Origin of the sequence: Arenimonas daejeonensis (genome assembly GCF_007993735.1) — a bacterium.
Classification (GTDB): Bacteria; Pseudomonadota; Gammaproteobacteria; order Xanthomonadales; family Xanthomonadaceae; genus Arenimonas; species Arenimonas daejeonensis.
This window is the reverse complement of the sequence record NZ_CP042453.1, coordinates 1,315,141-1,542,069: the sequence shown is the minus strand read 5'-3', so window position 1 is coordinate 1,542,069 and position 226,929 is coordinate 1,315,141. Positions and strand designations below refer to the sequence as shown.

Below are 226,929 nucleotides of genomic sequence, written 5' to 3'. Positions count from 1 at the left end.
TTCCTGGGTGAAGGCGTAATGGTCGGTCGCGACCCCGTCCAGGTGACCTTGCCGACATGGGTGCCGGTACGGATCAGGTCCTTGGGCGCCAGGTCGGTACCCCAGTAGAAGAGGTCCGCCAGGGGAAGTTGATGTCGTATTTTTCCGCCGCATTGACGACGAACTCGCCCAGGGTCCGGGCTTCCACCGGCGTGGAGGCATAGAGCCCCAGGCGCGGCGAGTTGATGGTGAGGTCCTTGCCGTCGAAATAGAGCTCGCGCAGGCGGCGGTCGCTCCTGATTTCGACAAAGAGCTGGTCCGGCTTGACCACCTTGTACGAGACCGTGCCATCCAGGTCGATCTTCTGGCCGTCCTCGAGCACCAGTTCGAGCGTGGTGTCGGAGGTCAGGCTGAAGTGCTTCAGTCCGCGAAGCGCTTCGCCCATCCGGTCGAGTGCCGCCAGCGAGGTCGGGTCGATGGCCGGGGCGCTGGCTGCCGGCGCGGCGGCAGCCTCTGCCGCCTGCACCATGGGGGCAGACAGGAGGAGGGAAACCGCGAAGGTAAAACCGATGGATGACGCCTGACTTGCTTTCATGACACGAGCCTCCCGGGGCGAATGCCCGTCGTTGGGTCCGACCGGAACCCACCGGGCTCCGGGACGTCTAGGCCTTCGTTTTGAATCCAGGGGCATGATTGATGCCGCCCGGAGAGGTGTCTATTGGCTCTAGGCACTACACGGCAGGACCGGGCGTTCCGGCAGAGGGCCGGAAACGAAAAAGGCCACCGCTGGGGTGGCCTTTCGCTTGTTTACCCTCTGGGACCATCCGCCGGCACGTCGTGCCTGGCCTGGATGGTGGGCGGTACAGGTTTCGAACCTGTGACCCCTACCATGTCAAGGTAGTGCTCTACCGCTGAGCTAACCGCCCATAAGGGGCGCGAAGTATAGCAACGGACCGAGAGCGGCGGCAACGGCGGCCCGGGCCGCGGCCGGAGAACCGTGTCCCATGGGCCTTTCAGGCCATCAACCCCTGCGTCCTGAGGCGGTGGATCTCGTCGCGGACCTTGGCCGCTTCCTCGAACTCCAGGTCCTGGGCGTGTTTGTGCATGCGGGCCTCGAGCTGCTTGAGCCGGGCCGCCAGCTGGGTCGGGTCAAGCAGTGCGTAGTCGGTGCCCTCCTCCGCCACCCGGCGGGCCTTGCCGCGGCCCCGGGCGTCATCGGGCTCGCTGCGGGCGCCTTCCATCACGTCCATGACGGCACGGACGATGCTGGTGGGCGTGATGCCGTGCTCTAGGTTGTAGTCGACCTGCCGCTGGCGGCGGCGGTCGGTTTCGTCGATCGCGGCCTTCATCGAGTTGGTGATGCGGTCGGCGTAGAGGATGGCCTTGCCGCGCACATTGCGGGCGGCGCGGCCGATGGTCTGGATCAGCGAACCGGTGGAACGCAGGAAACCTTCCTTGTCGGCGTCCAGGATCGCCACCAGCGACACCTCCGGCATGTCCAGCCCCTCGCGCAACAGGTTGATGCCGACCAGCACGTCGAACACGCCCAGGCGCAGGTCGCGGATGATCTCGACACGTTCCACCGTGTCCACGTCGCTGTGCAGGTAGCGTACCTTCACGTCGTGTTCGGACAGGTAGTCGGTGAGGTTCTCGGCCATCTTCTTGGTCAGCGTGGTGATCAGCACGCGGTCGCCGAGCTTCACGCGTGCGTGGATCTCGGACAGCACGTCGTCCACCTGGGTGGCGACCGGGCGGATCTCGACTTCCGGGTCGATCAGTCCGGTGGGTCGCACGAGCAGTTCGACCACCTGGTCGCCGGACTTCTCGATCTCGTATTTTCCGGGCGTGGCCGAGACGAAGATGCTGCGCGGCGCGCGGCGCTCCCATTCCTCGAACTTCAGCGGCCGGTTGTCCAGGGCCGACGGCAGCCGGAAACCGAACTCCACCAGGGTTTCCTTGCGCGAACGATCGCCTTTGTACATGGCGCCCAGCTGCGGGACGGTGACATGCGATTCGTCCACCACCAGCAGCGCGTCCGGCGGCAGGTAGTCGAACAGGCAGGGCGGCGGTTCGCCCGGCATCTGCCCGGTCAGGTGCCGGCTGTAATTCTCGATGCCCGAGCAGAAACCCACTTCGGCCATCATCTCGATGTCGTACATGGTGCGCTGCTGCAGGCGTTGCGCCTCGACCAGCTTGTTGGCCTTGTAAAGCTCCTCCATGCGGGCGCTGAACTCGACCTTGATGGTCTCGATGGCGTCCAGCACCGTGCGCCGCGTGGTGACGTAGTGCGACTTCGGGTAAAGCGTGTAGCGCTGCAGCTTGCGGAAGACGTGGCCGGTGAGCGGGTCGAACAGGGCGACGTTCTCGATCTCGCCGTCGAACAGTTCGATCCTCAGGGCCTCGATCTCGGATTCTGCCGGGTGCACGTCGATGGTCTCGCCGCGCACGCGGAAGGCGCCGCGCACCAGTTCGGTCTCGTTGCGGCTGTACTGCATCTCGGTCAGGCGGCGTATCAGCTCGCGCTGGTCGATGCGGTCGCCCTTGACCAGGTGCAGCACCATCCGGAAGTACTCGTTCGGGTCGCCCAGGCCGTAGATGGCCGAGACGCTGGCCACCACCACCGCGTCGCGTCGCTCCAGCAGGGCCTTGGTCGCCGACAGGCGCATCTGTTCGATGTGCTCGTTGATGTTGCTGTCCTTCTCGATGAAGGTGTCGGTCGACGGTATGTAGGCCTCGGGCTGGTAGTAGTCGTAGTAGCTGACGAAGTATTCGACCGAGTTGTGCGGGAAGAAGGACTTGAACTCACCGTAGAGCTGGGCGGCCAGGGTCTTGTTCGGGGCCAGCACCAGGGTCGGCTTCTGCACCGCCTCGATGACGTTGGCGATTGTGTAGGTCTTGCCCGAGCCGGTGACACCCAGCAGGGTCTGCTGGGCCAGGCCGGCCTCGAATCCGTCCACCAGGCGCCGGATGGCCTGCGGCTGGTCGCCGGCGGGCTGGTAGGGCGCGACGAGTTCGAAACGGTCGGACATATATGAGCTCGGGGAATCCAACGGGCGATTATAGCGAGGCATCCGCATGCTTTCGGGGCCAACCCTGACGCCCGCGACGGAAGAATACCTATGCACAGCCCCTGCAAGGTTCCCGAACATTGGGGCCCTCGCCAGGAGCCCATATCGACATGCCCATGCCACCCCGGGGATTCAGCATTGTCGAGCTCGTGGCGGCGCTCGTGGTCATGTCAGCCCTGCTCGTCGCTGGGATCCCTGCGATGGCTATCTTGCGGGAACGGGCCGACACTCTGAATGCCTTCCACACGTTGACGACCTCCCTGATGAGTGCACGCATGGCGGCCATCAGCCGCCGCATGGCGGTGACTGTCTGCCCCAGTGCCGATGGCAGGTATTGCCGGGACGACTTGGTGTGGGAGCAGGGTTGGATCGTGTACTACGACCCAGACAGGGAGAAACAGCCAAGCGATGCTGGTGCGGTCCTGTGGCACGAACCGGAGAGGACCGGCAGGCTGGCGATACGGAGTACCGCGGGCCGGCACCGGGTGCGCTATCAGCCTACCGGGCTGAGCGGGGGCAACAATCTCACGCTCCGTGTCTGCTCGCATCGCGGTCCGCACCACTTGGGCGATGTGGTGGTCAACCTGGCCGGACGCGCCCGTACACAGCCCGGCAAAGCGCCCGACAGCCCTTGTCCCTACGTCCCCTGACCCCTCCGAGGCTTGACCGGGCCGCCAGGATGTTTAAAATGCCCATCCCCGCCCGAATAGCTCAGCCGGTTAGAGCACTTGACTGTTAATCAGGGGGTCGTTGGTTCGAGTCCAACTTCGGGCGCCAGGTATTCCAAGAAAAGGCTCGCATTGCTGCGAGCCTTTTTCGTTTCAGGAGATGGCCTTTCACCAGCATTCGGCTGGTGTCGCTGTACCACTGACCAACCGGGTACCTGCCTGGTTCAGGCTCAGATTGCCGCACTTCGTGTCCTTGAGCTGCGGCCCCTGTGCCGTGGCCACCAGCGTATAGGCACTGGCCGTCGGGACGCCGGGAGAGAACGTGTAGAAAATACCCAGATCAGCCTGGCACGACAGGGAGGAAATGGCACCCTGCTGCTGCACCGACAAGACGTAGGTGATGTTAGTCGTGTACGCGCGCTCCATATACTGCGCCATTTCCATGAGGCAAGCCGATGCAGCCGCCCGCCGCGAATTGATCACGCTGTTCTGATACGACGCGTAGGCGATTGCCGCCAGAATGCCGAGGATCGCCACGACGATCATCAACTCGATCAGGGTGAAGCCCTTGGTCTTGCCGCGAATCTTGCTCATGGATCAATCCCCTCCGAACAGTTCGCGCCAGGACATGCGGCGCGGCGAACCCGGACCACCTTCCTGCGGCGCGGCAGGCACTTCAGCGCAAACACCACCCGAACCGCAGACCAGCACCAGGGTCGTCGATCTGGCTGGATTCGGTCGGCATACCGATGCCCAGATCGATCGAGCCGACCACCAGTGGGTTGCCATCGGCATCCACCAGCCCAGTACCACCAGAGTCGGTGATGCCCTCGTCGCCACCCGCTCCATCGCCGTCGACGTCGAAGAACGACGACGAGCCGCTGCCGCCACCGCTGGCGGTGGGGCTGGTACCCGTGAACACATCGAGTGCATTCAGGTAACCACCACCACTGGCCTCGCAACCCGTGCCAGCGGAAGGAATGACGCTCGACATGATAACTGCACGACCACTGACACGTGCGCCGCTGATCACGCGCTCACCCGGCGTCGGGTTGCCGAGGTCCACAAACCAGCCATCGGAATCGGCCGGCAGTTCCTAACGTCTCGAATGCGCGAGCAGGGCGGCCAGCGGAATCTATGCCCACCGCAGCTATCGTACGAACCGTCAGGTCAGCCCGCACCACCGGCACGTCACCATCAATCACGCCGTACATGGTCTGGACACTGGTATCGGACAAGTCTCCGGAGGAAATCAACTTGCCAGTACCGAACGTGACCCATATCTCGTCCGAGGTCGACTCGCGGGCCAGGGCGAGGCCACCTGTGATCGGCTGCGCGGCCCCGCCACTGTCAGTCGCGGTGAACAAGGGCTGCCCACTCAGGGCCACGGCCCAATTGGTGGCGACGTTCGACGTGAAGTCGAACTTCCAGATGTGACCTTGCAGGTCGCCCGCGTAGACGTAGTCCACCTTGCCGTCGGCATTCAAGTCCGCCGCGCGGGGCGAAGCCAAGCCGTTGCCGCCCGTCGCCCCGGTGTCGATCTTGGCCAATTGGGCACCGGTGGCGACGTTGTAGACGTAGAGCACGGCGCTTCCGTTGGTGCTGTCGATACCGTTGGGAACGATCGCCAGCGCTTCGTCGTTGTTTCCGTTGACGATCAGCGGCAAGCCGGTCACGTAGCCCATGTCGGCATCCACGGCAGCCGTCTTGTCCCACAACACCCCACTGTCCGCCATGCTGGCCGGTGCGGTGACATTGAGCGCGAAGACACCCTTGCCGCCTCTGCCCAATGTGCCGACCAGGTAGTTGGTGCCGGAAACCACGCGCGAGCCGGACACGGCCACCGGACCATCCACGAAGAAATTGTGGGTGTAGGCGGGATCACTGAGCGAGGCCAGCGCGGTCATGTTCACACCCGCCGGGACATAGGAGAAACGGACGTCGCCGGTGAGGGCATTGATGGCGTGCAGCATGCCATCGTTGGCGCCGACGAAGATCGTCTCGCTGTCGCGGACGTAGAACGGCGACGAGTTGATGATATCGCCGAGCACCGACGAGCGGTTACGTAGCAAGCCGCCGTTCGACGCCTCCAGGCTGCGTGCGCCCTTGATATAACTTGCGTTATCGGCTCCCGTCACAGCCGCGGAACCCGTAGCCCGCGTCAAAGCCGTGGATTGCGTCCCGGTGGGGAAGCTGGAACCGGCCGTGCCGTTCCACGTGAACACGCTGCGATTGTGGTAGTCGTTGCTGGTATTTCCGTCCGCGTAGGTCGCCAGGATGCGGGCGGAGACACGCCAAACCTCGGTATCCGAGATTCCGCCGACCTCCGTCACGTCGCGCGCGACCAGATCACCGGTCCAGATGCCGCTGGTGTAGGTCGCCTGGTACATGCGGGTATCGGACTGGAAGGTCGTGCTGTTGGTCGCCACGTTCGAACCCGAGGCGAGGCGCGACTGGATCTGGCCGAGCACACCGACCAGGGCATCGCGGAAGCGGTCCGCGCTGGTCGCCGCGATGAATTCGCCGTGGCCGTTCACGGCCGCATGCAGCAGATCGTCGATACGCTCTGCGTTTTCCGTATCCGTGGGATCCGGCCAGTTGACATTGCTGCCGTTGATGCGCGGACGGCCATCCTGCAGCACCTGCGCCACCGACGTCTGGTCGACCGTGCCCTTGAGGCCGATCGAGATGCCGAAGGTCACCATGTGCTGCCAGAAGGCGGGATTGTCCGCACCAGGCGGGACGATATTGTCCAGATCGGTACGCAGGTCCTCCTTCCAGTACTTCATCGCGACATCGGCCAAGGTGTTGCTGTAGTTGGTCGTGCCGGCACCGTCCTGGTACGGGTGCGCCCGCGTATACCGGATGGCGTCGTAGTTGGGATCGGTCGACGGCAACCGGTGGTTGATGATGGACGCGCCGCTGGTGCCGTCCTGATTGCCGACGGACGTCGAGAGGCTGCCGTTCCAGAAACCGTCGGTGGTCAGGATCGCGAAGTTCTGCCGGCAGGCCAGTTGGTTGGCGGCGGCGGGGCCATAAGGGCCGCTGGCGCCGGTCTGGGTGAAGTACTCACCCGTCGACTGCAATGCGGCACGCAGCGGCGTGCCCGACTGCCCTCTGGCGTTGAACAGCTTGCCGAACCAGTCGCTCCGGGCCGTGCCTTCGAAGTTGCCGTTGTTGCCGTCACCCACCGGGATATCGTAGTCCGTGTTGCTATTGTTTTCGTGCAGCGAACGGAAACCGACGCGGACGTTCCCGCCCAGCTGATTGAATGCCGCGCTGGCGCCGGCCTTGGCGATCTTCATGCGCGTACGGTGATAGGAGAACCAGGTGGCGTAATTGATCAGCTCGTCGGCGGCACTTCGGTTGTCCGAACTCGGGAAGCGGACAGGCACTGCGATGGTGCAGCCCCGCCAGGAATAGACGCCGCCACTTGGTGCAGTGCAACCATTGCCGCCACTGGTGACCGTGAGGCGGACATTATCAAGATCGCGGTTACCCGAGCCGTTGGCAACGTAAAGCTCGAACCTGAACGGACCCGAGGACAACCCGTGCGCCGTGCAGGTTTCGGCAACGCCGTTGTTGGTGTCCGCCTCGCAGACGAGGTTGCCGCTGTTGACATCGTATACGCGCAGACGCAGATTGCCGCTGCCACCGCCACCGCTGTAGAAGCTGGTCACCGCCGTGAACCAGCCATCGGTGAGATTGATGGTGGTCGTCTCGGTGTCGTTTTCGTCGACCCCATTGAAATCCCGTACGGTGTTCGAATTCGCCGGGCCGGCAACCGAGCCGGCCGCGCCGCTATTCGCCAACTCGCTGCGCACGAACTGCGTGGAACCGCTGACCGTGCGGATCTGATAGCGGTAATAGTTGTTCGAATTGGCGAGATAGGCGTCCGTATGCACCGCCGGATCCGGGTTCTTCGGGGCGAAGAAGGTCTGGGTACCACCGCAGATGGTGGTGTTGGCGCTGCCGCTATTCACCCGGTAGCTCTCGCAGCTGCTCGGGTCGGAAAGGTTCACCAGATCGCTTTCACCGCCAGAAGCGCCGGGGCCGGCATGATTGAAAGAGGCATACACCGACGTGAATGTGGTGCCTCCAGTCATGGGGCTGCCGGTGGAATTCAGCCATGGGTCGTATTCCGTCTGCGGATTGTAGTAGACGGAATTGCCCGGGAATGCCTGCTGCGTGATGTTGTGGGCAGGGTTGGTGCAGTTGGAGCCGCTTCGGCGGCAGATGCTCGGGATATCGGGATTAGGCATCTCATCGAATGCCATGGACCCCGAATCATCGAGGATGAACATGATGTTCGGCTCGACATCGCCCGCACCCGTCTGAAGCGGGTACTGCGGGAAGCTCTGTGCCATCACCGACGTGACGGGCAGCGCGAACAAGGTCGCAACAAACGCGGCCGCAACCGCAAGAGGCTTGATGCGCGCCCGAAGGATCGGATGGCTGTTCATGGTGATCACCTGCCTTACGGCAACTGGAACGTGGACTGGAGCATGACCTCGGCTCCATTGGACAATCGGCTGAAAGCCGTGATTCGGTAGTTGCGCGCGCTGGCGCCAGCGGCTGTGCACTCCGGCGCCGACAGGTCGATGTCGCTGGTGCAGCCCTCGGACTCGCCACGCCCGTCACCCATGTCTTCGATCACGTAACGCTGCATGATCTCCGATGTTTCCAGGTTCGAAGTGGCGAATCCGCTGCCCGAGGTCCAGAAATCATCCACCTCCCAGGCGGAAGCTTCGCCATTGACCGGCATGGCGCACAGGCCGCTACTGCAGCCTGATGCCGGGACGCCGGTCGGACGGCCACCGACCGCAAGGTTGGACTCCGCCTCGCGCAGGACGGCTTCCGCCCCTTGAAAGGCTTCGCTGCGGAACCATGCGTTGCCGCTCATGCGCTCCTGGAGCACGGCGCCACGCATGGACGCCAGGCCCAGCAAGGTAATGACCAGCAACAGCAAGAGCACGATCACCAAGGTTACGCCCGCCTGGGTCCGGCGGCCGGCAAGAGCTGTCGTCTTCACAGCAGATTCTCCCTGTTGCGCAAGGTCACCACATGGGTCATGACCCTGCTCAAGGCATCGCCGTCGACACCCTCGATTTCCCGTTCGGTCAGCGCGCCTTCGGTACCGGTCAAGGTCAACTGGACCCGCGTCGCCACCACTCGGCCCCAGTCAGCCACCGTGCCTGGTGCGCCGTAGTTGGTTTCGCCCGCCTCGAGATAGGTGACTTCCATGCCCTCGACGCCTTCGACCACTTCCACCTGGGAGAGCACCGTGTCCGGGATGGCGGTGTCGGACTGATTGGCGAGTTCCACCCGATATAGCGAAGTACCACCACGGGCGTTATTGCCCACATACCAGCGGAAGGTCCCGACCCGGGCCACGTAGGCGGGCGTGTCGCTGGACTCTTCGCAGTTGGGATTGATAGGCGGGGTGCCCGGTGCGAAGCAGTAGCCATTGTCGCCGCTGGCGCCGCCCGCGACGCACGGGTCCTCGAACTGGAATTCCTGCGCGCAGTTGAGGCTGGTGCCGCTGTTGTGCTGGATCGAAGTGCCCGAAGGCAATGCGGTCGCCTGGAAGATAAAAGCATAGTCCAGGTTGCAGACGACCAGGACGTCGCCATCCGCCAGGCCCGTGGTGCTGGTCACATCCAGGACTGCGCTCGGGTTGGTGTGGGACGTGACCCGGATATCGCCGGCCCGGGCCATGTGGACATCCACTGCGTCGGTGCCGGCCACGCGCTCCGCGACACCCGTGCCGGTCGCGGTCCCGGGCATGGCATCGGCACCACCGTACCCGGTGATGCCGTTACCGTAGTTCTGCCACCAGTTGTTGCCGCCGGACGACATCTGGTTGACCGTAATGACAGTGGATGCGCACGGATTGCCACCCGCCTCGCGCAGATCGCGCGACATCAGTTCAAACGCAACGCGCGTGTTCTCCTGGATGCGCCCCCAGGGGTTTCCGTCGCGTTGTAGACCCGTTTGTTGGAGATGAAGACGCCACCGGCGGCTGCGGCCACAAGCAGACCGAGGATGAGGGCGATCATCAGCTCGATGAGCGAGAACCCGGCCTGGCGTCCGCGATTGCCGCTGCTGGTCAGATGTTTGGTTCGCATGGTCAGAGCCTGGTCACGGTGGTCAGTTCCTGAATAGCCTCGCCGCCAGACGCGCGTTCGTCGTTCCAGCGTATGCCGATGGTGCAGGTCTGGGCGCCGCAGGTGATGCGTCCGCAGGCAGTCGGCCCCATCGATTGCTGCAATTGGGCGATCCAGCGGTCCATATCGCCAGCAATCTGGCTGGCGGCCGGGTCCTCAGGTGCTTCGCACAGATAACCCTGGTTGTAGTTGCCGGCGACGGCAGCACCGCGATTGGCACGCAGCATGTCCATCATCGCGTAGCTCTGGATCACCGCCGTGGTGCGCTCCGCTGCGCCCCGGGTGTTCTTGAGAGTCATGGCCTGCAGCGCGGCTATACCCAACATACCGATCGCCAGGATGAGCACTGCGATCAATACTTCAAGCAGGCTGGCGCCCGCCTGTTCTGCCCGCATGCCAGTGGAGTACGTGGATGGTTTCATTAGGCAGTCCCTCAATCGTCCGCGGCCGTGCAGGCAGCAGTTCCGTTGCGCGCGGTCACGCTGACCCGGCTGACCGCCACAAGGACATCACGGGTGTTCTCGGCATCAGGAAGCTTTGAGGAACACACCGACAGGCCGCCACTGGTGGCGGTGCCGCTTCCGACCCGGGCGAAGCCGTCTGAGCTGAAGGCGATCCGGTTATTGGTCGCGGCATTCTCGCTGCCCTTGACCGAAATTCCCTGCCCGACAACCTGGACGTCCCGCACCACCTCGCCAGAACTGGCCACGCGCACGATCATCCGGGCCCAGTTGGAACCACTGCAGGCGGCACCATTGGTGCTGGGGCAGATTTCGACCCGGGCGTTCCTGCGGATTGCCTCCATGCGTGCGATCTGGAGCACGCCGACCGCTTCATTGGCAGCGGATACCAGCCGGTTGCGGTTGATCACCCCCTGGAAGCTGGGAACCGCCACGGCCAGCACGACTGCCAGTACCGCGATGGTGATCATGAGCTCAACCAGGGTGAAGCCGGCGGACCGGAGCCCCCGTCCAACCCCTAGCGTGTCGCTGGGTAGATTCGATGCGTCCCATAAGCCCTTCCCTCGGAACTTGCTTGGCCACGTTAGCGCCAACCCGGCCATGCGTGCCAACGCCTGCCGACGAACGGCCCTGAAGCCGGACCAGGCGGTGGTCGACGAGGCGAATGCCATGGATTGCGGGCATGATGGTGGTACCCCGAGACCCACTCCCGCGGAATGACACCCCAACACGCCCCACCCCCGACCGCCCACTGGACGCCCTCTGGCAAGCTGGCGCCATCATTTGGGTCGTGACTGGCGGCGAGGGCTGGCGGCCGTACTCGCCCTGGCACCCGGCCTCAGCCAGGACAGATGGGTCTATTTCGGGTTGGCCTCGCTATGGATCCAATGGATGGCTCTGTTGACGCTAGGAACGCTCTACGCGGCCAAGCATTCCCTCAACCGCCTCCCCCGCAGCGCGTCGCAGCGATCGCCCTCTTGGTCGCCCTGCTCTATTGCTGGTTGATCACAGCTGTGGCGCACGCCTTTTTCGATACGGCCCTGCTCGACTCGGACGCGGACTGGTGGAACCTGGGCATTAGAACGTCCGGGATTTCGCTTACGGTCGGTCTGCTGGGCCTGGCTGCTTTCGACAACTACTGGCGGGGACGGCTCCATGCCTTGCGCGCGAAACAGTCTGAACTGGATGCCCTGCAGGCCAGGATCCGTCCCCACTTCCTGTTCAACACGCTCAATACCGGGGCGGCGCTAGTGCATGCAAGGCCCGGGAAGCCGAACGGCTGCTCCTGGACCTGGCAGACCTGTTCCGCGCAGCGCTTTCGGGTCCGCGTGAAATCCCGCTGAAAGACGAACTGGCGTTGGCACAGCGCTACCTCGAAATCGAGGCGCTGCGTTTCGGCACGCGACTGCGGCTGCACTGGCAACTTCCGGACACGCTCCCGGACGTCCTGGTCCCAACCCTGTCCATCCAGCCCCTGGTCGAGAATGCGATACGGCATGGTGTCGAGCCCTCAGCAAACGGCGGTGCGGTCGACGTTACCGTGCTGCTTGATGCGGACACGGTCCGGATAATCATCCGCAACGACCTGCCCAGCGGCGGCAAGCAGCCCGCCAGCGGGCATCAGGTGGGGTTGATCTCGGCCCGGGAGCGCATCCTGGCTCTCAGCCAGGGACGGGGGCATCTGGACACCGAGGTCGCGGGCGGCCGTTACGTGGCTACCATCACGCTGCCGGCACAAACCACTGGTCAGCCCCCGACCACCCGGTAACACGGCTTGTAGGTGCCGGCGATCTTCATCCGCCGCTGCTCGACGAAGGCATTCAGCAGGCCGTCGAGGGCCCGCATGATGTCCTTGTCGCCGTCGATGGTGAAGGGGCCGTGGCGTTCGATCTCGCGCATGCCCTCTTCCTTCACGTTGCCGGCGACGATGCCCGAAAACGCGCGCCGCAGGTCGGCGGCCAGCAGGTGCGCCGGTTGTTCGCGGTGCAGGTTCAGGCCCGCCATCGCTGCATGGGTGGGCGCGAACGGAAGTTGGAACTCTTCCGGCAGGTGCAGCGACCAGTTGAAGAAGAAGGCGTCCTGTTCTTTCAGCCGGTGCTCACGCACCCGCTTGAGGCCCTGGCGCATGGCCTGGGCGACCTCGGCCGGATCATCGACGATGATGCGGTAGCGCGGCGTCGCCGCCTCGCCCAGGTCAGGCGCAGGAACTGGTCGATCTGCTCGAAATAGGCGGCCGATTCGCGCGGCCCCGTCAGGATCAGCGGGAACGGCAGTTCGGCGTTGTCCGGGTGCAGCAGCAGGCCCAGCAGGTAGAGGATCTCCTCGGCCGTGCCGACGCCGCCCGGGAACACGATGATGCCGTGGCCGAGCCGGACGAAAGCCTCCAGGCGCTTCTCGATGTCCGGCATGATCACCAGGTGGTTGACGATCGGGTTCGGCGATTCGGCCGCGATGATGCCGGGCTCGGTGATGCCGATGTAGCGCGGCTTCCAGTGCCGTTGTTTGGCATGGGCGATGGTGGCGCCCTTCATCGGCCCCTTCATCGCGCCCGGGCCGCAGCCGGTGCAGATGTCCAGGCCGCGCAGGCCGAGCTCGTAGCCGACCTTCTTGGTGTACAGGTATTCGTCGCGGTTGATCGAGTGGCCGCCCCAGCACACCACCAGGCTCGGGTCCTGGTAGGACTTCATCACGCGGGCGTTGCGCAGGATCTCGAACACGGCGCTGGTCATGCCGGCCGACGTACCAAGGTCGAACTTGCCGCTGCCGTGCACTTCGTTGGCGTTGTAGGCGATGTCGCGCACCACCGCGAACAGGTTCTCGGCGATGCCGCGGATGATCTCGCCGTCCACGAAGGCCGAGGCCGGCGCGTTGCGCAGTTCGATCTTGATGCCGCGGTCCTGCTGCTGCACCTCGATGTCGAAGTCGGGATAACGCAGGGACGCGGCGCGCGGGTCGTCGGAGTCGCTGCCGGTGGTCAGCACCGCCAGGGCGCAGCGGCGCAGCAGGTCGCGCTGGCCGCCGGTGGAGGCGTCACGCAGGCGCGCCACCTCGTCGCGGGAAAGGATGTCCAGGCCACCGCGCGGCGAGATGCGGGCGTTGGCGGTGGCGGGAAGGTTCTGCGGGTCGCTCATCGGTTTCTCTACCGCTCGTTCGTCGTCATGAACGGTCGACTTTACCACCGCGCGGTGGCGTCGGAACGGGCATAAAAAACGGCCGGCGGTTTCCCGCCGGCCGTCGATTCGCCACGAGGGCGTCGGTCAGAACTGGTACTTGAAGCTCAGCATGACCGACCAGCGCGACACCGCGGTGTTGCCCTTGTCGTTGTTGTTTTCCTGCACGCCCAGGCCGCCGGCCGGACCCGTCCAGTGGTACACGTACTTGCCCTCGGAGCCCGCCGGGCAGGTCGGGGTGACGGTCGCGGTGCAGATGCCGGCGTAGTTGGCCAGCTGCTGCGTCGAGTTGAAACCGTAGTCCTCGATCACGCCCCAGTCTTCGTTGAGCAGGTTGCCGATGTTCATGATGTCGAGCGCCAGCATGGACTTGTGGCCTTCCGCGAAGCCCGGGAGCTCCTGGGTGATGCGCACGTCGAAGTTGTTGACGAAGTCGGTGCGGAAGCCGTTGGCCGGGGCGATACGGCGCAGTAGGCCGCCAGCTCCGGGTTCTGGGCCAGGTACTCGAAGAACGACTCTTCCATCGCCGCGCCGCCGGTCCAGATCACGTCGCCCGGGCCGTTCGGCACGTAGAACAGGTCGTTGAACGCGCCGTTGTCGCCGTTGGCGTCGTTGCGGAAGATGTAGCTGAACGGACGGCCCGAACGACCCTCGTAGAACATCGCGACGCGGGTTTCGTTGTCACCGAAGAAGTTGTGCTTCCACTGCACGGTGCCGGTGATTCGGTCCTTGATGGCGTAGCGCGAGTCGTAAGCGACGCCTTCGTTGAGGTTGCCGATCAGGTTGCTGCCCCAGTTCGACGAGTTGGTCGAGCTGGTCATCGGGCTGACATCGGTGGCTTCGGTGTAGGTGTAGGCCAGGCTCCAGGCCCAGGCGTCGCCCATCGCACGGTCGAGGCTGACGGTGAACTGGTTGCTCTCGCCCTTGTCGGTGTTGCTGATCAGGAACACGTCACCGACGCCGTTCGGACGGAAGGCACGGTTGAACGCGCCGTTGGTGCCGTTGGACATACCGAAGCTGCCGGTGTTGGCCGGATCCAGGCCGGCGTCGTTCCAGAACAGCTCGCGGCCGTCCGGACCGATGGCGGTCACGCCCTGGCCCGCGGCGTTGTACGGGTCGAGGCGCTGGATGAAGATGGCGTCCTTGACCTGGGTGTGCAGGAACTCGGCAGTGAACACGATGCCGTGCCACGGCAGCTCGTGGTCGAACGCGATGTTGGCCTTCCACACCGACGGCAGCGCGAAGTCGGGCGCGATGATGTCGACGTTCTGGCGCGGGCAGCTGGGCAGGGTCGGGATCGGGGTGCAGGCCGGGTCGGTGCCGGAGGCCGGGATGTACGGTGGCACGGTCGGCTGGAACGCGCCGCCAAATTCCTCGTACTGCACGTAGTTCAGACCGGTGTTCTGGTAAGCGCCGGCCAGCCAGACGTTCGGCGAACCGCGCCTAACAGGCCCACGCCACCGCGGACCTGGGTCGGACGCTCGCTGTCGAAGGTGTAGTTGAAGCCGAAGCGCGGCGCCAGGATGTCGGCGTCGACGGTGTTGGAGTTGTCGTAGCCGTAGATGTTGGAAACGTACTCGTTGTACAGGCGCTGGTCGTCGAAGTCAGGCTTGTCGTAGCGCAGGCCGAACAGCAGGGTCAGGTTGTAGTTGACCGCCCAGCTGTCCTGCACGAACAGGCCGGTGTTCGCCTGCTCGTAGGCCGCCGGGATGTCGGCGTAGCTGCCACCCGGACGCGGTGCGCGCACGATGTAGCTGTTCGGCGTGCCGGCCTGGAAGTCGGCCAGGCTGTTGAACACGTACACGCCGTTCAGGTCGCGGCCGTAGAAGTTGACGATGTCGTTGTTTTCCCAGTCGAAACCAAACTTGATCGTGTGGTCGCCAACGAACAGGTTGCCGGCGCCGAAGACGCTGGTCTGCTTGGTGTCGATCAGGTTGACGTGGGTGTTCTGCTCGGTGCCGATGAAGATCGAGCTGTTGCCGCCGAAGCCACGGATTTCGATCTGCGGCAGGTTCGAATTGGCTTCGCGGATCGCGGTGTAATCGCGCTGCGACACCTTGAACTCGGTCGAGAAGTTCTCGGACCAGTCGCTGAAGACCTCGAGCACGGTGCTCTCGAATTCCTTGGCGTAGTTGTACCAGAACGAGCTCAGCGAGACGGAGTTGTTGTCCACCTGCGGGAAGCGCAGCACGCCCTGTTCGAGGAAGCTGTAGCGCAGCGCCGCACGATGGTTGTCGGTGATGTTCCAGTCCAGCTTGATCGCGTATTCCTCGATCTCGGTGTCGGCGTTGAGGCCACCAGTGCCGCCGGCGTCGAAGCCGAACGAGGTGGCGGCGGCCTGCACATCGGCGATGTTCTGGTCGGTGATGTTGCCGTTGCCGTACGGGGTGGCACCGAAGCCGGTGGCCGGGGCCGAACGCACGTAGTTCTCGTAGTTCACGAAGAAGAACAGGCGGTCCTTCAGGATCGGGCCGCCGAAGGTGGCGCCGTAGGTGTCCTCGGACTCGAAGCCGTTGAACTCGACGCCGTTGAGGTCCTCGCGCACCCAGTCGCCGTCGCGTAGCGTGTAGTACGCCGAACCGTGGAATTCGTTGGTGCCCGACTTGGTGACGGCGTTGACGACCGCACCGGTACCACCGGAGATGGTGGTGTCGTAGTTGGCCACGTCGATGTTGATCGCCTCGATGGCGTCGATGGACACCGGCTGGCGCTCGGTCGGCAGGTTGTTCGACTCCAGGCCGAACGGGTCGGACGTGCCGACGCCGTCGATCTTGATCAGGTTGTAGCGGGTGTTCTGGCCGCCGGCCGAGATGGCGCCGTCGGACTTGCTGGTCTGCGCGATGCGCGGATCCAGGCGGATGTAGTCCTGGATGTTGCGGTTGGCGGACGGCAGCGCTTCGATCTGCTCGCGGCTGACGTTGGTACCGGTGCCCATCTTGTCCGCGCTGAAGACTTCGGAAAGGGTCGTGGTGCCGGTGACTTCAACGGTTGCCAGGGTGGTGGTCGCCTGGCCCAGGGTGGCGTCGACCGAGGTGGTCTCGGCGAGCTGCAGGTACACGCCTTCGCGGACTTCGGTCACGCCGTCCTTGACGATGGTGATCGTGTACGGGCCGCCGACACGCAGGCCGCGGGCGCTGTAGCGGCCGTCGGCACTGGTGGTGGCCGTGCTGGTCGTGCCCGTGGGCGTGTGCAGGATGGTCACCTGCGCACCGGCGACCGGCTGCGAATCGGCGGAAACGATGCGACCGCCGACGACGGCAGTGGTGTTCTGGGCGAACGCCGGCGCGGCCGCGAGGGCGATAGCCAGGCCGAGGGAGAGCTGCGACAGCCGAACCCGGTTGCGATTGGTCATGGTTGTGGACCCTGATTTTTAGTGGCTAGTAAAGAAATGGAGTGCGGCATCCCGCCGCGGTGCCTGACGGGCCAGGCACGGCTGTTCCTTGAAATCGCTTGCCAGGTTGGGTGTCCCCTGCGTCCCCGGGCAATAACAAGAGTTTAACACGGTACCCCGGCCACATGTCATTCAGGTGACAAGGCGGGGCCGAAGGTCACAGACCGGGAGCGGCCCTCAGGTAGGCGGCCACGCCGTCCAGCAGCATCTGGACCGAGATGGCCACCAGAAGCATGCCCATCAGGCGCTCCACCGCGGTCAGGACCCGCATGCCCAGGATCTTGTAGAGGTAGGTGGCGGAGAACAGCAGGACCGCCGTGGCCAGCCAGGCCAGGGTCAGGGCCAGGGTCCAGTCGGCCATCCGGCCCGGCTCCTGTGCGGCCAGCAGCATGACGGCCGCCATGCCCGAGGGGCCGGCCACCAGGGGGATGGCCATGGGCACGATGAAGGGCTCGCCTTCCGGCACCTCGCCGAACATGCCCTCGGCACTCGGGAAGATCATCTTCAGGCCGATCAGGAACAGCACGATGCCGCCGGCGATCGAGACCGATTCCTGGCGCAGGTGCATCATCTCGAGCACGTACTTGCCGCCCCACAGGAACAGCATCAGGACGCCCAGGGCGATCAGCAGCTCACGCGCGAGCACGATCCGGCGGCGCTTGCCCGGCAGCGGCTTGAGCAGGCCCAGGAACACCGGGATGTTGCCCAGCGGGTCGAGGATCAGGAACAGCAGGAGCGCGGCGGAAAGCGTGGTCATGCCGGCACCCTCGGGGCCCAGATGGCACCCCGGTGGGCGATACCCGCAGGAGACAGCAGGTGGACGCAGGCGGGGGCATACGCCGCCGGGGCGGGAACACGGAGCTGGGCCTCGTCGGCATAGGCGCGGGCGCGCAGGTCGGTGCGCATCGGGCCAGGTTCGAGGCCGGCGACCCGGACCGGGGTGCTGTCGGTTTCCGCGCTGAGCTGCCTGACCAGGCTGGCCAGGCCCTGTTTCGCCAGTCCGTAGGCGCCCCAGTAGGCCTTGCCCACCCGCGCCGGGTCATCGGTCACGAACACAACCGCGCTGTCTTCCACTTTGCGCAGCCAGGGCAGGCAAGCCTGGGTCAGCAGCCATGGCGCGGTGAAGTTCACGTGCAGGTTGCGCACGAAGGCCTCGGGCGCCGTGGCTTCAAGTGGCGCCAGGCCGGTGAATTCGGCCGCGCAGTGCAGCAGGCCGTGGATGCCGCCGAGTTCGCTGCCGACCTTGGCCGCCAGGTCAACGTAGTCCGCCGGGTCGGCCCCGGCCAGGTCGATCGGGTACAGGGCCGGTTCGGGCCCGACCAGCTTCACCGCGTCGTAGACCCGGTTGAGCTTGGGCACGCGCCGCCCCAGCAGTACGACCGTGGCGCCCGCGCGGGCGCAGGCCTTGGCGGCCTCGGCGCCAAGACCACCGTGCGCACCGGTGACCAGCACCGTGCGTGCGGCCAGGGCGTCGGCCGCCACCGCCGGCAGCGGTGCCTCGGCCTGGCTCATGCGGCTTTCTGCGCCTCGGCCACCATGCGGGCCAGTTCGCCGCTGTCGTACAGCTCGACGGTGATGTCGCAGCCACCGATCAGCTCGCCGTTGACGAAGAGCTGCGGGAAGGTCGGCCAATCGGAATAACGCGGCAGGCTGGCGCGCACTTCCGGATCCTCCAGCACGTTGACGCTGTGGAAACTGGAGGCACCCGCATTCTTCAGCGCCTGCACGGCACGGCTGGAGAAGCCGCACATCGGGAACTGCGGCGTGCCTTTCATGAAAAGCACGATGGGATGGCCTTCGACCTCGGCCTTGATGCGGTCCATGACGCTCATGGAAAACTCCGTTCGGGACGCGGCCCCGGGACAGGGCGCGATAAGGGCTAGAATTATACGGCCAAGGCCCGGCCCGCCGGCGCCCAGCCCCCTCAGAACGGAGATTCCCATGGCCATCGAACTGCCCGCCCTGCCCTACGACCGCGCCGCCCTCGAGCCGCACATCTCGGCGGAAACCATCGATTTCCACTACGGCAAGCACCACCAGACCTACGTCACCAACCTCAACAACCAGATCAAGGGCACCGAGTTCGAGGATCTCGATCTCGAAGCCATCATCCGCAAGGCCCAGGGCGGCATGTTCAACAACGCCGCGCAGGTCTGGAACCACACCTTCTACTGGAACTGCCTCAAGCCCAACGGTGGCGGCGAACCGACCGGCAAGCTGGCCGATGCCATCAACAAGGCCTTCGGTTCGTTCGCGGCGTTCAAGGAACAGTTCACCCAGACCGCGCTGACCACCTTCGGCTCCGGCTGGGCCTGGCTGGTGCAGCGCCCGGATGGTTCGCTGGCGCTGGTCAGCACGCCCAACGCCGCCACGCCGCTCACCGGCAACGACACCGCCCTGCTCACCTGCGACGTCTGGGAGCACGCCTACTACATCGACTACCGCAACGCCCGCCCGAAGTACGTCGAGGCGTTCTGGAACCTGGTGAACTGGGACTTCGTGGCCGACCGCCTGGCCTGATGACCGGCGCCCCGGCCCTGCTCGAAATCGACCGGCTGTCCTGCGCCTACGCAGGGCAGCCGGCGGTGCGCGAGCTGGGCCTGACGCTGCGGCCGGGCGAGCTGGGCTGCCTGCTCGGCCCCAGCGGCTGCGGCAAGACCACGCTGCTGCGCGCCATCGCCGGTTTCCACGCGCCGGAATCGGGCACGCTGCGCCTGCGCGGCGTGGACGCCATGGCGCTGCCGCCGGAAAAACGCGGGCTGGGTTTCGTCTTCCAGGACCTCGCCCTGTTCCCGCACCTGACCGTGGCCGACAACGTCGGCTTCGGGCTGCACCGCCTGGATGCCAAAGCGCGTCTGGAACGCAGCCTGGAAACTCTGGCGCTGCTGGGCCTGTCCGGCCTCGGCAACCGTTACCCGCACGAACTGTCCGGTGGCCAGCAGCAACGTGTCGCCCTGGCGCGATCGCTGGCGCCGCGTCCCGACCTGCTGCTGCTCGACGAACCTTTTTCCAGCCTGGACGCCGACCTGCGCGGCCGCCTGCGCGACGAACTGCGCGCACTGCTCAAGCGCCTGGGCATCGCCGCCCTCCTCGTCACGCACGACCAGGAGGAAGCCTTCGCTTTCGCCGACACCGTCGGCGTGATGAACGCCGGCCGCCTGCTGCAATGGGCGCCGGGTTTCGAGCTCTACCACCGCCCGGCCACGCCCTTCGTCGCGTCCTTCGTCGGCGAGGGCCGCTTTCTCGCGGCCCGCGTGATCGACGGCCGCCGCGTCAGCACCGCCCTGGGCGAACTCACCGTCGGCGTCGACCTGCCCTTCCCGGTCGGCAGCGCCGTGCGCGTGCTGTTGCGGCCGGACGACCTGATGCCCAGCGACGACAGCGGCATCGAAGCCGAAGTCAGTGCCATCGCTTTCCGCGGTGCAGAAACGCTGCACACGCTGAAGCTGCCCGACGGCACCGCGCTGACCGCCCTGTTTCCCAGCCACCAGCAGCGCGAACCCGGCGACCGGGTGCGGGTGCGGCCGGACCTGGCGCATGTCGTGGTGTTCGCCGAATTCGACTGAGGCGCGGCCCACGGGAGCGGATCAACCCCGCCCCGGATTCAACGCGATTGAGCCAGCCGTTCGATCACGGGGGCGACCTGGGCTTCGCGGCCAAGGGATCGGCCAACACGCTCCAGCGCGGTCGCCAACTCTTGCCCGGACTCCGCGCGCAAGGTCGCATGCCCGACCTTGCGGCCCTCGCGCGCCGACTTGCCGTAGTCGTGCCAATGGCCGCAGGACTCGGCCAGCACCGGCGCCGCCGGCGGCATCGTGCCGATCCAGTTGAGCATGCAGCTGTGGCCGATGGCGCGGGTGTCGCCGAGCGGCAGGCCGAGCACGGCACGCAGGTGGTTCTGGAACTGCGACGTCTCCGCACCCTCGATCGTCCAGTGGCCGGAGTTGTGCACGCGCGGCGCCATTTCATTGGCCAGCAGCACGCCATCCTTCAGGAAGAGTTCGAGCGCGAACACACCGACGTAATCCAGCGCCTCGGCCACCTTGCGCGCGGTGGCCAATGCCTGCGCCTGCAACGTGTCGTCCACGCGGGCCGGCGCCAGGCTGGCGGAAAGGATGCCGGATTCGTGCCAGTTTTCGGTGAGCGGCCAGGCCCGCAGTTCGCCATCGCGGCCACGCACCGCGACCACCGACAGTTCGCGCTGGAAGGCGACGAAACCCTCGAGGATCAGGCCGACGGTACCGGCCTGCGCGCCAAGCGCTTCCCACGCCGCATCGGCGTCTGCGGGCGATTTGATGCGGAACTGGCCCTTGCCGTCGTAACCCAGGCGCCGGGTCTTGAGGATGCAGGGTGTGCCGATGGCCGCCAACGCGGTGTCGAGGCCGGCACGCGAATCGATCGTGGCGAATTCCGGCACCGGGATGCCGAGCTCGCGGAACAGGGATTTTTCCGCCAGCCGGTCCTGCGCCACCGACAACGCGCGTGGGCTCGGGAACACCGGCACACGCTCGGCAAGCCACTGCGCGCTTTCGGCCGGCACGTTCTCGAAATCGAAGGTGGCCACGTCCACGCGGGCGGCGAAGTCGGCCAATCCGTCCTGGTCGCGGTAGTCGGCCTGCAGCAGCGGCGCGAACTGCGCGGCACAGGCGTCGGGCGTGGCGTCGAGCACCAGGGAAGCGCAAGCCCAGCGGCGCACCGGAAAGCGCGAGCATGCGGGCCAGCTGCCCGCCCCCGAGGATGCCGACCGTGGTCACGGCTGCCGCGGGTCCGGCTTGTCGAGCACGTCGCGGGTCTGCCTGGCACGGAAGGCGTCGAGTGCCTCGCGCACCGCAGCGTGTTCCGGCGCCAGCAGCGCGGCGGCGAACAGGCCGGCATTGGCGGCACCGGCGGCACCGATGGCGAAGGTGGCAACCGGGATGCCGGCCGGCATCTGCACGATGGACAGCAGCGAATCGAGACCGTTGAGCGACTTGCTCTGCACCGGCACGCCCAGCACCGGTACCGGCGTCATCGCGGCCAGCATGCCGGGCAGGTGGGCGGCGCCGCCGGCACCGGCGATGATCGCGCGCAGGCCGCGGCCGAATGCCGACTTCGCGTATTCGACCAGCAGTTCCGGCGTGCGATGCGCGGATACCACCCGCACCTCGTGCGGCAAGCCCATCTGTTCGAGGCGCGCGACCGCGTGCTGCATCGTTTCCCAGTCCGATCGGGAACCCATGACGACCCCGACCAGCGGGGCTACGACGGCTTGGTTCATGGCGGGTGGCTTCGGCAAAACGCTATTCTAGACCCCAAGCCCCCTGCCCGGACACCGACCCGCCCATGGACCGCAAGCTGCTCGACATCCTCTGCTGCCCGACCAGCAAGCAGCCCCTGGCCCTGCTCAACGGCCCGGACCTGGATGCGCTCAACAAGGCCATCGCGGCCGGCAAGCTCAACCGCGCCGATGGCAGCGCCCAGTCCGAGCCACTGACCGAAGGCCTGATCACCCGCGACCGGCGCACGGTGTACCGGGTCGAAGACGGCATCCCGGTGCTGCTGGCCGACGAGGCCCTGGCAACCGCCCAGATCGGCGATTTCCCGCGCTGATGGCGCCCTTGCAGCCGCCTCCGGCCGCCGTGGTCGAAGACGACGTCGCCCGCGCGCTGGCCGAAGACCTGGGGCCCGGCGACGCCACGGCCGCCCTGCTGCCCGACGGTCCGCAGCAGGCCTACGTGATCGCCAGGGAAGCCGGCGTCATCGCCGGCCGGCCCTGGTTCGACGCCTGCTTCAAGGCCCTGGACCCCGACGTGGTGATCGACTGGCGCGTGGCCGAAGGCCAGTCGGTGGCCGCCGGCACCGTGCTGGTGGTCCTGCACGGCCGCGCGCGCGCCCCTGGTCAGCGGCGAACGTCCCGCGCTGAATTTCCTCCAGACGCTTTCCGCCACCGCGAGCCGCACCGCCGAACACGTGGCGGCCGTTGCCGGCACCCGCACGCGCATCCTCGACACCCGCAAGACCCTGCCCGGCCTGCGCCAGGCACAGAAATACGCGGTGCGCGCCGGTGGCGGCGACAACCACCGCATGGGCCTGTACGACGCGGTGATGCTGAAGGAAAACCACATCCACGCCGCCGGTTCGATCGCCGCCGCCGCAACCGCCGCGCGCGCGAAACACCCGACCCTGCCCCTGATCATCGAGGTCGAGTCGCTGCAGGAGCTTGACCAGGCCCTGGCCACCGGCTGCGACCGCATCCTGGTGGACGACTTCAGCCACGACGACCTGCGCGAGGCAGTGCGTCGCGCGGCCGGGCGCATTCCACTCGAAGTATCCGGCGGCGTTACCCTGGACCGCCTGCCGGCGATCGCCGCCACCGGCGTGGACTGCGTTTCGGTCGGCGCCCTCACCAAGCACGTGCAGGCGCTGGACCTTTCTTTGCGGCTGGGGCCGCCGCCGGGCTGAGCCTCAGCGGCCCATCATCAACGCGACGATCACCACGACCGCGGCGGCGGTCAGCATGATCGGCACCCACTTGCTCATGCCCGGCGCGGCGGCCTGAGGCATCTCGGCGTGGCTGGTCGCCAGGCGGGTGGTCTGCTGCGCCATTTCCATGCCCGGCGCGACCACGATGAAACGCACGGCGTCGAGCCGCAGCTCATCGCCCGGGTTCAGGAACCCCTGCTGCACGCGCCGACCATTGATGTAGGTGCCGTTGGACGAACCCAGGTCCTCGACCGACAGGCCGTCGCCGCTCGGCTTCACCAGTGCATGGCGGCGGGAGATCTCCTCCGCCTGCACCGAGATGTCGCACTCGGCGGCACGGCCGATCGCCACCGGCCCGGTGATCGGGAATATCTTGCCGAACACCGCGCCCGAAACGCCGCGCAGCATGTACTTTGGCACCGCCATGCGCACGCGCGTGGCGCCGGTGTCTTCGTCGGATCCCGGCGTCACGCCCGGCGGCGGCGGCGCGCTGCGCGCCGCCTCGACGAGGGCGTACTTGGCCAGCACCGGGCCGATTCCGATCTGGTCGCCCGGCCGCAGCGCCATGATGTCGAGCACGGTTTTGCCGTTGACCGAGACTTCGCCACCGCCATCGGGAACCTGCAGGTTCGCACCCGTGCTGGTGACGTGGATTTCGCAATGACGCGCGACGATCCCCGGACCGTTCAACACAACCGCATTCTCGGTGGCCGAACCGATCCTGTTCACGCCGGTACTGAGCAGCACCTGCGCATGTTCGCCATTGGGAAACACCAGTTTCATCTTCGCTCTCCTGCGAAACGGCGATGGCCCTCGGGGCCGGCGTCCGCGCCTATCTTAGCCATGCGCGTGAAGACGCGTCAGGGGGTGCCGTCTTGTGGCAAGTCCCGGCCGTCCCCACACTGCATGGATGCTCTCGACCCTGATATCCCTGCTTCTCGCGATAGCGCTGCTGGCCTTCTGGTTCGCCGGCCGCGCGGCCGCCGAAACCGCCACCTGGCTGGGCCAGCAGGCCTGCGCGCGCGCCGGCGTGCAGTGGCTCGATTTCAGCGTGCATCTGGTCGCCATGCGCCTGGCGCGTGGCCCGGACGGCTGGCTCGGCCTGGAACGCCACTACCGCTTCGAATATTCCAGTGGTGGCGAAGACCGCCACGCCGGGCGCATCGTGCTGCATGGCCGCCGGCTGGTGGCCCTGGCCGGACCGATGCCACCGCAGGACACGGCGCACTGAGGGTCGCGCCTACTTGACCACGCGCAGGTGGCTGCGCCGGGGCGCTTCACCGCCATCGGGCGACGGCGTGGGATCGGGCGAATCGTCGGGCATCTGCGCGCCGTCGTCCGGCAGCATCATGCCCTGCCCGGTTTCCTGCGCGTAGATCGCCAGCACGGCGGCAACCGGCACCTTCACCCACTGGCTGACGCCGCCGAAACGCGCCTTGAACCGCACCTCCCGGTTGTCCATCACCAGCTGCTCCACCGCACGCGGCGCGATGTTGAGCACCACGCGCCCGTCCTTCACCGTCGACGGCGGCACCTGCACGCCGTCCTGGCCGGCGTCCACCAGCAGATAGGGCGTCATGCCGTTGTCGTTGATCCACTCGTTCAACGCCCGCAGCAGGTAGGGGCGGTTGGAATCCATCGCCGGAACCGCGTCGGTCATTGAGGCAGCTCGCGCAGGGCCTTTTCTTCCGGCGTGAGGCTGCGCAGGTAGGCCGGGTTGCGGAAGATCCGCATGCCGTAGTCCTCGATCGGCTTGGCTTCCTTGGGCAGCACCACGCCCAGGGGCCGGCAGCCGCCAGATGATCGGTGCGATGGCGCAATCGGCCAGGCTCATTTCCGGATTGAGGAAGAACTTCGACGCCTTGAACAAGGGCAGCGCCGCCAGCAGCAGCTCCTTCAGGCGCTTGCGGCCGGCGTCGGCCTGCGCCTTGGTGCCGTGCTGGATGGCCTGCACGTGCGGCACCCATTCGTGCTCCAGGCGCAGCATGGCCAGGCGCAGGCGGGCGCGGGACAGCGGGTCCACCGGCATCAGCGGCGGGTGCGGATAACGCTCGTCCAGGTATTCGGACACCACCGAAGCCGCGTAGAGGACCAGGTCGCGGTCCACCAGCGTCGGCACCGAATGGTAGGGATTGAGGTCCACCAGGTCCTCGGGCGGGTTGCCCGGATCCACCGGCACCAGTTCGTAGGTGACGCCCTTGGCCGCCAGCACCAGCCGCACGCGGTGGCAGACGACACAATCACGGGAAGAAAACAGGGTCAGGGCGTTGCGGATGCGTGGACTGGCAGCCATCAGGGGTCCCCCAAGGCGCCGCCAGCCCCTGCCGGCGGTCGTCGGAAGCCCTAACCCTGCCCGAAACGGCCCGTCCGCCGCAAGCCGGGGGCCGGCGGCCTTCCGGAACCGTGACATCGCCCCCAAAGCCGGCCCCGATCGCCGCCCTGGAACGCAAAAGGCCGCCCGAAGGCGGCCTTTGGCGGCACGTTCCCGGAGGATCAGTGCACGTCGCGCCAGTACTCGAGCTTGAGCAGGTAGGCGATGAAGGTGAAGAAGGCCAGGAACAGCACCACCCACACACCCACCGACTCGCGCTTGAGCGCCGCCGGCTCGGCCACGTACTGCAGGAAGGCGCTGATGTCGCGGGCCACCTGGTCGTACTCGCGGGCGTCCAGCCGGCCCGGCGTGGCCAGTTCGAGCTTCTCGACGTGGGGCGGCATGCCCTCGTGCGACTCGCCGTAGACCGGGCGCTGGATGCCCTGCATTTCCCAGAGCACATGCGGCATCGAAGCACCCGGGAACACCGTATTGTTCCAGCCCAGCGGGCGGCTTTCGTCGACGTAGAAACCCTTGAGATAGCTGTAGATCCAGTCCGGACCGCCGAGCTTGGCGCGGGCGGTCAGGCTCAGGTCCGGGGCGGCCTTGCCGAACCAGGCATTGCCGTCGCCGGCGGCGATGCCGGTGTTGATGTTCTCGCCGATCTTGGCGTCACCCTGGATCAGGTGCTGCTCGACCAGCTCCTCGCTGAGGCCCAGGTCCGAGGCGATCCGCGAATAGCGGTGCATGGACAGGGCATGGCAGCCGGAGCAGTAATTCATGAACAGGCCGGCGCCACGCTGCAGCGAGGCCTTGTCGCTCAGGTCGGTGCCCGAGGATTCCAGCGGACCGCTGCTGGCGGCGAAGCCGAGCGCGGGCACCAGGGGCCAGCAGGAGGGCGAAGAGACGCAGCTTAGTCATGCTCGGGCACCCGCTCGGGAACGGCCTTGGTCTGGCCCATCGCGGACCAGAAGGGCATCAGGATGAAGAAGGCGAAGTAGTAGGTGGTCAGGATCTGGGCCACCAGCTTCTGGGCGTCGGAACCGGACTGCGCACCCAGCCAGCCCAGGATCACGAAGCTCACCGCGAAGATGGCGATCAGGATCTTGTGCAGCATCGGCCGGTAGCGGATGGACTTGACCTTGCAGCGGTCCAGCCACGGCAGTGCGAACAGGATCATGGTGGCGCCGCCCATCACGATCACGCCGAACAGCTTGTCGGGGATCGCGCGCAGCATCGCGTAGAAGGGCGTGAAGTACCACACCGGCTTGATGTGCGCCGGGGTCACCAGCGGATCGGCCTTGATGAAGTTGTCCCACTCCAGGAACCAGCCGCCCATCGCCGGGGCGAAGAACACGATGAAGGCGAACAGGACCGGAAGAAGCCGGCGCCGAACAGGTCCTTCACCGTGTAGTACGGATGGAAGGCGATGCCGTCCTTGGGAATGCCGGTTTCCTTGTCCTTGACCTTCTTGATGTCCACGCCTTCCGGGTTGTTCGAACCCACCTCGTGCAGCGCGCCCAGGTGCAGCACGACCAGCAGCAGCAGCACCAGCGGCAGTGCGATCACGTGCAGGGCGAAGAAGCGGTTGAGGGTGGCGTCGGCGACCAGGTAGTCACCGCGGATCCACTCGGTCAGGTCCGGGCCGATGAACGGGATGGCGCCGAACAGGTTGATGATCACCTGCGCGCCCCAGTACGACATCTGGCCCCAGGGCAGTACGTAGCCCATGAAGGCTTCGGCCATCAGCACCAGGAAGATCATCATGCCCAGCACCCAGACCAGCTCGCGCGGCTTCTGGTACGAGCCGTAGATCAGGCCGCGGAACATGTGCAGGTACACCACCACGAAGAACAGCGAGGCGCCGGTGCTGTGCATGTAGCGGATCAGCCAGCCCCACTCGACGTCGCGCATGATGTACTCGACCGAGGCGAAGGCTTCGGCGGCGGACGGCTTGTAGTGCATCGTCAGGAAGATGCCCGTGACGATCTGGTTGACCAGCACCAGCAGGGCCAGCGAACCGAAGTAGTACCAGAGGTTGAAGTTCTTCGGAGCGTAATACTCCGACATGTGCTTCTTGTAGAACGGCATGAAGCCCGGGGCGCGGTCGGTGAACCAGCCGGTGACGTTCTCGACCGTGCGGTTGATCAGGTTGGCCATTACGCGGCTCCTTCAGGGGCGACGCCCACGACGAGGTGGTTGTCGTCAACGAAGTGGTACGGCGGCACCTCGAGGTTCGACGGTGCGGGCACGCCCCAACACACGGCCGGCCAGGTCGAAGCGCGAGTTGTGGCAGGGGCAGTAGAAACCGCCCGCCCACTCGGAGTCGAAAGCCTGCGGCTGCAGTTCCGGCACATAGCTGGGCGAGCAGCCCAGGTGGGTGCAGATGCCGACGATCACGGCCAGGTCGGGCTTGAGCGAACGGGTTTCGTTCTTGGCGAAGGCCGGGGTCTGGTCGGCGTTTTCGGACGCCGGATCGCGAAGGCGATCGTTGAGGCCCGGCAGGGCCGCCAGCTGTTCCGGCGTACGGCGGAAGATCCAGACCGGCTTGCCGCGCCACTGCACGATCATGCGCATGCCCGGCTCGAGATCGATCTTGCTGATGTCGACTTCGACCGGCGCACCGGCCACCTGGGCCCGTGCACTGGGCTTCCATAACTGATGAAAGGCACCGCGGCACCTGCGACACCAACCGCGCCAACCACGGCGGTGGTGGCGGTCAGGAAGCGGCGGCGACCTGAATTGACCCCTTCGTTAGCCATCCGGCTCTCCGAAAATCTTGCTAAGTGGCTGAAAAACGAGCTGCGGAGCCAGAGGGGCCCCGCAAAGACGCGCAATTGTAGCGGAGGGAGCGCAGGGCTCACAACGGCGACGGGCAGACGCCGGACCGGCGGTGCCAGCGGCCGTGAAGGCCTCAGTTCGCGGCCAGTGCCCCGCGATACCGTTCGGCCAGCTGGCCGACACGCTGGACATAGCGCTGGGTTTCGGCATACGGCGGCACGCCGCCATGCCGGTCCACCGCGCCTTCACCGGCGTTGTAGCCGGCGGCGGCCAGGGTCAGGTCCTGGTTGTAGCGATTGAGCAGCCAGGCCAGGTACTGCACGCCGCCGCGGATGTTCTGCCCCGGGTCGAACACGTCGTTGACCCCGAAACGGCTGGCGGTGGCGGGAATCAGCTGCATCAGCCCCTGGGCCCCGGCATGCGAGACCGCGTTCGGACGGAACGCCGATTCGGCATGGATGATGGCGCGCACCACGGCCTCGTCCACCCCGAACTCCCGGGCCGCGGCCCGGACTTCGGCGGCGTAGGCGTCCATGTTCAGCCGCACGGTGCCGAAGTCCACGCCGGGCAGGATGCCGCAGGCGTAGCAGGTCTCGATGTAGCTGAAGAGCATCTGCGCCGCCGTGGCGCCCGGCGGCCGGACATTGGTGTAGTGCACCACGCCGTCGCGCTCGTACTTGTAGATCGCGCCGCGGGTGACCCGGGCGCCGCCGGCCTTCGGGGCCGCCGCCAGGACCTGGCCGGGGGCCGCGGTCCGGAATTCGACCCGGGCCGCGGGATTCGGGGTGGGCTGGCTGCCGGACCCGGACCCGCTGGCGGCGCTCGGGGCCGGTGCCGGGCCTTTGGGCCGGGAATCGGCCGCGCTGTAGGTCGAGGCCACCGTGCAGTGCGCACCAGGCACACGCTTGCCGGAATAGTTCGGGATGCCGTCGGCACCGGTGCAGCGATACAGCGTGCCGGCCCCGGCCGGGGCGGCGGCGAGGAACAGGCAGACCAGCATCAGCGGGCGGCAGGGGCTCATCGGCGCGAGGTTTACTCCATGGCCGGGCGGTTGCCAAGGGCCTGACCCTTGGAAACGGCGGCCCCGGGCGCTTTCGGACAGGCCGGACCGGCGGTCCGGGCACCGGGCCCACGCTACAATACCGCCCCCACACGGAACGGATTAACCGCCGCCATGCCCGTGAACTCGCCCCCCAGGGGCAAGCTCTTCATCGAAACCCACGGCTGCCAGATGAACGAGTACGACTCGGCCAAGATGGCCGACGTGCTCGCCGTCGAACACGGCCTGGAGCTGACCAGCGACGAGGCCGAGGCCGACGTCATCCTGGTCAACACCTGCTCGATCCGCGAGAAGGCCCAGGAAAAGGTGTTCTCCCGGCTGGGCCGCTGGAAGAAATACAAGGACGGCAAACCGGTGCTGATCGGCGTCGGCGGCTGCGTGGCCAGCCAGGAAGGCGACGCCATCCTCAAGCGTGCGCCCTACGTGGACCTGGTGTTCGGCCCGCAGACCCTGCACCGCCTGCCCGGCATGATCGACGCCCGCCGCGACACCGGCCGGCCGCAGGTGGACATCAGCTTCCCCGAGGTCGAGAAGTTCGACCGCCTGCCCGAACCGCGCGCCGAAGGCCCCAGCGCCTACGTCTCGATCATCGAGGGCTGCAGCAAATACTGCTCGTTCTGCGTGGTGCCCTACACCCGCGGCGAGGAAGTCAGCCGGCCGTTCGACGACGTGCTGCTGGAAGTGGCCCAGCTGGCCGCCCAGGGCGTGCGCGAGATCCACCTGCTGGGCCAGAACGTCAACGCCTACCGCGGCCCCACCGCCACCGGCGACACCGCCGACCTGGCGCTGCTGGTGCGCGCGATCGCCAGCATCGAAGGCGTCGGGCGCATCCGCTACACCACCTCGCATCCGGTCGAGTTCAGCGACGCGCTGATCGAGGCGCACCGCGACGTGCCGCAGCTGGCCAGCTACCTGCACCTGCCGGTGCAGTCGGGTTCGGACCGGATCCTGGCGGCGATGAAGCGCGGCCACACCGCGCTCGAGTACAAGGCGAAGATCCGCAGGTTGCGCGAGGCAAAACCCGGCATCGTGATCAGCTCGGACTTCATCGTCGGCTTCCCCGGCGAGACCGAGCGCGACTTCGAGGCCACGCTGAAGCTGATCGAGGACGTCGGCTTCGACCAGAGCTATTCCTTCGCCTATTCGCGCCGCCCCGGCACGCCGGCCGCCAACCTGCACGACGAAGTGCCGGCCGACGTGGCCAGCGCGCGGCTGCAGCGGCTGCAGGCGCAGATCAATGCCAACGCGCGCAGGATTTCCGAGGCCATGGTCGGCGGCATCGAACGCATCCTGGTCGAAGGCCCCAGCGCCAAGGACCCGGATGAACTGACCGGCAAGACCGAAAACATGCGCAGCGTGAATTTCCCGGGCAACAAGCGCCTGGTCGGCCAGTTCGTGGACGTGCGCATCACCGAGGCCCGCACCAACTCCCTGCGCGGCGAGATCCTCCTCGCCGAGGTCGCCGACGCATGAGCAAACCCGCGCAGCGCGACTTCGTGCTCGAGCCCGAAGACAACGAGCGGCTGGCCAACCTGGCCGGCCCCTTCGACGAACACCTGCGCCAGCTCGAGCTGCGCCTGGGCGTCGAGATCGCCAATCGCGGCCACGTGTTCCGCGTCACCGGCGACGCCAAGGCGGCCGACGCCGCCGAGAAGGTGCTGCGTTCGCTGTACGCCGAAGCCGAACGCGAAGTGCTGGACCCGCACAAGATCCACACCCGCCTGGGCGCCGCCAACCTCGAACGCCTGGGCGAAGGCTTCGAACCGCAGGAAGTGGCGATCCGGGTCAAGCGCGGCACCGTGCGCGGACGCGGCGCCAACCAGTCGAAATACCTGCACGCGATCGCCACCCACGACATCAACTTCGGCATCGGCCCGGCCGGCACCGGCAAGACCTTCCTCGCCGTCGCGATGGCCGTGGAAGCGCTGAACGAAAGCCGCGTGCAGCGCCTGCTGCTGGTGCGCCCGGCGGTCGAGGCCGGCGAAAAACTCGGCTTCCTGCCCGGCGACCTGAGCCAGAAGGTCGACCCCTACCTGCGCCCACTGTACGACGCGCTGTACGAGATGCTCGGGGTCGAGAAGGTCGCCAAGCTGCTCGAACGCAACGTCATCGAGATCGCGCCGCTGGCCTACATGCGCGGCCGCACGCTCAACGACGCCTTCGTGATCCTGGACGAGGCCCAGAACACGACGGTCGAGCAGATGAAGATGTTCCTGACCCGCATCGGCTTCGGCAGCACCGCGGTGGTCACCGGCGACCTGAGCCAGATCGACCTGCCCAAGCACCAGAAGTCCGGCCTGCGCGACGCCATCGACGTGCTGCGCGGCGTCGAAGGCATCAGTTTCACCTTCTTCACCGCCCACGACGTGGTGCGGCACCCGCTGGTGGCACGCATCGTCCGGGCCTACGATGCCCGCGACGGCAAGGAGTCGCAGGAATGACCAAGGGTCCGGTGCAGCTCGATGTCTGCGTGAGTTTCGGCCTGCCCCGCAAGGGCCTGCCCAGCGCCTCCAGTTTCCGGAAATGGGCCGCGGCCGCCGCGCAGGGCCGGATCCGCCGGGCCGACCTGGCCATCCGCCTGGTGGACACCAAGGAAGGCCGGGCCCTGAACCGGCACTACCGCGGCAAGGACTACGCCACCAACGTGCTCAGTTTCCCGGTCGACCTGCCCGAGGGCGTCACCCTGCCCCTGCTGGGCGACCTGGTGATCTGCGCCCCGGTGGTGGCCCGCGAGGCCGCCGAACAGGGCAAACCCGTCCTGGCCCACTACGCCCACCTCACCATCCACGGCGTCCTGCACCTGCTGGGCCTGGACCACGAGGACGAACGCGAAGCCGAGGCCATGGAGCAGATGGAGCGCGAGATCCTCGCCACCCTCGGCCTCCCCGACCCCTACTAACTGAACAAGCCGATCCAGGTTCATTTTCTTTCTGGCTGAGACAGGTCTGTCTCAGCCAGAAAGAAAATGAACCTGAATCGAGGAAAATGAACCGGTCGCGGTTCCCGGTTACACTCATCCGTCCCGCCCCCGCGGCGCCTGCCCCACCCGAGATGTCCGAGGATTCCCCTAGTACCGCGCCGGAACGCCGCTCCTGGCTTGAACGCCTGAGCCTGGCCTTTTCCGGCGAACCCCAGACCCGCGCCGACCTCGTGGAGATCCTCCGCGACGCCCAGGCCAACGGCCTGCTCGGCCCCGACACGCTGAAGATGCTCGAAGGCGCCCTGTCGGTGTCCGAACAGCAGGTCGGCGACATCATGATCCCCCGCTCGCAGATGGTGTCCCTGCCCATCGAGGCGAAGTTCCTGGACCTGATGAAGATGGTGGTCGAATCCGGCCATTCCCGCTTCCCGGTGCACGGCGAGGACCGCGACGAGATCCTGGGCATCCTGCTGGCCAAGGACCTGCTGCGCGGCATGGTCGCCGACGACGGTCCCGGCAGCGTGCGCGAACTGCTGCGCCCGGCCGTGCTGATCCCGGAATCCAAGCGCCTGAACGTGCTGCTGAAGGAATTCCGCCTGTCGCGCAACCACATGGCCATCGTGGTGGACGAACACGGCGGCGTCGCCGGCCTGGTCACCATCGAGGACGTGCTGGAGGAGATCGTCGGCGAGATCGACGACGAACACGACGACGCCGACGAGGCCAACCTGATCGCGGCCCAGGCCGACGGCCAGTTCATGGTCGACGCCCTGACGCCGATCTCGGACTTCAACGAACAGTTCGGCGCCGACTTCGACGACGACGAATACGACACCATCGGCGGCCTGGTCACCGCCGCCATCGGCCACCTGCCCGAGGCGGGCGAGGAACTGGCCCTGGGCCGCTTCCACTTCCGGGTCGGCCGCGCCGACCGGCGCCGGGTGCACACCTTCGTGGTCAGCGTGCATGCCCCTGCGGAATAGGCTGCGGGCACTGCTGGCCGGATGCCTGCTGGCCGTCGCCGGAACCGCGGCGGCCCAGGCTCCGGCGCCTGCCCCGACGGCGCCTGCGGTCGCAACGATGCCGGCGCCGCGCATCGGCGTCGTGACGATGGAACCGGGCGAGATCTTCTTCGAACGTTTCGGCCACAACGCCATCGTCGTCGACGCGCAGGACGGCAGCGAACCGGTCGCCTACAACTTCGGCTACTTCGACCTGGACGAGCCGAACTTCTTCGGCAACTTCGTGCACGGCGACATGCAGTACTGGCTGGTGGCGCTGCCGTTGCACCGCGACCTGGCGCGATACCGCGAGCTCGGCCGCGGCGCCGCGGTGCAATGGCTGGACCTGACGCCGGAGCAGGTCGCCGCGATGGCGGCGGCGCTGGACGCCAACGCCCGCGGCGAAAACGCCCGCTATCGCTACGACTACTACACCAGCAACTGCTCGACCAAGGTCCGCGACGCCATCGACACCGCGCTCGGCGGTACCCTGAAATCCCAGCTCAGCGGCCGCTCCCAGGGCAACACCTACCGCAGCGAGTCGGTGCGCCTGGCGGCGCCCGCGCCGTGGATGGCGATCGGTTTCCACGTGGGCCTGTCCGACTACGCCGACAAACCCCTCTCGCGCTGGGAGGAATCCTTCATCCCGATGCGCCTGCGGACGCGCTGCGTGAAGTGAAACTGCCCGACGGCCGCCCGCTGGTGCTGTCGGAAGAACCCCTGCTCCCGCACCGCATCGGCCAGCCGCCGGCGGAAGCGCCGCAATGGCGGGGAGCCGCGTTCGTCGGCGGCCTGGTGCTGGCCGGGCTGGCGCTGTGGGCCGGACGCCGCAGGCCTCGGCTGCTGGCCGGCGCAGCGCTCGGGTTCTGGACGGTGGCCGGCCTGGCCGGCGCGCTGATGTTGTTCATCTGGTTCGGCAGCGCCCATGTCGCCGGCCACGGCAACGAAAACCTGCTGCTGCTCAGCCCGCTGTGCCTGCTCCTGCTGCCCGGCGGCTGGGCGGCGCTGCGTGGCCGCGAACCCTCGCCGCGTTTCCGCGCCCTGCTGGTGGCGGTGGCCGCCTGCGCCGCGCTGGCCGGCTTCCTGAAGTTCCTGCCGTTCCGGCCGCAGCAGAACGTGGAATGGGTTCTGCTGTTGCTGCCCCTGCACTGGGCCCTGCTGCGCGCCTTCGCGCCCAAACGCTGATCGCTTGCCGGCATCGGCCCGCGGGCCGATGATGCCGGCATGAACGACACCGCCCCGCCGCAAACCCCCGCCTGCGTCGTCAACTGCGTGGCCTATGCCCGCGACGGCAGCCGCCGCGACATCGGCCTGGACGACATCAGCGACGTGCTGGCGGTGGACGACGGCAGCTTCGTCTGGGTCGGCCTGTTCAATCCCGAGGACCAGCTGCTGGACAAGCTGCAGGAGGAGTTCTGCCTGCACGACCTGGCGGTCGAGGACGCCCGCAACGCGCACCAGCGCCCGAAGATCGAGGCCTACAGCGACTCGCTGTTCATCGTCGCGCACACCGCCCAGCTGGTGGACGAGAAGATCGCCTTCGGCGAGACCCACATCTTCATGGGCCCGCGCTACCTTATGACGCTGCGCCACGGCGCCTCGCTTTCCTACGCGCCGGTGCGCGCCCGCGCCGAACGCGAGAACGAGCTGCTGGCGATCGGCCCGACCTACGGCCTGTACGCGGTGCTGGACTACATCGTCGACAACTACCTGCCCATCGTCGACGAGTTCCGAGACCAGCTCAACGCGCTCGAGAAGGATATCTTCGCCGACACCTTCCGCCGCGACACCGTGGTGCGCCTCTACGACCTCAAGCGCGAACTCACCCGCATGCGCCTGGCCGTGGCGCCGCTGCAGGACATCACCGGCCAGCTCACGCGTGTGCACACCCAGCTGGTGGGCGAGGAGATGCGGCTGTACTTCCGCGACGTGTTCGACCACACCCTGCGCGTCAACGACGCCGTGGACACGCTGCGCGAAATGCTGACCGCGGCGATGTCGGTGAACCTGGCCCTGGTCACCGTGGCCCAGGCGAAGTGGTCAAGCGCCTGGCCGGCTGGGCCGGCCTGCTGGCGGCGCCGACCCTGATCGCCAGCTGGTACGGCATGAACTTCGGGCGCACATGCCGGAACTGGGCGGCCGCTACAGCTACTGGATCCTGGTCGGCGCCACGGCGGCGGTGGTCGGCGGCCTTTTCATCGTGCTGCGCCGCGCCAAATGGATCTGAGGCCGACCACACGGCGGCTTGACCGGAATCAAGGCGTACCCCGGCGCAGCGGCCTAGGCTGCCTGCCATGACCGCCGTCCCGCCCTTCGATGCCGACCTGCTGCGCCGCTACGACCGGCCGGGGCCGCGCTACACGTCCTACCCGACCGCGCCGCAGTTCCACGGCGGTTTCGGCCCGGCCGAACTGGCGCGCGCGGCCCGGCAGAGCAACGAGGACCCGATCCCGCGCCGGCTGTCGCTGTACGCGCACGTGCCCTTCTGCTTCAGCCCGTGTTTCTACTGCGGCTGCAACCGCATCATCACCCGCGACCTGGCGCGCGCCGAAACCTACCTCTCGCGCCTGGTGCGCGAGGCGGCGCTGCTGGGTCCGCTGTTCGACCGCGACCGCGAAGTGATCCAGGTGCACCTGGGCGGCGGCACGCCCAACTTCATGACGCCCGGCCAGATCGGCGAGCTGCTGGAAAGCCTGGACACCCACTTCCGCTTCAGCCGCTCGGCCGACCGCGACTTCTCGATCGAGCTCGACCCGCGTTTCGTCAACCCGGGCGACATCGAAGCCCTGGCCTTCATGGGCTTCAACCGCGCCAGCCTGGGCGTGCAGGACTTCGACCCGGCGGTGCAGAAGGCCGTCAACCGCATCCAGTCGGTGGAAGAGACCCGCGCCGTCATCGACGCCTGCCGCAAACACGGCTTCCGCTCGGTGAACGTGGACCTGATCTACGGCCTGCCGCTGCAGAGCCGCGAAGGCTTCGGCCGCACGCTCGACACCGTGATCGAAGCGCGGCCCGACCGCCTGGCGGTGTACAGCTACGCGCACATGCCCCAGCTGTTCAAGCCGCAGAAGCAGCTCGACGCCAGCCTGCTGCCCGACCCCGAGACCAAGCTGGGCCTGCTGCAGCTGGCGATCGAAAAACTCTCGGTCGCAGGCTACCGCTACATCGGCATGGACCACTTCGCCCTGCCCGGCGACGACCTGTCGCTGGCACAGGAACGCGGCGGCCTGCATCGCAACTTCATGGGCTACACCACCCATGCCGACAGCGACCTGGTGGGCATGGGCGTCAGCGCCATCAGCCACATCGGCGACACCTACTGCCAGAACCCGCGCGACCTGCCCAGCTGGGAGATCGCCATAGACGCCGGACGCCTGCCCACCTGGCGCGGCATGACCCTGGACGCCGACGACGTGCTGCGCGCCGACCTGGTCCAGCAGCTGATGTGCCAGGGCGAGATAGACATCGCCGCCCTCGAGGAGCGCCACGACGTGGATTTCGACATCTATTTCGCCGCCGACCTGGAGCGCCTGGAACCGCTGATCGCCGACGGCCTGGTCGAACGCCGGGCCGGCCTGGTCCGCTCGACCTCGCGCGGCCGGCTGCTGCTGCGTATCATCGCCGCATGTTTCGACCGCTACCTGCACCAGGCCACCGAGCAGCCCGCGCGCTACTCGAAATCCATCTGAACCGCGCCGGGCTCCGCCGGTGAGCACCGTGTCGCGCCGGCCCCGGCCCAACCCGATCGCCGACGACGGCAACGAGCTGCGTTTCTGCAGCACCTGCGCGTTTTCCGACGCCTGCCTGTCGCAGGGTTACGACAAGTCCTCGCTGATGGACCTGCACGTCCTGGTCGAACACGTGGGCCCCTTCCACGAGGGCGAGCACATCTTCCGCGAGGGCGACGAATTCAACGCGATCGCTGCCGTGCGCGCCGGCACCGTCAAGACCTATGTGCTGGACGCCGCCGGCCACGAACAGGTGCTGGGTTTCCACCTGCCCGGCGAAATCATCGGCCTGAACGCGATCAGCGAGGCGCGTTATCCCTGCGATGCGGTGGCGCTGGACACGGTGATGCTGTGCCGGTTCTCGTTCCCGAAGATGGCCCTGCTGGCCACCCGCATGCCGGGCCTGCAGGCGCAGCTGTTCAAGCTGCTGAGCCAGGACATCGGCAAGGCCGCCCTGCTGGCCGGCGACTACAGCGCCGACCAGCGCATGGCGGCCTTCCTGGTGGCGCTGTCGCGGCGCTTCGCCCAGCGTGGGTTCTCCGCCACCCGACTGCACCTGACCATGACCCGCACCGACATCGCCAACTACCTGCGGCTGGCGCCGGAAACGGTGAGCCGGGTGCTGAAGCGGCTGCAGGACGAGGGCCTGGTCCGGGTCGAGCGGCGCGAGCTGGAGATCCTGGACGCCGCGCGCATCGAGGAGCTGGCGCTGGCCGTGCTGCGGAGCTGAGCCCCGCCCGGCCCGCCACGGGCGGAAGCGGCCTGATTCGCATCCTTGCAGCCTTGGCTTGACCTGGGTCAACGACCCCGGCGGCCGCCGGGACGAGCATGGCGCCATCCTGACAGGAGAGCCGTCATGAGCAGTACCCGCAAACTATGGGCCGGCCTGGCCGCCCTTCTGATCGTTTCGTTCGCCGTCCTGCTATGGGTCGGCAGCGAGATCCACCGCGTCATGCCGCCGGTCCCCGAGCAGGTGGTCAGCACCTCGGGTGAAGTGATCTTCACCAAGGACGACATCCAGACCGGTCGCCAGGTCTGGCAGTCCATCGGCGGCCAGCAGCTGGGTTCCATCTGGGGCCATGGCGGTTACGTCGCCCCGGACTGGACCGCGGACTGGCTGCACCGCGAGGCGGTGGACATCCTCGACCGCTGGGCCCGCGAAGATTATTCGGTGGCCAGCCATGCGGCCCTGGGCAAGCCCGAACAGGCGCTGCTGGAAGCCCGGCTGCAGGAACGCCTGCGCGCCAACACCTTCGACGACGCCACCGGCACCATCACCATCGATGCCGACCGGCTGGCCGCGATCAACAACGTCTCGGCGCACTACCAGAGCCTGTTCAGCAACGACCCGGCCACGCGCGAACTGCGCGAAGCCTACGCGATGAAGGAAGCCACCGTGCCGGACGGCGAACACCGCCGGCAGATGACCGCCTTCTACTGGTGGACCGCCTGGACCGCCGTCACCGAACGCCCGGGCAAGGACATCACCTACACCAACAACTGGCCGCACGATCCGATGGTGGGCAATACGCCGCCGTCGCACCTGCTGACCTGGACGGTGTTCAGCGTGCTGTTCCTGATCGCCGGCATCGCCCTGCTGGGCTGGCACTACGCGGTCAGCCACGACAAGGAAGACCACCCGGTGCTGCCGGCCACGGATCCGCTGGCCAAGGTCGTGGTCACGCCTTCGATGAAGGCGACCGCGAAATACTTCTGGATCGTGATCGCGCTGTTCCTGAGCCAGATTCTGCTAGGTGCGATCACCGCGCACTACCAGGTCGAAGGCCAGGAAGCGTACGGCTTCGCGCTGTCGGAAATCCTGCCCTACTCGCTCACCCGCACCTGGCATACGCAGCTGGCGGTGCTGTGGATCGCCACCGCCTGGCTGGGCATGGGCCTGTACATCGGACCGGCGATTTCCGGGCATGAACCGAAATACCAGGCGCTGGGTGTCAACGTGTTGTGGGTCTGCCTGATCATCATCGTGGTCGGTTCCTTCGTGGGCCAGTGGTTCGCGGTGATGCAGAAGCTGGGCCTGGAACACAACTTCTGGTGGGGCCACCAGGGCTGGGAATACGTGGACATCGGCCGCTTCTGGCAATGGTTCCTGTTCCTTGGCCTGGGCATCTGGCTCACGCTCGTCGGCCGCTGCCTGGTGCCGGCGATCAAGGCCGGCGGCGAGTCGAAGTCCATCACCACCCTGCTCTTCCTCTCGACCGTGGCGATCGGCCTGTTCTATGGCGCCGGCCTGCTCTGGGGCGAACACACGCACCTGTCGATGGTCGAGTACTGGCGCTGGTGGGTCGTGCACCTGTGGGTGGAAGGCTTCTTCGAGGTCTTCGCCACCGCGGTCATCGCCTTCCTGTTCACCAAGCTGGGCCTGATCCGCACCACCACCGCGACGGTCGCGGTGCTGTTCGCGACCATCGTGTTCATGGCCGGCGGCGTGCTGGGCACCCTGCACCACCTGTACTTCACCGGCACGCCGACCGCGGTGATCGCCCTGGCGCCAGCTTCAGCGCGCTGGAAGTGGTGCCGCTGGCCTACCTGGGCTTCGAGGGTTACCACACGTACAAGCTGGGCAAGGCGACGCCGTGGATGCAGCGCTACAAGTGGCCGATCCTGTTCTTCGTGGCGGTGGCGTTCTGGAACCTGGTGGGCGCCGGCCTGTTCGGCTTCCTGATCAACCCGCCGCTGCCGCTGTACTACATGCAGGGCCTGAACCTGACGCCGCTGCATGGCCACACCGCGCTGTTCGGCGTGTACGGCATGCTGGGCATCGGCCTGATGCTGTTCTGCCTGCGCGGCATGAAGCCGCAGGCGATCTGGCCGGAGGCGCCGCTACGCACCGCGTTCTGGTCGCTCAACATCGGTCTGAGCGGCATGGCGCTGTTCACCCTGCTGCCGATCGGCATCCTGCAACTGCAGGCCGCCATCGGCGAAGGCTACTGGTACGCCCGTTCGGCCGAGTTCATGCAGCAGCCGATCATCGACATGCTGGTGTGGATGCGGGTGCCGGGCGACACGATCTTCAGCGTCGGCGCCGTGGCCCTGGCCTGGTTCGTGGCGCGGCTGTGGATAAAGCCGCGCACGGCGCCCGCCAAGGTGGAAGGTACGACCGAGGTGGCGCGCTGACCCGTCATGGCCACCCTGCCCGCCACCACGAACCTGCGCCTGTCCGTACTCGCCGCCGCGCCGCACCGCCTGCTGTTTTTCATCGGTGCCGCGAACGTGCTGGCGGCGATGGCCTGGTGGAGCGGCTGGTTGGGCGGTCTGCTGCCCACGCCCAGCGTGCCGGCCGGCTGGATGCACGGCTTCATCATGCAGTACCAGGTGCTGCCGACCTTCATCTTCGGTTTCCTGCTCACGGTGTTTCCGCGCTGGATGGCGCAGACGGAAGCGAACCGGTGGCACTACCTGCCTGTCGGGCTGGGGCTCATCGCTGGCCAGGCGCTGACCCTGGCCGGATTGTTGTCGGGTTCGGCCATGCTGCTGCATGTCGGCGTCATCAATACGCTCGCCGGCTGGATCGCGGCGATGGTGGTGCTGGCCGGCTGGCTGGCGCGCGACCGCAGCGGCAACTGGCATGCGGTCTCGTGTTTTGCGGGGCTGCTGATGGGGCTGGCGGGGCTGGTCGCGTTCGCGATCTACCTGCATGTGCCGACCGAGCCGCGGCTGGCCTTCGCCATGCTCAAGATCGGCACCTTCGGCCTGCTGGTGCCGGTCTATTCGACGGTGGCACACCGCATGTTCCCCTTCTTCGCCGGCAACGTCGTGCCGGGCTACCGACCCTGGCGGCCGATGTGGCTGCTGGCGGTGTCGTGGCCGCTGTGGCTGGGCCACGTGGCGCTCGAGCTCGCGCATCTGTACCAGTGGCTGTGGCTGGTGGACCTGCCGCTGCTCGCGCTCGGTGTGTTGACGCTGTGGCGCTGGTGGCCGCGCGGACCGGCCCCGGCGCTGCTGCGGGTGCTGTTCATCGGCTACGCCTGGCTGCCGGTGGCGCTGGCGCTGTATGCGGCGCAGAGCCTGTGGTTCCTGGGCAGCGACGAGTTCGCGCTGGGCCGCGCGCCGGTGCATGCGGTGTCGGTCGGATTCTTCGGCAGCCTGCTGGTGGCGATGGTCACGCGCGTGACCCAGGGGCACTCGGGCCGGCCGCTGGTGCTGGGGCGCATTCCGGCGCTCGCCTTCATCGGCATGCAGCTGGTGGCGGTGCTGCGGGTGTTTTCCGAACTGGCGGCGAATCCGGCGCCGTGGTTCCTGGCGGCGGGCGTGGCCTGGGTGGCGGTGTTCCTGCCGTGGGTCGCGCGCTCGCTGTGGATCTACGCCACACCGCGCGCCGACGGTCGCCCCGGCTGAATCCAGAGCCGACGATGCTGACCTTCTACCTGCAGATCAAGGCCGTGCACATCGCCGCGGTGCTGGCCAGCGGCGGCCTGTTCGCGCTGCGCGGGGCCGGTGTGCTGGCGGGGCAGCGCTGGGCGATGGCGGCGCCGCTGCGTTACCTCAGCTACAGCATCGACACGGTGCTGCTGACGGCGGCATTGATGCTGCTGACCGCACTCAAGCTCAATCCCTTCGCCGTGCCCTGGCTGTCGGTGAAGCTGGCGCTGCTGCTGGTGTACGTGGTGCTGGGCACGCTGGCGCTCAAGCGCGCCAGCACCCGGCGCGGCCGTGCGCTGTGTTACGCGACGGCGCTGGGCTGCTTCGCCTTCATGTACTTCGTGGCGCGCGCCCACCATCCGCTGGGCCTTCTGCAGGGGCTGACCTCATGACGTCACCGGCAATCCATCCCTGCTTCCTCGGGCCCTACGGCGAGAACGACGCGGTACTGGAAAAGCTCGTGGTCGAGTTCCTGCGCGACCACGTCTACTGGCGGCGGAACTTCCATCCCGAGGATCCGCCGGCCATTCCCACGACGGCGGCGGGCGAACCCGGCTTCCGCGACTTCGAGGCGCGCATGCGCCGCGAGCTCCACTCGCTGTCGGCGGCGCTGAAACGTTCGGTGCCCTTCCACAGCCCGCGCTACATCGGCCACATGGCCTCCGACCTGCTGCTGCCCGGCCTGGCCGCGCAGTACCTGACCCTGCCCTACAACCCCAACAATGTCAGCTCCGATGCGGCGCCGGTGACCGTCGACCTGGAGATCAAGGTCGGCCTGCAGCTGGCGCGCATGTTCGGTTATGCCGACGATCCGTCGCGGCCCGACTGCGCCTTCGGCCACCTGACCTCGGGCGGCACGCTGGCGAACTTCCAGGCGCTGCGGCTGGCGCTCGCGCTCAAGGCCTTCCCGGTGGCGCTGCGCGCGGTGATGCCGCCGAAGCTCGTGGATCTTCCGGAAGACGACCGCGCGGCGTTCAACTGCACGCCATCGGCCGCCATTGCCCTGCTGTCGGCCTGGGAAGCCTGGCTGGCGTCGTGCAAACCGGTCGAACGCCGGCTCTGGCGTGCGCGCCTCACCTCGCAGCGGCTCGAGACGCTGGGGCTGGTGGAATTCCTGGCCCGGCATCCGTCGCTGGGGTCGCCGCGCGTGTTCGCGCCGGTCACCGCACACTACTCCTGGTCCAAGGGCATGAAGTCGACGGGCCTGGGCCGCGCGCAGCTGGAACTGGTGCCCGAACAGGGCATGCGCATGGACATGGACGCGCTCGAAGATCGACTGCAACGCTGCCTGCAGCTGCACCAGCCCGTGCTGGCCGTGGTCGGCGTGATGGGCAGCACCGAGTTCGGCACCGTGGACCCCATCGACGCACTGGTGGACGCGCGTGAACGCTGGGCTGCCCGCGGCCTGGGTTTCGGCGTGCACGTGGACGCCGCCTGGGGCGGCTACCTGGCGACCCTGTTCCGCGAACCCGACGGACGCCTTCGCGCGCTGGCCGACATGCGCGAGGAATTCCGCGACTTCCCGGCCCCGGAAGTGCACGCGGCGGTCGCCGCGCTGGGCCGCACCGACTCGATCACGGTCGATCCGCACAAGCTCGGATACATCCCCTATGGCGCCGGCGCCTTCGTCTGCCGCGACCAGCGCGCCATGGCCCTGCTGGCCGAAGACGCCGACTACGTCTTCAACACCTCCACCGAGGACGACTATTTCCAGCGTTTCCGCCAGCTCGGCCGCTACATCCCCGAGGGATCCAAGCCCGGCGCCGCCGCTGCCGCGGTCTATGTCACCCACCGCGTGCTGCCGCTCGACCACGAAAACTTCGGTGCCCTGCCGCGTGAAAGCATCCTGGCCACCGAGGCCTTCCGCACGGCGGCGACCCGCTTCGCCGCGCGGGTCGAAGGCAGCCTGTACTGCCGCATTCCGTTCGAACCCGACAGCAACCTGGTCTGCCTGGCGCTCAACCCGGTGGGCAACCGCGACGTCGCGACGATGAACCGATTCGTGCGCGCCCTGCACGAGGAACTCAGCCACGACCCGCGGCAACCGCTGCAGGCGCGCGAGTTCTTCGGCGCCATGACCACCCTGCGGCCCGAGATCCTCGGCGAAACCGATACCGCGCGCGTGCTCGCGTCGCTGGGCCTCGACCCGAAGACGCTGGATGCCGGCGGCGAGGACGACGACCGGCTGGTGATCCTGCGGCACACGCTGATGAATCCGTTCCTGATCGACAACGGCAACGGCATCAGCTACCTCGAGCTGTATTTCGATTACCTGGAGCGCCGCGCGACGGCGCTGGTCGCCGCAACGGCCGCCGCGGCATGAACACGGCCGTCGACCGCCACTGGCTGCAGGGCGCGCTGACGAACCTGGAACAGGAGGCGGCGCGTTCGGCCGACACCCACCTGCTGCGCGTGGATCTGCCGGCCTTCCCGGGCATCCGCGTCTATTTCAAGGACGAGGCCTCGCACCCGACCGGCAGCCTCAAGCACCGGCTGGCCCGTTCGCTGTTCCTGTACGCGCTGTGCAATGGCCGCCTGCGCGAGGGCCAGGGCGTGATCGATGCGTCCTCGGGCAGCACGGCGATATCCGAGGCCTGGTTCGCGCGCCTGCTCGGCCTGCGCTTCAAGGCGGTGATGCCCGACTGCACCGCACCCGGCAAGGTCCGCCTGATCCGCTCGCTGGGCGCCGAATGCGTGCTGTTGCCTTCCGGCATGGATCCCACCGCCATGGCGCGTGAACTCGCCGCCGCGCACGACCTGTGCTTCCTCGACCAGTTCGGCCTGGCCGAACGCGCGACCGACTGGCGCAGCAACAACAACATCGCCGAATCGATCGTGGCGCAGATGGCGCGCGAACCCGATCCGGAGCCTGCGTGGATCGTCTGCGGCGCCGGCACCGGCGGCACTTCGGCCACGCTGGGCCGCTACCTGCGCTATCGCCGCCTCGACACCCGCGTCTGCGTGGCGGAACCGACCGGCGGCGCTTTCGCCACCGGCTGGCGCAGCCGCCGTGCCGACGCCGTCGCACGTGCACCGACCCTGGTCGAAGGCATCGGACGGCCGCGGGTGGAGCCCGGTTTCCTGTTCGATGTGGTGGACGAGGTGGTCGAAGTCGACGACGTCGATTCCATCGCCGGCGCCTGGCTGCTGGAGGCGCTGCTCGGACGCCGCTACGGCGGCAGCTCGGGCACCAACCTGGTGGCCTGCCTGGCGCTGGCCTCCGCCATGCGCGACCAGGGCCGCACCGGCAGCATCGTCAGCCTGCTCTGCGATCGCGGCGAACGTTATGCCGAGACGCTGTTCGACCCCGGATGGCTGCAGGCGCGCGGCCTCGACATCGCACCGTCGCTGGACCGGCTGCGCAGCCAGCTGCAACCGGCCCGCCCATGACCTATCACGATCTGCGCGGTTTCCTGGCCACCCTTTCGGCGCGCGACCAGTTGCGCCATGTCGACGAACCCGTCGATCCCGACCTCGAGAGCACCGCGCTTTGCCGGCTTTCGCTGGTGCGCGGCGGCCCGGCCCTGCTGATGAACCGGCCCGTCGGTTCGGAGCACGCGCTGCTCGGCAACCTGTTCGGGCACCGCGATCGCATCGAGCTGGCCCTGGGCGGCCGGCCGCTGGCCTCGCTGCGCGAGCTCGGCGAGCTGCTGGCGTCGGTGAAGGAGCCGCGCTGGCCATCGGGCCTGCGCCAGGCGCTGGCGGGCTGGCCGCAGCTGGCCCAGCTGGCGCACGTGGCGCCACGCAAGGTCGCGGACGCGGCCTTCGACGAAGTCGTGGTCGAAGGCGAGGACATCGACCTCGGCGCTCTGCCGATCCAGCGCTGCTGGCCCGGCGACGTGGCGCGCCTGATCACCTTCGGCCTGGTGATCACCCGCGGCACCCGGAAGCCGCGCCAGAACGTCGCCATCTACCGCCAGCAGCTGATCGGCCGCAACCGCGTGATCATGCGCTGGCTGCCGCACCGTGGCGGCGCGCTCGACTACGCCGACTTCCGTGCCGAGCATCCGGACAAACCCTTCCCGGTGCTGGTGGCGATCGGTGCCGATCCGGCGACGATGCTCGCCGCCGTCGCGCCGGTGCCGGACACGCTGTCGGAATACGAGTTCGCCGGCCTGCTGCGCGGCGCCCGCAGCCGGGTCTGGCACAGCGCCTTGACCGGGCTCGACGCACCGGCCGGCGCCGAGATACTGATGGAGGGCTTCATCCATCCCGGCGACACCGCCCTCGAAGGTCCGTTCGGCGACCACACCGGCTACTACAACGCGCAGGGCGAGTTCCCGGTGCTGACGGTGCAGCGGCTGCGCATGCGCCGCGACGCGATCTACCACGGCAGCTACATGGGACGCGCGCCGCAGGACGAACCCTCGGTGCTGGCGGGCGCGCTCAACGAGGTGTTCGTGCCGATCCTGCGCAAGGTGTTCCCGGAGATCGTCGACTTCTTCCTGCCGCCGGAAGCCTGTTCCTATCGCATCGCCGTGGTGAGCATCCGCAAGCAGTACGCGGGCCATGCGCGCCGGGTCATGATGGCCGTGTGGTCCTATCTGCGGCAGTTCACCTACACGAAGTTCGTGATCGTCACCGACGAGGACATCGATGTGCGCGACTGGTCGCAGGTGGTCTGGGCGCTGTCGACGCGCGTGGACCCGGCCCGCGACAGCTTCCTGGTTGAGAACACGCCGATCGACTACCTCGATTTCGCGACGCCGGTGCTGGGCATCGGCAGCAAGCTGGGGCTGGACGCGACCCGCAAGTGGCCGGGCGAAACCCGGCGCGTTTGGAGCGAGACGATCGTGCCCGACCCGGACGCCGAACGTCAGGCCGAGTCGATCTGGTCGACGCTGCTTTCCTCGAACAGCTCTGCATAGCGCGCCAGCACCGCACGCAGTTCCGCAAGGGCGTCGGCATCGAAGTTTCCATCCGACAGCGCCTGGCTGGCCCACAGCACACGGGCCAGCAACGGATGCAGGGCGGCGTCGGGCGCCGGTTCGAGCCGGCATTCGACGAACATCGTTTCCACCGCCGACTTCAGCTCGGCGGCCAGCGCCTGCACCTGGATGGCGTCGAGATGGCCGTGCGAGGCGTGTGCCAGCGCATCCGCCACGGTGCGGATGCGGGACATGCCGCGGACCAGGGGTGCATCGGCGGGCCAGCGGCTGGCGGGGACCGCCGTGGTCGCGTCGTGCGCATCGTGTGCGTCGTGTGCGTCGTGTGCGTCGTGTGCGTCGTGTGCGTCGTGCGCGTCGTGCGCGTCGTGCGTGTCGTGCGTGTCGTGCGTGCCATGCATAGCCTGGTCGCCCTGCGCGGCCGTGTCCGGGGCAACGGCGGCACGATGCGCGCAACCAGCGGCCAACAGCGGGATGGCCAGCGCCATGGCTAGCAAGCGGGAACTGGGTCGGTTCATTGCGGGGCTCCGGTCCGGTCCCGACGGGACCGCAGGCCTCCATCGTGGACCCCGCCACCCGGCCGGTAACTGATCCAGGTCAATGACCCTGCGTGCCGGGGCGTACAGCATGGACATCCGCCCCGCCCAGGAGATCCCGATGCAACTGGTCTGTCCCGCCGGCAACCTGCCGGCCCTGCGCGCGGCGATCGACGCCGGCGCCGATGCGGTCTACGCCGGGTTCCGCGACCAGACCAATGCCCGCGCCTTCCCCGGCCTGAACTTCGACGAGGCGGAACTGCGCGCCGGCATCGCCTATGCGCACGATCGCGGGCGCAAGGTCTACCTGGCCCTGAACACCTACCCGGAAACCTCGCGCCTACGCGTCTGGCAGGCGGCCGTCGACCACGCCGCGGAACTGGGCTGCGACGCGATCATCGCCGCCGAGATGGCGGTGCTCGAGCACGCGTTGCGCGAACATCCGCACATGGCCCGGCACCTTTCCGTGCAAGGCTCGGCCACCACCGCGCCGGCGCTGCGCTACATGCATGAGCGGTTCGGCATCAGCCGCGCGGTGCTGCCGCGGGTACTGTCGCTGCAGCAGGTCGAACGCCTGTGCGAGAGCTCGCCGGTGCCGCTCGAGGTCTTCGCCTTCGGCAGCCTGTGCATCATGGTCGAGGGCCGCTGCCAGCTTTCCAGCTATGTCACCGGTGCCTCGCCCAACCGGCACGGCGTCTGTTCGCCGGCGAAGTTCGTGCGCTGGGAGGAACACGGTGACGGCAGCCGCGGCGTGCGCCTGAATGGAATGCTGATGGACCGCTATTCGCCCGGCGAGCCGGCGGGCTACCCGACCGTCTGCAAGGGCCGCTTCAACGTCGGCGGCGAGACCTTCCATGCGCTCGAGGAACCCACCAGCCTCAACACGCTGGAACTGCTGCCCCGGCTGGCCAGCGCCGGCGTCGCGGCGTTGAAGATCGAAGGCCGCCAGCGTGGCGTCGCCTATGTCTCCAGCGTCACCCGCACCTGGCGCGAGGCCATCGATCGCCACGCCGCCTCGCCTGCCGACTGGTCGGCGAAACCCGCCTGGCAGCAGGCGCTGGCGGCACATGCCGAAGGCCACCAGACCACCCTTGGCCCCTACCATCGCGCCTGGCACTGACCCCATGAGACTCAGCCTCGGACCCCTGCAGTATTTCTGGCCGCGCGAACAGGCCCTCGCCTTCTACCGTGAAGCGGCCGCCTGGCCGGTTGATACCGTCTACCTGGGCGAAACGGTATGCAGCAAACGCCGCGAACTCGGCACGCGCGACTGGATCGCGCTGGCGGAGGAGCTCACGGCCGCCGGCAAGGAGGTGGTGCTGTCGAGCCTGGCCCTGGTCGAGGCCGAATCCGAACTCAACGCCGTGATGCGCATGCTCGACCACGGCGGCTTCGTGATCGAGGCCAACGACCTCACCGCCGTGCAACTGTGCCGCGAACGTGGCCTGCCCTTCGTCGCCGGGCCCAGCCTGAACATCTACAACCACCGCGCGCTGGCGATGCTGGCCGAGGACGGCCTGCGCCGCTGGGTGCCCGGCGTCGAACAGGGCCTGGACCTGATCGCGGAACTGCTGGCCGCGTACCGCGCGGAGGGCCATGCGCCGCCGGAACTGGAGGTGATCGCCTGGGGCCGGCTGCCGCTGGCCTATTCCGCGCGCTGCTTCACCGCACGTGCGCTCGACGTCGCCAAGGACGCTTGCGGCTTCCGCTGCATTGAACACCCGGATGGCCTGCCGCTGGCCACGCGCGAGGGCGAGGCTTTCCTGCGCATCAACGGCGTCCAGATCCAGGGCGAGGAAGTGACCGATCTCGGCCCCGAACTGCCTGCCCTGCGGGCGCTGGGCGTCGACCGGCTGCGCCTGTACCCGCAGGTCGAAGGCATGCGCGAGGTGGTGGATCACTTCGACCTCGCCCGGCATTCGCCGACACCGCCGCCGCGCCGGGGCGCGGTGAACGGCTACTGGCACGGACAGCCCGGCAAACCGGGCCTGCCACCGGGATAGGCCTCAGCCCCGGTCGCGCTGGAACACCAGGGTGGCGTTGGTGCCGCCGAAGCCGAAGCTGTTCGACATCACCGTGTCCAGTTTCGCGTCGCGGCTTTCGCGCACGATCGGGAAACCTTCGGCCTGCGGATCCAGGGTCTCGATGTTGGCCGAGCCGGCGATGAAGCCGTCGCGCATCATCAGCAGGCAGTAGATCGCCTCGTGCACGCTGGCGGCGCCCAGCGAATGGCCCGACAGCGCCTTGGTCGAGGACAGCGGCGGCACCGCGTCACCGAAGGCTTCGCGCACGGCGCGCAGTTCCACTAGGTCACCCAGCGGCGTCGAGGTGCCGTGGGTGTTGAGGTAATCGACCGGCGCGTCCACGCCGGCCATCGCCATGCGCATGCAGCGCACCGCGCCCTCGCCCGAGGGCGCGACCATGTCGGCGCCGTCCGAGGTGATGCCGTAACCCGCCAGCACCGCATGGATGCGGGCGCCGCGGGCGCGGGCGTGGTCGTAGTCCTCGAGCACCAGCATGCCGGCGCCGCCGGCGATGACGAAGCCGTCGCGGCCGGCGTCGTACGGACGCGAGGCGGTTTCAGGATGCTCGTTGTGGTGCGTGGACAGCGCGCCCATCGCGTCGAACTCCAGGCTCAGGGTCCAGTGCAGTTCCTCGCCGCCACCGGCGAAGACGATGTCCTGGCGGCCGGCCAGGATCATGTCGGCGGCGGCGCCGATGCAGTGCGCCGAGGTCGCGCAGGCGGCGCCGATCGAATAGCTGGCGCCCTGGATGCCGAAGGCGGTGGCGAGGTTGGCAGACACCGTCGAGGTCATCGTGCGCGGCACCATGTACGGACCGACCTTGCGCACGCCGCGTTCGCGCAGCAGGTCGGCGGCTTCCACCTGCCATTGCGAAGAACCGCCACCGGAGCCGGCGATCAGGCCGGTGCGCGGATTGCGGACCGCCGCGTCGTCCAGGCCGGCATCGGCGATGGCGCCCTGCATCGCCACGTGCGCGAACGCGGCGGCGTCGCCCATGAAACGCAGCTGCTTGCGGTCGATGCGCGCGGCCTGGTCAAGCTCCGGCGCACCGCCGACGGTGCTGCGCAGCCCGCGCTCGGCGGCCTGCGGCTGGTGGCGGATGCCGGAACGGCCCGCGCGCAGCGCCGCGGAGACTTCATCGAGTTCATTGCCCAGGCACGAGACGATGCCCATGCCGGTGATCGCGACACGACGCATCGTCACAGGTCCTTGGTCGAAGTGAACAGGCCGACGCGCAGCTCTTCGGCGGTATAGATCTCGCGGCCGTCCACCAGGGTGCGGCCATCGGCGAGCACCATCTTCAGGCGCCCGCGCACGACGCGGCGGATGTCGATCTCGTAGGTCACCAGCTTCGCCGTCGGCAGCACCTGGCCGGTGAACTTCACCAGGCCGACGCCGAGCGCGCGACCACGGCCGGGCTCGCCCAGCCAGGGCAGGAAAAAGCCGGCCAGCTGCCACATCGCATCCAGGCCCAGGCAGCCGGGCATCACCGGGTCGTCGGTGAAGTGGCAGGCGAAGAACCACAGGTCGGGACGGATATCGAGTTCGGCGCGGATGAAACCCTTGCCGTACTTGCCACCGTCCTCGCGGATCTCGGTGATGCGGTCGAACATCAGCATCGGATCCGAGGGCAGGCGCGCACCGTCGCGGCCGAACATCGCACCACTGGCGCATTCGAGCAGCTGACTTCGGTCGAAGGAATGGGGAAGGGGCACGTTCATGGCGATTTCCTTGGGGGAATGCGTGATTCTTTCATCACACGGCGTCGTTGTGTCTGACTGCCATCAACTATTTCGCCGTACGCAAGCGTAGCGATTCGCTGGGGTATGGAGTCGATGCGCGGGGCGTCGCCGCGGTGGTGTGCGCCCAGGCTGAGCTGCCGCGCCCTGGCCGCCTGCAACAACCGCCCTGCCAATTGCGCCTGCCAACTCGTCGCAAGCGCATGATCAGCGCGGATTTCCGCAACGGCCCGGCACATCGTCGTTTCTTCGCGCACGGGGCCCAGGCTGCGCCAGAGCAGGTCGCGCAGACGCGCCAGCGCCGCTTCGCCGGCGCTTTCCGGCAGCACGTTCCAGCCGGATCGCCCCTGCCGGCCGGGCGATGGCACGACGTCACGCAGGAGCGCGCCGAGGCGGCGCCCCGACACCACGCCTTCGAGCAGGGAGTTGCTGGCCAGGCGGTTGGCGCCGTGCACGCCGTTGCAGGCCACCTCGCCGACGGCGTAGAGGCCGGGCAGCGTGCTGCGCCCGAAAGCGTCAACCGCGATGCCTCCCATGTGGAAATGTGCCGCCGGCGTCACCGGCACCGGTTGCGTGCACGGATCGAAGCCATGCGCCAGGCAGAGTGAACGCACCGTCGGGAACTGCCGCCACGCCGTCGGGCTCAACACCGTGGCGTCCAGCCAGGCCCGGCCACCGGCCTGCTGGTGCGACCAGATCCGGCGCGCGACAACGTCGCGGGGTGCCAGGTCCGCCAGTGGATGCACAAAGGCATCAGCCGCGCGCCACCTTCGTCCACGAGCACGGCACCCGCGCCGCGCAGGGCTTCGGTGACCAGCGGCAGCGGGCTCATGCCAGGCACGTCCAGCGCGGTCGGATGGAACTGCACGAACTCGAGGTCGCGTGCCGCCGCGCCGGCCAACAGCGCCAGGGCCAATCCGGCGCCGTCGGCGCCCGGCGGATTGGTGGTGGCCGCGAACAAAGCGCCGATGCCTCCGGTGGCCATCACCACGTCGCTCGCTTCGATTTCGCGCATCCCCTGCCCACGGCACCCACGCAGCCGCACGCCCGAGACGGCGCCCGCATCCAGATGCAGGGCCTCGAGCATCCAGCCCTCGTACCGTTCGATATGCGATGCCCCGTCGGCAGCGCGCGCCAGCGCGGCGACAAGTTCGCGGCCACTGGCATCGCCGCCCGCATGCACGATGCGGGCACAGTAATGGCCGCCTTCGCGGCCGAGCTGCCACCTGCCCTGGTCGTCGCGATCAAAAGGCACGCCCAGGCGGCCAGCCAACGGATCGCACCCGGCGCCGCATGCACGAGCCGCCTCACCGCGGCGATGTCGTTGTGCGCGGCGCCGGCAGCCAGGGTATCGGCCGCATGCCGGCCGGGATGGTCGCCCGCGGCCAACGCGGCCGCGATCCCGCCCTGGGCCAGGCTCGTCGCCCCGTCACCGTTTCCGCGGCTGATCAGCAGCACGCGCCGGGGCGCCGCGGACAGCGCCACGCACAATCCGGCGACGCCGGCACCCACCACCACCAGGGAGCCGGCACCGCGCTCAGACCTTTTCGCCGCGACCCACCGCCAGCATGCGCTGCAGTGCCAGCCGTGCCCGCACGATGGTGTCGTCCGGCACCCGCACCTCGTTGCCGAGATCGCGCAGGCAGGTGTAGATGTTCTGCAGGGTGATGCGCTTCATGTGCGGGCAGAGATTGCAGGGCTTGATGAACTCGGTCCCGGGAAGGCCAGCCGCAGGTTGTCGGCCATCGAACATTCGGTGATCAGCGCGACACGTTCGGGCTGCTCGCGTTCAAGCCAGCGGCCCATGGCGCTGGTGGAACCTACGAAGTCGGCTTCGGCCAGCACCTCGGGCGGGCACTCCGGGTGCGCGACCAGCCGCGCGTCGAAGCGCTCGCGCGCGTGCCGCGCCTGCGCGGCGGTGAAGGTCTCGTGCACTTCGCAGCGCCCGTTCCAGAGCACCAGTTCGACCGCCGTCTGGCTGGCGACGTAGGCGCCCAGGTAGCGGTCGGGCAGGAAGATGACCTTGTCGGCACCCATCGCCTCGACCACCTGCACCGCGTTGGCGGACGTGCAGCAGGCGTCGGACTCCGCCTTCACTTCGGCGGTGGTGTTGACATAGCTGACCACCGGCGCGCCCGGGTGCCGCGCCCGGAGGGCACGCACGTCGGCCGCGGTGATCGAGTCGGCCAGCGAACACCCGGCTTCCATATCCGGTATCAGCACCTTCACGTGCGGTGCCAGGATCTTCGCGGTCTCGGCCATGAAGTGCACGCCGCACAGCACGACGACCGGTGCGTCGCAGTCCGCGGCCGCCTGTGCCAGCGCCAGCGAGTCGCCGGTGACGTCCGCCACGCCATGGAAGATCTCGGGCGACTGGTAGCTGTGTGCCATCACCACCGCGCCCCGTTCGCGCTTGAGCCGCCGGATGGCGTCGATCCACGGAAGATGCAGCGGCACTTCCAGGCAGGGCAGCAGCTTCTCGAGCTTTTCGATCAGTCCGGCGTATTCGTGTTCCAGTTCCGGACGCCAGCACGGACCCGTCTGCGTGTTCATGATCCGGCCCCCTGCAGGCGACGGGCTTCGCGGGCGGCCCGCGCGCCGCGGTTGAGCAGGATGCGCATGCCCAGCGGCACCGACTCCCAGGGCAAGCGATCAAGCAGGTTGCGTGCGGTGAGCCCAAGCTCGGTGTCGCCGGTGAGCTCGAGACGGCGCTGGAAGAACAGCGTGTCGGCATCCTCCAGTCGGCTGGCCAGCAGCAGCAGGTCGGTGGCGTTGCCGCGCACGGTGGCCTGCGCCGGTTCGTCGGTGGCGCGCAGGCGGTCGCCCTCCAGCGACAGCACCCAGTTCAGGCCGAGGTCCGGCACTTCGATGCCCAGGCGCCGACCACGCATGAAATCCAGCTGGTTGCAGCGCAGCGGTTCGGCCAGCAGGCGTGTCACGGCCGCTTCGAGCGCGCGGCGTTGCCAGTCGGATGGCAACAGGCGCAGCAGCGGTGCCCAGCGCGCCGGCGGCGGGAAAACGCGCAGCACGGCACGGGACAGCGGCGAAACATCCGGATCGGTAACGGTCATGGTGGAAACAAGACTGCCTGCCGCGGCCGGGGTCGCGCCTTGATCGGGATCAGGTGCAAGCCCTTGCTGTCGACAGGCATCGGCGATGACCAGGGGTCAACTGGCCGTGCGCAAGGTCGGACGGCAGGCCCAGGCGACGGGCGAGGCCCTGGCCCCGGGCGAGGATGCGCGACTCGCGGTCCAGGTCGCGGACGGGAAGGCCGCGGCGCTGCTTGACCTCGGCAGCGATCGCGACCAGCCGTCGGCGTCCGGCCAGGATCAGCAGCAGCGCATCGTCCAGGCCATCGATGCCGCGACGCAGCGGGCCCAGCAACAGGGCGCCAGAAGGACTCGAGGTTCGCGTCATGCCGTGCTCCGTGGGCTTGTGTCAGCGTGTGGTGTGGACGGCGGCGAACTCGCGCACGCCGCGCCGGGTGCCGGCCAGCGACCAGGCCAGCACGCCGTTTGCCGACAGCAGCAGCGCACCGGCGAGGCGGCTGCCGATGGCGCCCGGCCACAGCGCCGACAGCAGCAGGGCCGCGCTCGCCAGGGCGAAGGCACGCAGCACCCACCGGCGCCGGGACGGCGGCAGCAGGAGCTGCACGCCAGGCAGTTGCAGGCCGCGGCCACAACGCCGGTGCAGTTCGATCCAGCCCAGGAATGCGGCGATCTCCAGCAACATGCCCAGCACCAGCATCGGCAGGCCGATGGCCAGCACCAGCACGCCCGCCAGCGGGCCGCGTCCGTCGGGCAAGGCCAGTACCAGCGCGCCGCCGGCCACCAGCGCGCAGAATCCGATCCGCCAGAATCCGGCCAATGCGCCCGGCACCGATTTGCGCGAGCGCGACTGCAACCACAGGCCCATGCCCGCCAGCGACAGCACCGCGGCCACGACCAGCGCGCGCAAGGGCCCGCCGACACCGCCGTTCAGCCAAGCCAGGCCCGCCAGCGGAAGCCCGATCGCGACCGTCATCAGCCAACCCGCCTGCGCCGCGGCAGGCGCCGCCGGTGCTCCCTGGAACATCGGCATCACCACCCGTGCCACCGCCACCAACAGCGCCATCACCCAGCCCAGCAAGCCGGTGGCGGCGTGCACGTCGGTCCAGCGCATCACCGGAATCGTCACGTGGCCCGCCATTGCGCCCACCAGCACCAGACCCAGCGCCGCTGTCGCCAGAGCCGACGTCAGGGCCAGACCGATGCCTGCGTGCAGCAGGCTGTTGCGGGCCCTGGCCAGCACCCCGGCAAGGTCGCGGAGACCAGCAACAGGAAGGCCAGAGCCAGCGCGCAGGCGCCGATTCCACGCAGCAGCGCGGACGGCCACCACAGGCCTGCCACCAGTGCCGCGCTGCCGAGGTTGAGCGCGCCATGCAGCCACGCGGCCTCCCGGCTGCCGCCACGCACACGCACGCCGGCCGCTGCGGGCAGGAACTGCAGCAGGCTTCCGAACATGGCATTGCCGAGCACGCCCAGGGTGAACACGTGCACCGGGGCCACGGTGGCGGGCGACCACCGCGACAGCAGCAGCGCGGGCCCTTCCACCATCAGCATCAGGCCCGCCAGTGCGCCCCAGGCCGGAACGGTGTGCAGGAACCGCCCGGGACCGGCCGGTGCCGGCGCCTGGTCAAGCGCCAGCCGCACCATCTTCGCTCCAGACCGTGACGGCGCAGCCCCCACCCTCGCAGTTCATGGTCGAGAACCCCAGGCGTCGCGAACGCAGCAGGTCCAGCAGGGGCTGCGGATGCATCGGCGTCAGCACGCGCACCATGCCTCCCGGTGCCAGCGTGTCGATCGCGTGCAGTGCGCGCACCAGCGGTTCCGGCGCGGGCAGATCGCGGAAGTCCAGTGTCGGCGGAACGTCATTGTGCATTCCGCCATTGCAATGCGTCCGCTGCCGCGCCGCCCTGACTCCGGTCAAGTCCGGCGGAGGTTTCCGCCCGGACTCAATGGCTCCACTCCACCTGCAGCCACAGCTTGCGGGTGTCGCGGGCGAATCCGTCACTTTGGTAGTCGGCCAGCTTCACCAGTCCCGACAGGCCCTTGGGCAAAGGGAAGGCCAGCGACGCATCCCATTCGCGACCGTAGTCGGCGCCGCCGTGGTCGGCATGGAAGTCGTGCCAGGCGATCGTCCAGGCCAGCTTGTCCTGCAGCCGGCCGCGGCCGAGTTTCCCCGAGACCGCCGCGTAACGATCGTCCAGTCCGTCGACCGGCGTCACCACGAACTTGTCGGCCCAGCCGTTGAACGCATGCAAGGTAGCCAGCGGCGTCTGGAATGCGTTCACGCCATCGCCACCGAGCTGTTCCCAGCCCAGCTTCCAGGTCAGGCCGTGGAGCGTGAGCGTGGGTTCGACCAGGAAGTAGGCGGCATCCACGTCGCGCGGGTTGTCGGCATGCGGGCGCTGCCGTGCCGTTTCCAGCGACCAGCCGAAGCCCGTGCCGGCCGCGGGCGTCTGCCGGGTCCAGCGCAGGCCCAGCGTGCGGGTCGACGCGCTGGCGACATCGCGGTCGTCCAGCCAGTAGCCGTAACCGACGAGGGTGCCGGCGGTCCCGGCCCATGAGGCATTGGCCAGGTGCGTGTCCAGGCGGCGCTCGCGCGCCAGCGGATCGCGGGCGTTGTCGCCGGCCGGGCGATGCACGCGCCCCAGCCAGGCATAACGCAGCGTCACGCCCTCGCGCGCGGTGAAGTCGAAGGCGACGGCGTCGAAGGTCTGTTCGTTCTGGCGCCAGCCGGAATTGCCGATGAAACGCTGGTTGTCGAACACCAGGCGCAGCCGGCCCAGCACCGCGTCGCCACGTTCGCCCGCCCAGCGCAGCCAGGCCTGGTTGAGTTCGAAGGCGCGCGCGTCGGGTACCGCCGGATAGGCGGTGCGGCCGTTGGCGCCGGAGTTGAAGTCATCCCCCAGCTCGGCGATCGCCTCGAGGTCCGCGCCCGCGCTGAAGCCGTGCGCGAACGCGTGGCTCCAGCCCAGCCGCAGCCTTGCGGTGTCGGCCCGTGCGTCGCGCGTGAAGGCATCGTCGTCGACGGCCTCGTGGCGGTAGCGGATGTGGGCATTCCAGTCGCCGGCCAGCGCCGGCAGGGTGGCGCAGGCGAGCGCCAGGGTGATGCAGCGGGCGAGGATCATCTCGGCTTTCCGGACAGGGCCCGAAGCGGGTCGCGACGATGCTGCCTGCGTGGCCGCCCCCTGCCCCTGAGCCAGGTCAAGCAAACGTCATCCGGCGACCCGCCGCGGGATTTCCCAGTCGCCGGAAATGGGGCAGACTATCGGCTCCCTCGCTGGGACTTGATTCATGTCAGGGTGAGGACGCCTAGTTCGCGGGAAGCTGCCGTTGTGGTTGATCACCAACCCTTGACCGGAGAAGCTCTGATGAAAGTCCACCTGCTTGCACTTTCCATCGCCGCACTGCTGGCGCTGCCCGGCTGTCGCGAAAACCCCAATGCCGGACTCGACGACCGCGGCAAGTCCGCCACCGCCGCCGCATCGGACACCGGTGGCTCACGCAAGGGTGACTTCGGTCCGCCCCAGGGCGAGATGATCAATGCCGTACTGACCAGCCCGCCGAACGTGCCGCCGGCCACCGGCCGCGACTACCCGGCCAAGGTCAAGGTCGAACTGGAAGTGCGCGAGGTCGACCTCGAGATCTCCGAAGGCGTCACCTACACCTTCTGGACCTTCGGCGGCACCGTGCCCGGCAGCTTCATCCGCGTGCGCCAGGGCGACACGGTCGAGTTCCACCTGCACAACCACCCCGACTCGAAGATGCCGCACAACATCGACCTGCACGGCGTCACCGGCCCGGGCGGCGGCGCGGCCTCGACCTTCACCGCGCCGGGCCACGGTTCGCAGTTCACCTTCAAGGCGCTCAATGCCGGCCTCTACGTCTACCACTGCGCCACCGCACCGGTCGGCATGCACGTGGCCAACGGCATGTACGGCCTGATCCTGGTCGAGCCGCCGGAAGGTCTGCCGGAGGTCGACAAGGAGTTCTACGTGATGCAGGGCGACTTCTACACCACCACCAAGTACCGCGAGAAGGGCTACGCGCCCTTCGACATGCAGCGTGCGATCGACGAGAACGCGACCTACGTCCTGTTCAACGGCGCCGAGAACTCGCTCACCGGCGACAAGGCGCTCAAGGCCAACGTCAACGAAACCGTGCGCATGTACGTGGGCAACGGCGGTCCGAACCTGATCTCTAGCTTCCACGTGATCGGCGAGATCTTCGACAAGGTCTGGTACGAGGGTGGCACGCACTACTGGGGAGAACGTGCAGACCACGCTGATTCCTGCCGGCGGTGCCGCGATCGCCGAGTTCCACACCGAAGTGCCCGGCAGCTACGTGCTGGTGGACCACTCGCTGTTCCGCGCGTTCAACAAGGGCGCGCTGGCGATCCTGAAAGTGGACGGAGCGGAGGATCCGACGATCTTCACCGGCAAGGAAGTCGACCACACCTCTGCCAGGGGCGACAAGGCCGCGAGCATGGCCCCGGTGGCCGAGGCCGCCGCCGCCGCGCAGGCCGGCACCTTGAGCCAGGACGACCAGATCAAGGCCGGCGGTGCGCTGTTCGCAGGCACCTGCTCAACCTGCCACCAGCCCGACGGCAAGGGCCTGGCCGGCGTCTTCCGCCGCTGGCGCAGTCGGACTACCTGGCCAAGGGCAATGCCGAGCTGATCAAGGTCGTGCTCAACGGCCTCACCGGCCCGGTCACGGTCAACGGCCAGGACTACAACTCGGTGATGCCGCCGATGAGCCAGCTGACCGACGACGAGGTCGCCAACATCCTCACCTACACGCTCAACAGCTGGGGCAATCCCGGCGGCCGCGTGACCAAGGATGAAGTGGCCAAGATCCGCGCCGGCACGGAACGTTCGGAAGGCGCGGCGCACTGACATGCGCGCCCTGCTGCTGGCCTTCGCCCTGATGCCGGTGGCCGCCGAGGCGGCCGCCGGCGACTGGGCGAGGCTTCCGGGCGGCGAGTTCCGTTCGGCGCTGCGTTACGAGGACACCGGCGGCACCGTACGGGTGCCGCCCTTCGAACTGCAGCGCCAGCCGGTGAGCAATGCACAGTTCGCCGCCTTCGTGCGTGCGAATCCGGAATGGCAGCGCGGCCAGGCACCCGAGGTTTTCGCCGAGCCGCGCTATCTGCAGAACTGGCAGACCGCCACCGAACCCGGCACCCGGGCCCTGCCCGACCGCCCGGTGGTCCAGGTCAGCTGGTTCGCCGCCCAGGCCTACTGCGAATCCATCGGCGGCCGCCTGCCGACCTGGTCGGAATGGGAGTTCGCGGCCGCGGCCGATGAAACCCGCACCGACGCCCGCGCCGATCCGGCCTGGCGCGAACGCATCCTGGCCTGGTATTCGGTGCCGTCGAACCGTCCGCTGCCCCGGGTCGGCATGGGGCCCGCCAATGCCTACGGCATACGCGACCTGCACGGCATGGTCTGGGAATGGGTCGAGGACCACTCGGCCATGCTGGTCTCGTCCGACAGCCGCGAACAGGGCGACCCCGACAGTATGCGTTTCTGCGGCGCCGGCGCGCTGTCGATGGAAGACCGCGAGAACTACGCCATCCTGATGCGGGTCGCCATGCTGTCCTCGCTGGAAGCCCACGACACCACCGGCAACATGGGCTTCCGCTGCGCGCGCGACGCCCGTGGAGGAACGCCATGATCCGAACCTTCGTACTGGCCATCGGCCTGCTGTTGGCCGCCTCCGCACCCGCGGCCACCGAACTGCCCGGCGATTCCGTCTACCGCCTCACCGACACGTATGTCGATCAGGACGGCCGTGCCTTCCGGCTCGCCGACGGCCGCGGCAAGGTGCGCCTGGCGACGATGTTCTACACCTCCTGCCCTTACATCTGCCCCTTGATCATCGACAGCGCCAAGGGCGTCGAACACGCGCTCACGCCGGCCGAGCGCAGCCGACTGGCGTTCCTGCTGGTCAGCCTCGACCCGGCCCGTGACGACCCGGCCGCACTCAAGCGCATCGCCGACAAACGCAAGCTCGACCCCAAGCACTGGACCCTGGCCCGCACCGAGGCCGCCGGCGTGCGCCGCACCGCCGCCGTGCTGGGCATCCGCTACCGCGCCCTGGCCGATGGCGAGTTCAACCACAGCAGCGCCCTGGTCCTGCTCGATGGCGAAGGCCGGGTGCTGGCCCGCACCGAACAACTGGGCACCGTGCCCGACCCGACTTTCCTGGCGGCGGTCCGGGCCGCGCTGGCCGGGCCTGCAGGAAGTAGCCTCCCCAATTGACATGGGTCAAGCTGGGCGCAAGGGGAGGCCCGGATAATCCGCGGCAAGCAATAGGGGCGATGTGATGACGCTGGACAACAAGGCAGAAACCTACAACGACAAGGTCGTGCTGCAGTTCGCGGTGATGACCGTGGTGTGGGGCGTGGTGGGCATGACGGTGGGGGTGCTGATCGCGGCCCAGCTCTATTGGCCAGCGCTGAACTTCGACACTTCGTGGCTGAGTTTCGGCCGGTTGCGGCCCCTGCATACCAATGCCGTGATCTTCGCCTTCGGCGGCTGCGCGCTGATTTCGACCAGCCTGTACGTGGTGCAACGCACCTGCCACGTACGGCTGATCTCGGACGGACTCGCCGCCTTCGTGTTCTGGGGCTGGCAGGCGGTGATCGTGCTGGCGGCGATCACGCTTCCGCTGGGCTACACCCAGGGGCAAGGAATACGCCGAACTGGCCTGGCCGATCGACGTGCTGATAACGGTGGTGTGGGTGGCCTACCTGTGGCTGTTCGTCGGCACCATCATGAAGCGGCGGGTGAAGCACATCTTCGTCGCCAACTGGTTCTACGGCGCCTTCATCATCGCCATCGCGCTGCTGCATGTGGTCAACTCGCTGGCGATCCCGGCCGGGCCCATGCACAGCTACCCGATCTATTCGGGCGCGGTGGATGCGATGGTGCAGTGGTGGTACGGCCACAACGCGGTCGGTTTCTTCCTCACCGCCGGCTTCCTGGGAATGATGTATTACTTCGTGCCGCGCCGCGTCGAGCGGCCGATATACAGCTACCGGCTGTCGATCGTGCACTTCTGGGCCCTGATCGCCATCTACATGTGGGCCGGCCCGCACCACCTGCACTACACCGCCCTGCCCGACTGGGTGCAGAGCGTGGGCATGGTGTTCTCGCTGATCCTGCTGGCGCCCTCGTGGGGCGGCGCGATCAATGGCGTGATGACGCTCTCGGGCGCCTGGCACAAGCTGCGCACCGATCCGATCCTGAAGTTCCTGATCGTCGCCATCTCGTTCTACATGATGAGCACGTTCGAGGGGCCGATGATGTCGATCAAGACCGTCAACGCCCTGAGCCACTACACCGACTGGACCATCGGCCACGTGCATTCGGGTGCGCTGGGCTGGGTCGCGATGATTTCCATCGGCTCGATCTACATGGTGATCCCGCGCTGCCTGGGCCTGAAGGAGATGGCGTCGCTGAAGATGATCGACCAGCATTTCTGGGTGCACACGATCGGCGTGGTGCTCTACACCGTGTCCATGTGGATCGCCGGCATCGGCCAGGGCCTGATGGCCCGCGCCAGCAACCCGGACGGCACCCTGACCTACGCCTTCGTCGAGATCGTCAAGTTCAACTACCCCTACTACATGATCCGCTTCCTCGGCGGCGTGCTGGTGGTGACGGGCATGCTGATCATGGTGGCGAACGTGGTGCGCACCTTCAGGCAGGCTCGCGGACTGGTCGAGACGCCGGTGCTCAAACCCGCCGCAGAAGCCGGCCACGCCTGAGGATCCCGACATGAGCCACGAAAAGATCGAGACCAACATCGGCTGGATGGCGATCCTGATCGCCGTCGTCATCTCCTTCGGCGGCCTGGCCGAAATCGTGCCGCTGATGTACCAGGCCGAAGCGGTGAAACCGCTACCGGGCGTGAAACCCTACGACCCGCTGGCGCTGGCCGGCCGCGACATCTACGTGCGCGAGGGCTGCTACAACTGCCACTCGCAGATGGTGCGCACGCTGCGGCACGAGACCGAACGTTATGGCCACTACTCGCTGGCCGGCGAATCGGTGTACGACCGGCCGTTCCAGTGGGGCAGCAAGCGCACCGGCCCCGACCTGGCGCGCATCGGCGGCCGCTATTCCGACGACTGGCACCGCGTGCACCTGATGAACCCGCGCGACCTGGTGCCGGTGTCGAACATGCCGGCCTACCCGTGGCTGGCCGAAGCACCGGTCCAGGCCTCGGTGGTCCAGGCCAACATGCGCGCGCTGCAGCGCATCGGCGACCCTACACCGACGAAGAAATCGAAGGCGCCGCCGCCGCGGTGGCCGGCAAGTCCGAACTCGACGCCCTCGTCCACTATCTGCAGGGCCTGGGCAAACAGGCCCCCAAAGGCTGAGCCATGATCGCCGGAATCGTCACCGTCATCCTGCTGGTCGCCTTCCTCGCCGGAACCGCCTGGGCCTACAGCTCCAAGCGCAAGGACGAGTTCGACGCGGCCGCCCGCCTTCCCCTCGAAGACCAGAGCGAGAACATCCCATGAGCCATGGCTGGTCCCTCTACGTCATCTTCCTCGTCGTGCTCAACATCGCCGCCACGGTGTGGCTGCTGTGGTGGACGTCGCGCCCGCCCAAGGGCGGTGCCGATCCCTCGGCGACCACCGGCCACGTCTGGGACGGCGACCTGACCGAGTACAACAAGCCGCTGCCCAAGTGGTGGATCAACCTGTTCTACCTGACCATCATCTACTCGATCGGCTACCTGGCCTGGTATCCGGGCATGGGCAACCTGGCCGGCTGGTCGGGCTGGACCTCGGCGGGCGAACACGACCTCGACAAGGCGGCGGCCGATGCCCGGCTCGCCGACGCCTTCGGCCGCTTCGACGGCATGCCGATCGACCAGATCGCGAAGGATCCGCAGGCCATGGCCTTCGGCGCCAGCCTGTTCGCCAACCACTGCGCCATGTGCCACGGCTCGGACGCGCGCGGCGCCAAGGGTTATCCCAACCTGACCGACGACGACTGGCTGTGGGGCGGTGCGCCCGAGCAGATCCTGGCGACGGTGCTGCAGGGCCGGCAGGCGGCGATGCCGCCGCTGGCGGCGGCGATCGGCGGCGACGTCGGCGTCACCGAGGTCGCGGCCTACGTGCAGAGCCTGTCGGGCATCAAGGCCGACCCGGCGCTGGCCGCGGCCGGCAAGGCGCGCTTCGGCGGCGTCTGCGCGGCCTGCCACGGCGTCGACGGCAAGGGTAACCAGGCGCTGGGCGCGCCCAACCTGACCGACAGGACCTGGCTGTACGGCAGCGACTTCGGCTCGATCCGCGAGGCGGTCGTGACCGGCCGCGCCGGCATGATGCCGGCGCACGAACCGATCATCGGCGCCACCCGCTCGCGCCTGGCCGCGGCCTACGTCTGGTCGCTGTCGCATCGCCCGCCGGCCGTCGGCGGAGCGCAATGAGCACGGTGCGAGAACCGCTGTTCGACCATCCGCGCCGGCCGCTGGCGCAGCGGCTCGGCGCCATCCTCTGGCCCAGCTTCTTCGCCGCGGGCGTGGCGACCATGGTGTTCTTCGCCTTCGTCGATCCGCTGGCGCTGGCCGAGATGACCTTCCCCGGGCTCGAGATCAGCCGCGGCCTCGGCTACACCCCTGGCTTCTTCATGTTCTGGGCCTGCACCGCCAGCGCCAGCCTGTTCCACCTGGATCCTGCTGCGGCCCGCGAGCCGCTTCAACCAGCCGCTGGCCAGGGACTGACGGTCGTGGCCGGCAACATTCCACTGAACGTGGTCGAAGAGTCCGGGCCCTACGTCTCGGAAAAGAAGATCTACCCGCGCGAACAGGACGGCCGTTTCCAGCGCCTGCGCAAGGCCGCGGTGGTCTGGCTGCTGGGCATGTACTACGCCTTCGCCTGGCTGCAGTGGGACGATCGCCAGGCCGTGCTGTGGGACCTGCCGGCGCGCAAGTTCTACGTGTTCGGGCTGGTGTTCTGGCCGCAGGATTTCTTCTATCTGGCCCTGCTGCTGATCATGGCCGGGCTGACGCTGTTCTTCTTCACCGCGCTGGCCGGGCGCATCTGGTGCGGTTACGCCTGCCCGCAGACGGTGTGGACCGAGGTCTTCATCTGGATGGAACGCTGGGCCGAGGGCGACCGCGGCAGGCAGATGAAACTCGACGCCGCGCCCTGGAGCCGCGACAAGGTCCTGCGCAAGACCGCCAAACACACGATGTGGCTGGTGTTCGCGCTGTGGACCGGTTTCACCTTCGTCGGTTACTTCACGCCCATCCGCGACCTGGCGGACCGGATCTCGCCCTTCGCGTGGGGCGGCTGGGAAACCTTCTGGGTGCTGTTCTACGCGCTGGCGACCTGGGGCAATGCCGGTTTCCTGCGCGAGCAGGTATGCAAGTACATGTGCCCGTACGCGCGTTTCCAGAGCGCGATGTTCGACCGCAACACCCTGATCGTGGCCTACGACCCGCGCCGCGGCGAATCCCGCGGCGCGCGCCGCAAGGGCAGCCTGGCCAGCGTGCTCGAACGCGCGCGCGGCCTGCTGCCGATGGACGTCGCGAACAGTGCCGTGGTCGCCGCCGCCCAGCACCGCAGTGCCGCGGACCTGCGCATCGGCGCGCGCGCGACCACCGGGCTGGTGGTGGACGCGCAGTCGGACCTGCCGCCGGCGCCGGAAGTGAATTCCCCGAGGACCTCGGCGACTGCATCGACTGCACGCTCTGCGTGCAGGTCTGCCCGACCGGCATCGACATCCGCAACGGCCTGCAGTACGAGTGCATCGCCTGTGGCGCCTGCGTGGATGCCTGCGACTCGGTGATGGACCGCATCGGCTACCCGCGCGGCCTGATCCGGAACACCACCCAGAACGCGCTGGAAGGAAAACGATCGCGGGTGATCCGTCCGCGCGTGTTGATCTACGGCGCCCTGCTGCTGGCGACCTTCATCGGTTTCGCCTGGGGCATCTTCAACCGCACGCCGTTGATCCTGGACGTGATCCGCGACCGCAACGCCCTCTATCGCACCGCCGCCGACGGCAGCATCGAGAACGGATACACGCTGCGCATCGTCAACAAGGACACCGTCGCGCGCAGCTTCACCGTGCGCATCGAAGGGGCCGAAGGCATCGTGCTGGTGGAATCCGGCGCCACCCACCCGGCCGCCGCGGAGGAAGTGCTGACCGTGCCGGTGACGCTCCGCGCCCCCGCGGGCCTCGCCAAGGGCCGCATCGACCTGCGCGTGGTGGTGGAGTCCGACGCCGGCGTGCAGGCCATCGAGGAAACCCGGTTCTTCGGGCCGTTCTGATGGAAGGGCCGCGCGCGCGCCGTTTCAACCCCGTGCTCTGGCTGGTGATCGGCATCCCTGCGGCCACCGTGGTCGCAGGCGTCTGGACCCTGATGCTCGCCGCCGGCGACAGCGCCACCGACAGCCACCCGGACAAGGTGCGGCGCACGGCCCAGGTGCAGGAAGCATCACTGGAAGCCGACCAGGTCGCGGCGCGCGAAAACCTCAGCGCGCGCGTGCGGATCGACGCCGGCCATGTACTGGTCACCGTGCTGCCCACCGCCGGCACGCGTGCGCCGGTATTGATGCTGCGACACCCGATCGAATCGTCGCTGGACCGCGAACTGCCCTTGTCGCCATATCCCGGCGGCTGGCGCTCTTCCGGAACCCTGGCCGCCGACCACGGCTGGCAATTGCAGCTGCTCGCCGCCGACGGCCGCTGGCGCCTGGTCGGGCGCTACCGCCCCGGTGACACCGAAGTAAAACTGCGCCCGGCGCTGGCGCCCGTGAACCGCGCCCTCGACACCGCATGTTTCCACTGCGGCGAGGCGCTGCCGACGACACCCGTGCAACTGGAACTCGATGGCGCGACGCGCGCCTTGTGCTGCGAGGGCTGCGCCGCCGCGGCCGCCTGGATCGGCGCGGCCGGGCTGGTCGACTACTACCGCCTGCGCCAGGCCGAAGCGCCGCGCGTGGCCGCGGGCCAGGACAGTTTCGCGGCCTGGGACCGCGACGACATCCAGGCTGGCCACGCCATCGCCGTACCCGGCGGCCGCGAGATCACCTTCGTGCTCGAAGGCCTGCGCTGCGTCGCCTGCGCCTGGCTGGTGGACCGTGCGCTCAGTCGCGAACCCGGCGTGCAGTCGGTGGTCGCCAATGCCGTGACCGGCCGCGTGCGCCTGGGCTGGGATCCGGATCGGACCGCGCTGTCCGCCGTGCTGTCGCGGCTGGCCTCGCTGGGTTACCGCCCGCACCTGGCGCGCGGCGAAGCGGCCGAACACGAACGCCGGCGCGAACGCAACCAGCTGATCGCCCGCCTGGGCGTGGCCGTGCTCGGCGCAACCCAGGCGATGATGTTCGCCGAAGCGCTCTACCTCGACACCGCCGGCGGGATGTCGCTGGCCACGCGCGACTTCTTCCGCTGGGTCACTTTCCTGGTGGCCACACCGGTGGTGTTCTATTCCGGCTGGCCCTTCCTCGCCGGCATGGCGGTGGAGCTGCGGCACCGCCGCCCCGGCATGGACACCTGGTGGGCAGTTCGGTGTTGCTGGCCTATTTCGCCAGCCTGTTCGAAACCGTGCGTGGTGGCGCCCAGGTGTGGTTCGACGCCGCGGTGATGTTCGTGCTGTTCCTGCTGGCGGCACGTTTCCTGGAGCTGATGGCGCGGCGCCAGGCCAGCGCCCGCCTCGACACCCTGGCGCGCGCGCAGCCGGCGCTGGCCTGGCGCCTCACGGACATCGGGCGCGAACAGGTGCCGGTGGCGACGCTGGCCGTGGGCGACCGGGTACTGGTCGGTGCCGGCGAGGTCGTGCCTGCCGACGGCGAACTGTTGCAGGCCGCGGCCAGCGTGGACGAGTCCCTGCTCACCGGCGAATCCACGCCGGTGCCGAAGTCACCGGGCGACCTGCTGTACGCCGGCAGCCTCTGCCGGGAAAGCGCCGCGACGATCCGCGTGTTGCGCACCGGCAGCGACACCCGGCTGTCGCAGCTGGCGCGCACGGTCGAGCGCGCGCAGTCGCAACGGCCGCGCATCGCACGGCTGGCGGACACGGTGGCGACACGATTCGTCACGGCCCTGTTCCTGGTGGCGGCGGCGGTCTATGCCTGGTGGCTGGGCGCGGACTCCACCCGTGCATTCGAGATCGCGCTGGCCGTGTTGATCGTCAGCTGCCCCTGCGCGCTGGCGCTGGCGGTTCCGGCCGCGCTTGCGAGCGCGCATGGCGCGCTGTCGCGCCGCGGCGTACTGGTGCTCGGCGCCGATGCGCTCGACCGCCTGGCCGACGCCGACGTCGTGCTGCTCGACAAGACAGGCACACTGACCCGCGGCGAACCGCAGCTGCTGGCTGCGGTGGCCTGTGACGGCGGCGACGCCGAGCCGTGGCGGCGCATCGCCGCGGCACTGGAACATGGCGCCCGGCACCCGTTCGCGGCGGCTTTCGACCCCACCGGCGTCACGCCCGCCGACGCCGTGCGCGTGGTTGCCGGACAGGGCATCGAAGGCGAAGTGCAGGGCAAGCGCTGGCGGCTGGGCCAGGCCGGTTTCGCCGGCACCGGCACCGATGACGGTGCACTCTGGCTGGGCGATGGCCAGGACGCGGTCGCGCGTTTCGAACTCGCCGACGGCCTGCGGCCCGAAGCCGCCGATACCGTCGCCGCGCTGCGCCGGGCCGGCCTCGCTCCCCGCATCGCCAGCGGCGACGGCGCGCGTGCGGTGGCCGAAGTCGCGTCGGCGCTGGGCATCGATGAGTTCGCGTCACGGCAGAGTCCGGAAGACAAGCTGGCGACGATGCGCAGGTTGCAGTCGGCCGGGCACCGCGTGCTGGCGGTGGGCGACGGTATCAACGACGCGCCGCTGCTGGCCGGCGCCGATGTCTCCATCGCGATGGCCGCAGGCGCGCCGCTGGCGCAGCGTGCCGCCGACCTGGTGCTGACCGGCGCGTCGCTGGCGCGCATCCCAGAAGCCATCACCATCGCCCGCCGCACCCGCACGATCATCCGCCAGAACCTGGGCTGGGCCCTGGCCTACAATCTGCTGGCCCTGCCCTTCGCGGCCATGGGCCTGGTGACGCCGGGCCTGGCGGCGCTGGGCATGGCGGCCTCGTCCCTGCTGGTCACGGCAAACGCGCTGCGGCTGGGCCGGGACACCCGGAGTCCGGAATGAACATCCTGCTGGCGCTGGTTCCGATTTCCCTGCTGCTGCTGCTGGCGGCGATCCTCGCTTTCCTGTGGGCCGTGCGCCGCGGCCAGTTCGACGACCTCGACACGCCGGCGCTGGACATGCTGGGCGATGACGAGCGCCCCGCCCCGGCGCCGGACGCCAAAGACAAAACCTGATGCCGATTGATCTGCTCACCCTCACGGCCGCGCTGCTGACCGGGCTGATGGGCGGCGTGCACTGCGTGGCGATGTGCGGCGGCATCGCCACCGGCCTGGCCTCGCAATCGCCACGCGGCGGCCTGGATACGGCCTTCGCACTGAATGGCGGACGTGTACTCGGTTATGCGCTGGCCGGCGCCATTGTCGGCGCGTTTGGCGGTGGACTGCTGGCGATCGCGCGCGTGGACGGCCTGGCCACCGTGCTGCGCGTGGCGATGGGCGCCGTGCTGGTGCTGGTGGCGTTGCGGCTGCTGTGGCCGCAGCACCTGGGCGCACTCGGCAAGGCCGGTGCCTGGCTGTGGCGCAGGCTGCAGCCGCTGCAGGCTCGCGTACTGCCCAGGCAGGGTCCGTGGCGCCCATGGGTGCAGGGTCTGTTCTGGGGCTGGCTGCCGTGTGGCTTGTCCACGACCATGCTCGCCGCCGCGTGGCTCGAAGCCAGCGCCCTGCACGGTGCGCTGCTGATGCTGGCCTTCGGCATCGGCACCTGGGCGACGATGATTCCGCTCACCTGGAGCGGCGCGCGCCTGGGTGGCCTGCTGGCGCGGCGCGGCTGGCGTTTCGCCGCCGCGTCGCTGGTCGCGCTGGCCGGCGTGCTGACGATGGCGGGCCCGTGGCTGGTGGCCCAGCCCGGCGTGCACGCGGTGCTGGTGGCCCTGGGCTGCCGTTCGCTCTAGAGCTTCTCGTTCAGCGGATGCACGATCGCGTCCAGGCGCGCGGCATCGAGGATCTTCAGCTGGCGACCGCGCACGGCGATCAGGCCGTCGTCCTGCAGCTTGGTCAGGGTGCGGCTGACGGTTTCGATCACCATACCCAGGTAACTGGCGATATCCTCGCGGCTCATCGGCAGCACGAACATGTCGCCGGGCCGGCCCAGCAGCTGGTAACGCTCGGACAGGCCGTGCAGGAACAGCGCCATGCGTTCATTGGCATGGCGCCGGCCCAACATCTCCATGTGGCCCTGGTCGCGGTTGATGCCCTGGCCGATGATGCGCAGCAGCTGGTGCTGCAGGCCGGGCAGTTGCGAACAGACGTGCTCGAGCTGGTCAAGCGGGATCTCGCACACGGTGGCGCGGGTCAGGGCCTGGGCATCGCAGGCGTGTCTGCCGCGGCCCAACGCATCCAGGCCCATCAGTTCGCCCGGCAGGTGGAAACCGATCACCTGCTGGTTGCCGTCCGGGTCGGTGGCCAGCGTCTTGAATGCGCCTTCGCGCGCCACGTACAGCGAGGCCAGGCCCTGGCCGGCACGGAACAGGGTTTCGCCCTGTTCCAGCGGCCGCCGGCTGCGCACGATGTCGTCGAGCCGGTGCAGCTCGTCACCGCCGATGCCGGCCGGCAGGCACAGCACCTGCAGCGAACACTGCGCACAGCTGCGCCGCAGGCGTTCGAGGTCGATGCCGTCCACGGCCATTCCGGTCCTTACTCCGCCGTCCAGCGCTTGAGCCAGGCGTTGACCGTGTCGTGCCAGAGCACGCTGTTGTGCGGCTTCAGGATCCAGTGGTTCTCGTCGGGGAAATACAGCAGCTGGCTTTCCACGCCCTGGCGCTGCGCCGCGGAGAACGAGGCCAGGCCCTGCTCCACCAGCACGCGGTAGTCGAGCTGGCCGTGGATCACCAGCATCGGCGACTTCCACTTGCCGACGTACTTGATCGGGTTGAACTGCTCGTAGTTCTCCGGCACCTGCACCGGCGTGCCACCGTTTTCCCACTCGGTGAACCAGAGCTCTTCGGTGTTGAAGCCCATGATGCGGGTGTCCACCACGCCGGCATGGTTGACCAGGCAGTCGAAACCGTCCGGCCAGTTGCCGGCGATCCAGGCCACCATGTAACCGCCGTAGCTGCCGCCGAGGGCGCAGGCGCGTTCACCGTCGATGAACGGGTACTTTTCCTGCGCGGCCGCGAAACCTTTCTTCAGGTCTTCCAGCGGCTTGCCGCCCCAGTCCTGCGAGATCGAATCGGTGAAGGCCTGGCCGTAACCGGTCGAGCCGTGGAAGTCGATCATCACCGCCACGAAACCCTGGCCCGCGTAGGTCTGCGGATTCCAGCGGTAGTGGAAGTTGTCGCCGAAGCTGCCCTGCGGGCCGCCGTGGATCAGGAAAGCAACCGGGTACTTCTTGCCTTCCTCGTAGTTGGCCGGCTTCACGACGTAGCCATGAACCGTTTCGCCGTTCCAGCCCTTGAAGCTGAACTGCTCGTAGTCGCCGAAGGCGAGCCCGGGCAGCACGTCGGCATTGGCCTGGGTGATCTGGCGCTCGCCACTGCCGTCGGCGCGGGCGATGAAGGCCTGGGCCGGCGTCTTGAGGTTGTCGCGGGTGAAGGCCAGGGTGTCGCCGCGCAGGTCGAAGCCGCCGATCGAGCCACCCGGCACCACCTTCTTCACCTCGCCGCTGGCGATGTCCACGCGGAACAGCGGATGCGTGCCGACGTCGTAGGCGGTGGTGTAGATCGCCTGGCCGTCGGCCGACAGCGTGATGCCGTCCGCCGAACGGTCCCAGCCCGGCGCGATCTCGCGCGTCTTGCCGCTGGCCAGGTCCATCGCCATCAGCGCCAGGCGATCGGCCTCGAAGCCGGGACGCTTCATCGCGCGGTAATACAGCGTCTTGCCGTCGGCGCTGAACACCGGCCCGGTGTCGAGCGCCGGGTTGGCGGCGGTCAGGTTCTGCGGTGCGCGGCGCGCACGCACCCAGCCGCGGTAGAGGTCGAAATTGGTGGACCAGGCTTCGGTCTTGCCGGCGATGCGCACGCTGAAGACCAGCGACTGGCCGTCCGGCGCCCAGGTGTATTCGCCGGCGTCGCCGAAGGGCTTGGACGGCACGTCGCCGTCGATGCCGGTGCTGATGCGCACCGGTTCGCCCGTGGCCTTGCCTTCGGCGCCGATCGGCGCGACGAACAGCTGGTTGCGGCGGCCGTCGGCCCAGGTGTCCCAGTGGCGCACGAACAGCCTGTCGTACAGCTGGCCGCTGGCCAGCGGCTTGTTGTCGAGTTTCGCCTTCGTGCAGGCCAGGTCGGCGCAATCCGGGAACACCTCGAAGCTCAGCGCCACCGACTTGCCATCGGGCGAGAGCTTGTAGCTGCCGACATCCAGCGGGTAGTCGGAAACCTGCACGGCCTCGCCGTCGGCCACGGCCTAGCGCCAGAGCTGCTGCGAGCCGGACTTGGCGCTGAGGAAATACACCCAGGCGCCATCCGGCGAAAACGCCGCGCTGTTGACGTTGAAACCTTCGGCGGTGAAGCGCACCGGCGGCGCCGCGTCGCGTGCGAAGAGGTCTTCGATCCACAGACCGGTACTGGCCTTGTTGGCGGCATACTCCGCCTCGCGCACCGCGACCACCAGCTTGCGGCCGTCGGGCGACAGCACCGGCGCGGACACGCGGTCCAGCGTGACCAGGTCGCGGGCATCGAAGGGTTTGGCGGCCAGGGCCGGCGCCGACAGCAGCGCGGGCATCACCAGGGCAAGCAGGGCGGGACGCAGGGGCATGGTTCGAACCTCGGGAAACGGTCCGCCATGGTAGGCAGCCTGCGGGTTCGACGCAAAGCCGCGGGCGCCCCCGCAGGCCGGTCCGATACGCCGGAACTGCGCCAGATCAGGCGGAGGACAGCGACTCCAGGCACTGCGTGACGCCGGTGCGCCAATCCGGCAGCCGGATGTCGAAGTCTTCCGCCAAGGCCGTAGTGTCCAGCACCGACCAGGCCGGACGGCGCGCCGGCGTCGGGAAGTCGGCCGTGGTGATGGCCTGCACCTCCGGCGCCCGTTGAATCACGCCGCTTGTCGCGGCCTGGCGGAATATCTCGCTGGCGAACTCGAACCACGACGCCTGGCCGCCGGCCGCCAGATGCCAGGTGCCGCTGATTTGCGGACGTGCGATCAGCGCCTGGGCAGTGGCCGCGGCGATCCAGGCCGCCGGGGTGGGCGTGCCGACCTGGTCGGCGACCACCCGCAATTGATCGCGTTCACGGCCCAGGCGCAGCATGGTCAGCAGGAAGTTGCTGCCGCGCGGGCCATAGACCCAGCACAGCCTGAAGATCTTGTGCGCCGCGCCGCTGGTGCGCACGGCCTGTTCACCCGCCCATTTGCCGGCGCCGTAGGCGTTGAGCGGCGCGGCCGGGTCGGTTTCACGCCAGGGCCGCTCGCCGCTGCCGTCGAACACGTAGTCGGTCGAGTAGTGCACGATCGGGATCGCGCGCCGCGCGCAGGCCTCGGCCAGCGCGGCCGGGGCGTCGGCATTGATGCGCCAGGCGAGGTCGGGCTCCTGTTCGGCACGATCCACGGCCGTGTACGCCGCGGCATTGACCACCAGATCGGGCGCCGTGCGCTCGACCAGTCCGCCCAGGCTGCTCGGGTCGGCGAAGTCGGCGGCCAGGCAGGACCCGCCATCGGGAAGCTGACCGCTCAGCGTCGTCGGCATCACCTCGCCCAGCGGCGCCAGGGTCCGCCGCAGTTCGAACCCGACCTGGCCGTCGGCACCGGCCAGCAGGATCCTCATGGCGTGTACACCGGCAGCCGCTCGTCGGCGACTTCGGCCAGGAAGGGCGCGACGGCGTCCTTTTCCGACAGCAGCGGCTCGCTCACCGGCCAGTCGATTTGCAGGCTGGCGTCGTTCCAGCGGATGCCGGCGTCGGCGGTCTTGTCGTACGGCGCCGTGACCAGGTAACTGAACAGCGCACGTTCGGACAACACCACGAAACCGTGCGCAAAACCTTCCGGTATCCAGAAATGACGCTTGTTCTCCGCGGACAGAACCACCGCCGTGGACTGCCCGAAGGTGGGCGAGCCGCGGCGGATGTCCACGGCCACGTCGTAAACCTCGCCCTCGAGCACGCTGACGTATTTGCCCTGCGGGTTGGGCCACTGGTAGTGCAGGCCGCGCAGCACGCCGCGCGTGGACGAGGAGACGTTGCTCTGCACGAAATGCAAGTCGAGACCATGCTGGGCGAAACGCGCCTGGTTCCAGCCTTCGTAGAAGAACCCACGGGCGTCGCCGAACACCGCCGGCTCGATGACCACGCAGCCGGGCAGTCCGGTCTCGATGACTTTCACTTCACCACTCCGCGCGCCACCAGCGACAGCAGGTACTGGCCGTAGCCGTTTTTCGCCAGCGGTCTGGCGAGATCCATCAACTTGGCGTCGTCGATCCAGCCGTTGCCCCAGGCGATCTCCTCCGGGCAGCAGACGCGAAGGCCCTGGCGCGCCTCGATGGTCTCGATGAAGTTCGAGGCCTCCAGCAGCGACTGGTGGGTGCCGGTGTCGAGCCAGGCGTAACCGCGGCCCAGCTGTTCCATGTGCAGGGCGCCTTCGTCGAGATAACGCCGGTTGAGGTCGGTGATCTCGAGTTCGCCACGCGCGGACGGCTTGAGCGCGGCGGCGAAATCACTGGCACGGCCGTCGTAGAAGTACAGGCCGGTGACCGCGTAGCTGGACTTGGGCTGGCTGGGTTTTCCTCCAGGCCGATCACTTTGCCGGTGGCGTCGAATTCGGCCACGCCGTAACGTTCGGGATCGCGCACCCAGTAGCCGAACACGGTCGCGCCGTGTTCGCGGGCGTTGGCGCGGTTCAGCAGCTCCGTCAGGCCGGTGCCGTGGAAGATGTTGTCGCCCAGCACCAGGCAGCTGGGCTGGTCGGCCAGGAACTCGCGGCCGATCAGGAAGGCCTGCGCCAGACCGTCCGGGCTCGGCTGCGCGGCGTATTCGATGCGCATGCCCCACTGTGAACCGTCACCCAGCAGGCGCTTGAACAGTTCCTGTTCGTGCGGGGTGTTGATGACCAGCACCTCGCGGATGCCCGCCAGCATCAGCACGCTCAGCGGGTAGTAGATCATCGGCTTGTCGTACACCGGCAGCAGCTGCTTGCTGATGGACTGCGTGATCGGGTAGAGCCGGGTGCCGGAACCGCCGGCCAGGATGATGCCCTTGCGCGCCATGGTCAGGCCTCCGTTCCGATGCGTTCCAGGCGGTAACTGCCGTCGAGCACGCGTTCCACCCACGCGCCGTTGGCCAGGTACCAGTCCACCGTCACGGCCATGCCCTGCTCGAAGCTCGTCCTGGGCTTCCAGCCCAGTTCGCCCTGGATCTTCGAGGCGTCGATCGCATAGCGGCGATCATGGCCCGGGCGGTCCTTGACGAAGGCGATCTGCGATTCGCGCTTCGCGCCGTCGGCGCGCGGGCGGCGTTCGTCCAGCAGCGCGCACAGGGTCCTGACCACCAGGATGTTCTCGCGCTCGGCGTCGCCGCCGATGTTGTAGGTCTCGCCCACCCGGCCCGCCTCCAGCACCCGCCGGATCGCCGCGCAGTGGTCGTGCACGAACAGCCAGTCGCGCACGTTGCGGCCGTCGCCGTACACCGGCAGCGGCTCACCGGCCAGCGCCTTCTGGATGACCAGCGGGATGAGCTTCTCGGGGAACTGGTACGGACCGTAGTTGTTCGAACAGTTGGTCGTCAGCACCGGCAGCCCGTAGGTGTGGTGGAAAGCGCGCACCAGGTGGTCGGAGGCGGCCTTGGACGCGGAATACGGCGAGTTCGGCGCGTAGGGCGTGGTTTCGGTGAACCGGCCGGTATCGCCCAGCGAACCATAGACCTCGTCGGTGGACACGTGCAGGAAGCGGAAGCCGTCGCGGGCCGCGCCTTCCAGCGAACGCCAATAGTCACGCGCGGACTCCAGCAGCACCAGGGTGCCGACGACATTGGTCTGCACGAAGGCCGAAGGGCCGTCGATCGAGCGGTCCACATGGCTTTCGGCGGCGAAATTGATGACGGCCGAGGGCCGGTATTCGGCCAGCAGCCGGTCCACCAGGGCGCGGTCGCCGATGTCGCCCCGCACGAAGCAGTGCCGGGCATCCCCCTCGAGTGAAGACAGCGTGTCCAGGTTTCCGGCATAGGTCAGGGCATCGAGATTGACCACCCGGACCCCGGAACGGACCGCGTCGAGAACGAAATTTCCGCCGATGAACCCGGCACCACCAGTCACAAGCCAAGTCTGCATTACCGCTCCGGGTCTGCTGCCCTGCATGTCTGATTCGGGGCTGCGGGAACCGGATCCGGACCCGCAATTCAAGGCCGGCAGGATACCAGACGCCCCCTTGGCGACGGGTCCCGCGGTCCTGCCAGCCGACCGTCAGGGTGGCCGATGGCCCAACTTGACCACTGCGGACGCGGCAAGCAGCATGGGCCGGGGTTTCCGCACGGAAGCGACAAAGGGAGTGTCGGCGTGAGCCAACGCGTTCGAGTCCGCCAGCGTCGGTCGCCCAGCGCCTTCGTCCTGCTCTTCGCCGCCTGTCTCAGCAGCGGCTGCACGCTCGGCCCGGACTACCACCGGCCCACCGTGGACGTCCCCGGGGACTACCACCGCGCCGTGCCCCCGGCTTCGAAAAAGGATCCGGCCCGAGCCTGGCCGAAATGCCGGCCTGGTGGCAGGGATTCGGCGACCCCGAGCTCAATGCCCTGGTGGCCGAGGGCCTGGCCGCCAACCACGACCTGGACATCGCCACCGCCCGCGTGGACGAATTCGCCGCACGCGTGGCCAGTTCGCGCGCCCAGGGCCTGCCCCAGGTCGGCTACGGTGCCGAAGCCGGGCGCCAGCGCACGCCGCCGGGCAACACCAACGACAACTATTCGGCGCTGCTCTCGGCCAGTTGGGAACTCGACCTCTGGGGCCGCATCCGCCGCGAGAACGAAGCCGCACGAGCCAACCTGCTGGCGACCGAGCAGGCACGCCTGGGCGTGGCCCTGACCGTGGTGTCGGCCGTCGTCACCAGCTACGTCACCCTGCTTGACCTCGACAGCCGGCTGGCGATCGCCAATGCGACCTTGCGCGGCCGCCAGGAAAGCGTGGACGTGTTCCAGATGCGGCTCGACGGCGGCGTGGTGTCCGAGTTCGAGATGATGCAGGTGACGGCCGAATACGAATCCGCCGCCAGCGCCATTCCCGCGCTCGAGCAGGCCATCGCGCTGCAGGAGAACGCCCTCTCGGTGCTGATCGGCCGCAACCCCGGGCCGATCGCGCGTGGCGGCAAGCTGCAGACGCTGGTGCTGCCGGCGATCCCGGCCGGCCTGCCTTCGGAACTGATCGCGCGGCGTCCCGACATACTGCAGGCCGAACAGCAGCTGGTGTCGGCGAACGCACTGGTCGGCGCGGCGAAGGCACTGTATTACCCCTCGATTTCGCTGACCGGCGCCGGCGGCAGCGTCAGCACCGAACTCGACGACCTGTTCTCCGGCCCCACCGGCGTCTGGTCCTTCGCAGGGCAGCTGCTGGGCCCGATCTTCGCCGGTGGCGCCATCGACGCCGCCAATGAGCAGGCCGAGGCGCGCCGGGAGCAGGCGCTGTCGGCTTACCGCAAGGCGATCCAGGACGGGTTCCGCGACGTCGAGGACGCCCTGGCGTCGATCCAGTCCAGCGCCGGGCTGGTCGCCTCGCTCACGCGCCGCGTGGATGCGCTCAAGCACGCGGTCTACCTGGCGCGCGAACGTTACGACAACGGCTATTCCGACTACCCGTGCTGGACACCGAACGCAGCCTGTTTTCCGCCGAACTGTCGCTGAGCGAGGCGCAGGGCGACGGCTACCGGTCGCTGGTGGACCTGTACCGCGCACTGGGCGGCGACTGGATCGACCAGGTCGCGCCGCTGCCGGGTGCGCCGATCGCACAGAACGAAGAAGTCATCCCGGTCACCGACGACCCCCGCCCCAGTGACGCAAGCCAACGAGTAGACCGATGCCTACCGAGCCGCGATCCGAACAAGCCGACGCCACGCCCCCGGGCCCGCGCCGAATGCCCCCGCCCCCGCCGCTGCGGCGTCGAAGGGGCAACTCAACAAGATCGTGCGCTACTCGCTGATCACGCTGGTGGTGCTGTTCGTCTATCACCTGTTCGCCGACCGCATCACGCCCTACAGCTCGCAGGCCACCATAGACACCTTCCTGGTGCAGATCGCCCCGGAAGTGGCCGGACCGGTCAGGGCCGTGGGCGTGCAGGACAACCACGCGGTCAAGAAAGGCCAGATGCTGTTCCAGATCGACCCGGCACCGTTCAAGATCTCGCTGCAGTCGGCCGAGGCCAACCTGGCCCTGGCCCTGCAGAATGCCGGTTCGTCCGAGGCCGACATCCGCGTCGCCGATGCCCAGCTCAAGCGCCAGCAGATCGAACTGGCGACCAACCGCGAACTGGGCACGATCATCCTGGACCTGGCGGAAAAGAAGGCGCTGTCCCAGACCCAGGCGATCCGCGCCCGCTCCGAGATCGAGAAGACCGAAGCCGACATCATCCGTTCCATCGCCGAGGCCGAGCGCGCGCGCATCCGGCTGGGCGAAACCGGTGAGAACAACGCCCAGGTCCGCCAGGCCGCAGCCGCGGTCGAACAGGCCAAACTCGACCTCAAGCGCAGCACCGTGCGCGCACCGGCCAACGGCGTGGTCACCAACCACTGCGCCTGGCGCCCGGCCAGTTCGCCAACAAGGGTTCGCCGGTGATGAGCTTCATCTCCGATGGCCCGCGCTGGGTGACCGTGGCGATGCGCGAGAACCAGCTCGGCAACATCGCGCCCGGCAACCGCGCCTTCGTCGTGTTCGACGACCGTCCGGGCGAGGTCTTCCCCGCCCGGGTGCAGAGCGTGGGCTGGGGCGTTTCCCAGGGCGACGAGGTGCCGAACGGGCAATTGCCGCAGGTCACGGCGCCGGCAGGCTGGCTGCGCGAGCCGCAGCGTTTCCAGGTCCGCATCATGGTGGACCCACCGGAGGATCCGGAGGAAATCTTCCCGCCCGGCCGCAGCGGCGCCCAGGCCAACGTGGTGGTGCTGACGCGCGAGACCTCGATCATGAATCCGATCGCGCGCCTGTACATCCGCATCGTCGCGATCCTGAGCTACCTGCGATGACCGGAACCGCCGCAGGCGTCGGCACCGCTGCGCAGGACGTCGCGCAGCTGCATGCCACGCTGCGGTTCGCCACGGCGGTGGCGGTCGCCTTCGTGCTGGGCGAATTTGCACAGTGGACGCCGCCGTTCATGGCGGCGGTGCTGGTTTCGGCGGTCCTGGGCAACCTGCCGATGCGGCCGCCGCTGAAGCTGGGGGTGGTCCTGGTGCTGGTCATGGCGGTGGCGGCCTCGTATGCCTTCCTCATCGCCGTGTACCTGCGTGGTACCCCCTGGTGCTGTTCGGTCTCATCGGCCTGTCGATGTTCCTGGCTTTCTACATGATGCTGATCGGCAAGCCGCGGCTGCCGGCCATCCTGGCATTGATCTGCCTGGGAACGATCCCGGTGGTGGCGATGGTGGTGCCGGCGTACGCGGGTTTACTACCGCGCGGCCTGATCCTGGGCATCACCCTGGCGATGCTGATGATCTTTGCCGCCTATGCCATCTGGCCCACGCCGCCGCCCGCCCGCGAGGTTCCGCCGGACCCCGGCCCCGGGGAGGCATCGGCCCTGAGGGTGGCCTTGCTGTCGGTCGCGGCGATCCTTCCGGTGATGCTGGTGTACCTGCTGTTCGGCCTGACCGACGTGATGCCGGTATTGATCGGCACGATCCTGCTGGTGAGCACCTTCGATGTGAACTCCACGCGCCAGCAGGCTGTGGCCCGGGTACTCGCCAATTTTTTCGGCGGCCTGTTGGGCATGCTGATCCATACCGTGTTGTGGACGACGCCCACGCTGCCCTTCCTCGGCGCCTTGCTGTTCGTGGTCCTGCTGGGCTTCGGGAAATTCATCTTTTCCGGCAGCCCTTCGGCACCGATCGCTGTGATCGCCTGCAATGCCATGCTGATCATTCTCGGCTCGGCGCTGCTGACCGGCACGGGTTCGCTGTCGCTTTTCCTGACGCGGGTGTTCCTGTTCTCGCTGGCCGGCGCGTTCGCGGTGGGCGTGATGAGCCTGCTGTGGCATTGGTTCATGCCGAAGAGAAGCGCGTCATGAGCGTGACTGGCGACCCCAGGTCGGACCCGCATCTGGCGGCGCTGCTCGAATGCGACAAGGCACTCGTCTCGATCGGCCGACGCATCCGCGTGCTCAAGGCGATCGACTGGCCTTCGGAACTGGAAGACCGATTCCTCGACGGCTGGCGGCGCGGGCAACCCGAACTGCCGTCACCGCCGACGCGGCCCAAACACATGCCCAAGGCCGCGGCCGCGCTGGACGCGCTGATGCAGCGCATAGACCGCGGCCACCCGATCGGCAACTGGCTGTTCAAGTCGGCGTGGAGCTACCTCGTGGCCACGCGCATGCTGGCCGGCATCGGCACGGCCGACTTCACCCGCCAGTCGTCGCTGCTCTACGGTCGCCCGGACGTGTGCTACCGCTCGCAGGATGTGAGCAATGCCGACAGCGCCGAACAGATCCTGGCCATCACCGACGAAATGATCGACCACCGCCGGCTGGCCCCGGTGGTCGCCGACATCCCGGCCGAGGAGTTCGCCCGCCGCCTGCGCGAGCGCATCGGCAACATGTTCCGGGCCGACGACGTGCAGGTGGTGCTGGACCCGGACATGTCGTCCAAGGCGACCGCCGGCAGCAAGCGCATCAGCCTGCGCGCGAGCGCGCTGTTCACAGAACGCGACCTCGACCAGCTGCTGGAACACGAGGCCTACATCCACACCCTGACCGCACTCAACGGCCGGCACCAGCCCTGGTTCAAGACCCTCGGGATCGGCACGCCGCGCACCACCCGCACCCAGGAAGGCCTGGCGACCTTCTCGGAAATCATCACCGGCGCGATCGACATCTCGCGGCTGCGCCGCATCGCGCTGCGCGTGGTGATGGTGAAGAAGGCGCTGGAAGGCGCCGACTTCATCGACGTGTTCCGCGGTTTCCTCGACGCCGGCCAGACCGAGGTCGAGAGTTACCGCAGCGCCGCGCGGGTGTTCCGCGGCGGCGACGTGCGTGGCGGCGTCTGCTTCACCAAGGACGGCGCCTACCTGGAAGGCGTCATGCTGGTCCACGTGTTCTTCCGCAAGGCGCTTCAGGAAGGCCGCGTGGACCTGCTGCCGATGCTGTTCTGCGGCCGCCTGACCGTGGCCGACGTGGTGACGCTGGCACCCTTCCGCGACAGCGGCCTGATCGCCTCGGCGCACTACCTGCCGCCCTGGGCCCGCGACCCGCAGCGGGTGCTGGCGACGATGGCGTTTTCGGTCGCGGCCCAGCGCCTGCAGCTCGACCATCTCGACCTGCAGCGCTTCGTGGACTACGAGGACGAACTGATCGCCGCGGCCGAACAGAATCCCTGAATCAGAACGGGATGTCGTCGTCCGGGAACGGGTCGTCGTTGCGCGACGGGGGCTGGGAGGAGCCGCCGCCACGCGAGGAACCGTAGTCGCCGCCGCCACGCGACGGACCGCCGCGATCGCCGCCGCCAGCCGCACGGGCCGGGCGCTCGGAACGTTCGCCGCCGCCACGCTGGCCGCCGCCCTCGCCCGGGTTGCCGCCCAGCATCTGCATCTCGTTGGCGATGATGTCGGTGGCGTATTTTTCGACGCCGGACTTGTCGGTGTACTTCTCGGTGCGCAGGGAGCCTTCGATGTAGACCTGGCGGCCCTTCTTCAGGTACTCGCCGGCGATCTCGGCCAGGCGGCCGAAGAACTTGACCCGGTGCCACTCGGTGCGTTCCTGCTGTTCGCCGTTCTTGTCCTTCCAGGCCTCGGTGGTGGCGACCGAGATGGTGGTGATGGCGCTGCCGGACTGGCTGTAGCGCACCTCGGGGTCGTTGCCGAGGTTGCCGACCAGGATCACCTTGTTGATACCGCGGGCCATGGCTTTCCTGCCTTCTGATGGGTTGCTTGAGATAGGGGGCATTATGCCAGCCTTGCCGCCCCCGGGCGTCGGACCGCGCCCCCGCGGGGGTCCGTAATCCGCCAGACCCGGGCGGGCCCTTATAATCGCCGCATGTCCGCCCTTCCCCACTCTGCCGCCCTGCCCGGCATCGCCGCCATCCAGGCCCTGGCCGCCGGCGAGATGGCCGCCGTGAACACGCTGATCCGCAGCCGGCTGGCCTCGGACGTGACGCTGATCAACCAGATCTCCGAGCACATCATCGCCGCCGGCGGCAAGCGCCTGCGGCCGATGCTGGTGGTGCTGGCGGCGCGGGCGCTGGGCCACGGGGGCAAGGACGCGCACCAGTTGGCGGCGATCATCGAGTTCATCCACACCTCGACGCTGTTGCACGACGATGTGGTGGACGAATCGGACCTGCGCCGCGGCCGCAAGACCGCGAATGCGCTGTGGGGCAATGCGCCCAGCGTGCTGGTGGGCGATTTCCTGTATTCGCGCAGTTTCCAGTTGATGGTGGAGCTGGATTCGATGCCGGTGATGACGGTGCTGGCCGACACCACCAATCTGATCGCCGAGGGTGAGGTGCTGCAGCTGTTGCATGTGCACAACCCGGATACCGACGAGGCGGCGTATCTGCGGGTGATCGAGCGGAAGACGGCGGTGTTGTTCGCGGCCGCGACGCGGTTGGGTGCGATGCAGGCCGGGGCTTCGGCCGAGGTGCAGCAGCGGTTGCATGATTTCGGGATGAATCTGGGGCTGGCGTTCCAGATCGCCGACGACGTGCTGGACTACACGGCCGATGCCGCGGACCTGGGCAAGAACCTGGGCGATGACCTGGCCGAAGGCAAGGCCACGCTGCCGTTGATCCATGCGATGGCGCACAGCAGTGATGCGGTGCGTCAGCGCCTGCGGGAGATCGTTGAAGCCGGTGATGCGTCGGCGATGCCCGAGGTGCTGGCTGCGATCGGGCAGACTGGCGGCATCGGGTACAGCCAGCAGCGTGCGGCGCATTACGCGGCCCTTGCGGAACAGGCGCTCGATGGGCTGCCGGACAACGAGTGGCTGCAGGCGCTGCGTGGCCTGGCGCACTACTCCGTCGCCCGCAATCACTGATCGGCAGATCCTCCCGTCGTTCCAGATGGCGAAGCCGGGATCGTTCCTGGCGACAGAATGCTCAATGAAAAGGCCCGCCGAAGCGGGCCTTTTCGTGCTGCAGAACAGCGGATCGAATCAATCCCCGAACCGCTCGTCGAAAAAGTCTTCCATCATCGCGTAGCTGCGCCGGGCCGCCCGCTCGTCGTACTTGCAGCCCGCCAGCTTGATGCCGTCCTCGTTGCGCTCGGTGAAACAGTGCTGCGCCCCGCCGAAATCCACCGACTGCCAGTCGGCGCCGGCCTCGCGCATCTCCTTCTCGAAGCCGCGGCGCTGCTCGGGCGAAACGAAATAGTCGTCGGCGCCGTTCAGCGCCAGCACCGCCGTCTTGATCTCCCCGGCTTCGGCGGGCTGCTTGCTGTCGAGGCTGCCGTGGAAAGCGACCACGCCACCCACGTTGGCACCACTGCGGGCAAGTTCAAGCACGATGCCGCCGCCGAAGCAGAAACCGATGCCGCCGATGTGCTCGACGTCCAGCGGCGTTTTGGCCGCCGAGGCTTCGAGTACGGTGAGCGCGCGCGGTTGATGCGGGCGCGCAGCACGTCGGTGTCGGCATACACCGCACCCGCCGCCTTGCCCGCCTCCGCGGGATTCGCCGGCCGCACGCCGCGGCCGTACATGTCCACCAGCAGGATCACGTAGTCGTCGCCGGCCAGCCTCTTGGCCTTTTCGATCGCCTCGTCGTTGACGCCGTACCAGTTCGGCACCATCAGCAGGCCCGGGCGCTTCTCACTTTCGCCCTTGTCGTAAACCAGATAACCGTCGAAGTCGGTGCCGCCGTGGTTCCAGCTGATGGGTTCGGCCACCGGCTTGGCGGCGGCGGACAGGCTGAGGCTGAAGAGCGCGAGGGCGATCAGGGAACGCATGGCGGTGTCCTCCGGAGGGGGTGTCGGGATTCTAGGCCCGGGCCGCCCGGCCCACGCAAATGCCGCGTGAACTCAGGCCACGCCCAGGCCGGGGATGGCGCTGATCTGGTCGGGGTCGAAGCCCGCGGCGCGGGCGAAATGCCGGCCGCGGTCCACGTAGTCCTTGTAGCGCGGGAAACTGGGCGCGCCCGGCGACAGCAGCAGCACGCCGTTCTGGCCCAGGGCCTGCAGGCCGAGTTTGACCGCTTCCTCCATCTCGCCGGCTTCGGCCAGGATGAATCGCTCGCCCAGCGACAGCGGCTTGAGCTTCTCGTACACACGCGGACCGTTCTGGCCCATCGTGATCACCGCGGTCACCGGCTCGGCCGCCAGGCGCTCGGCGAAGATGCCCCAGTCCAGGCCGCGGTCGTAACCGCCGACCAGGATGGCCACGCGCCGGCCGCGATAACAGTCCAGTGCGGCGATGCTGGCGTGCGGCGTGGTGGAAATCGAATCGTTCACCGATTCGATGCCCTGGCGCGTGCCCAGCGACTGCAGGCGGTGCGGCAGCGGGCGGAACGTCGCGGCGGCCGGCGCGAGTTTCGCGGCGTCCAGGCCCATGGCCTCGATCGCGGCCAGCGCCGCGCACAGGTTCAGGCGGTTGTGGCGGCCGGGCAGCGGCAGGTGTTTTGCGTCCAGCACGGCGCGTTCGCCGCGGTAGATGGTGCTGTCGCGCAGGTGCCAGCCATCGGCGTGGTTGAACCACAGCACGCGGGTCACCGGCGGCACATCGAGTTCGGCCAGGTGCGCGTCGGCGGCGTTGAGCACGGCGATGCGCGGCGCGCCGCGGGTCACCAGGGCCAGCTTGTCCTGGTAGTAGCGGGTTTCGTTGCCGTGCCAGTCCAGGTGTTCGGGGAACAGGTTCAGCACCACGGCCACGTCGACGTTTTCCGCCTCGCCGGTCTGGTAGCTGGACAGTTCGATCGCCCAGGCTTCCGGCGGCGGCTGCACGTCCAGCAGTTCCAGCAGCGGCAGTCCGATGTTGCCGGCCAGCGCGGTGCGCTTGCCGGCGGCGCGCAGCAGGTGCGCGATCATCGCCGTGGTGGTGGACTTGCCCTTGGTGCCGGTGACGGCGATGCGCTTGCCGGTGGGCGGCTCGGCGAACCACAGGCCGCTGGCGCCGACGTAGCGCACGCCGGCCAGCGCCGCGTCGGCGGCCGGCGAGGTGTAGGGGCTGATGCCCGGCGACTTGATCACGATCTCGTGCGCGGCCAGCAGTTCGGCATTGACCGAGGTTTCGATGCGCAGTGCCGGATCCTGCATCTCGCGCAGCGGCTCGGCCTCGTCGTGCGAACAGAACACGGTGATCGGCTGGCTGGGCAGGCGCCAGCGCAGCGCGGCCAGCGCGGACCGGCCCTCACGGCCGTAACCCCAGATCGCGACCTTCTTGCCCTCAAGCTCCGAAATGCGCACGCAGCGGTCCCCACAGCCCGGCTGGAATGCCGTGATCATCCGAGGCTTCGAGCAGCGGCGCCAGCCCCCGGTCTTCCGGCGTCAGCTGCGGCCGGATTTCGCGGATATACCGTTTGACCAGGGCGTCCTCGCGCCAGGCCGGGCTGTCGGCCAGGGCGTCCATGGCGGCGCGCGACTCGCGGCCCTCGCCCACGCACTCGAAGGGCTTGTGGTCGCGGTATTCCAGCAGGGCATCGAAGCCCGGCGCCTGTTCCGGCTCGTCCAGCAGGTTGCGGCCGAAGATGCCCATCAGGCGCGGCTTGGGCATGAACGGCGCCAGGGCCAGGAACACGAAATGGCACTTGGGGCAGACGCCGCACCAGCGCTGCGCCGGGCGCTCGCCCAGCAGGTGGAAATTGCGGTTGCAGCTGGAGAAATGCTGGTCGTAGCGGTCGAGCCGGGCGAACTGCCGCGCCACCGCCAGTTCCGAGAACGGCCGCAGCAGCGAGTAGTACTGCAGGTCGGCGGCGACGTGCGAACGCAGGTGCGCGGCGAAGGTCTGTTCGAAATCCCAGCCCTTGGACCACTGGTGGTTCACTTCGCCCGTGCCGGGAATCAGGCTGCCGTAGCTGGCCGAACGTTCGTTCGAGAAAACGACCTGGTCGCTCCCCTGCAGCAGCGCCGCCAGCGCCAGGATGGCGGAATTCACCGCCGTCACCGGGATGTGGCCGTTCAGCGCGCCCTGCTTGTTGTATTCGAACAGCAGCGGCGACAGCGTGCGGGTGAGGTTGAGCGTGGGCAGGCCGGTGCGTTCGGCGCAGGCCTTGATCAGCGGCGAGCTGCCGACCCAGGTGACGGTCTGGGCCACGTCGAGCGCGCGCAGGGCTTCGATGGACACCAGTGAGTCCTTGCCGCCGCCGATGGCAACCAGAGCATGTGTCGCCAGCCCCACGCTCGCCGCGGCCGGAGTCGCAGCCGATGCCACCGGGAACACGATCTTCCCGCGCAGCGACAACCCGTTCCGGTACGCGAACTCACCCAGGCCGTTCTCGTAGATCGAGGTCACCAGCGCGGCGGTGGCGGCATCGATGCCCTCGCCCTCGATGCGGATCTCGGGCGGCACCGCCGCCTTGTAGTAGCTGACGCCGGCGATCAGGTGCAGCAGGCGCAGCGCACGCTGCACGGCGGCAGCACGGGCCGCATCCAGCGCGAACGGCGCGCCGGGAAAGCGCACGGTCTCCACCAGCTCCGGGCCCTCGTCGAAGGCGTAAGCCAGGCGCGCCTCGCCGGTGGCGGCATCGAAGCCGCAGTCGAGAAAACGGAAGGCGCGGATGGCGCCGCGGTCGAAGTCAGTCATCGATCACGTCCTCCTGCGGCAGTTCGCGCAGGTTGTAGCGGTTGGCCATCACCGCGCCGTAGGCGCCGGCATGGCCGACCAGCAGCACGTCGCCCTCGGCCGTGCTGTCGGGCAGGCGGCGCTGGCGGCCGATCACGTCGCTGGTCTCGCAGATCGGGCCGACCACTTCCGCCGGTTCGCCCGGCGCATCGGCCAGGCGCGTCAGGTTCACGATCTCGTGCCAGGCGTTGTAGAGCGCCGGGCGCATCAGCGCGTTCATGCCGCCGTCGGCGCCGATGCGGCGCTGGCCCTGCTTGCGCGCGACCTGGGTGACGCGCAGCAGCAGCGCACCGGCTTCGGCCACCAGGTAGCGGCCCGGCTCCACCCACAGCGCGTACTGCGGGTAGGTGGCCTTCACCTCGGCCAGCGCGGTGGCATAGGCGTTGATGTCGAAGGGATCGGCGTCCGGGTCGTAGGCCACGCCAAGGCCGCCGCCGACGTCAATGAAGCCGATGGTGCCGATGTCCTCGGCCAGCGCGGCCAGCTGTGCGTACACCGTGTGCCAGTGCTGGGCGTCGTGGATGCCGCTGCCGATGTGCGCGTGCAGGCCGCAGATGCGCGCGCCGGACGCGCGCACCGCGTCCAGGAAGTCGGGCAGCGCTTCGGCCGCGAGGCCGAACTTCGCGCCCTTGCCGCCGGTGCGCACCTTCTCGTGGTGGCCCTGGCCGAAGCCCGGGTCCACGCGCAGCACGATTTCGCGGCCCTTGAACAATTCCGGCCACTGGCGCAGCGGCACCGGGCTGTCGATGGTGACGAAGACGCCCTTGCCCAGCGCCGTGGCGTATTCACCGCGCGGCGCGAAGCTGGGCGTGAACAGCACGCGGTCCGGCGCCAGCTTCGGAAGCACGCGGAACAGGTGTTCGATCTCGCCTTGGGACACACATTCGAAACCGAAACCCTCGGCCTCCAGCACCTGCAGCACCCGCGGATGCGGATTGGCCTTGAGCGCGAAAAACGCCGGTCCACGGCGGCGATGCCGGCCAGTTCGCGGGCGCGCTCGCGCACCGTCGGCAGGTGGTAGACGTAACGCGGGGTTTCGGTACGGGCCGAATGCAACAGCCGCTCGCGGGCGGCGTGCCACCAGGGCAGCGGGCGGCCGGCGGCCGGCTGGCCGATGCGGCGCCAGCTGGGGCCGAACACCGCCGCCTCTGTCACCGGCATCGCCCCCGACTGCGCCAGCAGCGCGTGCAGGCCCGGCAGCATGCCTTCGGCCAGGCCCTCGTCCACCACGAAGGTGAGGTTGAGGTCGTTGGACGACTGCGAGATCAGGTGCACGCGCTCGCGGCCGAACTCGGCCCAGACGTCCGACAGCTTGTGCAGCAGCGAACGCATGCCGCGGCCGACCAAAGTGATCGCCGCGCAGGGCGCGATCACCTTGACCCGGCACACCTGCGCCAGGTCCGCGCACAGCGCATCGAGCACGTTGGTGTTCACAAGGTTGTCGCTGGGGTCCAGCGACACGGTGACGTTGGCCTCGGACGAACCGATCAGGTCGATGGACAGGCCGTGCGCCTTGAACCGTTCGAACACGTCGGACAGGAAGCCGACCTGCTGCCACATGCCGATGGTTTCCATGGACACCAGCACGATGCCGCGGCGCGAACTGATCGCCTTGACGCCCGGCAGCGTGTGCGCTGAGGAATCAATGACGGTGCCGGCCATGTCCGGTCGCTCGGTATCGCGGATCCAGATCGGCACCCGCGCCTCGCGGCAGGGGTGGATGCAGCGCGGGTGCAGCACCTTGGCGCCGGTGGTGGCGATTTCCTGCGCCTCTTCGTAGTCCAGGCGCGTCAGCAGGCGCGCATCGGGCACGGCGCGCGGGTTGGCGCTGAACATGCCGGGCACGTCGGTCCAGATCTCGACCCGGCGCGCGCCGATCAGGGCGCCGAAATACGCCGCGGACGTGTCGGAACCGCCGCGCCCGAGGATCGCCGTGCCGCCATCGGGCGCGCGGGCGATGAACCCTGGGCGATGCGCAGCGCCGGGCCGTCGGCATCAAAACGCGCGCGCAGGCCGGCGTCGCCGGTGTAGTCGCAGGACGCCGACAGGCGCTTGCTCCATTCGTTCTGGTTGGGCATCGGCCGCGCCTGGATCCAGTCGCGCGAATCGGTCCAGCCCACGTCCAGGCCCTGGGTCTGCAGATAGGCGACGCCGAGCGTGGACGACAGCAGTTCGCCCTGGGCCAGCACTTCGGCCTGCCAGGACAGCTCACCCGCGGCGGCGCGCTCATCGTCGCCGAGCGCGATCAGCGCCGCCAGGCGTTCGGTCAGCACGCCGCTGCCGACGCCAAGTTCCTCGGCGAAGTCCTCGTGTCGGTGCACCAGCGCGGCGATGCGCGCATGGGTGCCGGCGACGTCGGCATGGCCGTCGCAGATCGCCTGCAGTTCGTTGGTGACACCTGACAGTGCCGAGACCACCACCAGCACGCGGGCACCCTCTTCGTCCGCGCGCCGTTTCATCAGCCGGCCGATCGTGTCCCAACGGTGGCGTCGGGACACCGAAGTGCCTCCGAACTTGAGGACGATCCAATCCGGTGCGTCGGCACCGGCGGCAGGCGCGGCTGGGCTCATGGGGTCCATCTGGGTGGTGGCAGGGGTGCCGCGGCGGCGGGGCCGGCGCGGCTCCGGGGAGTTTAAACGATGGGTGGGGCGGGCGGCGGGCCGGGGGCGGGGTCTGGAGGGGGCCGGCCTGGGGTTGGCATGTGGACGACTCCTGATGGGTTGGATCAGGGTGTCCACCAAAGCTTAGGAAGCGCCGCGTCGACTTGAATGATCGGTTAGCCGCCGCCACCAGATGCGGAGCGGCCAACGCCTTGAGTTTAGCCGCGCCGAAGGCGTCGGCCTGAATGATCAATCAGGTGCCTAACCGCGCCCGAGGATGAGCGCAAAAGAGCACCGCCAGTGACGGAGCCAACCAGCCAAGCACCGCAAATGTGGCTACCGACACGCCAAGAATGCCATTGACGGCAAAATACTGGGAGAAGTGCGCGGGACCATCAGAAAGTGTCCGAAGGGACACGAGCAAGCAAATGAGCAAGCCAACCGACAGGACAATGACGGCGGCGCGCACAGATGGCTTGGGGCCGAGGGCGTTTGTGCACGAGACGAAGGCAACTGGAGCTAGCGCCAGGCAGCCCAAGGCGCCGGCATTCCAGCCATGCCCTGCGCCGGACAACAAAGCGCCGGCAAGGAGCGTAAGCACTGCTGTTAAAGTCGCTGCCGCAATTCGCATAGGCACCTAACGCCTGAGCTATGCGGCCACATCAATCGCAAAACGATTGATGTGGCCGCTTGAGCGAGTGGTTAGGCCGGATTCTAGCCCTGCATTGGCCGCAAATGGACGGCAGTGTCCGTGTACTGGTGGAAGGAAATCGCCCTTCCTTCCGAGAATTTCCAGACGTGCGCAAACGGAGCGCTGAAGTTTTTGCCAGTAGCTTTGTATGTGCCGCTGTACTCACCGAGAGCCACGACTGTGGAGCCTTGCTCAACGAACTCACTCGGAACAGCCGCAAAGCCGTCCCACTCGCCCCCGATCTTCATAAAGACATTCTCAAGCACAGCGTTCGCGCCGACCGAAACACCTCCATAAGGACCACCCGCAGCTTCGGTCCAATGAACGTTCTCAGCGAGAACCCCAAGCACACCAGGAATGTTCCCGACAGCAAACGCCGCATACACGCCGCGAACCACATCAAGATTGCTGCTCATTGAACTCTCCAGTTGAGATGGTGGATACATGCCGGCCTAACGCCCCAGTTGAGCCGCGCCGAAGGCGGCGGCTTGAATGAATGGTTAGACGTTTACAGCGGAACCAAGTCTGTGATTCTGCAACTTGTGGAGGAAGCTTGGCTGTGTATGAAGCCCATACTGAAATCCTTTATCTGGATCGACTGACCTGCTGGAACGATTTCGTAGATGATTTCTGAGTTGCTGTCGATTTTGGTACCGCTATTTGACGAGTGAGTACAATCAATCTCTACGTCTTTGACAGAAGCGGCGCCCCCGTTCTTGATTGTGGCGCTCATAACCATGACGCTTCCGAAACCATCCTTTTTCCAGGCAACGTCCACTAGTTCCATGCTTGCTAGTGCCGTGCGCTTGGGATCTGGCGTGGAAACCGAGCTGGAGTTGCCGCTTGCGAGCCACCAAATTGCCGCAATGGCAATTCCGAAACCAAGAAGTACCTGCCCACCTGAAAGATAGTTAGCTTCCTTATTGGGGTGGCCACACTTTGGGCAGGCCGAGGCCTGTTTAGACATTTCCGAGTTACATGCTTTGCACTTGATCAACGCCACATGATTCTCCCCAAGAGCGTCTAACGCCCTAGTTAAGCCGCGCCGAAGGCGTCGGCTTGAATGATTAGTTAGGCCAGTGTTGGGAGCCGCCTGGCACGCAAGAGCCTTCGAATCAAAACAAGGCCGAGAATACACGCAGCTAGCAAGACCAACCCATGGAAGAGAGCAGGCCAGTGAAACGAATAGCCTGAGGCCAAACGAACAGTTTGTTTAAAGACAATGGAGCCGGACACTACAACCAGACCTATTGTCCCAGCTGCGCCAACTATAGCCGCAAGCCCCAATGTCCTTGGGTACTGGGCTGGAACTAGCGCTGGAATCCAGAGTGGAGATGCCACGATGAACCCAACCACTAACCAATACACTGCTGAAAATGTATTGAATGCCTCCGGCTCAACGGCGAGAGAAAACTCTATGCCGAAGAAAGCGACATGGCATGCCCAGACCGTCCCCAGAAGGATGAGTGCAAGACGGGCGGCACGGTCGGTCATAGCGGGCCTAACGCCTGAGTTAAGCCGCGCCGAAGGCGTCGGCTTGAATGATTAGTTAGCGCTCAGCCGGCTTGACCAGCGCAGAGGGAGTGAATCCACCGGATGGCACAAATGCGGTCCATTTGTCCGTCAAGGTTTCGCCGGCAAACGTGAACACCTGCATGTGATACCCGATACCCCCGCGCTCTATCGCAACTGCCCAACCATCCGATTCACTACAGGCGCCAAAGAAACGAGCACGAGGAGTCGAATCAATGATTATGTCCGTCGAATTGAACGGACCGCCCTGAGGAGAAATCTCCCCGTCGACCGCCTCGACTAAATGCGCGCGGATCTCTGACGGAACGTCCGACCATGCAATCTCAGGAGTGCACTTCCTGTCAGAGGCGACGCTCGGCGCAACAACCAGAAGCTGGAATAGGGTGATGCCTAGGATCGCGACGATCTTGAACATGAGTGCTAACGCCTAAGTTAAGCCGCCGCCGGCCCAAGAAGCATGACTTGTGACGCGTCCATCCCCGGCGGTCGGCTTGAATGAATGGTTAGGCCGGACGCTAAGCCACGGACTGGCGCCTTGCAAGTGGGGGCTGGCCGAGCTGGACGGGCCCGCGGAGCGAGAGGCCGTAACGGCCAGCGATTGCCCGCCCTGGAATGCTGGTCCTCAAGCGCGACCGATCCGGGCGGCATGAGCAGCACGGGCGTGAACCCACAAACGCGGGCGGCGTGAACTGCCACCAGCGCAGCCGAAGCCCAGAAACGACAACGGCCCGCGCACGGGCCGAAGTAGAAGAAGCGGATGAAGGCCTAACGCCCTGGTTAAGCCGCGCCGAAGGCGTCGGCTTGAATGATTGGTTAGGCCGGGCTCCCGCGCCCAAGCCACTGGTAGATTGCCACGCCGCCTACCGCCAACGCCACCAACGCAGGCAACACCAACGCCGCGGCAGACCCGCCGTAGTTGAGATACGTGTGGTTGATGAATATTGCCGGTGCCGCTACCGCCACAGCGGACATAAGGAGGACAACACGAGTCCCCGTGATGCCATAAGTAGGGCCGAGCACGTGAACAGTAAAGCCATCTGCAGATAGACCCAGCGACGATAGACCTCTCCGTCCGAAGCCAAGAGAACCACGTGGAGCATCGCCGCGAGGCCTAGCAAAAGTGACAAACCGACAGTGGCGACGCGAAATGCTTTCACCGGCCTAACGCCCTAGTTAAGCCGCGCCGAAGGCGTCGGCTTGAATGATGAGTTAGGCGCCGTCAGCTTTGTAGGCGCCGCAGGTTGGACAGCTTTGCTGAGACTCGAGCCAGGAAAGCCAGGAGGAGCTGTGCTTGCTACTCACCGCTTGCCAAAACCATGGTGCGTCGCAGCTTCCGCAGCGTATCGCGATACAGGAGAACGCGAGACCAAGCAGGCCGAGTGCTGAGCCGCCAAGCACGAGCAGCGCAAAAGTGCCGGCAGCAAGTGAGTCAATTTGCCACATGCCAGACGCCATCAATATCGCTGCACCGACGAGACACGCATACATCGTTCGCATCTTCCAGATTTGCCCTGATCTTTTTAGAAGTGCGTTCTCTAGCTTCATTGAGGCCTAACGCCTAGTAGGCCTCAAAAGTGAGGCATATGACCGTATGGTTGGCTTCACAATCGCCTCTGGTCAATAGGCAAGGGTTTGATTTGCCAATTGATTGGCGGCATTCGTTCCAATGACGGAACAGTCGCATTCCGTGTTTATCGAGCGGAAACGAGGCATATCCATTTATTGGAGCAGAAATGAGGCATATCCCGATGGCGGGACCAGCCCGGAAAGCCCGGCAACTCAGGCCTTGCCGGACGCCGTCTGCAAGCGCTGGCCGGCGAGAGATTCAGTCTTCATCACCTGGGCCGGGGATCTCGACCCGTCAGGCTCTGCATATTGGAGCGCCGGGCACCTGAGCTCGGAGCGTCAGGCTCTCCATGCTGAAGCGCCGAGCTCTGAGCCCGGAACGTCGAGCTCTCCATGCTGGGGCGCCGAGCTCTGAACCCGGAACGTCGAGCTCTCCATGCTGACGCGCCGAGCTCTGAGCCTGGAACGTCGAGCTCTCCATGCTGAAGCGCCGAGCTCTGAGCCTGGAACGTCGAGCTCTCCATGCTGACGCGCCGAGCTTCGAGCCCGGAACGTCGAGTTCTCCATGCTGGAGCGCCGAGCTCTGAGGCCGGAGCCCCGAGTCCAGAACTCGGACGGCCGAGTCCCACGCTCGACCCGCGAGGCTCAAAGCCCGGCGCACCACCCCGCGCCTGATGCCGCTGGGTTATCAGCACCCAACCCCTGGTCCACCGATCCCCCGCGCCCGGCTGATATTCTCGCCCCTCCCCACCGGGCAGGACGCCCCCGATGCCGCGCAGCTTCGTACAACTCGACGTCTTCGCCGCCAAACCCGGCGACGGCAACCCCTGGCCGTGGTGCTGGACGCCGCCGGCCTCGACGACGACGCCATGCAGGCCATCGCGCGCTGGACGCGCCTGCCGGAAACCACCTTCGTGCTGCCGCCGTCCGTTCCGAGGCCAGCTACCGCCTGCGCATCTTCAGCCCGCGCCGCGAGGTGCCGTTCGCCGGCCACCCCAGCATCGGCAGCGCCCATGCCGTGCTGGAAGCCGGCCTGGCGACGCCGCGGGAGGGTCTGCTGATCCAGGAATGCGCGGTCGGCCTGCTGCCGATCGAAGTGCGGGGCGAAGGCCGCAATCGCCGGCTGGCGGTGCGCGCGCCGCGGGCGCGGGTGCTGGAGATCGGCCAGCCCGACGACCGGCGCCTCGGTGCCGCGCTCAAGGGTTATGTGCCGGGCGCCCTGCCGCCGGTGCTGATGGACGGCGGCCGCCGCTGGTGGCTGGCCGAACTGGTGGACGAAGCCTCGGTGCGCAGCCTGGTGCCGCGCTGGGAGGCGGTGTCGGCGCTGGCGCGCGGGCATGACGCGATGGGGCTGTGCGTGTTCGCGCGCTGCACCGGCCGCGATTACGATCTGGTGGTGCGGGCCCTGGTCGGCCTGCCGGCCCAGGTCGAGGACGCCGCTTCCGGCGCCGCCAACGCCACGCTGGCCGCCTACCTGCACGACCGGAACGCCCTGCCCCACGCCGACGGCCGCTACGTGGTCAGCCAGGGCCGGGAAGTCGGGCACGACGCGCGGCTGGAGCTGCGCGTGGATGCCGACGGCGAAGTCTGGTCCGGCGGCCAGGTGCAGACCGTGGTGCGCGGCACGCTGGACTGGCCGGGCTAGAAGCTCAGCCTTCCGGCGTCACCTGCACGCGCACGCGGATCTGGTCGCCCGGGTGGTAGTCGGTGGTCGTCTGGTACTGGCGCCCGGCGTATTCGTAGTTGACCACGTAACCGGACACGACCTCGTCGCCCGGACCGTCGGCGACGATGCGGCAGCGCCGCACTTCCTGCGTGCGGTAGGCGACGTTGTGCTGGTTGCTGCGCTCGATGCCGTTGCCGATGGCGCCGCCGATCACCGCGCCGGCAACCGTGGCGACGGCCTTGTCGTTGTCGTCATGGTAGTAGCGGCGGCCATACCGGCCACGATGGTAGTGGCGGTCGTCGTCAGCCACGGCGTTGCCGATCAGGCCGCCGATTATCGCGCCGATCACCGCACCGCCGCCGCTGGTGCGCCGTGGCGGCGGGTTCTGCGCATAGGTCACCGGCTCGGTCCAGCATTCTTCGCGTTGCCGCGGAGCGCCGCGTTGCACGATCGGTTCGACGCTGAGTACGCGCGCCACGTCGTAGGCGGGGCCCTGGTCGCCGGCGTAGGGCGTGTCGCGACTGTAGGCGTCGTCGTAAGCCCGGGGGTCGTAGTAGTCGTTGGCGTTCGCGCTGCCGGCCGCGACGAACAGGGCCAGGGCGAGTGAGCTGGCGGCAAGGGCTTTCATGGCGGACTCCTGGCACCGGACGGGTGCAGGTGGATGCTCGGCCGCTGGCGCCGAACTGCGGCTGAATCAGCCCACGGCGCCGGCTTCATTCAGCCATTCGACAGCCAGCCCGGCCGCCTGTGCCGCCTGGCGTCCCAGCAGGGGCGCGACGTGGCCGCCCGGCAGCGGCTGCAGGCGGGCGCCGAGTGTCGCCGCCAGCGTGGCGCTGGTTCCGGGCGGGACGTCGGTATCGTCCGAGGACGCCATCACCAGCACCGGACAGTCGGGCGCTGGCAGCGGCCAGCCGGCCCGGGCCTGGCGCAGGGCCAGGCCGGATTCGTCGCGCCAGCGCCGGAAGGCGTGCAGCGCCGCCAGGTCGTCGCTTTCCGGCAGGGCGCGGCGGGTGCCGGCCAGCGAGGCGGTGCGCCCCCAGGGCACGATGTCGGGAACCGGTGCGGCATCCGGCAGGCCTGAGGGCGGCATCGCATTGACCAGCACGAGCGCCTGGGCCGCGTCGGCGCAGGCCAGGGCCAGCAGGCCGCCCAGGCTGGCGCCGACCAGGCAGACCGGAACGGCGGGGTCGTCGCGCCGCACCGCCGCCATCCAGCCGCGCACCTGGGCGCGATAGTCGTCCAGTGTCATCGCGGCCAGCCCCTGCGGGCCGGCCACCAGGTCGGGGGCGATCACTTCGAAACCCCGGGCTGCGAACACCCGCGCCCACACGCCCCACTCCCAGCCGCCGCCGCCCGCGCCATGCACGAAGACGGCGGCGCGCGTCGGCCCGGGCCAGTCCGCTTCAGACAAGCTTGGCGTCCATCGTCACCGGGATGCCGAGGGCGCGGGAGATCACGCAGTTTTCCTTGGCATTGGCGGCGATGTCGGCAAAACCGGCGGCGTCGATGCCAGGGACGCTGGCCGTCACCGTCAGGTGCACGCCCACCGCGTGCGGTCCCGGCGAGGTTTCCATCAGCACCTCGGCCTTGGTGTCGATGCGGCTGGCGGTGAAGCCGGCGTTCTGCAGGATGAAGCTCAGGGCCATCGAATAACAGCCGGCGTGCGCGGCGGCGAGCAGTTCCTCGGGGTTGCTGCCCTTCTCGTCGCCGAAGCGGGTGTTGAAGGAGTAGCGGGTGCCTTCGAACAGGCCGCTCTGCGGCGTGCTCATGCGGCCCTGGCCGGATTTGAGGTCGCCCTCCCAGTGGGCGGTAGCGTGGCGCTTGAATCCCATGGCGATGCTCCGGTGGCTGACCGCGACCGCGGTCGGGACACAAAGTGTACGCCGCACGGGTACCATGACGGGCCAGGCCGGGACGATGCCGGCGACGTTCGGAATGTGATGAAACTCCAGGTCCCCTTCCTGCAACTGCCGGTCAGCTTCGATGCCGCCGCCCTGGCGGAAGAGATCGCCGGCATCGACGAGTCGCACTGGCGCCCGCACCCCAACAAACTGCCGGGAAACTCGGCCCTCACCCTGGTGTCCACCGGCGGCGACCCCGACAACGACGAACTCGACGGCCAGATGCGGCCGACCCCGGCGCTGCTGCAGTTGCCCCGGGTGCGGCAGGTACTGGCGGCACTGGGTGCCACCTGGGGCCGTTCGCGGCTGATGCGCCTCTCCGGCCAGGCCGAGGTGACCGCCCACGTCGACACCAACTACTACTGGCGCGACCGCATGCGCGTGCACGTGCCGGTCACCACCACGCCCGGCGTGCGTTTCCAGGTCGGCGAAGCCGAGACCCACATGGCCGCCGGCGAATGCTGGATCTTCGACACCTGGTCGCGGCATCGCGTGCTCAACCAGGACGACAGCACCCGCATCCACCTGGTCGCCGACACGGTCGGCGGCGGGCAGCTTTGGGACCTGATCGCGCGCGGCCGCCCGGCCGGCCGCGACATCCCGGGCTGGCAGGCCCGCCCGGTTCCCCTGGGCAAGGACGAGCCGGCGCTGGACTACGAATCGGTGAACCTGCCGACGGTGATGACGCCCTGGGAAATGCGCGAGCATTTCGTGTTCCTGCTTTCCGAGGCCGTGCCGCATCCGCGCCTGCCCGCCGTGCAGCAGGGCCTGCTGGATTTCTCCCGGCGCTGGCAGGCGCTGTGGGCGGCCTTCGGCGACCGGCCCGAAGGCTGGCCGCGTTACGCCGCGCTGATCGAACAGGCGCGCGCGCCGACCTGCTGGCGCGCGGCGCCGGCGAGATCGGCCTGCGCAACGAAGTCGGCCTGATGTTCATGGTCGAAGGTTACGTACTGGGCGTGGCGCTGACCGAAAAGGCAGTCGGCAAGAGCGCATCGCGCAAGGACGTGCACGGCGCCGACACCGGGCCCGGCAGCGCGGCGGCGGCCCCGGCGGTGCGTGCGCCGGCCAGTGCGCAGACCTTCGATCGCCCGGTGTTCATCGTCAGCCCGCCGCGGTCCGGTTCCACCCTGCTGTTCGAAACCCTGCTCGCCGCGCCCGGTCTGTACACCATCGGCGACGAAAGCCACAGCCTGATCGAAGGCGTGCCGGGACTGGCGCCGTCGCAGCGGCAGTACGACTCCAACCGGTTGCTCGCCGCCGACGCCGATCCGCGTATCGCCGCGCAGCTGCGCCAGCGTTTCCTGGACGCCCTGCGCGACCGTGACGGCAAAGCGCCGACGGCCGACCGGCTGCGCATGCTGGAGAAGACGCCAAAACGCCCTGCGCATTCCCTTCCTGCGCGAAGTATTCCCGGAGGCGCGTTTCATCTACCTGCACCGCGACCCGCGCCAGGTGCTGGGCAGCATGATCGATGGCTGGCAGTCGGGCGAATTCGTCATGTATCCGAACCTGCCGGGCTGGAACGGTCCGCCCTGGTCCTTCCTGCTGACGCCCGACTGGCGGGCGCTGTCGGGCCAGCCGCTGGGCCGGATCGTGGCGGCGCAGTGGGAAACCACGACCCGGCTGCTGCTCGACGACCTGGCCGCCCTGCCCGCCGACGCCTGGACCACGGTGGATCACGGCCGGTTCCTGGCGTCCCCCAGGCCGAAGTGGAGCGCCTCTGCGCCTGGGCCGGCTGGTCCTGGGACCGCGCCCTGGGCGCCGCCCTGCCCCTGTCGCGCTACACCCTGACCGCCCCGGACCCGGAAAAATGGCGCCGCCACGCCGCCCTGATCGAGCCCGAACTGCCGGGCCTGCAGGCCACCCTGGCCCGCGCGGCCCGGGCCGCCCAGCGCTGAACCCCGGCCCGCGCCCCACGGGTTGACCCGGCGGGGCGCTGGTGGAAGGCTAGTCCCCCGGCCGCGGCCGGGCTTCCGCCATGACCGACGCGCGGTCGCGCGAAAACGACCTGGCAGCGCCTCTGCGCCGCCGACCATGACGGCCTATCCACCCATGCCTTGGGAGAGACGGCCTCATGTCGTACAGCACAGAAACCATCCGCAACGTGGCCCTGGCAGGCCACTCCGGCGCCGGCAAAACCACCCTCTTCGAAGCCCTGCTGCATGCCGGTGGCGCGATACAGACGGCAGGCAGCCTCGAACGCGGCACCACGGTGTCCGACTTCGATCCCATGGAACGAAGCCGCGGCCATTCACTGAACACCGCGATCGCATCCACCGACCACGCGGGCATCCACGTCAACCTCATAGACACCCCGGGTTATCCCGATTTCCGCGGCCCGACCCTGTCGGCATTCTCCGCGGTGGAAACCGTCGCCATCGTGATCAACGCCGGCACCGGCATCGAATACGGCACGCGGCGCATGATGGAGCACGCCAAAGCGCGCAACCTGTGCCGGGTGATCGTGATCAACAAGATTGATTCCGAGCCGGCGAAGCTGGCCGCATTGGTGGATGAAATCCGCGACGCCTTCGGACCGGAGTGCCTGCCGATCAACCTGCCCGCCGACGGCGGCAAGACCGTGGTGGACTGCTTCTTCAACCCCGAGGGCGAGTCCGATCTCGGCCCGGTCGCCGACGCGCACCAGCGCATCATCGACCAGGTGGTCGAGATCAACGAACAGGTGATGGAGCGTTACCTCGAGGACGGCGAAACCGGCCTCAGCGGCACCGCCCTGCACGACGCCTTCGAACAGTGCCTGCGCGAAGGCCACCTGGTGCCCGTGTGTTTTGTCTCCGCGCGCACCGGCGCCGGCGTGAAGGAACTGCTGGACCTGGCGGAAAAACTTTTCCCCAACCCGCTGGAAGGCAACCCGCCGCCGTTCGAGAAGAACGGCCAGCCAATCACCTCCACGCCGGACCCGAAGGCGCATGTGATCGCCGACGTATTCAAGATCGTCAACGACCCCTTCGTCGGCAAGCTCAGCATCTTCCGCGTGTTCCAGGGCACGGTGCGCAAGGACAGCCAGCTGTTCATAGACGACGGCAAGAAGCCCTTCAAGGTCGGGCACCTGTTCAAGCTCAAGGGCAAGGACCACGTCGAGATCGACCAGGCCATCCCGGGCGACATCGCCGCCGTGGCCAAGATAGACGAGGTGCACTTCGACGCCGTGCTGCACGACAGCCACGACGAGGACAACATCCGGCTGCACCCGCTGGCCTTCCCGAAACCGATGTTCGGCCTGGCGATCGAGGCCGCCACCCGCGGCCAGGAACAGAAACTGTCCACCGCCCTGCACAAGCTGGCCGAGGAGGACCCGGGTTTCCACGTCGAACACCACGCCGAACTCAACGAAACCGTGATCCGCGGCCTGGGCGAACTGCACCTGCGGGTGATGCTGGAACGCATCAAGGACCGCTACGGCGTGGACGTGAGCTCGCGCCCGCCGCGCATCGCCTACCGCGAGACGATCGGCTCGCAGGCGGAAGGCCACCACCGGCACAAGAAACAGACCGGCGGCGCCGGCCAGTTCGGCGAGGTGTTCCTGCGCATCGAGCCGCTGGAGCGCGGCAAGGGTTTCGAGTTCGTGGATGCGGTAAAGGGCGGCACCATCCCCGGGCAGTTCATTCCGGCGGTGGAAAAAGGTGTGCGCCAGGTGCTGCACGGTGGCGCCATCGCCGGTTACCCGCTGCAGGACGTGCGCGTGACCGTGTACGACGGCAAATACCACACGGTGGACTCGAAGGAAGTCGCCTTCGTCGCCGCCGGCAAGAAGGCTTTCCTCGATGCGGTGCTCAAGGCCCGGCCGCAGGTGCTGGAGCCGATCGTGGACCTGACCGTGGCCGCGCCGGAAGCGCACATGGGCGACATCACCGGCCAGCTGGCCGGCAAACGCGCGCGCATCCACGGCACCGACGCCGGCCGCGGCGGCGAGATCGTGGTCAAGGCCCAGGTGCCGCTGTCGGAACTCACCGACTACGCGGCCGAACTCAAGGGCGCCACCGCCGGCCGCGGCCGTTACGACCTGGAGTTCAGCCACTACGAACCGGTGCCGGGCAATGTGCAGAAGCAGCTGGTCGAGGCCTTCAAGCCGCACCACGACGAGGACTGACGCTTCCACGGGGCGGCCTCGGCCGCCCCGCGAATCATTCGTAGCTCAGGTCCCCGCTGCGGCCCCAGAACACGCGGTACACGTAGATGGTGTAGCCGACGATCATCGGCAGGGTGACCAGCGCGCCGACCAGCATGATCTTCAGCGAACCCGGTGCCGCGGCCGCTTCCCACAGCGTGATGCGGTCGATCACCAGGTAGGGGAACAGGCTGTAGGCCAGGCCGATGAAGGCCAGCACGAACAGCGCGATGCCGCCGGCAAACGGCACCCAGTCGCGCGCGGTCTCGCCCTTGCGCAGGCGCCGCAGTGCCGATTCGGTGGCGGCAAACACCAGCGCGGTCAGCACCGGGACCGGCAGCAGGAACAGCAGCTGCGGCAACGCGAACCACTTCTCGAAGATGCGCGGGCTGACCCAGGCGTGGCCACCGACACGGCAGCGATGCCCAACGCGGTCAGCCAGAGATTGGCGTAGGCCCAGCGCAGCGCGCGCTCGCGCAGTTCGCCCTCGGCCTTGAGCACCAGCCAGCCGGCGCCCAGCAGCGCGTAACCCGCGCACAGGCATAGTCCGATCGCGATCGCGAACATCACCGCCACGGCGTCGTCGCGGAAGCCGAGGATGTAGCTGCCCAGCATGAATCCCTGCGAAAACGCCGCGAGAAGCGAGCCGGCCCAGAACGCGCCGTTCCACAGCGGCTTGTGCGCCGCGCGCGCCTTCACCCGGAAGTCGAAGGCGACGCCGCGCAGGATCAGGCCGATCAGCATCGCCGCCACCGGCAGGTAGAGCGAGCTCAGGATCACGCCGTGCGCCAGCGGGAACGCCACCAGCAGCAGGCCCACGCCCAGCACCAGCCAGGTTTCGTTGGCGTCCCAGAACGGGCCGATGGACGAGATCATGCGGTCCTTCTGCGGGTCGGACGCGCCGCGCAGCAGGATGCCGACGCCCAGGTCGTAGCCGTCCAGCACCACGTACAGCAGCATCGCCAGCGCCATCAGCCCAGTGAAGATCAGCGGCAGGGCAGCGTCCATCTCACACCTCCTGCAGGCCGGCGACGGCCGGTTTGTGGTCGGGTTTGCCGCGGTGGCGGGCCAGGTAGAACAGCACCGACACATACGAGCCCAGCAGCAATGCGTAGATCAGCAGGTAGGCCGACAGGCTGATGCCGATCACCGGCGCTGGGGTATCGGAAATCGCGTCCACCGTGCGCAGTACACCGGTCACCAGCCAGGGCTGGCGGCCGATCTCGGTGACGTACCAGCCGGCCAGCGTCGCCAGCCAGCCCGAGAAGGTCATCGCCACCAGTGCCTTCGCCTGCCAGGCGCCGGGCTCGCCGCCACGGCGCAGGCGCCAGGCGGTCCACCAGGACACCAGCAGCATCAGCACGCCGGTGCCCACCATCACGCGGAAACCCCAGAACACGGGCGCCACGGGCGGGTGCTCGCCAGGGAAGGAGTCGAGGCCTTTCACTTCGCCGTCGAGTTCGTGGGTGAGGATCAGGCTGGCGAGCTTCGGGATGCCGATGGCGTAGTCGTTCGTGCGGGTTTCTTCGTTGGGCATGGCGAAGATCAGCGCCGGCGCGCCCTTCTCGTCCTGCCACACGCCCTCCATCGCCGCGACCTTGGCCGGCTGGTGTTCCAGCGTATTCAGGCCGTGCAGGTCGCCGACGTAGATCTGCACCGGGATCAGCAGCGCCGCCACGGTGACGCCGGTACGCAGCGCCGCCATCACGTCCGCGCCGCGGTCGTGGCGCAGCCAGCGGTAGGCGGACAGGCCCGCGATCAGGAACGACGCCGTCAGGCCCGAAGCCAGCAGCATGTGCGTGAGCCGGTACGGGAAGGAAGGATTGAACAGGATCGCCAGCCAGTCGGTGGCATGTGCGCGCCCGTCGATCATCTCGAAGCCCACCGGCGTCTGCATCCAGGAGTTCAGCGACAGGATCCAGAACGCGGAGGCCGTGGTGCCGCCGGCCACCAGCACGGTGGCCAGCGTATGCATGCGCTCGCCCACCCGCTTGCGCCCGAACAGCATGATGCCGAGGAAGCTGGCTTCCAGGAAAAACGCCGTCAGCACTTCGTAGGCCAGCAGGGGCCCGGCGATGTTGCCCACCGTTTCCATGTAACCCGGCCAGTTGGTGCCGAACTGGAAACTCATGGTGATGCCGCTGACCACCCCCATGGCGAAGGTCAGCGCGAACACCTTCACCCAGAACTGGTAGGCGTCCATCCAGTGCTGCTTGCCGGTGCGCAGGAAACGCAGCTTGAAGAACAGCAGGAACCAGCCCAGGGCGATGGTGATGGTCGGGAACAGGATGTGGAAACTGATGTTGGCTGCGAACTGGATGCGCGCCAGCAGGGCCGGGTCGAGTTCGCTCACGAGGCCTTCTCCTCGCTGCCGGCCGTGCCGCCCAGGCCGCGCACCTTGTCGGTGAACTGCAGCAGGGTCGTGGCTTTGGAACCCAGCGACATCAGTTTCTCGAGCGTGGACGGCGAGAGTTTGCGCACTTCGGCGAACCACTCGGTCAACTGCTCGATCAGGTCGTGCATCTCGCGCATGCGCGCCTGGGCGTGGCGTTCCTCGGGCGAATCGGGCGCTTCCAGCAGCGCGTCGCGCAGCATGGACAGGGTCGGGTCCACTTCACGGCGCTGCCGCTCCTCGGCCAGGGTCTTGAAGATGGCCCAGACGTCCTCGGGCGCGGCGTAGAAGTCGCGGCGGTCGCCGGGCTGGTGGCTCAGCCGCACCAGGCGCCAGGAGGACAGTTCCTTCAGGCCCATGCTCACGTTCGAGCGGCTGACCCCGAGCCGGTCGGTGATCTCGTCGGCGGTCAGCGGCTGGGCCGAGATGAACAGCACCGCGTAGATCTGCCCGACGGTGCGGTTGATGCCCCATCGGCTGCCCATCTCACCGAAATGCAGGACGAAGGACTGGCTGAGCGGAGGGAGATTCATGGCCCTGACCCGAAGTTTCAGAAATTTCTGAAACATTAGACTCCTGACCGCCCCCGCCGGGCAAGCCGCCCGGCCAGGCAGTTCAGGAAGTCGTCACGGCCAGGCGGTCAATTGGCGAAGCGGTAGCTCAGCTTGACCAGGATCTGCTCGGCGTCACGCAGCGAGGTGGCGTCACCCAGCAGGTCGGCCAGCGAGCGGCTCTGGTTGTCCTCGTCCAGCCCGCCGCGGCTGTAGACCACATACAGGTCCGACAATGGCGCCAGTTCGTAGCGGTAGCGGACCTGGAAGCCGAGGTTGGAGAGGCTGAAATCGCTGACATCGGCCGGTGTGGGCACGGCCACCGGCTCCCCGCCCGGCCCGACTTCCCAGGCCTGGCGCAGGCGGGCGTCGAGCGCGAGGGTTTCGAGTTTCAGGCGCAGCTCCTGGCGGGTACCGATCTGCCATTCCAGGTTGGCGCCGATCCGCGCGATGTCCGAACGGTAGCTGGCCAGACGGGTGCCGCCGCGCCAGAGCAGCCAGTCCGGTATGTGCTGCAGGCCGAACACGCCCTCAAGGGCCAGGCTGTCGCTCACATGCAGGGTCGGCTCGAAGTTCAGTTCCAGGCCCAGGCCTTCGGCGCCTTCCAGACCTTCCGCCGCCGAACGTGCGTTGACGTACTGGGACCAGTAGCCACGCCGCGGGCGCGAACGTTCCCAGAACAGGTAGAGCTTCTCGGGCACGCGCACGGCGCCGTTGCCGCGGGTGATCAGGTCGTCGTGGCCGTCGGTCCAGGTGGCGAGGTCCAGGTATTCGGAACCGCCATCGCGGCGTTCGCTGTAGCGCGCCACCGCCACCGCCTCGGCGATGCTCAGGCCGTGGTCATTGCGGCGCGTGGACGCCGCCCAGCGCCATTCATGCGACGCGTAGGCCGAGGTTTCCGGCAGATTCGGGAAACGCCGCGCCAGTTCATAGCGCAGGTAGTTGAAGTTGTTGCGGTCCAGGTAGCCGATGTCGTTGAGCTGCAGCTCGTCGCCGAGGTGCAGGAACCACAGCTGCTGGCGCCAGCCCTCGCCCATCTCGTAGTCGGCCTTGATCTGCAGGCCGCTGTCTTCGCTGGCCTGGCCGGCCTGCTTCACCTGCGAGGCGACCACCTGGCTGCGGATGTTCCAGGCCGCCGTCGGCGTCCACTGGTGGTCCACGGAATACACGGCCGCGGTGCGGTCCAGGAAGGGCCGGTCCACGTAGGTCAGCATGGTGCCCAGGTCCTGCGTGCCGAAATCGCGGGTGGCGCGCAGGGCGAAGAAATCGCGGCCCACCTCGTCGGCCTCGGTGGCGGCCAGCAGGCCGTATCGCACCTGGCCCAGGCTGCCGTTGAGCTTCACCGCGGCCTCGACGTCGCCCGCACCGCTGCCGTCGTCGGCATTGCCGCCGATGCGGCGGGTGTACAGCAGGCGGCTGTTGCCGGCGCCGAAGGGCACGTCGAAAAGGCCCTGGTTCTCGGTGAAAAACGGCCGCTTGTCGCCGAAGAAGGTTTCCACCGCGCCGAAGTTCACCACCAGGTCGTCGCTTTCGACCTGGCCGAAATCCGGGTTCAGCGTGGCCGACAGCTGGAACTGGCCGTTGGGTTTCCAGAACAGGTCGGCGCCGACGTCGTAGTCCGTGTCGCCGGTGATGCGATCGTTGACGACGACACCGTAGGGCGTCACCGCCAACAGCGACTGTTCGTAAAGCGGCACTTCGATCTTCGCGAACTCGGACAGGAAACGTGGCTTCTGGAAGCTGATGTCGGGCCAGCCGAAACGCTCGCCCGTGCTGCCGACCACGCGGTCGACGTAGATGCCCAGCGTGCGCTTGCCGTCCTCGGGCCGGGCCATCGGTGCCACGTGCCAGGGGATGCGCATTTCCACCGACCAGCCGGTCTCGTCCTGCGTGACCGCGCGGTGCCAGAGGCCGTCCCAGTCGGTGTTGAAGTTGCGCTCGCTGGTGATCACTTCGTCGCTGATGCCGTCCGCGATGGTGACCATGAAGTCGTAACCCGTGCGGCCGTCGCCGTCGAAGTCCACCATGAAGTTGACGCGGTCGAGCTGGCCACCCTGGTCGCGGCGGGTGCGCTGGGTGGTGCGTGGCACGCCGGCGGGCTGTTCATTGCGGAAGGCCACGGCCAGGCCTTCCGGCGTGGCCAGGATCCAGGCTTCGGTGCGCAGGCGCGCCGGTTCGCCACTCAGGGGCTGCACCATGACGAAGTCGGTGATGTGGCGGGCACCGGCCCATTCCTGCGGATCAAGGCGGCCGTCGATCTCGACGGCGGCGACAGGCAGGGACACCAGCGCGCACAGCGCCGGCAGCAGGCGGGACAGATTCATGCAGGGACCAGGGCCAGGGACCCGCGCATCTTGGTGATCCGGCGGCGGCGCGCCGAGGGCCATAGGTCATGCCAACCCTCCGCCAGCACCGCGCAACACGTGGATCAGGACTTCGCCTTGCGCCTGGCCTTGGTTTTCGGCTGCAGCATGGTGCCGGTGCAGCTCTTCGCCCCGCAGCGGCAGGCCCAGATCTTCTTCTGCTTCGCGGTATGCGCTTCGACCAGGGTGATGCCGTAGTTGTAGGTCAGCTCTTCGCCCGGGGCGATGTCGCGCATGGCCTCGATGTAGATGCGGTCCTTGCGCTTCTTGCCGGTGTCCGACTCCAGGTGCGCGGCCTCGCAGTTCGGGTCGCAGCTGTGGTTGATCCAGCGGGCGTCGTTGCCGTCCACGTTGGCGTCGATCACGTACTTGTCGTTCAGGGTGAAGATGAAGGTGTGGCCGGAGTCGACCTCGTCGGCGTACACCCGGTCCACTTCATCGTGCGTGCGCAGCAGGCCCTTGTAGCGGATCACGCGCTCGCCCTTGGCGATCGCCTGGGTGGCGAAGACGCCGTTGCCGTGGATGGCGGAGCGGCGGGCTTCGATCTTCTTGGGCATCTGCTGGTGTTCCGGGACGGCGAGGGGCGCCATTGTCCCGCATGCGGGCGGATCGCGCAGCCCCGGCGTGCGCGCGCTTAGACTGGGCCAGGCCTCAGGAGCTCGGACCATGGACCCCGGCAACAGTTGGCGCGAGGAAAAACAGTCGGCCTGGCTCTATCGCGCCCTTGCCGGCGCCGAGCCCGATGCCCGCATCGCCGCCCTGTTCCGCGCTTTGGCCGAGGCGGCCGAGGCCCAGGCGCTGACCTGGGCGGCATCGGCGCGCGAGGCCGGCGAAACCCTGCCTGAGGTCTTCGTGCCCGAACGCCGGGCCCGCCTGGTCGCCGGACTGGCCCGCCGATTGGGGCCGCGGCGGATGAAACCGGCGCTTGCCGCACTCAAGGTGCGTGGTCTGTCCGCCTACACCGCCGCGCTGTCGGGCCACCTGCTGCCCACCGACCTGGCCCAGGTCGGCCTCAGCCACCGCTCGGTCGGCGGCGGCAATCTGCGGGCGGCGATCTTCGGTGTGAACGACGGCCTGGTGTCGAACGCCAGCCTGATCCTGGGCGTGGTCGGTGCCAGCGCCTCCACCGGCACGGTGCTGGCCACCGGCATCGCCGGCCTGCTGGCCGGCGCGCTTTCCATGGCGGCTGGCGAATACGTGTCGGTGCGTTCGCAGCGCGAGCTGTTCGAATACCAGATCGGGCTGGAGTCGGACGAACTGAAGAAATATCCGGAAGCCGAGGCGGAAGAGCTCGCCCTGATCTACATCGCCCGCGGCATGCCCGGCGACCAGGCCCGCACTTTCGCCCACCAGTTGGTGAAGAACCCGGCCCAGGCCCTGGACGTGCTGGCCCGCGAGGAGCTGGGCCTGAATCCCGACGACCTGGGGTCGCCGGTGGGCGCCGCGGTTTTTCCTTCAGCGCCTTCACCGTGGGCGCCCTGATTCCGCTGGTGCCTTTTTTCGCCGGCAGCGCCCTGCCCCAGGCCGCGTTCTGGGGCACCGGGCTGGCGGCCGCGGGCCTGTTCGGCACCGGCGCGGCGATGAGCCTGTTCACCGGCCGCAATCCCTGGGCCGGTGGCGCGCGCATGCTGGGCATCGGCGCGCTGGCCGGGGCCACGGTGTTCGCCATCGGCCGCCTGATCGGTGTCGACGTGGCCTGAACGGCCCCACCGCCCCGGATTGAGCCGACCGGGCTTAAAACGTACAATTTCGGTCCTAATTGAACCACGGGCCGCCGACGCCATGCTCCGCGTCACCAAACTCACCGATTACGCCACCGTCGTGCTGGCCGCCCTGGCCTCGGCGCCCGACCGCGTGCTGTCGGCCGCCGAGCTGGCGGAACGGGCGCGCCTGGAGCCGCCGACCGTGGCCAAGGTGCTCAAGCCGCTGGCCCACGCCGGCCTGGTCGAGGGCTTCCGCGGCGCCGCCGGTGGTTACCGGCTGGCCCGACCCGCGACCGAGATTTCGCTGATCGCGATCGTCGAAGCCATTGAAGGCCCGCTGGGCATGACCGAATGTTCGGGCGAACACTCCAGCTGCGAACACGAACCGCACTGCGGCGTGCAGTCGCACTGGCGCCGCATCAACGACGTCATCGCCGACGCGCTCGGCGGCATCACCCTGGCCGACATGCTGCCGCCCCCGGCGGCGCGCAAGGCCATCCCGCTGCACCTGGCGCGGGCAGGAGCCTGACATGAACACCCGCAACGCAGAGATCGTCGAACACCTGGCGCGCCGCTACGACGCCGGTTTTGTCACCGACATCGAATCCGACACCCTGCCGCCCGGCCTGAACGAGGACGTGGTGCGCTTCATCTCGGCCAAGAAGGGCGAGCCCGAGTGGCTGACCGAATGGCGTCTCAACGCCTACCGGCACTGGCTGACGATGACGCCGCCGCAGTGGGCCAAGCTGGACATCGCACCGATCGACTTCCAGGCCGTCAGTTACTACGCCGCGCCGAAGGGGCCGAAATACGCCTCGCTGGACGACGTGCCGAAGGAACTGCTCGACACCTACGAGAAGCTGGGCGTGCCGCTGCACGAGCGCGCCAAGCTTGCCGGCGTCGCCGTGGACGCGGTGTTCGACTCGGTGTCGGTGGGCACCACCTTCCGCAAGGAACTGGCCGAAAAGGGCGTGATCTTCTGCTCGCTGTCCGAAGCCGTGCACGAACACCCGGAGCTGGTGCGCCAGTACCTGGGCAGCGTCGTTCCGACCGGCGACAACTACTTCGCGGCGCTGAACTCGGCGGTTTTCTCCGACGGCAGTTTCGTGTTCATCCCCAAGGGCGTGCGTTGCCCGATGGAGCTGAGCACCTATTTCCGCATCAACGCCCGCGACACCGGCCAGTTCGAGCGCACCCTGATCATCTGCGAGGACAAGGGCCACGTGTCCTACCTCGAGGGCTGCACGGCACCGATGCGCGACGAGAACCAGCTGCACGCGGCGGTGGTCGAGCTGGTGGCGCTGGAAGACGCCGAGATCAAGTATTCGACCGTGCAGAACTGGTACCCGGGCGACGAGAACGGCGTCGGCGGCATCTACAACTTCGTGACCAAGCGTGGCGAATGCCGCGGCGCGCGCTCCAAGATCAGCTGGACCCAGGTCGAGACCGGTTCCGCCATCACCTGGAAATACCCGAGCTGCGTGCTCAAGGGCGACGACTCCACCGGCGAGTTCTATTCGGTGGCGCTCACCCACCACCGCCAGCAGGCCGACACCGGCACCAAGATGATCCACCTGGGCCGCAACACCAAGTCCAAGATCATCAGCAAGGGCATCAGCGCCGGCCGCGGCCAGAACACCTACCGCGGCCTGGTGAAGATGGAGAAGACCGCCGCCGGCGCCCGCAACTACACCCAGTGCGACAGCCTGCTGATCGGCAAGAAGTGCGGCGCCCACACCTTCCCCTACATCGAGGTCAAACACCCGACCGCGACGGTGGAACACGAGGCGACCACGTCCAAGATCAGCGACGACCAGATGTTCTACTGCCGCAGCCGCGGCATCGGCGAAGAGGACGCGGTGTCCATGATCGTCGACGGCTTCTGCAAGCAGGTGTTCAAGGAACTGCCGATGGAGTTCGCGGTCGAGGCCAAGAAGCTGCTGGAAGTGTCGCTTGAAGGGGCTGTCGGCTAGGCCGGGCTCCCCCTCCCCAGCCCTCCCCACTGCGTGGGGGAGGGAGTTGATAAGGCCCTTTCCGCGCGGCGGAGTAGGGTGAAGTTATCCAGAGAAACGAATCATGCTGAAGATCGAAAACCTGCACGCCAGCGTCGCCGGCAAGGAAATCCTCAAGGGCCTGTCGCTTGAGCTCAAGCCCGGGCAGGTGCACGCCATCATGGGGCCCAATGGCGCGGGCAAGTCCACGCTGGGCAACATCATCGCCGGGCGCGAGGGTTATGAAGTGACGCAGGGTTCGGTGAGCCTGGACGGTGTCGACCTGCTGGCGCTGGAGCCCGAAGAACGTGCCGCCGCTGGCGTGTTCCTGGCCTTCCAGTACCCGGTCGAGATCCCGGGCGTGAACAACACCTATTTCCTGCGCGCGGCGCTGAACGCCCAGCGCAAGGCGCGCGGCGAGAGCGAGCTCGACTCGATGCAGTTCCTCAAGCGCGTGCGCGAGAAGCTGGCCGTGCTGCACCTGAAGGACGAGCTGCTGCACCGCGGCGTCAACGAGGGCTTCAGCGGCGGCGAGAAGAAGCGCAACGAGATCTTCCAGCTGGCGCTGCTGGAACCGAAGCTGGCGATCCTGGACGAGACCGATTCGGGCCTGGACATCGACGCGCTCAAGGCCGTGGCCGACGGCGTGAACCTGATGCGCTCGCCTGAGCGCGCCTTCCTGGTCATCACCCACTACCAGCGCCTGCTCGACTACATCAAGCCGGACGTGGTGCACGTGCTGGCCGATGGCCGCATCGTCGAGAGCGGCGGCCCTGAGCTGGCGCTCGAACTCGAGGCGCACGGCTACGCCTGGGTGAAGGACCGCATCGCCCCCGAGGCGAAGGCCTGAACATGGGCGGCTTGCTGGAATCGCTGAAGGCGGGTTTCGACGCCCTGCCCGCCCCGCTGGTCGAGACGCAGGGCCTGGGCGCCGCGCGTCGTGCCGCGCTGGAGTCTGCGCTGGCCGATGGCCTGCCGGGCGCGCGGGTGGAAGCCTGGAAATACACCTCGCTGCGTGCGCTTTCGGCGCGCGGGTTCTCGGCGCCGGTGCCGGTGAACGTGGATGCGGCCGTGGTGGCCGGCATCGCGGCGCCGCGCCTGGTCTTCGTCAATGGCCGCTACGACGCGGCACTGTCCGACCGCAGCGACCTGCCCGATGGCGTCGAGCTGCGGCCGATGTCGGAAGCACTCGGCGGTGACGATCCGCGCGCGGTATCCGTGTTCGGCCGCCGCTTCGAACACGCGCCGACGAACCTTTCGCGCGATTCAACGCCGCGCTGGCCGTGGAAGGCGTGCGCCTGAGCGTCGAGGCCGACACCGCCGTGGCGACGCCCGTCAACCTCGTCTTCATCGGTGCGCCCGCTGGCGCCGACCAGGCCACGCACCTGCGCCACCTGGTCGAGCTGCGCACCGGTGCCTCGCTGACCGTGATCGAACATCATCTGGGCGCCGGCCCGCACCGCCATCTCGCCAATCATCTGGTCCATGTGCACCTGGCCCGCGACGCCCGACTGAAACATGCCCGCGTGCAGGACGAGGACAGCGGCGCCAGCGTGTTCGCGCGTACCGACGCCGTGCTCGCCTCCGGCACCGAATACCGCCGGGCCGACCTGGAACTCGGCGCCGGCCTGTCGCGCCACGAACTCAACATCGCCCTGCAGGGCGAAGGCGCCACCGCCATCGCCGGCGGCGTGCTGCTGGCCGACGGCCGCCGCCACCTCGACACCCGCCTGGGCATCGAACACCAGGCCCGCGACACCCGCTGCGAACTGCCCTGGCGCGGCCTGGCGGACGGCCGCGGGCGCGCGGTCTTCCACGGCGGCATCCTGATCCACGCCGGCGCCGACGGCAGCGAGGCGGAGCTGTCGAACAAGAACCTGCTGCTGTCGGACAGCGCCGAGATCGACACCCAGCCGGTACTGGTCATCCACGCCGATGAAGTGAAGGCCGCGCACGGCGCCACCGTCGGCCGGCTGGACGAAACCGCACTGTTCTACCTGCGCAGCCGCGGCCTGGGCCTCGAGCCCGCGCGGCAGCTGCTGATGCAGGCCTTCCTGCGCGAACCGCTGTCCGCGCTCGACGATGCCGCCCTCGCCGAGACGCTCGGCAACCTCATCACCCGACGCCTCGACCGCAAGGACGTTACCGCATGAGCACCCGCCCCGACTGGCTGCGCATCCGCGCCGATTTCCCGGTGCTGACCCGGCAGGTGCACGGCAAGCCGCTGGTCTATCTTGATTCGGCCAACACCTCGCAGAAGCCGCAGGCGGTGATCCGCGCGGTGGACGAGTTCTACCGCGAGCACAACGCCAACGTCTCGCGCGCCGTGCACACGCTGGGCAGCGAGGCGACCGAAGCCTACGAAAACGCACGCACCGCGCTGGCGGCGCACCTGAACGTGCCCGGCGACGAGCTGGTGCTGACCTCGGGCACCACCTTCGGCATCAACCTGGTCGCCTACAGCTGGGCGCTGCCGCGGCTGAAGGCCGGCGACGTGATCCTGCTCACGCGCATGGAACACCACGCCAACATCGTGCCCTGGCAACTGGTGGCCGAACGCACCGGCGCGAAGATCAAGGTGGTCGAGATCACGCCGGACGGGTCGCTGGACCTGGACGACCTGCGCGCCAAGCTGACCGGCGAAGTGAAGCTGCTGGCCTTCACCCATGTGTCGAACGTGCTGGGCACCGTCAATCCCGTCGCGCAGATCTGCCGCGAGGCGCGCAAGCGCGGCGTGGTGACCCTGGTGGATGGTTCGCAGGCGCTGCCGCACCGCGCCGTGGACATCCCGTCGCTGGGCTGCGATTTCTACGCCTTCACCGGCCACAAGATGCTCGGACCCACCGGCACCGGCGGGCTGTGGGCGCGACGCCAGCACCTGCGCGAGATGCCGCCCTTCATCGGTGGCGGCGAGATGATCAAGGAAGTTCGTTTCGAGAAGACGGTGTACAACGACCCGCCGCACAAGTTCGAGGCCGGCACGCCCAACATCGCCGGCATCGTCGGCCTGGGCGCCGCCGTGGACTACCTGCGCGGCATCGGCATGGACCAGATCGAAGCCCGGGAACAGGCCCTGCTCGACATCGCCACCCGCGAGCTGTCGGCCATCGAGGGCCTGAAGATCTTCGGCACCGCGCCCGGCAAGGCCGCCGTCATCAGCTTCCTGGTCGAAGGCGCACACGCCCACGACCTGGCGACGCTGCTCGACCTGGAAGGCATCGCCGTGCGCTCAGGCCACCACTGCGCGCATCCGTTGATGGCGCACTACGGCGTGCCGGCCACCTGCCGTGCCTCGCTGGCCTTCTACAACACCCACGTCGAGATCGAGCAGTTGGCGGCGGCGATCCGCAAGACGAGGAAACTGCTGGCATGAGCCTGCCCCTGCGGTTCCGTGCCGCCGACGCCAGCGACGTACTGGCGGTGGTGATGCTGGTCGAGTCCGCCTACCGGGGCGACGCCAGCCGCGCCGGCTGGACCACCGAAGCCGACCTGCTGGACGGCCGCCGCACCGGACCCGATGACGTGATCGCCTGCATACACCGGCCGCAGAGCCGGCTGCTGCTGGCCGAACGCGGCGGCGAACTGTTGGCCTGCGCGCACGTCGCGGTCGAGGACGATGCCGGGTATTTCGGCATGTTCTCGGTCGCCCCGGGCCAGCAGGGCGGCGGCGTAGGCAAACTTGTTCTGGCCGAAGCCGAACGCATCGCCCGCGAGGACTTCGGCATGGCCGTGATGCGCATGACGGTGATCGACCTGCGCGACGAGCTGATCGCCTTCTACGAACGCCGCGGCTACCGCCGCACCGGCATCAAGAAACCCTTTCCCTACGGCGACGCCCGTTTCGGCCTGCCCAAGCGCTTGGACCTGCGCTTCGAAGTGCTGGAGAAACCGCTGTGAACGGCTGGGTGCGCGTCTGCGCCACGAGTGAGCTGCTGCCCGGCGAATCGCGCGTGGCCTGGGACGGCGACACGCCGATCCTGGTGGTGAACCTCGATGGCGAGCTGCATGCGCTGGAGGACAAGTGCACGCACGAGGATTACGAGCTCAGCGCCGGCATGCTGGACGGCGAGCAGATCGAATGCACGCTGCATGGCGCGCGTTTCGACCTGCGCACGGGCGCGGCGCTGTGTGCGCCGGCCTACGCGCCGGTGCCCAAGTTCCCGGTCAAGGTGGAAGACGGCGCGGTCTGGACCCGCGACGACCGCTGAGCCTCAGGCCAGCGGCTCGAGTTTGGCCAACAGGGCTTCGCCGCCGCCTTCCAGGATCAGGCGCGCGGGACCGTCCGGGTCCGGCAGCAGCAGCACGCTGTCGCCCTGGGCCAGGTGCAGCGGCCGTTGCAGGTCCTTGAACTGCGCCTGGCCCTGCATCAGGTACACCAGCCAGGTGACGCCCGGTTCGGCGAAAAACCATCGGCCCGACCAGCGGGCGGTGCAACAAGGTCGCGCGCACCGCGTCGCGGCGCCACATCAGGTTGAAGTCGTGGGTGGGGCCGTCCAGCAGCTCGGCCTGCAGCGGACGTTCCCCGGCGAAACGCAGGCGATCATGCGGCGGCAGCAGCGTGGCCACCTCACCGTCGTCGAAGGCCAGGCGCATGCCCTCGCCCGCCAGCAGCACCAGCTCGCGGTCGCAGCCCGGGAAGGCGGAGAACGGCGCGTCCTGGTCGATCTCGGCGATCGACACCCGCCACGACCAGTCCGCCGCGCCTTCGGGGTGGCGATAGACCTCGCGGGTCCAGCCACGTTCATTGCGCCAGCGTTCGCGACGGTATTCGTTGGCGGGCAGGTGCACCAGGCGCATCAGGTGGCCTGCAGCGATGCAGGATCGCGGGTGGAGTACGCCACTGCTTCGCCCGGGAACAGCCCCTGGCCCGCACCAGCGATGCGGGATGGGGCGATGCGATAGCGCGGCAGGATCATGCCGCGCAGTCTAACGCAGGCCCGATCGGCCCCGGATCACCCGGAACCGTCGTCCCCCGGCAGTAGCCACGCGGCGTTCCAGTACGCGTAGTCGCCGATGCGTTGCACCAGCCCCGCCCGCAGCGGCAGGCCGACCAGCTGGCGCGCCACCTGCACCGGATCTTCCCCGGCCTGCAGCCTGCGGTCCTGGAAACCGCGGCCCCAGAGCCAGCCGTTGACCCGGTGCCGGTCCTCGACCGCACGCGAGGTGATCGCCTTGAACCGGCCGATCAGCGTGGACAGGCTGTCGCGCTCTCCCAGCGTCACCAGGCCCTGCCACTGGTCGGGCAGCAACACCCAGGCCAGCAGGCTGGCATCGCGCCAGGGCCAGGCCGCCGTGTGCACGCGGCAGACCGCGCGCGCGGCCTCGTCGTCCACGAACACGGCACGCCGGTAGAGCGTGGCCACGGTGACCACGTGCGTCTGCCCCGGCGTGGCGGGCTGTACCAGGCGTTTCGCGCGATGGCCACGCGCGGGACGATCGGGCGGGGACAGGATCGCGGACATGCGCGCCTCGAAATATTCGGAAAGAAGGCCCGGCCGGAGCCGGGCCGAAGAGCCACCAGGAATCAGTTCGAGGCCGGTGCGGGCTCCGCTTTGGCCCTGGCCGCGGCCCCGGCCGCCACCGGACGGGCGGCCGGGGCGCCGCCGCCGACCGAGATGCGGTCGCGGTTCTGCTCGATGGTGGCCAGGCCGATGCCCTTGACCTCCGACAGTTCGTCGGCGCTGCGGAAGGCGCCGTGCTGCTCGCGGTGCGCGACGATGGCCTCGGCCTTGCTCGGGCCGACGCCGTCGAGCACACGGTCGAGCGTGGCGGCGTCGGCGGTGTTGATGTTCACCTTCTCGTCGGCGGCGAAGGCGCCACCGGCCAGCAGGGCGGAGAACAACAGGGACAGCAGCGGAATGGACTTCTTCATGGCAGTTCCTCTCTCGGGTTGGCGGTAAGTTCGGACCCCGCGGCGCACACCGCGGCGGTGTGGCCAGTCTCTGGAAGCGCCGTCCCGCGGCCCATCGCCGTTTCCCGGCCGCCGGGCTGGGAAACGTGAAGGCCGGCCTGTCGGCGCTTTCCTACCCGCAGGCGCGGCGGCCCCGCCGAAGGGGGTAAAATCCCCGTCCTGGCTTTTCGAAGGACATTCCATGGATACCGCCAAGACCGACCGCTTCATCGCCGACGCCTGGGACGGCGACATCGTCCCGCAGCTGGTCGAATACATCCGCATCCCGAACAAATCGCCGATGTTCGACGCCAAGTGGCGCGAGAACGGCTACATGGACGCGGCCGTGCGCCAGTTCGAGGCCTGGGCGAAGGCGCAGCCGATCCCCGGCATGTCGGTCGAGGTGGTGACGCTGGAAGGCCGCACGCCGCTGCTCTACATCGAAGTACCGGGCGAAGGCGACGACTGCGTGCTGCTCTACGGCCACCTGGACAAGCAGCCCGAGATGACCGGCTGGGCCGACGACCTCGGCCCGTGGAAGCCGGTGATCAAGGGCGACAAGTTGTATGGCCGCGGCGGCGCCGACGACGGCTACGCGCTGTTCGGCTCGCTCACCGCCATCCGCGCGCTGAAGGAACAGGGCAAGCCGCACAGCCGCTGCGTGATCCTGATCGAGGCCTGCGAGGAATCGGGCAGCTACGACCTGCCCTACTACGTCGACCATCTGGCCGACCGCATCGGCAAGCCGTCCCTGGTCGTGTGCCTGGATTCGGGCTGCGCCAACTACGACCAGCTCTGGTGCACAACCTCGCTGCGCGGCCTGGCCGGCGGCAACCTCAAGGTGAGCGTGCTCAGCGAGGGCGTGCACAGCGGCGACGCCTCCGGCATCGTGCCGTCCAGCTTCCGCGTGCTGCGCCAGCTGCTGTCGCGGCTCGAGGACGAGGTGACCGGCAAGATCCTGGTCGAGGACCTGTACGTGGACATCCCCGAACAGCGCCTGGCCCAGGCCGGCCGCGCCGCCGAAGTGCTGGGCAGCGAGATCTGGGACAAGTTCCCGTTCCTGCCGGGCATGACGCCGATGAACACCGACCTGTCCGAACTGGTGCTCAACCGCACCTGGCGCCCCGCACTGTCGATCACCGGCGTGGACGGCATGCCGCCGCTGTCGAGTGCCGGCAACGTGCTGCGCCCGCACACCGCGGTGAAGCTGAGCCTGCGCCTGCCGCCGACGCTGGAGCCGAAGAAGGCCGGCGAGGTCCTCAAGCGCGTGCTGGAAGCCAACCCGCCCAACGGCTGCAAGGTCGAGGTGGAGCTGGAGAAGGCCTCGACCGGCTGGAACGCGCCCGCACTGGCGCCGTGGCTGGAACACGCCATCGACACCGCCAGCCGCGATTTCTTCGGCGCCCCGGCCATGTACATGGGCGAAGGCGGCACCATCCCGTTCATGGGCATGCTGGGCGAGAAGTTCCCCGGCGCGCAGTTCATGATCACCGGCGTGCTGGGCCCGCATTCCAACGCGCACGGCCCGAACGAGTTCCTGCACATCCCGACCGGCAAGCGCGTGACCGCCGCCGTGGCCCGCGTCATCGCCGACCACTACGAAGCCAGCGAGAAGGGCCTGACCCGCGGTGTCGGCGTGCACGAAGGCAACGCCGCCTTCGGCGACCACGGCTGCTGCTGAGCCCTTGAACCGGGAGACCGGTCCGGCCCCATAATCGTCGCCAGCGCCCGCCCGGCGCTGGCCGATCCTCGGCACGACCCTCCCCTTGCCGAGCTGCACCGATGACTGGTCCCGATCCCGCCCGCGAATCCAAGATCGCCGCCCTCGCGGCGGAAGCCCAGCGCCTGGCCCACCAGGGCCAGCGACCCGCCAGCGCCAGGCTGTGGGAGCAGGTGCTCGTGTTGTCGCCGGAGCATCCGGGGGCGCTGAACTTCTTCGGCATGAACGCGTTCCAGCGCGGCGACCTGGGCGAGGCGCGCAGCCTGTTCGAACGCGCCACCCGCGGCCAGCCGGCGCTGGCCATCGCCCATGCCAACCTGGCGCGTGTGCTGCACGCGCAGGGCGATCCCACCGCCGCACTGGCCGAACTCGACCGGGCCCTGAAGATCGAACCCGGCGCCTACGCCGCGCACTTCGAGAAGGCCAAGCTCTACGGCCTGCTCGGCCGCGAACGCGACCAGGCCCTGGCCTACGAATCGGCCCTGCAGCTGATGCCGGCACAGGCCGCCCAGATGCAGGAAATGCAGCCGCTGATCGCGCAGGCGCAGGCCAGCGTGATGCGCAACAAGTCCGGGTTGGGCGAATTCCTCGAGTCGCGGCTGACCGGGCTGCGCCAGGGGCTTTCCAGCCGCGCGCTGCAGCGCTTCGAGGAGTGCCTGGACATTTCCCTCGGTCGCAAGCCGGCCTACCTGCAGCGGCCGGCCATGTTCCATGTGCCCGGCCTGCCGGCCATCGCCTTCTTCGAGCGCGAGGACTTCGCCTGGGCGCCCGCCGTGGAGGCCTGCACGGACGTGATCCGCGGCGAGCTGGAACAGGTGCTAGCGCAGGACAGCACCGGCTTCATCCCCTACGTGCAGACGCGCGCCGGCGAACCCGTCGGCCAGTTCGCCGCGCTCGACCGCAATCCCGACTGGAGCGCCTATTTCCTCTGGCACCACGGCAAACGCGTGGAAGAGCACATGGCCCGCTGCCCGGCGACCATGGCCATGCTCGAAGGCGTGCCCCAGGTGGAAGTGCTCAATCGCGCCCCGGCCGCGTTCTTTTCGGCACTCAAGCCGCGCACGCGCATTCCACCGCACAACGGCGCCACCAACTGCCGGCTGACCGTGCACCTGCCGCTGGTGATTCCGCCGGACTGCGCCATCCGCGTCGGCAACCATGTGCGGCAGTGGACGCCAGGCGAACTGCTGATCTTCGACGACACCATCGAACACGCCGCCTGGAACGACAGCGACCAGCTGCGCGTGGTGCTGATCTTCGACGTCTGGCACCCGATGCTGACCGACGCCGAGCGCGTGCTGGTCAAGCACACGCTGGAAGGCATCATGGCCTGGTACGGCAAGGACGCGCCGCTGGGCGAACTCTAGTCCTTGGTGGACGCGGCCGGCGCGGCATGCCACCAGCCGGTGATCGCCAGGCGCGGCTGCAGCGCCCAGGGCGCGACCAGTCCGACATGGTGTTTCGCCGGCACCTTGAACAGGCTCAGCGAGTTGAAGCGCGGCAGGAAGCTGTCGATGGGCCGGTCGTTTTCGTCCAGGAAATGCAGCAGGCCGCCCCAGTCCGCCTGCCAGTCGCGAGACAGGTTGAGCACGTAGGCGTAACGACGCGCTTCGTCGACATGGTGGTCGTCATGCGCGCGCAGGAACTGCCCGGGCAGGTAGCGCGTGGCCTGGGCACCGACCATCGCCAGCTCCGCATCGCCGGTGAACCCTCGGATGAAATCCAGGAAGGGCGGACTGTTGAAGAACTGCAGCACCGCATGCAGCACCAGGTGCGGGTCGCGCCCGGTTTTCGCCGCTTCCACCAGCAGGTAGCGGTCGTAGACGAAATGGAAACCTTCCGCGGCGCGCCGGTAGGCGGCCGGCATGCGCTCGCGGGCGACCTCGCCGGTCCACGGTGGGCTGTCGGGCAGGCCGCGTTCGGCGGTGACCCAGGGCACTTCCCGGCGCAGGCAGTCGGCAAGCCGCTCCGCCGCATCGGGCTGCAGGAAATCGGGGATCTGCACGCGTCCCTGCTGGACGAGCTGTCGCCGGTAGGGCCGGAAGTCGAGGTCGTTGCTGATCATGTGCGCTGCGTTGGCGGTGGTTCCGCACATTCTATCCCCGGCCCCGGAACCCGCGCGCCGTCGCGAAGGTACAATCGCCGGGTGCCGCCATCGCCAGCTCCCGCATGAACACGCCGCCCCCAACCACGGACGCGCGCCTGGCCGCCGGACTGGCGGAAGCCAGACGCCTGCAGCGGCTCGGCAATGCGGCCGCTGCCGGACTCCAGCTGCAACGTCTCCGGACCGAGTTCCCGGGATCGGTGGCCGTGCACAAGGCCCTGGCCTCGCTCAACGCCCAGGCCGGGCAGGCGCAGGCCGCCGTCGCGGACATGCAGGCGGCGCTGGCGATCGAACCCGGCTCGGCGCAGCTGCACTGCGAACTGGGCTGCCTGCTCGCCCACTACGGCCGGTTCGGCGAGGCGCTCGGGCATCTCCGCACCACGACCACGCTGCAACCCGCATGGCCTGACGGCTGGTATTTCCTGGGCATCACCCTGGTGCGCCTGAACCTGGGTCCGCAGGCGCTGGCGCCGCTGCGGCGCGCGTTCGAGCTCGCGCCCGGACAGACCCGCAACCTGCAGGCGCTTGCGCGGGCGGAGTTCAGCTCGGGGCATCCGGTCGATGCGTTGCCGTTGTGGCGCGAACTGGCGCGACGCCAGCCGGATGATGTGGACACTATCCTCAAGCTTGGCGAATCGCTGGGCCGTGTCGGCGAACACGACCAGGCCCGCGACCTGTTCGCCGAAGCAGCGTCGCGGCAGCCGGAATCGGCGGACCTGTGGATGGCGCTCGCCCAGTCCGAGGAGGACCGGGGCGACCGCGATGCCGCGGAAGCAGCCTACGAACACGCGCTCGAGCGCCGGCCGGGCTGGGTCTACCCCCTGGCGGGGCTGTTCGGGCTGCGGCGTGGCCAGGCTTCCGAAACCCGGGTCGAGCAGGCGATCGAACTGCAGGCTTCGTCGGCGCTCAACGACGCCGACCGCGCGCTGCTCGGCTACGAGCTCGGCAAGGTGCATGACGGCCGCGGTGATTTCCGCCGCGCCATGGCCAGCTGGGACGATGCCAACGCGGCGCGCGAGCGTGTCGTCGGCCGCTTCGACCTGGAGTCGCTGCAGGCGCAGGTCGAACACAGCCTGCGCGTATTCGATGCCGCGTTGTTCGCGCATGTTGGCGACCCGGACGGCAGCGACGAGCGCCCGGTCTTCGTGGTTGGCATGCCGCGCAGCGGCACCACGCTGACCGAACAGATCCTCGGCGCGCATGGCCAGGCGATGGGCTGCGGCGAACTGCCCGACATGGCCCTGATCGTGCGCTCCTTGGCCCCGGCCGGTGGGCCGTCGCAGGTCTGGCCGCACATCCCCGAACACGTGGACCTCGATGCGCTGCCCGCGGCCAGGGCGCGGTATCTCGAAGCCGCGACCCGGCATGCGCCTGCGTCGACGCGGCGGCTGGTGGACAAGTCGCCGATGAACTACTACCTGCTCGGCCAGGCGGCGCTGATGTTCCCGCGCGCCCGGATCGTCTGGTGCCGGCGCGATCCGCGCGACATCGCGATTTCCATCTACGGCGAGAACTTCTCGCTCGACGAGCGTTTCGCCACCCGCCTCGACGGCATCGGCCACTGCATCAACCTGCAGGAACGTTTGATGCGGCACTGGCAGCAGGTGCTGCCCAATCCGATCCTCGAGTTCGACTACCAGGCCCTGGTGTCCGATGTGGAAACCCAGGCACGGCGGCTGGTGGACTTCGTCGGCCTGCCCTGGGACCCGGCCTGCCTGCAGTTCCATGCCAGTGGACGCGGTGTGCAGACACCCAGCCGCTGGCAGGTGCGGCAGCCGGTGCATACCCGATCGGTCGGCCGCTGGCGAAACTACACGTTCGCGCTGGCGCCGCTGTTGGCGGTGCTCGATTCCCCGCCTCAGCCGGCCGACTGAGCCGGCTGCATCCGCAAGGCCCAGCCCAGCAGACCTTCGGCCTGGCTGATCGGCTCGCAACGGACCTGCGCCTCCGGGCGCGCCTGTTCCAGCTTCGCCACCATGGCCGAGGCCTCCGCCTCGCCCAGGGCGTGCCCGATCAGCTCCGCCGTCCTCAGCTGCGCCTGCTGCAGTTGCTCGCGATGGCCTTCCAGCGCCTGCAGGGAGGTGGAAGCATCGGTCCCGGTCTGGGCCAGCAGGGCGTGGATCGCATCGCGGGTCTCGTTGAGGACATCCGGCGCGCGGCTGCCGACCGCCTTTCGGGCCAGCGCCTGCATGGCGAGGTTGTAGTTCTCGCGACAGGCCGTGGCCTCACTGTTGCCACGCAGGTCGACGCCGGCGCGCGCCCGGGCGAACCAGGGGAATCACGGCACGCGCCGCCGGGAAAAGGCCGCTTTCGCCGAGCAGGAACCCCTGGTTCTCCAGTTCCGCGCGGCCGACCTCGACCAGCACCGAGCCGGCATGGTGCATGACCAGGGCAAGCTGGCCTTTCCCGTCAAGCACGCGCAGGCATTCCTGCAGGGCCTTCTCGCGGTCCGCATATTCGAATCCGAACTGGCTGACCACCAGATCAAAACGGCCCGCCTCGAACGGAAGCGCCTCCATCGCCACGCCCGGGTGGAAGTGGATCCCCGCATGGACCTCCGGCCGATACCAGGCCGGAGAGAGTTCGGCCAGGTCCACGGCATCTATCCGCAACCCGTCCTGGGCCCTGCGTTCGATCAGCATCAGCGGCAGGGCGCCGTTGCCGGTCGCCAGGTCGAGCACGCGTTGGCCTGGCGCCAGGGTAGCGAAGACGTCGGCCCAGAACCGGCCGATGGCGCCGGTGTAGTTGCCGGCGAAACTGCCGATGCACGAATGCAATCCGCCGGTCGCCCAATAGGAGGTCCAGGCGGCCTTGCGGGCGGTGTCGTCGTTCGCTTCCATCGGTTCATTGTCCCGGCGGTCGCGCAAAAAAGGGCCCCGTTGCCGGGGCCCTTCAAAACTACTGGTTACGCCAGAATTAGAACGTCTGGGTGTAACGGAAGTAGGTGGTGCGGCCGTAGGCGTCGTACAGGTAGAAGTTCCACGGACGACCGTCGTAGGCGTTCAGGTCCGGGTAACGGTCGCCGACATTGGTCGCGCCAATGGCGAAGGTACCGTTCCACGGGGCGTTCCAGGAGAACTGCACGTCGTTGGTCGCGTAGCCACCCTGGCCGTTTTCCTGGCCGTCGATGAAGTTGATGTTCCAACCGAAGGTGAAGTCGGAAATCGTCCAGGTGTTGTACAGCGACGCACGCAGGTCCGGGGAACCTTCGAGGCCGGCGTACTCGGTCACGTTGCCGATACCGTCGTCGATCTCGTAGCTGTTGATGTACGAGACGGACAGCTGGTTGCGCAGCTCACCGTAGTTGCCGAAATCGAAGTTGGTGTTCGCGCGGAAGTCCCAACCGTCGGTTTCCAGCGTGCCCTGGTTGGCGTAACCGGCGACGATCTCGTCGATGGCGCCGTTGGCACGACGGGTGATGCTCAGGCCCGGCGGGATCGGACCGTAGGTGGACGGATCCAGGTCGGAGTTGATGATGTCCTGGGCGCTGATCTGCGAGATCGTGTTCTCGATTTCGATGTTGTAGTAATCGAGGGACAGATCCAGCCACTCAAGCGGATCCCAGACGACGCCGAGGCTGAACTGCTGGGAGTTCTCCGACGCCAGGTTCGGGTTGGCCTGGAAGTACGTGTCAACCTGCAGCTGGCAGGTGGACGGCTGGGCCAGCGCAAGGCAGGACGCCGGATCATTGACCGGCTCGGCCGAGAAGGTGGTCTTCTGGGTCAGGATGTCCAGGCCCGGGGCGCGGAAGCCTTCACCGTAGGAACCACGGAAGGTCAGCGTGTCAAGCGGCTGCCAACGCATCGCAACCTTCGGCGAGAAGTCATTGCCGTAGTCGCTGTAATCGTCGAAACGGCCAGCCAGGGTGATGTCGAAGGTGCTGGTGAACGGCAGCAGCCACTCGAAATACACGGCCGTGGCGTCACGCGTACCCGCCGAGGAGTTGCCCGCCGAACCCAGCACCACGCCGGCCTCGGACAGGGAGTCGTACAGGTCCTGGAAGGTGTCGTCGCGGTACTCGGCGCCGAACACGGCGTTCGAGGTGCCGCCGCCCATTTCGAACAGGTCGAAATTGAAGGTGGCGTAGACTTCGTTGGTCTGCCAGCGCGACTCACGGTTGATCGTGGCCTGGATGGACGACAGCACGGCCGGATCGGCACCGAACGGGTCGGTCAGCAGGTAGTCGCCGTCGTTGGCGGCTTCGTTGGCGAGGCTGCCGACGATGTAGCCACGGCCCAGCTCGATGTACTTGTAGTCGGTGCGGCGCAGGCCGAAGTCGACGCCGATGGTGTCGGTCAGCTGACCTGGAAACCGACCATGTAGTCGGAGTTGGTCGTGTCGGTGAAGTTGTCACGGTTGCCGGCCGCGGCGAAGCGGTGGAAGTAGTACGTCGGCAGGCCGTCGGTCACGCCGTCGTAGGCGTCAATCAGCAACTGGTTGTTGTTGATGTCCTGAGGAGTGCCATCCTGGACAACCACAACGCCCGGGACCGGCGCGTAACGGCCGAAGGTCTCGACCTTGGTGGTGGTGGCGGTGGCGTAGACGCTCCAGTCGTCGTTGATCTGGTGATCAGCGCGGAAGAACACCGACTTGTTGCCGACCTTGGCCTCGTTGGCCGCAACCGAGTTGAAGTCGAACGAGCACAGGCCGTTGCTGAGGGTCCAGAAGCCATTCTGGTTGCAGTTGAAGCCCGGGACCGCGCCAACGCCGCCGGAGAGGCCGTCGTAGCCAGCACCGTCACCATCGATGTCGCCCAGGTCGGCGTTGTCGATCACGCCGTCTTCGTTGGCGTCGATGACGTTCCAGCCGTAGTAGTTGTTGCCGTAGGTGCTGACGCCCAGGGTGTCGCCACCGATCTGGTCACGGGTGAACACCATGCCGCGCTTGCTGGCCGAGGCGCCACCGACGATGCGGGTGCGGTCCGAAGCCGAGCCGAACACGACGGACATGTCTTCCGTGTCGCCGCCGGTGATCGAGGTGTTGCCGACGCCGTAACGCAGCTCGGCGCCGTTGAAGTCCTTGCGCAGGATGATGTTGACCACACCACCGATCGCGTCGGAACCGTACACGGCGGACGCGCCGTCGGACAGGATCTCGATGCGCTCGACGGCCGCCAGCGGGATGGCGTTCAGGTCGGAGCCGGAGGAGGCGGACATCGGGTTGGTCGGGGCGCGACGGCCGTCAACCAGCACGAGGGTACGACCCGAACCGATACCGCGCAGGTCGATCGTGGCCAGGGACTGGGCCGACGAACCGGACTGCGGACGGAAGTTACCGAACGAGGCGAAGGTCGAGTCGCGGAGGACGTCGGCCACCGACACGTCGCCGGAGGCGTCGATCTGGGCGCGATCGATCACGACGACCGGAACGGCGCCTTCGATGTCGGCGCGCTTCAGGCGGGAACCGGTGACCTCGATGGTGTCAAGGGTGGCGGCGTCTTCCGTGGTGTCCTGCGCGAAGGCGGGAACCGCCGCGAAGGTGGAAGCGGCGCCGGCGAGGAGCGCGAAACGGATCGCGCCGGACAGCTGATTGAAATTAGACATTTACTCTCTCTCCAACGTCAGAGTGATGGTGACTCTAGAGTTCGGGACAAAGCCTAAGGGCGAAATTCGGACTGAAAGGCGCCCTGGCCTGCCGGAGCATAACGCAATCTTTACGGTCCGCAAACAGGGTTAAGGCGCCGTAAAGACAGTTTTGAGACGCGCTAAGCACTACGCCCAGGACAGTCGCCTGTCCTGGGCGCAAAAACAACTTATTTATCAGTAACTTACTTCACGACAACCCGGACGTTCCCGGAGAACGACTCCAGCCGGATATTGCCCGAACCGGCCCCCATTTTGGCCTCCAGATGCTTGCCAGGACCGTATTCTTCTGTCTGGACCTGGCCCACGGGGCTGCTGATGCCCCCGCTGAAGGTCTCGATCCGCAGCCGGGCCGAGGTCTCCCGTGGCAGGACCAGGTCGAGGTTGCCGCTGACCGAGTCGGCCACGATGCTGCCGTCCGCCGCCAGCCCGGCGCTGAGGCGGCCGTCGCCGGACACCGTGCTCAGGCTGAGGCGGTCGAGGGTCGTGGCCTCCAGGGTGGCATCGCCCGATACGGTGTCCAGGCTGACCCGGCCGCCGATCCGGCCCTTGAGCAGGATGTCGCCGCTCACCGAATCCACCAGCAGGCTCTGGCTGCTGTCGAGTTCGGCATCGATGTCGCCGCTGACGTTGTCGAAGCTGGCCTCCGCGACCCGGGTGCTGCGCACCAGGACATCACCGCTGACGCTGTCGACCGACAGGCGCTGTCCTGCGACGCCGGAGATGTCCACATCGGCACTGACCGAGTCCACGGACACCGACGCGCCGGCCGGCAGGCTGACTTCGATCACGCTGGGCTCGGACTTGCCGTTGCCGCCCCAGCCGAACCAGCCGCCGCTGTTCCTGGGATAACGCACCTCGATGCTGAGGTCGCGTTCGTCGCCTTCCACCAGCAGCTTCTCGACGCCCTCGCCCAGGCTGCCGGTGATCCGGACTTCAGGCCGGTCCCAGGTGCGCACGACGATGCGGCCCTTGAGGTTGTCGATGGAGACCTGGCCGTCGGGCGCCAGCGGCCGGGTCTGGTTGATCGGGGTGGCCGCGAAGGCCGGGGCAGCCGCCAGCAAGGCGGCCAGGCAGATCAGGCGGGGAACCATGGGGAACTCCTCATACATATATATAGGTGCGGACCTGGGGACAGGTACGGATCAGCCGGTAACGGCGCGTTGGGTGAGCGACAGCCGGTGGGCATAGGTGCGGCGCAGCTGGTCGAGCAGGAACACCGCCTCGGGATCGCTGGCGATGGCCGCGCGGATGTCGGCGGCGCTGCGGTCGAGGGTGGCCAGGGTCGGTTCCAGCGGCGCCGGCATCGGTGCACCTTCGAACTGGTCCAGGGCCGCCTGGTACTCGAGAGTCAGGGCCTCGGCTTCCCGTTGCACCAGCTCGGCCCGGAAATCGGCCTGCGGCGGCACCGGATGGCGCAGCTGCCAGGCCAGGCCCACCGCCAGGCTGAGCGAGGCGGCCACGGCCAGGGCGGCGAACCAGGCCGGTGGCGGCGCGGCGCGGCCGGCTGCAGGCGTGCGGCGATGCCGGGCCAGAGGTCGCGGGACGGTTCGATCTCGCGCGGAAGCTGGCGCAGCTGCCAGCGCAGTTCGTGGTCACTCATGGTCTTCTCCCAGCCGCGTCCGCAGCAGATTGCGGGCGCGATGCAGTTGCGCTTTCGAGCTTCCGACCGCCATGCCGAGTTCGGCGGCGATCTCTTCGTGTTTCCAGCCTTCGATGTCATGCAGCACCAGCACCGCGCGCGCCCGCGGCGGCAGCGTGGCGATGGCGCGTTCCAGGTCCAGTCCCAGGGCGGTGCGCTGGCCGGCGCTGTCCATCGTGGCGTGGAACTCCAGCGCGGCGTCGTCGGTTTCCAGCGCCTCGCCGCCGCTGCGCGAACGGATCTCCATCAACGCGGTGTTCACGGCAAGGCGGTGCAGCCAGGTCGAGAACGCGCTTTCGAAGCGGAAGCCCGGCAACGCCTGCCAGGCGCGCACGAAGGCTTCCTGCACCAGGTCCTCGGCCCGCGCTTCGTGTCCGCACAGGCGCCAGAGCACGGCGTACACGCGGCGCGAATGTTTCCGGTACAGCGACTCGAAGGCGCGCATGTCGCCGGCGCCCGCGGCGCGGACCAGGGCATGGTCCTCCTCGCGCGGCGAGGCGGGGGCGGCGTGGCTGGCGGCGTCGAGGGTCACGGCGAGGCTGAGCATACCGGCTCTGATGCGGCCGGCCGGCGGAAGGTTTAGCCGGCCGGCACGCCATTGATTGCCCGCCAATGCGCCGCCGCCAGGCGCACGGTGGTTTCGTGGATGTCCACGATGTCCTCGACCTGCGGCGCGTATCCCCCGGCCATGCAGACGGCCACGGGCAGGCCATGCCGGGCGCAGGCCGCGAACACCTGGCGGTCGCGTTCGGCCAGGCCCGCCTTGCTCAGTGACAGGTGGCCCAGGCGGTCGCCGGCGTAGGGGTCGGCGCCGGCGAGGTAGATCACCGCGTCGGCGCGCGCGCGGGCGATGGCTTCGGGCAGGTGGCGGGCCAGCGCGTCCAGGTACTCGGCGTCGCCCGTGCCATCCGGCAGGGCGACGTCCAGGTCGGACTCCGGCTTCACCGCCGGATAGTTGCGCGCCGAATGCATCGAGAACGCGAACAGGCTGTCGTCGCCGGCGCAGAGTTCGGCGGTTCCATTGCCCTGGTGCACGTCCAGGTCAACGATCAGCAGTCGTTGGGCCAGGCCCAGCGACTGCACGTAACGCGCCGCCACCACCGCGTCGTTGAAGACACAATAACCACCGCCGCGGTCGTGGCCGGCGTGGTGGGTGCCGCCTGCCAGGTTCACCGCCACGCTGTCGCCTTCCAACGCAGTGCGCAACGCCATCATCGTGCCGCCGGAAGAACGCCGGGAACGTTCGACCATCGCCGCCGACCACGGGAAACCGATGCGGCGCATCAGGGTGGGATCGGCGCTGCCGTCGGACATCGCCTGGACGTAGTGCGCGGCGTGCGCGCGCTGCAGGTCGGCGTCGGTGGCGGCCGGCGGTTCGTGCAGTTCGATGCCCAGCGCGGGCGCGACCGCGGCGATTCGTTCGTGCAGGCGCGCGTACTTCGCCATCGGGAAGGAATGCCCGTCCGGCAGCGGCAGCACGAAGTGGTGGCAGTAGAAGGCCTTCATCGCGGCAAGCATAACGATGCCCCCGACAAAACGGTGTCAGGGCCCGCCGGAAAGGAAACGGGCCGGAAGATCCGGCCCGTTCGGGTCATCCGCGGCGGTACCGGCTTATGCCAGCTGCGCAGCGATCTTGGCGCGTTCGGCCTTGAGCGCGTGCGGGGTGCGCTCGCCGTAGCTGTCGAGGTATTCGCCGATGCTTTCCATCTCGGCCTTCCAGCCGGCACGGTCGATGGTGATCAGCTGCTCCAGCGTGGCGGCGTCCAGGTCCAGTCCGTCGGTGTTGAGGTCGCCGGCCTTGGGCAGGTTGCCCACCGGCGTCTCGACCGCACCGGCCTGGCCGGTGACGCGCTTGAGCATCCACTCCAGCACGCGCAGGTTGTCGCCGAAACCGGGCCACATGAACTTGCCCTGCTCGTTCTTGCGGAACCAGTTGACGTGGAAGATCTTCGGCAGCTGCGCGCCCGGCTTGTCGAACGACAGCCAGTGCGCGAAGTAGTCGGCGAAGTTGTAGCCGGCGAAGGGCTTCATCGCCATCGAGTCGCGGCGCACCACGCCAACGGCGCCGGTGGCGGCGGCGGTGGTTTCCGAGGCCATCGAGGCGCCGACCAGCACACCGTGGGTCCAGTCACGGGCCTCGAACACCAGCGGCACCAGCGAATCGCGGCGGCCACCGAACACGATCGCGCTCAGCGGCACGCCCTGCGGATCTTCGGCCTTGGCGGTGTAGCTCGGGCAGTTCTTCGCGCTGACGGTGAAACGCGAGTTCGGGTGCGCGGCCGGGCTCACGGCCTTGTCGTACGGACGGCCCTGCCAGTCCTTCACCGGCGTGCCCTCGGGCAGGCCTTCCCACCACGGCTGGTTGTCGGCAGTGACGCCGACGTTGGTGAAGATGGCGTCCTTGAACAGCATCTTCAGCGCGTTCGGGTTGGTCTTGGCGCTGGTACCCGGCGCCACGCCGAAATAGCCGGCTTCCGGGTTGATGGCGTACATGCGGCCGTCGGCGCCGGGGCGCATCCAGCAGATGTCGTCGCCGACCGTCCAGACCTTCCAGCCGTCGCGGCGATAGCCTTCCGGCGGGATCAGCATCGCCAGGTTGGTCTTGCCGCAGGCGCTCGGGAACGCAGCGGCGACGTAGTGCGTCTCGCCCTGCGGATTCTCGATGCCGACGATCAGCATGTGCTCGGCCAGCCAGCCCTCGCTGCGCGCCTGGTAGCTGGCGATGCGCAGCGCGTGGCACTTCTTGCCCAGCAGCGCATTGCCGCCGTAGCCCGAGCCGAAGGACTTGATGGTGAGCTCTTCCGGGAAATGCATGATGAAACGGCGCTCGGGATCGAGCTGGCCGATCGAGTGCAGGCCCTTCACGAACGAACCTTCGCGCTCGATGCGCGCCTGCGCCTGCGCACCCATGCGGGTCATGATGCGCATGTTGGCGACGACATAGGGGCTGTCGGTGATCTCGACGCCGCAGCGCGCCAGCGGCGAATCGATCGGACCCATGCAGTACGGCACCACGTACATCGTGCGGCCGCGCATGCAGCCGGCGTAGAGCGCGTCGATTTTCGCGTGGGCGTCGGCCGGCGCCATCCAGTGGTTGTTCGGGCCGGCGTCTTCCTGCTTCGTGGTGCAGACGAAAGTCAGGTGCTCGACGCGCGCCACGTCGCTAGGGCTTGAACGGTGCAGGTAGCAGTTCGGGTGGGTCTGCTCGTTGAGCTTCACCAGGTCGCCGGTGGACAGCATCAGCTCGGTGAGCTTCGCGTTTTCGGCATCGGAGCCGTCGCACCAGTGGATGGCGTCGGGCTGGGTGAGTTTGGCGACCGAGGCGACCCAGTCGTTGAGGGCGGACAATTGGCTGGACATGGCAGCAGGGCTCCGGGCGGGGCCGTCTAAGGGGAAACCAGGGGGCGGCGCGCGAATTCAGCGCCGGCCGGGACGGGGTCCATTCTAACGGGTGAAGGCTGTCCTGTCCTCGGGACAGGACAGCCCGCAGGACATCAGACCGGAATCAGCGTGGTCATCACGTGACCGACGTAGGCCTCGAATTCATCATGATGAAGTCGCGGCTGGCCCAGCTGCAGCGAGAGTTGCAGGAAGCCGACGTAGGCCGCGTAAGTCAGGCGCGCGCGGTTCTGCGCGTCCAGGCGCGGCAGGCCGGCCTGGCGGAAACTGGCGGTGAGGTAGTCCAGGCGCCGCTGCGACACGCGGTTCAGCACGGGCTGCACGACCGGGTGGTCGAGCGCCTTGAGCAGCTCCGAATAGATGATGTGCGGCTTGAGTTCGTGCGCGACCAGCTGGAACAGCGCCTTGAGGCGCGCCCGCGGGTCCGAGATGGCCTCGAGCTGGCCGAAGACGGTTTCCTGCTCCATCACTTCCCAGCGTTCGAGCGCCGCCACCAGCAGGGCTTCGCGGGACGGGAAATGCCAGTAGAAACTGCCCTTGGTGACGCCCAGGCGACGGGCCAGGGGCTCGACGGCCACGGCCGCCAGGCCCTGCTCGGCAATCACGTCGAGGGCGGCAAGGGCCCAGTCTTCCGCACTCAGGCGGGTCGGGCGTTCGACTTTCGGGGCGGGAGCTACCATACGGTCGGCGATTCTACTGGCTGCGGATGAGTACAGTTAAGCGGCAAACGCCGCTGCGGCAGGCCATCATGCCCCATACGGATTGGTATTGACAGACCTCTCCACGGCAACCCATACTCGGCCGTATGGTTCATTCCCTGCCAGAACGCCGCGCGTATGCCGGCGACCGGAAAGTGCTCCCCGCCCACGACGGGTTGTCGCTGGCCGCCGATGCTTTTCCGGGCGACGGCCCCGGCGCGCTGCTGGCCCACGGTTTCGGCCAGACCCGCCAGGCCTGGACCGCGACCCAGCAACGCCTCGCCGCGGCTGGCTGCAGCAGTCTGGCGTGGGATGTGCGCGGTCACGGCCAGTCCGGGCGCAATCCCGAAGCCTCGCGCTACTCCGGCGAACAGTTCGTGGCGGACGTGGTCACCGCGGCGCAGGCGCTCGGCCCGCAGCCCGTGCTGGTCGGCGCCTCGATGGGCGGCCTGACCGGGTTGTTGGCGCAGGCGCGCCACCGCGTGTTCTCGGCCCTGGTGCTGGTGGACATCACGCCACGCTGGGAAGCCTCGGGAGTCGAGCGCATCCTCGGTTTCATGAGCGCGCACCCGGAAGGTTTCGACTCCTATGAGCACGCGGCCGAACAGATCGCCGCCTACCTGCCGCACCGCCGCGAGAAAAAGACGCCGGCGCAGCTCGCGCACCTGCTGACGGCACGCCCCGACGGCCGCCTGGGCTGGCACTGGGATCCGCGCCTGCTCAGCGAATTCATCCCCGACACCCACGGCCTGCACGACCTGCTCGACGACGCCTGCCGCGACCTGGACGTGCCGGTGCTGCTGGTCAGCGGCGGTCGCAGCGACCTGGTCACCGCACGGACCGTCGAGCACTTTCTAGAGCTGGCGCCCCACGCCCGTCACGTACAACTGCCACACGCCACCCACATGGTGGCAGGCGACGACAACGACGCCTTCACCGACACCCTGCTGCATTTCCTGTCCGACCTGCCGGCCCCCACGGCCGCCCACGGAGATCCACGATGAGCATCCTCGCCCCCTTCCTCGCCCTGTTCCTGGCGACCCTGCTGGTGGCCTACCACCGACTCAGCCTGGTGGTGTTCACCGCGCTGTCGGCCACGCTGCTGGTGGCGGTCGGCCTGGCCGGCGCCAACCTCACCGCGACCGTCGTCGCCGGCGTGCTGCTGGCCCTGGCCACGCTGCCGCTGCTGATCACGCCGCTGCGCCAGTCGGCGATCACCGCGCCGCTGCTGAAGTTCTATACGAAGATCCTGCCGCCGCTCTCGGACACCGAGAAAACCGCACTGGAAGCCGGCACCGTCGGCTTCGAGGGCGAACTGTTCTCCGGCATGCCGAAGTGGGCCGACCTGCTGGCCCAGCCGAAGCCGCAACTGACGGCCGAGGAACAGGCCTTCCTCGACGGCCCGGTCGAACAGGCCTGCCGCATGACCAACGACTGGGACATCACCCACGTCCGCAACGACCTGCCGCCGGAACTGTGGGACTACCTGAAGAAGCAGAAGTTCTTCGGCATGATCATCCCGAAGGAATACGGCGGCCTGGGCTTCAGCGCGCTGGCCCACCACAAGGTGATCCAGAAGCTGGCCTCGATCTCGGCCACGCTCAGCTCCACCGTCGGCGTGCCCAACTCGCTGGGCCCGGCCGAACTGCTGCTGCACTACGGCACCGACGAACAGAAGAAGCACTACCTGCCGCGCCTGGCCGATGGCCGCGAGGTGCCCTGCTTCGCGCTGACCGGCCCGACCGCCGGCTCCGACGCCACCTCGATCCCCGACTACGGCATCGTCACCGAAGGTGACTGGAACGGTGCGCGCGTACTCGGCGTCAAGCTGACCTTCGACAAGCGCTACATCACGCTGGCGCCGGTGGCGACCGTGATCGGCCTGGCCTTCCGCCTGTACGACCCGAACAAGCTGCTGGGTGAAGAAGCCGACCGCGGCATCACGCTGGCGCTGATCCCGCGCGAGACCGCCGGCCTGGAAATCGGCCGCCGCCACTTCCCGCTCAATTGCGCCTTCCAGAACGGGCCGGTGCGCGGCAAGGAAATCTTCCTGCCGCTAAGCCAGCTGATCGGCGGCGAAGACTACGTCGGCCAGGGCTGGCGCATGCTGGTCGAGTGCCTGTCGGTCGGCCGCGCGATCACCCTGCCCTCCACCTCGGCCGGCGCGTCCAAGCTCGCCGCCGTCGTCACCGGCGCGTACGCGCGCATCCGCAAGCAGTTCGGCCTGTCGATCGGCCGCTTCGAAGGCGTCGAGGAAGCGCTGGCGCGTATTGCCGGCAACGCCTATGCCGCGGCTGCGCTTTCGCAGTCCACTGCGGCCGCTGTCGACCGCGGCGAGAAGCCGGCCGTGCCGTCCGCCATCGCCAAGTACCACGCCACCGAGATGGCGCGCGAAGTGGCGAAGGACGCCATGGACATCCACGGCGGCAAGGGCGTGATCCTGGGCCCGATGAACTACCTCGGCCGCGGCTGGCAGGCGGCGCCGATCTCGATCACGGTCGAGGGCGCCAATATCATGACCCGCAGCCTGATGATCTTCGGCCAGGGCGCGATCCGGTGCCATCCGTGGGTCCTGAAGGAAATGCAGGCCGCGCAGCATCCGGATCCGGAAACCCGCCTGCGCGAATTCGACGCCAACCTGTTCGGCCACATCGGCTTCGCCATCTCCAACGCCGTGCGCAGCTGGATCCTGGGCCTGACTGCGGCGCGCATCGGCAAGGCGCCGGGCGACGCGTACACGAAACGCTACTACCGCAAGCTCAACCGCTACTCCGCCAACCTGGCGCTGGTGGCCGACACTTCGATGCTGCTGCTCGGCGGCAAGCTCAAGTTCAAGGAAAAGCTGTCGGGTCGCCTCGGCGACGTGCTGAGCCAGCTCTACATCTCCAGCGCGATGCTGAAGCGCTACGAAGACGAGGGTCGTCCGGCCGCGGAACAGCCGCTGCTGGCTTATGCCTTCCACGACTCGGCGCACAAGATCGAACTGGCGCTGTCGGGCGCGCTGCGCAACTTCCCGATCCGCCCGGTGGGCTGGCTGCTGTGGATGCTGGTGTTCCCGTTCGGCCGCCGCGCGCAGGCGCCGAGCGACCGCCTGGGCCGCCGTGCCGCCGCGCTGCTGATGTCGCCCTCCGACGCGCGTGACCGCCTCGCTTCCGGCACCTTCCTGACGCCCTGCGAGAACAACCCGGCCGGCCGCATCAACAGCTACCTGCCGAAGGTGATCCTTGCCGAGCCGGTGGAGCGCAAGTTCCTCAAGGCGCTCAAGAACAGCGACATCGAGGCGCTCGACTTCCCGTCGCAGCTGGCCGAAGGCGTCGCCGAAGGCTGGATCACCGCCGAGGAAAAGGTCCAGCTCGAGGAACTGCGCACGCTGACCTGGGACGCGATCACGGTGGACGACTTCGACCCGGCCGACCTGGTCTCCGCCTCGCTGCACCGCGGCCAGCCCGCCGCGCAGCACCGCGCCGCCTGAGCCCACGCGGGGCGCGCACGCCGCGCCCCGCCCGGAGACCCGCATGTCCGACACGCCCCTGCTGCGGATGTACCGCAAGTTCCTGCGCTACCCGGGTGGCCGCTGGCTGTTCAGCCGCGCCGTGTGTTTCAAGGCGCCCTACTTCGGCACGGTGAAGCCGACGTTCCAGGTACTGGAGACCGGCCGCTGCGAAGCGACCATCCCGGACCGCCGCAGCGTGCACAACCACATCGGCACCGTGCATGCGATCGCGCTCTGCAACCTGGCCGAACTGGCTGCGGGCGTGATGACCGACGCCTCGCTGCCCCGGGACATGCGCTGGATCCCCAAGGGCATGACGGTGCAGTACCTGAAGAAGGCGGTCGGCACCCAGCGCGGCGTCGCCACGCCGGTGGTGCCGATCGTCAGCGCCGCCGCGGGTTATGACCTGCCGGTGAACGTGGATGTGTTCGATCCGGCGGGCGAGCGCGTGTTCAACGCGGTGATCACGATGTGGCTCAGCCCGAAGAAGTGAGCGCTCAGAAGTAGTGCACCGCCGCCGCTGCGGCGATCGCCGGCAGCGCCTGCACGTACAGGATCGAACGCTTCACCGTCGCGGCGCCGAACAGCCCCGCCACCACCACGCAGCCCAGGAAGAACAGGCAGATGCCCTTGTCGCCCAGCCACAGGCCCCAGGCCAGGCCGGCGGCAAGGAAGCCGTTGTAGAGGCCCTGGTTCATCGCCAGCCTGGCCGAATCCCGTGCCACCTGCGGGTCGAGACGGAACACCTTGCGGCCCAGCGGCCTGGTCCAGAAGAACATCTCCAGCACCATAAGGAAGCCCAGGTGCAGCAGGGCGACGAAGGCGGTCAGCAGGATCGCAAGCACGGACATGGTCTTCCCCGGTCAGGCCAGCTGCGCAGCGTGGTGCCGCAGGTGGTCCTCGATGAAACTGGCGATGAAATAGTAGCCGTGATCGTAGCCGGCATGCCGGCGCAAGGTCAGCGCCTGGCCGGCTTCGGCGCAGGCGGCCTCGAAACGTTCCGGCTGCAACTGGGTCGCGAGGAATTTGTCGTCCAGCCCCTGGTCGATCAGGATCGGACCAGCGAACGCACGCCGACGCACCAGCTCGCAGGCGTCGTGTTCGGCCCAGACCCGGCGATGGTCACCCAGGTAGCGCGAGAAGGCTTTTTCGCCCCAGGGCACTTTGCTTGGTGCGACGATCGGCGCGAAGGCCGACAGGCTCCGGTAACGATCCGGATGGCGCAGCGCCAGCGTCAGCGCGCCGTGTCCGCCCATGGAATGTCCCGTGATGCCGGTGCGCGACGGATCGGCCGGAAAATGATCGGCGATCACGGCCGGCAGCTCATGCATCACGTGGGTTTCCATCCGGAAGCGCGATGACCACGGCGCCTGCGTCGCGTCGAGATAGAAGCCCGCCGCCTCGCCGAACTCCCAGTCGCCGGTCGCGCCTTCGAACCCGGTGTCCCGCGGGCTGGTGTCGGGCATCACCAGCATCAGGCCCAGCTCGGCGGCGACCCGCTGCGCGCCGGCCTTCACCGACGCCGTTTCCTCATTGCAGGTCAGGCCGGCCAGGAAGTACAGCACCGGCACCCGCCGCTCGCGCGCCTGCGGCGGCTGGTACACCGCGAAGCGCATCGTCCCGCCGCAGGCCGCCGAGTCCATCCGGTAATAGCCCTGTACGCCGCCGAAGCAGCCGTGTTCGCTGGTCAGTTCGATGGACATCAGTACACCACCACGCTGCGGATCGATTCGCCGCGATGCATCAGGTCGAAGGCGTCGTTGATCTTCTCCAGCGGCATGGTGTGGGTGATCAGCGAATCGATGTCGATCTTTCCCTCCATGTACCAGTCCACGATCTTCGGCACGTCGGTGCGGCCGCGGGCGCCGCCGAAGGCGCTGCCGCGCCAGTTCCGGCCGGTCACCAGCTGGAACGGCCGGGTGCTGATCTCCGCCCCGGCCGGCGCCACGCCGATGATCACGCTGGTGCCCCAGCCCTTGTGCGCACACTCAAGCGCCTGGCGCATCACTTTGACGTTGCCGATGCATTCAAAGGTGTAGTCGGCGCCACCCCTGGTCAGCGAGACCAGGTACGGCACCAGGTCGCCCTCGACCTCGGACGGGTTGACGAAATGCGTCATGCCGAACTTGCGCGCCATCGCCTCGCGACCCGGGTTGAGATCGACGCCGACGATCATGTCGGCACCGGCCAGGCGCAGACCCTGGATCACGTTCAGGCCGATGCCACCCAGGCCGAACACCACGGCCTTCGACCCCACTTCCACCTTGGCGGTATAGATCACCGCGCCGATGCCGGTGGTGACGCCGCAGCCGATGTAGCAGACCTTGTCGAAGGGTGCATCCTCGCGGATCTTCGCCAGTGCGATCTCCGGCACCACGGTGTAGTTCGCGAAAGTGGACGTGCCCATGTAGTGCAGCACCGGCCGGCCATCGAGCGAGAAGCGGCTGCTGCCGTCGGGCATCAGGCCCTGGCCCTGGGTCGAGCGGATCGCCTGGCAGAGGTTGGTCTTGGGGTTGAGGCAGTACTCGCACTGCCGGCATTCGGGCGTGTAAAGCGGGATGACGTGGTCGCCCTTCTTGAGCGTGGTCACGCCCGGCCCGACATCCACCACGATGCCGGCGCCCTCATGGCCCAGGATCGCCGGGAACATCCCCTCGGGATCGGCGCCCGACAGCGTGAACTCGTCCGTGTGGCAGACGCCGGTGGCCTTGATCTCGACCAGCACCTCGCCGAAGCGCGGGCCTTCCAGGTCGACGGTTTCAATGCTGAGCGGCTTGCCCGCTTCCAGCGCGACGGCGGCTTTGACTTTCATGTGGCGGATTCCCCGGAGGACAGGTGCTCAGGGTAACGCCGCAGGCCACCGGTTTTGTTCGGCTGGCGCGAAGGCCGGGGCTCAGCGCGGATCGGCTGGCAGCTTTTCCTGCTCGCGGATCAGGCGCCAGGCGCCGAAGGTCATGCCGCCGGCGACTGCCAGCCCGGCGGCGAACACCGTCGCCGACCCGAACGCCGCCAGGAACTTGTGCGACCAGACGAAGAAGAGATCACCACCGCGATAGACCGCCGTGTCGATGACGGCCTTGGCCTTGTAGCGGATTTCCCGGTCGACCCGCGTGTAGATGGTCTCGCGGGCCGGCTTGGCCAGCGAAAATTCACCCGCCCGGGTCACGATCTGCACGACCGCGACCAGCATCGGCAGCGGCGAGGCGGTCAGCGCGGCAAAGCCCAGCAGGATCGCGCCCGCGGGAATCAGCAACACCGGACCCACCCCATACCGCACCAGCAGCGGACGCGTCAGGAACACCTGCACCAGGATCGTGATCAGGTTGATGGCCAGGTCGATGTTGGCGTAGTAGGCGGTGCGCGCTTCGTCGCCCGGGTAATACAGCCGCGCGATGGCCGCCTGCTCGTTGTACAGCAGGGTGCCGACGCCGACGCCGAAGAACATCAGCACCGCCATCGCCCGCAGCAGCGGCTCGTCGCGCAGCAGGCGCAAGCCAGCCAGCACGCTGCCTCCCATCGCCTGTTCAGCCCCGGTGACGCCGCGCGACTGTTCGCGCAGACGCGCCCAGCGCCCCAGCCGGAGGATGCAGAACACACAGGGCCAACAGGCTGGCCGACACCAGCAGCAGGTTCGGCACGCCGATCTGGTGCACCAGGGCCCGCGTGATCAGCGGCCCCAGGAAGCCGCCGGCGGTGCCGCCCGCGGCGATGAAACCGTAAAGCCGGCGCGCCTCGATGTCGGTGTAGATGTCGGCCATGAACGACCAGAACACCGACACGGCGAAGAGGTTGAAGACCGCGACCCAGATGAAAAATGCCGCACCCCGGCCCGGAATCTCCTGGTCGAAGATGAAGTAGAACCCGAACAGGCAGGCAATGAAGATCGCGTACAGCACCGGCAGGAACACCCGGCGCGGAAACCGGCTGACCAGGGCGCCGTAGGCGGGCTGCAGCAGCACCATGGCGATGAAGGTGCCGGTGAACAGCAACTGCAGGGTCAGGTCACCCAGCGCCCAGCCGCGGCTGTTCGCCCACTCCACCAACGCCGACGGGAACACCGCTTCGACGTCGCCGGACGCACCCATCGCATCCCGCACCGGCCGCAACACGTAATACCCGGTCAGCAGGAAGAAGAAATAGAGGAAGGACCAGATCAGCGGCGGGAACTCCCGCAACGCGCCGCGCAGGTGGTCGAAGCGGCCGGCGGTGTCCTTGCCCTGGGTCATCCGGGATCCCTGTGGAGTGCCGGCACGATAGCCAACCCCGCCCCACCCTGCCAGCCCGGCCAAGGAAACCGGGCCAGTTAGTGAACCCGGTCCCAGTTGGCATTACTGTACCGCTGCCCCGAGTGTTTGCTCTAGAACGGGGGCCTAGCCTCGGCCCGACCCTGAAAGAAGAAGAACGCGTGTACGACTACATCATCGTGGGTGCGGGCTCCGCCGGTTGCGTCCTGGCCAACCGTCTGAGCGAAGACCCGGACTGCCGCGTCCTCCTGCTCGAGGCCGGCCCCAGCGACTGGCATCCCTTCATCCACATGCCCGCCGGCCTGTCCAAGCTGGTCGGCAAGAAGGGCGTGAACTGGGACTACACCACCGCGCCCGAGCCCCAGCTCGACGGCCGCCTGCTGTGGTGGCCGCGCGGCAAGGTGCTGGGCGGCTCCAGCTCGATCAACGCCATGTGCTACATCCGCGGCCACGCCCACGACTACGACGAATGGGCCCGGATGGGCGCCGAGGGCTGGAACTGGGACAACGTACTGCCCTACTTCAAGCGCAGCGAAGGCAACCAGCGCGGCGAAAGCGAATTCCACGGTGGCGACGGTCCGCTCGGCGTCTCCGATCCGCGCCACCGGAACCCGCTCTCGGAAGCCTTCGTCGAAGCCGCGCAGCAGGCCGGCCATTCGACCAGCGACGACTTCAACGGTGCCCGTCAGGACGGTTTCGGCTGGTACCAGACCACGACCAAAGACGGCGCCCGCAGCTCCAGCGCCGTCGCCTATCTCAAGCCGGTGCGCAAGCGCCCGAACCTGACGGTGATCACCAAGGCCAGCGCCAACCGCATCACCTTCGAGGACGGCCGCGCCACCGGCGTGGTGTATTCGGTCTCGGGCAAGGGCGCCTACTGCGAAGGTGCAGCGCGCGAAGTCATCCTCTGCGGCGGCGCGATCAACTCGCCGCAGCTGCTGATGCTTTCGGGCATCGGCCCGGCACCGCACCTGCGCCAGCACGGCATCGAAGTCGTGTCCGACCTGCCCGGCGTCGGCGGCAACCTGCAGGACCACCTCGACATCTGCGTGCTGCAGCGCTGCGTGCAGGGCCTGAGCTACGACCAGATCAGCGACGTCGCGGTCGGCCTGCAGTATTACCTGTTCAAGTCCGGCCCCGGCACCAGCAACATCGCCGAAGCCGGCGGTTTCATGCGCAGCTCGCTGGCCGAGGACGACCGTCCCGACCTGCAGTTCCACTTCGTGCCGGCCCAGCTCGACGACCACGGCCGCAACCGCCTGCCCGGCAGCGGCTACACCCTGCATGCCTGCGGCCTGCGTCCGCGCAGCCGCGGCCGCCTGTACCTGGCCAGCGCCAGCGCCGCCGACAAGCCGCGCATCGAAGCCGGTTACCTCAACGACCCGGAAGGTTACGACCTGAAGGTGATGCTGGAAGCCGTACGCCTGTCGCGCGAGATCCTGGCGCAGCCGGCGTTCGCGCCATTCCGCGGCGAGGAAGTATTCCCCGGCGCGAAGGTGCAGGACGAAGCGGGGCTGACCGCCTTCATCCGCAGGAAGTCCGAATCCATCTACCACCCGGTCGGCACCTGCCGCATCGGCCGCGCCGACGATGCCGATGCCGTCGTGGATCCGCAGCTGCGGGTGCGTGGCGTCAGCGGCCTGCGCGTGGTGGACGCCTCGGTGATGCCGCGGCTGATCGGCGGCAACACCAATGCCCCGACCATGATGATCGCCGAACGCGCCGCCGACCTGATCCGCGGCCTCGCTGCCTGAATGGGGTCAGGTTCACTTTCCTGATCCACAACTTGCGGACGCGCCGCACCGGTGGTCAGGAAAGTGAACCTGACCCCGCTTTTAGCGCTCGAGCATCGGCGGCAGCGGGCAATGCAGCGAGGCGCAGACCGCCCGCAGCAGTTCCGCCTCGGCCACGGTGATGCGGCCGTCATGGCTGACCGCGGCCACCAGGCCTTCGAGCAGCAATTCCTTGCCACGCGGTTCCACCGCGTCGAGCACCGGCCAGACTTCGTCCAGCGCCGCCAGTGGATCCGATGGCGGCCGGTAGGGCGAGTTCAGGCGCGGGAACACCAGGGACAGGCTGGCCAGGTAGGCGCGCATCGCCGCCGCCGGATCCTCGTGCCCGGCCTGCGCCAGCACCGCCATCAGGGTCACCGCCTGCGGCGTGACGTCGGCTAGGCGTCGGTTGCTCGCGCTCCAGTGGCCGGCCGGGTCCAGGGCGTCGCGCACCTGGATGCGCAGCAACCGTCCCAGGCAGTATTCGAACAGGTCCACGCGGCCATCGGCGTGGGTCAGTGCGAAACAGCCGTCCATGAACTTCTCGAGTTCGGGCCTGGGCCGCCGGCGCAGGGCCGGCATCGCCATCGAGGCCAGCGGCAGGTAGAGCATGCGCGGCAGGTCGGCCAGACGGTCGGCGTAATCCAGGCCCTGTCGCACCATGCGCTCGTCGTGGCGCGCCGTCAGCTCGAACTGCTGGCGTTCACGCACCTTGCCCGGTGGCGCCAGCAGCAGACCGAACAGCAGCGGCATGGCCTCGTCGCGCTCGCGGGCGGCGCGCTGCAGGACGTCGGGGATCGCATGCACGAGGGCCCCGGCGCGCACGTAGTCGTCGGGCTGGGGCGCGCCCACCTGGGCCACCACGCCCGGCGGGCTCACCGTCAGTTCGGTCAGGTCGGCCGGCAACGGCGGCGGCGCGCGTCCGGTCAGGCCCAGGCCGCGTCTTCGTCCAGCCCGGAAGGCGGATGCATCTGCCAGCGGGCGGCCAGGTCTTCGAACGCCTGCGGTTTGAACGCCGGCTCCAGCGCCTGGATGCGCGCGAGCAGCGGCGGGTGCGTGGCGAACAGGGACGAATAACCGACACCGTCGCCGAACAGCATGTGCGCCACCTCCTCGGTATCGCGGCTGGCCAGTTTCGAGCCTTCCTGCAGGCCGCCGATCTTCTTCAGCGCGCCGGCCAGCCCGGCGGTCTGGCGGGTGAACTGCACCGCCGAGGAGTCGGCCAGGAACTCGCGCTGGCGGCTGACCCCGGCCTTGATCAGCCGGCCGAAGAACATGCCGACATAGCCGATGACCAGCAGGCCCAGCGCCGCCAGCATCACCGGCGCCGCGTCCTTGGAGTTGCCACGGCCGTGCTGCAGCACCTTCCTGCCGATGATGGCCAGGGCCAGGATGCCGAACAGCATGCCCATCAGCCGGATGTTCAGGCGCATGTCGCCGTTGAGCACGTGGCTGAACTCGTGCGCGATCACGCCCTGCAGCTCGTCGCGGTTGAGCCTGTCCAGGGCGCCGCGGGTCACCGCCACGGCGGCGTCGCTGGTGGCGTAACCGGCGGCGAACGCATTGATGCCCGCCTCCTCCTCCAGCACGAAGATCTGCGGCACCGGCACGCCCGAGGCGATCGCGATCTCCTCGACCACGTTGCGCAGGCGGCGGTAGTGGAAGTCGTGCGTGTCCTCGGGCACCGGCGTACCACCCATCTGCCGGGCCACCGCGGCGCCGCCGGCGCGCAGGCTGGAGATTCGGTAGAGCGAAGCCACGCCGATGATGCCCAGGCTGACCAGGCTGGCCAGGACCACACCGGCGACCAGGCCCTCGGGGGTGGTGTCTTCGCCCAGGCACCGAAGGCCAGCAGGAACACGGCGTCCACCGCGATCACGATCGCGGCCACCGCCAGTACGAACAGCAGGATCAGCCGCCTGGACTGGCGCCGGGCCTGATCCTGGCGCTCGAAGAAGTTCATGCGCGTCCGGGCTCCGGAAGGGGCCCGCCCCGGCAAGGGGCGGGCCGCGGGGTCAGAACGAGACCTTGGGCGCTTCGCGCTTGGCCGGCTCGGTGATCTCGAGCAATGCGGCGGCGACGAAACCGAACATGCCGGCGAGGATGTTCGAAGGGAACACCTCGCGCTTGTTGTTGTAGGCCATCACGCTGTCGTTGTAGGCCTGCCGGGCGAAGGCGATGCGGTTCTCGGTCGAGGTGAGCTCCTCGGTGAGCTGCATCATGTTCTGGTTGGCCTTGAGGTCCGGATAGGCCTCGGCGACCACCATCAGGCGGGAGAGCGCACCGGCGAGGCCGGTTTCGGCGCTGCCCAGCTGGGCCATGGCGGCGGCGTCGCCCGGGGAGGCCTTGGCGGCCGCCTGGCCGCTTACCGCGGCGGCACGGGCCTGGATCACGGCCTCCAGCGTCTCGCGCTCGTGCTTGAGGTAGCCCTTGGCCACCTCGACCAGGTTCGGGATCAGGTCGTAGCGCCGCGTCAGCTGCACGTCGATCTGGGCGAAGGCGTTCTTGAAGGCGTTCCGGGCGGTGATCAGGCCGTTGTAGATGCCCACGCCCCAGAACAGCAGGACGGCAGCAACCACGACCAGGACAACAAGCGTCATCATGTTTCGATCTCCCCTGAAGGTCGGACCAGGTGCGCAGATGGCGCGCTAGAATGGGCCCGTTCCGCAAGCATACGTCGGTCATGCCAAGAAGCAAGAAAACCAGCTCCACCGTACACCTGCTGCACCCGCTGCTCTCGTGCCTGCTCCTGTTCGCCCCGGCCCTGGCCGCGGCCGCCAGTCCGCCTGCCGCTGGCGATTTCAGCACCCAGGCGCGCGAGATCGAAATCCTGGCCGAACGTGTCGTCAAGCAATCGCGCATCCCCGGCATGGCGATGGCGATCGTCGAGGACGGCAAGGTCGTCTCCATCCGCGGCTACGGCGTGGTCGACAGCAAGGGCAGCGACCCGGTCGGAACCGACACCGTCTTCCGTGTCGCCTCGCTGTCCAAGGCCTTCGCCGGCACGCTGAGCGCGCTGTTGGTGAACGAGGGCGCGATGTCCTGGGACAGCCCGATCGCCAACCAGTTGCCCGCCTTCACCCTGCGCGACCTGCAGGGCGCGCAGAAGATCACCGTGCGCGAGATCCTCAGCCACCGCGTCGGCCTGGCCTACAACACCTTCGACCGCGACCTCGAGGCCGACCAGCCCTACCCGCTGCTGGCGGAAAGACTTTCGCAGGCGCCGCTGACCTGCAGCCCCGGCGAGTGTTACGCCTACCAGAACATCGCCTTCAGCCTGGTCGGCGACCTGGTGTTCGCGGTCACCGGCGACTTCTACGCGCACCAGGTCGAGAAGCGCCTGTTCCACCCGCTCGGCATGTACGGCGCCACCTTCGGCCGCGACGGGCTGGAGGCAAGCGCCAGCTGGGCGCGCCCGCACGTGCGCAGCGGCGGCACCTGGGTGCCGGTGCGGCCGAAGGAAACCTACTACCGCATCCCGCCCGCCGCCGGCGTCAACGCCAGCATCCACGACATGGCGCAGTGGCTGATCGCCCAGATGGGCCATCGCCCGGACGTGCTGCCATCCGACGTGCTCAATGAAATCCAGACGCCGCAGGTGGCCACACCGGGTGAAACCCGCAGTTCGCCCTGGCGCCGCGAACGCCTCAACAGCGCTTATTACGGTCTGGGCTGGCGCATCTACGACTACGCCGGGCACACCTTGGTTTTCCACGGCGGCGCCGTGCAGGATACCGCGCCATGGCCGCCTTCCTGCCCGACCGCGACCTGGGCGTGGTCATCCTCTGGAACAGCGAAAGCGCCATGCCCTCGGGCCTGCTGCCGACCACCATCGACCGTGCGCTGGGCCTGCCCACCCGGGAATGGCTGGCGCCCGAGCCGGCGCGGCCGGCGCCCCGACGCAAGCGGCGCTAGGCCGGCCCACCAACCGCTGGCGCGGAAACCACAAATACAAACGCCGGCCAGGGGCCGGCGTTTTTCTTGGTGCCTTTGGAAAGTCTCCCTCCCCGCCTGGGCAACACGGGGAGAGAGCCCAGAGTACCGCTTTCCGGGGTTCGCCTTACAGCGAGGACAGCACCGGAGCCACCGGCATCGCAGCCGGCTTCCTGGCAGCGGCCTTGCGCACGGCCTTCTTCTTCACAGCCTTTTTCACGGCCTTCTTCTTGACAGCCTTCTTGACGGCGGCCTTCTTCACGGCCTTCTTGGCGACCTTCCGCTTCACGGCCTTCTTGGCGACCTTCCGCTTCACGGCCTTCTTGACGGCCTTCTTCTTCACGGCCTTGCGGACGGCGGCCTTCTTGACGGCCTTCTTGACGGCCTTCTTCTTCACGGCCTTGCGGACGACGGCCTTCTTGATCGCCTTCTTGGCGACCTTCTTCTTGACGGCCTTGCGCACGATGGCCTTCTTCACGGCCTTCCTGGCCGCGGCTTTACGCACGATCTTCTTGGCAACGGCCCGTTTGGCCGCCTTCTTCGCAACAGCTTTCTTTTTGATAGCCATGGTCAACTCCTCGTCAGTTGGCTTTTGGACTGCCCAGTCACAAAGGCACCGCCACGGGACGATTCCCGCGGCGCACCGCCGTCGCGCACAAGGCGCGGCGGGCGGATGGGGTCCGGCGCGGGGCGGCGCCGGAAATGAAAACGCCCGGGCCGAGACCGGTCCGGGCGTGGGATTGGCGGCTGTTGCGGAAGGTCGATTTCGATTTCGCGGAGGGATGTTGGCCCTGATCCACCGTGTCGAGTTCCCGGGCGGAGTTCGGTGTTGTGGCTCGCGTTGTCGAATCGTTCCTGATCACTCGCTTCCGCAGTTGACATCTGCTGGGCGAAAGCTAATCACGGGAAATACTGATGTCAACAACTTTGCAAAAAAAACTTCAAGGGCCGGAGCGCCCGGATGCCGCCGACATCGCCGGCGAATCGCCTCGGCATCGTCCGCGACCGCGTGTCGGAAAACTTCGCATCGAAAAAACATCGGGAAAAACGCATCCGCGCGAAACACGCATCGACACCGGCACGGTTCGCGCACCTTGTCGCGAGGGTGTCGACCGGGGTCGGAATCGTCTCCGCGAGGCAGCCGTCGGCAAGTCGCCCGGGAGGGATTTTCCGCGTCGCAAAATCCGGAAATGCGCGGATTCGCGAAGCTCGCCGACGCCGGCGGCGATCCCCGGACGCGTCGCGCGCGGCCTGGAAACCACCGACGCAAAACCGGCGCCGCGAACTTTCCGGCGCCCGAAACGACACCGGCCGCCCGAAGGCGGCCGGTGCGGAAACGGCGCTGGCGACCGGACTCAGTGGCCTTCGTCCTCGAGCAGCTGGGAGTAGTCGTCGGGCGAAAGCAGCTCGTTGACCTGGTCCGGCTCGGACGGCTGGATGACATAGATCCAGCCTTCGCCGTAGGCGTCCTCGTTGATGGTTTCGGGCTTGTCGGCCAGGGCCGCGTTGACCTCGACCACGGTGCCGGACACCGGCGAATACACGTCGGACGCCGCCTTCACCGATTCGACCACCGCGCTGGCGCCACCCTGCTCCAGGGTGTCGCCGACGTTCGGCAGCTCGACGTAGACCAGGTCGCCGAGCAGCCCCCTGGGCGTGGTCGGAAATGCCGACGGTGATGCGGCCGCTGTCTTCGACGCGGGCCCATTCGTGGGACTTGAGGAACTTCAGGTCGCCGGGAATCTCACTCATGACAGGCCTCGATGGTCGGGTGCAGCGGGGGTGGCGATAGTCTAGCGGGGTGCGCGCGCGATGGCATCACCGGCAAACGCCGGCGTCAGCCGAGCACGCCGGGTTGGGCGGCGCCGTCGCGCACGAACGGATACTTCACGACGCGCACCGGCAGGCGCTTGCCGCGGATGTCGACCTCGGCGGCGCCGCCGACGTCGCCGGCCGGCACGCGCGCCAGGGCGATCGCCTTGCCCAGGGTCGGCGAGAAGGTGCCGGACAGGATCTCGCCTTCGCCGGCGGCGGTGAACACCGCCTGGCCATGGCGCAGCACGCCCTTCTCGTCGAGCACCAGGCCGATCATCTGGCGGGCGGCGCCGGCCGCCTTCTGCGCCTCGAGCGCGGCGCGGCCGGTGAAGCTGCGGCCTTCGTCCAGCGCCACCGTCCAGGCCAGTCCGGCTTCGTAGGGCGTCGCGTTCTCGTCCATGTCCTGGCCGTACAGCGCCATGCCCGCTTCCAGGCGCAGCGTGTCGCGCGCACCCAGGCCGGCGGGTTTGACGCCGACCGCCAGCAGGCGGTTCCAGAAATCCACGGCCTGCGCTTCCGGCACCATGACCTCGAATCCGTCCTCACCGGTGTAACCGGTGCGGGCGACGAACAGACCGTCGGCCTCGCAGGCGACGAACTTGCCGAGCTTGCCGGCCGCCTGCGCCGCCGCCGGGCTCAGCAGCTCCAGCACCTTGGCGCGCGCGTTCGGGCCCTGCACGGCGACGATGGCCAGGTCGCGGCGCTCCTTGATGTCGATGCCGAAGGGCTGGGCCTGGCCGGTGATCCAGGCCAGGTCCTTGTCGCGCGTGGCGGCATTGACCACCAGCCGGAAGAAATCCTCGGCCATGAAATAGATGATCAGGTCGTCGATGACGCCGCCGTTGGCATCGAGCATGCAGGCGTACAGCGCCTTGCCCGGCGTCTTGAGCTTGTCCACCGAGTTGGCCACCAGCTGGCGCAGGAAGGGCCGCACCTGGTCGCCGCGCAGGTCCAGGATGGTCATGTGCGAGACGTCGAACATGCCGGCGTCACGGCGCACCTGGTGGTGCTCCTCGATCTGCGAGCCGTAGTTGATCGGCATGTCCCAGCCGCCGAAGTCCACCATCTTGGCGCCAAGCGCGCGGTGGGTGTCGTTGAGGACCGTCTTGCTGCTCATAACCTGCCCTGGGGTGTGCGGGGAAAGGCCGGCATTATCGCAGACCCGGCCGGGCCGGGCGGCGCCGCGTCAGCGCTGTTGCCTCACCAGCCACCAGACCGGCACCAGCCCGACCGCACACAGCCACAGCGCCGGCCAGGCGGCCTGCATCCACAGGCCTTCGGTGGTGTGGCTGTAGATCTTGACCGCCAGGGTGTCCCAGCCGAAGGGTCGCAGCATCAGCGTGGCCGGCAGCTCCTTCACCGTCTCCACCAGCACCAGCAGCACGGCCGCCACCAGACCCGGGCGCAGCAGCGGCAGCACGATCCGGCGCAGGCGCTCGCGGGCGGGCACGCCGAGCAGGCGCGCCGATTCCAGCAGCGAGGGCCGCAGCGCCTGGAAGGCCGACTCGGTCGACTCGTGGCCTACCCGGAAGAAGCGCACGCACAGGGCCAGCAGCACACCGGCCAGGGATGAACTCAGGGCCAGGCCGGCCAGCGAAGGCATGGCCTGCTCGGCCGCGACCAGCAACCACATCGCACCGACCGCCAGCACGGTGCCGGGCACCGCATAACCCAGGCCGGCGGCGAAACCGGCGGCATGCACGCCGCGATCGTTGCCGCTGCGCCGCCCCAGCAGGGCGAACAGCAGTGACAGCACCAGCACGCCCGCCGCCGCCATCAACGCCAGCAGCAGGGTGTTCCAGGCCGCCTCGCCGACATCGGGCAGCGCGGCGCGGGCCTGCCACGACCACGCCACCAGTTGCAGCACCGGCGCGACGAAGCCCAGCAGCACCGTGAGTCCCGCCAACACCGTCAGCGTCCAGCCGCGCCAGCCGTGCAGCGGGCGACGCGGCGGTGGCATCAGCTGGCGGCCGGCATGACGTGCTCGACCACGGCCCAGGCGTTCCAGCACCAGCACCAGCGCGACCAGGCCGACCATGCCGAAGGCCAGCTGCGCCGCGGCCGGCAGCGAATACAGGCCGAACCAGGTCTTGTAGATCGCCGTGGTCAGCGTATCCACGCCCAGGATGCTGACCGCGCCAAAATCGGCCAGCGCTTCCAGCAACACCAGGGTCAGGCCGGCCACCCAGGCCGGGCGCGCCATCGGCAATGCGGCGCGGAAGAAGGCGGCGACCGGACCGTGGCCGAGCGAACGCGCGGCGTCCATCGCCGCACTGCCCTGGCGCAGGAAGGCGGCGCGCACGATCAGGAAGACATAGGGATACAGCACCAGCGCCAGCACCGCGGCGGCACCGGGCACGCTGCGCAGTTCCGGGAACCCGGCCGGTGCACCGCCCAGCGCGCGCCAGGCGCTCTGCAGCGGGCCGGCGTAGTCGGTCAGGCCGACATAGACGAAGGCGACCACGTAACCGGGCAGCGCCATCGGCAGCACCAGCGCCCAGTCGAACAAACGCCGGCCCGGCCATTCGTAACGCGCGCTGGCCCAGGCGAAACCGACGCCGGGCAACATCGCGAACACCGCCAGCAGGCCCAGCAGCGCCAAGGTGTTGCGCACCGCCAGCGGCAACACCTGTTCGATCAGGTGTGGCCAGACTTCGGGTTGCGGCGTGGCGAAAGCGCTCGCCAGCCACAGCGCCGGCAACAGCAGCGGCAACGCCAGGCCCCAGGCCAGCGCCCGGGGCCAGGCGGTGCGTGCCGCGCCGTCGCTCATGCGGTCAGCGCCAGCCGGCGCGGTCCATAAGGCGCACGGCTTCGGCCTGGCGATGGCCGGCGACCGAAACGTTCACCTCGTCGTGCTTGAACGGGCCCCAGGCCGCGACCACCGGGTCGAGCTTCACGCCGGGCTTGGCCGGGAATTCGAAGTTGACGCTGGCGAAGTCGCCCTGCACCGCGTCCGAGGCCAGCCACTCCAGGAACTTCTGTGCCTCGGCCTTGTGCTTCGACGCGGCGACGATGCCGGCGCCGGAAACATTCACGTGCGCGCCGCTGCCGTCCTGGTTGGCCCAGAACACCTGCACCGGGAAACCGGGTTTGTCATGCTGCAGGCGGCCCAGGTAATAGGTGTTGATGATGCCGACGTCGCACTGGCCGGCGGCGATGGCGTTCGCCAGCAGCGTGTCGTCGGCGAAGGGCGCGGTGGCCAGGTTGGCGACCCAGCCGCGCGCGACCTGCTCGGTCTTCTGTGCGCCCAGGCGTTCGATCATCGTCGCCACCAGCGACATGTTGTAGACCTTCTTGGACGAGCGCAGGCACAGCCGGCCCTTCCACTTCGCGTCGGCCAGGGCTTCGTAGCTCGACAGCTCCGCCGGCTTCACCCGCTCGGTCGAATAGACGATGGTGCGCGCGCGCTGCGACAGCGCGAACCAGCGGCCCTGCGGGTCGCGCAGGTTGGCCGGGATGGCGGCTTCGAGCGCCGCCGATTTCGTCGGTGCCAGCAGGCCACGTTCCGCCGCCTGCCACAGGCTGCCCGCATCCACCGCCATGAACAGGTCGGCGCGGGTGTTGGCGCCTTCCGCGGCCAGGCGTTCGATCAGCACGGGCGCACCATCGGACAGCAGGCGCACGGTGGTGCCGGTTTCCTGCTGGTAGCGCTCGAAGATCGGCTTGACCAGCGGTTCCTTGCGTTCGGTGTAGACCACCAGTTCGGCGGCGGACACCGCCGGCGCGATCAGGCTGGCAAGGACGAGGGCGATCAGGGTGCGGGGCATGGACATCTCCGGATAGCGAATGCCGTAGATGATAATGATTCTCAACAATTAGGCAAGGAGCGCTGTCCGCCCGGGCGGGCAGCGTTCAGTCGACCGCGCGCACCTGCAGGGACATATTCTGTACCGACACCACCCGCACCCGGGTGCCCTGCGGCAGGTCCTCGCCTTCGGCGACCCAGAAGGCGTCGCCGATCTTCAGCCGGCCGCGGCCATCCACGATGGCCTGCTCGAGCACGAACACCTGGCCCACCAGCTGCTCGCCGCGGCGGTTGAGCAGGGGCTGGTCGCTTTCCTTCTCCTGGCCGCGGAAGTACTTCATGTAGACGGCGATGGACAGGAAGGCCAGCACGATGAAGGCCACCGCCTGCCACACCGGCGGCAGTGGCACCACCAGCAGGATCGCGAACACCGCGGCCGCGGCGAACCCCAGCCACAGCAGGAACACGCCCGGCGCCAGCGTCTCGGCCGCCATCAGCAGCAGGGCCAGGCCGGCCCAGACGATCAGTTCGGTGCGCATCTCAGCCCCCGAACTTCGGCGGCTGCGGCTTGGCGGCGCCACCGCCCTGCTGCAGGCCCAGGCTTTCCTTCGCCAGCTCGGCGATGCCGCCCAGCGAACCGATGATGCCACTCGACTCCATCGGCATCATCACGAACTTCTGGTTCGGCGCCTCGGCCAGCGCCTTGAACGCCTCGATGTACTTCTGGGCGACGAAATAGTTGATGGCCTGCACGTTGCCCTTGGAGATCGCGTCGGAAACCATGCGGGTCGCGTTCGCCTCGGCCTCGGCCAGGCGCTCGCGGGCCTCGGCGTCGCGGAAGGCGGCTTCGCGCTTGCCTTCGGCTTCCAGGATGGCGGCCTGCTTCTCGCCTTCGGCGCGCAGCACTTCCGCCGCGCGGTGGCCCTCGGCTTCCAGGATGTTGGCGCGCTTCTCGCGCTCGGCCTTCATCTGCCGGGCCATCGAGTCCACCAGGTCGCGCGGCGGCTGGATGTCCTTGAGTTCGATGCGGTTGACCTTGATGCCCCACGGATGCGTGGCCACGTCCACCACGCTCAGCAACTTGGCGTTGATCTCGTCGCGCTTGGACAGCGACTCGTCCAGGTCCAGCGAACCGATCGAGGTACGGATGTTGGTCATCACCAGGGCGATGGTGGCCTGCTCGAGGTTGGACACCTCGTAGGCGGCCTTCGCGGCGTCCAGCACCTGGAAGAAGATCACGCCGTCCACCTTCACCACGGCGTTGTCGCGGGTGATGACGTCCTGCGAGGGCACGTCCAGCACCTGCTCCATCATGTTCACCTTGCGGCCGACGCTCTGGATGATCGGCATCAGGAAATGCAGGCCCGGTGACATGGTGTGGGTGTACTTGCCGAACCGCTCGACGGTCCATTCGTAACCCTGCGGCACCATGCGCACCGTCTTGATCAGCACGATGACGCCTGCGAGCAGGATGATGACGGTCAGAATTTCCATGGCTGAGCTCCCCGTTTGCCTGGCCACAGTCTATAGGGTGGCGCCGCTGGCCGGGCGCCAATGCTATTGCGAATCGTTCTTGATCGTAATAAAATCTTAACGGTTCGCCGGCCCGGCCGGCCCTATGGAATGTCCCCGCATGTCCCGCACCCTCCGCCTCGCCATTTCGCTGGCGCTGCTGCCCACGGCCGCCCTCGCCGCCGAACTCCCCGAGCAATCCCTGGTCAAGCTGGACCGCATCAACGTGTTCGGCAGCCTGGACGAGGTGAAGCAGGCCTCCGGTTCCGCCCATTACATCGATGGTGAGACGCTGGAGAAGTTCGCCTACCGCGACATCAACCGCGTGCTGCGCCAGGTGCCCGGCGTGTACCTGGTCGAGGAAGAAGGCTACGGCCTGCGCCCGAATATCGGCATCCGCGGCTCGGGCACCGACCGCAACAGCCGCATCACGGTGATGGAGGACGGCGTGCTGATCGCGCCGGCGCCCTACGCCGCACCCGCCGCCTACTACTTCCCGGTGATGACGCGCATGAGCGCGGTCGAGATCCGCAAGGGCTCGGCCTCGGTCGTGGCCGGTCCGCGCACCACCGGCGGCGCGCTCAACCTGGTGTCCACGCCGATCCCGACCGAAGCCTCGGGCGAAATCGACGTCTCCCTCGGCAGCGACGCCACCCTGCTCGCGCACGGCTGGGCCGGCACCATGGGCGAGCGTTTCGGCGGCCTGATCGAGGGCGTGCGCCAGCAGACCGACGGCTTCAAGCGCGTGGACGGCGGCGGCGACACCGGTTACGGCCTGAACGACGTGGTCGCCAAGCTGCGCTGGATCAGCAGCCCGGAGGCCGCGCGCTACCAGCAGCTCGATTTCAAGATCGGCCACAACACCCAGGACAGCGACGAAACCTACCTGGGCCTGACCGATGCCGACTTCGCCGCGGACCCGAACCGGCGCTACGCCGCCTCGCGCCTGGACAACATCCAGACCGAGCAGGACCTGTACGAACTGCGGCACCTGATCGAACTCAGTGATCGCGTGGATCTGACCACCGTCGCTTACCGCACGGAGTTCGCGCGCAACTGGTACAAGCTCAACGACGTGCAGGGCCAGTCCATCGCCAGCATCCTGGAAGACCCGGCCACCTATGCCCAGCAGTACGCCTGGCTCACCGGCGCCGCCGACAGTCCGGCCGATGCCCTGCGCCTGCGCAACAACAACCGCAGCTACTACGCCCAGGGCATCCAGAGCGTGCTGGGCATCGGTTTCGAGAGCGGCGCCAGCGCGCACGACCTGGAGATCGGCCTGCGCCTGCACCGCGACCAGGAAGACCGCTACCAGAACGACGACCGCTACCAGATGGCCGGCGGCAGCCTGGTGCTGACCACCGACGGCGCGCCGGGCACGCAGGAAAACCGCGTCGGCGACGCCGAGGCGCTGTCGCTGTACGTGCAGGACACGATCACGCTCGGCCGCTGGATCCTGACCCCGGGCGTGCGCTACGAGCGCATCGACCTGAGCCGCACCAACTACTCCACCGCCACCGGCCTGCGCGACGTCGTGCTGTCGGTCACCGAAACCGAGGTGGACGCGGTGATCCCCGGCTTCGGCGCCACCTGGCTGCTCGACGACAACCTGAGCCTGTTCGCCAGCGTGAACCGCGGCTTCAACCCGCCGGGCCCGGCCTCGGGGTCGGAGTCGGAGGAGAGCGTCAACGCCGAGTTCGGCCTGCGCTACGGCCACGACGCGTTCAGCACCGAACTGGTCGGCTTCGTCAGCGACTATTCCAACCTGGTCGGCACCTGCACCGCATCGAGCGGCGGCAACTGCAACATCGGCGACCAGTACGACGGCGGCGAAGCGCGCGTGAGCGGCCTCGAGGCCAGCCTGGGTTACGACTTCGGCCAGGGCGGCGCGCTGTCGTTCCCGGTGTCGCTGAGCTACACCTTCACCCACGCCGAGTTCCGCAACAGTTTCTCCTCCAGCTTCGAGGAGTGGGGTGACGTGGAAAGCGGCGACCGCCTGCCCTACCTGCCCGAACACCTGCTGCACGCCGAAGCCGGCGTGGTCGGCGAACGCTGGCGCCTGGCGCTGGCCGCCAACTACCTCGACGAGATGCGCACCGTCGCCGGCAGCGGCGCCATCCCCGCCGGCCAGGGCACCGACTCGGCCCTGGTCTGGGACCTGAGCGCGGGCTTCAAGCTCGACGACCAGGCCGAGCTGTACGCCCGCATCGAAAACCTGACGGACGAGGAATACGTGGTCGCCCGCCGCCCGGCCGGCGCCCGTCCGGGCCAGCCGATCAGCGCCTTCGTGGGTATCCGCCTGGCTTTCTGAGCCCGGCGGCCAGGCTTGTCGAAGAAAGGGCCGGGGATTTCCCTGGCCCTTTTTCTTTTCCGGGCGGCAAGCGAAAAGGGCCAGGTCCACTTTCCGGGGGCGTAATCTGGTCCAAGGCCGGGTATCCGGCCCGGAATAGTGAACCTGACCCCATTCCCCCTGCGACCCTTTTCCGTCCCGCCGCATCCATGACCGATGTGAGCCCACCCTCGTCCTTCGCGATCGATGTGCCAGACACGCTGCTCGCCCGCGCCAAGCGGGGCGAGGCGAGCGCGTTCGAGCAGATCTACCGCCGGTTCGAGCGGCCGGTCTTCACCCTGGCGCTGCGCCTCACCGGCGAGCGCGAGGAGGCCCAGGACGTGCTGCAGGACACCATGCTCAAACTCTTCGACCGCATCGGCGAGTTCCGCTCCGAGTCACCCTTCTGGGGCTGGCTGCGGCAGATCGCCGTCAACGAAGCCCTGATGAAGCTGCGCAAGCGCAACCGCACGCCCTTCACCGAGGACTCGGACGAGATAGAGCTCGAAAACCACGACACGATGCTGCCGCCGGCCGCCGCCGACGCCGCCCTGCTCACCCGCGCCCTGGGCCGCATGCCCGACACCACCCGCAGCGTGATCTGGCTCTACCACGCCGAGGGTTACACCCACGAAGAGATCGCCGGCCTGATGGGCAAGACCGCCAGCTTCTCCAAGTCCCAGCTCGCACGCGGCACCCGCAGGTTGCGCGAGCTGCTGAAGATCGAACAGGAGGCAACTTCCCATGCCTGACACCACGCCCCGCGACACCGACATCAGCGTCGCCGAAGCCTTCGGCCGGCTGCCGCTGGAAACGCCGGACCGCAGCGCCTGGCCGCTGCTGGAGCGCCGCATCATCGCCGCGCCGCCGGCCGTCCACGCCCACGCTGGCCGTTCGCCCTGGCCGCGGCCGCCACCCTGGCCGTCGCCGCGCTGATGCCGCGCCTGATGTCGCCGACCACCGCGCCGGTGACCGATCCGGTCGCCGCCACCCCGGCCACGGCCACCGCACCGATCCCGCTGGAGTCGCTGATGATCGAATCGGCCCGGCTCGAAAACCTGATCAGCGCCGTCGCCGACGACGAGATGGCTTCCGCCAGCACCGCCCTGCTCGGCCTGGAATTCGAAGACCGCCTGCGCCGGATCGACGTCGCGCTGTCCGCGCCGACACTTGATGCCGAGAGCCGCGCCCTGCTCTGGCAGCAGCGCGTCGGCCTGCTGCGCGAATACGCCGGCGTGCAGGGCACGTCGCAATGGCTCGCCACCGACGGCGACACGCTCGACGGCGCCCTGGTCGCCACCTTCTGACACCCCACTTCGCCCCACGAGGAATGACCCCATGAAGTTCCGCCTGATTTCCCTGTTGGTGGCCGCCGCGCTGGCGGCCACCGCCCAGGCCGCCGACACGCCGAAGGCCAGCGCCGAGACGGCCGCCGCCGAAGCCGCCAAGCGCGCCGAACTCGAACGCGCGCGTGCCGAACTCAACCGCAGCGCCCGCCGCGTGTCCGAACTCACCCGCGAACTGGGCGAATCCGGTGCCAATGCCTACAGCTTCAATGTCGAATCCTTCAATTCCTTCGACGCCTTCGGCGGCCGGCCCGCTATCGGCATCGTGATGGGCGCCAGCCCGGACTGGGCCGGCGTGCGCATCGCCGCGGTCACGCCCAACGGCCCGGCCGCCAAGGCCGGCCTGCGCGCCAACGACATGCTGCTCAGCGTGGACGGCAAGGCGATCAGCGCCAAAGGCGACGCCGCCATCGAACAGGCGCGCGGCCTGCTGGACGGCCTCAAGGAAGGTCAGTCGCTGCGGCTGGGCTACTCGCGCGACGGCAAGTCCGCCCAGGCCACGGTAAAGGCCGAAAAACTCGACCGCGTGATGGTTTTCTCCAGCAGTGAAACCCCGCAGGTCCAGGTGCTGACCGCGGAGCGGGCACGGGCCGCCGAACGTGCGGCGCGCGAATACGCCCGCGCCACGCCGGTGATCGACCCGCGCGTGCAGATGGAAATCGCCCGCATGGCTGCCGCGCCCTGCCCGCCCGGCGACGACGACTGCAGTTTTCCCGCGCTCACCCAGGCCTATCGCTGGAGCGGCCTGAACCTGGCTTCGATGAACCCGCAGCTGGGCCGCTACTTCGGCACCAGCAGCGGCGTGCTCGTGCTGAGCGGCGGCGCCGGCCTGGAGACGCTGGAGCCGGGCGACGTGATCCAGAAGATCGACGGCGCCGCGGTGAACTCGCCGCGTGACGCGATGCGCGCCCTGCGCGACCAGGACGACGGCGAAAAGGTGAAGGTGGACCTGCTGCGCGAACGCAAGCCGCGCACCGTCGAAGTCACCGTGCCCGACGCCCCCGGCGTGCGCTGGTACGCCCCGCCTGCACCCCCGCCCCGCCCGCGCCTCCGGCCCCGCCGGCACCGCGCACGCCCAAGGTCGCGCCGACCCCGCCCGCTCCGCCTGCACCGCCCGCGGCCCCTGTCCCAGACGCACCGCCGGCGCCACCCGCCCCGGCACCCGGCGAAACCCTGGCCCTGGCCGACGGCGTCGTCGCCCGCATCGTCAGCCGCCAGCACTGGGTGGACGACGAAGGCCGCGAACACATCGTGATCCGGACCGAGGCGCCGTCGGAGCAATAAGCGGGTGATGGCTTAGAATGCAGGGCGCGTCGCGTTGGCGGCGCGCCCTTTTTCATGGTCCGGGCCGGGCCGCGAGGCGCCGGCCTCCCCCGCCCTGCGTCCCGGCCCCGGAGTTTTTCTTGGACGCATTGTTCGTTTCCACCCTGGCCGTGGCCGTCGCCGAAATCGGCGACAAGACCCAGCTGCTGGCCCTGGTGCTGGCCGCGCGCTACCGCAAACCCTGGCCGATCATCGCCGGCATCCTTGCGGCCACCCTTCTCAACCATGCGCTGGCCGGCTGGTTCGGCGCCCTGGTCACGCAGTGGATCGACCCGCAGTGGCTGCGCTGGGGCGTGGTGGTGTCTTTCCTGGCGGTCGCCGCCTGGGCGCTGGTTCCCGACAAACTCGACGAAGACGAGGTCAAGCCGCCGCGCTTCGGGCCCTTCCTCGCCACCCTCATCGCCTTCTTCATCGTCGAGATCGGCGACAAGACCCAGGTCGCCACCGTCGTGCTGGCGGCGCAGTACTCGCCGCTGTGGCAGGTGGTCGCCGGCACCACCTGGGCATGGCCGTGGCCAACGTGCCGGTGGTGCTGCTGGGCGCGCGCTTCGCCGCGAAGCTGCCGCTCAAGGCGGCACGCTGGGCCGCCGCCGCGCTGTTCGTGGGCCTGGCGCTGTGGGTGGCGCTGCGCGGCCTGCCCGGCTAGTGCCTTCGTTCGCCTGACAGCGCGGGGCCGCGCCGGCTATCCTCGGCGCATCCTTTCCAAGGCCACGACCCCCGGCGTGAGCACCCTTCGCGAAACCATCGACGACCTGGCCCAGTCCCTGCGCGAAGCGCCGGACGAGATCCTGCTCGAGGTCGGCGCCGGCGGCGAACTGCTGGTCGCGCGCCTGCGCATGGTGCTGGCCATGCTGTTGCTGCTGCTGCCGGCCCTCAACCACCTTTCCGGCGGCCAGCCGGAAGAAACCGCGGTCGGGCTGTTCGGCGCGTTGGTGGTGCTGGCGCTCAGCCGGCTCTGGCTGCACCTGGCCAAGCACAGGCGCCGTCATGCCTGGTTGCCGATGGCCTCGACCGGCTTCGACGTCAGCCTGGTCACCCTGGTGCTGGTGCTGCTGGGGCTGGTGACGCCGGTGGCCGCGCTCAACAGCGTCGTGGTCTGGTGCTGTTACCTGCTGGCGATCTTCGCCACCGCGCTGCGGCATGACGTGCGTGTCACGCTGTTCGCGGGCGTGTTGGCCCTGCTGCAGTCGGCCCTGTTGTGGCTGGCCGTGGTGATGCTGTCCAGCGAACCGCTGGTGTCGGCCGCCTACGGCACCGTCAGCACCTCCAGCCAGCTGCAGCGCCTGGTGCTGCTGATCGCCGTGACGCTGATGACCGCCGTCGTGGTGTTCCGCGCCCAGCGCCTGACCCAGCTGTCGGGCACCGACGGCCTGACCGGCCTGCCCAACCGCAGCTACCTCAACACCCGCGTGCCGCAGCAGGTGAACGAAGCGCGCGACGAAGGCCGCACGCTCAGCCTGGCGCTGATAGATCTCGACCACTTCCGGCACATCAATGCCGAACTCGGCCACCTGGCCGGCGACCGCGCCCTGCGCCATGCGGTGAAGACGATGCGGCAGGAACTGACGCACGAAGAGCCGCTGATCCGGGTCGGCGGCGAAGAATTCGTGCTGCTGCTGCGGCTGCCGATCGGTGCCGCCTGGGAACGCATGGAACAGCTGCGGCGCCGGCTGGAAGCCTCGCCCTTCGTGCCCGAGCCCGATGTCGAACCCCGCAAGCTCACGCTCAGCGCCGGCCTGGCCTGCATCCCGCAGGACGCCCACGACCTGCCCGGCCTGATGAAACGCGCCGACCAGCGCCTGCGCCTGGCCAAGGACAACGGCCGCAACCGGGTGGTCGCCCGCGAGGACTAGCGCTCGCCTTGCCCGGGCCGGGGGCCTGCACTACCCTGCCGCATCGCCCAGGGGGATTCCCAACGCAATGATCAGCAGCATCCTGTTCGGCCTGTTCGGGCTAGCCGTTCTCATCGGCATCGCCTGGCTGTTTTCCAACAACAAGCGGTCCGTGGACTGGCGGCTGGTGATCACGGGCATCGGCCTGCAGATCGGTTTCGCGGCCCTGGTGCTGCTGGTGCCGGGCGGGCGCGAGGTGTTCGACTGGCTGGGCCACCTGTTCGTGCGCATCCTGGAATTCGTCAACGCCGGCTCCAGCTTCATCTTCGGCGGCCTGATGGACACCTCGACGTACGGCTTCATCTTCGCGTTCCAGGTGCTGCCGACCATCATCTTCTTCGCCGCGCTGATGAGCGTGATGTACCACCTGGGCGTGATGCAGGCGATCGTGCGGGCCATGGCCTGGGCCATCACCAAGGTGATGAAGGTATCCGGTGCCGAAACCACCAGCGTCTGCGCCAGCGTCTTCATCGGCCAGACCGAGGCGCCGCTGACGGTGCGCCCCTACATCTCGCGCATGACCGAGTCCGAGCTGATCACCATGATGATCGGCGGCATGGCGCACATCGCCGGCGGCGTGCTGGCAGCCTACGTCGGCATGCTCGGCGGCGGCGACCCGGTCGAGCAGGCCTATTACGCCAAGCACCTGCTGGCGGCGTCGATCATGGCCGCGCCGGCCACCCTGGTGCTGGCCAAGGTGCTGATCCCGGAAACCGGCAACCCGCTGACCCGCGGCACCGTGAAGATGGAAGTCGAGAAGACCACCAGCAACGTCATCGACGCCGCCGCCGCCGGTGCCGCGGACGGCCTGCGCCTGGCGCTGAACATCGGCGCGATGCTGCTGGCATTCATCGCCCTGATCGCCCTGATCAACTGGCCGCTGACCTGGATCGGCGACATCACCGGCCTGGCCGCGTGGCTGGGCAAGCCGACCGACCTGGCGACGATCTTCGGTTACCTGCTGGCGCCGATCGCCTGGGTGATCGGCGTGCCCTGGCAGGACGCGACCACGGTCGGTTCGCTGATCGGCCAGAAGGTGGTGATCAACGAATTCGTCGCCTACCTGCAGCTGGCCGAGATCGTCAACGGCAACGTCGAAGGCGTGGTGCTGAGCGAGAAAGGCAAGCTGATCGCCACCTACGCGCTGTGCGGCTTCGCCAACTTCAGCTCGATCGCGATCCAGATCGGCGGCATCGGCGGGCTGGCGCCCGAACGCCGCCAGGACCTGGCCAAGTTCGGCCTGCGCGCCGTGCTGGGCGGCACCCTGGCGACCTTCATGACCGCCACCATTGCCGGTGTGCTGACCAGCCTGGGTGTCTGACCGGTGGCCGGCACGGTCGTCGTCGTCGGCTCCTACAACCAGGACCATGTCTGGTCCGCCGACCACCTGCCCGCGCCCGGCGCGACGCGGCTGGGCGCCTACCTGACGGGCCCCGGCGGCAAGGGCTTCAACCAGGCCGTGGCATCGGCGCGCGCGGGCGCCCGCACCGTGTTCATCACCGCGCTGGGCGATGACGCCGCGGCCGCCAATGCCCGCGCGCTGGCTGCGGACGACGGCATCACGCTGCGCGCGGAAGTGTTTCCCGACATCGCCTCCGGCACCGCCGGCATCTTCGTGGACAACGCCGGGCACAACGTCATCGTGGTCGCGCCCGGCGCGAATGCCGCGCTGGGCGAAGACTTCGTCGCCGCGCAGCAGCACGACTTCGCCGACGCGGCCGTCGTGCTGGTGCAGCTGGAAGTCGCGCCCGACGCGGTGCTGCGCGCGCTGCAGGCCGGGGCCGCCGCCGGCGCGCTGGCCCTGCTCAACCCCGCGCCGGTGAATGCACCGACCAGCGACGTACTGCTGGCCGCCGCCGACGTGCTGACCCCGAACGAAACCGAATTCTCCGCCCTGCTGTCCCGGCACACCGGCCGCGGCCTGGCGGCGGAAAGCATCGCCGGCCTCAATGATGCGGCGCTGCATGCCATGTGCCGCGAGCTCGCCCCGCGCGCCACGATCGTGCTGACGCTCGGCGCGTCCGGCGCTTTCGTCTCGCACGGCGACGACCGCCGCGGCGACAGCACGTCCTGCTATCGCATGCCCGCCGCCAACGTCACGCCCGTGGACACCACCGGTGCCGGCGACGCCTTCAATGGCGCCCTGGCGGCCCGGCTCGCATCCGGGGACGGCAGCGTGTTCGCCGAGGCCGTGGCCTACGCCACCCGATACGCCGGGCAATCGACCGAACGCCTCGGCGCCGCGCTGGCCATGCCGCGGGCGGCCGAACTGCGCCCTGAGCCCGGCCCGCGCCACGGCGGCGCGATAGAATCGCCGCATGCAGATCGGCCCCTACCTTTTCGATCCGCCGCTGGTGCTGGCCCCGATGGCCGGCGTCACCGACAAGCCCTTCCGGATGCTGTGCAAGCGCCTGGGCGCCGGGCTGTGCGTGTCGGAAATGACCACGTCCGACCCGCGCCTGTGGAAGACCGAGAAGTCGCTGCACCGCATGGACCACGACGGCGAACCGGCGCCGATCAGCGTGCAGATCGCCGGCACCGTGCCCGAGGTACTGGCCGAGGCGGCGCGTTACAACGTGGACCACGGCGCGCAGATCATCGACATCAACATGGGCTGCCCGGCCAAGAAGGTCTGCAATGCCTGGGCCGGTTCGGCGCTGATGCGCGACGAGGCGCTGGTGGCGCGCATCCTGTCCGCGGTGGTGTCGGCCGTGGACGTGCCGGTGACGCTGAAGATCCGCACCGGCTGGAACGCCGACAACCGCAATGCGCTCACCATCGCCCGCATCGCCGAAGACAGCGGCATCGCTGCACTGGCCGTGCACGGCCGCACGCGCGACCAGCAGTACACCGGCGTGGCCGAATACGAAACCATCGCCGCGGTGAAGGCCGCGCTGCGCATCCCCGTGTTCGCCAACGGCGACGTGGACTCGCCGGAGAAGGCCGCCTTCGTGCTGCGCCACACCGGCGCCGACGCCGTGCTGGTGGGACGCGCCGCGCAGGGCCGGCCGTGGATCTTCCGCGAGATCGCGCACTACCTGGCCACCGGCGAAAAACTGCCGGAACCGGGCCTGCAGGAAGTGCGCGACATCCTGATCGGCCACCTCGAGCACCTGCACGTCTTCTACGGCGAACTGTCCGGCGTGCGCATCGCCCGCAAACACCTGGGCTGGTATGCGAAGGACCGGCCGGAAAACGCCGCCTTCCGCGCCGTGGTCAACCGCGCCGAAACGGCCGCCGAACAGCTGCGGCTGACGCGGGACTATTTCGATGCACTCGCTGCCGGACTTGCGCCAGAACTGCCGGCGGTCGCCTGAGATCGACTATTTTCTCAGGCGTCACTCCGGTCCGTCTTCAATACACCCTTTCAAGAATTTTCCGCCGATGCCTTTGAGCTCAGATCTGTCGAACAGCTTGGCGCTGAACTCGAAATCCTGATTGATTCGAACAATTAGCAGCTGTTCAAAGTCACCCTGGCTTTTTACCAGCACCCGATTGGTCGTCTTTTCGGGGGAAATTGTCTTCACCTCAACCAACTTCCCCGCAATGGTGCCGTCAGAGCCTGCCTTGTTAGTTCCATGGCGGCGAAGCCCGCATCTGATCTCCGCGTAGATCTCACCAAGTTCACCCCAAATCTGCAGGTATCTCCCTGTGTTTTCAAAGTGTCGCTGCGCGCATCCAACCAGGTCCTGAAAAATTTCTATTTGCTTCAGAACACTGAAGGGAAATCCCTCCCTGCTCTGGTAGGGTTCAACAGATTCGACAGATTCGGGACCTTCCTCCGACTCGATATCCAGTTGAGAGTTGATCCACTCCCAGCTGATCCATTCGCCATCGTCCCAGACGCCATCGCCAGGCTTTATTTCGACCCCTGTCATTGAGCAGCGAGGTTGTGTCATGCATTGCCTACCTTAGGCCTGAGCTTCAGAACTTCAGGATCGCGAATACGACCGCGGCCACGAACACCCACGCCGACCACGAGCCCAACCCACGGCGGTCGCCGGGGCGGATGGTGTCGTTGTAGTGGCCGTGCGGCTTGGAACGCGGGTTGGTGTGGTGCGGCGCGTGTTCGGGCAGGTCCATGCCGCCGGGCTTCGAGCCACTGAGCAGCTTGGGCAGCGACGGCAGCTTGGGCATATCCGGCAGCGGCGGCGGCGTCTTGCCACGTGCGTTCGCGGCCACGCCCGACACCAGCTTGGCCAGCAGTGGCGAACCCTGCCGTTCCCAGTGCTGGCGCATTTCCGGCGACAGTTTGGCCAGCCCGGCCTCGACCTTGCGGCGGATATCCGGCGGCAGGTTGGACAGGTCCAATCCGGGCGGGGTCTGGCTCATGGGGCCGCTCCTGCTGCGTCATCCGTCGGCGTGGTCCATATCCTGCGCCACAGCGACGGCAGCCGTCGACTCGCGTCCCAGGGCCACTGCAGTTGTTCGGGCGGGATTTCGCGCCAGCCTTCGCCTTCGCGCGCAGCGACGGCGAAACGGAAGCTGTAGTCGGGCTCGGCGCCCATGCGCAGGTCGGACAGCACGAGTTTGCCGTCGCGTACTTCGGCTTTCATGAAAGATCGGTTGAACCAACGGAGTCGCCGCACCGCTTCGTAATCAGCAACCCCATTGAGCGCCCGACTGTCCGAAAAATATTCGCGAAAGCGAATAGGCCCCTCATCCACCACCACCGACCGCTCCCCTTCCAGAAATCCCTCCGGCGTCATCACCACCACCCGCCACAAAAACGTGGTGAATGGCATCGGTACCGAAAACCGCGGCGCGTCCTGCAGCCCGCGCGCGGCCAGCGACTGCTCCGCGGCACGCTCCACCAGCGCCTTCGCCACCAGCGACCAGCCAAGATAGGCCGTGCTGATCGCCAGCCCCGCCACCAGCGCCGTCTGCGCCGCCGGCCGCCAGTGTTTCACCCAGGCCACGATGCACACGACCAGCAGCGGCAGCGTGTACAGCGGATCGATGATGAACACGCTGGACCACATCGCCGGCGCGGGCGGCAGCGGCCACCACAGCTGCGTGCCATACACGGTGAAGGCGTCGAGCAGCGGGTGCGTCACCAGCGCCAGCACGATCGCCCAGAACCAGGGCTTCGGCGCTTCCGTCACCCGCCCGCCGCGGCGGTGGAAAAACGCCCAGATCAACACCGCCAGCGGAAACAGCACCAGCAGCGAATGCGAAGGCCCGCGGTGCCAGGTCATGTGCCCGACCGGGTCCAGGCCCAGCATCCAGAGGATGGGCGTGTCGAGGTCCGGCAAGGTGCCGAGTCCGGCACCGGCCAACAGCGCGGCGCGGCGATGCCGGGCCGGGGCGACGGCGCCGGCCACCGCGGCGCCAAGAACGATCTGGGTGAGGGAGTCCATGAGAGGGATGCTAACCGCACTTCTCCCTCCCCTGTTTACAGGGCATCTCACTTCCCCCTCCCCTGCTTGCAGGGGGAGGGTTGGGGAGGGGTGAGTACTTGCTCCGAAGTTCCACCCCCTCCCGACCTCCCCCTGCTAGCAGGGGGGAGAGAGTGCGGGCCCCTGCAAGCAGGGAGCTTCAAGCATGGCTCCCTCCCCTGTTTACAGGGGAGGGTTGGGGTGGGGTGAGCACTTGCTCCAAGTTCCACCCCCCCCGGCCTCCCCCTGCAAGCAGGGGGAGGAGACAAGCGGCAGTTACACCACTTCCGGTGCCGGCAGCGGCACCGACGTACCGGCGAGATAACGCTCGCGCTTGCGCGGCCGCACACGCGCCAGGTCCAGTTCGATCAACCCGTCCACCGAATTGTTGAACTCCGGATCCACACCGAAGGCCAGGAACCGCGCCCCACCCGGCTCGCACAGCTCGGTGTACTGCTTGTACAGCGTAGGCACCCGCGCCCCCAGCGCGCCCAGATTCGCCCTGAGGATGCGGAAGCCGGTCTCGGCATCGATGTCGCCGAAAGCCGGCGGCGTGGCCAGGAACCGGAACGGCCGGTTCGCCGCCACCTCGCCCTCGCGGCAACCGAAATAACGCTGGTAGTACGCGACCAACTGTTCCCGCGCGGCAATCGGCAGATCCGCGCTGATGGACACCGGCCCGAACAGATACCGCACCCCCGGATGCGCCCGCAGATACGCGCCGATGCCCAGCCACAGGTAATCGAGACTGCGCGTGCCCTGGTAACCCGGCGCCACGAAACTGCGGCCCAGCTCCATGCCCTGCACCAGCTTCTCCAGCATCGTGCACGGATACCGGAACAGCGACGCCGTGTAGAACCCCTCCAGCCCACGCTCGGCCAGCACCTTCTCGCCCGGCGCCACGCGGTAGGCGCCGGCGATCTCCAGCGCCTCCGGGTCCCACAGCACGATGTGTTCGTACCAGCTGTCGTAGCCGTCCAGGTCCAGGCGTTTGCCGGTGCCCTCGCCCACCGTGCGGAAGGTGAGTTCGCGCAGACGGCCGATCTCGCGCATCAGCGGCGAGTCGGCAGCCAAGGGCCCGGCATGGATGCGCTTGCCATCCGGCGTGCTGCCCAACATCGGCAGGCGCGCGAGTTCGTCCAGCAACAGGCGCCGGTCCACCGCATGTACCAACGGCTCCGGCCCCCGCGGCGCCGCCTCGCGGCGCGAACCGATGGCGTACAGCGCCTGCCGGATCGACGCCAGCGCTTTTTCCGGCGCCTGCGGTTCCGGCAGCGGCCCGGGCCGGCCGATGCGCAGTTCGATGCGGCTGCCGCGGCGCGCGAAGATCTCGCGCGGCAGCAGCGCGGTGCCGGCCGGCTTGTACAGCGCCGACGCCCCGTAGAACAACGCGGTATTGCGCGCGCCGATGCGCACCGGCAACACCGGCGCTCCGCTGGCTTTCGCGAACCGGACGAAACCCTGCCGCCAGCGCCCGTCGCGGATACCGGCCAGGCCAAGCCGCGACACTTCGCCGGCCGGGAACACGATCACGCATTCCTCGCGCGCCAGCGCCGCTTCCACCGCTTCGAGGCTTTCCGGCGTCGGCCGGCCGCCCAGAATGCGCAGCGGCAGCAGGTGTTCGCGCAGCGGCGCCACGCTGGCCAGCACGTCATTGGCCAGGATGCGCACGTCGCGGCGCACGCCCAGCACAAAATGCAGCAGCGCCATCGCGTCCAGCGCACCGGACGGATGGTTGGCGACGATCAGCAGGCGGCCGGTCTGCGGAATGCGCTCGCGTTCGACCTGGTCCACCGTGTAACGCACGTCCAGATAGTCGAGTGCGGCTTCGATGAAAGCCCGACCGCAGAGATGGCCGTTGGCGGCGAGGAACGCCCCGGCTTCATCGAGTTTGGCCAGCCGCCCCAGCCCGCGCAGCAACGGCCGGGCGAAACGGGCGCGGTGGCCCTGGAACCAATGGGGATAACGCTCGGCGAGCTGACGCTCGATATCCAACATGCGGCGGACCCGGTGATCGGCGTTGCCGCGCAGCTTGGCGCGGCATGCTTTCAGGCCCGTGACCCGCAAACGTCAGGCGGGTGACAGGCCGGGCGCGGGGCCCGGCCTGCCGGTGCTTCAGCGGGCCGCGACGGTCTCGACGAAGTCGATGACCAGGGCCACGCGGCGGTTGGCCAGGCCATCGTCGCCCCAGGCGCCGGGGCGGATCAGGCGGTTGCTGTCCTCGCCGTAGCTGACGGCGCGCACCTGGTCGGCCGACAGGCCCTGGGTGATCAGATAGTCACGCACGGCTTCGGCCCGGCGCTGGCCAAGGCGTTTGTTGTAAGCGGCCGAACCCGACGGGTCGGCGAACCCTTCCACGGTCACGGTGACACCCGTGTGGTGCTCGGTCAGCGTGCTGGCGAAGTCGTTCAGCATCGGCTTGTCCACCTCGCGCAGGGTGGCGTCGTTGGTGGCGAAGTGGGCGGTGGTTTCGACGTGCAGGCGGCCCTCGAACTGGGCGATGCGGGCGTCGTACTGGCCGAAGCGGGCTTCCATGGCGGCCTGCAGCTCGTTGATGCGCCCGTCCAGGCGCTGGTCGGTGGCGCGCAGCTCGGCCACGGTGGCGTCGAAGTCGTCGCGTTTGACGTAGCTGGCGCAGCCGGTGAAGGACACCGCCAGGGTGGCGGCAAGCAAGGGACGCAGGCTGGATTTCAGTGATGCCATGCGGGTTACCTCCTCATGGGTTTTGCGGGGAGGCCCGACCCTACCCCCATCGCTTCCCGAGGCCAACCCCAGGCCCCGCACCGTTTAGCGTCGCTTAACACCAGCGCAACATCGGTGGCGCGAGGATGCACCCCGGGGCCGCGCCATGTATCATGCGCGGCCCTACCCATCCTTTCATCTCAATCAAGGGATATAAGCGACGATGTCCAGCTACCTCTTCACCTCCGAGTCGGTCTCCGAAGGCCACCCGGACAAGATGGCCGACCAGATTTCCGATGCGGTACTGGACGCGATCCTGACCCAGGATCCGAAGGCCCGCGTTGCGTGCGAAACGCTGGTGAAGACCGGCGCCGCCATCGTTGCCGGCGAGATCACCACCACCGCGTGGGTGGACATCGAAGCGCTGGCGCGCGGCGTCATCAACGACATCGGCTACGACAACAGCAATGTCGGCTTCGACGGCCACACCTGCGCCATCGTCAACATGATCGGCAAGCAGTCCCCCGACATCAACCAGGGCGTGGACCGCAAGAAGCCGGAAGAACAGGGCGCGGGCGACCAGGGCCTGATGTTCGGCTACGCCTGCAACGAGGCGCCGGAATACATGCCGGCCGCGATCTATTACGCGCACCGCCTGGTCGAGCAGCAGGCCAAGGTCCGCAAGAGCGGCAAGCTCAAGTGGCTGCGCCCGGACGCCAAGAGCCAGGTCACCCTGCGCTACGAAAACGACAAGATCGTCGGCCTGGACGCCGTGGTGCTTTCGACCCAGCACGACCCGGGCGTGAAGCAGAAGGACCTGGTGGCCGGCGTGATGAAGCACATCCTCGAGCCCGTGCTGCCGAAGGCGTGGCTGAAGGCGCTGCCGAAGTCGAAGATCCACATCAACCCGACCGGCAACTTCGTGATCGGCGGCCCGGTGGGCGACGCCGGCCTGACCGGCCGCAAGATCATCGTGGACACCTACGGCGGCATGGCCCGCCACGGCGGCGGCGCGTTCAGTGGCAAGGACCCGTCCAAGGTTGATCGTTCGGCCGCCTACGCCGCGCGTTACGTGGCGAAGAACATCGTCGCCGCCGGCCTGGCCGACAAGTGCGAAGTGCAGGTGTCGTACGCGATCGGCGTGGCCGAGCCGACCTCCATCTCGGTCACCACCTTCGGCACCGGCAAGATCGCCGACGACAAGATCGAGAAGCTGATCCGCCAGCAGTTCGACCTGCGCCCGTACGGCATCACCAGGATGCTGGACCTGCTGCACCCGATCTACCGCCTGACCGCCAGCTACGGCCACTTCGGCCGCAAGCCGTTCGAAGTGACCTACACCGACGGCAAGGGCAAGAAGCACACCGCCACCGCCTTCTCGTGGGAAAAGACCGACAAGGCCGACGCCCTGCGCAAAGCCGCCGGCCTCGACAAGCCGGTCGCCACCAAGAAAAAGAAGTAACGCTCTGCTCCCTCCCCTGCTCGCAGGGGGAGGGCCGGGAGGGGTAAACCCTCGCCGGGAAGTCACGAAACGGGCCGCGAAAGCGGCCCGTTTTCATTTGGCGCCCTGTAGCTTTCAATCAACTCTTCGGCATCTCCCGATCAAACGCCACCACAACTTCCTTGTGCGCCGAGGGTGAATTGGCCAGCGAATCCCGCGCCCGCTTCTCCCACCCCGCGCCACGCGCCACGAGATCCGCCCACGCATCCGCCAACAGCGTCGGCGCATGCGCCAGATGCCACTGGATCAAGGCCAGCGCCTGCAGGATGTCCTTGCGGTACTTCGCATGCCGCGCGCCACGCTCGTGCGCCACGATCAGCTTGTGCAGGCCATAGCGTGCGGGATCCGGCAGATTGACCAGGCAGGCGTCGGCACGGTCGATCAGCACCGCCTGCCCCGGCCGTTCCAGCAGATAGTCCATGAACTTCAGCGGCACCAGGGCCACGCCCAGCTCCGGCGCGGCGACGTCGCCTTCCTTGCGCCGTTGTGCCGTCAGGAAATCGATGCGCAGGTCGCCTTCGCGTTCGCTCACGAACTGACTCGCCAGCCCTTTTGCACCGCCGAGCGCGGGCAGGAATCCCATCTGCAGCGACTCCAGCGCTTGCGCGGCATCGGCAAGCAGATCCGCCGGCAGCGCCAGTGCGACATTGTCGCCCGGCCCCGCGTGCGCGAAATCGAGATCGAGCGTGCGCGTGCCATCGCCCCAGGCCACGCCCAGTTGATTGCCCAGCGCCAGAAATGCGTGCGTGCCCACCAGCAAGCCGCCGGCGCGGAAGAACTGGTAGTCCGCCAGGCGCTTGGCGATGCGGAAGTGTTTCGGCAGCGTTGCCGAGCAGCCTTGAGCCAAGGCGGCGGCCGCCTGCCGGGCGATCACCTCCAGCATCGGCGCACCCTTCTCGCGCGCGGCCTCGATCGCCGCGATCGCCGGCCCTTCCGGCCCGAGGTAGTACTCGCGCTTGCGGCCGTCCACTTCCTTGAAGGCCCAGTAGCCGTAGCGCCGGCCCTTGATGGTCTTCCAGGCGATCTTTCCCGTCAGGAAAGCCGGCGAACGCGAGGCCTCGGCGACCTGGACCTGTTCGTAAAGCTCGGCGTAGGCGCTCTGGGCGGCTACGGGTAGTTCGCGGTAGAGGGACATGGTGGGACCTCCTGGGCGGGTTATACCACCGGAAACGACTCGGGTGGTATAACTCGGCGCCAGTCTTCTCTTTTCCTACATCCCCCTCCCAAGTTTCCGGATCGCCCGATCTGTATCCTTCCGGATACGTTTGGGGCATGATCGAGGTCGAGACAACACGGCGGTTCGATGACTGGCTTGCGTCCCTGCGTGACCGGGGAGCTGTTGCGATCGTAGTCGCCCGAATCTTCCGGATCCGCAGAGGTTTGTTGGGTGACGTGAAGTACATCGGATCCGGCGTCAGCGAACTCCGCATCAACCACGGCCCCGGGTACCGGGTGTACCTCACCTATCGCAGCAAGACCGTGATCTTGCTCCTCTGCGGAGGCGATAAAGCTAAGCAAGCTTCCGACATCGAGTTTGCGAAGGAAGCAGCGGCCCGCATTGCCGGCCGACACTAGTGCAAGTGGAGAAGCGACAGTGAACACTCCCCTCAAAACCACGCCCTTCGACGCGGCGAAGTACCTGGACACCGACGAAGCCATCGCGGCGTTTCTCATGGATGCCTTCGAGTCCGGCCACGACGGCGTTTTCCAGGACGCATTGAAAACAGCCGCTCGGGCCCGCGGCATGTCCGAAGTGGCAAAAATTGCCGGCTTGGGCCGCGAAAGCCTCTACAAGGCACTGCAGTCGGACGCGCAACCCCGCTTCGCGACGGTGCGCAAGGTGATGGCGGCACTTGGCGTGCAGCTTGCCGTCGTCCCGATGAAGGAGTCGGCTGCGAGAAGGCAGGTTCGGCCCAACGAAAGCCATCCTCAAGGTGTGGACATTGCCCGCGCCCTATCCTCGCGTGAGCGAGCCCGAAGGACCGGCCGCTATGTTGCCGCCGATGTCGTACTGACCGAACTCCAGGCAAAACTCGACAAGGCCAAGAAGAAAAGTCGATGACATTCCTCCTCCCTCTCCCCTTGCGGGAGAGGGCCGGGGAGAGGGGAACGGGCTAGCCCAAGTTTCCGGGTCAGCTGTGTGCGCTTGCAGCCTTTGTATCGCCAGCAAGTTCCGCAAGCTCATCCGCGCCCCCGATCAGGAGGACATTGGAATCGCTGCGCAGGGCCTGTGCGAAGGCGCCGCCTTCGGACAGCAGCGTACGGAATTCGCCCGGCGTGTACAGCACCGGATTGATCTCGCGCCCCAGTTCCTGCTGCGCGGAGTGCAGGGCCTGCACAAGCGTGCCGAAGGCGACGTCGCCCACCACCAGCACATCCACATCGCTGCTGGCGGTGTGGGTGCCGCGCGCCATCGAACCGAACAACACGGCGACGCGGACCTGCGCCGCAACCGGCGCCAGGGCCTCGCGCAGCAGGGCGGCCACGCCATGGGTCTTGCGGAACATGGCCGACAGCTCGGGATACAAGGGATGCCGCGGGTCGGCGCGGTACACGACCTGGTTGCCCCGCGCCTGGCGCTGCACCAGACCGGTGGCCACCAGCTTGTCCAACTCGCGGGCCAGCGTGCCGGCGTGGCTGCCGGCGAGTCGGGCCAGCTCGCGCAGATGGAAGCCCTCCCCGGCTGCAGCAACAGCGTCGCCAGCACCCGTTGCCGGGTGCCGGGGAACAGCAGGTCCATCAGGGGCAGAGTGTTGCTCATCAGGCAACGAATGTTGCCATTAAGGCGACATATTGCAAGCGCAACCCGATCGGAGCGTCGTGCGTGAGGCTCTGAGCCTAGTGCACGAGGTTCTGAACTCCATCGACGAGGATGGGGAACCTGACGCACGAGGCTCTGAACCTCAACCGTGAGCATGGGGAACCTGACGCACCAGGCTCTGAGCCTGGACGGTGAGCATGGGGAACCTCACGCACCAGGCTCTGAGCCTGGACGGTGAGGCTATACAACCTCACGCGCGAGGCTCTGAGCTCGGCGCGTGAGGTAGGGGAACCTGACGCGTGAGGCTATGGAGCTCGGCGCGCCGAGCTCCGAACCTGGCGCCCGAGGCTCTGATGCCCGAGCGTAAGGTTGTGGAACCTGGCGCTCCGAGCTCCGAACCCCAAGCCCGAGGCCCGGAAGCCCACCGGCCAGGCCCTACCTGGCCTGCGCCAGCCCCACCGCATCCGCCCCCGCCGGAAACCGCAGCTGCCCGGTGCTGTCCTGCACCGCCCGCCACACCGCCTCCGCCACATCCGATTCCCGCGTGGTCAGCGCCACATTGGCAAACCCCGCAAACACCTTCTCTGCAAACGCCGCATATGCCGGCGGCACCAGCCCCTGCATGCGCTCGCCGCCATTGGCCGCGAAGGCCGTCGTCGGCCCATACCCCGGCAGCACCAACTTCGTGCGAATGCCAAACGGTTCCAGCTCGAACGCCAGCGACGCGGTGAACGCATCCACCGCCGCCTTGCTGGCCGAATACGCGGCCGCCAGCGGCATGCGCGCCAGCGTCACGCTGGAGGTGACGTTCACCAACACGCCACCCCCACGCGCCCGCAGCCGCGGGATCGCCGCCTGACAAATAGACATGACGCCGAAGGTGTTGGTGGCGAACACCTCGTCCACCGTCGCCATCGGTGTGGCCTCGAAGGCGCCGACCACGCCGATGCCGGCGTTGTTGACGATCGCGTCCAGGTCGCCGGCGGCGTCGAGCGCGGCGTGGATGCTACCCAGGTCGGTGACGTCGAGCGGCAGCAGCTGCAGGTTCGGCGAGGCCGGGAACAGTTCGGCCCGCGGCGTGCGCATGGTGGCGACCACGCGCCAGCCCTGGGCCAGGAAGTGGCGGGCGGTGGCCAGGCCGTAGCCGGACGAGGTACCGGTGATCAGGATCGATTTCATTGCGGAACTCCTTGGTTGGGGAGTCCAGCTTGGCGTCCGGCACCCGGACGGACTACGATCCATCATCCGGTTTTTGTTTGCGAACGTCCGGAACCGAAAACAAATCACTTTCCCGTACGGGAAAATCTTATTGACAAGGCCGTATTTCAGGCGGAATTTACCCGAACGGTAACAAAGCCACGAGAAAACCACGATGACTCCAACTTCTTCCCGTACGGGAATACCGCCAGCCGAGCCCAGGATCGGCGACATCGTCCGCGCCCACCGCCAGGCCGCCGGCCTGAACCAGGCCGCGTTGGCCGGCCTGGCCGGCACCGGCACCCGCTTCATCAGCGACCTCGAGCGCGGCAAGCCGAACGTCGCCCTGGACAAGCTGCTGGCGGTGCTGGCGGTGCTGGGCCTGAAGATCCAGATCGTGGCCGCCGACGGATGAGCGCCCTGCCCGTCTCCCTGTTCGGACAGCACACCGGCGAACTCGCCCTCGCCGGGCCGCTGCGCAGTCCCGAGGACTGGACGTTCGTTTATGCGCCGTCGTACCTGGCGTCGCCCGCGCCGATACCGCTATCGGTAAGCCTGCCGCTGCGGCCCGAACCCTACGCCGGCGCCGTCGTGCGCAACTGGTTCTGCAACCTGCTGCCGGAAGGCGGCGTCCGCCTGGCGATCGAAGCGCGCCTGCGCCTGCCGCCGCGCGACGACTTCGCCCTGCTGACGGCCATCGGCGGCGAATGCGCCGGCGCGGTCAGCGTGGGCGCACCAACCACCGTGGGCGGCGTCAGCGTTGATCTGGAAACCCTGCTCGGCGAAACCACCGGAAACGGCGACGGCGACTGGGCCCTGCACGGCGCACCGCGCCGGCTCTCGCTGGCCGGCGCCCAGGACAAGCTGGCCGTGATCGTGGACGGCCATGGCCGCCTGCGCCTGCCGGCCGTGGGCGAACCGAGCACGCATCTGCTGAAGCCCGACAGCCGCAGCTTCCGCGGCCTGCGCGAACTCGAAGCGCTGGGGCTGGCGCTCGCCACCGCGGTCGGCCTGGACGCCGCGCGCGCACGCGCCATCGACATAGCCGGCCGGCACGCACTGCTGATCGAACGCTACGACCGCCGCCTCGACGACGGCGTCGTGCAGCGCCTGCACCAGGAAGATTTCTGCCAGGCCCTCGGCTACCCCGGCGAACTCAAGTACGAAGGCCAGGGCGGACCCGGGCTGGCCACCATCTCGCAGCTGCTGCGCCGCCTCGCGCTGGGGCCCGCCGCACTGCAAGGCCTGCTCGACGCAGTGGTGTTCAACGCGTTGATCGGCAACGCCGACGCCCATGCCAAGAATCTGTCGTTGCTGATCGACCGCACCGGCCGCCGCCGACTGGCCCCGCTGTACGACCTGGTGCCAACAGTGGCGCTGCCGGAAACCCTGGTCGACCGCGAACCCGCGCTGCGTATCGGCGAAGCCACGCGCATCGAAACCATCACGGCCGACGACTGGCGCCGCTTTGCGCGGGCTGCCGGTTATGGCCCCGGCTTCGTGCTGCGCCGCGTCGACAGCCTGGCCGATGCGGTGCTGGCCGCCTTGCCCGGCGTGGTCGCCGAACTCACCGCGTCAGGCGGCGATGCGCAGCGGCTCCAGCGCGGCGGCAACGCCGTGCAGGCACAAACGCTGGCCTTGCAACGCGCCGCCGCGGCATGAGCGCGGCATGATCACCCCTGGTGACGATATGGACTTGCATTCATGGTGATCTTGCGCTGCACCGCCCGCCTGCTGAAGCGCCTGCGCCAACCGGCGAAGCCACCCGAACCGCCGCCGGCCGACAATCCGCTCGGCGAGTGGTACGCCGACATCGACTTCCTCGACCGTGAGCCGTTCGTGGTGATGCTCAACGCCGCCACCGGCGCCGCGCTGGTCGTGCCCGGGCGCGCCGCCGACCTGCGCGACCTGCACATCCATGCCGGGCAGCAGATGTTCAAGGTGCTGGTGCACTACGGCTTCGACCTCGACCAACCCCGCGTCGCCGCGGAACTGTCAGCATGGAACGACCCTCCCGCGTTCGCCGCCACGCGCGACCGCAGCGTGCTCGGCAGCCTGCGCAGGGTGAAGGACGACGCGTGGCACCACTTCGCGTACTACAACCGATCACTGCCGGAAGCGGCCTTGCAGCAGTGGGACGGGTTCTACTCCCACCCCTCGCTGCCGAAACGGCCGGTCTTTGGAAGGAGCTGGCGGCCGCTCGAATTGGTGGCATCCCGCCTGATGCCTGGCGCCAGCGCGCACCCCATGCAATAGGCTGCGACGAGTATGGGCAAGCCGTTCCTCCATATTCAAGGCTGAGCATCCTGGCCCGTGTCGCCAGACCCGTTCGCTCATGAGCCCAGGACGGAATACGCTTCAGCCACCGCGTCCTCTTCGCGAGCGTCCGGAATGACCGACCCCCTATCCGAAGTGATCCAACGCCTCCAGCCCCGCGCCGTCTTCTCGCGCGCCATCGAGGGCGCCGGCGACTGGGCCGTGCGCTACGGCGCCTTCGGCCAGCCCGCCTTCACCGTGATCCTGGCCGGCCAGGCCCGCCTGGCCGTGGACGGCCAGCCCCCGCTGGACCTGCAGGCCGGCGACTTCGTGCTGCTGCCCGCCACCCCGGGCTTCACCCTGTCCGCCGGCGCGCCGACGCCGCCGGTGTGGCTGGACCCGCAGGCCGGGGCCAACGTGGATGACGAAAAGCCACTTCGGCACGGTCGCCTTGGCGGCGAAGCCCAATTTGTATCGATTGGTGGATGGTTCGAATTCGCCACCCCCGACGCCGCCCTGCTGGTGTCCCTGCTGCCCGGCCAGGTGCACGTGCGCGGCGTCGACCGCCTGACCCGCCTGGTGCACCTGCTGCGCGAAGAAGCCACCGACGCCCGCCCCGGCCGCGAACTGATGCAGGCCCGGCTGGTGGATGCGCTGCTGATCGAAACCCTGCGCAGCCATGCCGACGCCGCCAACGCCCCGCCCGGCCTGCTGCGCGGGCTGGCGGATCCGCGGATCGCGGTGGCGCTGCAGCGGATGCATGCGGAGCTTGGCCGGCACTGGACGATGGCGGCGTTGGCGAAGGAGGCGGCGCTGTCGCGGTCGGTGTTTTTGAGCGGTTTACGAAAGCGGTGGGGGTGCCGCCGATGGAGTATTTGTTGGGGTGGAGGATGGCGGTGGCGAAGGGGTTGCTGCGTCGTGGGAACCTCGTGATCGATGACGTTGCCGAACGGGTTGGCTATAGATCCGCGGGTACGTTCAGTTCTTCGTTTGCGCGGCACGTCGGAATGCCGCCCGGGAAATTCTCCCGATCGCTAAACCTCTTCTGATAGTGATTGACAAAATGCGCGCGCCTGAGGCGTTCTTCTTCGACATGGCGCGGAAATTGCGAAGCTAACCGCACCCGTGTAGGCGTCGCACCTCCTGCGACACGCCCAACAGATATTTGATCCGGCCACTAGTCGGATTGTTTGCCGGACAAGCTCGACCTAAACTCCGGAGGAATCGGGTTGGGGACTGCCAGCTTCTGGGATCGGATGTGCAACCGGACTTTAGTGTGCGCACGCAAGTGATTTCATTCGATCTGGAGGGCGTATGACAGGGCGAAGAACAAATAGTGGGGTGCGACTACAACGCGAGTGGCAGATCCCAGCCAAACAGGTCCGCTACCACAAGGATGGCATGTGGTTCATGCCACTTGAGAAGTTTCCGGGCGCTCTCTGCGACCCAGACGGATACATAGTTTTCGCCACACATGGCGAGTACGCTCGTTCTCGATATCTGACGATTGGGGATCGCGTCAATGTCAGGTCAGGCGTATCAAATATCCCCGGCTACATCCACGCGCGCCAACGGCCCTAACCAAATCATTCAAGCCGCCGCCTTCGGCGCGGTTTTGCTAAGGCAGTTGGCCAAAACGCAGAGCATTGCAAAGGAGGGTTCGCGTGTCGCAGTTTGCAGAAAATGGTCGTTCTCTTCGCAACAGCGCCAAGGCGCTTGTACTTCGTTTTTTTCAGTCATCTGCTCTTTGCCAACCCGGCGCCGAAGGAATGAAGCTTGCGCGTATCAGCCGAGAGTGCGGACTCGACTGGGGTGATTACCCTAAGGCTACCTCTTCCAACCAACAGTATTGGGTAGTCGCGCTGGTGCGGGAGTTGGAATCAGAGGGCATGGTGGAGCGCGTCTCGGAATCTGGCCCCTGGCGCCTCCGAAAACCCGGATGAATGCGTTTGCCGGGTAAGAATGGAGCAGCCATTTTTTGAACCCGCTCTCGGCCACAGGCAAGCCCTGCCCAGATCCGTCGCTTGCTACTGCGCAACTACTCAGAAGAGGGTAACGCACGCAGAACACCAAACGGCCCTCATTGAAACATTTCGTTCGCATCTCCCAGCGCTACGTGCAGCAGGTTACTCCCTCCCGCACGCAACACTAGGGGCTTGACCATTCAGCACGCCTATAGAAAGGCGCGCCATGTAGGAACTCAGCCTGAATGTCGTGGGTCTTGTACAGGCATTCATGCACTCCGAGACCCCTGATTCGCTCTGCCAGCTGAGCCAGTCCGGACGCATCACTGAGTCCAAGCGCAGATAGCTCCTGAGGCCGAATATTTGGAACCTTGTGAATGAACCAGGTTAGCAGTGGCTCCCGGTAGTCCGTCGCGCCCGCCTTGAAGTGACTTAAGTACTGGGAAGCGAGTATGACTCCAACGCCGAACTCGCGACCCTGCAGCAGGATCCTGCGGAGCACGTCGAATTCGTACTTCATAATGTTGTCAGCCTCATCCACGAGCAGCATTGAGTCGACCACTCGCATGTTCCGGCCAGGCCCAAGGAACGGCCGCTTAGGGATACGGAGCATGTGCTCGTAGAAGACATTGAGCATTATGGCGACCAGCATGTTCTTGGTCCTGTCATCGGAACCAAGCTCGTTGAGCGAGATGACCACCACACCCCGCAGGAACTCGGCCGAAGAGACCACCGCGCTCGCGTCCGGCGTGAACAGCTCCATGTCCACCAAGTCACCAAGGATTCCCGACAAGGAATCTGCCCCGCCGTTGAGTGCATCCACGTAGTTGTTGTGGACATCGTAGATCGTTGGATAGGTCCCGTCCGGTGCTTGGGCGTATGCATCCTTGACGGCTTTCTTGAGCCGATCGCGCTGCACCGGACCAATCCTGCGATAGATCTTGTCGAGGATGTCCGAGAAGAACTTGTACCGCTCCAGCTTCGGATTGATCGACTGAGAAGCAGTCGACAGGTCGAAAAGATTCAATGGAAGGTGCTGCGGCCTTATGACACGCGCGCCGACGGCTCCGACGAACTCATCCGCGCTGTAGTCCTTCTTGTAGTCGAATATCAGGACGCTTGGCTCTACACCCCTGTTCCCGGCCCCACCCTTGGCGACCTGATACACCAGAGATTGGAGCAACTGCGTCTTGCCGGTACCGAGGTCGCCGACGACGCCCATGTTCATCTGATTTAGTGAAGTGTTGCCGAGGTTTAGGTGGCGCAACTGGCTTTCAAAGCCATCGATCGTTTCACCGATTCGAATCACCAAGCCCGTCTGCGAAGCACCCAGGCCGTCGATCGGCGCCACATCCGGGAGAGGCACGGCAGTGGGCTGGGGCGCTTCGTCCGGCTCAATGGGCTGCGTCGGGGCGGGCTGAGGGATTGGTTCAACCATGGTTTCGCCTCCGCCGGACGGGACGGGGATTGCCTCGGCCGTGACGCCTGCTGCGGGCGCGTTTCCTTCCGTTCGTGGGAAGAGGTCCCAAGCACCCAGTCTCTCTTTCATGGCGCCACAAAGGGCTTCGTGCCTCCCCTGGATGAAGAGTGCGGCATCCTTGTGCGAGAGCTCGATGGTTTCCTGGAACCCGTCGGCGTCGGTGTCCCGGGCGCCACTCGCACTTGAGCCGTCGATGACGACCAACCTTCCCCTTACATCAACCTCGATCCTCGCCTGCGAGCCCAATATCGCCTCCATCGCGCGCGCATGGAGCTTGGACCACTCGCCGGACTTGCCTGCCGCGGCCAAGCGCTGGCTATAAACCCTGAATCCGTATCCGATCATGGATGTCAAGAGGTTCTGGTGCGCAATGCGCCAAAGGACCATCTCTTGGTCGTCGGTATAGGTTGAGGAGAGCGCTTCGAAAAGGGATGAAAGCGACCGGGCTTGCGCCAACGCATCACCCCGGTCCGCGGGAGACATTTGTGCGCCCGCACCCCGATTCTTGACCTCTATCGGCGTCAGCCGGAAGCTGACCGAGGCGTCGCTAATCCTCATCGTGACGACCAGTAAGTCAGGACGATGCAGGGTTGGCCGCTTGAGTGCCTTGGCAAGATCGTCCAGATAACCTTGGAATGGGTCTACCGGTATCACCAAGGCGATTTCATCCTCTTCGCCAACCTTGGCCCATGGCGCCAACAGGCCGGAATTTGGCCCAGACACGCGGAAGCTGTCTTGGAGGAGGCGGGTGGCTATGAGCAGCCCAAGGTCTCCCGTGGCACCTGAGTCGCCGGCCGCCAGCCCCCTGACCGTAGGTATTCCTCGCCGCGCGACTTCTTCGACGATCTCCGCAAGCGCTTCGTCCGGCATCTCGTCGCACCCCGGAAAGCGCTTGATGACGAGCTTCAAGGTCTCGAGGTCCAGCTCCTTGATCCTGGACAGCAAGTAGTAGCCGTTGCTGTCGCCGGCGCGGCCTGAATAGGCGGGCAGCTCGTAGTCCCAGAGGTAAGTCCCCTCAAGCCAATTCCCAAGGAAGCAGGCGGGGTCTACCGTAGAAGACGAAACGGCCGCGAACTCCGCTCGCTCCAAGGCACTCGTGATCACATGCACGCTTGGAGCAAAGACATAACCCAGCCTCTCGTCTGAAATGTTCTCGAGTGCTGCGATGGCGCTGGCAGTGGCGTCGGCAAGGCCATCCCCCGAAGGGATGGGGGCGCGGCCATTCGGGACTCACGCAGCAGCTGTCCTCCAGCCATGCTAGATGGCTCGCGAATACGAGTCCTCACCAAGCCACCAAAGCCCATGGGGGTGGCGAGCTTGGTGGGAAGTGCACTTGGGTTCGACGTCTCCAATTGGGCGATGATCGCAAGATCAGGATCCTCACCAGACACCGTTCCCGAGTACCAATGGACCGCGTTCGCCGTGTCTTCCGCGAGGTTCGATATTTCGGCATCATCCGGCCGCGAACCTTCATGCCGTTCGTCGTAGATTCGGATCTCGCTCGCGCCAACCCAGGCGTCCGATCCTCTCGTTAAGTCGGAAGACCCAAAATGTTTCCTGCCCCAGGACAAAAGCCCTTCGTTGCAGGCATTGTTTTGGCTAGCAGTGCTTGACACAAGCACTCCAATCACGGGCTTGGCCACCAACATCGAACAGATGTCTTCAAGCGCTTTATGGACTTGGGAGACGCTGAAGCCGCTGGAAATACCGCCGACTAGCAGCCCCATTTCCCGATCCAGCGGCGCAGTCGAACCAGTCGAAGCCAAGGCGTCTAGGCGACTGGCATTCCAAAGAATTCCCCAGTAGTCCGAGCTGCACTCCACCGCGAAGAACGTCGCGTTGGTCTTTCCACCCATGGCGTTTCGCATGGGGATGGTTAGGGCATCGGGGACGCAGTCGGGGTCGAGTATGCTAGCGGCTGGGCAAGGCTTCTTCCTGGCGGACAGGAACATCGCGCGCTGGGCGACGCAATGCCAAGCGAATCGGACGGGATGCAAGGGGGACACAAGGATGGCATCCGGCTCTTGCACCAACGTCAGCCCGTTCGTTTCGAGCCTAGCGACAAGGCCGAGGTCGCACCACACTGCGTCTTCCGGGGAATTGGCAAGCCATCCGACGTAACTCTTCAAGTAGGCATCCACCTCGGCGGAGAACTCGGGGTCTGTTGCCATCCATTCGCCAAGGGGTGCGGCTTCAACCAACCCGTTGCCGTCGGCGCCGCGGATCCGGGCCGCGAGCACGGATCGTGCCGCCACGAACTCTGGCGGAGGTGCCATTTCATCTGGCGAAGGCCTCGGATCGCTCAGGAAACGGCCTTTGGAGAAGATCGTGTCTTCCGAACTACTCCAGTCACGCCTGCGCCATTCCGAAGCATAGTCAGCTGCAACCACGAACGGATGGAAGGATCGGGACGCCCTTCCCTCCTCGAGCATCCAACCCTGAAGCTGCGCACTCCTGAGCTGGCCATTGACGTGCACGGAGCTAGGCTTTCGCCCCCGGCGTTCTTCATCAACTGGAGTTCGAAATGGCTCGAACATTCCTCGGGGCTTGCTTGCTCCGCCGACAGTTCGATCCGAACCAACTGTTCATCCGCTGACTCGGGCCTAATGATCTTGATGTCGAAGAAGCATTCGCCTTCGATCTCGACTTCGACTCCAAACTCGTCCTCGCCAACCATGCCGATGCTGACGGCATTGCTCGGGTCAAGGTTCCCGTCAGGGTCACTTCCAACCGCGACTTGTGACGAGAGCCGGACTCCCGGCCTCAAGTAGATGTCTAGGTAGTGTCGCCCTTGGCCGGACATGGCCAGCGACGTTTCCAGCCTGCCTGCCCTGGACAGCTTGGGTGCGGATCCTTTGCTAGCCGTAGTCGAACTCACCACCACACCAGGCTGCCAGCCCTGCAGTGAGATGATACGGATGGCCGCTTTTTTCCGTTCCCGTGAAGGAAGCTGGCGGAGTACTTTATCGGACTCTTGTGCCCGGGTATCTCATCGTCTTCAAGGAGAACCACGCGATCTGCCGCCAGGATCCATTCCTTCGTCGCCCCTTTCGATCCCGGGACTTCCCGCTTCACGAGGATCTGCCGGCCGAACTGCTCCTCGGACGCTCGAAGGCGCAACTGTACCGAGGACTTCGCGACAGGTACGAGGCCCCTCAGGTGGGATATCAGTGCATTCGTGCATTCGATCGTGAGCTCCCCGTCGGGCTCCGGCGAGTCGTCGCTCTCGTCAAGAAGCTCGTTCCAGCGGGAAACAGTAAGGGACGACCACCACGTTGGCACGGTGGAGACCGACTCGGTTGCATAGGCGTAGGGAGCGCATCGCCGAACCGCGGTAACGACATCGCACCTGTTCCGCATGTTGCCAAGGCATGCCTTTATGATCTCCTTCTCTTCCTCATCTCGCGCCTTGGCCAGTACTGAGGTGGAGAGCCCGCCAAAATTCTCGCCCTCGATCCTGTCAACGATCGCTGAAAGCACGGACAACTTCGCCTTGGCGTCAAAGCTTCCGTCCCCGAGGGCGGGTAGCCAGTCGCCAGGCTGATCATTTCGTCGAGTGAGTTGGCCTTGTCTTTAAGTATCCACAGCTTTTCTAAGACCCGCCATGCACTGACTCTTGCGACGTCATGTTGGTCTGCCGCATCTGCGGCGACGATCGCCTCTCGAATTAGTTCCCGCGCCTTTTCGGCCTCGTCATCTGTCCTGCCCGCCAACACGCTCTCGACGAGCCTCTGGATGAACGGGTCACTCCACCATGCTGAAATGGAGGCGCCACCTTCGTTTACTGCGGGGGCCAGTCCGATCGTGGTCCGAGTGGACTCGTGGGTGTCACTTGCCTGCGCACCTGGGGCAACAAGTGCAAGGAACACACCTGACCTATCGTTTCGCACGCTAGCAAGGCCATGGAAGTGCAGGTACCCGGATTGGGTCGCGGAGCCTTGCAGTTTTCCGGGCGGAACCACATCCACTTGCAGGATGACCGGATACCTAATCGCCTGGCCATCCGACTTCGTAGCCTCAAGGAGGGGCGTCTCCCCCGCCAGCGCATCGAAGACCTGGACCAGAAGATGCATGGGTGGACCGCAGAACACCGCGCGGCACTCGCCTTTCTCCCCGGCAAGGGACGCGATCTCGCTCGCCATGGCCTTTTCGACCCAGTTGGCGATACCTTTTGCTAGCGTATTCAAGTTGGCTACCTACGTCAGGCTGCGAATGGAGGGACTAGGAGCATCCCGCTCTCTGCGTCCGGGCTATCTAGGACCAGTCCCAGCATCCGGAGCTGCTTTCCAAGACCACTATCGTTGATTCCATGCAGATCGAACTCGATCCCGTAGCTTCCCAAGTGGACCGCGAGCCTCTGCACGGACCTCGGCCCGTCGACAGCATGTAGACAGCAATGGACCATCGCCAACACCGCCGCGGGCCCGAGCGAAAGAACCCAGGGCGAATTCCTTGCCTCCCCCTTCTTCCGAAGGAAATAGCCTTGGTCATAGCCGCGAAGGGCTGAATCCATCGTCTGCCGCTGCCCCAGCGTGTATTGGCTGAACTCGAGCAGGTTTGCGCCAACCCCTTCTTGCAGCCGATGGTCCTGACCTCCCGGTCTTGCAGGGCATTGAAGGATTCGATGACCCCTGCCCGGTTCAGCTCGACCCTGTTTTTCCGGACGCTCAAGAGGAATGCGTGGATTTCTTCTGACGAGCTCAATCGGGTGGGAGCAGCCTCAAGGCCTTGGAGCGCCCAGAGCATGCGGTTGATGCCCAATCTCGCTGAAAGGTATCGAGACGCAAAGTCACGGATGGTGGGTATGGCAGGGTTGCCATACGAAAGCATCCGCCGCTTCACGGACAGGACGTCTCGCCTAGTTGCGTCTGGTCCATTTGGGATGGCCTCATCCTGTCCCGCGAGGGCCGCCCGGGACAGACGCCAGATCCTGTCGTTGACGTCGCAGAGCCAAAGCACGTGGCTAACGGTCCCAATCCGTAGCAGCGCCTCTAGCAAGGTGATCCACTGGCGGCGGGTCATCGAAGATTTCGCACTGATCACGCCTAGGATATCGATTACGAATTGCTTGGCGGGATAGGCAATCGCTTTTCGATCAAGTTCTGGCAGCCTTTCGACCAAGTCCAGCGGCCTAGGCTCCCAGTGGATGCCATTTGTCCTGCGCGGCTCGAACTCCGACTGCAACCACCTCGCCCAAACGTCGTCGTCGCCTGTCACGGAAAGGGCGCCATGTATGTCGGCCCAGGCATGCTCGGCAGCTGCCTGCGACGGCGACCCCATGGCTATCATCTGTTTAACTAGTTGCCCTGGGTTCCAGGATTGCGGGAGAGGCGTGCGGCGCCAGAGTAGATAGCGGCATCTGGCACGACTGGAGACAAGGACAAAAACGCTTTGATGATTGCTGCGACACCTTCGGACTCTGGATGACTCGATCAACGACGGTTCGCCACGCCTCTGGACTGAGCCTTCCAGCCGGAAGCCCCTTGCGACGCTCCCTGTCCATGGCCTTCCTGAACTCGTTGCCCATCGACGCAACCTTCTGCTCAGAGACGCCGCCAAGGCCAGCGGCACGATAAAGCGAGGAGAGCACCACCTCACCAGTGGAAAACTCCGGGGCCGGCCGTATGTTGAACGAGGACTCGTTGAATGCAGGATGTGAGTGCTTCCAAGGCGAACCAATGAAATCAGACTCCGACATCACGCTCCCTCCTCGCGAATAACGAATCGTTCGAACGTCCTGACGACGACCTCGTCTCGCACGCCAAGGCGGATCTCGGCGCCCTCCAGTGCGTCTTCGTCCCTAACAATGGATCCTGCGAGGCCTGCTCGGGTCGTGTCGAGAAGCGCCACGACCGACCTAGGAAGGGAAGCGGAGACCATGCCCCGACGAAGGGATTTCGTGGCCTTGAACAACTCGAAAGTGAGTGCAATCGGCTTGGCGCCATCTGAAGCGCCGACACGCAGGAAACGGACAGGCGCTTTTGGCCGGCCCGCGTCCTCTGACGCCGGGATAGGTTTAACACGCTGTATGTCGGTCGTAAGCATGGCCCGACGCTCCGGCGGCGGCAGCGGTTCACCAAACGTATTGTTGAGGCACACCACGAAACGCCTGTTCACGTTGAGCAGCCCCTCAACTTGGCGCGTTGCTTGCTGGAGTGCGGTGGCATCGCCCTCCGTTACGCGATGGAATTCCTCGAGGACGTCGGCGTCGTTCGTGACCGCAGCTCGTACGCCTATGGAGCGCCTCGCTATCCTGCACGCGATCATCCTCAGGAGCGCCTGTACCCGGTCGGCGGTGGCCGGCCTCTGCCGTCTGACGGAATGATCGGACAACTTGAGATCCCCTTCTTCGAGGATCTTCAACGCTGCGATCTCGATCGGGGTAAGACACTGGTACTTCTGCAAGAACGTCCTGCCTGCTTTGATGGAGAGGCTGAACCGCCTATCCAAGTCCTCGAATTGGATCGAGGTATTACCGCTCACCGAGACCTCGAACGACGGACTGGCCTTCGCCGGATCGAGGATGGCCGAGATTCCTCCGAGCTGGGACTTCAGTGTCACCGTTGATTCACGACGTTTATCCAAGGCGAGGAACTGCTGGAGCGCGGCCAAGGCGGGAAACTCGCCCAACCTCAGTTCCGTGATGTCCTTTCGCAGGGCTGCTGCGCGCTCGATCGGCCAGGAACCAAAGAGAGCATGCTGGTATTGTGACGCCACGAGACGGAGTACCCCTCGTTTTCGTTGGACCTCGATGCGCCGTTGGTCGCTGCCGGACGGGTTGAGTTGCTTCGCGGCCCATTTGCACGGCATGTATGCGGCCGTGTCCGCGCCGGTGGGCGTGCCCGCCAAGAGGTATGACACCAGCGAGAAGAGGTCCCTGAAGTTCCAGCGCTTGCCGCTTGCAAGCTCATACCAACGAAGTATCCGTGCAAGGGATCCAGCGTGGGGCTCCCCAGCAAGCAAGTTCCGGCTCGTGCAGAACGGACAAAGCTCGCCGGCTTCGCATGTTCCGAAGTCCTTCCAGTGGGCCGCCGACGTCGCGACTCCAATCACTTGCTTTGCCGGCGCGTCCCGGTCGGACACACCCTCGACGAGCGTTTCGACGTCCATTGGCCAGACCGCGATCGCCGGGTAGTCTTTTAGTGGCCAGCAGGAGACCCCGTGGGCCGAGAGCGAGACGGACTGGATGATCCGCTTCAGCAAGCTACTTGCCTTGGTGTCCCCCGCTCGGCCGAGAGTATCAAGGCGTCATCGAGTACGCCTCTGTTAACGCAGGCAAGGTAGATCCGCTTCTCCTGATCGTCGAAGAGGAGTCGCGCCAAGTCCTCGCAAAGCAACTCCGCCGGCGTCTTGGACGAGCCAGGGTTGCCCTCGGATGCATCCTGAACTATCGCCAAGATGCCAGACAGCCGGCCGTCGGAGAGTGCGGAAAGATCGACTTCGACTAGACGACCCGGCGTTGAGCCGTCTTGGGAAGAGAATATCCTGCCCAACTCGTTCACAAGGGCTCCACTCATCGCGAGTGACGAGTCAATCTCTCGAAGCGTGTGCTCGACGGCTTCGGTCTTGCCATTGCCTGGGCCGCCTAGCAACAAGACGGCGTTCGGAGTCCCGCCCTGGAACTGGGCTACCTTACCGGCCCATTCGGAAAGACGGTCCAGAAGCTCGGTCCTTATGACCTGTCCAGCAGGCCGACCACTTCCTCCATAGAAGAGCTTCTTGACGCCTCCAGCTCGATTCCCCGACCAATCCAGCAGTCCCTCGGGATAACTAGGCATTCTCGGCTTCCTGATACGGTTTTCGTGTCAGCTTTCTACAAGCACGGATAAAGCTCGATTTTTGGCCAATCCAATTGCCGTTGGCTTGGAGTGCACTTCTGCCACCACATCCGGGGACCAGCAGGAGAGCAACCCATCCCCGATTGCTTGCCCCAATAGCGGCGGCACTGCGTTGCCCACTTGCGTGTAACGAGGGCACTCAGTCCGACGGTATTTTCCACCAGTCGTGTACTTTCCTTTGAACTTGAACCAGTCGGGGAAAGATTGGATTCGCGCGTACTCGCGCACCGTGAGAATGCGAGGTTCGCAGTAGTGCAGGATGTCGTCTGGAAGCGTCGTAAGCGTGGGAGCGGGTCTATCGCGGTGCATTGGGACCGTTCGGTGCTTGAGCATTCCAAGCATCGACCGCATCTCAGCACTCAGGCTTATCCCCGGCCTGCATATCTTCAAAATGGTGGCGAACTTTTGCTCGACATCCTCACGATGTCGCGCCAGACGCATACTGTCCATCTCTTCTGGCGAGACGCCATCGCTCATCTTCGACTGATAGTTGGATGTCGGCCCCTCGTACTTGACCTGGCGGTACCCATGCCTTGCACCTTCCCCGACATATTCCTGCGTGTTTCGCTTCTTGGCGGTCCCGACCGCCAGGTCCGAAATGGCCTCCGATGCCGAGACTTGGCGTCCATTCCCATACAGAGTCAGCTGGCGTGCGCCTGCGGCTTCGATCAGCGCAAACGCTGATTGAATTGTTTCACTTGCCTCGCGTTGGCCACCGCTGGTGAACTGCCGGGCAATGTCCGACCGGATTCCAACCGCGACCAGTCGAGCCCGCCGTTGCGGGACCCCGAAATCAGCCGCATCAAGCACCTTGCCCGAAACGTCGTAGCCGATGCCGGCCAGCGATTCAACCAGCTTCTGGTAATAGGTCTGCTTGCTCTTGCCTCGGCCGTCCTTGTGGGCAACGTTCATCCCGGGGACGTTTTCCAGCACTAGGAACTTCGGGCGGACGAGCTCGACGAAGTCGACATAGCGCTGGAACATCTTGTTCCTCGGATCTGAGGCGCTACGTTTTCCTGCAAAGGAGAAACCTTGGCAAGGTGGGCCTCCGGCTATCAGATCAACCTTTCCCCGGAGCCGCGACAGCTGGTTGGGCTTTTCGTCCAGCACCTCATCTATGGAGTGAGCTCGTTGCTCAAGCCACTCGGGCCACTGGAACGGATATCGCGCTCCGGCCCTCAGGAAATTGGCTCGAAAGGTCTCGAACGCGTCGGTGGCTCGCTCGATCGCGAACAGTCCCTGCCAGCCAGCCTGGCATAGGCCAAGCGAAAGGCCACCGCAGCCGGAGAAAAGGTCGATGAAGGTTCTTTGGGTTGGGCGTCTTTCGAAGTTCATTGGTTCCAACGTCTTGATCTTTACATGGCAATCTCGCACTTATCCGCACCCTCTGTCTCTCATATTGTCTTCTGCGGATCGTTGAGAATTTTCCTCACGAGCGCCTCGAGCCGTCGATCCGCTTTCGTCTGGGTGGACAACGAGCATTCCCAAACCGTGATGACCCGCCAGCCTAGGCGCCTAAGCGCCCTGGCGTTTTTCACATCCCGCTTCTTGTTGCTGTCGAACTTTTGGCTCCAAAACTCGCTGCGCGTCGCTGGAATCCTTCCTTGCTGGCAGGCATGGCAATGCCAGAAACAACCATGTACGAACACGGCCACATGATGTCTCGGGAGGACTAGGTCAGGCCTACCCGGAAGGTCCTTCGCATGAAGGCGGTAACGCAGACCCGACAAGTGCAAATAGCGCCGAACGATCAATTCTGGACGAGTGTCGGACCCACGAATCCGTGACATCCTCTCGCTTCGATCTCCCGGTGAGAGGCTATCCACCACTTAGCACGCTCTGGATTAAGGGGGCTTCCCTACGCATGATCCAACCACCCAGTCTCAAGGACGGAGACCCACCCTCGCCGTCTTCGTCAGCCAGGAGTCCGTCCTGAGTCGATTGGTTGATTCCCCGATGCCATATCCTGCCCCGCTGGGCGCCCTCTGGGGAAGCATACGTACATGAACAGGGCGCTCAGGCCAATCGCCGCCTCCCCGCCCGGCCCGCTATAATGCCGCCCGGCCCCCAAAGGCCCACCCCGCCGAGGGGCGCTGCAAGCCCGGCCCCGCAAGGGGGCAAGGGATCAGGCTCGGCGAAGGTTCCCGCACCAACCGCGCCCGTTAACGCGCGACCCCGAGGCCCCTGGCCCGGCCGGCGTCGCCAACCAACGGAGCTATACCTTATGAACGCAGTCACCCCCTCAAGCACGACTACAAGGTCGCCGACCTCTCCCTGGCCGACTGGGGCCGCAAGGAGCTGGACATCGCCGAGCAGGAAATGCCGGGCCTGATGTCCATCCGCGCCAAGTACGCCGCCGCCCAGCCGCTCAAGGGCGTGCGGGTCACCGGCTCGCTGCACATGACCATCCAGACCGCCGTGCTGATCGAGACCCTGAAGGACCTGGGCGCCGACGTGCGCTGGGCGTCCTGCAACATCTTCAGCACCCAGGACCACGCCGCCGCGGCCATCGCCGCCTCGGGCACCCCGGTGTTCGCCTGGAAGGGCGAAACCCTGGAGGAGTACTGGGACTGCACCCTCGACGCGCTGACCTTCCCGGGCATGAAGGGCCCGGAGCTGGTGGTGGACGACGGCGGCGACGTCACCCTGCTGATCCACAAGGGCTACGAGCTCGAGCAGGGCGACAGCACCTGGGTCAATTCGGCCTCGGGCAGCCATGAAGAGCAGATCATCAAGAACCTGCTCAAGCGCGTGCACAAGGAGCGCCCGGGCTTCTGGACGAACGTGGTCAAGGACTGGAAGGGCGTCTCGGAAGAGACCACCACCGGCGTGCACCGCCTGTACCAGATGCTGGAAGCCGGCAAGCTGCTGGTGCCGGCCATCAACGTCAACGACTCGGTCACCAAGTCCAAGTTCGACAACCTGTACGGCTGCCGCGAGTCGCTGGCCGACGGCCTGAAGCGCGCCATGGACGTGATGCTGGCCGGCAAGGTGGCCGTGGTCTGCGGTTACGGCGACGTGGGCAAGGGTTCGGCGCACTCGCTGCGCGCCTACGGCTGCCGCGTGGTCGTGACCGAGATCGATCCGATCAACGCCCTGCAGGCGGCGATGGAAGGTTTCGAGGTCAACACGGTCGAAGCCACGCTGGGCCGCGGTGACATCTACGTCACCACCACCGGCAACAAGGACGTGCTGACGCTCGAGCACATGTCGAAGATGAAGGACCAGGCCATCGTCTGCAACATCGGCCACTTCGACAACGAGATCCAGGTGGACGCGCTGAATGCCTCGGACGCGGTGCGCCTGAACATCAAGCCGCAGGTCGACAAGTACACGTTCAAGAACGGCAATGCGATCTTCCTGCTGGCCGAGGGCCGCCTGGTGAACCTGGGCTGCGCCACCGGCCACCCGTCGTTCGTCATGTCCAACTCGTTCTCGAACCAGACGCTGGCGCAGATTGATCTGTGGGCCAACAAGGACACGTACGAGAAGAAGGTCTACATCCTGCCCAAGAAGCTGGACGAGGAAGTGGCGCGCCTGCACCTGGAGAAGATCGGCGTGAAGCTGACCACCCTGACCGACGAGCAGGCTGCCTACCTGGGCGTGTCGAAGGATGGTCCGTACAAGCCGGATCACTACCGCTACTGATCCGCAGCTTCAACGCGGCACACGGAACGGGCGCCTTCGGGCGCCCGTTTCCGTTCCGGGCCGGATTCCCTCTTGCAATCGAGGGATGAGAGGCTAGACTCGGGCTCTCATTATTATGAACCGGGCCTGAACCCGGCGGCTTCAAGGGGCCCGGACCATGATCACCACGCTGCCCAACCTGATCACCCCCGACGAGCTGGCCCAGATCCATCGCCTGATCTCCGTGGTCGAGTTCACCGAAGGCAAGACCACCGCCGGCGAACTGCTGCACAAGGCCAAGCACAACCAGCAGATCCCCTGGGACCACCCGGTGATGAAGCAGATCTCCGGCGTGGTGATGCAGGCCCTGGGCCGCTGCGACGCCTTCATGGGCGCGGCCCAGCCCCGGCGGCTGGCGGCCATGCTGGTCAGCCGCTACCAGCCGGGCATGGCCTACGGCATGCACGTGGACGCGCCGATCATGGGCGAGCCCAACCACGTGCGCAGCGACGTCTCCTTCACCCTGTTCCTGAACGAGCCCGACACCTACCAGGGCGGCGAGCTGGCCTTCGAGGCCGGTGGCAGCGAAACCACCTTCAAGCTGCCTGCCCGCTCGGCGATCTGCTATTCCACGGGGCAGTTGCACCGCGTCCGGCCGGTCGAACAGGGCGAACGCCTGGCGGTGGTGGGCTGGGTGCAGAGCCTGGTGCGTGAACCGGCCATCCGCGAGTTGCTTTACGACCTGTCCGAGGCCCGCGAGCAGCTGGTCGGCCAGGAGGGCGCGGCCCGTGCCCCCAACTGATCAACAAGTCCTACTTCAACCTGCTGCGTCGTCACGCCGAGCCGTAACACCCCTCCCCGGCCTGGCCCGCCGCCTCGGGTTTCCCCGTTTCACAAGCATTGGGCGCAACTTGCGCCCCCAACCCGTGCCACTATCGGGTCACGCCGCGCCGGTCAGGGGACTAGCTCGTGCAAAAGCAGGATGAAGGCAGGCTCCGCACCGCCGTCGGGCTGGGACAGACGCTGGCGCCGAAGCCATGAGCCTGCTCACCGAACTGGGTCGCCGCAACGTCATCCGCATGGCGGGGCTGTACCTGGTGGGCGCCTGGCTGGTGGTGCAGGTCGCCGAAACCGTGCTGCCGGCCTTCGACGTGCCGGGCTGGGTGCTGCGGGCCCTGATCATCCTGCTGGCCATCGGCTTCGTGCCGGCCCTGGTGGTGTCCTGGGTGTTCGAACTGACCCCGGAAGGCCTGAAGCGCGACCGCGGCCCGGTGCCGGACAAGCCGATGGCCGCGCGCACCGGCCGGCGCATGGACCGGTTGCTGCTGGTGGGGTTGGGGCTGGTGACGGTACTGATCCTGGCCGACCGGTTCTGGCCGAGTACGCCGGAGATTTCGGCCCTGGCCGGGTCGGAGGCGGGGTCAGGTCCACTTTCTCCCGCGGCAGACGACCCGTCTTCCGCCGAAACGGCAGGAGAAGGTGAACCTGCCTCCGAAAGTCCCGCCCCCGCCGCCCGCAAGTCCATTGCCGTCCTGGCCTTTGCCGACCTGTCGCCCGAACAGGACCAGGAATATTTCTCCGACGGCATGGCCGAGGAAATCCTCAACGCCCTGGCCCAGGTGCCTGGCCTGAAGGTGACGGGGCGCACCTCGTCCTTCCACTTCAAGGGCCGCGACGAAGACCTGCGCACGATCGGCGAGGTCCTGGGCGTCGAACACATCCTCGAGGGCTCGGTGCGCAAGCAGGGCAACCAGGTGCGCATCACCGCGCAGCTGGTGCAGGCCTCGGACGGCTTCCACGTCTGGTCGCAGGTTTACGACGGCGAACTCAGCGACGTGTTCGAGCTGCAGGAACGTATTGCCCACGCCATCGCCGACAAACTCAAGCTGGTGCTGCAGGACGGCCCGTCGCAGCGCCTGGTGACCGCGTCCACCTCCAGCCCGGAAGCCTACGAGAAGTACCTGCAGGCCACGGCCATCATCAACCGGCGCCAGGCGCCGCGTTTCCATAAGCGATGGTGCAACTGCAGGAAGCGGTGGCGCTGGACCCGAAGTTCGCACGGGCCCGCGCGCGCATGGCCCTGCTGTATTTCCTGATGTTCAACTACCGCGTGGGCGACCCGCGCAGGTGCGCGAGGCCGTGGAACGCGAGGCCCGGCTTGCGCTCGAACTGGACCCGGACATGGCGGAACCGCATGCAGTGCTGGGCGCCTTCTACACCGCCGAGCGGCGTTTCGCAGACGCCAGCCACGCCTTCGAACGGGCGCTGGCGATCGAGCCCGACGACGCCATCAGCCACTACTGGCTGGCCACGCACCAGATGGTCGTCGGTTACCTGAAGGAAAGTTCGCGCCACCTGGACCTGTCGCTGACGGTGGATCCGCTGTTCCCCAGTGCGCTGATCTGGCGCTGCTACGGCTACGAGCGTGAAGGCCGGCTGGAGCTGGCGGAAAAATACTGCCGGCTGGCGATGGACGCCGGCCTGCCGTTCGGCGAAATGGGCCTGGCCCTGCTCAGCCACCGCCGCGGCGAAACCGCACAGGCCATCGAGCAGATGGGCCGCGGCATGGTGCCGCTGCTGGCCGGCTACCCGGAGGGCAGTGCACAGGTGGTCGCCCAGGGCATGTTCGGCGACGCCGACGCGCGGGCCCGCGCGCTGGACCTGATCGACGCACAGCTTGCGCGCCAGTCCGATGCCGACCCCGGCATCATCACCTTTCCCTTGATGTGGATGGGCCGCACCGACCAGGCCTTCAGCCTGGTGGTGCACGGCCAGAGCAATGCCTCGCTGTGGATCTACCTGTGGGGGCCGTACGGCGGCGAGGTGCGGAAATCGCCGGCCTTCCTCGCCTTCGCGCGCCGCACCGGCCTGGTGGACTACTGGGATGGCCGCGAGGCGCCCGACCTGTGCCCCCGCAACAAGGAAGGCGCCTATGTCTGCGAATGACCCGGTGCACGGATGAGCCTGCTCACCGAACTCCGCCGCCGCAACGTGATCCGCATGGCCGGCCTGTCTGGGTCGGGGCCTGGCTGGTCGTGCAGGTGGCGGAGACGGTGCTGCCGGCGTTCGACGTGCCGGGCTGGGTGCTGCGGGCGATCATCATCCTGCTGGCGCTGGGCTTCATTCCGGCGCTCGTGTTCGCCTGGGTCTACGAGCTGACGCCCGAGGGCATCCGGCGCGAAAAGGACGTGGACCGTTCGCAGAGCATCGTCGACCAGACCGCGCGCAAGCTCGACATCGCGGTGATCGTGATGTTGTTCGCGGTGGGTGGGCTGGTGTTGTGGCAGCGGACGGCAGGACAGGGGTCAGAGTCGATTCCGCTGGCGTCTTCCGCGGATGCGCCGTCCACGGCAAGGGAAACTGACGCTGACCCCGGCCCTGATCCCGGCACGACGCCGGGCACGTCGATTGCCGTGCTGCCTTTCGTCAACCTCAGCGCCGACGCCGCCAACGAATTTTTCTCCGACGGCATCACCGAGGAAATCCTCAACGCGCTGACCCACATCGAAGGCCTGAAGGTCGCCGGCCGCACTTCCTCCTTCCACTTCAAGGGCAAGAACGAAGACCTGAAGGCGATCGGCGCGGCGCTGGGCGTCGCCCACGTACTCGAAGGTTCGGTGCGCCGGCAGGGCGACCGCGTGCGCATCACCGCCCAGCTGATCAAGGTGGACGACGGTTTCCACGTCTGGTCGCAGAACTATGACCGCACGCTCGACGACATCTTCGCGGTGCAGGACGAGATCAGCACGGCGATCGCCGCGGCGCTGGAAAGCCGGCTGATGCCCGGCGGTGGCAATGCTGCCGACATCGACCCGGCGACATACGACATCTACCTGCACGCACGGCAGGCGCTGGCGACGCGGGAGGGGCACGCATCCAGGAGGCGGCCGACCTGTTCGCGACCGTCAACGACCAGGCCCCCGGTTTCGCGCCGGCCTGGGCCGGCCGCGCGAAGGCCCTGGCGCTGCTGTTCAACTACACCGGCGGCGCGCTCGATCCGGCCAAGGTGGACACGGCGCTGCAGGCGGCCGACCGCGCACTGGCCCTGGACCCGGCGAACGGCGAGGCGCTGGCGATGAAGGGCTTCACGCAGGTGCTGTACCGCTGGGAGTTCGCCGCGGGGCTGGCCTCGGCCCGCGCCGCGATGGCCGCCGCACCCAATGACGCCGAGGTGCTCAACTTCGCCGGCGATACCTTCCGGTTCGTCGGCGCACTGGACGAGGCGCTGGTGGCGGAAAAGCGCGCGGCCGAGCTCGACCCGCTGTTTTTCGTCAACCACAGCGACTACGGCTGGATCCTGCTGATGCGCCACCGCGCGCGCGAAGCCGTGGACAACGGCGACCGGGCACTGCGGCTGGCCCCGGACTACTGGTCGGCGATGGACATGCGGGCGCGCGCTTTCCTGGCGCTGGGCGACACCGACGCGGCCGCGGCGGAAGTCGATGACTTCGCGAAGCTGGTGCCGGACATCTTCACCATCGACGAACTGCGCGCACGCGTCGCGATAGCGCGGGGCGACCTTGAGACCGCACGCGTCCACGCGGCGGCACTGCAGCGGCGCGCAGACGCCGGCGAGACGGTGTACTACACGCTCGCCACGGTGCACGCCAAGCTGGGCGACAACGCCGCCGCGGCACGTGCGCTACAGCAGGCGTTCGCGGATCGCGACCCGCTGATCGTCGGCGACATCGAATGGGTCCAGCGCAGCGACTGGCCGGACGACCCGGCCCTGCAGGCCATCCTCGCCCGTCCCGAACTCGAACCGATGTTCACCGCCCGCGCCCGCTTCGCCGGCGACGGTCCCGCCACCGACCACGCCGCGAGTCCCGCCCGATGACCCTGTTTTCCGAACTCAAGCGCCGCAAGGTGATCCGGGTCGCCGGGCTGTACCTGGTCACCGCCTGGCTGCTGGTGCAGGTGGCCGAGACCCTGCTGCCGATCTTCGGAACGCCCGACTGGGTGCTGCGTGTGCTGGTGGTGCTGCTGGCGCTGGGGTTCGTGCCCGCCCTTCTCTTCAGCTGGGCCTTCGAGCTGACCCCGGATGGGTTGCGCCGCGATACGGCGGCGGGCATCGATCCCGAGGCGCGCAGCGCCGGCAACCGGCGGCTCGATATCGCGACATTGGTGGTGGCATTACTGGCGATCGGCTTGCTGGCGTTCGACCGGTTCCTGCCTGGCGACGCGCCGGCGGCCGTGGAAAAGGGGTCAGAGTCGATTTTCGCCGGCGCGATGCCGGCGACAGGCGAGGACCCGGGGGCGGAAATCGACTCTGACACCGGATCTGACGCCAGCGAGAAGTCCATCGCCGTGCTGGCTTTCGCCGACATGAGCCCCGGCCAGGACAACGAATACCTGGGCGACGGCATCGCCGAGGAAATCCTCAACGCGCTGGCCAAGGTGGATGGCCTCAACGTCGCCGGCCGCACCTCGTCGTTCCGCTACAAGGGCAAGGACGAAGACCTTCGCGTGATCGGCCAGGCGCTCGGCGTCGCGCATGTGCTGGAAGGCTCCGTGCGGTTGCAGGGCGACCAGGTGCGCATCACCGCGCAGCTGATCCGCACCGCCGACGGTTTCCACCTGTGGTCGGAAACCTACCCGGGCACGCTCGACGACGTGTTCGCGCTGCAGGAAACCATCGCCCGCGCCGTCACCGACGAACTGAAGGTCCGCCTCGGCGCCGGCCAGGAAAAGAAACTGGTCGACGCCGGCACACAAAACAGCCAGGCCTATGCGCTCTACCTGCAGGCCTCGATGATCTTCCACCGCCGCCTGGGCCCGCGCATGCCCGAGGCCGAGGCGATGCTGCACAAGGCCGTCGAACTCGACCCGGGTTTCGCCCGCGCCTGGGCGCGCATGGCCTCGCTGCGGGCGATCGCGCGCAACTACACCAGCGTCGACCAGTCGGGCGCGCGCGAAGGTGTCGAGGAAGCCGCCCGCAAGGCGATCGCGATCGATCCGACCCTGGCCGAACCGCACGCCGCGATGGCGCTCAACTTCGGCAACACCCGCCGTTTCGCCGACGAGCGCGCCGAGTTCGCGCAGGCGCTCAAGCTCGATCCCGACGACCTGATGGCCAACCTGTGGCTGGGCACGACGCTGGAAACCACGGGCTACCTCGATGCCTCGGAGAAGCAGCTCGACAAGGCGTTGGAACTCGACCCGCTGCTGCCGATCGCGTTGCTGTGGCGCGGCCAGGCCCATGTCTCCGATGGCGAGATCGAGATCGGCGAGCGGCAGCTGCGCCTGGCCGACGAAAGCGGGCTGGCCTTCGCCGGGCTGGGGCTGGCGCAGCTGGCCGTGCAGCGCGGCGATGTCGAAACGGCGGCCCGTCATTTCGACACCGCCTTCCACGCCCTGGCCTCCGACCTCCCGCGCGCGACCATCACCACTTTCGCCCGCGCCTGCGCCGGCGATCCTGCGGCGCGCGATGCCGCCCTGGCCGGCGTCGACGAGGTGCTGGCGATGAAAACCGCGGCGGTCCCGGGCGTCGCCGTCTACACGCTGATGACGCTGGGCGAAACCGACCGCGCGTTCGACCTGATCGGGCCCGCAGCGACGTCCAACGACCCGCTGGTCTTCGGCACCCTGTTCCGCAACTTCTGGCCGGAAGCACGCAGCTCGCCCCGCTTCCCCGAACTCGCCCGCCAGGTCGGCTGGGCGGCGCTGTGGGACCGGGAAGGCCCCCGACGGCTGCCGCAAGACCGGCAATGACTGGATATGCACGCCATGAGCCTGCTGGCCGAACTGCGCCGCCGCAACGTCATCCGCATGGCCGGCCTGTACCTGGTCGGCGCCTGGCTGATCGTGCAGGTGGCGGAGACCGTGCTGCCGGCCTTCGACGTGCCGGGCTGGGTGCTGCGGGCGCTGATCATCGTGCTGGCGCTGGGTTTCGCGCCGGCGATTGTGTTCGCCTGGATCTTCGAGCTGACGCCCGAAGGCCTGAGACGCGACGGCAAGGTGGCGCCGGAGGACTCGATCGCGCCGGTCACCGGCCGGCGCATGGACCGGATGATGGTGGTCGGCCTGGTCGCGGTGATCGCGGTGATGGCGATCGAGCGGTTCTGGCATGTGCCCGCGGCGCCGGCCGTCGCCGACGTCTCCGCGGCGGCGGCGGCCGCGCGCCTACGCCTGCGGCACCCGCCGTATCGGACAAGTCGATCGCCGTGCTGCCGTTCGAGAACCTCAGCTCGGACCCGGACAACGCCTACTTCGCCACCGGCATCCAGGACGAGATCCTGACCCGGCTCTCCAAGATCGGCGCGCTGAAGGTGATCTCGCGCACCTCCACGATGAACATCGCCAGCAAACCGGCCAACCTGCCGGAAATCGCGGCGATGCTGGGCGTGTCGACGGTCCTGGAAGGCAGTGTGCAGAAATCCGGCAACACGGTGCGCATCAACGTGCAGCTGATCCGCGCCGCCACCGATGAGCACCTCTGGGCCGAAAGTTACGACCGCCAGCTCGATGACGTGTTCGCGGTGCAGGGCGAGGTGGCGCGTGCCGTTGCCGACGCACTGAGCGCCGCGCTCACCGGCGCCGAAAGCGACGCGCTGAATGTCGCGCCGACGACGAACACCAAGGCCTACGAGTTCTACCTGCGCGGACTGGCCCTCGAGGCGCGCTACACCAACGTCCAGGAAGAAATCGCCGAGCGCGCCGATGCCTACCGCAAGGCGGTGGAGCTGGACGCGTCGTTCGCCCTGGCCTGGGCCAACCTGTCGGGCGCCCTGACCGAAATGTATTTCAACGAGCGCACTGACGCCCGCAAGGCCGACGCCAGGAATGCCCTCGATCACGCGCTGTCGCTGGCCCCCGAGGCGGCGGAGACCTGGTCCGCCCTCGCCATCTACCGCTATTTCGTCGAGCGTGACTACGACGGCGCCTTCGAGGCCTATTCCAAGGCACTGGCACAGCGCCCCAACGACGGCCTGATCGTTTATTCGATGGGGAATGTCCGCCGCCGCCAAGGCCGCTGGGACGACGCGGTGGCATTGCAACAGCGCGGCACCGAAATGGACCCGCTGGCGACCAACACCTGGTTCAACTACGGAATGACGCTGCGGGCGCTGCGCCGCTACGACGAGGCGCAGGCCGCCTTCGACCGCGGCCTGGCCGCGGTACCGGGCGATCCGGAACTGGTCATCCAGAAGCTGGTCACTTTCGGCGCCAGCGGCGACCTGGCCGGCGGCAACAACTACGTGCGAACCCTGTCCGCCGATGCGTTGCTGGACCCCGGCATCGCCCAGGCCGTGGCCTTCGGGCATCTGCTGCAACGCGACTTCCCGGCGGCGCTGGCGGTGCTGGAGGCGGTGCTGGCGCGGGCGGACCCACTGTCAGAGCGCGACCGCAATCAGACGCAGGTCGCGCTGGCCGGCGTGCAACTGGCGATGGGAGACCGCGAGGCGGGCCTGGCAGGCATGAGGGCCGTCCGTGACCGCCTCCAGTCCGTGGTCGACAGCGGCAACACGAGTCCCTATCTGCTCAGCTTGCTGGCATCGGTCTATGCCGAGCTGGGCGACAAGGCCACGTCCTACCGGTTGGCGAACGAGGCCGTGGAAGGCTTGCGCGCCGATGCCCTGGGCCTGCCCGGAGGCCTCGAAACCAAGGCCTTCGTCCACATGCTCGGCGGCGACAAGGCCGAGGCCGTCGCATTGATCCGCCAGGCCCAATCGCTGCCGATGGTGTACGGGCCGACGCCGGCGTTGCTGCGCAACGATCCGATCTGGGACGACCTGCGCGGCGAACCGGGATTCGAGGAACTGACGCGCGACGGCGCCGTCCCCCTGCAGACCGGAGGTCCGCGCTGACATGAACCTGCTTGCCGAACTGCGCCGTCGCAACGTCATCCGGGTCGCCGGCCTGTACCTGGTCGGCGCCTGGCTGGTGGTGCAGATCGCGGAAACCCTGCTGCCGATCTTCGAGACGCCCGGCTGGGTGCTCAAGGCGCTGGTGGTGCTGCTGGCGCTGGGTTTCATCCCGGCGCTGGCGTTCGCGTGGGTGTTCGAGATGACGCCCGAAGGCCTCAAGCGCGAGCACGAGGTCGACCGTTCGCAAAGCGTGGTGGACCAGACGGCGCGCAAGCTCGACATCGCCGTGATCGTGCTGCTGCTGGCGGTGGGTGGGATGGTGTTGTGGCAGAACCAGCGTGCGCCGGATGCGGGGTCAGGGTCACTTTCGCCCGCCGTATCGGCGGAAGACCCGTCGGCATCCGCTGGAGAAAGTGAACCTGACCCCATCGCCACCGAGACCAAGAGCATCGCGGTGCTGCCCTTCGCCGACTTCAGCCCCGGCGGCGACCAGGCCTGGTTCGCCGACGGCCTGAGCGAGGAAATCCTAAACGCCCTGGCGCGCACGCCGGACCTGCAGGTGGCCGCGCGCACCTCTTCGTTCCGCTTCAAGGGCAGCGAGCTGTCGATCCCGCAGATCGCCAAGGAGCTGGGCGTCGCGCACGTGCTCGAAGGTTCGGTGCGCAGCACGCCCGAACGCATCCGAGTCACCGCCCAGCTGATCCGCGCCGCCGACGGCTTCCACGTCTGGTCGCAGAACTACGACCGCGACGCCGCCGACATCATCGCCATCCAGGAAGACCTGGCCACGCAGATCGCCACCGCGATGCAGACCAGCATGGACCCGGCGGCGCTGGCCGACATGGCCAAGGCCGGCACGCGTTCGGTCGAGGCCTACCAGGCCTACATCCGCGGGGTGGCGAAGACGTTTACGTACGACGCGAAAGACTCCCGTGAAGCCTACGAGTACTTCGAGCAGGCACGCAGCACCGATCCGGCCTTCGCCGCCGCGCACTGGCGCGCGGCCACGTACTGGCTGGCGCAGATGGACCCGACGCAGACGATCGCGGTCATGAGCGACACGACCTATGCGGAAATGTCGGACAACTTCGCCGAACGCATCGACCTGGCGATACGCCATGCCCCGAACGAACTTGAGCGCAGCCAGTACCGGGGCCTGAAGGCCGAACGCGACCTGCGCTGGCGCGAAGCCGTCGATATCTACCGGGCCTTCCTGGTCGAGCGCCCGGGCAACCTGGAGGCCACCAGCCAACTGCTGGCGCTGGCCGTTGCGATGAGCGACGACGCGTCGGCGCGGGAACTGCTCGACCGCATCTGGCCCCTGGCGCAGACACGCATCGAGTTCGCGCTGGCGCACCTCAACCATGCCCACCGCCTGCCCGACCGCAGCCGGGCTGCCGACGAGGCGCAGGCGCTGGCCGAACGCTGGCCAGACCATCGAGGCGTGCTCTACCAGGCCCATCGTGCGCTGCTGTGGGGGGCCGCGTGGACGAAGCGCGGACCGTACTGGAGCGCCTGCGGACGCTGACGGAAGCCGGCGACGAGTGGTCGACCATCCCGCCGGCGCGCCAGGCCTGCGCCGAGGGCCGCCGCGAGGAAGTCGAAAAGGCCCAGGAAACACTGGATCCGGCTGACTATTCGCAGCGCTGGCACCTGCTGATGCTGCTGGGACGCGACGATGAAGCCACCGACCTGCTGCAGGCGCTCGAAAAGGCCGGCAACACCTTCGCGCTGGGCGGCTTCACCGCCTACCGCCACTTCGACCCGACGCCGTTCCCGTCGCTGATGCGCGCGCTCGAACGCGAGAAGGTGCAGCGCGCGCCGCCGATCCCGCTGCCGTTCGCCTGCCCGCCGGCGAAGGCCGCGCCATGATCCTGCGCCGCCTGTCGCAATCGCTGAGGGAGCAGAACTGGACGGCGATCGTCATCGAGTTCGTACTGCTCGTGGCCGGCGTGTTCCTGGGCATCCAGGCGGCGAACTGGAACGAGCAGCGCACGCAACGGCTCCAGGAACACAGTTTCCTGGCCCAGCTGCACGACGAGATCTCCGCCAACGACGACACCATCGCGCATCAGATGCGCTACCTCGGCCAGGTGATCTCCGGCGGCCGCCGGGCGTTGGCGTACCTGCAGTCCGGGGAAGACTGCGTTGCCGCCTGCGAGGCCCTGCTCATCGACTTCTTCCACGCATCGCAGATGTGGGGCACGCCTTTCGCCAGGGCGAAGTACGAAGAGACCCGGCGGCTCGGCTTTCCCTCCCATCCGCCGACACGCGTCGCCGTCGACGACTTCTACAGCTTCATCGACGGCTGGGACGCCGTCACCGCCACCCCGCCGCCCTACCGGGAGCGCATCCGGGGCCACTTCACCCCGGAGGCGGCGCAGGTGCTGTGGCGGGGGTGCTGGCACGCGGTCACCGCCCGGTCCGAAGAGCTGCGCCGTGACTGCGAAGCGGACCTGGAGCCCTGGATGCAGCGGCCATGCTGGGGACCATCCGCGCCGATACCGGACTGGTCCATGAACTGCGCTTCTGGCTCGGACAGAACATCTTCGCCGAACGCGCGTTCCCCCAGGCGCGCGAGCTTGCGCAGGCGGCCAGGACGGCGATCTCCAGCGACACGAGGGATGACCGATGAGGCTGCTGGCCGAACTGCGCCGCCGCAACGTCATCCGCATGGCGGGCCTGTATCTGGTCGGTGCGTGGTTGATCGTGCAGATCGCCGAAACGCTGCTGCCGATCTTCGGCACGCCGGACTGGGTGCTGCAGACGCTGGTGGTGCTGCTGGCGCTGGGCTTCCTGCCGGCGCTGGTGTTCTCGTGGGTGTTCGAGCTGACGCCCGATGGCCTGAAGCGTGACGCCGACGTACCGGCCGAACAGTCGATCGCCGCGCAGACGGCGCGGCGCATGGATCGGCTGATCCTGGCCGGGATGCTTGCGCTGGCGATGCTGATCGTCGGCGAGCGGCTGTGGCCGCGGGTGCGCCGGAAACCGCGGCGACGACGACGGCCACCGACCCGACTGCCGCGACCGATGCGGCGAACGCGCAGGATCCAGCCGCAACCGCCGCAAACGGGGGCACCGCGCCCGCCGCCGACGCAAGCGCGCCAGCCAACTCAATCGCCGTGCTGCCCTTCGTCAACATGTCCGGCGAGGCCGACAACGAATATTTCTCCGACGGCATCAGCGAGGAAATCCTCAACGTGCTGGCCGGCGCCGGCGAGCTGCAGGTCGCCGCGCGCACGTCGTCGTTCTCGTTCAAGGGCAAGGATGTCGAAGTGCCGGAGATCGCAAAGGCACTGAACGTACGCATGGTGCTCGAGGGCAGCGTGCGCCGGCAGGGCGAGAAGGTGCGCATCACCGCGCAGCTGATCGACGCGCGCAACGGCTTCCATGTCTGGTCGCAGACCTACGACCGCGACCTGCAGGACATCTTCGCGATCCAGGACGAGATCGCGAAGGCGATCGGTGCCGAACTGAAGGTGAAGATCGGCGGCGGCGCGGGGGATCGACACCCGGCAGCGGCACCAGCAACCTGGCCGCGTACGACCTGTACCTGCGGGGCATGCAGCACTTCCACCTGCGGCGCGGGGACGACCTGTGGGAGGCCATATCGCTGTTCGAACAGGCGGCGGCCGCCGATCCGGCTTTCGCGCAGGCCTGGGCCGGGCAGGCGCTGGTCTATTCGGTCATGCCGGCCTACACCGACCGGATCGGCTGGGCGGAGTCCGACCGGCTCGTTCTGGACCGGGGACTGTACGCGCTGACCCTCGACCCGCTGCAGCCGGAGCCCTACGCCGCGATGGCGATGCTGTTCGAAACGAACGACGCCACCTGGGAGGCACTGCTGGAACGCGCCATCGCCCTGCGACCGTCGTTCGCGACCGCACACCAGTGGCTCGGCACGCGCCTGATGGCCCGCGGCCGCCTTGACGAAGGCCTGGCGGCGATGGAGCGCGCTTCGGCCCTGGACCCGCGTTCGGCGGTGATCGCCAACAACCACGCCCATGTCCTGCTGGCCGCCGGACGCACGGCCGATGCACGGCAGCGCTGCGAGCAGAGCCTGGCGATCACGCCCGACGACGTCTCCTGCCTGCAGTACCTTGGCATCGCCGCTCTGCTGCTGGGCGACTTCGATGCCGCCCGGACCCACCTGCGGAAGCTGTCGGAGGCCGGTGTCGGCAACGCCGGCGACCAACCCGACCGGATCATCGACGCGCTGTCGGGTAAGGGTGACCGCAAGGCCGTGGCACGCGAGCTGGCGGCCCTGCCCTTCAACAGCAATGTCATCCCCGGCAGCGGCAATTCGATGGAGGACCAGATCGTGGCCCTGGTGCTGGTGCTGCTGGGGGAACACGCGCTGGCGCTGGACTACGTGGAGCGCATTTCCGGCGAGCTCGGCAATACCATGGACTGGGGCGTGATGTTGCCGGGCATGGACCCGATCCGCTGCGATCCGCGCTTCCAGGCGGTCGTCGCGAAGCTGGGCGCGAAGGACCCTCACGCCGCCACCGTTTGCGCGGGAGGATGACACCATGAGTCCGATCGCGGATCCGCGCCTCCGCAGCGCCCTTCGCGCCGGCCTGGCTTGGCTGGCGTTGACCTGGCTGCTGGCGGCGATCGCCAACCTGCTGTTCCCCGCGGTCGGCCTGCCGCTGACGGCGGTGCGCTGGCTGCTGGCGGCGATGGGCATTGGTCTGGTGATCGTGCTGGCGCTGGCGTATTCGCGCGGTACGCGCCGCTTTTCCGACGACGACGCGGCGCGTACCGCCCACCGTATCGACCAGGCGACCGTGGTGCTGGTGCTGGCCGCACTGAGCCTGTCGCTGCTGCACCAGTTCCTGCAGCCCTATGCCGACCGGAAGGACGTCGCGGTCGCACCGGTTGAAGCGCCGGTGCCCGCACCCGCACAGCCCACGATCCCGATCGACCCGCATTCGATCGCCGTGCTGCCCTTCGCCAACCTCAGCCCCGACCCGGACGACGCCTATTTCGCCGACGGCCTGGCCGAGGAACTGCGCAACGTGCTCGCGCGCATCGACGGCCTGAAGGTGACCTCGCGCAGTTCCTCGTTCCAGTTCCGCGACGGCGCCACCAGCGCCGCCGAGATCGCCGCGCGGCTCGGCGTCGCCCACCTGCTGGAGGGTTCGGTGCGCCGGCAGGACCAGGACGTGCGCATCACCGTGCAACTGGTCGATGCGGTGTCGGAACGGCAGTTGTGGTCGAACACCTACGAACGTGGCCTGGGCGACATCTTCGGCGTACAGCAGGAGATCTCGCAGGCGGTGGCCGATGCGCTGGCCGATTCGCTGGGCGTGCGCGAGGTGCAGGTCGCGCCTTCGACGCAGGACCTGCAGGCCTACGAGATGTTCCTGCGCGGCCGGCAGCTGTTCGTGCAGCGTGGTGCCAACCTGCCGGCGGCGCGTGGGCTGCTGGAGGATGCCGTCGGGCGCGATCCCCGCTTCGTCGATGCCTGGGCCGCGCTGGCCGGCACCTGGTACGTATGGCGCTCCTACGCGCCCGAACCGGAAGGCGTGGACACCTTCGCGCAGGCCGAAGCCGCGGCGGCGAAGGCGCTGGCGCTCGATCCCGAACACGCGGCGGCGCTGGCGGTGGCCGCCCGCATCGCCGCCGACCGCGGCGACCGCCTGCGCGAAGCCGAACTGATCGGCCGCTCGCTGGCACTCGCGCCCAACGACGCCAACACCCGTTTCTGGAAGGGCCTGGGCCAGTACGAGGCCGGCCACGTCGAGGCCGCGCACGCCAGTTTCCTGCAGGCGCGGCAGCTCGATCCGCTCAGCGGCCTGCATATCGGCTGGGTCGGCATCACCACCCCGGTGATCGCGCCCGCAGCACCGCGCTGCTGCAGGAAGCGCATGCACTCGGCTGGCGTGGGCCGGCCAGCCGGTCGCTGCTGTTGACCGCCCACGCCGCCGGTGACGACACCCGCGCGGCCTACGAAGCCTGGCTGCACGACGACGAGACGCTGCCCGTGCGGCAACGTGCCTTCGCGCGTTCGCTGGCGCCTGCGCTGGCGGATGCGGCCGGCATGGAAGCGGCGCGGCAGCGGCAGCGGCTGCGCGCCGCTGCCGCCGCAGACCCCGGCCTGGAATGGATCTTGTTGCTGCAGATTTTCGGACTCACCGACGAGGCGATGGACGCAGCGCTGCAGTCCGGCCAGCGCGACAAGCAGGTGCTGCGGCTGAGCCTGTGGCACGACGCCTTCGCCAGTTTCCGTGCGCATCCGCGCTTCGACGACTGGGCCCGGCGCGAGGGCCTGCCGGACTACTGGCGCCGTCACGGACCGCCGGACGGCTGTCGCCTCGGCACCCCGTCCACGCCGGTGCTTGCCTGCGACTGAGGGCCTGCCAGGGCCGGTATCGGTCAGATATATCCTTTCATCGCGAATAAGCGATATATTACGGCGCAGCCCACAGCCCAGCCATGTCCATGCCCCGGATCAGCTTCGAGTTCTACCCGCCCAAGACAGACGACCAGCGCGCCCAGCTCGACCGCACCGTGCGCAAGCTCAAGGCCCACGCCCCTGAGTTCGTGTCGGTGACCTTCGGTGCCGGCGGCTCCACCCTGTCCTACACCGCCGAGACCGTGCGCCGCCTGCGCGACGACCACAAACTCAACGGCGTGCCGCACCTGAGCTGCGTCGGCGGCACCCGCGACGAGATCCGGCAACTGCTGGCCGACTACCGCGCCCAGGGCTGCGACCGCCTGGTGGCCCTGCGCGGCGACCTGCCCTCGGGCATGGCCCGCGCCGGCGACCTGCACTACGCCTCCGACCTGGTGCGCTTCATCCGCGCGGAACACGGCGACCATTTCCGCATCGAGGTCGGCTGCTACCCCGAAACCCACCCGCAGGCCGAAGACGCCCTGGCCTGCATCCGCAACTTCAAGACCAAGGTGGACGCGGGCGCCGACTCCGCCATCACCCAGTACTTCTTCAACGCCGACGCCTATTTCCGCTTCGTGGACGACGCCCGCAAGGCCGGCATCACGGTGCCGATCGTGCCGGGCATCATGCCGATCTCGAATTTCAGCCAGCTGCGGCGGTTTTCCGAAGCCTGCGGCGCCGAGATCCCGCGCTGGATCGGCAAGCGCATGCAGGCCTACGGCGACGACGTGGACAGCGTGCGTGCGTTCGCCGCCGACATCGTCGCCGGCATGTGCCGGCGCCTGGTGGAGGGCGGCGTCGGCGAACTGCATTTCTACACCCTGAACCTGGCGCGTCCGACCGAGGCCGTGCTCACCCGCCTGCGCTGAGCTTCGCGTTAGGCTGGCGCCATGATCCGCCATGCCCTGTTGCCGGTCGCCTGCCTGCTGGTCCTTGCCTGGACACCGCCCCCGCGGCGGCCCAGGAAGTGCGCCGCTGCGTGGACGCCCGGGGCGTGGCGGTTTACACCGACCGGCCCTGCAACACCGTCGATGCCCTGCCCCGCGAAGCGCCACCCGACCCGGCGGCCGGCACGAGCATCGAAGAGGGCTTCGCGGTGCGTGGCTGCGCCCGGAAGCCCGAGCAGCTGCTGGAAGGCGTGCGCGGCGCGCTGGAGGCCCGCGACGTCAACCGGCTGGCGAACTGGTACCACTGGACCGGCACGGGCAGCGGCGCGGCCCGCTATCTGATGGACGACCTGGAGGCCATCGCCGAGCGGCCGCTGGTGACGGTGGAGCTGATGTATCCCGGCCCGGCCCTGACGCAAGGGGAAAGCGTGCTCGCGGACCCTGGGGTCGGGTTCACTTCCCCGGAACCCACGGCATCCACCGAAAACACCGGGGAAGTGAACCTGACCCCGCTTTCGACCCCGCCTGCGGACGCACCGGACGCCCCCGAACCCGACCGCCTGCGCGTCCGGCAGACGGCCAGCGCCGCCGACATCAGCGCGGTGGAGACCGAGTTCCGCCTGGTCGAAAACGCCGGCTGCTGGTGGATCGAACGCTGAAGCTGCCGCGGCCGCGGGCTAGCGGATAAACTGCGCGCCTGCCCGCAGGAGTCCGTCATGACGCAGCACTACCCCGAACACATCTGGCACAACGGCAGCATCAAGCCCTGGGCCGAGGCCACCGTGCACGTGATGGCGCACGGCCTGCATTACGGCTCGTCGGTGTTCGAGGGCATCCGCAGCTACGCCACGCCCAAGGGCCAGGCCATCTTCCGGCTCACCGACCACCTCAAGCGCCTGTACGCCTCGGCCAAGATCTACGACATGCCGATGCCCTACGACGTGCCGACCCTGGCCCAGGCCTGCCGTGACGTGATCACCGCGAACAAGCTTGAGAAAGCCTACCTGCGCCCGATCGCCTACCGCGGCCTGGGCGGTTTCGGCCTGTCGGCCGACACCCCGACCGACCTGGCCATCGCCGCCTGGCACATGGGCCCGTACCTGGGACCGGACGTGCTGGAAGCCGGCATCGATGCCTGCGTGTCGAGCTGGCAGCGTTTCGCGCCCAACACCATCCCGGCCGGCGCCAAGGCCGGCGGCAACTACCTGTCGGGCCAACTGGTGGCGCGCGAAGCGCGGCGCCTGGGTTTCGGCGAGGGCATCGCGCTGGCGTCCACCGGCCTGCTCAGCGAAGGCGCGGGCGAGAACCTGTTCCTGGTCATCGACGGCGCGCTGCACACCACGCCGATCAGTGCGGCCCTGCTCAACGGCATCACCCGCAACACCATCATCACGCTGGCCAAGGCCAACGGCATCGAGATCGTCGAGCGCGACATCCCGCGCGAATACCTGTACCTGTGCGATGAACTCTTCATGTGCGGCACCGCCGCCGAGATCACGCCGATCCGTTCGGTGGACGGACGCCAGGTCGGCACCGGCAAGCCGGGGCCGATGACGCGGCGCATCCAGGACCTCTACTTCGGCCTGTTCGACGGCCGCACGGCCGACGCTCACGGCTGGCTCGAGTACGTCTAGGCCCCGTTGGCGAAACGAAGCGTCGCCACGGCGCCGCGCTCTTCGCCGGGTTCGATGCTGACCTGCCAGCCGTAGAGTTCGCACAGGCGGCGCACGATCGACAGGCCGATGCCGCCGCCGCTGGTGCCGGTGGCGCTGGAGCCGCGGTAGCCACGCTCGAACAGGCGCGCCGCGTCCTCCGAACTCAGGCCCGGGCCGGTGTCTTCGATGCGCACCTGGTCGGCCTCGACCACGATCCGCACGCCGCCTTCGTTGGTGTACTTGCAGGCATTGCCGATCAGGTTGCCCAGGGCGACCGAGAGCACCGCTTCCGGCGCATCCACGAAAGTGTCCTGGCGCCCTTCCACCACCACCTGCACCGGCTTGTCGCCCAGCTGCACGCGCCCGGCGTCGGCCAGCTGCAGCACCAGTTTGTGCACGTCGGTGCGGCCGGTGCCCCGTTCGTTGCGCGACAGCAGCAGCAGCGCCGTGGTGAGGTCGGTGCATTGCAGCGCGGCGCGGTCGATGCGCTGCAGGCGCTGGCGCGTCTTGGGCGGCAGGTCGGGATTGGCCAACAGCAGTTCCGCGGCGCCGCGGATCACCGCCAGCGGCGTGCGCAGTTCGTGGCTGACGTCGGAGTTGAATTCGCGGTCGCGTTTCACCAGCGCGGTCATGCGCTCGGCGTAGTCGTCCAGCGCCGCCGCCAGCTCGCCCACTTCGTCGTCCGGGAAATGCGGCGCCAGTTTCTCTGGCCGGTCCTTGCCCGACATGTGTTCGACCCGGCGCGCCAGGTCGGTCACCGGGCTGATCACCCGCGACGAGGACCACACGCCGACCAGCCAGGCCAGCAGGGTCAGCATCACCACGGCCACCGCCAGCACGATCAGCATCTGCTGCTGGCTTGCCGCCTCGCGGGTGTAGTCGTAACGCAGGAAGCCGACGATGTCGGGCGTGCGGTACACCGCCATCTTGTAGTGCCGCAGCCGCCCGCGCTGGTCGTTCTCCTGCAGGTCGTGGATGCCGGTGGGCAGGTCCCGCCAGGCGAAGGCGATCTGGGCGCTGTCGGGGCGGTAGACGAAGCCCTCGATCTGGCGCGTGAACGAGAACCGGGCGTCGGGCGCGGGGTTCTCGCGCTTGAACTGCACGAAATTGTCGGCCTCGCGCAGCAGCCAGGATTCGACCAATTGATTCTCGAGGCGGGCACGCAGATAAATCGTCGCCCCGGCGAACAGAGCCGTCAGCCCGAACCCGAGCAACAGGAACGAAAGGATGATTCGCGTGCGCAGCCGATGCCGGTAGCGCATGGGTTCAGCCTGCGTCGGGGTCGGCGATCCGGTAACCGATGCCATGGCGGGTCTGGATCAGGGCCTTGTCGAAAGGCTTGTCCACCGCGGCGCGCAGGCCATGGATGTGCACGCGCAGGGAGTCGCTGTCGGGCAGTTCTTCGCCCCAGACCCGCGTTTCAAGCTCCTGGCGGGTGACGACCGAGGGCGAGGATTCCATCAGCGACTGCAGGATCTTCAAGGCCGTCGGGTTGAGCTGCAGCAGCTTGCCGCCGCGGCGCACCTCGAGCGTGTCGAGGTTGTATTCCAGGTCGGCCACCAGCAGCACGCGCGGCTGGGCGGCCTTGCCCGCGCCTGGCCAGTACGGCCAGGCGGGCCTCCACTTCCTGCAGCGCGAAAGGCTTCACCAAGGTAGTCGTCGGCGCCGGACTCGAAACCCTCGAGCTTGTGGTCGAGGGAATCGCGTGCGGTGAGCATCAGCACCGGCGTCTGCTTGCGGCCTTCCTGCCGCAGCTTGCGGCAGACCTCCAGGCCATCCATGCCCGGAAGGTTCAGGTCCAGCACGATGGCATCGAAGTCGTTGACCACGGCAAGGTGCAGGCCGGTCACGCCGTCGGCGGCGTAATCAACCGTGTGCCCGCGGTCTTCGAGGTAATCGCCGAGGTTGGCGGCGATGTCTCGGTTGTCTTCTACGACCAGGATGCGCATCGGGTCAGTTGTTCGGCGGGCCGATGCCGTTCTGGACCTTCCGCAGGTGTTCGCGGTCGGCTTCGGCGCGGCGGTTGCGCTCGGCCACGGTCTGGCAGGTGGTCTTGCGCATGCGGCTGCCGGTCGGCATGTCACGGTCGCAGACCAGGCGGCTGTCGGCGGCGGCCTGGGTCAGGATGTTGTTGACCTTTTCCTGCTCGTTGAAGATCTCGACCTTGGTTTCCATGTCGAGGCTGTCGATCGAATCGACGCCTTCCAGGCGGCTGCCAATGCGGTCCAGCGCCTCGCGGACCTTGGCACGGTCGGAGCTGCTGATTTCCGCGTAGGTCTTGCCGTCCGCCAGATCCTCTTCGATCTCTTCGCGCTGGTCGGCAAAGTTGCCTTCGTCCAGGGCCACCTGCTGCTGGCTGGCGAACGCCGTGGAAGAAGCTGCCAACAGCAAGGCACAGAATGCGATCTTCATCATGTCCATCCTCTCTTTGTTCTTTTTCGGTGGGGTCGAGCCGCTTCGATTCTGCCAGAGGCAGGCGGCTTCCACACCCATACAAGAAAAAGGCCCGGGGACGCCACTCGTGCGCCTTACCCGGGCCGAAAGGTTGCTTACTGCCCCGATTGCCGTAATCCGCAGGGTGACGCTCTGACGAGGAGTGACCTGAGCAGGCTTACCGGCTCGGCAAGCCTAGGCTGCAGGGTATTAAAGAGCCGTTAAAACCGCTTCAGCCTTTGGTTAACGCCCGCTTCCGGGGTGGCGCCCGGCGCCGGGCCGGCGCCTTCGGACGGACCCTGGAGGTCACGAAATCGATGATCTCCCCGGCCACATCCACGCCAGAAGCCCCTTCGATGCCCTCCAGGCCGGGGCTTGAGTTCACTTCCAGCACCAATGGCCCACGTTTCGACCGCAGAAGGTCCACGCCTGCAACACCCAGCCCCATGACCCGGGCGGCGCGCCGGGCGGTCTCGATTTCCGCCGCGGTCAGCTTCACCGGGCTGGCCTTGCCGCCCCGGTGCAGGTTGGACCGGAACTCGCCCTCGCCCGCCTGCCGGCGCATGGCCGCCACCACCCGGTCCCCGACCACGAAACAGCGCAGGTCGGCGCCCTTGGCTTCGGCGATGAACTCCTGCACCAGGAAGTTGGCGTACAGGCCGCGGAAGGCTTCGATGACGCTGCGCGATGCCCCCGCGTTCTCCGCCAGGATCACGCCGGTGCCCTGGGTGCCTTCGTTGAGTTTGATCACGTGCGGCGGCTTGCCGAGCATGCCCAGCAGGTCGCTGGTGTCGTCGGGGTTGTCGCCGAACACGGTCAGCGGCAGGCCCAGGCCTTCGCCCGCCAGCATCTGGTGGCAACGCAGTTTGTCGCGGGCGCGCAGCACGGCATCGGAACCGTTGGGCGTGTAGGCGCCCATCAGCTCGAACTGGCGCAGCACGGCGGTGCCATAGAAGGTGACCGAGGCGCCGATGCGCGGGATCACCGCGTCCATGCCGGCCAGGGGTTTGCCCTTGTAGCGCAGCAGGAACTGGCCGGGCGCGATCTGCATGTAGCAGCGCAGCGGGTCGAGCACGCGCACGGTATGGCCACGTTCGCGCGCGGCTTCGACCAGGCGCTGGGTCGAATAGAGCTTGGCATTGCGGGAGAGGATGGCGAGTTTCACGGCGGAACCATGTCTTCGGGCGGATCGCCCTGCAGGAAGGAGCTGGCCGGGTCGACCAGGAAACGCCCGGCCAGCGCAGTGCGGCCGAGCAGCATGGGGAAAAGCATGTTCCGGCGTTGTGTCAGGTTGACTTCGGCCAGCCACTCCCGGCCCGCCAGGCGCAGGCGGGTGCGGATGAACAGGCGTTCGGTCTGGTGGCCGCCGGAGTCTGTGACGCGGCGGCGGTCGAGCACCGCGGCTTCGGCCGGCTGCGGCGCGGCGCCGGCCACGCCGGTGTCGAGCAGGAAACGCACGTACTCGTGGCCGTCGCGCCGGAAGGTTTCCTGGTCCAGCACGTGCAGGGCGGAGGAACGCGCGCCGGTGTCGACCTTGGCGCGTACCGCGGCAATGCCCAGGTCGGGCAGTGACAGCCACTCGCGCCAGCCCAGGGGGACGGGGTGCGGCATGGCGTCCTCCGGGACGGGAGTGGTGCGGGGTTCGGCCCCATCGAATACGGCGGCACGTGGCCGCCGTGGGGGACTTGGAGCGGGTGATGGGAATCGAACCCACGTTAGCAGCTTGGGAAGCTGCAGTTCTACCATTGAACTACACCCGCGTTCGGCGGGGATTATGCGGTCCGGCCGCGGCGGGCCGCAACGCGATAAAATCGCCGGCATGCAGATCACGCTCAATGGCGAAGTCCGGGACGTGGCGCCCGGCACGACGGTGGCGGCGCTGTTGGCGCTGGCCGGTTACGGGGGCCGCAAGGTGGCGGTCGAGGTCAACCTCGAGGTCGTGCCCCGGGGCCGCCACGAAACCCACGCGCTGGCCGACGGCGACCGGGTCGAGATCATCCACGCCATCGGCGGCGGCTAGCGCTCCCTTCGGGGCACAAGAAGAACTGTCTTGCTCGTGGGCGTCTGGTCCGGCGGGTGCCGGGATCGTTTCTGGATGCCTGCCAGAAGCACAGGCAAGCGAGCTCTTGCCCCAGAACGGCACCCCGGTCCTGACGGTCCGCAGGCCGTCGTGCGTGAGGTCTTTTTCCGGGGCTTCGAAAACATGGACGTTTTCGAAGAGCCTCCATGGATGGATTCACGGCGTCCCCGGAAAAAGACCTCACGTACGGCGGCCTATCGCCAAGAACGATCCCGGCGCACGGCCCGAAGGGAGCGCAAGCCGGGAACATGGGGTGAATGGGGTCTTAAAAAAGGGTTAACTCGTGCGGCGGAACGGGCCATAATCCGGGCATGAATCGTGCAGAAGCCCCCTCGCCCGCCGATACCCTGGTGATCGCCGGCAAGACCTACCGCTCCCGCCTGCTGACCGGCACCGGCAAGTTCACCGACCTGGAACAGACCCGCCTCGCCACCGAAGCCGCGGGCGCGGAAATCGTCACCGTCGCCATCCGCCGCAGCAACATCGGCCAGAACCCCGGCGAACCGAACCTGCTGGACGTCCTGCCGCCCGACCGCTACACCCTGCTGCCCAACACCGCCGGCTGCTACACCGCCGATGACGCCGTGCGCACCTGCCGCCTCGCGCGCGAACTGCTCGACGGCCACAAGCTGGTGAAACTCGAAGTGCTGGGCGATGCGAAGACGCTGTACCCGGACGTCGTGCAGACCCTCAAGGCCGCCGAGATCCTGGTCGCCGACGGCTTCGACGTGATGGTCTACACCAGCGACGACCCGATCATCGCCAAGCGCCTGGAAGAAATCGGCTGCGTGGCCGTGATGCCGCTGGCCGCGCCGATCGGCTCGGGCCTGGGCGTGCAGAACCGCTGGTCCATCCTCGAGATCGTCGACAACGCCAAGGTGCCCGTGCTGGTGGACGCCGGCGTCGGCACGGCGTCCGACGCCGCCATCGCCATGGAACTGGGCTGCGACGGCGTGCTGATGAACACCGCGATCGCCGGCGCGCGCGACCCGATCCTGATGGCCAGCGCCATGCGCAAAGCGGTCGAGGCCGGGCGCGAAGCCTTCCTGGCCGGCCGCATCCCGAAAAAACGCCACGCCAACGCCTCCTCGCCGCTCGACGGCCACTTCCTCTGACGGGGGTGGCGGGCATGTCCGGCGCCAGCGACGAAAACACTCCCGAACCTTCACCTCGGAACCGGCCGATCCGCAGTTTCGTCCTGCGGCAGGGGCGGCAGACCGAAGCGCAGAAGCGGGCGTTCGAGTTGCATTGGGCTTCGTTGGGGCTGGATTACCGCGGTGGGCAGCAGGCCTTCGGAACGGTATTCGGGCGGTCGGGCCCGCTTGTCATGGAAATTGGCTTCGGCAATGGCGAACAGCTGCTTTTCGCGGCCGAACGCGAAACCGGGCGTGACTTCATCGGCGTCGAAGTGCACGGCCCCGGCGTGGGCCGACTGCTCAACGCCGCCGCGGCCGCCGGGCTGCACAATCTGCGTGTCTATCAACACGATGCCGTCGAGGTGCTGCGCGATGAAGTGGCGCCGGCATCACTGGACGAGGTTCGCATCTACTTCCCCGACCCCTGGCACAAGAAGCGCCACCACAAGCGCCGCCTGGTGCAACCGGACTTCGTGGCCCTGCTCTGCGACCGCCTGAAGCCCGGCGGCCTGCTGCACGTCGCCACCGACTGGGAAAATTACGCCGAACACCTGTGGGACGTGCTGGACGCCGAACCGCGCCTGCGCAACCGCGCCGGCCCGCGCGGCTTCGTGCCGCGGCCCGAATGGCGCCGCCAGACCCACTTCGAAACCCGCGGCCTGAAACTCGGCCACGGGGTCTGGGACCTGCTGTACGACCGACTGCCGGGAGCCTGACAGAAACGATGGAAACCGGCCTGGCCCTCACCCGCGACATGATGCTCGTGCTTGGCCTGGTCGGCTTTACCATCGCCATGTTCATGATCGAGCGCATCCGCGCCGACGCCACCGCGCTGGTGGTGCTGGTGGTGCTGGGCCTGACCGGCCTGGTGCCGGCGAACCAGCTCTTCGACGGCTTCTCGGGCAACGCCGTGATCGCGGTGATCGCCACCATGATCCTGGGCGCCGGCCTGGACCGCACCGGCGCGCTGAACCGCCTGGCGGTGTGGCTGCTGCGCATGTCCAAGGGCATGGAGGAGCGGCTGATCCTGATGACCTCGGCGGTGGCCGGCCTGATTTCCGGCTTCATGCAGAACCCGTCGGTAATGGCTCTGTTCCTGCCGGTGGCCTCGCGCGTGTCGGGCCGGTCCGGCATCGGCCTGTCGCGGCTGCTGCTGCCGCTCGCCGCCGCGATCGTGATGGGCGGCGGCCTGACCATGATCGGCAATTCGCCGCTGATGCTGCTCAACGACCTGCTGGTGGCCGCCAACCGCAACCTGCCCTCGGGCGTGTCCACGCTGCAGCCGCTGCCGATGTTCGCGCCGTTGCCGATCGGCCTGGCGCTGCTGCTGCTGGGCCTGGGTTATTTCCGCTGGCTGGGCCCGAAGCTGCTGGGCCACGGCGAGGAAAAAGGCGTGGCGCCCAGCCGCACCCAGAGTTATTTCGCGCGTGCCTACGGCATCGACGGCGATGTGTACGAACTCAGCGTCACCGCCGAAAGCCCGCTGGTGGGCATGTCGGTCGGCGAAGCCGAGGCCCAGCGCGACGCGCCGCTGCTGCTGGCCCTGCTCAGCGGCAACGAGGCGCGGCTGGCACCGCCGGCGGACCAGATGATCTGGGTCGGCAGCGTGCTGGGCGTGATGGGCCCGCGCGAGGCGATCCAGGACTACGCGCAGAAGAACCTGCTGCGCATGTCGGCACGGCTGCGCAATTTCGCCGACCTGTTCAATCCCAGCCGCTCGGGCATTTCCGAAGCGGTGATCCCGCCCACCTCGTCCTTCATCGGCAAGGCACAGGCGCAGCTGCAGCTGCGCAAGCGCTTCGGCATCAGCCTGCTGGCGATCAACCGGGACAACCAGGTCTGGCGCGAAGACATCCGGCGCATGCCGCTCAAGGCCGGCGACATGCTGGTCTTCCACAGCATCTGGACCGACCTGGCGCAGGCCAGCGAAAGCCGCGACTTCGTCGTGGTCACCGACTACCCCAAGGGCGAGCAGCGGCCGCACAAGCTGTGGTGGGCGATCGGCGTGTTCGGCGCGGCGATGGCGTTGGCGCTGAGCACCCTGGTGCCGGTGCCGCTGGCGCTGATGGCCGGTGCGGCGGCGATGCTGCTGGCGGGCGTGCTGAACATGGACGAGGCCTACGCCGCGGTCAGCTGGAAGACCGTGTTCCTGATGGCCTGCCTGATCCCGCTGGGCTGGGCCATGGATTCCACCGGCGCCGCCGGCTGGCTGGCGCAGCAGATCCTCGACCGCATCGGCCCCGACGTGCCGATCTGGGTGATCGAGGCCGCGGTCGGGTTGCTGGCCACCGCTTTTGCATTGGTGATCGGCAACGTCGGCGCCACCGTGGTGATGGTGCCGATGGCGATCAACGTCGCCTTGGCCGCCGGTGGCAGTCCGCTGGCATTCGCGCTGATCGTGGCGCTGTCGGCCTCGAACAATTTCCTGAGCGTGTCCAACCCGGTGCTGGCGATGGTGACCGGGCCCGCCGGTTACAGCTCGCGCGACCTGTGGCGCACCGGCGCGCCGCTGACCCTGCTCTACCTCGCCATCGTGCTGGTGATCGTCAACCTGATGTTCTAGCCGGCGCTGACCGCGACCGGCCGCAAGGACGCACCGCGGCAGGGCCCGGCGATGCATTCGCCACGATCGAGTTCGAAACTGGCGCCGTGCGCGGCGCAGACCAGGTGGCCACGGTCGACCAGGAACTTGCCGGGCGCCCAGTCCAGGCGCCGTCCGGCATGCGGGCAGATGTTGAGCCAGGCGCGCAACTGGTCGCCCTGGCGCAGCAGGATCAACGACTGCGGCTCGCCGTCCAGCGGCACTTCGATCTCCGACAAGCCCTCGGGCGGCCACTCGGCCAGCCGGATTAACGAACCGCTTACACTTTCCACATCGGGCCTCGCCATACTCCGTCTCCCACGCATTCTGCCACGCCCCCATGCGCTTCCGTTTCCAACGCCTGTTCAGTTATTGCCCCAGCAAGCCCCGCAGCCCGCTGCTGCGCGTGCTCGTGGGCCTGCTCGGGCTGATGCTGCTGGTGCTGCTGGTGGTCTTTGGCCTGGTGATCGGCCTGGGCATGCTGCTGTTCGCGGCCGTGCGCCGCCTGCTGCGCTCCCCGGCCCGGCCGGCGCGCCCCCAGGAAGGCGTGATCGAAGGCGAGTACACCCTCGTCGACAAGCCCACCTCGCCCCTCGGCCTGCGCTGAGCATTCCGTCGCGGTATCGCGACATCCATCGCGGCTAGACTTGGCGCTTCGCCCCGGAGCCGCGCCATGACCCGAACCGTCATCCCCATGCCCGCCACCCCCTGCCTGCCCGTGCGCGGCAGCGACGCGCTGTTCCCGGTGCGGCGCATCTACTGCGTGGGCCGCAACTTCGCCGAACACGCGAAGGAAATGGGTGCCAGCGTGGACCGCGGCAACCCGGTGTTCTTCATGAAACCCGCCGACGCCATCGTCGCTGGCGGCGGCACGGTGCCCTACCCACCCGGCACGCGCGACCTGCACCACGAAGTGGAGCTGGTGGTGGCGCTGGGCCACGATGCCGACGGCGTGGTGGCGACCGGTCTCGCACTCGATCTCGTGTTCGGTTACGGCGTCGGCCTGGACCTCACGCGCCGCGACCTGCAGGCCGCCGCCAAGGCCAAGGGCCTGCCCTGGGACACCGGCAAGGGCTTCGACCATTCCGCACCCGCCAGCGAACTGGTGCCGGCCGCCGCCGCGGGTGATCTGTTCACGCGCCGGATCTGGCTGACCGTGAACGGCGAACCGCGCCAGCAGGGCCAGCTCGACGACATGGTCTTCAGCGTCGCCGAGGTGCTGCACGAACTGTCGAAGCTGTATGCGCTCAAGGCCGGCGACCTGGTGTTCATGGGCACGCCCTCGGGCGTGGCCGCGCTGGCGCCGGGTGATCATTTCCACGCCGGCGTGGATGGCCTGGTGGAACTGTCCGGGCGTATCGCCTGAAGCGCGGGCCGGTGTAAATTCGGGACTCGTCCCCGGTTGCAGGAGCATGTCCATGGGAATGGCTTCGGAATTCAAGGAATTCGCAATGCGCGGCAACGTCGTCGACCTCGCGGTCGGCGTGGTGATCGGCGCCGCGTTCGGAAAGATCGTCGCCTCGCTGGTCAACGACATCATCATGCCGTCCATCGGTTATGCGGTCGGCGGCGTGAACTTCAGCGACCTGGCGATCGAACTCAAGGCCGCCACCGTGGATGCGGCCGGCACCGAGGTGCCGGCGGTGCTGGTCAAGTACGGCGCCTTCATCCAAACCATCGTCGATTTCCTGATCATCGCCTTCGCCATCTTCGTGGCGGTGAAGGTGATCAACTCGCTCAAGCGCAAGGAAGAAGCGGCGCCCGCACCGCCGGCGGAGCCGAGCGAGGAAGTGAAGCTGCTCACCGAGATCCGCGACGCGCTCAAGCGCTGACCGGACCGCAAACCCCACCGACGCCGGCCCTCGGGTCGGCGTCCTGATTTCCGGAGTCCTGCATGCGTCTTGTGATTTCCCTGCTCGCCGCCGCGCTCTGCGCCGGTTCCGCCGGCGCCGATACCGGCCTGGAGGCCGAAGACCTGGCCGCCGCCGCCACCCTGCGCGACCAGGCCCTGCGCGGCAGCCAGGCCTGGGCCGTGGTCGAGTCGCTGACCACCGAAGTCGGCCCGCGCCTGGCCGGCACGCCGGCGGACGCGCGCGCGGTGGCGTGGGCGGAAGCCAAGTTCAAGGCGCTGGGTTTCGACCGGGTATACCTGGAACCGGTCACCTTCCCGGCCTGGATCCGCGGGCACGAACGCGCCGAAGTGCTGGCACCGTTCCCGCAGCCGCTGGTGGTGACCGCGCTCGGCGGCAGCGTCGGCACCGGCGCGGCGCCGCTGGAGGCCGAGGTCGTCGAGTTCGCCGACCTGGCCGCGCTCAGCGCCGCGCCCGACGGCAGCCTGGCCGGCAAGATCGCCTACGTCAGCAACCGCATGGTGCGTTTCAAGGACGGCCGCGGTTATGGCCCGGCCGTGGGTGCGCGCAGCAACGGCGCGGTGGAAGCGGCGAAGAAGGGCGCGGCTGCCATCCTGATCCGTTCGATCGGCACCAGCAGCGACCGCTTCGCGCACACAGGCGTGATGCGCTACGTCGCCGACGTGCCGCGCATCCCGGCCGCCGCGCTGTCCAACCCCGATGCCGACCTGCTGTCGCACATGCTCGGCCGCGGCCAGCCGGTGCGCCTGCGTCTGGACATCGCCGCGGAAACGCGGGGCGAGTACACCTCGCACAACGTGATCGGCGAGATCCGCGGCCGCGAGCTGCCGGACGAAGTGGTGACCATCGGCGGCCATCTCGACTCCTGGGACCTGGGCACCGGCGCCATCGACGACGCTTCCGGCGTCGGCATCACCATGGCCGCAGGCGCGCTGATCGGCGCGATGGACCGGGCGCCGCGCCGCACCGTGCGCGTGATCGCCTATGCCAACGAGGAACAGGGCCTGTACGGCGGCAAGGCCTACGCCGCTGCGCGCGCCGCCGCGGACGAAGTCGGCGCCCACCAGCTCGGCGCCGAAAGCGACTTCGGTGCCGGCCGCGTGTACGCACTGCGCGCCGGCGTGGCCGATGCGGCCTGGCCGGTGATCGAGCAGATCGGCGAGGTGCTGGCGCCGCTGGGTGTCGAGGTCGAACGCGGCGTCGGCAGCCCGGGCCCGGATGTCGGCCCGATCGTCGCGCTGGGCGCGCCATGGGCGCAGCTGGCGCAGGACGGCACCGACTATTTCGACTACCACCACACCGCCAACGACACGCTGGACAAGGTCGATGCCAAGGCGCTCGACCAGCAGGCGGCCGCGTATGCGGTGCTGGCCTACCTGGCGGCGGAAACGACGGTGGACTTCGGCCAGCTGCCGGTGAAGCCCGCCAGCCCCTGAGTCAGTCGAGCAGCGGCGTGTCGAGCACCTTCGAGGGCGCGCCGGTGAGTTCCTGCACCTGCTCGCGCAGGTCCTCGCGCGACACCTCGCGCAGCGGGATCAGCGCCTTGACCACGTCGTCCAGGCTGCGCTTGTCCTTGGTGCGGGCGCGGATCTCGGCATCGAGCTCGCGCATCAGCTGCACGGCGCGCGCGGTGCGCGGGCCGTGCGAACGGTTGCTGGTGAGGCGCGTGATGTCCTTGCCGTGGTTGGCCATCCAGTCCTGGGCCTTGTCTGCACGCGCTGGGCTCAGCAGGCCGGCACGGCGCAGCAGTTCGATCGAATAGAACTCGGCCAGGCCCTCGGCGATCCAGTCGTCGCCGTCGGCGCCCCTGATCCGGGTAATCACGTGGGTGAGTTCGTGCGTGAGCGTGCTGGTGCCGTTTTCGCTGATCAACGGCCGGTCGGCATGCAGGAACAGCGAACGCGGCCCCGACAGCCCGCCGCGCCACATCGGGTCGCCGGCGCTGACGATCAGCAGCTTGGCCGGCAGCTTGCCGAAAGCGCGCTCGAACTCCGGCACCAGGTTGTTGAAGAAGGCCAGCATGTCGTTGCGGCGGATCACGTCGCCCTTGGGCCCGGCGACGCTGATCTCGGTGTCGCCCAGGTGCTCGCGCCGGGTGCCGACCGCGCCGGCGATGATCCAGCCGATCGGCCGGTCGAAACGGCGCTCCGGGTTCACCACCACGAAGGACTTGCCGTCACGGCTGCGCAGGAAGGGCGTGTCCACGTTGGTCCAGCCCTTGGGCAGCACGAAGCGCAGGCGCACGCGCGAATCGGCGCCCTTGCTGGCGCTGACCCGGGCGGCGGGCACCAGGTCGTCGCCGCGCACGATCGCCCAGTCGTCGGTGATGCGGGCGTCGTAACCGCCGTCGCGGCGCTGGTGGTCGATCAGGTAGCGGTAGCGCAGCTTCGAGGGTTTGTCGCGCAGCGGGACCCAGGTGACCACGTCGCCCTTGCGCACGACCTCGCCGTCGCCGCTGACCTGGGTGTAGCGGTCTTCGGGCATGGTCAGGCGCAGGCGGCGGGCGCCGACCTCGCCGGGCGTGAGCTTGATCGTCACCTGCGCCTGACCGGACTTCGGCAGGAACTGCACGGTGTAGTCGACGCCGTATTCGCTGCGGGCGGCGGCGGCGCTGCACAACAGCAGCAGCGCGGCGAACAACAGGGCGTGGAGGCGGGAGGGGATCGCAAGGGGGCTCGGGGTCATGGCGCGATTATGCCGATCCCGGTCTGAACTGCCGATTCAGCGTCCGGGCTCAGGCCCGGCGCTGGCGCCACCATTCGCCCATAAGACCGCCGTGGCGGAAGCCACGTTGAGGCTTTCCACCGCGCCGCTGCCCGGGATGCCCAGGCGCAGCGCCGAAGCCTGGGCCAGCAGCGGATCCACGCCGGTCTGTTCGGCGCCCATCATCAGCAGCAGGCGTTCCGGCAGGGCCGTGCCGTACAGCGGCTGGCCGCCGCGCACGACGGTGGCCACGGGCACGAAACCGGCGGAGCTCAGCTGGGCCAGGCTGTTGTCGGTGCGGCCCAGGCGCACCATCGGCACCCGCTCCGCGCCGCCTTCGGCCACCCGCGCCGCGGCGCCGGACAGGGCCAGCGGCGAGTCCTTGGGCAGCAGCAGGCCGGCGACGCCGAAATGCGCCGCCGAACGCAGGATCGCGCCCAGGTTGTGCGGATTGCCTACCCCATCCAACCAGAGCGCGGCCATCGGTCCTGCCGGCAGCGCACGCAGCCACTCCGACAGATTGTGCTCGGTGTTCGGCACCACCCCGAACACCACGCCTTCGTGGTGCGCGCTGCCCGACAGCTTGTGCAGGTCTTCGTCCCCGACCACGGTGTAGCCGATGCGGTGCTGCACGCAGTGCGCCAGCACCGCCTTCAGTTTCGGAATGCGCGATTCGAGCAGCCAGACCTTGCGCAGGTCCTGCGGCCGGTGTTCGAACATGGCCAGGCAGGCGTTCAGGCCATGCAGGCGCAGTTCGCGCGGGGGCGCGGCGTGGTGGCTTCGCCGCGCAGCAATGCGGCGTCCGCTTCGTCGCGGGCATGGTCGCGGGGGTTGTCGCGATTTGGGCCGCGGCCCGGCGGACGCCGCGATTCGGCGGCCGCCGGCGTCGGCCGTGCCTGCCGGTCACGCTCGCGCTCGCGCTTGTCCCGCGGCTTTCCCTGCGGCCCTCGATACGGCGAATCGCTCATGCCCGACCTCCAGAATTCCGGCGATTCTACGCGTGACCGCCGACAACTGGCGTTTCGCTCTCGAGTTTCTCGAGCTTGCGCGCCACGGCCTCGGGCGAGCGCGTGTAGGGCGCCAGCAGGGTGTAGAAGGCCGGCACCACGAACAGCGACAGCACCGTCGAGAACGCCACGCCGGAAATCACCACGATACCGATGGTGGCGCGGCTGGCCGAACCCGGGCCGCCGGCCACCACCAGCGGCACGGCGCCCATGATGGTGGCGATCGAGGTCATCAGGATCGGGCGCATGCGCACGGCCGCGGATTCCACGATGGCTTCGCCGATCGCCAGGCCCTCGTCGCGCAGCTGGTTGGCGAACTCGACGATCAGGATGCCGTTCTTGGCCGCCAGCCCCACCAGCATCACGATACCGATCTGGCTGAACAGGTTGAGCGAACTGCCGAACAGCCACAGACCGAGCAGCGCACCCAGCACTGCCAGCGGCACCGTCAGCATGATCACCAGCGGGTGCAGGAAACTTTCGAACTGCGCCGCCAGCACCAGGTAGACGATCAGCAGCGCCATGGCGAAGGTGAACAGTGCCGCGCCGCCGGCACGCTGGTATTCGCGCGACTCGCCCTTGTAGTCGATCTGGGCGCGTTCGGGCAGTTCTTCCGCGGCGACCTGTCGGAACCAGTCCAGCGCCTCGCCCAGGGTGTAACCCGGCGCCAGGCCGGCCGAAATGGTGATCGCGCGCAGGCGGTTGAAGCGGTTGTACTGGCCCGGTTCGGCCAGTTCGCTCAGCGTGACCAGGCTCGACAGCGGCACCAGTTCGCCGGTGGTGGCCGAACGCACGTACAGGTTGTTGAGGTCGGAGGGCGAGGCGCGGTTCTCGCGCTGCGCCTGCAGGATCACGTCGTACTCCTCGCCGTCCTCCACGTAGGTGGTGACGCGGCGCGAGCCCATCATGGATTCCAGGTGCGGCCGATCTCCTGCACCGACACGCCCAGGTCGGCGGCGCGGGTACGGTCGATTTCGACGCGAAGCTGCGGGCGGGTTTCCTTGTAGTCCGAGTCGGCCGAATACAGCTGCGGGTTCTGTTCCATGCGCGCCAGCATGCGGTCGCGCCACTGCGCCAGCTCGGCGTAATCCGGGCCGCCCAGCACCACCGCCAGCGGCTGGCCGCCGCTGCGCACCAGGCCGGTGCGGACCTGCGGCCGCGCGACCACGCCGGGCAGGCGGGCGAGGTCGGCACGCACCTTCTCCACCAGTTCGGCCGTGGTCTCGTCGCGCTGGTTCCAGGGCTTCAGCAACACGATGGCCTGGCCGGTGTGCATGTCGCCGCCGGGACCGAAGCCGCCGGGCACGCGGGTATTCGCACGGTCGATGGACTGGCCTTCGCCCAGGTACTTGAACAGCTTCTGCTCGACCTCGTGCATCTGTTCGACGGTGTAGTCGAAGCCCGCGCCCTCGGGACCGGACACGGTGACGAAGAAGGCGCCGCGGTCCTCCGGCGGCGCCAGTTCGGCGGGCGTGGCGATCAGCAGGAACCAGGACACGCACAGGCTGCCCAGCAGCATCGCGCCGAACAGCAGCGGCCGGCCGATCGTGCGCTTGAGCGCCTTGCGGTAGCCGCTGCTCAACGAAGCCAGGTGGCTCTGGATCCAGGCGTTCAGGCCCCGCGGCTGTTCGTGCGCGCGGATCAGTTTGGAACACATCATCGGCGTCAGCGTCAGCGCGACGAAGGCCGAGATGGTGACCGCCGCGGCCATCGCCACCGACAGCTCGCGGAACAACCGCCCGGTATTGCCTTCCATGAAGCCGATCGGCAGGAACACCGCCGCCAGCACCGTGGTGGTCGCGATCACCGCGAACGCCACCTGCTGGGTGCCACGACGCGCCGCCACCAGCGGCGGTTCGCCCAGGTCGGCGCGGCGCTGCACGTTCTCCAGCACCACGATGGCGTCGTCCACCACCAGGCCGATGCAAAGCACCAACGCCAGCAGGGTCAGCAGATTGATGGTGAAGCCGAAGGCCCACAACGCGATGAACACCGTGACCAGGCAGACCGGCACCGTCACCGCCGGGATCAGCGCGGCGCGCACGCTGCCCATAACAGGTAGATCACCACCAGCACCAGCAGCACCGCTTCGATCAGCGTCATGTAGACGCGGTTCACCGCGGCGTCGATGAAGGTGGTGGAGTCGAAGGCGACGAAGATGTCGGTGCCATCGGGCAGCGTGTCCTGGATCGCCGGCAGCGCCGCCTTGACGTCGCGCGCCACGTCCAGGCTGTTGGCGGTGGACGTCTTGACCACGCCCAGGCCGATGTTGGGCTGGCCGTTGCCGCGGAAATAGGCGCGGCGTTCGGCCGAGGCGCGTTCGACGGTCGCCACGTCGCCCAGCCGCACCAGGTAACCGTCCTCGCCCTTGGCCAGGGTGAGCTGGGCGAAGTCGTCGGCTTCCTGGTAGCCGCGCATCACCCGCAGCACGAAGTCGCGGTCCTGCGATTCCAGGCTGCCGGCGGGCAGTTCGACGTTCTCGCGCCGCAGCGCGTTCTCGACGTCGTTGACGGTGAGGCCGCGCGCGGCCAGTGCCTCGCGGTCGAGCCAGATACGCATCGAATAACGCTGCTGGCCGCCGACCCGACCTGGGCGACGCCGTCGATGCTCGACAGGCGGTCGACCACGTAGCGTTCGGCGTAATCGCTGAGCGCCAGGGTGTCCAGGCGCGACGAGTTCATGTTCAGCCAGAGGATGACCTCGGCGTCGGCCTCGACCTTCTCGATCTCCGGCGGGTCGGCCTCTTCCGGCATGCGGTCCATCACCCGGCTGATGGCGTCGCGAACGTCGTTCGCGGCGGCCTCGATGTCGCGCGTCAGCGAGAACTCCAGCGTCACCTGTGCCTCGCCGTTGCGGCTGCGCGACTCCACGGTCTCGATGCCCTCGATGCCGGCCACGGCGTCTTCGAGGATCTGGGTGATGCGGGTCTCCACCACCGCCGCCGACGCGCCCGGATAGGCGACCTCGACCGAGACGATCGGCGGGTCGATGTTGGGCAGCTCGCGCAGGGTCAGGCGGGTGAAGGCGATGATGCCCAACACCACCAGCATCAGGCTCATCACGGTCGCGAAGACCGGGCGTTTGATCGAAAGGTCGGACAGGACCATGGTCTTTTCCCCGGCGCGCCCTCAGGCGCCCTTGCGGTCGGCGACGACGGCGGCCGCTTCACCGGCGGCGGTGGCTTCGACCACCCGCGCGCCTTCGCGCAGCTTGACGGTGCCGTCCACGACGATGCGGTCGCCGGCCGCCAGCCCGTCCAGCACTTCGACCTCGCCCTGACGGCGCTGGCCCAGCTTCACGTCCACCTGCTCGACGGTGTCGTCGGCCTTGACCCGGAACACGTGCGCGTCCTGCGCCACCTGGATCACCGAGATCTCGGGCACCACCAGCGCCTGGCGCTCGGGCTGGAACACCTGCAGCGTGAGCAGCATGCCCGGACGCAGTTCGCGCTCGGGGTTGGGGATCTCGGCGCGCACGGTGACGGCGCGGGTGACCGGGTCCACGCGCGAATCGATCGTGCTCACCGTGCCGGTGAACTCGCGGTCCGGCCAGGCCGCGCTGCGTGCCGACACGGCCTGCCCGGGAGCAAGCGCGGACAGGAAGGCCTCGGGCACCGTGAAGTCGAGCTTCATCACCGAGATGTCGTCCAGGCTGGCGATGGTGGTGCCGGGCGTGACCAGGTGCCGGGGCTGACCTGGCGGAAACCGAGCACGCCGTCGAAGGGCGCCGTGATCACGCGGTCGGCCAGGCGTGCGCGCACCACGTCCAGTCGCGCGCGCGGAATCCATGGCGCCGCGCTGGGCGTCGAGCTGGCTGGTCGGGATGAGTTTCTGCGCATTGAGCTCGCGCAGGCGCTCGTACTGCTGCTGCGCCTCGCGGTAGGACGCGGCGACTTCGTCCAGCCCGGCCAGTTCGGCACGACCCGACAGGTCCACCAGCACGTCGCCGGCCTCGACCAGGTCGCCGTCCTCGAAGTTCACCCGGACCACGGTTTCGGTGACCTTGGCGGTGACCAGCACCGACTCGTTGGCCCGCGTCGTGCCCAGGGCCTCGATGGCGTCGCTCCGGGGCTTGATGGCCGCCTGTGTCGTGGTGACGGTCGCGGCCGGCGCCTGCGGCCGGTCGGATGCGTCGTCGCCACAGGCGGACAGCAGCAGGGCCAGGGCCAGCAGAGGGGGCAGCTTCTTGAGGCTCGACGTCATGTCAGGGGCGTTCCTTGATCCTTGAATGGCCGCCGTCGCGGGACGGTGGCGTGATGGTGCGCTCGATGCCGCTCAACCGCACGCAGGCGCTCCGGATACTGACCCGGGGGCCGGAGAAAGTTCGCCGGGCAGGCCTGGCAACCGGGGGCAAGGCCGGCCCCACGCAGGCAGGTCGGCCGATTGTACGGGGCCGACGTCATGCCGGCGTGCACGGGCTGCGGTCATCCGGTGATCAACGCCCGGGCGCGCAGGACGTTGACGCCAGCCCACGATGAAGTGCCGCTGGGCGTGAGATCCGGGCCCGGAAAGCAGAACGCCGGCACGAGGCCGGCGTTCCGTGGACCACTGGGCGGGCGCCGCTTACGCGGACTTCCACTTGCCCAGCGCGGCCAGGCCGTTGTCCTTGGCGCGGGCGTACACGGTCTGCTGGGCGGCGGCGACATTGCCCACCAGGTCCTTGGACCACAGCTTGAGCGCGGCCGACTGCATGGCGCGGCCGTAGCTGAAGCTCAGCGGCCAGGGCTTGGCACCCATCTGGTTCATGGCGTTGAGGTGCGCGGTGGCGGCCTCGTCGCTCTGGCCGCCGGACAGGAACACGATGCCCGGCAGGATCGCCGGCACCGAGGCCTTGAGGCAGCGCAGGGTCATCTCGGCCACTTCCTCGACGCCGGCCTGGTCCGGGCAGTCCTTGCCGGACACGACCATGGAGGCCTTCAGGATGGTGCCCTCGAGCATGACGTTGTGCTCGTACAGCGCGCCGAACAGCGAGCGCAGGGTGACCTCGGTGATCTCGTAGCAGGTGTCGATGTCGTGCTCGCCGTCCATCAGCACTTCGGGCTCGACCATGGGCACGATGCCGGCTTCCTGGCACAGGGCGGCGTAGCGGGCCAGTGCGTGGCAGTTGGCCTCGATGCAGGTGCCGGACGGCGCGTCTTCACCGATGGTGATCACGGCGCGCCACTTGGCGAACTTGGCGCCCAGTTTGGCGTATTCCTTCAGGCGGTCGCGCAGGCCGTCCAGGCCTTCGGTGACCAGTTCGCCCGGGAAGCCGGCCAGCGGCTTGGCGCCCAGGTCCACCTTGATGCCCGGCAGGATGCCGTTGTCCATCATGACCTTGGTGAACGGCACGCCGGCCTTGGTGGACTGGCGCAGGGTCTCGTCGTACAGGATGGCGCCGGAGATGTAGTCGCCCAGCTTCGGGGTGGTCAGCAGCATCTCGCGGTAGGCGCGGCGGTTCTCTTCCGTGCACTCGATGCCGACGCCTTCGAAACGCTTCTTGATGGTGGCGGTGGACTCATCGATGGCGATGATGCCCTTGCCTGCGGCCACCATGGCCTGGGCGGTTTCGGCGAGCTGGTCGATACTCATGGGGGCGATCCCGGGGTGGTTGCTGGAAAGCCGGGGATTATAGCCCAAGCCTGCTCCCCGCCCCACCCCTGGGCCCTTCCGGGCCCAGGCAGATCCATTGCCCGTGAGCGGGTGACTCGGGTGCGCCGGGATCGTTCCTGGCGATAGGCCGCCGTACGTGAGGTCGCTTTCCGGGGACGCCGTGAATCCATCCATGGAGGCTCTTCGAAAACGTCCATGTTTTCGAAGCCCCGGAAAGCGACCTCACGCACGACGACCTGCAGACCGTCAGGGCCGGGGTGTCGATTTGGGGCAAAAGCTCGCTTGCCTCGGCTTCTGGCAGGCATTCAGAACCTGGAACCACACAGGGCGGCAAAGCGACGGGCTCGCAAGGCTTTTCGAATTCGATGGCCCGGCCCCGAACGGCCACAGGCCGTCGTGCGAGGGAACTTTTCCGGACCTTCAGCGACACGGACGTCGCTGAAGAGCCTACATGGACGTATTCACGGCGTGTCCGGGAAAGTTTCCTCGTGCGGCGGCCTATCGCCTCGAACGATCCCGGCGCTGAGCAGCCACACGCCCTGCTTGCGCAGCAAGCTCAGAGCTCGCCCAGGCCCTCGGCGCGGCCGCCGGGGCCGACTTTCAGCAGGCGCAGGGTGTTGGTGGCGCCGTGCAGCTCCATGTGGTCGCCGCTGGTGATGATGACGCTGTCGCCCTCCGACAGCACCCCGGCGTCGAACAACTGCTTGATCGCCCCCGCGCCGCCTCGCGCGTGGCCAGGCCCTGGCTGTCGTAGTTGAACGGGAACACGTCGCGGATCATCGCCATGCGCCGGCGCGCGCCGGCATGACGCGACAGACCGTAGATCGGCACCGCCGAACGGAAACGCGACAGATAGCGCGCCGTGCCGCCGGATTCGGTCAGCGCGATGATGGCGCGGACCTGGATGTGTTCGGCCAGGAACATGCTGGCCATGGCGATGGCCTGGTCGGCGGCCTGCAGGTTGCGCGGCGCCTTCTCGAAATCGGTGTCGTGGTCGAACTGGCGCTCGGCGCCCAGGCAGATGCGCACCATCGCCTCGACCGACTTCACCGGGTAGTTTCCCGAGGCGGTTTCGGCCGACAGCATCACCGCGTCGGTGCCGTCGATCACCGAGTTGGCAACGTCCAGCACCTCGGCGCGGGTCGGGATCGGGTTGTCCACCATGGACTGCAGCATCTGCGTGGCGGTGATCACCACGCGGTTGTGTTCGAGCGCGGTGCGGATGATCTTCTTCTGCAGGCCGGGCAGCTCGGCGTCGCCGATCTCCACGCCCAGGTCGCCGCGCGCCACCATCACCACGTCGGAGGCGATGGTGATCTCGGCCAGGTTGTCGATCGCCTCGGCGCGTTCGATCTTGGCCACCAGGAAGGCGTCGCTGCCGGCGGCGCGGGCCAGCGCGCGCGCCTCGTCCATGTCGGCGGCGGAGCGGCAGAACGACACCGCGATGAAATCCACGCCCAGCTGCGCGGCGATCTGGATGTGCTGCTTGTCCTGGTCGGTCAGCGCGCCCAGCGACAGGCCACCGCCGAGCCGGTTCAGGCCCTTTCGGTTCGACAGCACGCCGTCGGTGAGCACGCGCGTGCGTATGTTTTCGCCCTCGATGGCGGTGACCTCGACCGCCATCAGGCCGTCGTCCAGCAACAGGGTGTCGCCCGCATGCACGTCGTTGACCAGACCCAGGGTAGCTGACACCGACCTGGCCGGCGTCGCCCAGTGGGGCGTCGGCGCGGCAGACCAGGGTGAAGTCCTGCCCGGCCTTGAGCAGCACCTTGTCTTCCTCGAATTTCTCGATGCGGATCTTCGGGCCCTGCAGGTCGGCCAGGATGCCGAC

Annotated in this window: 193 protein-coding genes, 3 tRNA genes, 31 pseudogenes and 1 riboswitch (2 of these 228 cut by a window edge); of the genes and pseudogenes, 110 read left to right on the top strand and 117 right to left on the bottom strand. The window is 67.8% G+C overall.

All coding sequences use genetic code 11. The features are described 5' to 3' along the window. The 4 genes and pseudogenes from FRZ33_RS16870 to uvrB all read right to left on the bottom strand — a co-directional run. Positions 1 to 153 (bottom strand): annotated as a pseudogene (locus tag FRZ33_RS16870) (DUF2092 domain-containing protein) (it extends 224 nt beyond the left edge of the window). Further along, positions 74 to 508, bottom strand: coding sequence for a DUF2092 domain-containing protein (locus tag FRZ33_RS16865; protein WP_158637141.1), 435 nt, complete (start codon positions 506 to 508; stop codon positions 74 to 76). Before FRZ33_RS16865 ends, FRZ33_RS16870 begins: the two are co-directional and overlap by 80 nt. A gap of 322 nt (positions 509 to 830) precedes the next feature. Continuing rightward, a tRNA-Val gene (locus FRZ33_RS07335) sits at positions 831 to 905 on the bottom strand. An 87-nt stretch (positions 906 to 992) separates the two neighbouring features. Continuing rightward, complete coding sequence (uvrB, locus tag FRZ33_RS07330) at positions 993 to 3,008, bottom strand: excinuclease ABC subunit UvrB (protein WP_146908759.1); 2,016 nt, start codon at positions 3,006 to 3,008, stop codon at positions 993 to 995. Positions 3,009 to 3,157: 149 nt separating this feature from the next. On the opposite strand from uvrB, the gene FRZ33_RS17660 reads away from it, so the two are divergent. Both FRZ33_RS17660 and FRZ33_RS07320 read left to right on the top strand, forming a co-directional pair. Then, positions 3,158 to 3,697: a GspH/FimT family pseudopilin gene (locus FRZ33_RS17660; protein WP_146908757.1), complete on the top strand. Its 540-nt coding sequence runs from the start codon at positions 3,158 to 3,160 to the stop codon at positions 3,695 to 3,697. Between the two features lie 50 nt (positions 3,698 to 3,747). Further along, positions 3,748 to 3,824, top strand: a tRNA-Asn gene (locus FRZ33_RS07320). A gap of 59 nt (positions 3,825 to 3,883) precedes the next feature. On the opposite strand, the gene FRZ33_RS07315 is transcribed toward FRZ33_RS07320, so the two are convergent. The 8 genes from FRZ33_RS07315 to FRZ33_RS07280 all read right to left on the bottom strand — a co-directional run bounded on the left by FRZ33_RS07315 (position 3,884) and on the right by FRZ33_RS07280 (position 10,945). Beyond that, a complete protein-coding gene (locus FRZ33_RS07315; protein WP_146908755.1) occupies positions 3,884 to 4,309 on the bottom strand; it encodes a type IV pilin protein in 426 nt (141 codons plus the stop codon). Positions 4,310 to 4,391: 82 nt separating this feature from the next. Continuing rightward, positions 4,392 to 4,781, bottom strand: a complete 390-nt coding sequence (locus tag FRZ33_RS07310; protein WP_146908753.1) for a hypothetical protein — start codon at positions 4,779 to 4,781, stop codon at positions 4,392 to 4,394. Further along, positions 4,753 to 8,178, bottom strand: coding sequence for a pilus assembly protein (locus tag FRZ33_RS07305; protein ID WP_146908752.1), 3,426 nt, complete (start codon positions 8,176 to 8,178; stop codon positions 4,753 to 4,755). The genes FRZ33_RS07310 and FRZ33_RS07305 overlap by 29 nt, the downstream gene beginning before the upstream one ends. A 14-nt stretch (positions 8,179 to 8,192) precedes the next feature. After that, positions 8,193 to 8,696, bottom strand: coding sequence for a pilus assembly PilX family protein (locus FRZ33_RS15145; protein WP_425480630.1), 504 nt, complete (start codon positions 8,694 to 8,696; stop codon positions 8,193 to 8,195). Between the two features lie 47 nt (positions 8,697 to 8,743). Next, positions 8,744 to 9,640, bottom strand: a complete 897-nt coding sequence (locus FRZ33_RS07295; protein ID WP_146908750.1) for a PilW family protein — start codon at positions 9,638 to 9,640, stop codon at positions 8,744 to 8,746. Next, entirely contained in the window at positions 9,640 to 9,843 is a 204-nt protein-coding gene (locus tag FRZ33_RS07290; protein ID WP_146908748.1) for a PilW family protein, read from the bottom strand. The genes FRZ33_RS07295 and FRZ33_RS07290 overlap by 1 nt, the downstream gene beginning before the upstream one ends. A gap of 2 nt (positions 9,844 to 9,845) precedes the next feature. After that, the gene (pilV, locus tag FRZ33_RS07285; protein WP_227977693.1) at positions 9,846 to 10,304 is read right to left on the bottom strand and encodes a type IV pilus modification protein PilV; all 459 of its coding nucleotides are present in this window, start codon (positions 10,302 to 10,304) and stop codon (positions 9,846 to 9,848) included. 11 nt (positions 10,305 to 10,315) lie between these two features. Further along, positions 10,316 to 10,945, bottom strand: coding sequence for a GspH/FimT family pseudopilin (locus FRZ33_RS07280; RefSeq protein WP_146910609.1), 630 nt, complete (start codon positions 10,943 to 10,945; stop codon positions 10,316 to 10,318). A gap of 375 nt (positions 10,946 to 11,320) precedes the next feature. On the opposite strand from FRZ33_RS07280, the gene FRZ33_RS17450 reads away from it, so the two are divergent. Together FRZ33_RS17450 and FRZ33_RS17445 are read left to right on the top strand one after the other, a co-directional pair. Further along, positions 11,321 to 11,686 carry a sensor histidine kinase gene (locus FRZ33_RS17450; RefSeq protein WP_343195848.1) on the top strand — a complete coding sequence of 122 codons (366 nt, stop codon included), beginning with the start codon at positions 11,321 to 11,323 and terminating at the stop codon, positions 11,684 to 11,686. Next, positions 11,623 to 12,111 (top strand): sensor histidine kinase, encoded by a 489-nt coding sequence (locus tag FRZ33_RS17445; RefSeq protein WP_343195858.1) that lies wholly within the window; start codon positions 11,623 to 11,625, stop codon positions 12,109 to 12,111. The genes FRZ33_RS17450 and FRZ33_RS17445 overlap by 64 nt, the downstream gene beginning before the upstream one ends. On the opposite strand, the pseudogene ppnN reads toward FRZ33_RS17445, so the two are convergent. The 5 genes and pseudogenes from ppnN to grxD form a co-directional block, all read right to left on the bottom strand. After that, positions 12,090 to 13,474, bottom strand: a pseudogene (gene ppnN / locus FRZ33_RS07270) (nucleotide 5'-monophosphate nucleosidase PpnN). The gene FRZ33_RS17445 and the pseudogene ppnN overlap by 22 nt on opposite strands. Before the next feature lie 126 nt (positions 13,475 to 13,600). Continuing rightward, positions 13,601 to 16,865 (bottom strand): annotated as a pseudogene (locus tag FRZ33_RS07265) (TonB-dependent receptor). Between the two features lie 196 nt (positions 16,866 to 17,061). Next, entirely contained in the window at positions 17,062 to 17,661 is a 600-nt protein-coding gene (locus tag FRZ33_RS07260) for a YhgN family NAAT transporter (RefSeq protein WP_146908744.1), read from the bottom strand. After that, positions 17,658 to 18,416: an SDR family NAD(P)-dependent oxidoreductase gene (locus FRZ33_RS07255; protein WP_146908742.1), complete on the bottom strand. Its 759-nt coding sequence runs from the start codon at positions 18,414 to 18,416 to the stop codon at positions 17,658 to 17,660. Before FRZ33_RS07255 ends, FRZ33_RS07260 begins: the two co-directional genes overlap by 4 nt. After that, positions 18,413 to 18,736, bottom strand: a complete 324-nt coding sequence (gene grxD, locus FRZ33_RS07250) for a Grx4 family monothiol glutaredoxin (RefSeq protein WP_146908740.1) — start codon at positions 18,734 to 18,736, stop codon at positions 18,413 to 18,415. The genes FRZ33_RS07255 and grxD overlap by 4 nt, the downstream gene beginning before the upstream one ends. A gap of 109 nt (positions 18,737 to 18,845) precedes the next feature. Between grxD and sodB the strand changes: the two genes are divergently transcribed. Together sodB and FRZ33_RS07240 are read left to right on the top strand one after the other, a co-directional pair. Further along, positions 18,846 to 19,424, top strand: coding sequence for a superoxide dismutase [Fe] (gene sodB / locus FRZ33_RS07245; protein WP_146908738.1), 579 nt, complete (start codon positions 18,846 to 18,848; stop codon positions 19,422 to 19,424). Further along, the gene (locus tag FRZ33_RS07240; protein ID WP_146908736.1) at positions 19,424 to 20,470 is read left to right on the top strand and encodes an ABC transporter ATP-binding protein; all 1,047 of its coding nucleotides are present in this window, start codon (positions 19,424 to 19,426) and stop codon (positions 20,468 to 20,470) included. The genes sodB and FRZ33_RS07240 overlap by 1 nt, the downstream gene beginning before the upstream one ends. Positions 20,471 to 20,508: 38 nt before the next feature. Here FRZ33_RS07240 and FRZ33_RS07235 read toward each other — a convergent pair. Both FRZ33_RS07235 and purE read right to left on the bottom strand, forming a co-directional pair. Beyond that, positions 20,509 to 21,658: pseudogene (locus FRZ33_RS07235) on the bottom strand (5-(carboxyamino)imidazole ribonucleotide synthase). Continuing rightward, entirely contained in the window at positions 21,655 to 22,161 is a 507-nt protein-coding gene (purE, locus tag FRZ33_RS07230; protein WP_146908735.1) for a 5-(carboxyamino)imidazole ribonucleotide mutase, read from the bottom strand. Before purE ends, FRZ33_RS07235 begins: the two are co-directional and overlap by 4 nt. A 65-nt stretch (positions 22,162 to 22,226) precedes the next feature. Between purE and FRZ33_RS07225 the strand changes: the two genes are divergently transcribed. Further along, entirely contained in the window at positions 22,227 to 22,493 is a 267-nt protein-coding gene (locus tag FRZ33_RS07225; RefSeq protein WP_146908733.1) for a Trm112 family protein, read from the top strand. After that, positions 22,493 to 23,345: pseudogene (gene nadC, locus FRZ33_RS07220) on the top strand (carboxylating nicotinate-nucleotide diphosphorylase). Before FRZ33_RS07225 ends, nadC begins: the two are co-directional and overlap by 1 nt. Before the next feature lie 3 nt (positions 23,346 to 23,348). On the opposite strand, the gene FRZ33_RS07215 reads toward nadC, so the two are convergent. Further along, positions 23,349 to 24,149, bottom strand: a complete 801-nt coding sequence (locus FRZ33_RS07215) for an FHA domain-containing protein (protein ID WP_146908731.1) — start codon at positions 24,147 to 24,149, stop codon at positions 23,349 to 23,351. Positions 24,150 to 24,276: 127 nt separating this feature from the next. Between FRZ33_RS07215 and FRZ33_RS07210 the strand changes: the two genes are divergently transcribed. Beyond that, positions 24,277 to 24,597 carry a DUF3301 domain-containing protein gene (locus FRZ33_RS07210; RefSeq protein ID WP_146908729.1) on the top strand — a complete coding sequence of 107 codons (321 nt, stop codon included), beginning with the start codon at positions 24,277 to 24,279 and terminating at the stop codon, positions 24,595 to 24,597. Positions 24,598 to 24,606: 9 nt separating this feature from the next. On the opposite strand, the gene FRZ33_RS07205 is transcribed toward FRZ33_RS07210, so the two are convergent. From FRZ33_RS07205 to FRZ33_RS07180, 6 genes and pseudogenes are all read right to left on the bottom strand, one after another. Next, positions 24,607 to 25,026 carry a ClpXP protease specificity-enhancing factor gene (locus tag FRZ33_RS07205; RefSeq protein WP_146908727.1) on the bottom strand — a complete coding sequence of 140 codons (420 nt, stop codon included), beginning with the start codon at positions 25,024 to 25,026 and terminating at the stop codon, positions 24,607 to 24,609. Continuing rightward, positions 25,023 to 25,659: pseudogene (locus FRZ33_RS07200) on the bottom strand (glutathione S-transferase N-terminal domain-containing protein). The gene FRZ33_RS07205 and the pseudogene FRZ33_RS07200 overlap by 4 nt, the downstream one beginning before the upstream one ends. Positions 25,660 to 25,859: 200 nt before the next feature. Then, a complete protein-coding gene (locus FRZ33_RS07195; protein WP_425480629.1) occupies positions 25,860 to 26,561 on the bottom strand; it encodes a cytochrome c1 in 702 nt (233 codons plus the stop codon). 29 nt (positions 26,562 to 26,590) lie between these two features. Next, positions 26,591 to 27,837, bottom strand: a pseudogene (locus tag FRZ33_RS07190) (cytochrome b). Beyond that, a pseudogene (gene petA / locus FRZ33_RS07185) lies at positions 27,837 to 28,439 on the bottom strand (ubiquinol-cytochrome c reductase iron-sulfur subunit). The pseudogenes FRZ33_RS07190 and petA overlap by 1 nt, the downstream one beginning before the upstream one ends. 152 nt (positions 28,440 to 28,591) lie before the next feature. Beyond that, positions 28,592 to 29,479 carry a lytic transglycosylase domain-containing protein gene (locus FRZ33_RS07180; protein ID WP_227978223.1) on the bottom strand — a complete coding sequence of 296 codons (888 nt, stop codon included), beginning with the start codon at positions 29,477 to 29,479 and terminating at the stop codon, positions 28,592 to 28,594. A gap of 153 nt (positions 29,480 to 29,632) precedes the next feature. Here FRZ33_RS07180 and miaB point away from each other — a divergent pair, with 153 nt between their 5' ends. The 14 genes and pseudogenes from miaB (at position 29,633) to FRZ33_RS07110 (ending at position 46,415) form a co-directional block, all read left to right on the top strand. Then, a complete protein-coding gene (miaB, locus tag FRZ33_RS07175) occupies positions 29,633 to 30,991 on the top strand; it encodes a tRNA (N6-isopentenyl adenosine(37)-C2)-methylthiotransferase MiaB (RefSeq protein ID WP_146908725.1) in 1,359 nt (452 codons plus the stop codon). Beyond that, positions 30,988 to 31,959 carry a PhoH family protein gene (locus FRZ33_RS07170; protein ID WP_146908723.1) on the top strand — a complete coding sequence of 324 codons (972 nt, stop codon included), beginning with the start codon at positions 30,988 to 30,990 and terminating at the stop codon, positions 31,957 to 31,959. The genes miaB and FRZ33_RS07170 overlap by 4 nt, the downstream gene beginning before the upstream one ends. Beyond that, complete coding sequence (ybeY, locus tag FRZ33_RS07165) at positions 31,956 to 32,417, top strand: rRNA maturation RNase YbeY (protein ID WP_146908721.1); 462 nt, start codon at positions 31,956 to 31,958, stop codon at positions 32,415 to 32,417. Before FRZ33_RS07170 ends, ybeY begins: the two co-directional genes overlap by 4 nt. 152 nt (positions 32,418 to 32,569) lie before the next feature. Next, the gene (locus FRZ33_RS07160) at positions 32,570 to 33,421 is read left to right on the top strand and encodes a CorC family transporter (RefSeq protein ID WP_146908719.1); all 852 of its coding nucleotides are present in this window, start codon (positions 32,570 to 32,572) and stop codon (positions 33,419 to 33,421) included. Beyond that, positions 33,405 to 34,624, top strand: a pseudogene (locus FRZ33_RS17655) (lipoprotein N-acyltransferase Lnb domain-containing protein). Before FRZ33_RS07160 ends, FRZ33_RS17655 begins: the two are co-directional and overlap by 17 nt. A 39-nt stretch (positions 34,625 to 34,663) precedes the next feature. Next, positions 34,664 to 35,666, top strand: a pseudogene (locus FRZ33_RS07150) (magnesium and cobalt transport protein CorA). A gap of 67 nt (positions 35,667 to 35,733) precedes the next feature. Then, the gene (hemN, locus tag FRZ33_RS07145; RefSeq protein ID WP_146908717.1) at positions 35,734 to 37,128 is read left to right on the top strand and encodes an oxygen-independent coproporphyrinogen III oxidase; all 1,395 of its coding nucleotides are present in this window, start codon (positions 35,734 to 35,736) and stop codon (positions 37,126 to 37,128) included. Positions 37,129 to 37,156: 28 nt separating this feature from the next. Then, on the top strand, positions 37,157 to 37,897 hold the full coding sequence (locus FRZ33_RS07140; protein ID WP_425480628.1) for a helix-turn-helix domain-containing protein: 741 nt from the start codon (positions 37,157 to 37,159) through the stop codon (positions 37,895 to 37,897). 126 nt (positions 37,898 to 38,023) lie between these two features. Continuing rightward, positions 38,024 to 40,302: pseudogene (locus FRZ33_RS07135) on the top strand (nitric-oxide reductase large subunit). Positions 40,303 to 40,308: 6 nt separating this feature from the next. Beyond that, the gene (locus tag FRZ33_RS07130) at positions 40,309 to 41,523 is read left to right on the top strand and encodes an NnrS family protein (protein WP_146908713.1); all 1,215 of its coding nucleotides are present in this window, start codon (positions 40,309 to 40,311) and stop codon (positions 41,521 to 41,523) included. A 14-nt stretch (positions 41,524 to 41,537) separates the two neighbouring features. Then, positions 41,538 to 41,939: a SirB2 family protein gene (locus FRZ33_RS07125; RefSeq protein WP_146908712.1), complete on the top strand. Its 402-nt coding sequence runs from the start codon at positions 41,538 to 41,540 to the stop codon at positions 41,937 to 41,939. Continuing rightward, positions 41,936 to 43,870 carry a pyridoxal phosphate-dependent decarboxylase family protein gene (locus FRZ33_RS07120; protein ID WP_146908710.1) on the top strand — a complete coding sequence of 645 codons (1,935 nt, stop codon included), beginning with the start codon at positions 41,936 to 41,938 and terminating at the stop codon, positions 43,868 to 43,870. Before FRZ33_RS07125 ends, FRZ33_RS07120 begins: the two co-directional genes overlap by 4 nt. After that, positions 43,867 to 44,937, top strand: a complete 1,071-nt coding sequence (locus FRZ33_RS07115) for a PLP-dependent cysteine synthase family protein (protein ID WP_146908709.1) — start codon at positions 43,867 to 43,869, stop codon at positions 44,935 to 44,937. Before FRZ33_RS07120 ends, FRZ33_RS07115 begins: the two co-directional genes overlap by 4 nt. Beyond that, the gene (locus FRZ33_RS07110) at positions 44,934 to 46,415 is read left to right on the top strand and encodes a UbiD family decarboxylase (RefSeq protein ID WP_146908707.1); all 1,482 of its coding nucleotides are present in this window, start codon (positions 44,934 to 44,936) and stop codon (positions 46,413 to 46,415) included. The genes FRZ33_RS07115 and FRZ33_RS07110 overlap by 4 nt, the downstream gene beginning before the upstream one ends. On the opposite strand, the gene FRZ33_RS15140 is transcribed toward FRZ33_RS07110, so the two are convergent. Beyond that, a complete protein-coding gene (locus tag FRZ33_RS15140; RefSeq protein WP_158637139.1) occupies positions 46,364 to 46,951 on the bottom strand; it encodes a hypothetical protein in 588 nt (195 codons plus the stop codon). The genes FRZ33_RS07110 and FRZ33_RS15140 overlap by 52 nt on opposite strands. A 109-nt stretch (positions 46,952 to 47,060) precedes the next feature. Here FRZ33_RS15140 and ubiU point away from each other — a divergent pair, with 109 nt between their 5' ends. Both ubiU and FRZ33_RS07095 read left to right on the top strand, forming a co-directional pair. After that, on the top strand, positions 47,061 to 48,089 hold the full coding sequence (gene ubiU, locus FRZ33_RS07100; RefSeq protein WP_227978216.1) for a ubiquinone anaerobic biosynthesis protein UbiU: 1,029 nt from the start codon (positions 47,061 to 47,063) through the stop codon (positions 48,087 to 48,089). 4 nt (positions 48,090 to 48,093) lie between these two features. Continuing rightward, positions 48,094 to 48,972, top strand: coding sequence for a U32 family peptidase (locus tag FRZ33_RS07095; RefSeq protein ID WP_146908703.1), 879 nt, complete (start codon positions 48,094 to 48,096; stop codon positions 48,970 to 48,972). A 3-nt stretch (positions 48,973 to 48,975) separates the two neighbouring features. On the opposite strand, the gene fabB is transcribed toward FRZ33_RS07095, so the two are convergent. The 11 genes and pseudogenes from fabB to FRZ33_RS07050 form a co-directional block, all read right to left on the bottom strand. Continuing rightward, positions 48,976 to 50,190 carry a beta-ketoacyl-ACP synthase I gene (gene fabB / locus FRZ33_RS07090; protein ID WP_146908701.1) on the bottom strand — a complete coding sequence of 405 codons (1,215 nt, stop codon included), beginning with the start codon at positions 50,188 to 50,190 and terminating at the stop codon, positions 48,976 to 48,978. 2 nt (positions 50,191 to 50,192) lie between these two features. Continuing rightward, a complete protein-coding gene (gene fabA / locus FRZ33_RS07085) occupies positions 50,193 to 50,708 on the bottom strand; it encodes a 3-hydroxyacyl-[acyl-carrier-protein] dehydratase FabA (RefSeq protein ID WP_174755011.1) in 516 nt (171 codons plus the stop codon). A gap of 2 nt (positions 50,709 to 50,710) precedes the next feature. Next, entirely contained in the window at positions 50,711 to 51,649 is a 939-nt protein-coding gene (locus FRZ33_RS07080; protein WP_265468762.1) for an FAD-binding protein, read from the bottom strand. Further along, positions 51,637 to 52,217, bottom strand: a pseudogene (locus FRZ33_RS16860) (FAD-binding protein); the annotation flags it as partial. The gene FRZ33_RS07080 and the pseudogene FRZ33_RS16860, both read right to left, overlap by 13 nt. A gap of 52 nt (positions 52,218 to 52,269) precedes the next feature. Then, a pseudogene (gene nadA / locus FRZ33_RS07075) lies at positions 52,270 to 53,123 on the bottom strand (quinolinate synthase NadA). Between the two features lie 158 nt (positions 53,124 to 53,281). Further along, positions 53,282 to 53,803 carry a ubiquinone anaerobic biosynthesis accessory factor UbiT gene (ubiT, locus tag FRZ33_RS07070; RefSeq protein ID WP_146908698.1) on the bottom strand — a complete coding sequence of 174 codons (522 nt, stop codon included), beginning with the start codon at positions 53,801 to 53,803 and terminating at the stop codon, positions 53,282 to 53,284. A gap of 49 nt (positions 53,804 to 53,852) precedes the next feature. Continuing rightward, positions 53,853 to 54,149: a chorismate mutase gene (locus tag FRZ33_RS07065; protein ID WP_146908696.1), complete on the bottom strand. Its 297-nt coding sequence runs from the start codon at positions 54,147 to 54,149 to the stop codon at positions 53,853 to 53,855. A gap of 21 nt (positions 54,150 to 54,170) precedes the next feature. Continuing rightward, positions 54,171 to 55,022, bottom strand: coding sequence for a hypothetical protein (locus FRZ33_RS07060; RefSeq protein ID WP_227978214.1), 852 nt, complete (start codon positions 55,020 to 55,022; stop codon positions 54,171 to 54,173). After that, positions 54,968 to 55,423, bottom strand: coding sequence for a hypothetical protein (locus FRZ33_RS16125; protein WP_227978212.1), 456 nt, complete (start codon positions 55,421 to 55,423; stop codon positions 54,968 to 54,970). The genes FRZ33_RS07060 and FRZ33_RS16125 overlap by 55 nt, the downstream gene beginning before the upstream one ends. Further along, a complete protein-coding gene (locus FRZ33_RS07055; RefSeq protein WP_146908694.1) occupies positions 55,407 to 55,652 on the bottom strand; it encodes a sulfurtransferase TusA family protein in 246 nt (81 codons plus the stop codon). Before FRZ33_RS07055 ends, FRZ33_RS16125 begins: the two co-directional genes overlap by 17 nt. A gap of 73 nt (positions 55,653 to 55,725) precedes the next feature. Next, positions 55,726 to 56,904: an alginate export family protein gene (locus tag FRZ33_RS07050; RefSeq protein WP_146908692.1), complete on the bottom strand. Its 1,179-nt coding sequence runs from the start codon at positions 56,902 to 56,904 to the stop codon at positions 55,726 to 55,728. A 243-nt stretch (positions 56,905 to 57,147) separates the two neighbouring features. Here FRZ33_RS07050 and FRZ33_RS17650 point away from each other — a divergent pair, with 243 nt between their 5' ends. From FRZ33_RS17650 to FRZ33_RS06985, 14 genes and pseudogenes are all read left to right on the top strand, one after another. Further along, positions 57,148 to 58,671, top strand: coding sequence for a multicopper oxidase domain-containing protein (locus FRZ33_RS17650; RefSeq protein ID WP_227978209.1), 1,524 nt, complete (start codon positions 57,148 to 57,150; stop codon positions 58,669 to 58,671). A gap of 1 nt (position 58,672) precedes the next feature. Next, positions 58,673 to 59,452: a formylglycine-generating enzyme family protein gene (locus FRZ33_RS07040; RefSeq protein ID WP_146908691.1), complete on the top strand. Its 780-nt coding sequence runs from the start codon at positions 58,673 to 58,675 to the stop codon at positions 59,450 to 59,452. Continuing rightward, entirely contained in the window at positions 59,449 to 60,039 is a 591-nt protein-coding gene (locus tag FRZ33_RS07035; protein ID WP_146908689.1) for an SCO family protein, read from the top strand. The genes FRZ33_RS07040 and FRZ33_RS07035 overlap by 4 nt, the downstream gene beginning before the upstream one ends. Before the next feature lie 64 nt (positions 60,040 to 60,103). Further along, a pseudogene (ccoN, locus tag FRZ33_RS07030) lies at positions 60,104 to 61,550 on the top strand (cytochrome-c oxidase, cbb3-type subunit I). Positions 61,551 to 61,560: 10 nt separating this feature from the next. After that, positions 61,561 to 62,165: pseudogene (gene ccoO / locus FRZ33_RS07025) on the top strand (cytochrome-c oxidase, cbb3-type subunit II). Between the two features lie 3 nt (positions 62,166 to 62,168). Beyond that, positions 62,169 to 62,309, top strand: a complete 141-nt coding sequence (locus FRZ33_RS07020; RefSeq protein ID WP_146908688.1) for a cbb3-type cytochrome oxidase subunit 3 — start codon at positions 62,169 to 62,171, stop codon at positions 62,307 to 62,309. Beyond that, positions 62,306 to 63,223 (top strand): cytochrome-c oxidase, cbb3-type subunit III, encoded by a 918-nt coding sequence (ccoP, locus tag FRZ33_RS07015; RefSeq protein WP_146908686.1) that lies wholly within the window; start codon positions 62,306 to 62,308, stop codon positions 63,221 to 63,223. The genes FRZ33_RS07020 and ccoP overlap by 4 nt, the downstream gene beginning before the upstream one ends. Then, positions 63,220 to 63,517: pseudogene (locus FRZ33_RS17645) on the top strand (hypothetical protein). Before ccoP ends, FRZ33_RS17645 begins: the two are co-directional and overlap by 4 nt. 137 nt (positions 63,518 to 63,654) lie before the next feature. Further along, entirely contained in the window at positions 63,655 to 64,587 is a 933-nt protein-coding gene (locus FRZ33_RS07010) for a 4Fe-4S dicluster domain-containing protein (RefSeq protein WP_425480627.1), read from the top strand. After that, entirely contained in the window at positions 64,494 to 65,072 is a 579-nt protein-coding gene (locus tag FRZ33_RS07005; RefSeq protein WP_146908684.1) for a FixG Ig-like domain-containing protein, read from the top strand. Before FRZ33_RS07010 ends, FRZ33_RS07005 begins: the two co-directional genes overlap by 94 nt. Then, positions 65,072 to 66,388 (top strand): heavy metal translocating P-type ATPase metal-binding domain-containing protein, encoded by a 1,317-nt coding sequence (locus tag FRZ33_RS16120; RefSeq protein ID WP_227978205.1) that lies wholly within the window; start codon positions 65,072 to 65,074, stop codon positions 66,386 to 66,388. Before FRZ33_RS07005 ends, FRZ33_RS16120 begins: the two co-directional genes overlap by 1 nt. Further along, positions 66,301 to 67,932: a heavy metal translocating P-type ATPase gene (locus FRZ33_RS06995; protein ID WP_227978203.1), complete on the top strand. Its 1,632-nt coding sequence runs from the start codon at positions 66,301 to 66,303 to the stop codon at positions 67,930 to 67,932. Before FRZ33_RS16120 ends, FRZ33_RS06995 begins: the two co-directional genes overlap by 88 nt. Further along, positions 67,929 to 68,105, top strand: coding sequence for a cbb3-type cytochrome oxidase assembly protein CcoS (ccoS, locus tag FRZ33_RS06990; protein ID WP_146908682.1), 177 nt, complete (start codon positions 67,929 to 67,931; stop codon positions 68,103 to 68,105). The genes FRZ33_RS06995 and ccoS overlap by 4 nt, the downstream gene beginning before the upstream one ends. Further along, entirely contained in the window at positions 68,105 to 68,821 is a 717-nt protein-coding gene (locus FRZ33_RS06985) for a sulfite exporter TauE/SafE family protein (protein WP_146908681.1), read from the top strand. The genes ccoS and FRZ33_RS06985 overlap by 1 nt, the downstream gene beginning before the upstream one ends. Here the strand turns inward: FRZ33_RS06985 and FRZ33_RS06980 are convergent. The 6 genes and pseudogenes from FRZ33_RS06980 to rfbB form a co-directional block, all read right to left on the bottom strand. Beyond that, the gene (locus FRZ33_RS06980; protein WP_158637138.1) at positions 68,818 to 69,549 is read right to left on the bottom strand and encodes a helix-turn-helix domain-containing protein; all 732 of its coding nucleotides are present in this window, start codon (positions 69,547 to 69,549) and stop codon (positions 68,818 to 68,820) included. The two genes, FRZ33_RS06985 and FRZ33_RS06980, sit on opposite strands and share 4 nt — an antisense overlap. Positions 69,550 to 69,563: 14 nt before the next feature. After that, positions 69,564 to 71,621: pseudogene (locus FRZ33_RS06975) on the bottom strand (dipeptidyl-peptidase 5). Positions 71,622 to 71,727: 106 nt separating this feature from the next. Continuing rightward, on the bottom strand, positions 71,728 to 72,627 hold the full coding sequence (gene rfbD / locus FRZ33_RS06970) for a dTDP-4-dehydrorhamnose reductase (RefSeq protein WP_146908677.1): 900 nt from the start codon (positions 72,625 to 72,627) through the stop codon (positions 71,728 to 71,730). After that, positions 72,624 to 73,181 (bottom strand): dTDP-4-dehydrorhamnose 3,5-epimerase, encoded by a 558-nt coding sequence (rfbC, locus tag FRZ33_RS06965; RefSeq protein ID WP_146908675.1) that lies wholly within the window; start codon positions 73,179 to 73,181, stop codon positions 72,624 to 72,626. Before rfbC ends, rfbD begins: the two co-directional genes overlap by 4 nt. Further along, positions 73,178 to 74,061, bottom strand: a pseudogene (gene rfbA, locus FRZ33_RS06960) (glucose-1-phosphate thymidylyltransferase RfbA). Before rfbA ends, rfbC begins: the two are co-directional and overlap by 4 nt. A 2-nt stretch (positions 74,062 to 74,063) precedes the next feature. Next, positions 74,064 to 75,119, bottom strand: coding sequence for a dTDP-glucose 4,6-dehydratase (rfbB, locus tag FRZ33_RS06955; RefSeq protein WP_146908673.1), 1,056 nt, complete (start codon positions 75,117 to 75,119; stop codon positions 74,064 to 74,066). 413 nt (positions 75,120 to 75,532) lie between these two features. Here rfbB and FRZ33_RS06950 point away from each other — a divergent pair, with 413 nt between their 5' ends. The 6 genes from FRZ33_RS06950 (at position 75,533) to FRZ33_RS06925 (ending at position 80,349) form a co-directional block, all read left to right on the top strand. Beyond that, the gene (locus FRZ33_RS06950; RefSeq protein ID WP_227978201.1) at positions 75,533 to 76,678 is read left to right on the top strand and encodes an efflux transporter outer membrane subunit; all 1,146 of its coding nucleotides are present in this window, start codon (positions 75,533 to 75,535) and stop codon (positions 76,676 to 76,678) included. A 279-nt stretch (positions 76,679 to 76,957) separates the two neighbouring features. Next, on the top strand, positions 76,958 to 77,605 hold the full coding sequence (locus FRZ33_RS06945) for an HlyD family secretion protein (RefSeq protein WP_227978199.1): 648 nt from the start codon (positions 76,958 to 76,960) through the stop codon (positions 77,603 to 77,605). Continuing rightward, positions 77,605 to 78,009 carry an HlyD family secretion protein gene (locus FRZ33_RS06940; RefSeq protein ID WP_146908669.1) on the top strand — a complete coding sequence of 135 codons (405 nt, stop codon included), beginning with the start codon at positions 77,605 to 77,607 and terminating at the stop codon, positions 78,007 to 78,009. The genes FRZ33_RS06945 and FRZ33_RS06940 overlap by 1 nt, the downstream gene beginning before the upstream one ends. After that, positions 78,006 to 78,329 carry a DUF2955 domain-containing protein gene (locus FRZ33_RS06935; RefSeq protein ID WP_146908667.1) on the top strand — a complete coding sequence of 108 codons (324 nt, stop codon included), beginning with the start codon at positions 78,006 to 78,008 and terminating at the stop codon, positions 78,327 to 78,329. Before FRZ33_RS06940 ends, FRZ33_RS06935 begins: the two co-directional genes overlap by 4 nt. Next, positions 78,281 to 79,042 (top strand): hypothetical protein, encoded by a 762-nt coding sequence (locus FRZ33_RS06930; RefSeq protein ID WP_146908665.1) that lies wholly within the window; start codon positions 78,281 to 78,283, stop codon positions 79,040 to 79,042. The genes FRZ33_RS06935 and FRZ33_RS06930 overlap by 49 nt, the downstream gene beginning before the upstream one ends. Continuing rightward, the gene (locus FRZ33_RS06925; RefSeq protein ID WP_146908663.1) at positions 79,039 to 80,349 is read left to right on the top strand and encodes a peptidase MATCAP family protein; all 1,311 of its coding nucleotides are present in this window, start codon (positions 79,039 to 79,041) and stop codon (positions 80,347 to 80,349) included. The genes FRZ33_RS06930 and FRZ33_RS06925 overlap by 4 nt, the downstream gene beginning before the upstream one ends. A gap of 1 nt (position 80,350) precedes the next feature. Here FRZ33_RS06925 and ssb read toward each other — a convergent pair whose 3' ends face one another. Next, positions 80,351 to 80,872, bottom strand: a complete 522-nt coding sequence (gene ssb, locus FRZ33_RS06920) for a single-stranded DNA-binding protein (protein ID WP_146908662.1) — start codon at positions 80,870 to 80,872, stop codon at positions 80,351 to 80,353. Positions 80,873 to 81,004: 132 nt separating this feature from the next. On the opposite strand from ssb, the gene FRZ33_RS06915 reads away from it, so the two are divergent. Continuing rightward, positions 81,005 to 82,003: a polyprenyl synthetase family protein gene (locus FRZ33_RS06915; protein ID WP_146908660.1), complete on the top strand. Its 999-nt coding sequence runs from the start codon at positions 81,005 to 81,007 to the stop codon at positions 82,001 to 82,003. 117 nt (positions 82,004 to 82,120) lie between these two features. On the opposite strand, the pseudogene FRZ33_RS06910 reads toward FRZ33_RS06915, so the two are convergent. From FRZ33_RS06910 to FRZ33_RS06880, 7 genes and pseudogenes are all read right to left on the bottom strand, one after another. Beyond that, positions 82,121 to 82,908: pseudogene (locus FRZ33_RS06910) on the bottom strand (dienelactone hydrolase family protein). Between the two features lie 72 nt (positions 82,909 to 82,980). Then, positions 82,981 to 84,360 (bottom strand): UDP-N-acetylmuramoyl-L-alanine--D-glutamate ligase, encoded by a 1,380-nt coding sequence (gene murD / locus FRZ33_RS06905; RefSeq protein ID WP_146908658.1) that lies wholly within the window; start codon positions 84,358 to 84,360, stop codon positions 82,981 to 82,983. Next, the gene (gene murL / locus FRZ33_RS06900) at positions 84,341 to 85,696 is read right to left on the bottom strand and encodes a UDP-N-acetyl-alpha-D-muramoyl-L-alanyl-L-glutamate epimerase (RefSeq protein WP_146908656.1); all 1,356 of its coding nucleotides are present in this window, start codon (positions 85,694 to 85,696) and stop codon (positions 84,341 to 84,343) included. Before murL ends, murD begins: the two co-directional genes overlap by 20 nt. Further along, positions 85,689 to 88,305: pseudogene (locus tag FRZ33_RS06895) on the bottom strand (bifunctional aspartate kinase/diaminopimelate decarboxylase). The gene murL and the pseudogene FRZ33_RS06895 overlap by 8 nt, the downstream one beginning before the upstream one ends. A gap of 744 nt (positions 88,306 to 89,049) precedes the next feature. Then, entirely contained in the window at positions 89,050 to 89,442 is a 393-nt protein-coding gene (locus FRZ33_RS06890; RefSeq protein ID WP_146908655.1) for a nuclear transport factor 2 family protein, read from the bottom strand. Positions 89,443 to 89,534: 92 nt separating this feature from the next. After that, entirely contained in the window at positions 89,535 to 90,029 is a 495-nt protein-coding gene (locus FRZ33_RS06885) for a zinc ribbon domain-containing protein (RefSeq protein WP_146908653.1), read from the bottom strand. 546 nt (positions 90,030 to 90,575) lie between these two features. Then, complete coding sequence (locus FRZ33_RS06880; protein WP_146908651.1) at positions 90,576 to 90,974, bottom strand: hypothetical protein; 399 nt, start codon at positions 90,972 to 90,974, stop codon at positions 90,576 to 90,578. A gap of 1,919 nt (positions 90,975 to 92,893) precedes the next feature. On the opposite strand from FRZ33_RS06880, the pseudogene FRZ33_RS06875 reads away from it, so the two are divergent. Then, positions 92,894 to 93,770: pseudogene (locus FRZ33_RS06875) on the top strand (PhzF family phenazine biosynthesis protein). 4 nt (positions 93,771 to 93,774) lie between these two features. On the opposite strand, the gene FRZ33_RS06870 reads toward FRZ33_RS06875, so the two are convergent. The 3 genes from FRZ33_RS06870 to FRZ33_RS06860 form a co-directional block, all read right to left on the bottom strand. Further along, complete coding sequence (locus FRZ33_RS06870; protein WP_146908649.1) at positions 93,775 to 94,419, bottom strand: glycine zipper 2TM domain-containing protein; 645 nt, start codon at positions 94,417 to 94,419, stop codon at positions 93,775 to 93,777. 66 nt (positions 94,420 to 94,485) lie between these two features. Next, on the bottom strand, positions 94,486 to 95,202 hold the full coding sequence (locus tag FRZ33_RS06865) for an alpha/beta hydrolase (RefSeq protein WP_146908648.1): 717 nt from the start codon (positions 95,200 to 95,202) through the stop codon (positions 94,486 to 94,488). Beyond that, positions 95,195 to 95,623, bottom strand: a complete 429-nt coding sequence (locus FRZ33_RS06860) for an OsmC family protein (protein ID WP_146908646.1) — start codon at positions 95,621 to 95,623, stop codon at positions 95,195 to 95,197. The genes FRZ33_RS06865 and FRZ33_RS06860 overlap by 8 nt, the downstream gene beginning before the upstream one ends. Positions 95,624 to 95,731: 108 nt before the next feature. On the opposite strand from FRZ33_RS06860, the gene FRZ33_RS06855 reads away from it, so the two are divergent. Further along, positions 95,732 to 96,619: an aspartyl/asparaginyl beta-hydroxylase domain-containing protein gene (locus FRZ33_RS06855; RefSeq protein ID WP_146908644.1), complete on the top strand. Its 888-nt coding sequence runs from the start codon at positions 95,732 to 95,734 to the stop codon at positions 96,617 to 96,619. Positions 96,620 to 96,635: 16 nt separating this feature from the next. Here the strand turns inward: FRZ33_RS06855 and FRZ33_RS17640 are convergent, their stop codons facing one another. Further along, positions 96,636 to 96,791 carry a hypothetical protein gene (locus FRZ33_RS17640; RefSeq protein WP_425480620.1) on the bottom strand — a complete coding sequence of 52 codons (156 nt, stop codon included), beginning with the start codon at positions 96,789 to 96,791 and terminating at the stop codon, positions 96,636 to 96,638. A 221-nt stretch (positions 96,792 to 97,012) separates the two neighbouring features. Between FRZ33_RS17640 and FRZ33_RS17635 the strand changes: the two genes are divergently transcribed. Together FRZ33_RS17635 and fusA are read left to right on the top strand one after the other, a co-directional pair. Beyond that, positions 97,013 to 97,483 (top strand): sulfotransferase, encoded by a 471-nt coding sequence (locus FRZ33_RS17635; RefSeq protein WP_158637136.1) that lies wholly within the window; start codon positions 97,013 to 97,015, stop codon positions 97,481 to 97,483. A gap of 283 nt (positions 97,484 to 97,766) precedes the next feature. Further along, complete coding sequence (gene fusA, locus FRZ33_RS06845; RefSeq protein WP_146908642.1) at positions 97,767 to 99,803, top strand: elongation factor G; 2,037 nt, start codon at positions 97,767 to 97,769, stop codon at positions 99,801 to 99,803. 34 nt (positions 99,804 to 99,837) lie between these two features. Here the strand turns inward: fusA and FRZ33_RS16845 are convergent, their stop codons facing one another. From FRZ33_RS16845 to FRZ33_RS06820, 6 genes are all read right to left on the bottom strand, one after another. Continuing rightward, positions 99,838 to 100,182: a cytochrome d ubiquinol oxidase subunit II gene (locus FRZ33_RS16845; RefSeq protein WP_265468738.1), complete on the bottom strand. Its 345-nt coding sequence runs from the start codon at positions 100,180 to 100,182 to the stop codon at positions 99,838 to 99,840. Beyond that, positions 100,143 to 100,829: a cytochrome d ubiquinol oxidase subunit II gene (locus tag FRZ33_RS06840; protein WP_265468737.1), complete on the bottom strand. Its 687-nt coding sequence runs from the start codon at positions 100,827 to 100,829 to the stop codon at positions 100,143 to 100,145. Before FRZ33_RS06840 ends, FRZ33_RS16845 begins: the two co-directional genes overlap by 40 nt. A 1-nt stretch (position 100,830) precedes the next feature. Continuing rightward, on the bottom strand, positions 100,831 to 102,174 hold the full coding sequence (locus FRZ33_RS06835; RefSeq protein ID WP_146908640.1) for a cytochrome ubiquinol oxidase subunit I: 1,344 nt from the start codon (positions 102,172 to 102,174) through the stop codon (positions 100,831 to 100,833). Then, positions 102,171 to 102,746 (bottom strand): GbsR/MarR family transcriptional regulator, encoded by a 576-nt coding sequence (locus FRZ33_RS06830; protein ID WP_146908639.1) that lies wholly within the window; start codon positions 102,744 to 102,746, stop codon positions 102,171 to 102,173. The genes FRZ33_RS06835 and FRZ33_RS06830 overlap by 4 nt, the downstream gene beginning before the upstream one ends. A 107-nt stretch (positions 102,747 to 102,853) precedes the next feature. Then, positions 102,854 to 105,088, bottom strand: a complete 2,235-nt coding sequence (locus tag FRZ33_RS06825) for a carbohydrate binding family 9 domain-containing protein (protein WP_146908637.1) — start codon at positions 105,086 to 105,088, stop codon at positions 102,854 to 102,856. 104 nt (positions 105,089 to 105,192) lie between these two features. After that, complete coding sequence (locus FRZ33_RS06820) at positions 105,193 to 105,684, bottom strand: SET domain-containing protein (protein WP_146910603.1); 492 nt, start codon at positions 105,682 to 105,684, stop codon at positions 105,193 to 105,195. On the opposite strand from FRZ33_RS06820, the pseudogene FRZ33_RS06815 reads away from it, so the two are divergent. The 8 genes and pseudogenes from FRZ33_RS06815 (at position 105,650) to FRZ33_RS06780 (ending at position 113,029) form a co-directional block, all read left to right on the top strand. Then, a pseudogene (locus tag FRZ33_RS06815) lies at positions 105,650 to 106,827 on the top strand (VIT1/CCC1 transporter family protein). The gene FRZ33_RS06820 and the pseudogene FRZ33_RS06815 overlap by 35 nt on opposite strands. A gap of 82 nt (positions 106,828 to 106,909) precedes the next feature. Beyond that, positions 106,910 to 107,359: an SUF system Fe-S cluster assembly regulator gene (locus FRZ33_RS06810; RefSeq protein ID WP_146908635.1), complete on the top strand. Its 450-nt coding sequence runs from the start codon at positions 106,910 to 106,912 to the stop codon at positions 107,357 to 107,359. 1 nt (position 107,360) lies between these two features. Further along, positions 107,361 to 108,803 carry a Fe-S cluster assembly protein SufB gene (gene sufB, locus FRZ33_RS06805; RefSeq protein WP_146908633.1) on the top strand — a complete coding sequence of 481 codons (1,443 nt, stop codon included), beginning with the start codon at positions 107,361 to 107,363 and terminating at the stop codon, positions 108,801 to 108,803. Between the two features lie 103 nt (positions 108,804 to 108,906). Further along, complete coding sequence (gene sufC, locus FRZ33_RS06800) at positions 108,907 to 109,671, top strand: Fe-S cluster assembly ATPase SufC (protein WP_146908632.1); 765 nt, start codon at positions 108,907 to 108,909, stop codon at positions 109,669 to 109,671. A 2-nt stretch (positions 109,672 to 109,673) separates the two neighbouring features. Then, positions 109,674 to 110,974, top strand: a pseudogene (gene sufD, locus FRZ33_RS06795) (Fe-S cluster assembly protein SufD). Then, complete coding sequence (locus tag FRZ33_RS06790; RefSeq protein ID WP_146908630.1) at positions 110,971 to 112,194, top strand: cysteine desulfurase; 1,224 nt, start codon at positions 110,971 to 110,973, stop codon at positions 112,192 to 112,194. Before sufD ends, FRZ33_RS06790 begins: the two are co-directional and overlap by 4 nt. Beyond that, on the top strand, positions 112,191 to 112,718 hold the full coding sequence (locus FRZ33_RS06785) for a GNAT family N-acetyltransferase (RefSeq protein ID WP_146908628.1): 528 nt from the start codon (positions 112,191 to 112,193) through the stop codon (positions 112,716 to 112,718). The genes FRZ33_RS06790 and FRZ33_RS06785 overlap by 4 nt, the downstream gene beginning before the upstream one ends. After that, the gene (locus FRZ33_RS06780; protein ID WP_146908627.1) at positions 112,715 to 113,029 is read left to right on the top strand and encodes a non-heme iron oxygenase ferredoxin subunit; all 315 of its coding nucleotides are present in this window, start codon (positions 112,715 to 112,717) and stop codon (positions 113,027 to 113,029) included. The genes FRZ33_RS06785 and FRZ33_RS06780 overlap by 4 nt, the downstream gene beginning before the upstream one ends. Before the next feature lie 3 nt (positions 113,030 to 113,032). Here the strand turns inward: FRZ33_RS06780 and FRZ33_RS06775 are convergent. The 3 genes and pseudogenes from FRZ33_RS06775 to FRZ33_RS06765 form a co-directional block, all read right to left on the bottom strand. Continuing rightward, positions 113,033 to 113,618 (bottom strand): annotated as a pseudogene (locus FRZ33_RS06775) (HutD/Ves family protein). 155 nt (positions 113,619 to 113,773) lie between these two features. Next, the gene (locus FRZ33_RS06770) at positions 113,774 to 114,283 is read right to left on the bottom strand and encodes an REP-associated tyrosine transposase (RefSeq protein ID WP_146908625.1); all 510 of its coding nucleotides are present in this window, start codon (positions 114,281 to 114,283) and stop codon (positions 113,774 to 113,776) included. A gap of 62 nt (positions 114,284 to 114,345) precedes the next feature. Further along, positions 114,346 to 114,693 (bottom strand): ComEA family DNA-binding protein, encoded by a 348-nt coding sequence (locus FRZ33_RS06765; protein ID WP_146908623.1) that lies wholly within the window; start codon positions 114,691 to 114,693, stop codon positions 114,346 to 114,348. 220 nt (positions 114,694 to 114,913) lie between these two features. Between FRZ33_RS06765 and FRZ33_RS06760 the strand changes: the two genes are divergently transcribed. After that, positions 114,914 to 116,392: a M20 family metallopeptidase gene (locus FRZ33_RS06760; RefSeq protein WP_146908621.1), complete on the top strand. Its 1,479-nt coding sequence runs from the start codon at positions 114,914 to 114,916 to the stop codon at positions 116,390 to 116,392. A gap of 101 nt (positions 116,393 to 116,493) precedes the next feature. Continuing rightward, the gene (locus FRZ33_RS06755) at positions 116,494 to 117,798 is read left to right on the top strand and encodes an aspartyl/asparaginyl beta-hydroxylase domain-containing protein (RefSeq protein ID WP_146908619.1); all 1,305 of its coding nucleotides are present in this window, start codon (positions 116,494 to 116,496) and stop codon (positions 117,796 to 117,798) included. On the opposite strand, the gene FRZ33_RS06750 is transcribed toward FRZ33_RS06755, so the two are convergent. Further along, complete coding sequence (locus tag FRZ33_RS06750; RefSeq protein WP_158637135.1) at positions 117,795 to 118,496, bottom strand: 2OG-Fe(II) oxygenase; 702 nt, start codon at positions 118,494 to 118,496, stop codon at positions 117,795 to 117,797. The genes FRZ33_RS06755 and FRZ33_RS06750 overlap by 4 nt on opposite strands. 104 nt (positions 118,497 to 118,600) lie before the next feature. On the opposite strand from FRZ33_RS06750, the gene FRZ33_RS06745 reads away from it, so the two are divergent. After that, positions 118,601 to 120,409, top strand: coding sequence for a tetratricopeptide repeat-containing sulfotransferase family protein (locus FRZ33_RS06745; RefSeq protein ID WP_146908616.1), 1,809 nt, complete (start codon positions 118,601 to 118,603; stop codon positions 120,407 to 120,409). On the opposite strand, the gene FRZ33_RS06740 is transcribed toward FRZ33_RS06745, so the two are convergent. The 10 genes from FRZ33_RS06740 to FRZ33_RS06695 all read right to left on the bottom strand — a co-directional run bounded on the left by FRZ33_RS06740 (position 120,394) and on the right by FRZ33_RS06695 (position 129,838). Then, on the bottom strand, positions 120,394 to 120,726 hold the full coding sequence (locus FRZ33_RS06740) for a YeaH/YhbH family protein (RefSeq protein ID WP_146908614.1): 333 nt from the start codon (positions 120,724 to 120,726) through the stop codon (positions 120,394 to 120,396). The genes FRZ33_RS06745 and FRZ33_RS06740 overlap by 16 nt on opposite strands. Positions 120,727 to 120,760: 34 nt before the next feature. After that, entirely contained in the window at positions 120,761 to 121,375 is a 615-nt protein-coding gene (locus FRZ33_RS06735) for a class I SAM-dependent methyltransferase (protein ID WP_146908612.1), read from the bottom strand. A gap of 76 nt (positions 121,376 to 121,451) precedes the next feature. Further along, positions 121,452 to 122,714, bottom strand: coding sequence for a TonB-dependent receptor domain-containing protein (locus FRZ33_RS06730; protein ID WP_343195856.1), 1,263 nt, complete (start codon positions 122,712 to 122,714; stop codon positions 121,452 to 121,454). A gap of 116 nt (positions 122,715 to 122,830) precedes the next feature. Then, complete coding sequence (locus FRZ33_RS06725) at positions 122,831 to 124,078, bottom strand: TonB-dependent receptor plug domain-containing protein (RefSeq protein WP_146908608.1); 1,248 nt, start codon at positions 124,076 to 124,078, stop codon at positions 122,831 to 122,833. A gap of 224 nt (positions 124,079 to 124,302) precedes the next feature. Then, the gene (locus tag FRZ33_RS06720) at positions 124,303 to 125,211 is read right to left on the bottom strand and encodes a DUF4097 family beta strand repeat-containing protein (protein WP_158637134.1); all 909 of its coding nucleotides are present in this window, start codon (positions 125,209 to 125,211) and stop codon (positions 124,303 to 124,305) included. A 51-nt stretch (positions 125,212 to 125,262) separates the two neighbouring features. Then, positions 125,263 to 125,580 carry a hypothetical protein gene (locus FRZ33_RS06715; RefSeq protein ID WP_146908604.1) on the bottom strand — a complete coding sequence of 106 codons (318 nt, stop codon included), beginning with the start codon at positions 125,578 to 125,580 and terminating at the stop codon, positions 125,263 to 125,265. Positions 125,581 to 125,712: 132 nt separating this feature from the next. Next, entirely contained in the window at positions 125,713 to 126,204 is a 492-nt protein-coding gene (locus tag FRZ33_RS06710) for an RNA polymerase sigma factor (protein WP_425480626.1), read from the bottom strand. Positions 126,205 to 126,338: 134 nt separating this feature from the next. Beyond that, the gene (locus FRZ33_RS06705; RefSeq protein ID WP_146908600.1) at positions 126,339 to 127,265 is read right to left on the bottom strand and encodes a histone deacetylase family protein; all 927 of its coding nucleotides are present in this window, start codon (positions 127,263 to 127,265) and stop codon (positions 126,339 to 126,341) included. A 105-nt stretch (positions 127,266 to 127,370) separates the two neighbouring features. Next, complete coding sequence (locus FRZ33_RS06700) at positions 127,371 to 129,119, bottom strand: phosphoenolpyruvate carboxykinase (GTP) (RefSeq protein WP_146908598.1); 1,749 nt, start codon at positions 129,117 to 129,119, stop codon at positions 127,371 to 127,373. 134 nt (positions 129,120 to 129,253) lie between these two features. Continuing rightward, positions 129,254 to 129,838, bottom strand: coding sequence for a TetR/AcrR family transcriptional regulator (locus FRZ33_RS06695; RefSeq protein WP_146908596.1), 585 nt, complete (start codon positions 129,836 to 129,838; stop codon positions 129,254 to 129,256). Positions 129,839 to 129,963: 125 nt separating this feature from the next. Here FRZ33_RS06695 and FRZ33_RS06690 point away from each other — a divergent pair, with 125 nt between their 5' ends. From FRZ33_RS06690 to FRZ33_RS06680, 3 genes are read left to right on the top strand one after another with little or no spacing between them, the layout of a single operon-like run. Next, positions 129,964 to 130,860, top strand: coding sequence for an alpha/beta fold hydrolase (locus FRZ33_RS06690; RefSeq protein ID WP_146908594.1), 897 nt, complete (start codon positions 129,964 to 129,966; stop codon positions 130,858 to 130,860). Further along, on the top strand, positions 130,857 to 133,328 hold the full coding sequence (locus FRZ33_RS06685; RefSeq protein ID WP_146908593.1) for an acyl-CoA dehydrogenase: 2,472 nt from the start codon (positions 130,857 to 130,859) through the stop codon (positions 133,326 to 133,328). Before FRZ33_RS06690 ends, FRZ33_RS06685 begins: the two co-directional genes overlap by 4 nt. 43 nt (positions 133,329 to 133,371) lie before the next feature. Continuing rightward, complete coding sequence (locus tag FRZ33_RS06680) at positions 133,372 to 133,842, top strand: hotdog fold domain-containing protein (RefSeq protein WP_146908591.1); 471 nt, start codon at positions 133,372 to 133,374, stop codon at positions 133,840 to 133,842. Between the two features lie 4 nt (positions 133,843 to 133,846). Here the strand turns inward: FRZ33_RS06680 and FRZ33_RS06675 are convergent, their stop codons facing one another. The 4 genes and pseudogenes from FRZ33_RS06675 to FRZ33_RS06660 form a co-directional block, all read right to left on the bottom strand. Next, on the bottom strand, positions 133,847 to 134,200 hold the full coding sequence (locus FRZ33_RS06675) for a DUF1304 domain-containing protein (protein WP_227978197.1): 354 nt from the start codon (positions 134,198 to 134,200) through the stop codon (positions 133,847 to 133,849). Between the two features lie 12 nt (positions 134,201 to 134,212). Then, positions 134,213 to 135,052: an S-formylglutathione hydrolase gene (gene fghA, locus FRZ33_RS06670; protein WP_322619022.1), complete on the bottom strand. Its 840-nt coding sequence runs from the start codon at positions 135,050 to 135,052 to the stop codon at positions 134,213 to 134,215. Further along, positions 135,052 to 136,161 carry an S-(hydroxymethyl)glutathione dehydrogenase/class III alcohol dehydrogenase gene (locus tag FRZ33_RS06665; protein WP_146908589.1) on the bottom strand — a complete coding sequence of 370 codons (1,110 nt, stop codon included), beginning with the start codon at positions 136,159 to 136,161 and terminating at the stop codon, positions 135,052 to 135,054. The genes fghA and FRZ33_RS06665 overlap by 1 nt, the downstream gene beginning before the upstream one ends. An 81-nt stretch (positions 136,162 to 136,242) precedes the next feature. Then, positions 136,243 to 137,575 (bottom strand): annotated as a pseudogene (locus tag FRZ33_RS06660) (NTP/NDP exchange transporter). A gap of 179 nt (positions 137,576 to 137,754) precedes the next feature. Between FRZ33_RS06660 and FRZ33_RS06655 the strand changes: the two are divergent. After that, complete coding sequence (locus FRZ33_RS06655) at positions 137,755 to 139,347, top strand: GMC family oxidoreductase (RefSeq protein ID WP_146908588.1); 1,593 nt, start codon at positions 137,755 to 137,757, stop codon at positions 139,345 to 139,347. A gap of 81 nt (positions 139,348 to 139,428) precedes the next feature. On the opposite strand, the gene FRZ33_RS16115 is transcribed toward FRZ33_RS06655, so the two are convergent. The 3 genes from FRZ33_RS16115 to FRZ33_RS06640 form a co-directional block, all read right to left on the bottom strand. Continuing rightward, positions 139,429 to 140,244 carry a hypothetical protein gene (locus tag FRZ33_RS16115; protein ID WP_158637133.1) on the bottom strand — a complete coding sequence of 272 codons (816 nt, stop codon included), beginning with the start codon at positions 140,242 to 140,244 and terminating at the stop codon, positions 139,429 to 139,431. Between the two features lie 47 nt (positions 140,245 to 140,291). Next, complete coding sequence (locus FRZ33_RS16110) at positions 140,292 to 141,164, bottom strand: M48 family metallopeptidase (protein ID WP_227978195.1); 873 nt, start codon at positions 141,162 to 141,164, stop codon at positions 140,292 to 140,294. A 216-nt stretch (positions 141,165 to 141,380) separates the two neighbouring features. Continuing rightward, on the bottom strand, positions 141,381 to 141,965 hold the full coding sequence (locus FRZ33_RS06640; protein ID WP_146908584.1) for a LemA family protein: 585 nt from the start codon (positions 141,963 to 141,965) through the stop codon (positions 141,381 to 141,383). Between the two features lie 53 nt (positions 141,966 to 142,018). Here FRZ33_RS06640 and FRZ33_RS16105 point away from each other — a divergent pair, with 53 nt between their 5' ends. After that, positions 142,019 to 144,004: a serine hydrolase domain-containing protein gene (locus FRZ33_RS16105; protein ID WP_227978193.1), complete on the top strand. Its 1,986-nt coding sequence runs from the start codon at positions 142,019 to 142,021 to the stop codon at positions 144,002 to 144,004. Positions 144,005 to 144,653: 649 nt separating this feature from the next. Here the strand turns inward: FRZ33_RS16105 and gcvH are convergent. From gcvH to FRZ33_RS06600, 6 genes and pseudogenes are all read right to left on the bottom strand, one after another. Next, positions 144,654 to 145,050, bottom strand: a pseudogene (gene gcvH / locus FRZ33_RS06625) (glycine cleavage system protein GcvH). 85 nt (positions 145,051 to 145,135) lie between these two features. Continuing rightward, the gene (gcvT, locus tag FRZ33_RS06620; protein ID WP_146908582.1) at positions 145,136 to 146,230 is read right to left on the bottom strand and encodes a glycine cleavage system aminomethyltransferase GcvT; all 1,095 of its coding nucleotides are present in this window, start codon (positions 146,228 to 146,230) and stop codon (positions 145,136 to 145,138) included. A gap of 69 nt (positions 146,231 to 146,299) precedes the next feature. Continuing rightward, positions 146,300 to 147,883: an ABC transporter permease gene (locus FRZ33_RS06615; RefSeq protein ID WP_146908580.1), complete on the bottom strand. Its 1,584-nt coding sequence runs from the start codon at positions 147,881 to 147,883 to the stop codon at positions 146,300 to 146,302. Positions 147,884 to 147,887: 4 nt separating this feature from the next. Continuing rightward, entirely contained in the window at positions 147,888 to 148,880 is a 993-nt protein-coding gene (locus FRZ33_RS06610) for an extracellular solute-binding protein (protein ID WP_146908578.1), read from the bottom strand. Between the two features lie 85 nt (positions 148,881 to 148,965). Continuing rightward, positions 148,966 to 149,397, bottom strand: coding sequence for an NfeD family protein (locus tag FRZ33_RS06605; RefSeq protein ID WP_146908576.1), 432 nt, complete (start codon positions 149,395 to 149,397; stop codon positions 148,966 to 148,968). Between the two features lies 1 nt (position 149,398). After that, a complete protein-coding gene (locus FRZ33_RS06600; protein WP_146908574.1) occupies positions 149,399 to 150,352 on the bottom strand; it encodes an SPFH domain-containing protein in 954 nt (317 codons plus the stop codon). A gap of 139 nt (positions 150,353 to 150,491) precedes the next feature. Here FRZ33_RS06600 and FRZ33_RS06595 point away from each other — a divergent pair, with 139 nt between their 5' ends. The 9 genes and pseudogenes from FRZ33_RS06595 to dusB all read left to right on the top strand — a co-directional run bounded on the left by FRZ33_RS06595 (position 150,492) and on the right by dusB (position 160,577). Continuing rightward, positions 150,492 to 152,681: a TonB-dependent receptor family protein gene (locus FRZ33_RS06595; RefSeq protein ID WP_158637131.1), complete on the top strand. Its 2,190-nt coding sequence runs from the start codon at positions 150,492 to 150,494 to the stop codon at positions 152,679 to 152,681. A 188-nt stretch (positions 152,682 to 152,869) separates the two neighbouring features. Continuing rightward, entirely contained in the window at positions 152,870 to 153,451 is a 582-nt protein-coding gene (locus tag FRZ33_RS06590) for an RNA polymerase sigma factor (protein WP_146908571.1), read from the top strand. Then, positions 153,444 to 153,635 (top strand): hypothetical protein, encoded by a 192-nt coding sequence (locus FRZ33_RS06585; protein WP_146908569.1) that lies wholly within the window; start codon positions 153,444 to 153,446, stop codon positions 153,633 to 153,635. The genes FRZ33_RS06590 and FRZ33_RS06585 overlap by 8 nt, the downstream gene beginning before the upstream one ends. After that, on the top strand, positions 153,635 to 154,006 hold the full coding sequence (locus FRZ33_RS15130; protein ID WP_158637130.1) for a hypothetical protein: 372 nt from the start codon (positions 153,635 to 153,637) through the stop codon (positions 154,004 to 154,006). The genes FRZ33_RS06585 and FRZ33_RS15130 overlap by 1 nt, the downstream gene beginning before the upstream one ends. 31 nt (positions 154,007 to 154,037) lie before the next feature. Then, positions 154,038 to 155,300 carry a PDZ domain-containing protein gene (locus FRZ33_RS06580; protein WP_158637129.1) on the top strand — a complete coding sequence of 421 codons (1,263 nt, stop codon included), beginning with the start codon at positions 154,038 to 154,040 and terminating at the stop codon, positions 155,298 to 155,300. A 148-nt stretch (positions 155,301 to 155,448) separates the two neighbouring features. Continuing rightward, positions 155,449 to 157,221, top strand: a complete 1,773-nt coding sequence (locus FRZ33_RS16100) for a TMEM165/GDT1 family protein (protein WP_227978191.1) — start codon at positions 155,449 to 155,451, stop codon at positions 157,219 to 157,221. Between the two features lie 67 nt (positions 157,222 to 157,288). Continuing rightward, complete coding sequence (locus tag FRZ33_RS06565; protein ID WP_146908563.1) at positions 157,289 to 158,581, top strand: NupC/NupG family nucleoside CNT transporter; 1,293 nt, start codon at positions 157,289 to 157,291, stop codon at positions 158,579 to 158,581. 3 nt (positions 158,582 to 158,584) lie between these two features. After that, a pseudogene (locus tag FRZ33_RS06560) lies at positions 158,585 to 159,520 on the top strand (ribokinase); the annotation flags it as partial. A gap of 58 nt (positions 159,521 to 159,578) precedes the next feature. Further along, a complete protein-coding gene (dusB, locus tag FRZ33_RS06555; RefSeq protein WP_146908562.1) occupies positions 159,579 to 160,577 on the top strand; it encodes a tRNA dihydrouridine synthase DusB in 999 nt (332 codons plus the stop codon). A 21-nt stretch (positions 160,578 to 160,598) separates the two neighbouring features. Here dusB and FRZ33_RS06550 read toward each other — a convergent pair whose 3' ends face one another. The 5 genes from FRZ33_RS06550 to FRZ33_RS06530 form a co-directional block, all read right to left on the bottom strand. Further along, positions 160,599 to 161,159, bottom strand: a complete 561-nt coding sequence (locus FRZ33_RS06550) for a hypothetical protein (RefSeq protein ID WP_227978188.1) — start codon at positions 161,157 to 161,159, stop codon at positions 160,599 to 160,601. 25 nt (positions 161,160 to 161,184) lie between these two features. Further along, the gene (locus tag FRZ33_RS06545) at positions 161,185 to 161,592 is read right to left on the bottom strand and encodes a hypothetical protein (protein ID WP_146908558.1); all 408 of its coding nucleotides are present in this window, start codon (positions 161,590 to 161,592) and stop codon (positions 161,185 to 161,187) included. Continuing rightward, positions 161,589 to 162,620, bottom strand: coding sequence for a metal-dependent hydrolase (locus tag FRZ33_RS06540; RefSeq protein WP_146908557.1), 1,032 nt, complete (start codon positions 162,618 to 162,620; stop codon positions 161,589 to 161,591). Before FRZ33_RS06540 ends, FRZ33_RS06545 begins: the two co-directional genes overlap by 4 nt. Positions 162,621 to 162,914: 294 nt before the next feature. Further along, positions 162,915 to 164,636 (bottom strand): bifunctional ornithine lipid synthase OlsF, encoded by a 1,722-nt coding sequence (gene olsF / locus FRZ33_RS06535; protein WP_174754941.1) that lies wholly within the window; start codon positions 164,634 to 164,636, stop codon positions 162,915 to 162,917. Positions 164,637 to 164,753: 117 nt separating this feature from the next. Continuing rightward, positions 164,754 to 165,341, bottom strand: a complete 588-nt coding sequence (locus FRZ33_RS06530; protein WP_146908555.1) for an OmpA family protein — start codon at positions 165,339 to 165,341, stop codon at positions 164,754 to 164,756. 202 nt (positions 165,342 to 165,543) lie between these two features. Here FRZ33_RS06530 and metK point away from each other — a divergent pair, with 202 nt between their 5' ends. Next, entirely contained in the window at positions 165,544 to 166,782 is a 1,239-nt protein-coding gene (gene metK / locus FRZ33_RS06525) for a methionine adenosyltransferase (RefSeq protein ID WP_146908553.1), read from the top strand. Positions 166,783 to 166,900: 118 nt separating this feature from the next. Here the strand turns inward: metK and FRZ33_RS06520 are convergent, their stop codons facing one another. After that, positions 166,901 to 167,956, bottom strand: coding sequence for a GSU2403 family nucleotidyltransferase fold protein (locus tag FRZ33_RS06520; RefSeq protein ID WP_146908551.1), 1,056 nt, complete (start codon positions 167,954 to 167,956; stop codon positions 166,901 to 166,903). Between the two features lie 137 nt (positions 167,957 to 168,093). Here FRZ33_RS06520 and FRZ33_RS06515 point away from each other — a divergent pair, with 137 nt between their 5' ends. Both FRZ33_RS06515 and FRZ33_RS15605 read left to right on the top strand, forming a co-directional pair. Continuing rightward, a complete protein-coding gene (locus FRZ33_RS06515) occupies positions 168,094 to 168,396 on the top strand; it encodes a type II toxin-antitoxin system RelE/ParE family toxin (protein ID WP_146908549.1) in 303 nt (100 codons plus the stop codon). Between the two features lie 19 nt (positions 168,397 to 168,415). After that, positions 168,416 to 168,883, top strand: coding sequence for an addiction module antidote protein (locus FRZ33_RS15605; protein WP_146908547.1), 468 nt, complete (start codon positions 168,416 to 168,418; stop codon positions 168,881 to 168,883). 70 nt (positions 168,884 to 168,953) lie between these two features. Here FRZ33_RS15605 and FRZ33_RS06505 read toward each other — a convergent pair whose 3' ends face one another. Both FRZ33_RS06505 and FRZ33_RS06500 read right to left on the bottom strand, forming a co-directional pair. Further along, the gene (locus FRZ33_RS06505; protein WP_227978186.1) at positions 168,954 to 169,433 is read right to left on the bottom strand and encodes a nucleotidyltransferase domain-containing protein; all 480 of its coding nucleotides are present in this window, start codon (positions 169,431 to 169,433) and stop codon (positions 168,954 to 168,956) included. Between the two features lie 584 nt (positions 169,434 to 170,017). Beyond that, the gene (locus tag FRZ33_RS06500) at positions 170,018 to 170,761 is read right to left on the bottom strand and encodes an SDR family NAD(P)-dependent oxidoreductase (RefSeq protein WP_146910599.1); all 744 of its coding nucleotides are present in this window, start codon (positions 170,759 to 170,761) and stop codon (positions 170,018 to 170,020) included. Between the two features lie 193 nt (positions 170,762 to 170,954). Here FRZ33_RS06500 and FRZ33_RS06495 point away from each other — a divergent pair, with 193 nt between their 5' ends. The 5 genes from FRZ33_RS06495 (at position 170,955) to FRZ33_RS16095 (ending at position 174,084) form a co-directional block, all read left to right on the top strand. After that, positions 170,955 to 171,194, top strand: coding sequence for a type II toxin-antitoxin system Y4mF family antitoxin (locus tag FRZ33_RS06495; RefSeq protein WP_146908545.1), 240 nt, complete (start codon positions 170,955 to 170,957; stop codon positions 171,192 to 171,194). Further along, the gene (locus FRZ33_RS06490) at positions 171,191 to 172,441 is read left to right on the top strand and encodes a type II toxin-antitoxin system HipA family toxin (protein WP_146908543.1); all 1,251 of its coding nucleotides are present in this window, start codon (positions 171,191 to 171,193) and stop codon (positions 172,439 to 172,441) included. Before FRZ33_RS06495 ends, FRZ33_RS06490 begins: the two co-directional genes overlap by 4 nt. A gap of 42 nt (positions 172,442 to 172,483) precedes the next feature. Beyond that, positions 172,484 to 173,035 carry a DUF6933 domain-containing protein gene (locus tag FRZ33_RS06485; protein ID WP_146908541.1) on the top strand — a complete coding sequence of 184 codons (552 nt, stop codon included), beginning with the start codon at positions 172,484 to 172,486 and terminating at the stop codon, positions 173,033 to 173,035. A gap of 135 nt (positions 173,036 to 173,170) precedes the next feature. Beyond that, positions 173,171 to 173,968 (top strand): AraC family transcriptional regulator, encoded by a 798-nt coding sequence (locus FRZ33_RS06480; RefSeq protein WP_227978183.1) that lies wholly within the window; start codon positions 173,171 to 173,173, stop codon positions 173,966 to 173,968. Continuing rightward, the gene (locus FRZ33_RS16095) at positions 173,902 to 174,084 is read left to right on the top strand and encodes a helix-turn-helix domain-containing protein (RefSeq protein WP_322619021.1); all 183 of its coding nucleotides are present in this window, start codon (positions 173,902 to 173,904) and stop codon (positions 174,082 to 174,084) included. Before FRZ33_RS06480 ends, FRZ33_RS16095 begins: the two co-directional genes overlap by 67 nt. A gap of 1,099 nt (positions 174,085 to 175,183) precedes the next feature. On the opposite strand, the gene FRZ33_RS06470 is transcribed toward FRZ33_RS16095, so the two are convergent. The 7 genes from FRZ33_RS06470 to FRZ33_RS06440 all read right to left on the bottom strand — a co-directional run bounded on the left by FRZ33_RS06470 (position 175,184) and on the right by FRZ33_RS06440 (position 186,143). After that, a complete protein-coding gene (locus FRZ33_RS06470) occupies positions 175,184 to 177,583 on the bottom strand; it encodes an ATP-binding protein (RefSeq protein ID WP_158637128.1) in 2,400 nt (799 codons plus the stop codon). Then, positions 177,580 to 178,956: a hypothetical protein gene (locus FRZ33_RS06465; RefSeq protein ID WP_146908535.1), complete on the bottom strand. Its 1,377-nt coding sequence runs from the start codon at positions 178,954 to 178,956 to the stop codon at positions 177,580 to 177,582. The genes FRZ33_RS06470 and FRZ33_RS06465 overlap by 4 nt, the downstream gene beginning before the upstream one ends. A 397-nt stretch (positions 178,957 to 179,353) precedes the next feature. Next, positions 179,354 to 179,959, bottom strand: a complete 606-nt coding sequence (locus tag FRZ33_RS06460; protein WP_146908534.1) for a hypothetical protein — start codon at positions 179,957 to 179,959, stop codon at positions 179,354 to 179,356. 2,217 nt (positions 179,960 to 182,176) lie between these two features. Next, entirely contained in the window at positions 182,177 to 183,682 is a 1,506-nt protein-coding gene (locus FRZ33_RS06455) for a hypothetical protein (RefSeq protein ID WP_146908532.1), read from the bottom strand. Then, complete coding sequence (locus FRZ33_RS06450; RefSeq protein WP_146908530.1) at positions 183,676 to 184,257, bottom strand: hypothetical protein; 582 nt, start codon at positions 184,255 to 184,257, stop codon at positions 183,676 to 183,678. Before FRZ33_RS06450 ends, FRZ33_RS06455 begins: the two co-directional genes overlap by 7 nt. 27 nt (positions 184,258 to 184,284) lie before the next feature. Next, positions 184,285 to 185,652, bottom strand: a complete 1,368-nt coding sequence (locus FRZ33_RS06445) for a DNA cytosine methyltransferase (RefSeq protein ID WP_146908528.1) — start codon at positions 185,650 to 185,652, stop codon at positions 184,285 to 184,287. 59 nt (positions 185,653 to 185,711) lie between these two features. Further along, on the bottom strand, positions 185,712 to 186,143 hold the full coding sequence (locus tag FRZ33_RS06440) for a very short patch repair endonuclease (RefSeq protein WP_227978294.1): 432 nt from the start codon (positions 186,141 to 186,143) through the stop codon (positions 185,712 to 185,714). A 253-nt stretch (positions 186,144 to 186,396) separates the two neighbouring features. Next, a riboswitch (S-adenosyl-L-homocysteine riboswitch) is annotated at positions 186,397 to 186,485 on the top strand. Between the two features lie 49 nt (positions 186,486 to 186,534). On the opposite strand from FRZ33_RS06440, the gene ahcY reads away from it, so the two are divergent. The 19 genes from ahcY to FRZ33_RS06350 all read left to right on the top strand — a co-directional run bounded on the left by ahcY (position 186,535) and on the right by FRZ33_RS06350 (position 205,675). Then, positions 186,535 to 187,965: an adenosylhomocysteinase gene (ahcY, locus tag FRZ33_RS06435; protein ID WP_146908524.1), complete on the top strand. Its 1,431-nt coding sequence runs from the start codon at positions 186,535 to 186,537 to the stop codon at positions 187,963 to 187,965. 157 nt (positions 187,966 to 188,122) lie between these two features. After that, entirely contained in the window at positions 188,123 to 188,746 is a 624-nt protein-coding gene (locus FRZ33_RS06430; protein WP_146908522.1) for a Fe2+-dependent dioxygenase, read from the top strand. A gap of 235 nt (positions 188,747 to 188,981) precedes the next feature. Beyond that, positions 188,982 to 190,040 carry a hypothetical protein gene (locus FRZ33_RS06425; RefSeq protein WP_146908520.1) on the top strand — a complete coding sequence of 353 codons (1,059 nt, stop codon included), beginning with the start codon at positions 188,982 to 188,984 and terminating at the stop codon, positions 190,038 to 190,040. A 31-nt stretch (positions 190,041 to 190,071) separates the two neighbouring features. Continuing rightward, positions 190,072 to 190,890 carry a tetratricopeptide repeat protein gene (locus FRZ33_RS06420; protein ID WP_146908518.1) on the top strand — a complete coding sequence of 273 codons (819 nt, stop codon included), beginning with the start codon at positions 190,072 to 190,074 and terminating at the stop codon, positions 190,888 to 190,890. A gap of 89 nt (positions 190,891 to 190,979) precedes the next feature. Further along, on the top strand, positions 190,980 to 192,023 hold the full coding sequence (locus FRZ33_RS15415) for a hypothetical protein (RefSeq protein ID WP_174754939.1): 1,044 nt from the start codon (positions 190,980 to 190,982) through the stop codon (positions 192,021 to 192,023). Beyond that, positions 191,951 to 192,781, top strand: coding sequence for a tetratricopeptide repeat protein (locus tag FRZ33_RS06410; protein ID WP_146908516.1), 831 nt, complete (start codon positions 191,951 to 191,953; stop codon positions 192,779 to 192,781). Before FRZ33_RS15415 ends, FRZ33_RS06410 begins: the two co-directional genes overlap by 73 nt. Next, a complete protein-coding gene (locus FRZ33_RS06405) occupies positions 192,778 to 194,655 on the top strand; it encodes a tetratricopeptide repeat protein (protein ID WP_146908514.1) in 1,878 nt (625 codons plus the stop codon). Before FRZ33_RS06410 ends, FRZ33_RS06405 begins: the two co-directional genes overlap by 4 nt. Positions 194,656 to 194,670: 15 nt before the next feature. Further along, positions 194,671 to 195,183 (top strand): hypothetical protein, encoded by a 513-nt coding sequence (locus FRZ33_RS15125; RefSeq protein ID WP_158637127.1) that lies wholly within the window; start codon positions 194,671 to 194,673, stop codon positions 195,181 to 195,183. Next, on the top strand, positions 195,108 to 196,751 hold the full coding sequence (locus FRZ33_RS06400) for a tetratricopeptide repeat protein (RefSeq protein WP_158637126.1): 1,644 nt from the start codon (positions 195,108 to 195,110) through the stop codon (positions 196,749 to 196,751). The genes FRZ33_RS15125 and FRZ33_RS06400 overlap by 76 nt, the downstream gene beginning before the upstream one ends. Before the next feature lies 1 nt (position 196,752). Beyond that, positions 196,753 to 198,279: a hypothetical protein gene (locus tag FRZ33_RS06395; RefSeq protein ID WP_146908510.1), complete on the top strand. Its 1,527-nt coding sequence runs from the start codon at positions 196,753 to 196,755 to the stop codon at positions 198,277 to 198,279. Beyond that, positions 198,237 to 198,623 (top strand): hypothetical protein, encoded by a 387-nt coding sequence (locus tag FRZ33_RS06390; protein ID WP_146908508.1) that lies wholly within the window; start codon positions 198,237 to 198,239, stop codon positions 198,621 to 198,623. Before FRZ33_RS06395 ends, FRZ33_RS06390 begins: the two co-directional genes overlap by 43 nt. Further along, positions 198,620 to 199,606 (top strand): hypothetical protein, encoded by a 987-nt coding sequence (locus tag FRZ33_RS06385; RefSeq protein ID WP_146908506.1) that lies wholly within the window; start codon positions 198,620 to 198,622, stop codon positions 199,604 to 199,606. The genes FRZ33_RS06390 and FRZ33_RS06385 overlap by 4 nt, the downstream gene beginning before the upstream one ends. A 267-nt stretch (positions 199,607 to 199,873) precedes the next feature. Continuing rightward, on the top strand, positions 199,874 to 200,515 hold the full coding sequence (locus tag FRZ33_RS15120; RefSeq protein WP_158637125.1) for a hypothetical protein: 642 nt from the start codon (positions 199,874 to 199,876) through the stop codon (positions 200,513 to 200,515). Continuing rightward, a complete protein-coding gene (locus tag FRZ33_RS06375; RefSeq protein ID WP_158637124.1) occupies positions 200,440 to 201,279 on the top strand; it encodes a tetratricopeptide repeat protein in 840 nt (279 codons plus the stop codon). The genes FRZ33_RS15120 and FRZ33_RS06375 overlap by 76 nt, the downstream gene beginning before the upstream one ends. Positions 201,280 to 201,283: 4 nt before the next feature. After that, entirely contained in the window at positions 201,284 to 202,669 is a 1,386-nt protein-coding gene (locus tag FRZ33_RS06370; protein WP_146908500.1) for a hypothetical protein, read from the top strand. Continuing rightward, a complete protein-coding gene (locus FRZ33_RS06365) occupies positions 202,666 to 203,109 on the top strand; it encodes a hypothetical protein (RefSeq protein ID WP_146908498.1) in 444 nt (147 codons plus the stop codon). Before FRZ33_RS06370 ends, FRZ33_RS06365 begins: the two co-directional genes overlap by 4 nt. A gap of 89 nt (positions 203,110 to 203,198) precedes the next feature. Continuing rightward, positions 203,199 to 204,023 (top strand): methylenetetrahydrofolate reductase [NAD(P)H], encoded by an 825-nt coding sequence (gene metF, locus FRZ33_RS06360; RefSeq protein ID WP_146908496.1) that lies wholly within the window; start codon positions 203,199 to 203,201, stop codon positions 204,021 to 204,023. Next, entirely contained in the window at positions 203,927 to 204,700 is a 774-nt protein-coding gene (locus FRZ33_RS06355; protein ID WP_146908494.1) for a DUF4124 domain-containing protein, read from the top strand. The genes metF and FRZ33_RS06355 overlap by 97 nt, the downstream gene beginning before the upstream one ends. Before the next feature lie 57 nt (positions 204,701 to 204,757). Next, a complete protein-coding gene (locus FRZ33_RS06350; RefSeq protein ID WP_146908493.1) occupies positions 204,758 to 205,675 on the top strand; it encodes a branched-chain amino acid transaminase in 918 nt (305 codons plus the stop codon). Here the strand turns inward: FRZ33_RS06350 and FRZ33_RS06345 are convergent. The 6 genes and pseudogenes from FRZ33_RS06345 to FRZ33_RS06320 all read right to left on the bottom strand — a co-directional run bounded on the left by FRZ33_RS06345 (position 205,672) and on the right by FRZ33_RS06320 (position 209,889). Next, the gene (locus tag FRZ33_RS06345) at positions 205,672 to 206,958 is read right to left on the bottom strand and encodes a HAMP domain-containing sensor histidine kinase (protein ID WP_146908491.1); all 1,287 of its coding nucleotides are present in this window, start codon (positions 206,956 to 206,958) and stop codon (positions 205,672 to 205,674) included. The genes FRZ33_RS06350 and FRZ33_RS06345 overlap by 4 nt on opposite strands. Positions 206,959 to 206,962: 4 nt before the next feature. Beyond that, positions 206,963 to 207,645 (bottom strand): annotated as a pseudogene (locus FRZ33_RS06340) (response regulator transcription factor). A 4-nt stretch (positions 207,646 to 207,649) separates the two neighbouring features. Further along, positions 207,650 to 208,108 carry a hypothetical protein gene (locus FRZ33_RS06335; protein WP_146908489.1) on the bottom strand — a complete coding sequence of 153 codons (459 nt, stop codon included), beginning with the start codon at positions 208,106 to 208,108 and terminating at the stop codon, positions 207,650 to 207,652. A gap of 253 nt (positions 208,109 to 208,361) precedes the next feature. After that, the gene (gene rimK / locus FRZ33_RS06330) at positions 208,362 to 209,294 is read right to left on the bottom strand and encodes a 30S ribosomal protein S6--L-glutamate ligase (RefSeq protein ID WP_146908487.1); all 933 of its coding nucleotides are present in this window, start codon (positions 209,292 to 209,294) and stop codon (positions 208,362 to 208,364) included. Beyond that, positions 209,291 to 209,740, bottom strand: a complete 450-nt coding sequence (locus FRZ33_RS06325) for an ATP-dependent zinc protease family protein (RefSeq protein ID WP_146908485.1) — start codon at positions 209,738 to 209,740, stop codon at positions 209,291 to 209,293. Before FRZ33_RS06325 ends, rimK begins: the two co-directional genes overlap by 4 nt. 75 nt (positions 209,741 to 209,815) lie before the next feature. Further along, a tRNA-Gly gene (locus tag FRZ33_RS06320) sits at positions 209,816 to 209,889 on the bottom strand. A 59-nt stretch (positions 209,890 to 209,948) separates the two neighbouring features. Between FRZ33_RS06320 and thiS the strand changes: the two genes are divergently transcribed. The 4 genes from thiS (at position 209,949) to FRZ33_RS06300 (ending at position 213,908) form a co-directional block, all read left to right on the top strand. After that, entirely contained in the window at positions 209,949 to 210,149 is a 201-nt protein-coding gene (thiS, locus tag FRZ33_RS06315) for a sulfur carrier protein ThiS (RefSeq protein ID WP_146908483.1), read from the top strand. A gap of 371 nt (positions 210,150 to 210,520) precedes the next feature. Beyond that, entirely contained in the window at positions 210,521 to 211,324 is an 804-nt protein-coding gene (locus tag FRZ33_RS06310; protein ID WP_146908482.1) for a thiazole synthase, read from the top strand. A gap of 14 nt (positions 211,325 to 211,338) precedes the next feature. Next, entirely contained in the window at positions 211,339 to 212,061 is a 723-nt protein-coding gene (trmB, locus tag FRZ33_RS06305; protein ID WP_146908480.1) for a tRNA (guanosine(46)-N7)-methyltransferase TrmB, read from the top strand. Positions 212,062 to 212,069: 8 nt separating this feature from the next. Continuing rightward, the gene (locus tag FRZ33_RS06300; RefSeq protein WP_146908478.1) at positions 212,070 to 213,908 is read left to right on the top strand and encodes an SLC13 family permease; all 1,839 of its coding nucleotides are present in this window, start codon (positions 212,070 to 212,072) and stop codon (positions 213,906 to 213,908) included. Here the strand turns inward: FRZ33_RS06300 and FRZ33_RS06295 are convergent. Next, entirely contained in the window at positions 213,905 to 214,234 is a 330-nt protein-coding gene (locus tag FRZ33_RS06295; protein ID WP_146908477.1) for a Rieske (2Fe-2S) protein, read from the bottom strand. The genes FRZ33_RS06300 and FRZ33_RS06295 overlap by 4 nt on opposite strands. 32 nt (positions 214,235 to 214,266) lie before the next feature. Between FRZ33_RS06295 and FRZ33_RS06290 the strand changes: the two genes are divergently transcribed. From FRZ33_RS06290 to FRZ33_RS06275, 4 genes are all read left to right on the top strand, one after another. Continuing rightward, on the top strand, positions 214,267 to 214,533 hold the full coding sequence (locus FRZ33_RS06290; RefSeq protein WP_146908475.1) for a hypothetical protein: 267 nt from the start codon (positions 214,267 to 214,269) through the stop codon (positions 214,531 to 214,533). A gap of 66 nt (positions 214,534 to 214,599) precedes the next feature. After that, positions 214,600 to 215,292, top strand: a complete 693-nt coding sequence (locus FRZ33_RS06285) for a fumarylacetoacetate hydrolase family protein (protein ID WP_146908473.1) — start codon at positions 214,600 to 214,602, stop codon at positions 215,290 to 215,292. A gap of 52 nt (positions 215,293 to 215,344) precedes the next feature. Then, positions 215,345 to 215,758, top strand: a complete 414-nt coding sequence (gene mscL, locus FRZ33_RS06280) for a large-conductance mechanosensitive channel protein MscL (RefSeq protein WP_227978180.1) — start codon at positions 215,345 to 215,347, stop codon at positions 215,756 to 215,758. A 62-nt stretch (positions 215,759 to 215,820) separates the two neighbouring features. Continuing rightward, positions 215,821 to 217,233 carry a M28 family peptidase gene (locus FRZ33_RS06275; protein WP_146908471.1) on the top strand — a complete coding sequence of 471 codons (1,413 nt, stop codon included), beginning with the start codon at positions 215,821 to 215,823 and terminating at the stop codon, positions 217,231 to 217,233. A 1-nt stretch (position 217,234) separates the two neighbouring features. Here FRZ33_RS06275 and FRZ33_RS06270 read toward each other — a convergent pair whose 3' ends face one another. From FRZ33_RS06270 to pyk, 6 genes and pseudogenes are all read right to left on the bottom strand, one after another. Then, positions 217,235 to 218,482, bottom strand: a complete 1,248-nt coding sequence (locus FRZ33_RS06270) for a M61 metallopeptidase family protein (protein WP_146908469.1) — start codon at positions 218,480 to 218,482, stop codon at positions 217,235 to 217,237. 36 nt (positions 218,483 to 218,518) lie between these two features. Beyond that, a pseudogene (locus FRZ33_RS06265) lies at positions 218,519 to 219,407 on the bottom strand (TrmH family RNA methyltransferase). An 87-nt stretch (positions 219,408 to 219,494) separates the two neighbouring features. Next, positions 219,495 to 222,614, bottom strand: a pseudogene (locus FRZ33_RS06260) (efflux RND transporter permease subunit). A gap of 21 nt (positions 222,615 to 222,635) precedes the next feature. Further along, positions 222,636 to 223,709 (bottom strand): efflux RND transporter periplasmic adaptor subunit, encoded by a 1,074-nt coding sequence (locus tag FRZ33_RS06255; protein ID WP_146908465.1) that lies wholly within the window; start codon positions 223,707 to 223,709, stop codon positions 222,636 to 222,638. 360 nt (positions 223,710 to 224,069) lie between these two features. After that, positions 224,070 to 225,077, bottom strand: coding sequence for a class I fructose-bisphosphate aldolase (locus tag FRZ33_RS06250; RefSeq protein WP_146908463.1), 1,008 nt, complete (start codon positions 225,075 to 225,077; stop codon positions 224,070 to 224,072). 577 nt (positions 225,078 to 225,654) lie between these two features. Beyond that, a pseudogene (pyk, locus tag FRZ33_RS06245) lies at positions 225,655 to 226,929 on the bottom strand (pyruvate kinase) (it continues 191 nt past the right edge of the window).

Bases quoted from the DNA above. Each gene is read 5' to 3' on its own strand.
- FRZ33_RS16865 (WP_158637141.1), bottom strand. From the start codon at position 508: ATGGTGCAGGCGGCAGAGGCTGCCGCCGCGCCGGCAGCCAGCGCCCCG.
- uvrB (WP_146908759.1), bottom strand. From the start codon at position 3,008: ATGTCCGACCGTTTCGAACTCGTCGCGCCCTACCAGCCCGCCGGCGAC.
- FRZ33_RS17660 (WP_146908757.1), top strand. From the start codon at position 3,158: ATGCCCATGCCACCCCGGGGATTCAGCATTGTCGAGCTCGTGGCGGCG.
- FRZ33_RS07315 (WP_146908755.1), bottom strand. From the start codon at position 4,309: ATGAGCAAGATTCGCGGCAAGACCAAGGGCTTCACCCTGATCGAGTTG.
- FRZ33_RS07305 (WP_146908752.1), bottom strand. From the start codon at position 8,178: ATGAACAGCCATCCGATCCTTCGGGCGCGCATCAAGCCTCTTGCGGTT.
- FRZ33_RS07295 (WP_146908750.1), bottom strand. From the start codon at position 9,640: ATGTCGCGCGATCTGCGCGAGGCGGGTGGCAATCCGTGCGCATCCACT.
- FRZ33_RS07290 (WP_146908748.1), bottom strand. From the start codon at position 9,843: ATGCGAACCAAACATCTGACCAGCAGCGGCAATCGCGGACGCCAGGCC.
- pilV (WP_227977693.1), bottom strand. From the start codon at position 10,304: ATGAAACCATCCACGTACTCCACTGGCATGCGGGCAGAACAGGCGGGC.
- FRZ33_RS07280 (WP_146910609.1), bottom strand. From the start codon at position 10,945: ATGGCCGGGTTGGCGCTAACGTGGCCAAGCAAGTTCCGAGGGAAGGGC.
- FRZ33_RS07260 (WP_146908744.1), bottom strand. From the start codon at position 17,661: ATGACCACGCTTTCCGCCGCGCTCCTGCTGTTCCTGATCCTCGACCCG.
- FRZ33_RS07255 (WP_146908742.1), bottom strand. From the start codon at position 18,416: ATGAGCCAGGCCGAGGCACCGCTGCCGGCGGTGGCGGCCGACGCCCTG.
- grxD (WP_146908740.1), bottom strand. From the start codon at position 18,736: ATGAGCGTCATGGACCGCATCAAGGCCGAGGTCGAAGGCCATCCCATC.
- sodB (WP_146908738.1), top strand. From the start codon at position 18,846: ATGGCCATCGAACTGCCCGCCCTGCCCTACGACCGCGCCGCCCTCGAG.
- FRZ33_RS07240 (WP_146908736.1), top strand. From the start codon at position 19,424: ATGACCGGCGCCCCGGCCCTGCTCGAAATCGACCGGCTGTCCTGCGCC.
- purE (WP_146908735.1), bottom strand. From the start codon at position 22,161: ATGAACCAAGCCGTCGTAGCCCCGCTGGTCGGGGTCGTCATGGGTTCC.
- FRZ33_RS07225 (WP_146908733.1), top strand. From the start codon at position 22,227: ATGGACCGCAAGCTGCTCGACATCCTCTGCTGCCCGACCAGCAAGCAG.
- FRZ33_RS07215 (WP_146908731.1), bottom strand. From the start codon at position 24,149: ATGAAACTGGTGTTTCCCAATGGCGAACATGCGCAGGTGCTGCTCAGT.
- FRZ33_RS07210 (WP_146908729.1), top strand. From the start codon at position 24,277: ATGCTCTCGACCCTGATATCCCTGCTTCTCGCGATAGCGCTGCTGGCC.
- FRZ33_RS07205 (WP_146908727.1), bottom strand. From the start codon at position 25,026: ATGACCGACGCGGTTCCGGCGATGGATTCCAACCGCCCCTACCTGCTG.
- FRZ33_RS07180 (WP_227978223.1), bottom strand. From the start codon at position 29,479: ATGAGCCCCTGCCGCCCGCTGATGCTGGTCTGCCTGTTCCTCGCCGCC.
- miaB (WP_146908725.1), top strand. From the start codon at position 29,633: ATGCCCGTGAACTCGCCCCCCAGGGGCAAGCTCTTCATCGAAACCCAC.
- FRZ33_RS07170 (WP_146908723.1), top strand. From the start codon at position 30,988: ATGAGCAAACCCGCGCAGCGCGACTTCGTGCTCGAGCCCGAAGACAAC.
- ybeY (WP_146908721.1), top strand. From the start codon at position 31,956: ATGACCAAGGGTCCGGTGCAGCTCGATGTCTGCGTGAGTTTCGGCCTG.
- FRZ33_RS07160 (WP_146908719.1), top strand. From the start codon at position 32,570: ATGTCCGAGGATTCCCCTAGTACCGCGCCGGAACGCCGCTCCTGGCTT.
- hemN (WP_146908717.1), top strand. From the start codon at position 35,734: ATGACCGCCGTCCCGCCCTTCGATGCCGACCTGCTGCGCCGCTACGAC.
- FRZ33_RS07130 (WP_146908713.1), top strand. From the start codon at position 40,309: ATGGCCACCCTGCCCGCCACCACGAACCTGCGCCTGTCCGTACTCGCC.
- FRZ33_RS07125 (WP_146908712.1), top strand. From the start codon at position 41,538: ATGCTGACCTTCTACCTGCAGATCAAGGCCGTGCACATCGCCGCGGTG.
- FRZ33_RS07120 (WP_146908710.1), top strand. From the start codon at position 41,936: ATGACGTCACCGGCAATCCATCCCTGCTTCCTCGGGCCCTACGGCGAG.
- FRZ33_RS07115 (WP_146908709.1), top strand. From the start codon at position 43,867: ATGAACACGGCCGTCGACCGCCACTGGCTGCAGGGCGCGCTGACGAAC.
- FRZ33_RS07110 (WP_146908707.1), top strand. From the start codon at position 44,934: ATGACCTATCACGATCTGCGCGGTTTCCTGGCCACCCTTTCGGCGCGC.
- FRZ33_RS15140 (WP_158637139.1), bottom strand. From the start codon at position 46,951: ATGAACCGACCCAGTTCCCGCTTGCTAGCCATGGCGCTGGCCATCCCG.
- ubiU (WP_227978216.1), top strand. From the start codon at position 47,061: ATGGACATCCGCCCCGCCCAGGAGATCCCGATGCAACTGGTCTGTCCC.
- FRZ33_RS07095 (WP_146908703.1), top strand. From the start codon at position 48,094: ATGAGACTCAGCCTCGGACCCCTGCAGTATTTCTGGCCGCGCGAACAG.
- fabB (WP_146908701.1), bottom strand. From the start codon at position 50,190: ATGCGTCGTGTCGCGATCACCGGCATGGGCATCGTCTCGTGCCTGGGC.
- ubiT (WP_146908698.1), bottom strand. From the start codon at position 53,803: ATGACCGTTACCGATCCGGATGTTTCGCCGCTGTCCCGTGCCGTGCTG.
- FRZ33_RS07065 (WP_146908696.1), bottom strand. From the start codon at position 54,149: ATGACGCGAACCTCGAGTCCTTCTGGCGCCCTGTTGCTGGGCCCGCTG.
- FRZ33_RS07055 (WP_146908694.1), bottom strand. From the start codon at position 55,652: ATGCACAATGACGTTCCGCCGACACTGGACTTCCGCGATCTGCCCGCG.
- FRZ33_RS07050 (WP_146908692.1), bottom strand. From the start codon at position 56,904: ATGATCCTCGCCCGCTGCATCACCCTGGCGCTCGCCTGCGCCACCCTG.
- FRZ33_RS17650 (WP_227978209.1), top strand. From the start codon at position 57,148: ATGAAAGTCCACCTGCTTGCACTTTCCATCGCCGCACTGCTGGCGCTG.
- FRZ33_RS07040 (WP_146908691.1), top strand. From the start codon at position 58,673: ATGCGCGCCCTGCTGCTGGCCTTCGCCCTGATGCCGGTGGCCGCCGAG.
- FRZ33_RS07035 (WP_146908689.1), top strand. From the start codon at position 59,449: ATGATCCGAACCTTCGTACTGGCCATCGGCCTGCTGTTGGCCGCCTCC.
- FRZ33_RS07020 (WP_146908688.1), top strand. From the start codon at position 62,169: ATGATCGCCGGAATCGTCACCGTCATCCTGCTGGTCGCCTTCCTCGCC.
- ccoP (WP_146908686.1), top strand. From the start codon at position 62,306: ATGAGCCATGGCTGGTCCCTCTACGTCATCTTCCTCGTCGTGCTCAAC.
- FRZ33_RS07010 (WP_425480627.1), top strand. From the start codon at position 63,655: ATGTACTACGCCTTCGCCTGGCTGCAGTGGGACGATCGCCAGGCCGTG.
- FRZ33_RS16120 (WP_227978205.1), top strand. From the start codon at position 65,072: ATGGAAGGGCCGCGCGCGCGCCGTTTCAACCCCGTGCTCTGGCTGGTG.
- ccoS (WP_146908682.1), top strand. From the start codon at position 67,929: ATGAACATCCTGCTGGCGCTGGTTCCGATTTCCCTGCTGCTGCTGCTG.
- FRZ33_RS06985 (WP_146908681.1), top strand. From the start codon at position 68,105: ATGCCGATTGATCTGCTCACCCTCACGGCCGCGCTGCTGACCGGGCTG.
- rfbD (WP_146908677.1), bottom strand. From the start codon at position 72,627: ATGAGGATCCTGCTGGCCGGTGCCGACGGCCAGGTCGGGTTCGAACTG.
- rfbB (WP_146908673.1), bottom strand. From the start codon at position 75,119: ATGCAGACTTGGCTTGTGACTGGTGGTGCCGGGTTCATCGGCGGAAAT.
- FRZ33_RS06950 (WP_227978201.1), top strand. From the start codon at position 75,533: ATGCCGGCCTGGTGGCAGGGATTCGGCGACCCCGAGCTCAATGCCCTG.
- FRZ33_RS06940 (WP_146908669.1), top strand. From the start codon at position 77,605: ATGAGCTTCATCTCCGATGGCCCGCGCTGGGTGACCGTGGCGATGCGC.
- FRZ33_RS06935 (WP_146908667.1), top strand. From the start codon at position 78,006: ATGACCGGAACCGCCGCAGGCGTCGGCACCGCTGCGCAGGACGTCGCG.
- FRZ33_RS06925 (WP_146908663.1), top strand. From the start codon at position 79,039: ATGAGCGTGACTGGCGACCCCAGGTCGGACCCGCATCTGGCGGCGCTG.
- ssb (WP_146908662.1), bottom strand. From the start codon at position 80,872: ATGGCCCGCGGTATCAACAAGGTGATCCTGGTCGGCAACCTCGGCAAC.
- FRZ33_RS06915 (WP_146908660.1), top strand. From the start codon at position 81,005: ATGTCCGCCCTTCCCCACTCTGCCGCCCTGCCCGGCATCGCCGCCATC.
- murL (WP_146908656.1), bottom strand. From the start codon at position 85,696: ATGACTGACTTCGACCGCGGCGCCATCCGCGCCTTCCGTTTTCTCGAC.
- FRZ33_RS06890 (WP_146908655.1), bottom strand. From the start codon at position 89,442: ATGAGCAGCAATCTTGATGTGGTTCGCGGCGTGTATGCGGCGTTTGCT.
- FRZ33_RS06880 (WP_146908651.1), bottom strand. From the start codon at position 90,974: ATGTTCAAGATCGTCGCGATCCTAGGCATCACCCTATTCCAGCTTCTG.
- FRZ33_RS06870 (WP_146908649.1), bottom strand. From the start codon at position 94,419: ATGAAAGCCCTTGCCGCCAGCTCACTCGCCCTGGCCCTGTTCGTCGCG.
- FRZ33_RS06860 (WP_146908646.1), bottom strand. From the start codon at position 95,623: ATGGGATTCAAGCGCCACGCTACCGCCCACTGGGAGGGCGACCTCAAA.
- FRZ33_RS06855 (WP_146908644.1), top strand. From the start codon at position 95,732: ATGAAACTCCAGGTCCCCTTCCTGCAACTGCCGGTCAGCTTCGATGCC.
- FRZ33_RS17640 (WP_425480620.1), bottom strand. From the start codon at position 96,791: ATGAACACCGGGCGATCGAAGGTCTGCGCACTGGCCGGCGCACGCACC.
- fusA (WP_146908642.1), top strand. From the start codon at position 97,767: ATGTCGTACAGCACAGAAACCATCCGCAACGTGGCCCTGGCAGGCCAC.
- FRZ33_RS06840 (WP_265468737.1), bottom strand. From the start codon at position 100,829: ATGGACGCTGCCCTGCCGCTGATCTTCACTGGGCTGATGGCGCTGGCG.
- FRZ33_RS06830 (WP_146908639.1), bottom strand. From the start codon at position 102,746: ATGAATCTCCCTCCGCTCAGCCAGTCCTTCGTCCTGCATTTCGGTGAG.
- FRZ33_RS06825 (WP_146908637.1), bottom strand. From the start codon at position 105,088: ATGAATCTGTCCCGCCTGCTGCCGGCGCTGTGCGCGCTGGTGTCCCTG.
- FRZ33_RS06820 (WP_146910603.1), bottom strand. From the start codon at position 105,684: ATGCCCAAGAAGATCGAAGCCCGCCGCTCCGCCATCCACGGCAACGGC.
- FRZ33_RS06810 (WP_146908635.1), top strand. From the start codon at position 106,910: ATGCTCCGCGTCACCAAACTCACCGATTACGCCACCGTCGTGCTGGCC.
- sufB (WP_146908633.1), top strand. From the start codon at position 107,361: ATGAACACCCGCAACGCAGAGATCGTCGAACACCTGGCGCGCCGCTAC.
- sufC (WP_146908632.1), top strand. From the start codon at position 108,907: ATGCTGAAGATCGAAAACCTGCACGCCAGCGTCGCCGGCAAGGAAATC.
- FRZ33_RS06790 (WP_146908630.1), top strand. From the start codon at position 110,971: ATGAGCACCCGCCCCGACTGGCTGCGCATCCGCGCCGATTTCCCGGTG.
- FRZ33_RS06785 (WP_146908628.1), top strand. From the start codon at position 112,191: ATGAGCCTGCCCCTGCGGTTCCGTGCCGCCGACGCCAGCGACGTACTG.
- FRZ33_RS06770 (WP_146908625.1), bottom strand. From the start codon at position 114,283: ATGTCCGCGATCCTGTCCCCGCCCGATCGTCCCGCGCGTGGCCATCGC.
- FRZ33_RS06765 (WP_146908623.1), bottom strand. From the start codon at position 114,693: ATGAAGAAGTCCATTCCGCTGCTGTCCCTGTTGTTCTCCGCCCTGCTG.
- FRZ33_RS06760 (WP_146908621.1), top strand. From the start codon at position 114,914: ATGGATACCGCCAAGACCGACCGCTTCATCGCCGACGCCTGGGACGGC.
- FRZ33_RS06755 (WP_146908619.1), top strand. From the start codon at position 116,494: ATGACTGGTCCCGATCCCGCCCGCGAATCCAAGATCGCCGCCCTCGCG.
- FRZ33_RS06750 (WP_158637135.1), bottom strand. From the start codon at position 118,496: ATGATCAGCAACGACCTCGACTTCCGGCCCTACCGGCGACAGCTCGTC.
- FRZ33_RS06745 (WP_146908616.1), top strand. From the start codon at position 118,601: ATGAACACGCCGCCCCCAACCACGGACGCGCGCCTGGCCGCCGGACTG.
- FRZ33_RS06740 (WP_146908614.1), bottom strand. From the start codon at position 120,726: ATGCAGGCGCTGGCCCGAAAGGCGGTCGGCAGCCGCGCGCCGGATGTC.
- FRZ33_RS06735 (WP_146908612.1), bottom strand. From the start codon at position 121,375: ATGGAAGCGAACGACGACACCGCCCGCAAGGCCGCCTGGACCTCCTAT.
- FRZ33_RS06725 (WP_146908608.1), bottom strand. From the start codon at position 124,078: ATGTCTAATTTCAATCAGCTGTCCGGCGCGATCCGTTTCGCGCTCCTC.
- FRZ33_RS06720 (WP_158637134.1), bottom strand. From the start codon at position 125,211: ATGGTTCCCCGCCTGATCTGCCTGGCCGCCTTGCTGGCGGCTGCCCCG.
- FRZ33_RS06710 (WP_425480626.1), bottom strand. From the start codon at position 126,204: ATGCGCGCCTTCGAGTCGCTGTACCGGAAACATTCGCGCCGCGTGTAC.
- FRZ33_RS06705 (WP_146908600.1), bottom strand. From the start codon at position 127,265: ATGAAGGCCTTCTACTGCCACCACTTCGTGCTGCCGCTGCCGGACGGG.
- FRZ33_RS06700 (WP_146908598.1), bottom strand. From the start codon at position 129,119: ATGTCCAGCCAATTGTCCGCCCTCAACGACTGGGTCGCCTCGGTCGCC.
- FRZ33_RS06695 (WP_146908596.1), bottom strand. From the start codon at position 129,838: ATGGTAGCTCCCGCCCCGAAAGTCGAACGCCCGACCCGCCTGAGTGCG.
- FRZ33_RS06690 (WP_146908594.1), top strand. From the start codon at position 129,964: ATGGTTCATTCCCTGCCAGAACGCCGCGCGTATGCCGGCGACCGGAAA.
- FRZ33_RS06685 (WP_146908593.1), top strand. From the start codon at position 130,857: ATGAGCATCCTCGCCCCCTTCCTCGCCCTGTTCCTGGCGACCCTGCTG.
- FRZ33_RS06680 (WP_146908591.1), top strand. From the start codon at position 133,372: ATGTCCGACACGCCCCTGCTGCGGATGTACCGCAAGTTCCTGCGCTAC.
- FRZ33_RS06675 (WP_227978197.1), bottom strand. From the start codon at position 134,200: ATGTCCGTGCTTGCGATCCTGCTGACCGCCTTCGTCGCCCTGCTGCAC.
- fghA (WP_322619022.1), bottom strand. From the start codon at position 135,052: ATGTCCATCGAACTGACCAGCGAACACGGCTGCTTCGGCGGCGTACAG.
- FRZ33_RS06665 (WP_146908589.1), bottom strand. From the start codon at position 136,161: ATGAAAGTCAAAGCCGCCGTCGCGCTGGAAGCGGGCAAGCCGCTCAGC.
- FRZ33_RS06640 (WP_146908584.1), bottom strand. From the start codon at position 141,965: ATGACGCTTGTTGTCCTGGTCGTGGTTGCTGCCGTCCTGCTGTTCTGG.
- FRZ33_RS16105 (WP_227978193.1), top strand. From the start codon at position 142,019: ATGGGCCCGTTCCGCAAGCATACGTCGGTCATGCCAAGAAGCAAGAAA.
- gcvT (WP_146908582.1), bottom strand. From the start codon at position 146,230: ATGAGCAGCAAGACGGTCCTCAACGACACCCACCGCGCGCTTGGCGCC.
- FRZ33_RS06615 (WP_146908580.1), bottom strand. From the start codon at position 147,883: ATGAGCGACGGCGCGGCACGCACCGCCTGGCCCCGGGCGCTGGCCTGG.
- FRZ33_RS06610 (WP_146908578.1), bottom strand. From the start codon at position 148,880: ATGCCCCGCACCCTGATCGCCCTCGTCCTTGCCAGCCTGATCGCGCCG.
- FRZ33_RS06605 (WP_146908576.1), bottom strand. From the start codon at position 149,397: ATGCGCACCGAACTGATCGTCTGGGCCGGCCTGGCCCTGCTGCTGATG.
- FRZ33_RS06600 (WP_146908574.1), bottom strand. From the start codon at position 150,352: ATGGAAATTCTGACCGTCATCATCCTGCTCGCAGGCGTCATCGTGCTG.
- FRZ33_RS06595 (WP_158637131.1), top strand. From the start codon at position 150,492: ATGTCCCGCACCCTCCGCCTCGCCATTTCGCTGGCGCTGCTGCCCACG.
- FRZ33_RS06590 (WP_146908571.1), top strand. From the start codon at position 152,870: ATGACCGATGTGAGCCCACCCTCGTCCTTCGCGATCGATGTGCCAGAC.
- FRZ33_RS06585 (WP_146908569.1), top strand. From the start codon at position 153,444: ATGCCTGACACCACGCCCCGCGACACCGACATCAGCGTCGCCGAAGCC.
- FRZ33_RS15130 (WP_158637130.1), top strand. From the start codon at position 153,635: ATGCCGCGCCTGATGTCGCCGACCACCGCGCCGGTGACCGATCCGGTC.
- FRZ33_RS06580 (WP_158637129.1), top strand. From the start codon at position 154,038: ATGAAGTTCCGCCTGATTTCCCTGTTGGTGGCCGCCGCGCTGGCGGCC.
- FRZ33_RS06565 (WP_146908563.1), top strand. From the start codon at position 157,289: ATGATCAGCAGCATCCTGTTCGGCCTGTTCGGGCTAGCCGTTCTCATC.
- dusB (WP_146908562.1), top strand. From the start codon at position 159,579: ATGCAGATCGGCCCCTACCTTTTCGATCCGCCGCTGGTGCTGGCCCCG.
- FRZ33_RS06550 (WP_227978188.1), bottom strand. From the start codon at position 161,159: ATGACACAACCTCGCTGCTCAATGACAGGGGTCGAAATAAAGCCTGGC.
- FRZ33_RS06545 (WP_146908558.1), bottom strand. From the start codon at position 161,592: ATGAGCCAGACCCCGCCCGGATTGGACCTGTCCAACCTGCCGCCGGAT.
- FRZ33_RS06540 (WP_146908557.1), bottom strand. From the start codon at position 162,620: ATGGACTCCCTCACCCAGATCGTTCTTGGCGCCGCGGTGGCCGGCGCC.
- olsF (WP_174754941.1), bottom strand. From the start codon at position 164,636: ATGTTGGATATCGAGCGTCAGCTCGCCGAGCGTTATCCCCATTGGTTC.
- FRZ33_RS06530 (WP_146908555.1), bottom strand. From the start codon at position 165,341: ATGGCATCACTGAAATCCAGCCTGCGTCCCTTGCTTGCCGCCACCCTG.
- metK (WP_146908553.1), top strand. From the start codon at position 165,544: ATGTCCAGCTACCTCTTCACCTCCGAGTCGGTCTCCGAAGGCCACCCG.
- FRZ33_RS06520 (WP_146908551.1), bottom strand. From the start codon at position 167,956: ATGTCCCTCTACCGCGAACTACCCGTAGCCGCCCAGAGCGCCTACGCC.
- FRZ33_RS06515 (WP_146908549.1), top strand. From the start codon at position 168,094: ATGATCGAGGTCGAGACAACACGGCGGTTCGATGACTGGCTTGCGTCC.
- FRZ33_RS06500 (WP_146910599.1), bottom strand. From the start codon at position 170,761: ATGAAATCGATCCTGATCACCGGTACCTCGTCCGGCTACGGCCTGGCC.
- FRZ33_RS06495 (WP_146908545.1), top strand. From the start codon at position 170,955: ATGACTCCAACTTCTTCCCGTACGGGAATACCGCCAGCCGAGCCCAGG.
- FRZ33_RS06490 (WP_146908543.1), top strand. From the start codon at position 171,191: ATGAGCGCCCTGCCCGTCTCCCTGTTCGGACAGCACACCGGCGAACTC.
- FRZ33_RS06485 (WP_146908541.1), top strand. From the start codon at position 172,484: ATGGTGATCTTGCGCTGCACCGCCCGCCTGCTGAAGCGCCTGCGCCAA.
- FRZ33_RS06480 (WP_227978183.1), top strand. From the start codon at position 173,171: ATGACCGACCCCCTATCCGAAGTGATCCAACGCCTCCAGCCCCGCGCC.
- FRZ33_RS16095 (WP_322619021.1), top strand. From the start codon at position 173,902: ATGGAGTATTTGTTGGGGTGGAGGATGGCGGTGGCGAAGGGGTTGCTG.
- FRZ33_RS06450 (WP_146908530.1), bottom strand. From the start codon at position 184,257: ATGCCTAGTTATCCCGAGGGACTGCTGGATTGGTCGGGGAATCGAGCT.
- FRZ33_RS06445 (WP_146908528.1), bottom strand. From the start codon at position 185,652: ATGAACTTCGAAAGACGCCCAACCCAAAGAACCTTCATCGACCTTTTC.
- FRZ33_RS06430 (WP_146908522.1), top strand. From the start codon at position 188,123: ATGATCACCACGCTGCCCAACCTGATCACCCCCGACGAGCTGGCCCAG.
- FRZ33_RS06425 (WP_146908520.1), top strand. From the start codon at position 188,982: ATGAGCCTGCTCACCGAACTGGGTCGCCGCAACGTCATCCGCATGGCG.
- FRZ33_RS06405 (WP_146908514.1), top strand. From the start codon at position 192,778: ATGACCCTGTTTTCCGAACTCAAGCGCCGCAAGGTGATCCGGGTCGCC.
- FRZ33_RS15125 (WP_158637127.1), top strand. From the start codon at position 194,671: ATGAGCCTGCTGGCCGAACTGCGCCGCCGCAACGTCATCCGCATGGCC.
- FRZ33_RS06395 (WP_146908510.1), top strand. From the start codon at position 196,753: ATGAACCTGCTTGCCGAACTGCGCCGTCGCAACGTCATCCGGGTCGCC.
- FRZ33_RS06385 (WP_146908506.1), top strand. From the start codon at position 198,620: ATGATCCTGCGCCGCCTGTCGCAATCGCTGAGGGAGCAGAACTGGACG.
- FRZ33_RS06375 (WP_158637124.1), top strand. From the start codon at position 200,440: ATGCCGGCCTACACCGACCGGATCGGCTGGGCGGAGTCCGACCGGCTC.
- FRZ33_RS06370 (WP_146908500.1), top strand. From the start codon at position 201,284: ATGAGTCCGATCGCGGATCCGCGCCTCCGCAGCGCCCTTCGCGCCGGC.
- metF (WP_146908496.1), top strand. From the start codon at position 203,199: ATGCCCCGGATCAGCTTCGAGTTCTACCCGCCCAAGACAGACGACCAG.
- FRZ33_RS06350 (WP_146908493.1), top strand. From the start codon at position 204,758: ATGACGCAGCACTACCCCGAACACATCTGGCACAACGGCAGCATCAAG.
- FRZ33_RS06345 (WP_146908491.1), bottom strand. From the start codon at position 206,958: ATGCGCTACCGGCATCGGCTGCGCACGCGAATCATCCTTTCGTTCCTG.
- FRZ33_RS06335 (WP_146908489.1), bottom strand. From the start codon at position 208,108: ATGAAGATCGCATTCTGTGCCTTGCTGTTGGCAGCTTCTTCCACGGCG.
- FRZ33_RS06325 (WP_146908485.1), bottom strand. From the start codon at position 209,740: ATGCCGCACCCCGTCCCCCTGGGCTGGCGCGAGTGGCTGTCACTGCCC.
- thiS (WP_146908483.1), top strand. From the start codon at position 209,949: ATGCAGATCACGCTCAATGGCGAAGTCCGGGACGTGGCGCCCGGCACG.
- FRZ33_RS06310 (WP_146908482.1), top strand. From the start codon at position 210,521: ATGAATCGTGCAGAAGCCCCCTCGCCCGCCGATACCCTGGTGATCGCC.
- trmB (WP_146908480.1), top strand. From the start codon at position 211,339: ATGTCCGGCGCCAGCGACGAAAACACTCCCGAACCTTCACCTCGGAAC.
- FRZ33_RS06300 (WP_146908478.1), top strand. From the start codon at position 212,070: ATGGAAACCGGCCTGGCCCTCACCCGCGACATGATGCTCGTGCTTGGC.
- FRZ33_RS06295 (WP_146908477.1), bottom strand. From the start codon at position 214,234: ATGGCGAGGCCCGATGTGGAAAGTGTAAGCGGTTCGTTAATCCGGCTG.
- FRZ33_RS06290 (WP_146908475.1), top strand. From the start codon at position 214,267: ATGCGCTTCCGTTTCCAACGCCTGTTCAGTTATTGCCCCAGCAAGCCC.
- FRZ33_RS06285 (WP_146908473.1), top strand. From the start codon at position 214,600: ATGACCCGAACCGTCATCCCCATGCCCGCCACCCCCTGCCTGCCCGTG.
- mscL (WP_227978180.1), top strand. From the start codon at position 215,345: ATGGGAATGGCTTCGGAATTCAAGGAATTCGCAATGCGCGGCAACGTC.
- FRZ33_RS06275 (WP_146908471.1), top strand. From the start codon at position 215,821: ATGCGTCTTGTGATTTCCCTGCTCGCCGCCGCGCTCTGCGCCGGTTCC.
- FRZ33_RS06270 (WP_146908469.1), bottom strand. From the start codon at position 218,482: ATGACCCCGAGCCCCCTTGCGATCCCCTCCCGCCTCCACGCCCTGTTG.
- FRZ33_RS06255 (WP_146908465.1), bottom strand. From the start codon at position 223,709: ATGACGTCGAGCCTCAAGAAGCTGCCCCCTCTGCTGGCCCTGGCCCTG.
- FRZ33_RS06250 (WP_146908463.1), bottom strand. From the start codon at position 225,077: ATGAGTATCGACCAGCTCGCCGAAACCGCCCAGGCCATGGTGGCCGCA.